The sequence below is a fragment of the Luteimonas sp. RC10 genome, assembly GCF_014192745.1.
Lineage (GTDB): Bacteria > Pseudomonadota > Gammaproteobacteria > Xanthomonadales > Xanthomonadaceae > Luteimonas.
In genome coordinates this window covers 57,672-285,515 of sequence record NZ_JACHYJ010000006.1, presented here as the reverse complement: position 1 = coordinate 285,515, position 227,844 = coordinate 57,672, and the positions used below count along the sequence as shown (strand labels likewise).

Genomic DNA, 227,844 nt, shown 5'->3' with positions numbered 1-227,844 from the left:
CGAACTTCTGCACCACGCGCGTGATGTCGAAGTGTCCCTCGTGGACACATTCGAGCGCGGCAACGAGCGCGAACTGCACCAGGGGCAGCCCGCTCGGCGCGCGGGTATAGGGGTTGTGCTTCTCGGCCAGCGTGTGCGGTGCATGGTCGGTGGCGAGCACGTCGATGACGTCGTCGGCCAGCGCCGCCAGCAGTGCGCTGCGGTCGGAGGCGTCCTTGATCGCCGGATTGCATTTGATCAGGTGCCCGAGCCGCGCATAGTCGGCGCGGTCGAAGCGCAGGAAGTGGATGCAGGTCTCGGCGGTGATGCGCTTGCGCAGCCGTCCGTCCGCATCCACCAGGGGGCCGGCTTCGAACAGCGCCAGCTCCTCGGCAGTGGAGATGTGCAGCACGTGCAGCCGGGTGTCGTGGCGACGCGCCAGTGCCAGCGCCAGTCGCGTCGACTTGATGCAGGCCTCGCGCGAGCGGATGTCGGGGTGGCACTGCGCCGGGATGTCGTCGCCGTACTTCGCCACGTACTCGCGCTGGATCGCGTCGATCGTCGGCGTGTCCTCGCAGTGGGTGATGATCGGCACCGGCGTCTCGCGAAAGATGCCATCAAGCGTGTCGGGGTCGTCGACCAGCATGTTGCCGGTCGAGGCGCCCATGAACACCTTGACGCCCGGCGTGGTCAGCGGATCGATCCGCCGCACGTGATCGAGGTTGTCGTTGCTCGCGCCCATGTAGAAGCCGTAGTTCGCGCGCGCACGGCCGGCGGCACGGTCGTACTTGTCCTGCAGCGCGGCCGCATTCAAGGTCGGCGGGCTGGTATTGGGCATGTCCATGAAGCTGGTCAGGCCGCCGGCGACCGCGGCGGCCGATTCGCTGGCGATGTCGGCCTTGTGCTCCAGGCCCGGCTCGCGGAAATGCACCTGGTCGTCGATCATGCCCGGCAACAGCCAGCGCCCGGCGGCATCGACGACGCGCTCGCCCTCGCGTGCGGACAGGTCGCCACCGATCTCGGCGATGCGGCCGTCGGCGCCGATGCGCAGATCGCCCTCGACGATGCGGCCCTCGTTGACCAGGCGGGCGTTGCGGATCAGGGTCTGGGTCATGGCTTGGGGTCCATTTCGGGCATCGGCACCGGATCGTGCCCGCCGGGGTGGAGGGGGTGACAGCGCGAGAGCCGACGCAGGGCCAGCCAGCCGCCGCGCCATGCGCCGAACCGGGCGATGGCGATCATGGCGTACTGCGAGCAGCTGGGATGGAAGCGGCAACGCTGGCCGAGCAACGGACTGACGAACCGCTTGTAGCCCTGCAGCAGGGCGATGAGGAGACGCTCGATCACGGCAGGTCGGCAGAGGCGATGAATGCGGCGGCCGGTTCGGTTGCCGCTGCAGGGTTTGCAGGGTATAACAGCCCGCTTCCCCGTCCAAGGGAATGACAAGGATCGCAGCTCGTGGCAGCCAAGAAACCCGTAAAAAAGGCCGTCAAGAAGGCCGTCAAGCCCGCAGCCAAGGCGCCCGCCAAGGTTGCGACCAAGAAGTCTGCCCCCGCGAAGAAGGCCCCGGCCGTCAAGAAGGTGGCCAAGTCTGCGCCCGTGACCAAGAAGGCCGCCGCCAAGAAGGCCGTGGCCAAGCCGGCGACCAAGAAGACGCCGGCCGCCAAGACGCCTGCCAAGAAGGCGGCGCCGTCGAAGGCGCCGGCCAAGAAGATCGCCAAGGCCGCTGCGGTCAACAAGACCGTGGCGCCGAAGCCGGCGACGAACACCAAGGCCGCCGCTCCGTCGGCAGCCAACAAGTCCGTCGCCAAAAAGGCGGCACCGGCAAAGTCGGTCATCGACAAGCCTGTCGCCAAACCGGAGGCCGCGTCTGCGAAGGCGACGTCGGCGCCGGCGAAAACCGCCGCACCCAAGCCGGTGCCGGCTTCCACTCCCACAACACGTCCGCGTCCGGCCGGCAAGGTCGCCGTCGCGGTCGTGGCGCGCCAGCCGGAGCCGGCGCCCAGAACGAAGGTGAAGGTCGTGCAGTACAAGACCGATGAAGAGACAGGTCGTCCCATCCTCCCGGCGGGCTACAAGCCCTCCGCCGACGAGGAGTACATGAGTCCGTTGCAGCTCGAGTATTTCCGTCAGCGCCTGCTGCAGTGGCGCGCGGACCTGGTCGAGGAATCCAAGCAGACGATCGAGAACCTCAAGGACGAAGTCCGCGATGTCGGCGACGAGGCGGAACGTGCGACGCGGGAGACCGAGAACTCGCTCGAGCTTCGCACGCGCGACCGCTACCGCAAGCTGATCGGCAAGATCGACAGCACGCTCAAGCGTGTCGACTCGGGCGAGTACGGCTACAGCGTGGACTCGGGCGAGGAGATCGGTCTCGACCGTCTCGAGGCGCGCCTGACGGCCGAGCGCACGATCGACGAGCAGGAACGTTGGGAACATCTGCAAAAGCAGATGGGGGATTGACGGTTTTCCGCCGATCGCTCCAGAAAAAGCCGGTCGATTCGACCGGCTTTTTCTTTGTGCGCCCGTCAGGGGATCAGGCAACAACCGACGCGACCGCCGCCATAGCGGCAGCCGGGCTTGCAGGGACAGCCGGTGTCCGGGTCCGTACATCGGCTGCCAGCGGCGTTGGACTGGACCGCCTGGGCGGCTCCGAATCCGAGGCATCCGACGATTGCGAACGCGACCAGCGCACTCTTCACCTTGCTCGTGACCTTCTTCATCTGCCTTCTCCTTGGATGGAACCGACCGAGACGGCATCCAGGCCGCGTATGTCGGTCATGAGGGATGCCACTACATCCTTGTCCAGTTGCCCGACATGCGAGAAGACGACACGGCCATCGTCGTCGACCGCGACCAGAAGAGGGACCTGCTCGACGCCCAGCAATGAAGCCAGCTTGGCAGACTGCGGAAAGACCGGAAAACCGAAGCCGGCGTCTTTCCGATAGGCGGTGATGTCGTCGCCACTGCCGATGCTCACCATCGAGATCGGATTGGGCAATTGCGCAAGAGCCGTCTCGATCTCCCGCACCACCGGCACCGACGCCTTGCACGCGGGGCAGCCAGTGTCGAAGACATAGATGACCTGTGCCCGGCCTGCGCCGCCCAGTGTCTCGGTGCGCCCATCGAGGGTCTGCAGTTCGAGGGCCGGCCACCATGCGCCTACCCGCGGCGCCAGTTGTTCGGTCTGAAGGGCGGTCAGCGTCGTCTGCAGCCGGCGGTTCTGGATGCCGAGCACGACAACGAGCGCACAGGCGACGAGCAGGGCGATCGATACCAGAACGGATGCGCGCATGGCCGGTTCCTTGGCGAAATCCGCGCGATCCCGAGCGCGGGCGACTTGCGGTGGCAGGTCACGTGTTCGGGCGAGTATTCCGGGGATCGGGCAGGGCGACTCGGTCGCCCGTCACAGTTCTGCGTTCACTGCAGCTCGCGCAGATCCAGGCGGCGCAAGCGCGGCGCCTTCCAGGCCGTCGTCGCGACCACGCCCATCGTCATGAAGCCGCCGAGCACAACGGCCGGCACCAGGCCGAGCAGGCGCGCCATCGAGCCCATGTAGAACGCGCCGATCTCGTTGGACGAGCCCACGAACAGGCCGTTGATCGACGAAACCCGGCCGCGCATGTGGTCGGGCGTCGCCAACTGCATGATCGTCGAGCGCATCACCACCGACACCCCGTCGCACATGCCCGACAGCAGCAGGAAGAACGCTGACAGCCAGAATGCGGTGGACAGGCCGAAGCCGATCATGCACAGTCCGAAGCCGCCGACCGCGAGCAGCAGGAAGCGACCTGCGTTGCGCTGGACGGGATGGCGGGCCAGCCAGATGCCCATCGCCACCGAGCCCAATGCCGGCGCACCGCGCAGGATGCCAAGGCCTTCGGGTCCCCAATGCAGGATGTCGTGGATGAAGGCCGGCGCCAGCGAGATCGCGCCGCCAAACAGCACCGCGAACATGTCCAGGGCCAGGGCGCCGAGCAGGATCTGGTGGCCGAACACGAAGCGGGCGCCTTCGGCGATGCTGGCGAAAATCGGAGCGCGTTGCAGCATGCGTGGCGGCTCGGTGACCTGCATCCGCGCCAGGAACACGATCACGCCCAGCGCCAGCACCGAGGCCAGCGCATAGGCGCTGGCCTCGCCGGCCCAACCGACGACGAACCCACCGATCGCCGGGCCCACGACGACCGCGCTCTGGAACGCGATGCTGCCCAGGCTGGCGCCCCGCGCGAACTGCTCGCGCGGCAGCACGCGCGCGAACAGCGCGTTATAGACCGGTCCCAGGAAGGCCCGCACCATGCCGGTCAGCATGATCGGCAGGTAGATCAGCCAGACGTTGCTGCCCAACCCGTCGAGCGACAGCAGCGCGAGCAGCACCGGCGTGATCGCCAGGCCCGCCGCGGCTGCCATGCCCAGCTTGCGCCGGGGCAGGTGATCGACCAGGTAGCCGGCGAACGGCGCCACGCAGAAGTAGGGCAGCACTTCGGCCAGCCCCACCAGTCCGAGCATCCACGGGTTCTGGGTGGCGGCGTAGATCTGCCAGCCGACGGTGACCGCGACGATCTGATAGGACAGGATCGTCAGGATGCGATAGCCCAGCAACGCACGAAACCCCGGATTGCGCAGCGGCGCGGCCCGGCTGTCGGAAGACTTGTCGCCGGGTGCGCTCACGCCAGCGCGGACTGGGCGCGATCGCGGATGAAGGCGAGCAGGGCGGCCAGGCCGTTGCTGCGGGTGGGCGAGAGGTGCTTGGCCAGCCCGATGTCGCCGATGTAGCTGGCGTCGGTGTCCACGATCTCGCGTGCACTGCGGCCCGAATACACGCGCAAGGCCAGGTAGATCAGGCCCGAGACGATCGCCGAATCGCTGGCCGCCGCGAAGTCCAGCCGATCCGCATCACCCGAGGCCACGATCCAGACCATCGACTGGCAGCCATGCAGGCGGTTGGCTTCGGTCTTGTCGCTGTCGGGGAACGGCGGCAGCTTGCGGCCGAGGTCGATCAGGTACTGATAGCGTTCCGACCAGTCGCCGAAGAAGGCGAATTCGTCGGCGATGGCGCGTTGCGCCTGTTCGGGCGAGGCTTCAAGCGGGAAGGGCGAATCGGTCACAGGCGCGGTCGGGAAACGGGCGGCGCCGCAGGGCGGGCCAGAACGCAATAGTGTGAAGCAAAAGCGCGCGAAGGGGATGTGGCGGCCTTCTCACCGCCATCATCGCGGTCGGCTAGGCTTGCCGGCGACGCGCGAGGAGGAGCGCATGGCGAACGCGATCGTCTGGTTCCGCAACGATCTCAGGCTCGACGACAATCCCGCGCTGCACGCTGCACTCCAGGCCGGCCTGGCGCCGGTGTGCGTCTATATCCATGCCCCCGACGAGGAAGGCGACTGGGCACCCGGCGCAGCGTCCAACGCCTGGCGCCATCGCGCACTGGCGGCGCTCGACCAGGCCTTGCGCCGTCACGGCGCACGCCTGCGCCTGTTCCACGGCCCGACCCTGCCGACCTTGCGCACCCTGGTGGAGACCTGCGACGCGGAGGCGGTGTTCTGGAACCGCCGTTACGAGCCGGCGATCGAACAGCGCGACGCCCGCATCAAGCGGACCTTGCGCGACGACGGGGTGCGTGCCGAAAGCCACGACGGCGCCCTGTTGTTTGAGCCATGGGCCCTGCAGACCGGACAGGGCGGCCCGTACAAGGTCTTCACGCCGTTCTGGCGCAAGGCCCTGTCGACCTGGCGCACGCAGGCGACCTGGTCGCCGCCGCCGTTGCTGCCGACGGCCGAGGCCGGGCCGAACGGCGTCGCGCTCGCCGACCTGAAGCTCGCGCCCACGCCCGACTGGTCGTCCGGCTTCTGGTCGTCGTGGACGCCGGGCGAGGACGGCGCGCGGGAAGCGCTCGAAGTCTTCGTCGATGGGGCACTGCGCGACTACGCCAGTGGCCGCGACCGCCCCGATCAGGTCGGCACTTCGCGCCTGTCGCCGCACCTGCATTTCGGCGAGATCGCCCCGTGGCGGATCGTCGCCGCGCTGGAGGCCGAACGTCGCGCCGCCACCGCGCCGCAGATCGATGCCTATATCCGGCAGCTTGGCTGGCGCGAGTTCGCCCACCACCTGCTGCACCACTTCCCCGACAGCATCGACCGCGACCTCAACCCTCGCTTCGCGCGTTTCCGCTGGGCGCGGCCCGATGCCGGTCGGCTCGAAGCCTGGCAGCAAGGCCGGACCGGCGTGCCGATCGTCGATGCCGGCATGCGCGAGCTCTGGCACACCGGCTGGATGCATAACCGCGTGCGGCTGATCGTGGGCAGTTGGCTGTGCAAGCACATGCGCGTCCACTGGCGCGAAGGTGCGCGCTGGTTCTGGAACACGCTGGTGGATGCGGACCTGGCCAACAACACGCTCGGTTGGCAATGGATCGGTGGGACCGGCGCCGACGCCTCGCCGTACTTCCGGATCTTCAATCCGGTCTCGCAGGCGCAGCGCTTTGACCCGGACGGCCGCTACATCCGGCGCTGGGTCCCCGAACTGGCTGATGTGCCGACGCCCTTGTTGTTCGCGCCCTGGACCGATCCCGACCGCCTGGCGCTGCTGGCGCCGGATTATCCGCGCAAGCCGATGGTGGATCTGGATGCAGGCCGGGAGGCGGCGCTGGCCGCCTATCGCGCATCGCGCTGAGCGTTTGGACCGAGCCGCGCGCTCGTGACGCGAGGTGGAGCGCGCGAAACTGAACAGGCCTTGGATGCCGCCACATCCGTCACCCTATTTGCATCAGGCACCGGGTAATTTCGGCCCCGCCATCACCATTCGCGGACATTTCTGTCCTGACCCAAGGGAGATCCAAGACATGCGCAAACTGAGCACCGCAGGCCTGACCACGGCCATCGCAGGCGTCCTGTTGCTGACCAGCTGCGCCAGCTACACCGGCCAGACCAATGCGCCCGACGATCCGAATCGCACGCGCAACAATGCCCTGATCGGTGCCGGTATCGGCGCTGTGGCCGGCCTGCTCAGCGGGTCGGACGCGACAGAACGCCGCCAGCGGGCACTGGTCGGCGCCGGTGTCGGCGGCCTGGCCGGTGGTGCGATCGGTGCCTACCAGGATCGCCAGGAAGCCGAACTGCGTCGCCAGACCCAGGGCACCGGTATCCAGGTCGATCGCGAAGGCGACGTCATCAAGCTCAATCTGCCCGACGGCGTGACCTTCGACTTCGGCAAGGCCGATCTGAAGCCCCAGTTCTATCCCGCGCTTAACAATGTCGCGCGCACGCTGGCCGAGTACGACAAGACCATCGTCGAGATCTCGGGCCACACCGACAGCGTCGGCAGCGATGCGGTCAACCAGCGGCTGTCGGAGCAGCGCGCCAATGCAGTGGGCAACTACCTGATCGGCCAGGGCCTGCTGCGCCAGCGCTTCGAGATCGTCGGTTTCGGCAAGACCCGACCGATTGCCGACAACAGCACCGAGCAGGGCCGGGCGGCCAACCGCCGCGTCGAAGTCCGCGTGGTGCCGCTGCAGGGCTGATCGCCACGCGATCACGCTTGAAGAAAAGCCCCGGCAATGCCGGGGCTTTTTTTGCTGAAAAATCCGTGGGCGAAGCGATGGACAGGCGGCACCCGCCAGCAGTCGCGGGCTCGCGAATCGGAGGCCGCGCACATGCCGTGGTGCGTTACAGCGCCTCGATCACACCTGCCGCGCCCATGCCGGTACCGATGCACATCGTCACCAGGCCGTAGCGCTTCTTGCGGCGACGCATGCCGTGGACGATCGTCGCGGTGCGGATCGCGCCCGTCGCACCCAGCGGGTGGCCCAGCGCGATCGCGCCGCCCAGCGGATTGACCTTGTCCGGGTCCAGCTTGCTGTCGCGGATCACCGCCAGCGCCTGCGCGGCGAACGCCTCGTTGAGCTCGATCCAGTCGATGTCGTCGAGGGTGAGCCCTGCCTGCGCCAGTGCCTTGGGAATCGCCGCGATCGGCCCGATGCCCATGACTTCGGGCCGCACGCCGGCGACGGCGAAGCTGACGAAGCGCGCCAGCGGCTTGAGACCGTGGTCGTTCACCGCGCGCTCGGACGCGAGCAGGATGCCGGCCGCGCCATCGCTCATCTGGGAACTGTTGCCGGCCGTCACCGAACCGCCGAACTGGCCGTTGCGGAACACCGGCTTGAGCTTGGCGAGGCCCTCGATCGAGGAATCCGGGCGCGGGCCCTCGTCGGTATCCACCAGCCGCTTCTTCAGCTGCACGGTATTGCCGGCGAGGTCAGGCTGGTGGGAGAGGATCTCGTAGGGGCTGATCTCGTCCTTGAACTCGCCGGCCTGGATCGCGGCGATCGCCTTCTGGTGCGAGGCCAGCGCGAACGCATCCTGGTCCTCGCGCGAGACCTTCCATTCCTCGGCGACCTTCTCGGCGGTGATGCCCATCCCGTAGGCGATCGCCACGTGGTCGTCCTTGAACACCGACGGCGACAGCGCGACCTTGTTGCCCATCATCGGCACCATGCTCATGCTCTCGGTGCCGCCGGCGAGCATCAGGTCGGCGTTGCCCAGCCGGATCTCGTTGGCGGCCAGCGCCACGGCCTGCAGGCCCGACGAGCAGAAGCGGTTGACCGTCTGCGCGGCGACGGTATCGGGCAGGCCGGCCAGCAGCACGCCGATGCGCGCCACGTTCATGCCTTGCTCGCCTTCGGGCATGGCGCAGCCGATGATCGCATCGTCGATGCGGCCCGGGTCGATGCCCGGCGCCTGCGCGACGACGGCCTTGAGCACGTGCGCGAGCATGTCGTCGGGACGGGTATTGCGGAACACGCCCTTGGGCGCCTTGCCCACCGGGGTACGGGTGGCAGCGACGATGTAGGCGTCCTGGATCTGCTTGGTCATTGGAAACTCCGGAATGCGATGTCGAGGTTCGGGACGGGGACACGCCGTGGCCCGACGCGCGGGCCACGCACGAACCTCAGTTCCTGAGCGGCTTGCCGGTCTTGAGCATGTGCGCGATGCGGGCCTGGGTCTTCTCCTGCTGCGCCAGCTCGACGAAGTGCTGGCGCTCCAGACGGATCAGCCAATCCTCGTCGACGAGCGCATTGCGGTCGACATTGCCGCCGCACAGCACGGTCGCGATCCGCTCGGCGATCTCGTAGTCGTACGGGCTCACGAAGCGGCCTTCGAGCATGTTGACCAGCAGCATCTTGAAGGTCGCGATGCCGACATCGCCGGCGACCCGGATCGCACGCGCGGGCAGGGGCGGGCGATAGCCCGACTCGGCCAGCGCGGCGGCCTGCTGGCGGGCGACGTGCAGCAACTCGTAGGCGTTGAACGTCACCACGTCGTCTGCGCGCAGCAGCCCCAGCTCTTTCGCGTGCACGGCCGAGGTGGAGACCTTGGCCATCGCGACGGTCTCGAAGGTCTTCTTGAGCTCGGCGAACACGTCGCCGCCCGCACCGGCCGCGTTCGACGCGCGCACCGCCAGTTCCTTCAGGCCGCCGCCGGCCGGCAGCAGACCGACACCGGCCTCGACCAGACCGATGTAGCTCTCCAGGTGCGCGACCGTGCGCGCGCTGTGCATCTGGAACTCGCAGCCACCGCCCAGCGCCAGACCACGCACCGCCGAGACCACCGGCACCAGCGAATACTTGATGCGCTGGCTGGTCGCCTGGAAGTTGGCGACCATCGCCTCGAACGCGTCGACCTTGCCGGCCTGCAGCAGGCCCAGTGCGCCGGCGAGGTCGGCACCGGCAGAGAACGGCTCCTTGGGCTGCCAGATCACCAGGCCCTTGAAGTCCTGCTCGGCAATGCCGATCGCCTCCTGGATGCCGTCGAGCACCTGGTCGGAGACGGTGTGCATCTTGGTCTTGAAGCTGATCACGCCGATGTCGTCGCCATCGCTCCACAGCCGGATGCCGTCGTTCTCGAAGCGGGTCTCGCCCTGGTCGAAGCGCTCGCCGAGCAGCGGATCGGGGAAACGCTGGCGGCGGTAGACCGGCAGCGCGGAGCGCGGCAGCTTGGCATTCTGAGCCGGGCTGTAGCTGCCCTCGGCCGCGTGCACGCCCTCGCGGCCGTCGAACACCCAGTCGGGCAGCGGCGCGCTGCTCATGGTCTTGCCGGCGACGATGTCCTCGGCGATCCAGTCGGCGACCTGCTTCCAGCCCGCCGCCTGCCACAGTTCGAACGGCCCCTGCTGCCAGCCGTAGCCCCACCGGATCGCCAGGTCCACATCGCGCGCGGTCTGGGCGATGTCCTCCAGGTGCACAGCGCTGTAATGGAACAGATCGCGCAGGATCGCCCAGACGAACTGTGCCTGCGGGTGCGCGCTGGCGCGCAGCTTGGCCATGCGCTCGGCCGGATCGCGGGTCTTGAGGATCTCCACGACCTCGTCGGCCGCCTTGCGGTCGGCGGGGCGGTAGTCCTGCGCCTCGAGGTCGAGAACGGTGATGTCCTTGCCGGCCTTACGGAAGATGCCGGCCCCGGCCTTCTGGCCGAGCGCGCCCTTGTCGATCAGTGCCGACAGCCACTTGGGGGTGGCGAAATACTCGTGCCAGGGGTCATCGGGCAGCGTGTCGGCCATCGTCTTGATGACGTGGGCCATGGTGTCGAGCCCGACCACGTCGGAGGTGCGGTAGGTCGCCGACTTCGGCCGGCCGAGCAGGGGGCCGGTCAGCGCATCGACCTCGTCGAAGCCCAGTCCCGATTCCTGGGTATGGTGGATCGTCGACAGGATCGAGAACACGCCGATCCGGTTGCCGATGAAGTTCGGGGTGTCCTTGGCGTAGACCACGCCCTTGCCGAGCTGGGTGGTCAGGAAGGTCTCCAGCCCCTCGAGCACCGCCTTGTCGGTGGTCCTGGCCGGGATCAGCTCGGCCAGGTGCATATAGCGCGGCGGGTTGAAGAAGTGGACACCGCAGAAACGATGACGAAGTTCCTCTGGAAGAACTTCCGCCAACTTGTTGATTCCCAAGCCTGAGGTGTTGCTGGCAAGCACGGTGTGCGCCGGCACATGCGGGGCGATCTTGCGGTACAGGTCCTGCTTCCAGTCCATCCGCTCGGCGATCGCCTCGATGATCAGATCGCAGCTTTCGAGCAGCGCCAGGCCGGTCTCGTAGTTCGCCGGCACGATCGCCTCGGCCAACGCGCGCGAGGCCAGCGGGGCCGGGCTGAGCTTGCCCAGATTGGCCAGCGCCTTGCGGACGATGCCGTCGGGGTCGCCGTCCTTGCCCGGCAGGTCGAACAGCACCGTGTCGATGCCGGCGTTGGTCAGGTGCGCGGCAATCTGCGCCCCCATGACCCCGGCGCCCAGGACCGCGGCGCGACGTACAAGCAATTTCTCGGACATTTGCTCCATCCCTTTGTTCGATAAGGGCCGGGTCGAGCCCGGCGGGGGGTCAGGCGCGGAAACCGGCGGCGGAAAAACGGATCAGTTCGCCGGCGATCCGGGTGCGGTGTTCGGCCTCGGTGGTGCCGTGCGGCCGCTTGATCAAGCCGAAGTCGGCCATCGCATAGGTCAATGCGCCGGCCAGAAAATCCAGCCGGCCATAGAGCTCGGCCTTGCCCAGCCCCGGCAGGCAGGCGGACAGGGCCGAGGCGAACTCGCGCGGCACGTGGCCGTATTGCTCGGACAGGAACTTACGCAGCGCGTCGTTCTTCTCGACATAGGCGCGTGCGATCACCCGCACGAACCCGCCGCTGCCGTTGCGCCCGATCGCCATGTCCAGCGCCGGATCGACGAAGGCGGCGATGATCGGCTCGATCTGCCCGGGTTGTTCGGCGAGCGCCCGGCGCAGCTGGGCCAGGCGCTGCGCACTCATCTGGTCCATGCGCCGGCGGAACACCTCGTTGACGAGGTTCTCCTTGCTGCCGAAGTGGTAGTTGACCGCGGCGATATTGACGTCGGCGCGGCTGGTGACCTGCCGCAGCGACGTGCCGGCAAAGCCATTGGCCGCGAACAGCTCCTCGGCTGCGCCAAGGATCTTGTCCTTGGTGGAAAACTGCCGCGTACCGCTCATCCGCTCTCCGCTGAATCAAACGCTTGTTTGATGCTAGAGCGCGTTGCCCCGACGCGTCAATGACCGCGTCTTGGATTGCGCATCCAACGGGCGCGCTGCGGCTTGCTCCGCAATGCGGTAGAATCACTGCAGCCGTATCGGCTAAACCCGCGCCCAGACGCGGGTTTTTCCATGCTAACTTCGACCAGCCCGCCGGGATGGTCGTCCCCATTGTCCGGAGAATTCGCAGATGGCGCTCGAGCGCACCCTGTCCATCGTCAAGCCCGATGCCGTTGCCAAGAACGTCATCGGTGAGATCTACAGCCGTTTCGAGAAGGCGGGCCTGAAGATCGTGGCCGCCAAGTACAAGCAGCTGACCCGCGAGGAGGCCGAGGGCTTCTACGCGATCCACCGCGAGCGTCCGTTCTTCAACGCGCTGGTCGAGTTCATGACCTCCGGCCCGGTGATGATCCAGGCCTTGGAAGGCGAGAATGCCGTGGCCCTGCACCGCGAGCTGCTGGGTGCCACCAACCCGAAGGACGCCGCGCCGGGCACGATCCGCGCCGACTTCGCCGATTCGATCGACGCCAACGCCGCCCACGGCTCGGATTCGGTCGAGAACGCGCAGACCGAGATCGCGTACTTCTTCAAGAACGACGAAGTCGTCTCGCGCTGAGTGATGCCATCGTGACCGGGGTCGCCATCGACGTTGCCGTCGCCAAGCAGAACCTGCTCGACCTCGATCGCGAGGGACTGGAGCGCTTTTTCGCCGAGATCCTCGGCGAAAAGCGCTTCCGTGCCCACCAGGTGATGAAGTGGATCCACCACCGCTACGTCACCGATTTCAACGAGATGACCGACCTGGGCAAGGGGCTGCGCGCCAAGCTCGAAGCGCACGCCGAAGTCCGCGTGCCGCAGATCCAGTTCGAAAAGCCTTCCACCGACGGCACCCACAAGTGGCTGCTGGCGATGGACGGCAAGAACGCCATCGAGACCGTCTACATCCCCGACAAGGGGCGCGGCACGCTGTGCGTGTCCTCGCAGGTGGGCTGCGCGCTCAACTGCCAGTTCTGTTCCACTGCGACCCAGGGCTTCAACCGCAACCTGTCGACCGCCGAGATCATCGGCCAGGTCTGGGTGGCGGCGCGCCACCTGGGCAACGTGCCGCACAAGCAGCGCCGCCTGACCAACGTGGTCATGATGGGCATGGGCGAGCCGCTGATGAATTTCGACAATGTCGTGCGCGCGATGAGCATCATGCGCGACGACCTGGGTTATGGCCTGGCCAACAAGCGCGTCACCCTGTCGACCGCCGGCGTGGTGCCGATGATCGACAGGCTCGGCGAAGTCAGCGACGTGTCGCTGGCGGTCTCGCTGCACGCGCCCAACGACGCGCTGCGCAGCGAGCTGGTGCCGCTCAACAAGAAGTACCCGATCGCCGAGCTGATGGAATCGTGCGTGCGCTACGCCCAGCGCAAGCGCGGCGAGTCGGTGACGTTCGAGTACACGCTGATGCGCGATGTCAACGATCAGCCCCAGCATGCCCGCGAGCTGGTGCGGCTGATGCGCGATTTCGACAACCGCCTGCAGATGAAGGACGCGGCGAAGGTCAACCTGATCCCGTTCAACCCGTTCCCGGGCACCCGCTACGAGCGTCCGGACGACGCCGCGATCCGGCGGTTCCAGAAGCTGCTCAACGAATCGGGCCGCATCGCGCCGGTCCGCCGCACCCGTGGCGACGACATCGACGCGGCCTGCGGCCAGCTCAAGGGCCAGGTCGCCGACCGTACGCGGCGCCAGGCCGAACACCTCAAGCGGCTGCGCGCCGAGGGTGGCGACGGTGTCGATGCGGTGGCCTGAGGCCGTCGTCCTGGTGATGCTCGGCATGGCGCTGGCCGCCTGCTCGCGCTCGGGGTTCGTCAAGCCGAACGCTGATCGCCCGACCTACGATATCAGCGGCACCCCTGAGTTCCGCCGCGCCGAAGCCGCACGCGAACAGCTGGCACTGGGCGTGCGCGCCTACCAGCAGGGCGATGACCGCGGCGCCGAGCGCCAGGCCAAGGCGGCCTTGCGCAACGAGCAGACCGCGGCCGACGCCAATACGCTGCTGGCCCTGGTCAGCGAGCGTCAGGGCCGTTCGGCGCAGGCGGGCGCCTACTACCGCGCCGCGGTCGAGCGCGCGCCTCACCGCGGCGCGACCCTCAACAACTATGGCGCCTGGCTGTGCCGCAGCGGCCGGGCCGGCGAATCGCTGGCGCAGTTCGACGCCGCGCTGCAGGATCCAGGCTACGGCGACCGCGCCGGCGCCCTGGCCAATGCCGGCGCTTGCGCACTCGATGCCGGCGATGCCGCGCGCGCCGAACGCGATCTGCGCGCCGCGCTCGAGCTCGAACCCGCGAGCACGGTCGCGCTCGATGCCATGGCCCGGCTGCTCGCCAGTCAGGGGCGATGGTTCGAGGCGCGCGCTTTTTCGCAACGATGGCTTGCCGTGGCCCCCGCAACTGCGGCAGCATTGCAACTGGCGGCCCGCATCGAACAGGGGCTCGGCGACGGAGCCGCCGCCGATCGACTCATGCGGCGTCTGGAGACCGAATTTCCGGACGCATCGCACCTCCAGCCAAGGGAAACCAGTCCACCATGAGTTCTTCGCACCAGGCCATGCCAGAGACCACGTCTGGGGTCGGAGAGCGCCTGCGCGTCGCACGCGAGCAGGCCGGGTTGCGCCTTGCCGATGTCGCCTCGCGACTGCGGATGCAGATTCGCGTGGTCGAGGCCCTCGAGGCCGAGGATTGGGGGCGCCTGGGCGCGCAGGTGTTCGTCCGCGGACAGCTGCGCAGCTATCTGCGTCTGCTCGGGCTGCCCGAGTCGCTGGCCGACACCGTGCCGGCGGCCACTGAGGTGCGCCCGCCCGAACTGACCCCGCGCACCTACACCCCGCCGATGCAGCGGGTACTGGACAAGGCCATGGGCCGCGCGGTCTATGTCGTGATCACCGCACTGATCGTCGTGCCGGTGTGGGTGGCGACGCGCCAGCATGTCGACGACACCGGTGAGATCACCGCGTCGTTGGGCGTGCTCGGAGACGACGCTGGGCCCGCGCAGCCTGCCGGCCCGCGGCCGGTCACCGCCTCGCTGGGCGCGCTGCCCAAGCGTGCGACCGCGCCCGTGCCGACGGCCGAGCCCGCTGCACGCAATCAGGCCGGGCGGCTGACGCTGCGTTTCAGCGGTCCGAGCTGGGTGGAAATCGTCGGCCAAGACGGCCGCCGGATTGAGTCGGCCGAAATCCCGGCCGGCCAGCAGCGCGAGTTCGCGACTGCGGATGTCCACCGCATCGTGCTCGGCAATGCCGGCGCGGTCGAGGTGCTGCGCGATGGGGTCGTTCAGGATCTGTCCGAGTTTCGCCGGTCGAACGTCGCGCGCTTTGAGGTATCCTCCGATCGCGGTTTTGCGCCCGTCGCCGAGTAATCGCGACCCGCGCTGCACACAGGACCGGCACGGCGCGTGAGCGCTGCCGCCGGTCTGTCGTTTTCCAATGGCAAAGACCCGTCGCCGGCGACGGGCGCAGAGAACATATGGCACTTGATGAGCTGCTCGACGAGCGCGAACAGGGGGAGCGGGTCAAGGCCTGGCTTCGCGACAACGGCCTGGGCCTGATTGGTGGCGTCCTCGTCGGCGCACTCCTGATCTTCGGCTGGCAGTACTGGAAGCAGCGGACCCACGCCCAGGCGGCTGCCCAGCACGCCGACTACCAGGCGGCAGTGCTCGACATCCGCGCCGGTACGCTCGACAAGGCCAGCGAACGCGTCGCCGCGCTGCCCGATTCCACCTATGGCGAACTGGCCGCGCTGCAACTGGCCAAGGCCCAGCTCGACGCCGGCGACCGCGATGCCGCGATCGCCACGCTGCAGGGCGTCGAGGGCGCTGAACCCGGCGTGGCGGCGGTCGTGCGCCAGCGTCTGGCACGGTTGCTGATCGACGCCGGCCGCGGCCAGGAAGCGGTCGCGCTGCTCGATGGCGTCGACGATGCGGTCTCGCTGGAAGTGCGCGGCGATGCGCATTTTGCGCTCCAACAGGTCGAGCAGGCCCGCGCCGACTACGCCAGTGCGCTGCGCGGTCTCGACAGCGCCGCGCCGCAGCGCGGGCTGGTCGAGCTCAAGCTTTCCCAAGTCGGCGGTGCGCCGGACGAACCCGAGGTTGAATCCTGATGACCGAGCACACGGCCCCCGCCGCGGCTTCCCCCGTTCCGTCCCGCGCGTTGCGGTTCGCGGCGATCGCGCTGTGCGCGGTCGCGGTGAGCGGCTGCAGCACCGTGCGCGGCTGGTTCGGCAACAGCGAGAAGGCCGATGCCAAGGCGCTGTCGGAACCCGCCAAGCTGACCGACATCACCCCGTCGGTGACGGTGACCCGCCTGTGGCGGACCAGCGCCGGCAAGGGCGAAGGCCGGCTGGGCGTGCGCCAGGGCCCGGTGGTCGCCGATGGCCGCGTCTACGTCGCCGCGATCAAGGGCGGCGTGCGCGCACTGGATCTGCAGAGCGGCGCTTCGATCTGGCGCCATGAATCGGACCTGCGCCTGAGCGGCGGTCCAGGCGTCGGCGATGGCCTGGTCGTGGTCGGCAGCCTGGACGGCGACGTGCTGGCGCTCGATGCGGCGACCGGCGAGCAGCGCTGGACCGCCAAGGTCACCAACGAGGTCATCGCCGCACCGACGATCGGGCAGGGCCTGGTGCTGGTGCGCTCCAACGACGGTCGCGTCACCGCATTCGATATCGCCAGCGGCGAGCGCCGCTGGTTCTGGGTGCGCGAGCTGCCGTCGCTGACCGTGCGCGGCAACGACGCGCCGGTGCTCGGCCCGGGCTTCGTCTTCGTCGGCAACGACGACGGCACGCTGGCCGCGCTCGCGCTGGCCGACGGCCGCACGCTGTGGGAGCAGGCGGTCGCCCAGCCCGACGGCCGCACCGAGCTCGAGCGCATGGCCGACGTCGATGGCACCCCGGTGCTCGACGAAGCCGTGCTGTTCGCCAGTAGCTACCGCCACCGCACGATGGCGCTGGAAGGCCCGAGCGGGCGCCCGCTGTGGGTCAGCGATCATGGCGGCTCCAACCGTCCGGCACTGTCGCCGCATCGCGTGGTCGTGACCGACGCCAACGGCACCGTCTGGGCGCTGGACAAGTTCAGCGGCACGGCGGCCTGGCAGCAGCCGGCGCTGGCACGGCGCAATCTCAGCGCCGCGGCGGTGCAGGGCGACTATGCCGTGGTCGGCGACCTGGATGGCTATCTGCACTGGCTGCGGCTGGACGACGGCGAGTTCGCCGCACGCGAGCGCGCCGGCCGCGACCCGATCAAGGGCGCCCCGGTCGTCGCCGACGGAGTGCTGGTGGTGCAGACCGTCGACGGCGACGTCAGCGCCTGGCGCCTGAACCAGTAGGGTTTCGACGCTGCCAATGCGACACTAGGGCCCCGGGCGGTGTCACCGCCCGGGGCCCGTCCGTTTTGTGGCCGCCGCTTCGGTGCCGGCCCGCCTTCCCGTTCTCTCGTTCCGGATCCTGCCGCATGCTCCCGCTCGTTGCCCTCGTGGGCCGCCCCAATGTCGGTAAGTCGACGCTGTTCAACGCGATGACCCGTACCCGCGACGCGCTCGTCCACGACGAGCCGGGCGTCACCCGCGACCGTCATTACGGCGTCTGTCGGCTTGGCGCGCGTCCGTTCGCGCTGGTCGACACCGGCGGCATCGCCGGCGAGAGCGTGCATCTGGAAGAGGCCGGGCTGGCCGGTCCGACCGCCAAGCAGTCGCGCGCCGCGGCCGCCGAGGCCGACCTGGTGCTGTTCGTCGTGGATGGCCGCGAGGGTGCCTCGGCGCTCGATGACGAACTGCTGCGCTGGCTGCGCAAGCTCGGCAAGCCGACCTTCCTGATCATCAACAAGACCGACGGCCTCGACGCGCGCGCGGCGATCGCCGACTTCTCGCGCTACGGCTTCACCGATGCGCACGCGGTGTCCTCCGCGCACCGCCACGGCATCGACGAGCTCGTCGACGACGTGCTCGAAAAGCTCCCGGAAACCGGGCAGGCCGAGCAGCTCGACACCGACCCCACGCGGATCCGGGTGACCTTCGTGGGCCGCCCGAACGTCGGCAAGTCGACCCTGGTCAACCGCATCCTCGGCGAGGAGCGGATGATCGCCTCGGAGGTCGCCGGCACCACCCGCGACTCGATCGAGGTCGATCTCGAGCGCGACGGCCGCCGCTACCGCCTGGTCGACACCGCCGGCATCCGCCGCAAGTCGAAGGTCGACGAGGCGGTCGAGACGTTCTCCATCATCAAGACCCTGCAGGCGATCGAAGCCACCCAGGTCTCGGTGGTGATGATCGACGCCAGCGAGGGCGTCACCGACCAGGATGCGAGCGTGCTCGGCGCGGTGCTCGACTCGGGGCGTGCGCTGGTGGTCGCGGTCAACAAATGGGACGGGCTCAGCGAGTACCAGCGCGAGCAGACCGAAGCGCTGCTGTCGCGCAAGCTCGCGTTCGTGCCCTGGGCCGAGGCGGTGCGCATCAGCGCCAAGCACGGCTCGGGCCTGCGCGAACTGTTCGCCGCGATCCATCGCGCGCACGCCTCGGCCAACTACAAGTTCGGCACGTCGGATGTGACCCGCGCGCTCGAGATCGCCGCCGAGACCAACCCGCCGCCGGTCGTGCGCGGGCACGCGCCCAAGCTGCGTTTCGCGCACCCGGGCGGCGAGAACCCGCCGACGATCGTCGTCCACGGCAACCGCCTGCGCACGCTGCCCGACAGCTACCGCCGGTACCTGGAAAACTTCTTCCGCAAGCGCTTCAAGCTGGTCGGCACGCCGGTGCGCTTCGTGTTCCGCGAGGGCGACAACCCCTACAAGGACAAGAAGAACGTGCTCAGCGAACGTCAGGTCGCCAAGAAGAAGCGGCTGATCCGGCACGTCAAGCGCAAGTGAGCGCGCCGCCCACCGCGGCGGCGCTGACCGTCGGCGTGATCGCCGGCGGCCGCGGCGCGCGTCTGGGCGGCCTCGACAAGGCCTGGCTCGAGCAGGGCGGCACGCCGCAGGTGCTGCGCTGGCACACGCGCTTCGCGCCGCAGGCCGCACGGTTCCTGGTCAGCGCCAATCGCGATCTCGCACGCTACGCGGCTCACGGCATCGAGACCGTGGTCGACCGCACACCCGATGCCGGGCCGATGTCCGGGCTCGACGCGCTGGCCGCCGCTATCGACACGCCCTGGCTGCTGACCCTGCCGGTGGACCTGTGCGATGCCGATGCCCGCTTGCTGCCGATGCTCGCGATGCTGGCCGGCGACTGCGGCGCCTGCGCCGAAGACGACGACGGCGTGCAGCCGTTGGTCGCGTTGTGGCCGACCCAGGCGCTGCGCCGCGGCGCCGCCGAGGCGCTGGCATGCGGCGACTACGCCGTGCGCGTCCTGCAACGCCGGCTCGGCATGGGGGTGGTCCGGTTGCAGGGTGTACGCTTCGGCAACCTCAATACGCCTGACGATCTGATCGATGCCGGAATCGCCGCACCCTGACACCCCGTCCTTTCCGTACCGCGTGCCGTTCGACGAGGCCTGCGCGATTGTCGATGCGGTCGCCGCCGAACGCGCGCTCGAGGTGCAGACGCTGTCACTGAGCCGCGCGCATGGCCACGTGCTCGCGCGTGATGTGGTCGCCACGCTGCCGCAACCGCCGTTCGACAACTCGGCGATGGACGGCTTCGCGCTGGACCACCACGACCTGGCGGGCGAGGGGACAGTGGTGCTGCAACTGGTCGGCGAGCAGTTCGCCGGTCCGCGCGCGGACGTGCGCATCGCGCGCGGGCAGTGCCTGCGCATCACCACCGGCGCGCCAATCCCCGAAGGCGCCAACACCGTGGTGATGAAGGAGAACACCCGCCTGGACGGCGATCGGGTCGAGATCCTGGTGCCGCCGCGGCCGGGCCAGCACGTGCGCCGCGCCGGCGAGGATTCGAAGACCGGCGACCGCCTGCTGCATGCCGGCGACGTGCTGACCCCGAGCCGGGTCGCACTCGCTGCCTCCCAAGGCCTGGCGCAGCTGGAGGTCGTGCGGCGGCCGACGGTGGCGGTGTTCGCGACCGGCGACGAACTCATTGAGCCCGGCATGCCGCTGCAGCCCGGGCAGATCTACAACTCCAACCGCGAGCAGCTGATGGGGCTGCTGCGCGCCGAAGGCCTGGAGCCGGTGGCGTTTCCGACGCTGCCCGACGACCCGGCGCAGATCGCCTCGGCACTGCGCCATGCCGGCGAGGCCTTCGACCTGGTGCTGACCTGCGGCGGCGTGTCGGCCGGCGAGAAGGACCACCTGCCCGAACTGCTGCAACGTCGCGGTCGGGTGCGGCTGTGGAAGACGATGATGAAGCCGGGGATGCCATTGCTGCTGGCCGAGGGCGACACCCTGGGCCCGGCGCTGTTCCTGTGCCTGCCGGGCAATCCGGTCTCGGTGCTGGCCACCTGGCTTGCGGTCGGCCGGCGCCTGGTCGATGGCCTGCAGCGGCGCGCCCCGCGTCCGGTCCGCCGCGCGCGGCTGCGCGGCGCCTGGACCAAGCAGCACGAGCGGCTGGAATTCCTGCGCGGGCGCTGGTCGATCGACGCCGACGGCGTGTCGCGCGTCGAACCCAACCCCGCCGATGGCTCGCACCGGATGCAGGCGGCAGCCGATTCGGATGTGCTGATCGTGCTCGAGGCCGGTGCGCGCGAATACCCGGCCGACAGCGTGGTCGAGGTCGTGCCGTACTGAGCGATCCGTCCATGCACGCAGTCCATCGCGGTGGACCGGCGATAATCGGCGCATGAGCATTCCCGAGATCTCTCCCGACGAGGCGCTGCGCCGGCGCCGGGCCGGTGCCCGCCTGATCGATGTGCGCGAGGCCCACGAGCGCGTGACCGGCATAGCCGAAGGCGCCGAGGGCGTCGACCGCGCGACGCTGGAAGCCGCGCCGCAGGTCCACGTGCCCGATCGCGCTGCGCCACTGCTGCTGATCTGCCAGAGCGGCCGACGCTCGCTGCAGGCCGCCCACGCGCTGGCCGCAGCCGGCTACACGGATGTCGCCTCGGTCGCCGGTGGCACCAGCCGCTGGCAAGCGGAGGGCCTGCCGACCGTGCTGCCCGATGGCGACATCGACCTGGATTTCCACGACCGCTATTCGCGCCACCTGCGCCTGCCCGAAGTCGGCCTGGACGGCCAGCGCCGGCTGGCCGAGGCCACGGTGCTGGTGACCGGCGCTGGCGGCCTTGGATCACCGGCCGCCTATTACCTCGCCGCGGCCGGCGTGGGCACGCTGCGCATCGCCGACGACGATGTCGTCGATCGCAGCAACCTGCAGCGGCAGATCCTGCATGCCGAGGACCGCATCGGCCAGCCCAAGGTCGCGTCGGCTGCGACCACGCTCGGCGCGCTGAACCCGCGCACGCGGATCGAGGCGGTGGCCGAGCGCGTGACCAGCGCCAACATCGACCGGCTGATCGACGGCGTCGATGTCGTGCTCGATGGCGCCGACAACTTCCCGGTCCGCTATCTGCTCAACGACGCCTGCGTACTGCACCGAACGCCCCTGGTCTATGGCGCCGTGCACCGCTTCGAGGGCCAGGTCAGCGTGTTCGACGCCGGCCGCGAGCGCGGCCGTTGCCCCTGCTACCGCTGCCTGTTTCCCGAGCCGCCGCCGGCCGAGGACGCGCCCAACTGTTCGGAAGTGGGCGTGCTCGGCGTGCTGCCGGGCGTGATCGGCCTGCTGCAGGCGACCGAGGTGCTCAAGCTGCTGATCGGCATCGGCGAGCCGCTGCGCGGACGCCTGCTGCAGTTCGATGCACTGCGGATGCGCTTTCGCGAAACCCGGCTCAGCCCCGACCCCGATTGTCCGCTGTGCGCGCCGGGCCGCGACTTCCCCGGCTACATCGACTACGCGGCGTTCTGCGCCGGCTAAAGGCGTTCAGAGCGTCGCGTCCGGCGCGATGAGTGGCGCGATGATGCCGTCGAGCCAGTCGATCAGGACCTGCAACAGCCGCGAGCCGCGCTGCGGGCCCGGGTAGAGCACTGTCACCGGCAGCGCTGGCGGCGGCATGTCCGGCAGCAGCTCGCACAGTTGGCCGGTCGCGAGCAGGTCGGCAACGTCGTAACGCGGGACCTGGATCGCGCCCAGGCCCGCCAGCGCGCAGGCGATGTAGGTCTCGGCGTTGCCGACGCCGACCCGTCCGTGCATCGGGCGGGTGACGAGGCCGTCCGCGGTCTGGAACTCCCAGGGCTCCGCCCGCCCGCCGGGCGACTGGCCGAAGTGGATGGCCGGCAGCGCCGCAAGCGCATCCAGGTCCGCGACCGGCCCGTGCCGGGCCAGCAGCGCGGGTGAGGCGCAGGTGGCCTGCTGCAACTGTCCGAGCGGGCGCGCGACCAGGTCCAGGTCGCCGATCGGTCCCACCCGCAGCACGCAGTCGATGCCGTCGCCAATCAGATTGCTGATGCGATCGCTGCCCCCCAGTTCGATCGTGATGTCGGGATAGACCTCGAGAAACGCGGGCAGGGCAGGGGCGAGCAGCAGGCGTGCCATCCGCGCCGGCGCCTCGACCCGCAGCAGACCGCTGGGCTGGGCATCCGGCCGGAACAACTGCGCAATGCCGTCGGCGTCGGCCAACAATTCGACGCCGCGCGCATACAGCCGCTCGCCATCGCTGCTGAGCCGGACCTGCCGGGTCGTGCGCTGGAACAGCCGCGCGCCCAGATGCCGCTCCAACTGGCCGATCGCGCTGGAGACCGAGGAGGGCGCCAGGCCCTCGAGCTCGGCCGCTCGGCTGAAGCTGCCGCAATCGGCGACGCGGCGGAACAGCGCGAGATGGCGCAACAGATCCATGATTATTCGGCCAGGTCGAATTCAAACCTTCGATTCATCGTGTTTATTCGAGCCAAGGGCTGCGGTCAACTGCGGGTTCCCCATCGCAGGAGCACGGCATGTCCAAGATCGATCATTCGCTGCACGGCAAGACGGTGCTGATCGCCGGCGGCGCGAAGAACCTCGGCGGGCTGATCGCCCGCGACCTGGCCTGGAATGGCGCCGGCGCGGTGCTGATCCACCATCACGATGCCGCCTCGCTGCCGGCCGCGCAGGAGACCGCGCGCGCGGTCGAGGCGGCCGGCGCCAAGGCCGAGTTGTTTGCCGGCGACCTGACCCACCCGGAGACTGTCGCCGCGCTGTTCGATGCCGGCGTGGAGGCGTTCGGCCACATCGACATCGCCATCAACACCGTCGGCATGGTGCTCAAGAAGCCGCTCACCGAGATCGGTGAGGCCGAGTACGACAGGATGTTCGACATCAACGCCAAGGCGGCCTTCTTTTTCCTGCAGCAGGCCGGCCTCAAGGTCGCCGACCACGGCAAGGTACTGACCCTGGTGACCTCGCTGCTCGGCGCGTTCACCCCGTACTACGCGGCCTACGCCGGCGCCAAGGCCCCGGTGGAGCACTTCACCCGCGCGGCGGCCAAGGAGTTCGGGGCGCGCGGCATCTCGGTGACCGCGATCGGGCCGGGGCCGATGGACACGCCGTTCTTCTACGGCCAGGAGGACGAGGACGCCGTGGCCTACCACCGTTCGGCGGCGGCGCTGTCGGGCTGCAGTCGCACCGGTCTGACCGACATCGAGGACGTGGTGCCGTTCGTGCGGCACCTGGTCAGCGAGGGCTGGTGGATCACCGGGCAGACCCTGCTGATCAACGGCGGCTACACGACCAAGTAAGCCCGGTGCGCCAGCCTGCCGGCCTTCACACGGGGCGGGGCACGATGGGGCTCATCCTGCCCCCGCCCCGAGGTTGCGCATGTCGTCACGCTGGCTCTGTCTGTTCGTCCTGGCCTGGCTGCTGGCATGGCCGCTGGGCGCCTCCGCCGCCGATCCGTGCCCCTTGCTGCGCATGCAGGTGGCGGCGCCGGACCCCGCAACGCGGCTGGCCGCAGTGGCCTGCGAAGAGCACCAGATCTGGCACCGGCCCTTCATCGACGTGGAAGGCCGCTACGCCGGCTCAACCGTGCGCGAGGCCGAGACCGCGCTGCTGACCAATGGCGAGCAGGCCTGGCGCCGGGTCGCGGGTTACTGGGTCGGTGCGGGTCTGCTGCCGCGTCTGCAGCACCGGCCGGGTGCCGGCGAGTGCGCCTATGCGGCTTACGGCGGCGCGCCGTCGCCCGGCTGCCGGGCCTTCCTGGTCGATGTGCCGTGGTCGGCGGCGTTCGTGTCGTGGACCGCGCGCCGCGCCGCGCTGCCCGGCTTCGAGGGCTCGCCCAGCCACGTGGACTACGTGCGGGCGGCCTATCGCAACCCCGAGACCAGCGCCTACCGCGTCGCCAACCCGGTGAGCGTACGACCGGCGCGCGGCGACCTGCTGTGCTACGTGCGCGCCGCCAACCGCGTGTTCGGCTTCGCCGGCCTGGCGACATTGCTCAGCAGCGAGGACAGCGGCCTGGGCATGCATTGCGATGTCGTGGTCGGCGCCGCGGCCGAGGGCGGCAACATCGCGTACCTGGTCGGCGGCAACGTACTCGACGGCGTGACGATGCGGATGCTGCCGCTGTCGGCCGGCGGACAGTTCGCCGGGCTGCCGATGCGCACGCTCGACGACACGCCGTGTTCGCCCGACATGCCGGCCGCCTGCAGCGCCAACCGCCAGGACTGGGCCGTGCTGCTGCAATTGCGGCCGGCGCAGGAACTGGCCGCGTTGCAGCCTGCGATGCCGTTGGTGCTGCCGACGGCGCCGACGCCGGTGATTCCGATGCCTGGGCAGACGAGCGCCCCGATGTGCTGCGTGGAGTGCAGCGTCGGCGACGGCCTGCCGCGTTGCCCGTGACGCGCGAGCTTCAACCCGCGTGCGCGCGTTGGCTCGCGGCGAACGCGGCCTGCTGCTCCGGCGTCGCCTCGCGCTGGTGCTGCGCCTTCCAGGCGTCGAATGGCATGCCGTAGAACGCCTCGCGCGCGGCGGCCTTGTCCAGGTCCACGCCCTCGGCGCGCAGCGCATCGCCGTACCAGTCGGCCAGGCAATTGCGGCAGAAGCCGGCCAAGATCATCAGGTCGATGTTCTGCACGTCCGGCCGGGCCTCGAGCAGATGCGCGCGCAGGCGCCGGAACGCCGCGGCCTCGGCGCGGATGCGGGCGTCGCCGGACAGCGGGGCGGGCGTGGGCGCGGGCGTATCGGTCATGGTCGATCCAGGGGCAGGGGAGGCCGACAGCATCGGCAGTGCTGCCGACGTCTGCAAGCCGGCCCCCGAATCGGAGACAATGGGCCGCTCTTTCGCCGCACGACGCCCGCATGACCGCCGCAGACCCCGTTCCGGCCCGAATCCTCGACGGCAAGCGCATTGCCGACACCCTGCTCGACGAATTGCGCGTGCGCGTGGACGCGCGGATCGCCGGCGGTGGGACGCGCCCGGGCCTGGCGGTGGTGCTGGTCGGTAGCGACCCGGCCTCGCAGTCCTACGTGCGCAACAAGCGCCGCGCCGCGCAGAAGGTCGGCATCCAGGCCTTCGACTTCGACCTGCCGGTAGGCACGACCGAAGCCGAACTGGTCTCGCTGATCGACCGCCTCAACGCCGACCCCGCGGTGCACGGCATCCTGGTGCAGCTGCCGCTGCCGGGCATCGAGGATGCCAGCCGGCTGATCGAGCGCATCGACCCGCGCAAGGACGTCGACGGCTTCCACCCGGCCAACGTCGGCCACCTGGCGCTGCGGCAGTTCGGCCTGCGCCCATGCACGCCGCGCGGCATCACCACGCTGCTGGCCTACACCGACCGCCCGGTGCGCGGCGCCAGCGCGACGATCGTCGGCGTCAGCAACCACGTCGGCCGGCCGATGGCGCTGGAACTGATGATCGCCGGCTGCACGGTGACCACCTGTCACCGCTTCACGCCGCCGGACGTGCTGCGCCGCCACGTCGGCGAGGCCGACATCCTGGTGGTCGCGGTCGGCCGTCCGGGACTGATCCCCGGCGACTGGGTCAAGCCCGGCGCGGTGGTGATCGATGTCGGCATCAACCGCCTCGACGACGGCCGACTGGTCGGCGATGTCGGCTTCACCGAGGCCGCGCAGCGCGCCAGCTGGATCACGCCGGTGCCCGGCGGCGTCGGCCCGATGACCGTGGCCACGCTGATGCAGAACACCATCGAAGCGGCCGACGCCGCGGATGCGGCGGGCCCCCAGACGTAAGGCTTCGCACGCGCCGGCGCGACCGGTGGGGCAATCTGTCGCGGAAGCGTTCCATCCCGGACCTCCAATCCGCAATGCCGGGGGTTTACAATGGCGCGCTTCCTCCTCCCCGGCACCCCGCATGCTGCGCATCCAGGCCGAAGCACTCACCTACGACGACGTCTCGCTCGTCCCCGCCCACTCGATCGTCCTGCCCAAGGACGTCCGCCTCGCCACGCGGCTGACCCGCGACCTGCGCCTGAACCTGCCGATCGTCTCGGCGGCGATGGACACGGTCACCGAAGCGCGCCTGGCGATCGCGATGGCGCAGATGGGCGGCATCGGCATCGTGCACAAGAACCTGAGCGTCGAGCGCCAGGCGGCCGAGGTGGCCCGGGTCAAGAACTTCGAGGCCGGCGTCATCCGTGAGCCCTTCACCGTGGGCCCGGACACCAGCATCGGGGAAGTGCTGCGCCTGACCCGCGCACGGAACATCTCCGGCGTGCCGGTGGTCGACGGCGGCAAGCTGGTCGGCATCGTCACCGGGCGCGACATGCGCTTTGAGACCAAGCTCGACGACCCGGTGCGCAACGTCATGACCAAGCACGACCGCCTGGTCACCGTGCGCGAGGGCGCGGGCGAGGACGAGGTGCTGGCGCTGCTGCACAAGCACCGCATCGAGAAGGTGCTGGTGGTCAACGATGACTTCGCGCTGCGCGGCCTGATCACCGTCAAGGACATCCAGAAGGCCCACGACAACCCCAACGCCGCCAAGGACGCCGACGAGCAACTGCTGGTGGGCGCGGCCGTCGGCGTGGGCGGCGACACCGAAGCGCGTGTCGAAGCGCTGGTCGCCGCCGGCGTGGACGTGATCATCGTCGACACTGCGCACGGCCACTCGCAGGGCGTGCTCGACCGCGTGAACTGGGTCAAGAAGACCTATCCCAAGGTCCAGGTCATCGGCGGCAACATCGTCACCGGCGACGCCGCCAAGGCGCTGGAAGACGCGGGCGCGGACGCGGTGAAGGTGGGCGTGGGCCCGGGCTCGATCTGCACCACGCGCGTCGTCGCCGGTGTTGGCGTGCCGCAGATCACCGCGATCGACTTCGTCGCCGAAGCCCTGCAGGACCGCATTCCGCTGATCGCCGATGGCGGCATCCGCTACTCGGGCGACATCGGCAAGGCCCTGGCGGCCGGCGCCTCGACGGTGATGATCGGCGGCCTGTTCGGCGGCACCGAGGAATCGCCTGGCGAGGTCGAGCTGTTCCAGGGCCGCAGCTACAAGAGCTACCGCGGCATGGGCAGCCTGGGCGCGATGGAGCAGGGCAGCAAGGACCGGTATTTCCAGGACTCGTCGGACGCCGACAAGCTGGTGCCCGAAGGCATCGAAGGGCGCGTGCCGTACCGCGGCCCGCTGGCCGGCATCATCCACCAGCTCGCCGGCGGCCTGCGCGCCACGATGGGCTACGTGGGCTGCGCGACGATCGAAGAGATGCGCACCAAGCCGCAGTTCGTCAAGATCACCGGCGCCGGCCAGCGCGAGAGCCACGTCCACGACGTGACGATCACCAAGCAGCCGCCGAACTACCAGGCCGGCTGAGGCCGCGCCGCCACGCACCGATCCGGGATTCGCGCAAGCGGATCCCGTTTCGTATCCGGCCCCACGCAATCCGCTTCCCAGCGCGCCCGCGCCATCACCCGACACGACAAGCTCACGCCGATGACCGACCTGCACAGCGACAAGATCCTGATCCTCGACTTCGGCGCGCAGTACACGCAGCTGATCGCCCGCCGCATCCGCGAGCTGGGCGTCTACTGCGAGATCTGGGCCTGGGACCACGATCCGGAGCAGATCGCCGCGTTCGCGCCCAAGGGCATCATCCTCTCCGGTGGCCCCGAATCGACGACCGAGCACGGCTCGCCGCGCGCCCCGCAGCAGGTGTTCGACAGCGGCCTGCCGCTGCTGGGCATCTGCTACGGCATGCAGACGATGGCCAAGCAGCTGGGCGGCCAGACCGAAGCCGCCGACGCGCGCGAGTACGGCCATGCCGAAGTCGCCATCGTCGCCCAGGACCGCCTGTTCCAAGGCCTGAGCGACCACGCCGGCCCCCAGCGCCTGGACGTGTGGATGAGCCACGGCGACCACGTGTCCGAGGCGCCGCCGGAGTTCACCGTCACCGCCAGTACCGACCGCGTGCCCGTGGCCGCGTTCGCCCATGAGGCCAAGCGCTGGTACGGCGTGCAGTTCCACCCCGAAGTCACCCACACCAAACAGGGCCAGGCGCTGCTGCGCCGCTTCGTGGTCGACATCTGCGGCTGCGCCACGCTGTGGACCGCGGCCAACATAATCGACGACCAGATTGCGCGCGTGCGCGAGACCGTCGGCCAGGACGAGGTGATCCTGGGCCTGTCCGGCGGTGTGGACTCGTCCGTCGTCGCCGCCTTGCTGCACAAGGCCATCGGCGACCAGCTGACCTGCGTGTTCGTCGACACTGGCCTGCTGCGCTTCCAGGAAGGCGACCAGGTGATGGCGACCTTCGCCGATGCCTCCAGCGCGCACGGCCTCGGCATTCGTGTCATCCGCATCGACGCGCGCGAGCGCTACTTCAAGGCGCTGGCCGGCGTGAGCGACCCGGAAGCCAAACGCAAGATCATCGGCAACCTGTTCGTCGAGATCTTCGACGAAGAGTCCGGCAAGCTCAGCAACGCCAAGTGGCTGGCGCAGGGCACTATTTACCCCGACGTGATCGAATCGGCCGGCAGCAAGACCGGCAAGGCGCACGTCATCAAGAGCCACCACAACGTGGGCGGCCTGCCCGAGCACATGAAGCTGGGCTTGGTCGAACCGCTGCGCGAGCTGTTCAAGGACGAAGTGCGGCGCCTGGGCGTAGAGCTCGGCCTGCCGCGCGAGATGGTCTACCGCCACCCGTTCCCGGGCCCCGGCCTGGGCGTGCGCATCCTGGGCGAAGTGAAGGCCGAGTACGCCGAGATCCTGGCCCGCGCCGACCACATCTTCATCGAGGAACTGCGCAAGGCCGACCTCTACGACAAGACCAGCCAGGCCTTCGCCGTGTTCCTGCCGGTCAAGTCCGTCGGCGTCGTCGGCGATGCCCGCGCCTACGAGTGGGTGATCTCGCTGCGGGCCGTGGAGACCATCGACTTCATGACCGCCCACTGGGCGCACCTGCCGTACGACTTCCTGGGCCGGGTCTCGAACCGGATCATCAACGAGGTGCGTGGCGTCTCGCGCGTGGTCTACGACATCAGTGGGAAGCCGCCGGCGACGATTGAGTGGGAGTGAGGGTTCGTTCCCTGTATCGACCTCAAGAGACGGAAGAGGCCCGCTATGAGCGGGCTTCTTCGTGTTTGGACCGCGCCGCAGCTGCCCCAAGTACGTCCGCGTCTTGAAGCGGTGAGCGTCGAACCATTCTGCATATAAGCCTTTAGCAGATTTTGATCAGGACAGGCTTGGCCCCTCCGCTCTAAATCGTTCCTCTAGACTAATATTTAGCAGGGTCCATTCCAGTCAAGCTGCCAATTCAGAAGAAAACCTCGCCAAGACTCGTCATATAGCAGAACATCTGGGCGTCCGCCGGATATCTGGGCGTCTTCATAAATGTAGAAATCCCACGTTAGATCGCTCAGCTGAACTCTCAGCGCCATAAGGTCAAGGTGCATCCCGTTTGGCTTTAGGTAGGTGTCGGATATCCATTGTGCGTAGGCATTTTTTTCATCGCGAGATGAAGAGCAGTGGGGAACCCCTGCGGGATAATCACGATAAATATTGTAGGTCCAGTTATGAATATATGGCTCAAGAGTATCAATTGGACCTTCGTCCCAGTTGTCTGGACAATTTGTCCAGCGGCCGTCACTCGCGTCACAAGCGTAAGCTTGGCCTATTCCTGCGCCAATAATAATGGTGATAGAGATTAGGTGCCTGAAAACTATATTTCTCCAGGTGTGGCTCATTTTTTGCTCCAGTTTTATCATGAAGTGTGCGGCATCGCCCAGTTATGGATTGGAAAAGAAAAGTAACTTTAGCGCGATATTGCTATCGCAGTATTTGGCGGTTCTAATTTTTAACACTATTGCTTGCCGACGTGGCAAGTGTGTCGGTATTGGGTGCGCGATGCACTCAGGAGATATCTAGTTTGTATGTAGGGGAAATCCTACAAGCAACTTCCTGCCTGCCACTCAGAACAGCAGGTAGCATGGGTTCTGCGACAATAAGGCTTCGGCGTTGTCGACAATTAGAGCTATTGTTCGCAAAATAGCTCACTGCATTGATGCATGGAGCATGCGAAGAATGGCGCCACTGTGCAGGATGTTTGCCACGAAAAGAGGCGACAGCCAAATTACGTTCTAAGCGATAGGTTGGCCTCAGCAACTGCCTCCTCAAACCGCCTAACGAACTCAACCAGATCCACGCCACAGTGCATGCAGATGTCCCGCAACTGCAGAAGGTCGAGTCGGCGCTGTCCTCGTTCGACGTCACTGAAGTAGGACTGGGGACGGATCAGCAGAACCGCTAGGTCCGCCTGATCAAGCTTGGCCTCTTCTCGCATCTTGCGAACGAGCTTGGTCAGGATCTTGTACTCGGGTCGATAGACAGACTTCTTGGTCATGGGCTTTCCCTCCGTTGATGTCTACGCAGACCATGAATCTGCTTTTCACATATCCGAAAATCGGATATGCTCGGACCGGGGCGTCCTTGGGTGTGACCACCAGCCAGCAGCGCAGTCGCGACGGCGCCCCCGAAATGCCGGCGTACGTGGACGCACCGACCAGCAACGGAAGATGTCAGATGCCTTGGGACACGGTAGGTAGCGGGCGGAGCTTTGCCTTTGAGAATGGTTTGAGTGCGCAGATAGACGTTGTGGAGTGCCTTAGCGGGGCATTGGGCGCATCGCGTTGGCTTTCTTCTATGACGGAAAGAACGAGCTGGAAAGGCTGTCGATGGAGGGGGAGGCAGCGCCCAAGCGGGCTCGCGTTCGCAATTGCGGCAGTCATGGCAGTCCTTTCCGCGCCATCGGCCGCGCAACAAAGCCACGACAGTGATCCGCACAAGGACAGCAGGCGGACTGAAGCCGACGCGAAGCAACTCGACACCATCCTGGTCACCGGCACCCGCATCCGCGGCGGCGCGACGCCTTCGCCGGTGCTGACGATCGGTAGCGAGCGCATCCAAGAAGAGGGCTTTGCGGATCTGGGCGAGGTGATCCGCAGCATTCCGCAGAACTTCGGGGGTGGGCAGAACCCCGGCGTCATCCCGTTCACGGTCTCTGGCGCCGGTGCCCAGAACACGAATCTCAGTGGGGGCTCGGCATTGAATCTGCGCGGTCTGGGGGCGGATGCCACGTTGACGCTGCTCAATGGCCGACGCATGGCCTACGACGGCATCTCGCAAGCGGTGGACATCAGCGCGATTCCGGTGGAGGCGGTGGAGCGCATCGAGGTCGTCGCCGATGGCGCGTCGGCCATCTACGGATCCGATGCGGTCGGGGGCGTTGGCAACGTCATTCTTCGCCGGGACTTCGAGGGCATCACTCTCGGTGCCGGCTACGGGGCGGCGGACGAGGGCGGGCTCACCACGCGCGAGTACAGCGCGACCGCCGGCCACGCTTGGTCCACCGGCGGGGTGATCGTCACCTACAAGGATGTGACGGCCGATCCCATCTACGCCCGGCAGCGGGTATATACGCAGTTGCTGCGCGAGCCCTACACGCTGTACCCGGGCAGCGATCTGCGCAGCGGGCTGGTCAGCCTGTCCCAGGCGGTGGGCGGCCATGCGGAGTTGCGCGTCGACGCGTTCCGTACAGAGCGGGGCCAGGCGTATGGGGCGCAGGACAACCTCAGCAACGTCTCCATCCAGGCCACGCCGGAGTCCACGGCCACGTTGCTGTCGCCCAGACTCGATGTCTTCCTGCCGAAGGACTGGACGCTGTCGGTCGGGGCAACCCGCTCAAGAAGTCGGCTGGATCACGCGCAGTCCATCACCTTGCCGGACACCGGCGCAGTGTTGCAACGCACGCAGCTTTGCTACTGCAATGAGGGCAGCAGTTACGAGGTGAGCGTTGAGGGCCCGCTGTTTGCGTTGGCGGCCGGAGACGTGCGCGTCGCGATCGGTGCGGGGCGGCGCGAGAACAGCTTCCTTGAGTACAACCAGGTCACCCACAAGGTTGCGATCGAGGGCGATGAGGCCGCGAAGTTCGCGTACACCGAACTACAGGTGCCGGTGCTGGGCGGGGACGGCCCAGGCCAGCGCTTGGCGCTGACGAGCGCGGCACGCTACGAAGACTACGACAGCTTCGGTAGCGTGCTGACCCCCAAGCTTGGCGCGGTCTACAGCCCGGTCGCGGATGTGACGCTCAAGGCCTCGTGGGGACGCTCGTTCAAGGCCCCAACGCTGTTCCAGCTCAACCGGCAGCGCATGGCGGGCTACAGCTACGCGGCAGCCTATGGCGGCAGCGGATATGCCCCGAACGCCACCGTGCTGCTGCTGGATGGCGGCAATCCGGATCTCGGTCCAGAGCGCGCCCGCACCTGGACCGCATCCTTAGCGTTCCACCCAGCCGCGGTGCTTGGGCTGGAAGCCGAGCTGACCTGGTTCGACATCGACTACACCGACCGCGTGGTGGCCCCCATCACGCCCACCTCGCAGGCGTTGCGCAATCCGGCGTTCGCGGAGTTCGTCACCTATGCGCCGAGCGCAGAGCAGCAGGCGGCAGCCATTGCCGGCAGCACGTTCCTGAACTACATCGGCCAGCCGTACGACCCCAGCAACGTCGTGGCGCTGGTGCATGCGTACTACACCAATGTCTCCCGACAGCGCATCCGCGGCCTGGACCTGTCCGGGTCTTACGGATTCGACCTGGGCGGTGGGCGGCTGACGGTACGCGGTGCGGCGAGCTGGCTTTCCAGCACCCAGCAGACGACCGGTGCCGACTTCGACCTGGCGGGCACGCTCCACAACCCCTCGAAGCTGACGGGCAGGGTCGGTACGGTCTGGGCGCGCGGCGGCCTGTCCGCCTCGGTCTTTGCCAACTACCGGCAGGGCGTGGAGAACGTGGCGGCCTTTGAAAAGACGGCCTCGTTCACGACGGCGGACACGACGCTGCGCTACGCGTCGAGTGGGGAGGGCCCTCTCCTTCGTGATTGGGTGCTTGGCATATCCGTGCAGAACCTGTTCAACCGGTCGCCGCCGCTGCATGACACGACGGTGCTTACGCCCTATCTGGTGCCGCCTTACGACGCGACCAACTTCTCGGCGATCGGGCGGTACTTCAACGTTTCTGTATCGAGGCATTGGTAATGGTCGGCACGACGATGAACCTGCACAACGTGTGTCGGACGGCTTGCACAGGGCCGGCAACACGCCGATGGGCGTGGACAGTCGTGGCCGTACTGATTGCCTGGGCCGGCGCTGCGCCGGCCGATGCAATCTCGCCGCGTCGGCTGGTGGAGGTCGCGGACTTCAGCGGTGTCGCGGTCTCGCCCGATGGCCGTTCTGTGGCCTACCGGATCGAGCAACCCACGGTAGAGCGCAATACCTACGATTCGGTCTGGTACGTCCAAGGCCTGAATGGCGCTTCGCCACCGCTGCGGGTTGCGGACGGCGGCACGCCGCTACGGGAGCAAGCCGGGCTGTCGATCCCGGCGCCGCCGGTGTGGTCGCCCGATGGGCGCTGGATCTACTACCGGGCGTTGCTGGACGGCCGGGTCGACGTGTGGCGTGCCGCTGCGGATGGTTCGGGTGCCGAGGTGCTGACGCAAGGCCCAGCCGATGTCCGTGCTTTCACGCTGAGCGCGGATGGCGGGGAACTGCACTACAGCGTGGGCGCGCCGCGGGAGGTCGTGCTGGCAGCGGAGCAGGCGGAATACGAGCGGGGCGTCCGTATCGATCGGACTGTGCCGTTGGGCCAGCCGGTGTTCCGGTCCGGCTATGTGGATGGGCGCCTGGCCACGCAGCGCCTCAAAGATAACGAAGTCCTCCGCTACCCGCTGCTCGACGATGTGCCGGATCGTTGGACGGCGTTGGACCTGATCACGCGCGAGCGGCGCGACCTCGAACCTGATCGGATGCCGTCGGCGCCGCTTGCTAACGTGGAACTTGCGCCCGGGTATGGCGATGTCCACCTGGTGCGGCCAGAGCCTGCGGGCCGCCGCATCGCGTTGATCACACGCATAGGCGAGCGCAACGGCCTGCGAGACAGGCCAGGGACGGCGCTGGCCGTGCTGCCGCACGCGCGGGCGCGCATTCCGGTCCTGTGCGAAGCGCAGGCCTGCGCCAGCGGGGTGATCAATGCGGTGCAATGGCGCCCAGGAACGGACGAAGTGCTGTTCACCGTGGAGGCGTCCAGTGAGGGGCATGCGCAATCGATCCATCGTTGGAACGTGGAGACAGGGGCGGTGCACCCGGTCGTGCGCAGCCGGGGGTTGGTGAATGGCGGGGTGCGCCTGATGCCCAGTGACTGCGGCGTCTCCACAAGGACCCTGGCCTGCGTGGTGGCCGAGGCGGACCGGCCACCCAGGTTGGAACGGATCGATATCGATAGTGGTGCACGCGTGGAACTGTTCGACCCGAATCCTGCATTGACTGCCGACATGGCCGCCACGCGGGTGCGGCTGCTGCGGTGGACGGATGCCAATGGCCAGGAATTCACGGGGCAGTTCTATCCGGCGCGTCATGCGGGGCCGGGGCTGCCGCCGCTGTTCGTCAGCTATTACTGGTGTAAAGGGTTCGTGCGCGGCGGTCTGGGTGAGGAACTGCCCTTCGCCTCACTGGCGCAGGACGGCATTGCCGCGCTGTGCATCACCCTGGCGCCGTCGAGGGAGGATGGCGTCGAGCAGTACGAGCAGGGGCGGTCTGCCGTCGAAAGCGTGGTCGCGCTGCTGGCGGCCCAGGGCGAAATCGATCCCGAACGCGTGGGCATGGGCGGGCTGAGCCTGGGGTCGGAAATCACCATGTGGACGGTCACGCACTCGCAGGTGTTGACGGCTGCCTCAGTGAGCTCTCTGGGGCTGTCACCGCTGTATCACCTGCTGCTCAGCAACTTCGGCGATGCCTTCCCAACGCGCCTACAGGCAGGGTGGCAGCTGGGAGCACCGGAAGAAACGCCAGAGCGGTGGCGCCAGTTCTCGCCGTTGTTCAACCTGGACCGCATCCGTGCGCCGATCCTGATGCAGCTGCCGGAGCAGGAGTACATCCATTCGTTGGACTATGCCGTACCGCTGATGCGCGAGGGTCGGGCGGACCTGTACGTCTTTCCGCACGAGCCGCACCAGAAGTTCCAGCCTAAGCACAAGCTGGCGGTGTACGAGCGCAACTTGGACTGGTTCCGCTTCTGGCTAAGGGGTGTGGAGGACCCGAACCCGGCGAAGCGCGCCCAGTACGCGCACTGGCGGGCGATGAAGGCGGGGTTGCCGGTTGCGGCCAAACGCGATGATGATGGCGGTTAGGGTTGATGCCGGACCCAGTTCTCGACCATGCACAGGTCGAAGATGCGGGTGAAGGCCTCTCCACGTTCTGGGCTGTCGTGGCGCATGAACTCGGCGATTGCTGTCGTATCCAGCAGGCCTTCCTGCTGCAGGCGGCCCTGCAGCAGGAAGTCGCGCATCGGCGCTCGATTACGTGTGTACACCGCACCCAGATAGCTCATGAAGGTGCCTTTGCTGCGACGGTGGAGGATGTCGGGCGGCAGGCGATCCGCGAATGCCGCTCGCGCAACGGCGCGGTTCTTGCCGCCCGCGATCCACATCCAGGTCGGTGTGCGTAGGCAGGCCTCCACGACCGGCTGCGCGAGTAGAGGCATCCGCATCGTGAACGCCTCGCCGCGCGCCAGGCTGTCGCGATAGGCCTGGCAGATGGCAAGGCTGCGAATCCGTTCCATGTCCCCGGGCAGGGCGTCCGACGGTGCGACTGCCCAGGGATGGGGACCGGTGTTTGGTGTATCGATGCCTGGCGGCAGGAAGCTGCTGTCGGGTGGGCGATCTGCGCCAGCTGCGCGCCGGAGCTTCCGCAGTGCCAGGCGGCCGGCCTTCCATAGCGTGCACTGATGCAGCGTCGCCAGATCCCGTACGGCGGCCACGCCTGCAGCTGGGCCCCGCACGCGCATGGCATCGGCAGCCGGGGCCGCTGTGTCCAATGCGCAAAAGATGGTGTCGCCCCCGCCGCCGGAAAAGAAGGCGTCGATGCCGTGGCGTGCGGCCGCCGCAAGCATGACCCGGTCCACGGCATGTTGGAGCACGCCGACCCTGGGCACGGTGCATTGCGGATGCACGTCGAATTCGAACGTGGCGTCGTCGATGTGGAGTGTCTCGGTATGAAGCTCGACGCCAAGTTGATTGGCAATCTGGATCGCGTACGCGCGCTCATCCGCCCCGGGCACTGTCGTGACGAGGGAGGTGCAGACGATCGGGGTGTGGGTCCCCCGCAAGGATGTACCGACGATGGACGAGTCGAGACCGCCGGACAGTTCGAGCAGGATGGCGTGGTCGATGCTTACCAGCGTTGTTGTCGCGGTCGACACCGCCTGCCGCACGTCCGCCGCTGCGCCGTTTGCATTGCGGTGTCTTGCATCCGGCGTCACGAAGGTCCACGGCGTCCACATCTGCGATGTGGTGGCTTCGGATCCTTGCAGGCGTAGGGCCTGACCCGGCAGAAGCTCGTGAACGCCGGCAAGCGCGGTGTGGGCGCTCTTGTGTTGCGGGAACGCCAGACGACGAAGAATGGCATCCCAGTCGATTTGGCGGCGATAGAGGCCAATGCGTTCCGCCAGGGCGATATCCGAGGTGACGAAGCCCACGCCGTCCTGCAAACCGTAGAAGCAACTCACGTCGCTATGCGGCGAGGGCTCGCGCAGCACCGTGACGCCGCCACGTTCGTCATCGGCTTGTACGAGCAGATAGGGGCCCCAGTACTGTTCGATGAGATGCCTCCGTGCTTCCGTCGCGTCCTTGAACGCAGGAAACTGGCGCGCATCCTGGATGCGCAATCCCTCCTTCGAGAACACATGTCCGAGAAGGAGGCTGCCATCGGCAAGCAGCATGGAAGGTGTTCGCTCGGAGGCAAGTACGACCAAGGTTGCCGACACGAGTTGGCGATACATATGGGCATCACCAAGCGCTGCTTCCCATTGCATCACGGCCTCTGCGCTCATGTTTCCGGCGGGGTCAACCACTGCTAGGAAGCGGAAGCTCATCACACCACCCGGATTGGCGTGTGGGCCTGCGTGTTGCCCAGGGTCTCGTTGAGCACCAGGTCGCCGACCTGGACCCAGCAGTGCGCCGAGAATGGCGTGCCGGTCACGGCAAACACCAGGTCCGCAGGAAGGCGGCGCCTGGCCAAAAATCGGATGAGAGCAATCGAGTCGACGAGACAGCGGGTTTCGATCGGTGCGTACGGCCGGGCCGCCAGAAAAGCAGCCGTCGCTTTGATGTACGCCTCGTCATCTCGATTCTGTTGAGGGGCTGGGATAAGGACCATCCGTCGCTCACGTTCGACTTCGAGCGCCGATAGCACGTAGGCCAGAGGTTGCGTCTTTAGGGCCAGCTGGGAGAGGGTCACGGTCCGCACTGTGTCCAGTCGTTCCAGCACGGTCGCGTGCAGAACGAACTGCGCTTGTTCCATCGCACTTCGTCTGACGGGGGAACGAGCATATTTTGGTTCAGACGATGCAGGCGCCTCGCCGACAATGAGTAGACCCGCATCCACCAATCTTGCCGTATCAGCGGCGCTGCAATCGTCACGGAGATAGGCGAGAAAGCGTCGCTCCAGTGCTTCCGACAAACGAAAGTAGTGGTCCTTCGCTACATCGAGAAACACCAGCTTGCCATCCACTTGGCAGTGGGACAGATCACTGCGCAGATGAAGCGCCATCGTAGACCCCCTTGAGCAAAGAGGCGCACCGTTAGGTGCGCCTCTATCGCTCACTCTTCAGAGATCCCCGCCATCGGGGTCCGGCCGACCGGTTCGAAACCCAGGTCGATGCCCTGGGTCTCGATGCTGGCGATACCCAGCACGATCACCTCTTCCGTCGTGGCGTCACGGATGTTGTCGTTCGAGTTCATGATGGCTTCCTCTCTTCTGCGTCATGGACGTCCCATGACACAGCCAGTGTTGAAGCGCCTGCCTTGTGTTCTCAAATGATTTTCGTTGTGTACTTCCAGAATTCCCTGGAAGTGTGATGCGCACCCGCAAATTGCGGTGCATCGCGCACTCCGCTCAGTGCGGCGCGTGGCGCGTTTCGTTCAAAAGCTCCACGATGTCCGGTACGCGGTCGATGCGGCGAGCGTGGTATGCGCGCAGTTTTCGTTCCAAGCGTGGGATGTCGGCGTGTTCCCAAGCGGTGATCAGCTCGTCCAGTTCGGCGTGTGCGTCGGGAAACAGGCTGCGCTTGGCAACACGGATCGGCGCGAGTCGGTCGTTGGCCTGCTGGGTGATGTACCGCGTCTCGACAACGCGCGTTTTGAGCGCAATGGTGTCGAACAGCCGCCACGTCGCCTCGGCGGCGCCATCGTGTGGGGTGGGGCGCTTGTACGGTCTGTCACCGGGCAAGGCGCCACGGGCCAGGCAGGTCAGCAGCCGCTCTTCCATGCAGTCGTAGAGCTCGCGCAGGGCGGCCTCGGTAGGCAGGGGCACGTAGAAGCCGTCTCGCGAATGCGCATCGACCAGGCGTTCGCCGCTCAGCCGATACAGCGCATTCCGGATCGGGGTGAGGCTGGTGGTGAGCTCATCGGCCAATGTGGCCGGTTCCAGACGCTGCCCTGGGACGAATCGCCCACGCACGATAGCGTGCCTGATCTTGTCGCACGCGTCCCAGACCTTCGGAAGGGTCCCCATCATCATTGCTGTCCTCCGTGGCTGCTTGCTCCCCCTCTCCTTGGGCCGATCTTACTGTTCGGGGACCGCGCTGCAACTGCGCGGCCGCGGCGCGTGTTCGAGCAAATGGGGCCACTGGACGCACCTGCTGCGCGACGTCCTGGGTGGGGCTCGACCCGGATCATCAACGAAGTCCTTGGTGTGTCGCGCGTGCTTTACGACATCAAAGGAAAGCCGCCGGCGGCGCTCTGGTGGGCGTGAACGGAGCGATACTCGGTCGCTCGCACCCTTTGCCGCCGGTCTGTGTACGGTAGATTTCCGTCCACAGGAGGATTCCCATGCGCAACGCAGCCGCCCGTCTGGATCTTAGGATCGACGCCCGGGACAAGGACCGGATCGCCCGCGCCGCTGCCTTGCGCGGTATGTCGGTGTCTGCATTCGTGCGCAGTGCGGTGCTTCGGGAGGCGGACACGGCCATTGCGGCCGACACGACCGTCGCGCTGTCCCCGGCGGAATCTCGCCGCTTTCTCGCGGCATTGGATGCACCGTTCCAACCTAACGATCGCCTTCGGAAGGCGATGAAGCGCGCTGTCAGACTGACTGGACGGCGCTGACGACGCACGGCGCTGGTTTCGCGCTGCACGACGGGAGCAGATTCTCATGTGGTGTCCGGGCGCTCGATGACTACCTGCGCCGGCAAGCGAGCCAGCACCACCGGGATGGCATTGCGACGACGCATGTCCTCGTCGACGACAGCGCCCCAGGGCGCGTGCTTGGCTACTGCGCGTTGTCTGCCGCCCAAATGCAGTTGGAAGACCTCAAGCCCGAAGATCGTGCGTGGCTTCCTGCCTATCGACCGCAGCCCGACTATCCGGCGCGAGGGACGCGGGTCGGGCTGCGGCAAAGAGCGGCAAGACCCAAACCGGGTGTTCTAACAGGCTCGAGCCATATTGCTTGGTGTCGGTCAACGATCAGCCGCGGCTCCCTCCGGGCGCTGGCAGGCCGGGTACTGGCTGGGAATTTTGCCTTCGCACGTGCCTGTGTAGCGATAGCCCTTGCCCATCATGCAGCGCTGGATTTGGTCGAAGTTGTCCCTAGACAGCGTTACGCGCTCCGCATCCGTGCTTGCGGACACCGCCGCATAGCCGCCATCAGCGCTGCCACCGCAAGCGATCCAATCCTGGGGTCGCTCGATCTGCGGGCGTGCGGGGTGCTGCCATCTTTCCATGAGCGAAGGCTGGTTGTGCAGGCTGTCGAATGCCTCTTTGTCGCAGTAGATCCTCGGCGTCTGCGGCCCGCAGATTCTTCCATTGCCGATCACACAGCCCGACACGCCGAGAGGCAGCAACAGGATCGCGATTTTGATAAGAGCCTTCATTCTGGCGCGGCCTTCATGCGTTGAGTGATGGCTTGCCCCACGGGGCAGGCAGTGGCCGCATTGTGACCCGAGGGCAGGCTGGGCTCCCAGCCGGTGTGCGTGCGGCTCATGCTCGACACGAACCGTGAACAGCCAATCTCTCGCTGTGCTCGCCTCCAACAGTGTGCAGGCAAGGCGATGCGGTGTCGGAGCCGGGCAATTCTGTCGCCGTCGCGGGCGCGCCTCACGCACGCGGCAGCGCCTTAACCTCCCAGACTCAGCCCTGCCAGGCGCGAAAGTCTGCGGCCAGGTCCGCGACGGACACGCTGCCCAGATGGTCCTCGAACTGCTGCTGCGCATGGGCCAGCGCATGGGCGGTGGCCGCGTTCGCGGCGCGGGCCAGCAGGCAGGTGGTCTGCTCGTCATCGCTGCCGATGGCGAACAGCGTGGGTGCGCCGAGCGCGCGGTAGATCTCGAGCAGCGAGACGTCGGTCAGTGGCTTGGCGAGCGACCAGCCGCCGCCATGCCCTTTGACGGAGACCACGATGCCGGCCTCGCGCAGGCCCCCCATCGTGCGGCGGACCACGGACGGATTGGTGCCCAGCATCTGGGCAATCAGCTCCGAGGTGGCCAGGCCCTCCATGCGCTCGAGATGCAGCAGCGCGTGCAGGACCCGGGGGAGGCGGCTGTCTCGACGCACGGCTTGACTCCTTCTGTAACAAATGAACGCACGAGGGTTGACGCCCGCACACTTACGGTACATCGTATGTTACATGACTTCTTCGAACCGACATGCAGCGCCCTCTGCAGGGGAACACACTGACGACACCGCGCACGCTTTCTGGGAGCGCGTCTACGCCGGCAGAACCACGCCGACCAGCGGGCGGCCGTCTGAAGTGTTGACGCGCTTTGCCGAAGGGCGCCCGCCGGGGCGTGCCTTGGAGCTGGGCTGCGCCCGTGGCGACGATGCGATCTGGCTGGCGCAGCGCGGCTGGATGGTCACCGGGGTCGATATCTCCGAGACGGCCCTCGAAGCGGCGCGAGTGGCGGCCAGCGCCGCGGGGGTGGCCGGCCATGTCCAGTTCGAACGTCACGAGCTGGGCGAGAGCTTCCCGGAAGGCACGTTCGATCTGGTGACGGCGCTGTTCCTGCAGTCGCCGATGCCCTTTGGCCGCACCCAGGTGCTGCGGCGCGCCGCGCAGGCGGTCGGGGCAGGGGGCTTGCTGCTGCTCGTCACCCATGGCTCGCGCGCGCCGTGGTCGTGGAGTGCGCCGGACACGGTGTACCCGAGCGCCGCCGATGAACTGGCCGCACTGGCATTGGCGCCTGCGCAGTGGCGGGAGGTGTTCGTCGGTTCGCTTTCGCGCACGGCGTTCGGCCCGTCCGGCGAGCAGGCGAGCGTGCTCGACACGATCGTGGCGATCGAGCGCTGCGACCCGCTCTACTCGGGAGTCGAATCAAGATGACGACATCGATCCGTACACTGCGTGTTGTCCTGTTCGTTCTGGCCACGTTGTTCTGGCTCGCACCGGCGGTGGCGCAATCGGACATCCGCGACCAGACGGTGCAGGTAGGCGACCAGACCGTGCGCTACTTGTCGGCCGGCGCTGGCGACCACGCCATCGTCCTGTTGCATGGCTGGCCGCAGAGTGCGGATGCGTTCAAGCCGATCCTGCCGACGCTCGCCAAGACGTATCGGGTGTATGCGCCCGATCTCAGTGGCGTTGGCGGCAGCACGGCGCCGAGGCAACGCTGGGACAAGGCCTCGCTTGCCACCGACATCAAAGCCTTCGTCGATCATCTGGGCCTGGACGATCCCCTGATCGTCGGGCACGACATCGGCGGTATGGTTGCCTATGCCTACGCCCGGCAGTATCCGGACGCGGTGCGTGGCGTGGCGATCCTCGATGTTCCGATTCCGGGTCTGGACCCGGCCGATGCCATCGCGGCGAGTCCGCACGCCTGGCACTACGATTTCCACAATCAGGTGGGTCTGGCGGAAGCGCTGGTGCAGGGCCGTCAGGCGGCATATGTCCGCTATTTCATCCGCCAGGTCGCCGCGAACCCCGATGCGATCCCAGACGATGCCATCGCGGTGTATGCCAAGTCCTACGAGACCCCGGAGCGCCTGCGCGCCGGCTTCGCGTTCTACCGCGCCTTTGCTGAGGACGCGGCCTTCTTCCAGGCGCAGGATGCCCGGTTCGCCGTGCCGATGCTCGTCGTGGGCGGCGCATTGTCGACCGGCGAAGCGCTGCCGGTCATGACGCAGTCCTTCGCCGCGCACGGTGCGACCAACATCACCACGCTGCGCGTGGACGGGGCCGGGCACTGGCTGATGGAGGAACAGCCCGAGGCCACGGTACGGGCGATCGAGGACTTCGCGGCGATTGTCTTCAACGACTGATCCACACCGTCCATCGCATTGACGCCATCCCCCATGGAGACCGCAATGACCGAGTCCATCCGCGACGTGCAAGCCAGCTGCCACTGCGGTGCCGTGGTGATGCACTTCAGCCGCCCGCCTACCGAGGTCATCGACTGCAATTGCAGCCTGTGCCGACGTTACGGCGTGCTGTGGGTGTACTACGAGGCGTCCGAGATCACCGGGCTGTCGGTGGGCGAGGGTACCGACACCTATGCCTGGAATGGGCGGCACGTCGACTTCCATCGGTGCAGCACGTGTGGCTGCGTCACCCATTGGGCGCCGCGCGCGTCCGGCCGCACGCGACATGGCATCAACGCCCGGTTGCTGGCGCCCGAGCTCCTGGCGCAGTTGCGGGTGCGGCACAAGGACGGCGCGGGCTCGGGAAAGTATCTGGACTAGCGTCGAGCAGTGGCGAGGGGCGCGGCTCCGGCCTGGCAGGGCGGCTCTGACCGCCGCAGTGGGCGGGGGATGACGAATGGCACCTGCCAGTTGCCCTGGCGGGCCGAAGAATCCGAGCTCCCAGGTGGAGTTTCCCATGGCCGTTCGCTACGCAGTGGTCGCCGGCATCCTTGCCGGGTTGCTCGGTATGTACTCGACAATGGCGACGGCGCAGACGCCCGCCGTCCCCGCCACCACGCCTGCTGACAGCGCGCCGGTCGATGCCGAGATCCGGCGCCAGATGGCCGAGGGCCACCTGGTCGGAGTCGCCGCCGCGGTCATTCTGGATGGCGAGGTGGTGTGGCGGGGCGGTTATGGCCTGGCCGATCGGGACTCTGGGCGGCCGTTCACCACGGACACGGTGATGAACATTGCGTCCATCAGCAAGTCCGTCGTGGGCGCGGCGATGATGCGGGCGCAGGAGGAGGGCCTGTTGTCGCTCGATGCGGACGTGAGCGGCTATCTGCCATTCGCGGTCCGCAACCCGCATTATCCGGACCAGCCGATCACGCTGCGACAACTGGCGACCCACACGTCCAGCATCAGCGATCGTTGGTCGCTGTATGCCACCAGCTATCACTTCGGCCGCGACGCGCCGCAACCGCTGGGCGAGTTCCTGAAAGGCTACCTGGCCGTGGGCGGCGCCGACTACGCGCCCGATAACTTCCTGTCCGCGGCTCCGGGCGCGGAGCGCGACTATTCCAACATCGGCGCGGGCCTGGCCGGTTACATCGTCGAGCGGGTCACGGGCGAGCCGCTGGCGCGCTATGCGCAACGCCGCCTGTTCGAGCCGCTGGGCATGCACAGCACGCGCTGGCACTTGACTCCCGCCGGCGCGACGCCGGACGCCACGCTGTATATCGCGCAGGACGAGATGGCGATTGCGATCCAGCCCTATACCGTGACCACGTGGCCGGATGGCGGCGTGCGGACTTCGGTCGAGGATCTGTCGAAGTTCTTCATCGCGCTGCTCAATCGCGGACAGGGGAACGAGAACCGCGTGCTGCAGCAGAACTCGGTGGACGAGATGCTGCGCCTGCAGTTCACCCCCACCCACAAGCCCGGCAATGTCGACATCGCCGAGAAGAACTCCGGCTTGTTCTGGCAGACGAAGTACAACACGCGGTATGTCGGTCACGGCGGCAGCGATCCGGGCATGAAGACCGAGATGCTGGCCACGCCCGACTTGCGCACCGGGGTTGTCTTCTTCACCAACACCTCGGGCGAGGGAACGGAGAAGGCCTACGACGGCATTCTCAAGGCCCTGTTCGCCCATGCGGAGGTGTTGCGCCGCGCGCAAGCGCAGTGACGCGCTATCCACGGCGTGGATGACGCCTATCGATTGCAGCTGTCTGGTTGGATGGCGGGGGCAGTGCCTACGATGGGGCATCCCTTCTCCGGAGCGCATTGCACATGTCTCTGTCCAGGACGCCGCTTGCGGCCGCGCTGCTGGCCGCCGTGTTGTTCCAGGTTCCCGCGGTCCCCGCCCAGGCCGATCCCCCATCGCAGGTGATGCAGCAGCAGGCCGGCGGCTATCGCGTGCGCATCGGCGAGGTCACGGTGACCGCGTTGACCGATGGCACGGTGGCGCAGGACCTGCACCCGTTGCTGCAAGGCACGACGCCGCAGGCCGTTGACGATCTGCTGGCGCGCAACTTCGAGCGCAATCCGATCGAGGTGTCCATCAATGTCTTCCTGGTCGAACTGCCCGGCCATCGCGTGCTGGTCGATACCGGCGCAGGGCAGGTGTTCGGGCCCGGCAATGGCGGCCGTCTGCTCGAGAGCCTGGCCGCCCAGGGCCTGCGCCCGGAGGATGTGACCGACGTGCTGCTCACGCACCCCCATTCCGACCATGCCGCCGGGCTGGTGCGCGATGGCGAGCGCGTGTTTCCCAATGCCGTGGTGCACGTCGGCAAGCCGGACGTGGACTTCTTCTTCGACGACGAGGCCCGTCGCGAGAGCGGCTACGATGCGCAGTACTTCGAGATCGCCCGGATGACCTTGGCGCCGTATCTCGAGGCCGACCAAGTCGCCACGTTCTCGGGCACGCAGCAGGTACTGCCGGGCATCACTGGCACGGTGCATCCCGGGCACACGCCGGGATCCGCGTTCTACCGACTCGACAGCGCCGGCGAAAGCATCACCTTCGTGGGCGACCTGATCCATGCGGCGGCCGTGCAGTTTCCCAAGCCGGGGGTCACGATCACCTACGACCAGGATCCTGCGGGTGCGAAGTCGGTGCGCCAGGCGCAGTTCGCCACGTTCGCGCGCGAGCGCACGCTGATCGCCGCGCCGCATCTCCCGTTCCCGGGCATCGGTCACGTCCGGGCCGGTGTGGACGGTGGCTATGATTGGGTACCGGTCACCTACACCAATCGCCAGGAACACTAGCCTTGTCGCTGCGCGCCGCCTTGCCGCCCGGTCTGGACATGGACCTGCTGCTGACGCTGGACGCGTTGCTGGCCGAGCAGAACATCACGCATGCGGCGCAGCGGCTGGGCATCAGCCAGCCGGCGATGTCGGCCCGTCTGACGCGGCTGCGGCAGGTCTTCGGCGATCGGCTGTTCGTGGCGGCGCCCAGTGGCCGCGGCGTGGTGCCAACACCGCGGGCACTGGCCTTGCGGCCGATGCTGGGCGATGTCTTGCGCGGCATTGCGGACCTGCTCACGCCAGCGACGTTCGAGCCCAGCACCAGTCAGCGGACCTTTGTCGTCGCGCTGCACGACAATCCCGCCCTGATGCTGGGCTCCGACCTGGTCAACCGTTTGCGGGTGCAGGCACCGCAGGTGCGCGTCCGTTTCGCGCTCCCGGACATGCAGGCCTTGCCCGCGCAACTGGAGCAAGGGGAGGTGGATGTGTTCGTCGGGCTCAGCGATGTTGCCGAGCACGGCTGGGTGGGGCGGACCTTGTTCACCGACACATTCCTCACCGCCCAGCGCAAGGGGCATCCGCGCGGCGGCCGCAAGCTGAGCCTGCCGGCGTTCTGCGCGGCAGCGCATCTGGTGGTCTCGTCCACCGGCGATCCGTTCTCGGGCTTCGTGGATACGGCGCTCGCCAAGCTGGGCCGTTGCCGTCACGTCGTCATGTCGACCGAGAGCTATGCGACGGCGCCAGCGCTGGTCGCCAATACCGATCTGCTGTGCACGCTGCCCGGGCGCTTGTTGCGGCGCTTCGACGCCTCGTTGGACTTGTTCGCGCCGCCGCTGGCTTTGCCCAAGGTCACGATCAGCGCTTACTGGCATCCGCGCAGCCGGGACGACGCCGCCAGTGTCTGGTTCCGCGATCAGCTGTTCCAGGCGGCCGGCGTCACGACGCGCTGATTCACGCCTGGGCAGAGGTTGGCCGGCAGCGTCCACTGGCCGCGCTGACCTTGATTGCAGCTATTCTGCTTTTATTCGCATTGCAGGTATTGATGCTGACGACATCCGATCTGGGACATCAGTTCCGCCAGCGGTCTTCGACCTGGTCGGGGTGGGCCCATGCCATGCGCTCAGCCCTCGCTTACTCGAAGCGGATCGGCCCATTGGATCTGGCGTCTGCCTCCATGTCCACGACAGGCGGTGCATTCCGAGCGCTTGCATCCAGCAATCTGTAGAGCCAGAACGCCTCGTCCTGCCAGGTCTTGTCGCGCAACTGCCGCGCCGACAGTCCGGTCACCCGCTTCACTTCGCGCCCCAGATGGGACTGGTCGCTGTAGCCTGCGTTCGCCGCGACAGTGGCCAGATCCGGCGCGTGGTGCGCGGCATAGGCGAACGCGCCTTCGATGCGTGCGTACAGTTCAAGATCGCGCTGGCTCTGTCCGGTCAGCTGCTTGATCCGGCGCTGGACCTGTCGCATGCCCACGCCGAGCGAGGTGCGGGCGCCCCGTGCGGTCAGCGAGGTCAGCCAACTGCGGATCCCCACGATGCCTGCAGCCTGCTGGGCGTCCTGCCATAACGGCGTCAAGCGCGTGTCCAGCGCGTCGAGCGGCGCATCGCATTCGCCGATGCCCGACAGGGCCGCGAGCGCTTCGGGGGGCAATACCTGGTCGGCGGGGACGACGGTGTCCACGTACGCCTGCAACCGGATGCCCCACAGCCGTACCAGCGCATCGGGGTAGAAGCTGACCATCAACGCGTGGACCGGGCCAGGCGACCAACTGGCGGCGGGCTTGCGGAATGGGCCGGCAAAGACGAGGGCCGGCAATGGCGCGTCGCGCGGCCGGGCGGGTGCGCCGCCGTCGACGTCGACCATGTGCAACTGCCCGTCGAGGATCCAGGACAAGGAGGGCAGGGGCGAGGCGGGATACATGTTGATCCGCTCTGCGGCCGTGAGACTCAACCCGCGCGTGTCGCGCTCGATCGCGCTATGGACGCAGCCGGCCAAGGCGGGCGGCGGCATATGCAACCGCGCCGCCTCCGACGACCGCCCGACATGTCGCTTGCGTTCTATACCGGCGCGTCTCATGCCTTCGACAATCCCACCTTCATCCACCGGACCTGTCGAGCAAGACGCCATGACCAGAACCGTGTTCCAGGGCAAGCTATCACATCGAGTGCGGAGCGCCTGGGTGCTGCTGACCACGTCGTTGACGGTGCTTGCGCGCCGGGTTGTCGGCAAACCGTTGGTGGCCGAGTGGTCGATACCGTTTGAAATCGGGACGCTGTTCTATCGTCGCCAATTCAACCACGCCTTCTCGCTGGACACGATCGCAGAAGGGCGCGCCTACTTCGACAGTTGCTTCACGATTGCCGGCCCGCCGCCGCCCGTGGAGATCCGGGAGAGCGGGGCCGGAGAACCGCCAGGTGCGTGGTTCACCCCGAAGGAATACACGGGTGCGCTGACGATTCTGTACTTCCACGGCGGCGGCTATACCTTCCATGCGGCGGTGACGCGCAACTTCATCGCGATGCTGGCGCACATGCTGCAGGTGCGGATCTTCTCGCTGGAATACCGGATGACGCCCGAGCACGCGCATCCTGCGCAGCTCGACGATGCCTTGTCCGCTTACCGGCACCTGGTGACGACGGGGATCGCGCCAACGGACCTGATCCTCTGTGGTGACTCGGCGGGCGGGCATCTGGTGCTGATGACCTTGGCCGCGCTGCGGGCATCGGAACTGCCGCAGCCGCTGCTGGCGATCGCGATCAGTCCATGGACCTACATCGGCCGATTGGGCGACAGCCAGTTCGGAAACGACCGGTACGACATGGTGCAGGGCTACCAGACCTTGCAGTACGGGGCGTGGTTGAAGGGACAGGGGACCTACACCGACGAGGCACTTTCGCCCATGGGACAGGATTTTGGCGGCACGGCGCCGCTGTACATCCAGGCGGGCGACAAGGAGATCCTGGTGGACATGATCCGCGCGTTCGCCAAGCAGGCCGCCGGCCAGGGGGCAGGCGTGCGCCTGGATGTCTGGGACCACATGACGCACGAGTTCCATGCCTACGGTGATACCGAGCCGGCCAGCCGGCACGCCATCGCGCGCATGCGGCAAGCCATGGAGTGGGCGGTGGCGACACATGACCAGGCCGTTGGCCAGAGAGGCAAGGTGACGGCGGGGCTGTTCCCGGCCATCGACGAGACCGAGGTCGACGCCTGGCCCGACGCGCGGTCGACGGCATCGGCTGGCTGAAGCCGCCGCGCCGCCCCGCATCGGCCTTCGCGGGCATGTACCGCGAAGGATCCGCTCGACTCAGCGGCGCCGGACCGACGCTCATCAGCACCGCTGTCGCGGACTGCCTCGCTCGTGCCTCGGACATGACGCTTTGCACTGGCATGTGGAGGTCGAGTGTCACTAGCCTGCGCAGTCACCTCCGGCATGTCGGAGCCGTCATGGCATATCTACCAAGACTTCCTTGAGGGGATCGTATGCTGTTCGCACTGTTGCGTGGTGCCATTGTGGTGGCAGGACTATCGACCTGTTTTCCGTCTTCCGCACAGGCGACCACGTCGCTGGAAGAAGCCAACCGCCGGGCGACGGCATTCGTCCAGCAGACCATGCGCGAGCAGAGGATCCCAGGACTTCAGCTGGCCGTGGTCAGCCAGGGAAAGGTGGTCCTGCTTGAGAATTTCGGATTTGCGAACGTCGAGAATCGGGTGCCGGTCACGGGCAAGACCCTCTTTCCGATCAACTCGGCGACCAAATCGATCACGGGCGTGGCCGTCATGCAGCTTGTCCAGGACGGGCGTGTCGATCTCGATGCGCCATTGTCGCGTTACCTGGACAACCTGCCGGCGGCGTGGCACGAGGTGCGTATCCGACAGCTATTGGGGCACACCTCCGGCCTGCCTGATCTGGTCGACGCACAGGGCGCTCTTGGCGGCCTGACCGAGCGGGAAGCCTGGGCCGCCGTGGAGGCGCGACCGATCGATGCGCGACCGGGCGAGGCGTTCGCATACAACCAGACAAACTATGGCCTGCTATCACGGGTCATCGTCGAACTCACTGGACAGCCATACGAACGATTCGTCGCCGAGCGCCAGTTCGCTGTCGCCGGGATGGCGGCCAGCACCTTTGGCGATAGCTATGATTTGGTTGCCGGGGCTGCCACGATCTACAGCCGTTCCCCTCGGGGCACGCAGGCTCCGGACGACGCTGATCGACTATCGCACTGGATCTATGAGATTCCGTATAGCGTCTGGGCAGGCGGCGGTATGCAAACCACGGCCGAGGAGCTTGCGCATTGGATCATCGCGCTGTCCGAGAAGCGCCTGATCGACGCGGCGCACATGCAGGGGATGTGGCAACCAGAGGCGCTCAATAGCGGTGCGCAGGGCGAATGGGCCTTGGGCTGGTCGGTCCTCAAGGCGGATTTTCCCCGCCAGGTCGCGGGCATCGGCGGCGCGCGGGCTGCCTTTGTTGTCTATCCCGACGAAGATCTGGCCGTCATCGTACTGACCAACCTCGCGGGATCGAATCCGCAGAGATTCATCCGTCGCATCGGCGAGTTCTATCAATCCCGTCCCGGTACGACTGAAGACTCGGCGGCGAACCTTTGACCACACGGCGCTGCGTGGCCTGTTGATAATCGAGCGGGCTTCATCATCGAAGAACAAGCGGTCACGCACGACAGGGGCGACATGGTGCAGTGCAGGCGTGACGGGTGCTGGCCAACAAGGCGTTTTTCGAGGACGCATCAGGCCGCAACTCAGCGGCCCAGCCCGCGCAGCACCTTCGCCAGCGTCTTGATCCCCGCTTCGATCTCCTGCGGGGCGTGGGCGGCGAATCCCATCAGAAACCCCGGCGTGGGCGCATCCGCGATGGACAGCGTGCTCAGGCCGAGCAGGTCGATGCCTGCGCGGTGCGCGGCGTCCACGGCCTCGGCTTCGGACAGGTCGTCGACGAACAGGCAGGGCATCTGCATGCCGCCAGCCGGCACGCGGGGTTCGAGAAACTCGGATAGGTGCTGTCGGGTCAGCGCGGCCAGCACGTCCCGGCGTTCGGCATAGACGGCGCGCATGTTGCGCACATGGGCGCCGAAATGGCCGCCTTCGATGAAGCGGGCCAGCGTGAGTTGTGGGATCGGGGCGCTGTGGCCGTCGAGCAAGGTGCGGGCGGCGTTCATCGGCGCGACCAGGGACGGGGGCAGCACCATGTAGCCGACGCGCAGTCCGGGGAACAGCGACTTGGTGAAGGTGCCGATGTAGAGCGTGCGCTCGTGCGGATCGAGCCCCTGCACGCAGGCGGTCGGTTTGCCTGCGTAGTGGAACTCGCTGTCGTAGTCGTCCTCGATGATCCAGGCCTGCTGGTCCCGGGCCCAGTCGATGATCGCCAGGCGCCGGTCCAGGGCCAGCGTTGCGCCGGACGGGAACTGGTGCGAAGGCGTCAGAAACACTGCACGCGCGGTGTCGCCGGGCCGCCGACTGGCCTCGAGCAGGCGGTCGACCTGCAGGCCGTGCGCATCGACCGGGACCGGCATGCATTGCAACCCGGCGGCCTCGAAGGCCTTGCGTGCGCCGTGATAGCCGGGATTTTCGATGAAGATCCGCTCGCCGGCATCGAGCAGCAGCGTGGCGCACAACGTCAGCGCCTGCTGCGAGCTGGTCAGGACCAGCACGCGGTCGGGTGTGGCCCGCGCGCCGCGTTCGAGGTTGACGTAGTCGGCGATCGCCTGCCGCAGCGGGGCCATGCCCTGGGCCGGGCTGTGCAGCAGGGCGCGGGTGCCGTACTCCTTCAGGACCTGGCGCTCGAGCCGTTCCCAGGTCGGCAGCGGAAAGCTGCGGGTTTCCGGGACACCGGGCACGAAGGCGCGTGGCGCCGGGAAGTCGCGCACGCCGCCGCGCTGGAACAGGGCGCTGCCGCGCTCGCTCAGGCGCGCGGGCGTGCGATCAGGGCTCGGACGTCGTGCCTTGCCGCGGCCGGGCAGGCGCTGCGCGCGTTCGGACACGAAGCTGCCGCTGCCCACGCGCCGGTCGATGAAGCCTTCGGCGTGCAGTTGGCTGTAGGCGGCTTCGACGGTGTCTCGCGAGACGCCCAGCGACTTCGCCAGCGCCCGCGATGCCGGCAGCGGCCGGCCGACCTCGAGCATGCCGTCGAGGATCAGCTGACGCACCGCGCGTTGCACCCGCAGGTGCAGCGGCAAAGCGCGCTGCGCGGGGTCGCCGATGGCGGCTTTCACCGACTCGAGCTGGGCGTGCTTGAACAAGTGGTCTGCTCCATTGCCAGAAAGTGGCTGGGCGAATCGGGCCATTGTCCGCCTATAAATAGGCGCCGCAAGCTCAATGCCGCTGTAGGAGTCGTCCGTTCCCCATGGCCCATGCCCCCACGTCTGCGTCCGTTCGCTGGAAGGACCTCCCGCACCCGGTCATTGCCGGGCTGATTTCCGTCATCGTCAATTACGGCGGCACCTTCATCCTGGTGTTCCAGGCGGCCAAGAGTGCTGGCCTGAGCCCGGAACTGACCGCCTCGTGGGTGTGGGCGGTCTCGATCGGGGTGGGGATCACCGGCATCGTCCTGAGCTGGACGACCCGCGAGCCGATCATCACCGCCTGGTCGACGCCGGCCGCAGCATTCCTGGTCACCGCGCTGGCGACGACGCCGTATGCGGAAGCCGTGGGCGCCTATCTGATCTCGGCGGCCGCGTTCGTGCTGCTGGGGGTATCGGGCTGGTTCGAGCGCGTGATCCGGCTGATCCCGCCGGGCGTGACCGCCGGATTGCTGGCCGGCATCCTGCTGCAGTTCGGTATCGGCGCTTTTGCCGGCGTGAGCCTGGACCCGCTGCTGGCGGGCGTGCTGATCGTCGGCTACCTGGTGCTCAAGCGGGTGGCGCCGCGTTATGCGGTGGTGGGCATCCTGGTGCTTGGGCTGGTGTTCCTGCTGCTCCAGCATCGGGTCGATGTCGCCGGGCTGCGCCTGGCCCTGGCCGCGCCGGTGTTCACCATGCCGGTGTTCTCATTCAACGCCTTGTTGAGCGTGGCGTTGCCGCTGTTCCTGATCACGCTGACCGGTCAGTACATGCCGGGCATGCTGGTGCTGCGCAACGACGGCTTCAAGACCAGTGCCAATCCGATCGTGACGCTGACCGGTCTGGGCTCGCTGCTGATGGCGCCGTTCGGCTCGCATGCCTTCAACATCGCCGCCATCACCGCGGCGATCTGCACCGGCCGCGAGGCCCACGAACAGCCGTCCAAGCGCTGGATCGCCGGCGTGGCCGCGGGTGTGTTCTACATCCTGGTCGGGGTGTTCGGGGTGACGCTGGCGACGTTGTTCATGGCGTTTCCGGCGACCTTCATCGCGACACTCGCCGGCCTGGCGTTGCTCGGCACCATCGGCGGCAGCCTGGCCAGCGCGATGGCCGAGGCCAAGACCCGCGAAGCGGCGCTGATCACGTTCCTGGCCGCGGCCGCCAACATCAAGCTGCTGGGCATCGGCGGAGCGTTCTGGGGTCTGGTGATCGGGCTGGTGGCCTACGCGGTGCTCAACGGTCGATGGCCGCAGCGCAAGCCGGCAGCGGTGGGGGCTGTGCTGCCGCTGGACGGCACGGTGCGCTGATGGCGATGGCGTTCGACACCCCGACCGGCCACGACCGGCACGGCCGCTATCCCGAAGCGACCAGCGTCGAGGATGTTCGCCGCAATCTGGCTGCGGTGCAGGCGCGCATCGCGGCCGCCTGCCGCCGCGTCGGACGCGACCCGGCGACGGTGCGCCTGCTGCCGGTCAGCAAGACCAAGCCCGAGGCCAGCCTGCGCCTGGCGTATGCGGCGGGGTGCCGGTTGCTGGGCGAGAACAAGGTGCAGGAAGCGCACCGCAAGTGGGAGGCGATGCAGGATCTGGGCGACCTGCAGTGGTCGGTCATCGGCCATTTGCAGACCAACAAGGCCAAGCTGGTGGCGCGGTTCGCCAGCGAGTTCCAGGCGCTCGACAGCCTGCGCGTGGCCGAGGCGCTGGAACGGCGCCTGCAGATCGAGGGCCGCTCGCTGGATGTCTATGTGCAGGTCAACACCTCGGGCGAGGCGAGCAAGTACGGGCTCGCGCCCGAGGACGTGCCGGCCTTCCTGCAGGCACTGCCTGCCTTCCCGGCGCTGCGCGTGCGCGGGCTGATGACCCTGGCGCTGTTCTCCAGCGAGGCCGAACGCGTGCGCCAATGCTTCGTGTTGCTGCGCGAGTTGCGCGATCGGCTGCAACAAGAGGCGCCCGCCGGCATCGCACTCGATGCGCTGTCGATGGGCATGTCGGGCGATTTCGAGATCGCGATCGAGGAAGGCGCGACCGTCGTGCGGGTCGGCCAGGCGATCTTCGGCGCCCGCGCGACGCCTGACAGCCATTACTGGCCCGATGCCGCGGGGCCGGAGTCGACACCAGCATGAAAACAGCCGTTGCGATCCGTCATCTGCACTTCGAGGATCTGGGCACGCTGGCGCCGCTGCTTGGCGCACGCGGCTACACCGTGCGCTATCTGGATGCCGGCAGCGAACCCATCGACGCCGACGCGCTGGCCGCAGCCGACCTCTTGGTCGTGCTGGGCGGCCCGATCGGTGCGTACGACGAGGCGACGTATCCGTGTCTCGCCGACGAACTCAACGTCATCGCCCAGCGGCTGCAAAACGCCAGGCCGCTGCTCGGCATCTGCCTGGGCGCGCAGTTGATCGCCCGTGCACTCGACGCCGATGTCGCCAGCATGGGTCACAAGGAGATCGGCTTTGCGCCGTTGAGGCTGACAGCCGAGGGCGAGGCGTCACCGCTGGCGGCGCTGGACGGCGTGCCGGTGTTGCATTGGCATGGCGATCGTTTCGAGATTCCGGCCGGTGTGGTCCGACTGGCGGGGACCGACGCGTGTGCCCATCAGGCCTTCGCCATCGGCCGGCATGTGCTGGCGCTGCAATGTCATCTGGAGGCCGAGCCGCAGCGCATCGAACAGTGGTTGATCGGCCATGCCTGCGAACTGGCGCAGGCCGGCCTCGATCCGCGCGCCTTGCGCGCCGATGCGCACGCCAGGCGAGACGATCTGCCGCGGGTGGCGCAGGCGGTGTTCGGTGCCTGGCTCGACGAGCTCGAGACCGACGATGCGGCGGGCGCGGCACGATGAGCGCAGCACACTCGCCTGACCTTCGGCCGCTCGCGCTGGACGTGGTCTCGGTGCAGTCGCAAGTGGTCTATGGGCGGGTCGGCAACGCCGTCGCAGTGCCGACTCTGGACGCATTGGGGCTTGCGGTGGCGGCGGTGCCGACCGTGGTCTTCAGCAATACGCCGCATTACCCGACGCTGCACGGCGGCGCGCTGCCGGCGGGCTGGGTCGCGGGCTACTTGCAGGATCTGTCGGCGCGCGGCGCACTCGCAGACCTGCGCGCCGTGCTGGTCGGGTATCTGGGCGACCCACGGCAGGCCGCGGTCGTGGCGCGCTGGATCCGCACGCGCCTGGACGCATGCGCGGCGCTGTGTGTCGTGATCGACCCGGTGATCGGCGATCACGACCACGGCGTCTATGTCGATCCCGGGCTGGTCGAGGCCTACCGCCGAGAGCTGCTGCCCTTGGCCGACGGCTTGACGCCGAACGGGTTCGAACTGGCGCAGCTGACCGGTCGCTCCGTGCACGATGTCGACAGCGTGGTCGCCGCCGCTCGGACACTGTTGACCGGCCGCACGCAGTGGGTCGCGGTGACCAGCGCCGCCCCCGACACCTGGGCCGCGGGCGAGACCCAGGTGGTGCTGGTCACGCGCACATCGGTCGACGTGATCGTGCATCCGCGCGTCGCCATCACGCCCAAGGGCACCGGCGACCTGTTCTGCGCGGCGCTGACCGGGCACTGCTTGCGCGGGCTGGGCCTGGTGGATGCGGCGACGCAGGCCTGCCGCCATGTCGTCGAGGCGCTGCGGCGGACCGAGCAGGCGCAATGCGCCGAACTGCTGCTGCCGATGTCGGGCCACCCGCGTGGCGATGCCGCGCCCTCGTCACGCGCGCGTGTGACCGCGGCGCGCTGGCGGCACCGACAGGCACGCCGTCCGACGCAAACGCCCACGCCCGCGCCCGATGGCGCCCGTCCCACCCCATACCCCACGCCATAGGCCATTGCCATGTACGACGCCACCCTGACCCTGGCCGAGTTCGACCCCGAACTGGCCCAGTCCATCCAGCACGAAGCGCGCCGGCAGGAAGACCATGTCGAGCTGATCGCCTCCGAAAACTACGCCAGCCCCTTGGTGATGGCGGTCCAGAATTCGGTGCTCACCAACAAGTACGCAGAAGGCTACCCCGGCAAGCGCTACTACAGCGGCTGCGGCTACGTGGACGTCGCTGAGCGTCTGGCGATCGAACGCGTCAAGGCGCTGTTCGATTGCGACTACGCCAATGTCCAGCCGCATGCCGGCGCGCAGGCGAACGCGGCGGTGTTCCTGGCGCTGGCCCAGCCGGGCGACACGGTCATGGGCATGAACCTCGCGCAGGGCGGTCACCTGACGCACGGCAATCCGGCCAACTTCTCCGGTCGGCACTACAGGATCGTGCCGTACGGGCTGGACCCCGAAACGGGGTTGATCGATTACGACGAAATGGCGCGGATCGCGCGCGAGACGCGGCCGAAGATGCTGATCGGCGGCTTCTCGGCGTACTCGCGCCACAAGGACTGGGCGCGGATGCGGGCGATCGCCGACGAGGTGGGGGCGATCTTCTGGGTAGACATGGCGCATGTCGCCGGCCTGGTGGCCGCGGGCGAGTATCCCGACCCGCTGCCACACGCCCATGTGGTGACCAGCACGACCCACAAGACGCTGCGCGGACCGCGTGGTGGTCTCATCCTGGCCAAGGGGCAGGGCAGCGAGTTCTACAAGAAGCTCGATTCGGCGGTGTTCCCCGGCACCCAGGGCGGGCCGTTGATGCATGGCATCGCGGCCAAGGCGGTGGCGTTCAAGGAGGCGCTGCGCCCCGAGTTCAAGACCTATCAACGCCAGGTGGTGACCAATGCGCGCGCGATGGCCGCGGTGTTGCAGCGCCGTGGCTACACGATCGTCTCGGGCGGCACCGACAACCATCTGATGCTGATCGACCTGTCCGCCAAGCCCTACACCGGCAAGGACGCCGACGCGGCGTTGGCCGATGCCTACATCACCACCAACAAGAATTCCGTGCCCAACGATCCGCGGTCTCCGTTTGTCACTTCGGGGCTGCGCATCGGCACGCCCGCGGTGACCACGCGTGGCTTCGGCGTGCCCGAATGCGAGCAGTTGGCCGGCTGGCTGTGCGATGTGCTCGATGCGCTCGAGATCGGCGACGAGGCGCTGACGCGCATCCGGGAGCACGTGCGTACACAAGTGGTGGCACTGTGCCGGCGCCATCCGGTGTACGGCTGAGCAAGGCCAGTGCACCACGGGGACGCTGCGCGCCAGCGCACGCCGCGCAGCGCCCGTCCGCTTTATTTCAGGAGCGCACCGATGTCGTCGCTTCGTTTGCCCTACCAAACCCTCTCGCCCGAGGCCTATCGCGGCTTCGGGCTGGCGAAGCAGGCGCTGGACAACAGTCCACTCGGCAAGCCGCTCGTCGAGCTGGTCTATCTGCGCGTCTCGCAGATCAACGGCTGCGCGTTCTGCCTGGAGATGCATGCCGCGGCGCTCCGCGCCGACGGCATGCCTCAGGCCAAGCTGGACGCACTGGCGGGCTGGCGGGTCAGTGCGCATTTTGGCGAACGCGAGCGCCTGGCGCTGGCCTGGACCGAGGCGCTGGTGGATGTGGCGCGCAGTCATGCGCCGGATGACGTCTTCCTGCCGCTCAAGGCCGTCTTCAGCGACGCCGAGATCTCGGACCTCAGCTTCGCGGTCGCGTTGATGAGCGCGTTCAATCGTCTGGCGATCGGCATGCGTCAGTAGGTCGTGGACCTCGCGTACCGGCCGCGGTCGGGGGTGGTGGTGGGATAGGGCGAATTTCCAGGGCGCCCAGAAATGACGCCTCACGGCTGCCTTCACCGGCATCGTCTCTGGCCTATGATTGCGCCTGACTCACGCATCGAACGTCCATGGCGCGCCCCGATCTCAATCTGCTGCTGGCCCTGGATGCCCTGCTGGAAGAGGGCAGCGTGGTCGGTGCGGCGCGGCGCATGCATCTGAGCCCACCGGCAATGAGCCGGACGCTGAGCCGGATCCGCGATGCGCTCGGCGATCCGGTGTTCGTCCAGGTCGGGCGCAAGCTCGTGCCCACGCCCAAGGCGATGGCGATGCGCGAGCAGGTGCGCATCGCGCTCGATCATGCCGCGCAGGTCTTCGCGTCGGGTGCGACGGTCGACCTGGCGTCGCTGGACCGACGGTTCAATGTCCGCGCGACCGACGAGTTCGTCAGTATCCATCTGGGCCGGCTGCTCGACGCGATGGCCAAGGAGATGCCGCGGGCGATGCTGCGGTTCTCGCCGGAAGGCGACGATATCGATGAAGAGGCACTGCGCAGCGGCCGCATCGATCTGTTCATCAGTGCCTCGCGCACGCTGAGCGCGGAGATCCGCGTGCAATCGCTGTTCACCACGACCTTCGTCGGCGTGGCGCGCGCGGGGCATCCGATTTTCGATGCGGAGATCACCGCCGCCCGGTTCGCCCGCTGGGAACACATCCATGTCTCGCGACGCGGCAAGGACAGTGGCCCGGTCGATGACGCGCTGCAGGCGCAGGGCCTGCGCCGTCATGTCGCGCTGGTGGTGCCCAACCCGTACACGGCGCTGTTCGCGCTGCAGGACTCGGACCTGCTGCTGTCGTTGCCGCGGCACCTCGCTCGCACCGCGCAGGCGGCGGGCCTGCGCCTGCGTGTGTTCGAACTGCCGGCGCCGATGGAGACCGTACTGCTGACCCAGGCTTGGCACCCGCGCCTGGACGGCGACCCGGCCCATCGCTGGCTGCGGCAGACGATCCATGCGCTGTGCAACGACGACACGGCGCAGGCGGACCAGGTGACGACGCCCTAGCGCAGTCGCTTGATGCGTGCGTTTGGCGCAATCCTTCGATTGCAATCATTTCACTTTTGGAAATGGTGGCGCGTTTCTACAGTGTCTGCCGGTCGGTCACTGTGAAGCGCCCAACGTGCATGCCACCCCCACTGCCGAAACATCGCCAGGCGTGCCGCCAACCCGGCTGGTCCGGCTCCGGGATGCGCTGGCCAGCGGGCTGTCGGCGCTCGACCTCACCACGCCGCGTGCGACCTATGTGATGCGCTCGCTGCTGGCCGCGGGGCTGGCGCTGGTGGTCGCCTACTGGCTCGACCTGCACGCGCCGTACGCGGCTGCGTCCAGCGTGCTGTTGGTGATCCACCCGGTGCAGGGTGCAGTGATCGGAAAAGGCGCCTGGCGGGTACTGGGCACGTTGGCCGGCATGCTGGCCGCGTTCGTGCTGATGGGGGCGTTCGGACAAATGCCGTGGCTGTTCCTGCTCGGCTTCGGCCTGTGGCTGGGGCTGTGCGTGGTGGGCATGACCCTGTTGCGGCATTTCCGCGCCTACGGCGCGACGCTGGCGGGGTACACCGTGGGCTTGGCGGCCTACGGCGCGATGCAGCATCCGGAACTGACGTTCGACCAGGTCATCGGGCGTGGCGCGTCGGTGCTGGTCGGTGTGGTGTGCCTGGCCGCGGTGTCGGCGGTGTTCAGCGCCCGCAGCGTGCACAGCCGTCTGGCCGCGCAGTTGCATCGGCTGGCGGCCGCCACCGCGGACGTGCTCGCCACGCAGCATCAGGCGATCCACGGGCGCAATGTGCCCGGCGGCCGGCCGCTGGATCCGGGCAGGCGCGCGCTCATCCTCGAGGTGTACGGCGTGGACGACCTGCTGGCGCAGGGCAAGGCGGAGTCGGCGGACCTGGCGCGTCGCGCGGGTGCGGTGCGACAAGCGATGGTGTCGTTGTTCTCGGCCTTGGTCGGCGGTGCGCCGCCGATGGGGGGGCATGGCGCCGCGCTCGATGCGCTGCGGGTGGTGCAGCCTGACTGGGAGCGGACCTGGCGGCAGGCGACCGACGCCCTGTCGCAGGCGCCGGGCGCGCCAGGCCTGGCGCAGGCCACGCGGCTGCTGTCCGGGTTGCGGGCCCGGGTGCGGGAGGCATTGGCCGCGGTGTCGCTCGAGCCGGTGGCCGAACAGGCAACGCTGACGATTGCGGGCGATCGCTTGATCGAGCAACTCGACGATTATCTCGACGCGCTCGCCAGCATCGCGCATGTGCACAGCGCACGGCCGATCGCAGGCGCGGTGTCGGTGCCGTTCCACCGCGATATCGGGGCGGCGATCGAGAACGGGCTGCGCGCGATGCTGACCGTCGTGCTGGGCGGTGCGTTCTGGATCGTCACCGGTTGGACCTACGGTCACATGATGCTGGCCGGCCTGGCGGCGGCCTGTGCGCTGCTGTCCACTGCGCCCGACCCGGCGCGCGGCGCAATCGCGTTCCTGCAGGGCACGGTGGCGGCCGCGGCGATGGCCTTCGTCTGCGCCTTCGTCGTGTTGCCGCACATCTCCGGGCTGCCGCTGCTGCTGGTGGTCCTGGGCCTGTTCTGGTGGCCCGGCATCTACGCGACCACGATGCCGCGACATGCCTTGGCCGGGGTCGCCTATCTGGTGGCCTTTACCAGCCTGGCGGCGGTGGACAATCCGATGCGCGACGACATCGCGCTTTTTCTCAATGGCGCGGTGGCCTGGATTCTGGCGGTGTGCTTCACCTTGTTGGGGTTCCGCACGGTGCTGCCGCGCAATGCGTCGCGCGATGTCGGCCGCCTGTGCGAGCACATCCGAGGCGACGCGCTCACGACCCTGTCCGTTGCACGGGCCGATGCCAAGGCCTGGCAATGGCGCCAGCAACATCGCATCGCCCAGCTCGGCGCCTTGCTGCGGGCGCAGCCCGAGGCGATGGACCGGGCTGTCGCCGATGCGCTGGCCAGCCTGCACCTGGGCCGCGAAGTGCTGCGCCTGCGCCAGTGGCTGCGCCGCACGTCCGACACCGTCGCCGCGCATCGTGTGGTCAGCGTGACGCTCGCGCGCATGCGGCGACGCGCAGACGCGCCGATGTTGGCGGCCCGGCATGCGCGCCGCGCGGCGGCGGCGCTGTCGCGCACGGTCGCCACTTCGGCGGTGGCGGTGGTCGAAACGCGGCGCTTGATCGGCGCACTGCTGGACATCGCGGCGCTGCTCGAGCGCCATGCCGGTGCTGTGCCGCAACGCAAGCGGGAGCTTGGCGATGTTGCATGAGGTGGCTGTCGGCGGTCTCTACCTGCCGCCGTTCTTCATCTACGCCTGTGCCGCCTTGCCGATCTACTTGGGGCTTCGCCTGCTGCTCGTGCGCAGTGGACTGCTGCGTTGGGTCTGGCATCCGGGGTTGTTCGAATTCGCGTTGTCCGTCTGTCTTGTCTCGGTGTTGATCCTCCATGTCTGATCGTTCGCATCCCGCCGCGCGCGTCCTGCGCGTCGCCCTCACGCTCAGTGTCGTCATCGCGGCCTGCCTGCTGGTCGGCGCGCTGTGGCGTGCCTATGTCCTGGCACCGTGGACACGAGACGGCCGGGTCGCGGCCCAGGTCGTGCGCATCGCGCCGGACGTGTCCGGCCCGGTCGCCGAGGTCGCGGTCGTGGACGACCAGGTCGTGACCCGGGGCGATGTGCTGTACCGCATCGATCCGGCGCGGTTCGCGCTGGCGCTGGCGCAGGCCGAAGCGCAGGCAACCGCGGCGACCGTCTCGCTGCGCCAGCGGACCGAGGAGGCGAGGCGGCGCCAGGGCATGGAGCGTCTGCTGCCGGCCGAGGACATCCAGCGCGCGCATCAGGCGTTGGCGCTCGCCCGCGCCGATCTGCGGATGGCGCAGGTCGCGGTCGACCGGGCGAAGCTGGATCTCGAGCGGACGGTCCTGCGCGCATCGATGGATGGCGTGGTCACCCGCCTGCGGCTGAGCGTCGGCGACTACGCTGCGGCGGGCCAACCGACGATCGCGCTGGTCGATGCCGGCGGCTTCTGGATCACCGGCTACTTCGAGGAGACCAAGCTGCGCGGCATCCGGCCGGGCGCCGCGGCGCGGATTCGGTTGATGGGCTACGACGACGAGTTCCAGGGCCGGGTGGCGAGCATCGGGCGCGGCATTGCCGACCCCAACCAGGAGGCCGATACGCAGGGCCTGCCGAACGTGGCGCCCAGCTTCAGCTGGGTGCGCCTGGCGCAGCGCATTCCGGTGCGCGTCGAGTTCGAGCAGGTGCCCCCCGGGGTCGTGCTGGCGGCCGGCATGACCGGCAGCATCGAGGTGCTGCCAGCGGACGGGGCGCCGGCCTCGCGCGGCCGGCTGGTCGCGTGGCTGCAGCGCTGGCTGTGAGGCGCGCGACGGCGATGTCATCCACGCAGAGACGAGCACGCGGCGGTGGCTGGGTCATGGCTGCGCTGCTGGCCGGCCTGTCGGGCTGCGCGACGGTCGGCCCTGACTATCGCGCGCCGACGGTGGCGGTGCCGGCGGACTGGACCGCGCCTGGCGCGACCGTGCGCGACGACGATCGCGATGCGCCGGGCCCGTGGTGGCGCACGTTCCAGGATCCGCTGCTCGAACGCCTCGTCACCCAGGCCCTGGCGCACAACCAGGATCTCGACATTGCGCTGGCGCGGCTGCGACAGGCACGGGCCGAGCGTGCGCAGATCGCGTCGGCATCGCGGCCCGAGGTCTCGATCGGCGGGGCAGCTGAGGCCGCGCACCACGGCGGGCGCAGCGACGAGGCCTGGCAGTTGGGCATCGACGCGAGTTGGACGCTGGACCTGTTCGGCGGCACGCGCCGGGCGGTCGAGGCCGCCGATGCCGGCATCCAGGCGCTGGCGGAGGATCGCGACGCGCTGCAGGCGGGCCTGGTGGCCGAGCTGGTGGCCGATTACGCGGGATTGCGTGCCACCCAACACCGGCTGTCGATCGCGCGCGATGAGGTCGCCACGCTGATCGACATCGAGCGGCTGGCCGAGCAGGCGCACCGCAGCGGCCTGGGCACCTTGGCCGACGTGGCGCTGGCCCGCGCCGAACGTGCCACGGCGCAGGCGCGGCTGCCGGTGCTGGAGGCCGACATCGCGCGCCTCAGCCATGCGCTGGGCGTCCTGACCGGTGGCTTTCCGGGCGACTGGCAGGCCGCGCTGCACGGACCTGCGCCGATGTTGCCCAGCCCCGCGCACTGGCCGCGCTCACTGCCCTCGGAGGTGATCGGCCAGCGTCCGGACCTGCGCGCGGACGAACGGCGCCTGGCGGCCGCCACCGCGCAGATCGGCGTGGCGCAGGCGCAGGGCTTGCCCGCGTTTCGCATTCCGCTGGGCATCGGCACCACGGCCGACACGATCCGCGCCCTGTTCTCGGCGGCGACGCGGATGTGGTCGGTCGGCCTGCAAGGGCGCCAGGTCCTCTACGACGCCAGACGCACGCGTGCGGCGACAGCGGCGGCGCAGGCCAATGCCGAGGCGGTGCGCCGGATCTACGAGCGCGACATCCGGGTGGCGCTGCGCGAGGTGGAAGACGCGTTGACCGCCTGGACCAGCGAGCGCCGGCGGCAGGCGTCATTGCAGGCGGCCGTGGTCGACAGCGAACAGGCATTGGACGATGCGATGCGGTTGTATGCGCAGGGCCTGCGCGCCTATCAGCCCGTGCTTGTCGCGCAGCGCACGGTGCACCAGACGCGCGACGACCAGGTGCTGGGGCAACTGGCGGAACTGCGCGCGCTCGTCGCGCTGCAGACGGCGTTGGGGGCGCAGGTTGCGGTTGCCGAGACGCCGGCAACCGGGACGGGCACGGCGGAAGGGAGCGCGTCCACGCGATGAGCGGCGTCGCCGTGCGTCACGCGCGCTCCGCGGCAGCCGATCAGCGGACCTTGCGGACTTCGGTGGCCGCGGGCCGCAGCGGGCTGCCGTCCTCGGCCTGCGGCTGCATCGGCGCGACCGGCCGGCCGCTGCGCTTGTCGAGCAACACCGAGTGCGGCTCGCCGGGGGCGAACAAGGCCTGCTCGGCCCATTGGCGCAGCGCGACCACCACCGGGAACAGGCGCTCGCCCTGCGGCGTGAGCACGTACTCGCGGTAGGCGCTGCCGTCGGAGGCATCCTGGGTGGCGAGGATGCCGGCCTCGACCAGGCGGCGCAGGCGGTCGGACAGGATGTTGCGGGCCATGCCCAAGCCGCGCTGGAAGTCGCCGAAGCGGCGACTGCCGTCAAAGGCGTCGCGCACGATCAGCAACGACCAGCGGTCGCCGACGACATCGACCGCGCGGGCGACCGGGCAGGGCACGGCGGCGTCTGCGGGGCGAAGGGACATTGACGCTCCTGGTGGGCAGTGGTTGCACTTTAAAACTTCATGCCGCAGCATGCGATCGGTTTCAAATCGAAACTACATTCGCAGCGAGCGGCCCATGTCCACGCCTTCTGTTTCGCCAGCGCCGGCCACGTGCGACCCGGCGCCTGCCCACGCCGCCGCCATGCCGCGCGGGCTGGTGCTGTTGTTCGCCTTGGCCAGCGGCCTGAGCGTGGCCAATGTCTATTACGCGCAGCCGCTGCTCAATGCGCTGGCGCAGGACTTCGCGATCGATCCCGCGGCGGTGGGCGGCGTGGTCACCGCGACCCAGGTCGGCTGCGCGCTGGCACTGTTGCTGCTGGTACCGCTGGGCGATGCGCTGGACCGGCGCCGGTTGATGGCCGTGCAGGTGCTGGCGCTGGTCGGGGCGCTGCTGACGGTGGCGATGGCGCGCAGCGCGCCGGTACTGCTGGCCGGCATGGCGGCGGTCGGGCTGCTCGGCACCGCGATGACCCAGGGCCTGATCGCGTACGCGGCCAGCGCCGCGGCGCCGCGCGAGCGCGGGCACGTCGTGGGTACGGCGCAGGGCGGCGTCTTCATCGGCCTGTTGCTGGCGCGGGTGTTCGCCGGCGGGATCAGCGATCTCGCAGGGTGGCGCGGCGTCTACGTCTGCGCAGCGCTGGCGATGTTGGCGATCGCGCTGCCGCTGTGGCGCCGCTTGCCCGTGTTGCCGCCGGTTGTCGCGGCGCCGTCCTATCCGCGGCTGCTGGCATCGATGCTGACGCTGCTGCGGCAGGACCGCACACTGCACGTGCGCGGCACACTGGCATTGCTGATGTTCGCGGCCTTGAACATCTTCTGGAGCGCGCTGGTACTGCCGCTGCGCGCGCCGCCCTACGGGTTCTCGCACACCGCGATCGGCGCCTTCGGCCTGGTCGGCGCGATCGGTGCGCTCGCGGCCGCGCGCGCCGGGCGCTGGGCGGACCGCGGCCATGCCCAGCGCACCAGTGCGGCGGCGCTGGCGCTGCTGGTGCTGGCCTGGTGGCCGCTGTCGGCGATGGACGGGGCGCTGTGGGCGCTGGTGCTCGGCATCGTGCTGCTGGATCTGGGCGGCCAGGCCTTGCACGTGACCAATCAGAGCCTGATCTTCCGCAGCCGCCCCGAGGCGCACAGCAGGCTGGTCGGGCTGTACATGCTGTTCTACGCGGTCGGCAGCGGGCTGGGCGCGATCGCCACGACGCTGACCTATGCGCGTGCCGGCTGGAGCGGCGTCTGCGGGCTGGGCGCGGCGGTCAGCGCGCTGGCATTGCTGGTCTGGGCGCTGACGCTGCGCTTGGCGGACACGTCACGCTGAGGCCCGGAGGCTGGCCGGGGAGGGGCCGATTGCTCGGCTTGGCGCGCCGTTGGCCTGGCGCCCTGCGCTCAGGCGCGCGGCGACGGCGCCGGGTCGCAGACCCCGGCCGCGCGCAGGCACACCTGGCGGATCGAGGCGACCAGTTGCGCGGGGCCGGCGGTCTTTTCGCGCAGGATCGGCGCGACCGGTCCGACCAGCGCCTCGGTGAACGCGCCGACGATGCAGGCGGCGGTGACGTCGGCGTCTTGCGTCGGAAACTCGCGGCGCTCGATGCCGGCCCGCAGGATGTCGCGGAACACGTCGCCGAAGCGCCGGCGGCCGCGGATGCGCTCGGCGTCGACTTCCGGGTCGACCGGCTCGGCGATGAAGGCATAGGCCAGGGCCGGGCCGGCGAGGGCGCGGCGCACGAAGGCCTCGATCGCGGCGCCCAACTGGTCGCGGGCATCGGCGTGCGCGTCGGCGGCCGCGCGCAGGATCACGATCTCGGCATCGATCGCGGCGGTCAGCACCTCCACGAACAGCTCGGCCTTGGACGGGAAGTAGCGGTAGATCAGCCCGGTCGAGACCCCAGCCTCGGCCGCGACCGCGGCGATCTGCGCCTCGCGGAAGCCGCCGACCGATACCAGGGTGCGCGCAGCCTGGACGATCCGCGCGCGGTTGCGGGCCATCCGTTCTTCCATCAGGTCGGAGCGCCGGTAGCTCAAATTGTGATCCTCGGTTCAATTTGTGAATCTTAGTTCAATTCTTCTTCGGAACCCGCTAGGCTGTGCGTCCGAACCCGACCTGCGGCGCCTTGCCGCACGGTCCACGCCCCGGGGAACCTTGGAGTCCAGCATGCGTATTCCGTCCATCGATTTCCAACTCGGCGAAGAGATCGAGATGATCCGCGAGTCCGTCCAGGACTTCGCCGCGCAGGAGATCGCGCCGCTCGCCGCGCACGCCGACGAGACCAACCAGTTCCCCCACGCGCTGTGGCGCAAGCTCGGTGCGCAGGGGCTGCTGGGCATCACCGTCGAGGAGACCTACGGCGGCACCGGCCTGGGGTATCTGGCGCATGTGGTCGCGATGGAGGAGATCTCGCGGGCCTCGGGCGGCATCGGCCTGTCGTACGGCGCGCATTCCAACCTGTGCCTCAACCAGCTGCGCAAGAACGCCAGCGAGGCGCAGAAGCACCAGTACCTGCCGAAGCTGTGCAGCGGCGAGCATGTCGGCGCGCTGGCGATGAGCGAGCCGGGCGCGGGCTCGGACGTGGTCGCGATGAAGCTGCGCGCCGAGCTGCGCGGCGACCGCTACGTGCTCAATGGCAACAAGATGTGGATCACCAACGGGCCCACCGCCGACGTGCTGGTGGTCTATGCCAAGACCGATCCGGAGGCCGGCCCCAAGGGCATCACCGCCTTCATCGTCGAGAAGGGCTTCAAGGGCTTTTCGACCGCGCAGAAGCTCGACAAGCTCGGCATGCGCGCCTCCGACACCTGCGAGCTGGTGTTCGAGGACTGCGAGGTGCCGGTCGAGAATGTGCTCGGCGAGGTCGGCGGCGGCGCCAAGGTGCTGATGTCGGGCCTGGACTACGAACGCTTGGTGCTATCGGGCGGTCCACTTGGGCTGATGGCCGCCAGCCTGGATGTCGTGCTGCCCTATGTGCACGAGCGCCACCAGTTCGGCGAGCCGATCGGCAACTTCCAGCTGATGCAGGGCAAGATCGCCGACATGTACGTGGCCTTCAATGCCTGCCGCGCCTACGTCTATGCGGTGGCCAAGGCCGCCGACGCCGGGCGCATCACCCGCCAGGACGCGGCGGGCGTGATCCTGTACGCGGCCGAGAAGGCGACCTGGCTCGCCGGTCAGGCGATCCAAGTGCTGGGCGGCAATGGCTACATCAACGAGTACCCGGTCGGCCGGCTGTGGCGCGACGCCAAGCTCTACGAGATCGGCGCCGGCACCTCGGAGATCCGGCGCATGCTGATCGGCCGCGAACTGTTCCGCCAGACCTGTTAAGAGGAGCGCGTCGATGGCTGTCCTGCAGAGCCGGATCGATCCGGCCGGCGAGAATTTCCAGACCAATGCCGCCGCGATGCAGGCGGCGCTCGACGATCTGCGCGCGACCCAGGCGCGCATCGCCCAGGGCGGCAGCGAGGCGGCGCGCGAGAAGCATCGCAAGCGCGGCAAGCTGCTGGTGCGCGAGCGCATCGATGCGCTGATCGATCCGGGCGCCGCATTCCTGGAAGTCGCGCCGCTGGCGGCGCTGGGCATGTACGGCGACGACGTACCGTGCGCCGGCGTGGTCGCCGGCATCGGCTTGGTCAGCGGCGTGGAATGCATGATCGTCGCCAACGATGCGACGGTGAAGGGCGGCACGTATTACCCGATCACGGTGAAGAAGCACCTGCGGGCGCAGGAGATCGCGCAGCAGAACCGACTGCCGTGCATCTATCTGGTCGATTCGGGTGGCGCGTTCCTGCCGATGCAGGACGAGGTGTTTCCCGACCGCGATCACTTCGGCCGGATCTTCTACAACCAGGCCAATCTGTCGGCCGAGGGCATCCCGCAGATCGCCTGCGTCATGGGCTCGTGCACCGCCGGCGGTGCCTACGTGCCGGCGATGAGCGACGAGACGGTGATCGTCAAGGAACAGGGCACGATCTTCCTCGGCGGTCCGCCGCTGGTGAAGGCGGCGACCGGCGAGGAAGTGGACGCCGAGTCGCTGGGCGGCGCCGACGTGCACACGCGCGTGTCCGGCGTGGCCGACCATTTCGCCGAAGACGATCTCGATGCGCTGGCGCGCGTGCGCGACATCGTCGCTTCGCTCAACTGGTGCAAGCGCGGCGAGCTGGCGATGCAGCCGCCGGAAGACCCGCTGTATCCGGCCGAGGAACTCTACGGCGTCATCCCGGCCGATACGCGTAAGCCCTACGACGTGCGCGAGGTGATCGCGCGGTTGGTCGACGGCTCGCGCTTCGACGAGTTCAAGGCGCGCTACGGCACCACGCTTGTGACCGGCTTTGCGCACCTGCACGGGTATCCCATCGGCATCGTCGCCAACAACGGCATCCTGTTCTCCGAGAGCGCGCTCAAGGGCGCGCACTTCGTCGAGCTGTGCGCCAAGCGCGGCATCCCGCTGCTGTTCTTGCAGAACATCACCGGCTTCATGGTCGGCAAGAAGTACGAGAACGGCGGCATCGCCCGCGACGGCGCCAAGCTGGTGACCGCGGTCGCGTGCGCAAAGGTGCCCAAGTTCACCGTGGTGATCGGCGGCAGCTTCGGCGCCGGCAACTACGGCATGAGCGGGCGCGCGTATTCGCCGCGCTTTCTGTGGATGTGGCCCAACGCGCGGATCGGCGTGATGGGCGGCGAACAGGCCGCCGGCGTGCTGGCGACCGTGCGCCGTGACGGCATCGAGGCCAAGGGCGGCAACTGGTCGGCCGAGGACGAAGAGGCGTTCAAGGCGCCGATCCGCGCTCAGTTCGAGCAACAGGGCCATCCGTACTACGCCAGCGCCCGGCTGTGGGACGACGGCATCATCGATCCGGCCAAGACCCGCCGCGCGCTCGCGCTGGCGCTGTCGGCGGCCATGAACGCAGCGAACGAAGCCACCACGTTCGGCATCTTCCGGATGTGACCGGGCGCGACGAGGACACGCAATGACCGACACACCGAACATCGCGATCGTGCGTCAGGGCGCTGTGGCGACCCTGTGGATGGATCGCCCCGAGCGTCACAACGCCTTCGACGAGCACCTGATCGAGGCGATCGACCGCGGCCTACAGGCGCTGGGCGCCGACGACGAGGTGCGTGTCGTCGTGCTGGCCGGCCGCGGCCGCAGTTTCTCGGCCGGTGCCGACCTCGACTGGATGCGCCGCGCCGCCGACTACGATGTCGCGCGCAATCGCGACGAGGCCGAGGCATTGGCGCGCATGCTGCGGCGCCTGGCCGAACTGCCGAAGCCGACCATCGCCCGGGTGCACGGGGCGGCGATCGGCGGCGGGCTCGGGCTGGTCGCGGCCTGCGACATCGCGGTCGCCAGCGACAAGGCGGTGTTCGCGACCTCCGAGGTCAAGTTCGGCCTGATCCCGGCCACGATCGGGCCGTACGTGCTGCGCGCGATCGGCCCGCGGCAGGCGGCGCGCTACTTCCTGACCGCCGAACTGATCCAGCCGGCCAAGGCCCGCGACATCGGGCTGGTGCACGAAGTCGTCGCCGACGACGCGCTCGATGTCGCCGTCGAGACGCTGGTGCAGGCGCTGGCCCAGGGCGGCCCGAATGCGCAAGCCGAATCCAAGCGGCTGATCCGTGATCTCGATGGCCAGACCATCGGCGATGCGCTGATCGCCGACACTGCACTGCGGATCGCCGACATCCGCGCCACCGACGAAGCGCGCAGCCGTCTGGACGCCTTCCTGTCCGCACGCCGCGCAAAGGACGCTCGATGAGCACTGGAACTTCCGAAGCGGCGCTGTTCGACAAGGTGCTGATCGCCAACCGCGGCGAGATCGCCTGCCGGATCATCGCCACCTGTCGCCGCCTGGGCATTCGCACCGTCGCGGTGTACTCGGATGCCGACCGCACTGCGCGTCATGTGCGCCTGGCCGACCAGGCGGTGCACATCGGGCCGGCCGCCGCGCGCGAGAGCTACCTGCGCAGCGACCGCTTGCTGGATGCCGCGCGCCGTACTGGCGCCCAGGCGATCCATCCCGGCTACGGCTTCCTGTCCGAGAACGCCGCGTTCGCCCAGGCCTGCGCCGATGCCGGCGTGGTGTTCATCGGCCCCAGTCCGGCCTCGATCCAGGCGATGGGCGACAAGCGCGAGGCCAAGGCGCTGATGCAGGCGGCCGGCGTGCCGGTGACGCCGGGCTATCACGGCGCCGATCAGGACCCGGCGCTGCTGCAGCGCGAGGCAGACGGCATCGGCTATCCGGTGCTGATCAAGGCCAGCGCCGGCGGTGGCGGCAAGGGCATGCGCCTGGTCGACAAGCCCGAGGACTTCGCCGCGGCGTTGCAGTCGTGCCAGCGCGAGGCCGAGAGTGCATTCGGCGATGCGCGGGTGCTGATCGAGCGCTACATCGTGCGGCCGCGGCACGTGGAGATCCAGGTGTTCGGCGACCGCCACGGCAACGTCGTGCATCTGTTCGAACGCGACTGCTCGGTGCAACGCCGTCACCAGAAGGTGTTGGAGGAAGCGCCCGCACCGGCGCTGGGCGATGCACAGCGCGAGGCGATGGCGCAGGCTGCGATCGCCGCCGCGCGTGCGGTCGACTACGTCGGTGCCGGCACGATCGAGTTCATCGTCGGCGAGAGCCGCGGGTCGGGCGACGGCGCTGGCGAGTTCCATTTCATGGAAATGAACACCCGCCTGCAGGTCGAGCACCCGGTCACCGAATTGGTCACCGGCATCGATCTGGTCGAATGGCAGCTGCGGGTGGCCGCCGGCCAGCCGCTGCCGCTGCGCCAGGACCAGATCCGCCATCGCGGCCATGCGATCGAGGCACGGCTGTATGCCGAAGACGCGCTCAAGGGCTTCCTGCCTTCGACCGGCACCTTGCAGGTCATGCAGTTCCCAGAAACCAGCGCCCACGTACGCATCGATACCGGGGTGGAGCAGGGCGACGCGATCAGTCCCTGGTACGACCCGATGATCGCCAAGCTGATCGTCTGGGACGAGGACCGGCCGCGGGCGCTGCAGCGCCTGCGTCAGGCGATCGACGCGGTACGCGTGGTCGGCGTGACCACCAATGCGGTGTTTCTCGGGCGGCTGGCGCGGCAAGCGGATTTCTCCGCCGCGCGCCTGGAAACCGGCCTGGTCGCGCGCGAGATCGACCACCTGCTGGCGCCATTGCCCGAGGCCGACGACACGGCGTGGCTGCTGGCCGCGCTCGGCGTCTGGACGCAGCGCCGCGCGGCGTCGTCGGCGACGGAGGCGTCGCCTTGGGCGCAGGATGGCTGGCGGCTCGGCGCGGCTGCGCCGCAGTGGATCGAGCTGTCGGCGGGCGGCGAGACCCGCCGGCTCGCGCTGCAGCCGCAGGGCGACCAGGTCGCGATCGGTTTCGACGGCGCCTCGACGCAGACGGCGAGCGTCGACTGGACGGCGCCGACACTGACGGTCTCACTCGACGGCGTGCGCAGCAGCGTGGACGTCCACATGGTCGGTGCGCAGGTCGTGCTGTACCGCGGCGCGGACCGGTTCGTGTTCGAGCACGTCGATCCGCTGCATCGCCACGCCGGCGCCGAAGCGCACGCCGGCGCGGTGGTTGCGCCGATGCCCGGGCGCATCGTCGAACTGCTGGCACCGCTCGGCACGCCGATCGCCAAGGGCACGCCGCTGCTGGTGATGGAAGCGATGAAGATGGAGCACACGCTGCAGGCGCCCCACGACGGCGTGGTCGAGGCGTTCCTGGCCAAGCCCGGCGATCTGGTCGCCGATGGCGCGGTGCTGGTAGATTTCGTGACCGCTGACGAAGAGAAGCCGTGATGCGCGATGTGGTCCGTGTCGTCGAGGTAGGCCCGCGCGATGGGCTGCAGAACGAAAAAGCGCAGGTGCCGACGGCGACCAAGATCGCGTTGATCGACCGGCTGTCGGCCTGCGGCTTTCCGGTCGTCGAGGCGACCAGCTTCGTCAGCCCGAAATGGGTGCCGCAATTGGCCGATGCCGAGGACGTGCTGGCCGGCATCACCCGCCGCGAGGGCGTCGCCTATCCGGTGCTGGTGCCCAACGACAAGGGCCTGGCGCGTGCGATGGCGATGGGCGAGCGCCATATCGCGGTGTTCACCGCGGCGTCGGACGCGTTCAATCTGAAGAACACCAACATCGATGTCGACGGCTCGCTGGCGCGCCTTGAGCCGGTGGTCGAACAGGCACGTGCGGCCGGGGTGTCAGTGCGCGGCTACGTGTCGACGGTCCTCGGCTGTCCCTATCAGGGGGCGGTGCCGGTGCGCGACGTGGTGCGTGTGGCCGGTGCCTTGCACGCGATGGGCTGCGACGAGATCTCGCTTGGCGACACCATCGGTGTCGGCACGCCGGCCAAGGCCCGCGAGATGCTGCTGGCCTGCGCGCAAGTCGTGCCGATGCCGCAGCTGGCGGTGCACTTCCACGACACCTACGGACAGGCGCTGGCGAATGTGCTGACGTGTCTGGAAGCGGGCGTGCGCGTGGTCGACAGCGCGGTCGGTGGCCTGGGGGGCTGTCCGTACGCGAAGGGCGCCAGCGGCAATCTGGCGACCGAGGACCTGCTGTACATGCTCGAGGGGCTGGGGCTGGAGACCGGGGTCGATCGCGACGCGGTGACCCGCACCGCGCTGTGGATCGGCGAGGCGCTGGGACGGCGGCCCGCGAGCAAGCTGGCAGCGGTGGCACTGGCCAACGGCGCCGCCGACTGAGCGATCCGCGTGGCGCATTGTGAGCGGGGCTGCGGCGATGCGCAGCGCCGGCGGCGCGCGCGTTCGCCGATCGGGCACATTGGATTCGCCTGATCGGAAAATCATTTGACACATCGGAGAACGGCTTGCAATCCTGCAAGCCCGTCCTCGAGGAGCGTCGTCATGCCTGTGATCGTTGCCTGCCGCATGTCGGCGCCCGTCCTGTCGGAAAAGGCCTCAGTGCATCGTCGGCGGTGCGCGGCATGAAGACGCCCGCACCGACGTCCGGCATCGCCCGTTGGTCGCTGCCGCTGCTGCTGGTGTGTATCGCCGTGGCGGGGATTGCGGCCTGGCGCGCGACGCAGACGCCGGCGCCGCAGCCGGCCGACATTCCGGTCTCGGACTTTTCTGCGGCACGTGCGTTGGTGGATCTGCGCTGGATCGCCGCCGAACCTCATCCCACCGGCTCTGCGGCCGCGGCGCGGGTCCGCGACCGGCTGGTCACGCAGCTCACCCAGGCTGGCCTCGAGGTCGAGGTGCAACGCACGCACGCGTTCGCCGAGTACCGCAATCCGCGCCTGCGCAATCTGCGCGGCGGCAATGTCGAGAACGTCGTCGCCGTACTGCCGGGACGCGACCGCAGCCTGCCTGCGGTGATGATGATGGCGCACTACGACAGCGTCGCCAATTCGCCGGGCGCGGCCGACGACGGCCTGGGCGTGGCGGTGATGCTGGAGGTCTCGCGCGCGATCGCGCCTGACGCGCGCCAGCGCGACGTGGTGTTCCTGTTCACTGATGCCGAGGAAGCCGGGTTGCTCGGCGCGCGCGCGTTCTTCGCCGAACACCCGCTGGCGCAGCGGATCGGCACCGTGGTCAATCTCGAGGCGCGCGGCAGCCGCGGCCGTGCCTTGTTGTTCGAGACCGGGCCAGGCAACGCCGGCCTGATCCGCACCTTCGCCGCTGGCGCGCCGCTGCCGGCCGGCAACTCGCTGACCGGTTTCGTCTATCGCTACATGCCCAACGGGACCGATTTCACGGTGCCGGCCGAGCGCGGCATTCCCGGGCTCAATTTCGCGATCCTCGGTGGCCTGTTCGACTACCACGCCGCGAGTTCCACGGTCGACGATCTCGACCCGGGCAGCGTCCAGCACATGGGCGCGCAGGTGCTGCCGCTGGTGCGCACCCTGGCCATGTCGCCGACCTTGCCGGCCGCCGATGCCGACCTGGTCTACAGCGATCTTCCGGGGGGTTGGATGATCGCGCTGCCGGCCTGGTCGGGCTGGTTGCTGTGGCTGATGGCGCTATTGCCGATCGTCGCGATCGCGCGTCGCGCCGCCTGGGCCGACGGTGCCTGGCGGGGCCTCGCCAGCGGCCTGGCGCTTGCGCCTCTGACGGTGCTGGCGGTGGCGTTGGCAGTCCGTCTGGCGTATCGCCTGCTCGGCGGCGGCGACGCATCGCTGCTGCTCAACCGCGATCTATTGGCGGTCTTTCCGACCCTGGCCGCCGGCTTAGGATTGCTGTCGATCGCCACCGTGCTGGCGCTGGGCGGCCTCGTCGCCGGCGGCGTGGGCCGGCGGGCGTTCGCACTCCTCGCGCTGGTCGCGGGTGCGGCCGCATCGTTGCGCGGCGGCTTCGATCCGGTCGCGCTGGGCCTCGGGGTCGTCGTCGCGGGCCTGGCCTGGACCGTGGCCGGCACCCTGCGCCGCGGCGAGGCGGTGCGCCTGGGCGCGCTGGCGTTCTTTGCCCTGCTGGGCGCGGTGGTGCAGGCGTTCGCGCCGGAACTGGCGCCGTTGCTGCTGTGGCCGCTGCTGGGCCTGGCCGTGGTCGCCTGGTGCCTGCCGGCCGATGGGCCGCTGCAGGCCGCGCGCGTGGCGGTGGCTGGGGTGGTCACGGCCTACGGGCTGGCGCATGTCTTCGGCCTGGCGCTGCAGGTGTTCGATGCCGTGGGCTTCGGTACGCCCGAAGTGCTGGCGGTCCCTGCGATCTGGCTGACGGCGCTGGCGCTGCCGTGGCTGCGAGTCGCCGATGGTCGGCGTGGGCCCGCGGTCGTGCCGCTCGCCGTCGTGCTGCTGGCCAGCGGCGTGCTGGCCGCGGCGGCGTTTCCCGGACTGGATCGGCAGCGCTACCCGGCGCTGTCGCAGGTGATGTTCGTCGCCGATCCGGCGCAGGGCCAGTACCACCGCGTCAGCGCATTGCCGCCGTCGCCGTGGGTGCGCGCGGCGCTGCATGCCGATCGCGAGGCGCCGGCGCCGCGTCCGTTGCTGGCCGTCGACCTGGCCAATGTCTGGGCGACGCCGGCGGCACCGATCGCGGTGCCGGAACCCATCCGGTTTGTGCAGTCGCGCGATGCGGCGACCGGCCAGACCGTGCTGCGCGTGCAGGCGCCGGCCGCGACCCGCGACCTGCGGGTGCTGCTCAAGAGTGCGGCCGTCGTGCCCGGCGTGACCTTGCAGGGCGAAGCGGCGCCATTGCTGGACACGCCGGATACCTGGTCGCGCCTGCGCTGGCATGCGCCGGATGCGCAGGGGATCGAACTACGTTGGCCGGCCACTGCGGGCCCAGTCGAGGTCGAGGCCGCAGCGGGCATCGACGGCTGGCCGCAGGATGCCGAGCCGCTGCCGCCGCGCGCGCCGGACGTGATGCCCTGGTCCCTGTCCGACATGACCTGGGTGCTCGGACAGACGCGCGTCGAGCCCTGAGGGCTTCGTGGCCGCGGGCGCTTGGACGCCCGTGGCAGCCGCCCGCCGCTCACAGCAATTGCAGGCGGGCATGCGAATGCCGGCCATGAGGCCGGCGGTTCGTGTCGACGTCGCTTGTTGCGTTGAAAAAGGATCGCCGCGACGAGCGGGCCTGCATCGCAGGCCCGGGTGTCGTGTCGCGATCGCGGGCTCAGACCAAGCGCGTCAGCCAGCCGTGCCGATCGGGCGCGCGGCCGTACTGGATGTCCAGCAACGCCTGCCGGATCTTGGTCGTGACCGCACCCGGATCGGCCTCGGCGTCGCCAACCTCGAAGTCGCGGCCCTTGAGCACGCCGATCGGCGAGATGCTCGCGGCGGTGCCGCAGGCGAACACCTCGGCGATCTCGCCCGAGCGCACGCCGTCGATCCATTCGGCGATCTCGACCCGGCGCTCGGTCACGGTGTGGCCGTGGTCGCGCAGCAACTGGATCACGCTGTCGCGGGTGATGCCTTCCAGGATGCTGCCGGTCAGCGACGGCGTGACCACGCTGCCATCGCGCTGCACCAGGAACACATTCATGCCGCCCAGTTCCTCGACGAAGGTGTTGCTCTCCGCGTCCAGGAACAGCACCTGGGCGCAGCCATTGTCGTAGGCCTCGCGCTGGGGCAGCAGCGAGGCGGCGTAGTTGCCGCCGCACTTGGCCGAGCCGGTGCCGCCGCGACCGGCGCGGGCGTAGTCGCGCGACAGCCAGATCGAGACCGGCTTGATGCCGCCCTTGAAGTAGGCGCCGGCGGGGCTGGCGATCACGTAGTAGGCCACGCGACGCGCCGGGCGCACGCCGAGGAAATCCTCGTTGGCGATCATGAAGGGCCGGATGTACAGGCTCGACTCGCCGCCGCCCGGCACCCAGGCCTGGTCGGTGCGCACCAGCTGGCGGATCGACTCGACGAACAGATCCACCGGCAGTTCGGGCAGGGCCATGCGGCGCGCCGAGTGCTGCAGGCGGCGGCCGTTGGCGTCGGGCCGGAACGTCCAGATCGAGCCGTCGGCATGGCGGAACGCCTTCATGCCTTCGAAGATCTCCTGGCCGTAGTGCAGCACGGCGGCCGCCGGCGAGAACGTCAGCGGGCCGTAGGGCCGCACGTGCGCGTCGTGCCAGCCGTCCTCGACGGTCCAGTCGATCGCGACCATGTGGTCGGTGAAATGGGTCCCGAAACCCGGGTCGGCGAGAATCGCTTCGCGGTCGGCCTGCTGGCGGACCTGTTGCGAGGGAACGATGCGGAAGGTGTGGATCGGCTCGGTGGTCATGCGCGAACTCAGATGTGCAAAGCGTGGCCGAGTGCGCGCAGCGCCGCTTCCTGCACGGCTTCGCCCAGCGTCGGGTGGGGATGGATGGTGCCGGCGATGTCCTCGAGCGTGGCGCCCATCTCGATGGACTGCACGAACGCGATCGACAGTTCCGAGACCTGCACGCCGACGGCCTGCCAGCCGACGATGCGGTGATCGGCTGCGCGCGCGACCACGCGCACGAAGCCGTCGGTGGATTCGAGCGACATGGCGCGGCCGTTGGCCGCGAACGGGAACAGCGCGGTCTTGGCGTCGATGCCCTGGGCCTTGGCCTCGTCCGGCGACAGGCCGACCACGACGACTTCCGGATCGGTGAAGCACACCGCCGGAATCGCGGCCGGCACGAACCGGCGCTTCTTGCCGCTGACGATCTCGGCCACCAGTTCGCCCTGGGCCATCGCGCGGTGCGCCAGCATGGGCTCGCCGGCGACATCGCCGATCGCCCAGACATGACGCATCGAGGTCCGGCACTGGTCGTCGATCTTGATCGCCTTGCCGGCGAGGTCGAGGCCCAGCGATTCGAGGTTGAAACCGTCGGTCTTCGGGCGACGGCCGACCGCGACCAGAATCTGATCGCCATCGATGCTCAGCTCGGTGCCGTCCGGATCGCGCACGCGCAGCGCGCCGCTGTCCGACAGGCCCAGCACGCTGTGGCCGGTCAGGACCTTGACACCGGACTTCTGCAGATGGGTGGCGACCGGCTTGGTCAACTCATTGTCGTAGGCCGGCAGGATGCGATCCTGCGCCTCGACCACCGTCACTTCGCAGCCGAGCTTGCGGTAGACGGTGCCGAGCTCCAAGCCGATGTAGCCACCGCCCACGACGATCAGATGCTTGGGCAGTGCAGTCGGCGACAGCGCTTCGGTCGAGGAGATCACCTTGCCGCCGAACGGCAGGAACGGCAGTTCCACCGGCACCGAGCCGGTCGCCAGCAACAGGTGCTCGCACTTGATGCGCAGGTTGCCACCGTCCTCACCGGCGCCGGCGACATCGACGGTCTTGCCGTCGACGATCGTCGCCCAGCCCTTGATGAGTTGCGCGCCGTTCTTCTTCAGCAGCGCGCCGACACCGCCGGTGAGCTTCTTGACGATGCCCGCCTTCCATTCGACGGTCTTGGCCAGGTCGATCGTCGGCGCCTGCACGGTGATGCCCAGCGGCGAGGTGCCGGCAGCGAACGCGGCGACCTTGGCGAATTCCTCGGCGGCATGGATCAGCGCCTTGGACGGGATGCAGCCGATGTTGAGGCAGGTGCCGCCCGGGTTCACGCCTTCGACGACGACGGTCTTGATGCCGAGCTGGCCGGCGCGGATGCCGGCGACGTAGCCGCCGGGGCCGCCGCCGATGACCAGCAGCTGGGTTTCAATGGTCTTCGACATCAGACACTCACTCCACGAACAGCAGGGCAGGGGTTTCCAGGCGACGCCGGATCGCCTGCACGAACTCGGCCGCGTCCATGCCGTCGACGATGCGATGGTCGAACGACGAGGACAGGTTCATCAGCTTGCGCGCGACCACCTGGCCGTTCTGGAACATCGGCCGTTCGATGATGCGGTTGACACCGACGATCGCCACTTCCGGGTGGTTGATGATCGGCGTGGAGACCACGCCGCCCACCGGGCCGAGGCTGCTGATGGTGATGGTCGAGCCCGACAGTTCCTCGCGCGTGGCCTTGCCTTCGCGCACAGCCGTGGCCAGACGCGCGATCTCGCCGGCGGTCTGCCACAGGTCCAGCGATTCGGCATGCGCGACCACCGGCACCGACAGGCCCACCGCGCTCTGCGTGGCGATGCCCAGCTGCACGCCTTCATAGCGGGTAACGATGTTGGCTTCGTCGTCGAAGCGGGCATTCATCTGCGGGTAGTCGCGTGCGGCCAGGATCACCGCACGCGCCAGCAGCGGCAGCAGGGTCAGCTTGCCGCGCTCCTTGCCCCAACGCGCGTTGAGTTGGGCGCGCAAGGCCTCGACCTCGGTGACGTCGATCTCTTCCACATAGGTGATATGCGGAATGGTCGACCACGACTGCTGCATCTTCTGCGCGATCTTGCGGCGCAGGCCCATGATCGGGATCTGCTGCTCGCCGGTGCGGCGCGCATAGCCGCCACCCGAGGCCGCGCCACCGACCGGCTGGGCCTTGCCGCCAGCCGCGGCATAGGCGTCGAGATCGGCCTGCAGGATGCGGCCGCCCGGGCCGGTGGCCGGCACATAGCGTAGCTCGATGCCCAGGTCCCAGGCGCGGCGGCGCACGGCCGGCGAGGCCAGCGGCTGTTCGCCGGCGGCGAGCACGCCATTGGTCACCGCGCCGCGCGTTTCGGACTTGGCGACCGGTGCCGGCGCGGCCGGCTTCGCAGGCGCCGCGGGCTTGGGTTCGGCAGCCGGGGCGGGCTTGGCGGCCTCGTCCTTTCGGGTGTCGGCCTTCGGCGTGTCGACCTTCGGTTCGGCAGGCTTGGCGGCCGGTGCCTCGGGCGCCGCCGCGCCGGCCTTCACATTGCCGGCGCCTTCGACTTCGAGCCGGATCAGTTCGCTGCCGACGGCCATCATCTCGCCGGGCTGGCCGCCCAGCGAGACCACGGTGCCGGCGACGGGCGAGGGGATCTCGACCATCGCCTTGTCGGTCATGACCTCGGCCACGACTTCGTCCTCGGCGACGGTACCGCCGACCTCGACCTTCCAGGCGATCAGCTCGACTTCGGCGATGCCCTCGCCGATGTCCGGCATCTTGATGACGTGGTGTCCCATCGCTCAGTCCTCCAGCACGCGATGCATCGCGTCGATGACCCGGGCCGGACCCGGGAAGTAGTCCCATTCCTGCGCGTGCGGGTAGGGGGTGTCCCAACCGGTGACGCGTTCGACCGGCGCTTCGAGGTGATAGAAGCAGTGCTCCTGCACCAGGGCGACGAGCTCGGCGCCGAAGCCGCAGGTGCGGGTCGCCTCGTGCAGCACGATGCAGCGACCGGTCTTCTTGACGGAGGCGACGATCGTCTCGAGATCCAGCGGCCACAGGCTGCGCAGGTCGATGACCTCGGCGTCGATGCCGGCATCCTCGGCCGCGGCCTGCGCCACCCACACCGTGGTGCCGTAGGTCAGGATGGTGACGGCCTGGCCTTCGCGCACGATGGCGGCCTTGTCCAGCGGCACCGAGTAGTAGCCCTCCGGCACCAGGTTGTCGGCATGCTTGGACCAGGCGACGACCGGTCGGTCGTGATGACCGTCGAACGGGCCGTTGTACAGGCGCTTGGGCTCGAGGAAGATCACCGGATCGTCGTTCTCGATCGAGGCGATCAGCAGGCCCTTGGCGTCATAGGGGTTGGACGGCATCACCGTGCGCAGGCCGGCGACGTGGGCGAAGATCGCCTCCGGGCTCTGGCTGTGGGTCTGGCCGCCGTAGATGCCGCCGCCGCAGGGTGTGCGGAACACCAGCGGCGAGGTGAACATGCCGTTGGAGCGATAGCGCAGGCGCGCGGCTTCGGAGACGATCTGATCGTAGGCCGGATAGATGTAGTCGGCGAACTGGATCTCGGCGACCGGGCGCAGGCCGTAGGCCGCCATGCCGATCGCCGCCCCGGCGATGCCGCTTTCGGAGATCGGCGCATCGAACACGCGTTGCTTGCCGTACTTGGCCTGCAGGCCGTCGGTGCAGCGGAACACGCCGCCGAAGTAGCCGACGTCCTCGCCGAAGATCACCACGTTGTCGTCGCGCTCGAGCATGACGTCCATCGCCGAACGCAGCGCCTGGATCATCGTCATCGGCGCGCTGCCGGTGCTCTGGAGTTCGGTTTCGCTCATCTCACACTCCCAACTGCTGGCGCTGGCGGCGAAGGTGGTCGGGCATGTCCTTGTAGACGTCGTTGAACATGTCGGCCGCGCCGGGACGGTTGTCGCTGCCGAGCAACCCGTGGGACTCGGCCTCCTTGAGTGCGCGCGAGATCTCGGCATCGAGTTCGCTGCGCACCTGTTCGTGCTGTTCCTCGCTCCACAGCCCGCGCTTGATCAGATGCCGCTTCAGGCGCTCGATCGGATCGCCGAGCGGGAAGTGCTGGGCGTCGTCGGCGGGACGGTACTTGGACGGATCGTCGGAGGTCGAATGCGGGCCGGCGCGATAGGTGACCCATTCGATCAGCGTCGAGCCCAGGTTGCTGCGCGCGCGCTCGGCGGCCCAGCGCGAGGCGGCGTAGACGGCCAGCAGGTCGTTGCCGTCCACGCGCAGCGACGGAATGCCGTAGGCGGCGCCGCGCGCGGCGAAGGTGGTGTTCTCGCCGCCGGCGATCGCCTGGAACGTCGAGATCGCCCACTGGTTGTTGACGACGTTGAGGATCACCGGCGCGTGGTAGACGTGGGCGAACACCAGTGCGGCGTGGAAATCGCCCTCGGCGGTCGCGCCATCGCCGACCCAGGCGGTCGCGATCTTGGTGTCGCCCTTGATCGCCGACGCCATCGCCCAGCCCACGGCCTGGATGTACTGCGTGGTCAGATTGCCGGAGATCGAGAAGAAGCCCGCGTCCTTGTACGAGTACATGATCGGCAGCTGGCGGCCCTTCAGCGGGTCGGCGGCGTTCGACAGGACCTGGCACATCATCTCGACCAGCGAGACTTCCTTGGTGATCAGGATGCCCTGCTGGCGGTAGGTCGGGAACTGCATGTCGCCGTCGCGCAGCGCCAGCGTCTGGCCGACCGCGATGGCTTCCTCGCCCAGGCACTGGATGTAGAACGAGGTCTTCTTCTGGCGCTGGGCGATCAGCATGCGCGCATCGAATGCGCGGGTCTTGAGCATCGCGTGCATCGCGCGCAGCAGCACGGCGTCGTCGATGTCGGCCGCCCACGGGCCGACCGCGTCGCCGTTGTCGTCGAGCACGCGGACCAGCTGCGTGGTCAGCGGTGCGGTCTGGCCAGCGGTCACGTCGAGCGCGGGTTTGTCGACCGCGCCTGCCGGGCTGAGCTGCAGATAGGAGAAATCGGTGGCCTGGCCCGGGCGGGCACTGGGTTCGGGCACGTGCAACCGCAATGGAGCGGGCGTGGCCGGGGTCTGGGACGTGGACATGTCAGGAGCCTCGCTGGACATGGGACATGGAAGGACAGGCGTGCCGGCGGCGGGGGGCGTCGGCGAGGGCGCGGCCGATGCCCGGACGGGCGATCGACGCGAGGGGGCACGCGCGGAGCGCGTGCCGGGACGGGGCACAGGGCAAGAAACGCTTCTCCCGGTCGGGGCGGGCTCGGCCCGCGGCACTCAGGCGGGCGCGGCACGCCGCATTCCGCCAAGCGTGAAGTCTACGGTGCCGCTCGGCTATCGTAAATTTGTTTAATTCTTTATGAGGTATCGTCCAATCCGATACCGCACTGCCTTCGGAGCCTCCAATGCAGATTCCCGCCAACCTGTCGTTGCGGCAGCTGCGCTATTTCGCCGAAGCCGCCGAGCTGGGCCAGTTCTCCCAGGCCGCGCGCAAGCTGCATGTCTCGCAGTCGGTGATCACCACCGCGGTCGCGCAGCTCGAGACGATGCTGGGGCTGCGGCTGTTCGATCGGATGCCGCACGGCGTCGCGTTGACTGCCGAAGGCCATCGATTCCACCAGCACGTGCGTCACGTGCTGGACACGCTGCAGGATGCGCTCAGCGAGCCGACGCTGCTGGCCAACACGCTGGCCGGCACCGTGCGGGTCGGCGCGTCCTATACGGTGCTGGGTTACTTCCTGCCCAGTCTGCTGGCACGGTTCAAGCGCTCCTATCCGCTGGTGGAGATCGACCTGATCGACATGGATCGGACCGAGATCGAGCGCGGCGTCGGCGACGGCGACCTCGACCTGGGGCTGTGCATCATCTCCAACATGGTGGCGCCGCATGTGCTCAGGCGACAGACGTTGATCCGCTCGCGCCGCCAGTTGTGGCTGGCCGAATCGCATCCGTTGGCGCAACTGCCGACGGTCGGCCCGGCCGACGTGGCGCCGTATCCCTACATCATGTTGAAGGTGGACGAGGGCGAGGCCTCGTCGATGCGTTACTGGCGCTCGGTGGGCCATGTGCCGAACGTCGCGTTCCGCACCTCGTCGCTCGAAGCCTTGCGCGGCCTGGTTGCCTACGGGTTCGGCGTCAGCATCCTGTCGGACATGGTGTATCGGCCCTGGTCACTGGACGGCCGCCGCATCGACGTCCGCACGCTCGAGGTGGCCGTGCCGCCGATGGAAGTGGGCCTGGTCTGGCGCCCCGACGATCCGCTATCGGCACCTGCGAACGCGCTGCACCAGTTCCTGGTGTTCGCCTGCGAGACCTGAGCGCACAGCGGCTTGCGCGTTGACGCCCGCCCCCGCAAGGCGGGGAGGGTTGGGTTGGGGGCAATCGGCCCCGCTGCCGCGACGCCACGCCGATCCGACCATAGCGACGGGTTATGCCTGACCCAAGCATTCGCAATGGAGCGGGCACACGTCGCCCGGTTAAGTTCCTAGTCGAGAATTTCATGGCGGATTCTCCGATCAGGCCTCTTCGGTTCGCGATCGGAGCACGTCTTCCGCCATGAGACCGGCAGCCGCGGGAGGGAATCCGCCATCGTCTGTGCCGGCCTGCGCCCCTCCCCCCAGAGCCGGGTTCTGTCCGTCCTTTCAGGGGTCACCCCCCACTTGCCGAGACCGAACACCATGCGCAATCGCGTCGCCCGTCCCTCCCTGTTGTCGCTGGCCTGTAGCGTCGGCTTGTTCGCCGCTGGCGCGCCGGTCCTGTCCATCGCGCAGGACGCGCCCGAACCCGCGGCCGTCGCCCGCAGCACGCAGACGCTCGAGGTCGTGCAGGTCACCGCGCAAAAGCGCGTGGAGTCGCCCACTGAAATCCCGATGTCGATCAGCGTGCTGGGCGAGGAAGCCCTCGACCGCCTGCAGATCAACAACGTCAACAACCTGGCCGGCGTGATCCCCGGCCTGCAGGTCAATAACCTGGGCTGGCCCGGCCGCACGCAGGTGTCGCTGCGCGGCATCGTGCCGATGGGCAACACGGCCTCGACCGCGATCTACGTCGACGACATCCCGCTGACCCCCAACGGGTCGCTGTCCGGCGGCACGTCCGGCATGTTCGATCTGCTGCCCTACGATCTGCAGCATGTCGAAGTGCTGCGGGGCCCGCAGGGCACGCTGTATGGCGCCAGTGCGCTGGGCGGCCTGGTCAAATATGTCACCCGTCGCCCCGAACTGGACTACTTCGAAGGGCGGGCCGGTGGCACGGTCAGCGTCATCGACGATGGCGGCCACGTGGGCTACGCCGGACGCGCGTCGATCAACGCGCCACTGGCCGAAGGCACGCTGGCGATGCGTGCCAGTTATGCCGAGCAGGCGACGCCGGGCTGGATCGACAACACCGTGCTCCAGCGACGCGACACCAATGATGTGCGCCAGAAGGCGGGGCGTCTGTCGCTGCTGTGGCAGCCGACCGATACGCTCGAAGTGGTGCTCAGCGCGATCACCCAGCAGAACCGCGCCGACAACCTCGGCGTGGTCTCGCTCGATCCGGTGACGCTCGAGCGCTCGCTGCCGGGCTATGCCAGCGATTATCTGCTGGCGCAGCCGAGCACCATCGAGGCCGACGTCTACGGGTTGACCATCGACTGGGATCTGGGCTGGGCCGATTTCAGTGCATCGAGCAGTTGGCTCGACTCGGACACCTGGCGCGTGCAGGACCTGTCGGCCGAGTACGTGCCGCTGCTCGGTGGCACGCCGGGTCGAGGGCCGATGGCTTATGCCGCGCTCGACACCAGGATCGGCCTGCGCAAGTTCACCCAGGAAGTCCGCCTGACCTCCAAGAACACCGGCAGGCTGGCGTGGCAGATCGGCGCGTTCTATACCGACGAGGATGCCGACTACATCGAGTTTGGCGACATCATGAGCGCGGGCATGACGCCGGTGGCCTCGCTGTTCACGGCCGATGTGCTCACCACGTATCGCGAGAAGGCGCTGTTCGGCAACACGACCTGGAAGTTCAGCGATCGCTTCGACCTGGCCCTGGGCCTGCGCCACGCGCAGAACGATCAGGTGTTCGACCAGAACCTGGGCGGCCTGCTGGGCGGTGGACAGGCCTATACCGGCACCTCGTCGGAAAGCGTGACCACCTGGAGCGTCAGTCCGCGTCTGTTCTTCGGGCAGGACAGCATGGCGTATCTGCGGGCGGCCAGCGGCTATCGCGCCGGCAGTCCCAATCCGCTGATCGCCAACGCACCCAACGTGCCGCGCCAGGTCGGCGCCGACACGCTGGTCAACTACGAACTGGGGATCAAGCGCCATCTGTGGGACCGGCGTGCGCTGGTTGAAGCCGCGGTGTTCCGCATCGACTGGGAGGACATCCGTCTGAACCTGGTAACGCCGAGCGGCATTTCCTATGGCCTCAACGGCGGCACCGCACGCAGCCAGGGTGTCGAACTCAGCGGTTCGGTCGCCGCGACCGACGGCCTGCGCCTGAGCGGCGCGCTGACCTATACCGATGCCGAACTGACCGGTTCGATTCCGGGGCAGGCACCGGCGGGCACGCCGCTGCCACAGGTCCCGGAGTGGAGCGGCAGCGTGCAGGCGTATTACCAGTTCCCCACGCGCGGCGAGTGGGCCTGGAGCCTGGCCGGCGCTTTGCGCTACTACGGCAGCCGCCCGCTGTCGGTCGCGGCGTCGCAGTCGATCGAGCTGTCGAGCTACAGCCTGCTCGACCTCAGCGCCGAGCTGGGCAGCACCGATGCCTCGTTCCGCTTCTTCGTCAACAACGTCACCAACGAAGACACCTTCACCTCGGCCAGTCGGACCCTGTTCGGATCGGCGCGTCTGACGCGCTGGAACGGCGTGATGCTGCAACCGCGTACAGTCGGCGTCTCGTTCGATTACAGGTTCTGACCATGGCACGCGGACGGGCAAGACGAGGGTGGGCGAGGGCGTTGCTGGCGGGCGGACTGCTGGTCGCCGCGCAGGTGCAGGCGGTCGATCCGGATGCGGTGCGTGCGCTGGTGGCCGACCCTGCGCACGCGGCTGCACCCGGCTGTGCGGTCGCGGCATTCCGCGGTGGCGCGCCGGTCCTGTCGGTCTCGGCAGGCCTGGCCGACCTCAAGCGCGAGCGTCCGATCGACGGCCGCACGGTGTTCTACGCAGCCTCGGTGTCCAAGCAGTTCACCGCGCTGGTGGTCGCGCAACTCGCGGTCGAGGGCACGATCGATCTCGACGCCGACGTGCGGCGCTACCTGCCCGAGTTGCCGGCGTATGCCCACACCGTGACCCCACGGATGCTGCTGCACCACACCGCCGGCGTGCCGGACTGGCTGATGCTCGCTGCGCTGTCGGGTGCGTCGGACTGGAGCACGCTCGATGCACGCCAGATCATGGCGCTGATCATCGCGCAGCCGCAGACTGCGTTCGTGCCGGGAAGCCGCCACGCCTACTCCAACAGCGGCTATCGGCTGCTCGCCGTGCTCGTCGAGCGGGTCACCGGTACGCCGTTCGCCGAGCGTGTCCGCACCCACGTGTTCGAGCCGCTGGGCATGCGCGACGCCTTCGTTCTGGACGGCGCACGGCCGACGGGTGCGAACGTTGCGCACGGCTATGTCCCGGTCGGCGACGGCTTCGAGGTGCGCGACACGTATCCGCTGGTCTCAGGATCGGGCGGGGTGATGCTCAGCGTCGAGGATCTTGCGCGGTACGAGCACGACATCGAGGTCGGTCACCGGGTCTGGACTGCACCGGTGCGTGCGCTGATGTGGACGCCCGCGCGGTTGTCCGACGGCGGCCTGTCCGGTGCGCCCGACGGCCTGGGCTATGCCGGGGGCCTGCGCATCGGGCAGCGCCTGGGCCAGCGCGTCATCCAGCACGCCGGCGGCGCCGAGGCCTTCCGCCTGCAGTACCTGCGCCTGCCCGATCGTGGGCTCGCGGTCGCGGTGCTGTGCAACCGCGGCGACCGCGACCCGGTTCCGCTTGCCGATACAGTCGCGGCCATGCTCGAGGGGGACACGCTCTGGTCGTCAACCGCGCAGGCGGCTGCCCGTGTCGGCGACTACACGAATGCGGCGCTGTCGCTGCGCTACCGGATCGACGCGATCGAGGCGGACGACCGCCTGCACGCGACGGTCTTCTCGCCGCTGACGCCGGCAGCCGGCGAACCGCAGGTGTTCCGGCCCGATGATGCCGGCGGCTACGTGGCCGAGGATCCGGTCCGGTCGATCCGGCTGCGCTTCCAGCCCGAGGGTGCCGCACTGCAGGTGTCGATGGGCGACGAAGTCGTCCGGCTGCTGCGGGTGGCCGAATGACCGACCTCGTACAGCCCAGGCGTCGCAGGCGTTGGCTGCGCATCGTGCTGGCGGTCGTTGCCTTGCTGCTGGTGGGCGCGGTGCTGACCTTGCACCTGCTGATCCGCAAAGGCAGCTGCAGCGCTGCGGTGCCGTTTGCCGCGACATTGCGCGATGCCGATGTCGACGGGGTACGCATGCGCTGGTCCATCAGCGGCGATCCTGACAACCGACGTCCGACGCTGGTCATGATCACGGGGCTGGGCAGCGGCCAGAGCACATGGGCGCCCGTGCTCGAAGGCCTGCTGCGGCATGGCCGCGTCTTCACCTACGACCGACCCGGCTACTGCGAGAGCGATGCCGCACCGCCGGGACCGCGCGATGTGGTGACGATGGCCGACGAACTGCACGGGCTGCTCGAAGAAACGCAGGTCGCGCCGCCATACGTGCTGGTCGGCCACTCGCTCGGTGGGCTGGTGGCCGAGGCCTACGCCGCGCGCTATCCCGATCAGATCGCCGGCCTGGTGTTCGACGATGCCCGCGCCTCCGATTTCATGCTGCGCTGCCTGGATACACTGGGCGAGGCGCGGTGTGCCGATCCCTGGTGGGTTCGCCCGGTGCTGACGCTCGCGCCGATCCAGTCGCGCGAGTTCGCCGCGCTGCAGGCCAGCGAAGCCCAGGTGCGCAGCCTGACGCCTGTCTCCGGCGTCCCCGCGCTGGTGCTGTCGGCCGGCGTGCTCCGGCTGGGGGACGACGTCCGCGATGTCTGGCTCGACAGCCAGCGCGGTCTGGCGGCACGCTACGGTGCGCGCCAGATCACGTTCGAGGACAGCGAGCATTTCCTGCATACGCAGGCGCCCGACCGCTTCGTGTCGCTGGTCGGCGGCTTCGTCGATGCGCTGCCGCCGCGCACGTCGCCTGAATCGACGCCGTAGTGGCGCCCGAGGCCGTCAGCCGATCGCCGGCGCCCCGCGCTCGCCCAGCGCGGTCACCAGTTGCGTCAGAAAGCCCTCGGTCAGACGCGAGGGCGGGCGATCCTCCAGGAACATGCACTGCACCTTGAAACCGAGCGCCGGGGTGAGCGGCCGCGAGGCGAGGCCGTTGCCGCCGATCGCCCGCGCGGTGAATTCGTCGACGATCGACAGGCCCGCCCCGCATCGGGTCAGGCCCGCGGCGATGTAGAAGGTCTGGTTGGAGACGACCTCGCGCACACGCACCTCCAGCCGCTGCAGCTCGCGGTTGAACAGGTCGCCCAGCGGACCGCCGGTCGTCATCCCGATCAGGTCGCGGTCCTGCAGCGCCTGGAGCGCGACGCGTTCGCCGACATCGGGCATGTCCTGTTCGCGGAACATCACCTCCAGTTCTCCGTCGGCGAGCGTCCGCCGTTGCAGACGCGGATGCGGCGGGGCGTCGTAACCGATCGCGATGTCGCAACTGCGTTCGTAGAGCGCACGGAACAGGTCGTCGTGGTGCAGGGTCTGCACCTCGAAGGTGACCTGCGGATGTTGCGTGCGGAAGCGTGCGATCGCCAGCGGCGCCACGGCCAACCCCAGCGAGGGCACCACGGCCAGCCGGATGTGGCCGTCGGTCAAAAACCGCAGTTTGCCGGCCGCCTTCTGCAGCGACGTCAGGCGCCGAAAGACCTCCGCCGCCTCGATGGCCAGCGCGTGCGCTTCGTCGGTCGGCACCAGACGCCCGCGGACCCGTCGGAACAACGCGATCCCCAGCCGCTGCTCGGTGTGCTGGAGCACCTTGCTCAGTGCGGGCTGCGAGACGTGCAGTGCGCGCGCGGCGCCGCTGATCGAGCCGATGGTGTAGATCGCATGGAAGACTTCGATCTGGCGAAAGCGCATGGGCGGGTCTGGACTTGCGTGACGGCGCGTCGTGCGCGCGGGGAACCGATGGCTCAGCGGACGTGCGCCACCGGAACGTCAGCCGGCTGCGGGCACGGCGCCGGCGAGGATGGCGCGCGGGTGTCGGCGCTGCGCAGGCCGCCACCCCACAGTTGGGGCGATGTCGGCTGCAGCAGGCCGCCGACGAAGCTTACGCCGCCAGGATGATCGTCGCGCAACCAGAGCGGTCCGTCGAGGTCGATGAAGCGCGCGTGCCGGGCCACATGCAGCGCCGGCGCGATCGCCAGCGACGAGCAGCCCATGCAGCCGACCATGATGTCGAACCCTTGGGCCTGCGCTGCGTCCAGCAGCGACAGCGCGCCGGTCAGGCCGCCGGTCTTGTCGAGCTTGATATTGACTACCTGGTAGAGCCCGCGCAGGCGGGGCAGGTCGGTGGCGACGTGACAGGATTCATCCGCGCACAGCAGAGCGGTCGAGTCGAAGCCCGCAAGCTGCGCGTCTTCGCCGGCGGGCAGCGGCTGCTCCACCAACTCCACCCGGGCCTCGGCGAGCACCGGCTGCATCGCCTGCAGCAGCGCCAGCGTCCAGCTCTCGTTGGGATCGACCATCAGCCGCGCCTGCGGCGCCGCCTCGCGCACCGCACGGATCAGGTGCGCGGGATCGTCGGCGCCGACCTTGATCTTGAGCAGGTCGAGGTGCGCATGTCCGCGTGCGGCGCTGGCCATGCGCTCGGCCGTATCCAGGCCGATGGTCTGTGCACTCGGCAGGCAGGGCGGGGCAGTCTGCCCGAGCAGCGTGGCGACCGACACACCGCGGCGCTGCGATTCCAGGTCCCACAGCGCGGCATCGACCGCATTGCGTGCCGCGCCCGGCGGCAGCATCTGCTGCAACTGCGCCCGATCGATTCCACGAGGCGCGGCGCGGGTCAGCGTCTCGATCTGTCCCAGGACCGATGCGATCGTTTCCCCGTAACGGGCATACGGCGTGGACTCGCCGCGACCGACGTGGCCGCCATCGCGGACATGGACCTCGACGACCTCGGCCGTGGTGCGCAAGCCGCGCGAGATGCGAAAGGGAACGGCCAGCGGCCAACTGCGCGGGTGTGCGCTCAACCAGGACAGCATGCGAGCACCTTGTCGATGATGGTGGTGGCGCCGTGGCGCAGGGGATCGCAGGTCGGCAACGCGAAGGCCTGCTCGGTGTCGCGGCACAGGCGCAGCGCCCCGGCATCGGACAGGGCACTGGTATTGAGAGCGATCCCTACCGCCTGCACGCGGGGATTGGTCAGGCGTGCCGCCGCGAGGTTCGCTTCGAGCGTGATGGCGAGGTCCGGTGGCGCCATGTGCGGCAGGCCGCGCATGTGCTGGCGTCCCGGCGTATGGCACAGCACCAGCGCGTCGGGCTGGGCGCCATGCAGCAGCCCGAGTGCGACCCCGGCGAACGACGCGTGGAACAGCGACCCCTGGCCCTCGATGACGTCCCAGCCGCCGTCGTCGCGCGCGGGCGACAACGCTTCGACGCCCCCTGAAATGAAGTCGGCGACCAGCGCGTCGATCGCAATGCCTCGACCGGCGATGAGAATCCCGGTCTGGCCGGTTGCGCGAAAGTCGGCCGGGACGCCGCGTGCGCGCAACGCCGCTTCGAGAATGAGCGCGGTGACCATCTTGCCGGTGGAGCAGTCGGTACCGACCGTCAGCAGGCGCCGGCCTTCGCGCTTGCGCCCGGTTCCGACCGGCAGCTCGGGCGGTGGCATCCGGACTTCGAACAGGCGTCTGCCGTGGCGCTGCGCAGCGGCGGCGATCGTCGGGTGCGCGGCCAGGCGTTCGTGCAGGCCGGATGCAACATCGAGCCCGGCCGCGAGCGCGGCGACGATATCGTCCACCATGGTCGGCGACAGCCGGCCGCCCGCACTGGCGAGGCCGATGACCAGTGTCCTGACGCCCGCAGCGTGCGCGTGCACGAAGTCCATATCCGGCAGACCGACTGTCGTGCGGCATTGCGGCCCACGGAACTGGCCGGCGCACCACTGCGGGCGGAACTGCGCGAGGCCTCGCGCGGTCTTGGCGGCCAGGTCGTCGGCTGCATCGCCCAGATAGAGCAGGAACGGCGGGGCCCAGGCGCCGGGCGCGTCGGACTCGAGGGACATCAAGCGCAGGCTCCTGGCCAGTTCCGGATCACCCGACCATCTTCAGCGGCGCGCGCACGGCCGGCTATTGAATTGGCGCTGCCAATCCATAGCCACAGCTTATGGGCAGGCGCGGCGCGCGTTCAGCGGGCTCCAGTCGGTGAGGGCGGCGGCGGCACACTGCCATCGAACGCCAGGCCGCGTCGGGTCCACAGCTCGCGACTCGCGTAGAGCAGCAGTGGCACGACATAGGTGGACAGAATCGCGTACGCCAAGAGGCGATAGCCCTGCGCGATCAGCGACACCAGCCCAATCGCGTCGGCCATGACCACCGCGCCGAGCAGGAGCGCGGCGATGATCCCGGCGCGCAGCAGCGGGCCCGGCTCGCGGCCGCTCCGCTCCTGCCAGTGGATCAGGATGCGTCGGTCGACCGATGCCATCAGCGCCACGCCGGTCTCGACCAGGGCCACCAGGATCATCAGCCGGAACAGCCAGTGGAACCAGGGAATGCCCAGTTGGCCCAGCATCAGATCCGAGGGCAGCGGCGCGTCGGCGACGCCGGGCAGGAAGGCCAGCATGCACAGGTAGAAGATCATCGCCGGCAGGATCGCCAGCGGGCCGGCGAGCGCGCCGGCGACCACGGCATCGCGGCGCCCCAGCATGTGGCGCACGACCAGCAATGCCGACACCGCTGCGAAGACGTTGTAGCCGGCGTAGGTCAGCCCGTCGAGCGCCCAGCGCGCCTCGGGCGGGCCGGCGCTCGACAGCGCCGACATCGATGCACCACCGAAGCGCATCAGAATCAGGCATGCCGCCAGCGCGTAGACCAGGTACATGAAGATCGACATCAGCTTGAACAGGCGCTCGACGGCGTTCGCGCCGGCCTGCACCACCAGCGTGATCACGACCACCAGCAGCAGTGTGCCGACGATGCGCGGCCAGGCGAACATGCTCGACGCCAGTTCGCCGGCGGCCGCACCGAACACCGCCAGCACCACGATGATCAGGGCCAGATAGGCGATCTCGAACGTCCACCAGCCGCGACCGAGCAGATGCCGGAAGAAGCTGCGGTAGTCGTAAGCGCGGATCTGCTGGGCAAGCAGGAACGTCAGCGCGCATACGACGCTCCACACCACCATCGACAGCGTGATCGCCGCCAGGCCGCCCCAAGGCCCCGACGGCAGGAAGAACTCGGCCAGCTCGCGACCGGTGGCGTAGCCGCCACCGATCACTGCGGACTTGAAGGCCAGGCCCGGCAGCAGAAACCGCTGGAACCGGCTGGCCTGGGGCGTCATGGCGTCGCGGCCTTGGGCAGGAACAGGTAGTAATCGCGCACGGTCCGGGCAATCTCGGCGATGACGCGCTCACGATCGCTCCGCGGCGCCGAGCTTCCCTTGACGAACGCCGAGATCACCACCTGGCTGCCGTCAGGCAGCGTGACCACGCCCACGTCGTTGACCGTGCCGCCCAGCGTGCCGCTCTTGTCGGCAACCACCGTGCCGGCCGGCATGCGGCCACGCAGACGATCACTGCAGGTGCGGCAGCGTTGCATCACCTGGATCAGCGTCTGCGTGCTGTCGGCACTCAGCGCCTCCCCCTTGAACAGGCGCGTCAACAGCGTCGACATGGCGCGCGGGGTCGAGGTATCGCGAGGATCGGCATCGAAGGCGCGATTGGCTTGCTGGCTGCGCGCCAGCAGCGCCGGATCCTTCGCCAGTTCGGCCACGCCGGCCTTGGTCAGCGGTCCGGCCTCGCGGATGCCGTAGAAGCCGAGCAGCAGATCACGCGTGTTGCGGTCCACACGCTGGCCTTCGACCCCTTGCGCGCGTAGCCACGCGGTCACCGCAGCGGGACCACCCGCCTGCGCGACCAGCACATCGGTGGCGGTGTTGTCGCTCTGGGTCAGCATCACCTCGAGCAGGTTGTGGATCGACAGGCTCAGCCCTTCGTGGATGAAGCGGTCGGCAATCACCTCCGAGTCCACGTGCATCGCCATCGGCACCGGCACCATCGTCGTCAGCGCCAACTCGCCGGCATCCACCTTCGCCAGCACGGCTGCGGCGACCGCGACCTTGAACGTACTGGCCATCGGGAACGCGTCGTCGGGGTTGAGGTGCACTTGTGGGCCATCGCCGTCCAGGCGCCAGGCCGAGACACCGACGGTGCCGTCGACCTGTGTGGCCAGGCGGGCGACTTCGGTTTCGACCGGGGTGGCCGTTGCGGCCTCGGCCGACACCGCGCCCAGGCCGAAGACGCCGACCAGACATGCGGTCAGGCTCAGAGTCAGGGATCGGTTCTTCATGACAGGCAGGCCTCCACAAGGTGATTGAATTTGCCATCGTTGCGCATCGGATCGCCGGCCGGCAGTCCGAGACGCGCGGTGATATCTGCGCAGAGCGCGTCGACGTCCGCAGCGTCCATGCCCTGCGTGTTGAGACTGACGCCGATGCAGCGGATCGCCGGGTTGGTGCGGCGCCCCAGGCGCACGGTCAGATCGATGACCTCTTCGATCGACGGCAGCGGATAGTCGGGATATCCGAGCGTATGCGCGCGGTCGGGCTGGTGGCAGACCACGAAGACGTCCGGCTGGCTTCCGTGCAGCAGGCCCAGGCTGACGCCAGCATAGGCGGGATGGAACAGCGACCCCTGACCCTCGATGACGTCCCAGTGCCCGTCGGCGGCATCGGGGCTCAGGAGCTCGGCGGCGCCTGCGGAGAAGTCCGCGACCACCGCGTCCATCGCAATCCCCTGGCCGGCAATCAGGATCCCGGTCTGGCCACTGGCCCGGAACGTGGCGTCGACGCCGCGCTCGCGCAGGCCGCGCGCCAATGCGAGCGCGGTGTACTTCTTTCCGAGTGCGCAGTCGGTGCCGACCGTCAGGACGCGCTTGCCGCTGCGCTTGCGGCCGGTGCCCACCGGCAGGCCGCGGGGCGGCACCCGCACATCGATCAACTGGCGTCCCAGTCGCGACGCGGTCTCGGCCAGTTCCGGGATATCCCCGAGGCGCTGATGAAGCCCGCTGATCAGATCCAGCCCTTGTTCGAGCGCGTCGACCAGGGCCGGCACCCAGTCGGCGACGAGCACGCCGCCGCGGTTGGCCACGCCGATCACCACCGCCCGGGCGCCGGCGGCATATGCCTGCGCCGGGGTCATGGCGGGCAGGCCGGTACTGACCGTGCCTCCGGGCAGGCGCCACTCGGCAACGCACAACTCGGGCGCCCAGTCGCGCAAGCCGATCGCGGTCTTGGCGAAGCCGACCTCGGTGGTGTCGCCGAGAAACAGCAGGTAGGGCTGGGGCAGCGCGGCGAGGGCGTGGGCCGCGCCGGGGGAAGAAGACGTCATGGAGACTCCATCGATGAAGCAGGCAGGTGGGGAAGGCGGCACGCCGGCGCTGACCGGTGTGCTGCAGGCAGAGGGGCGACGCGGCAAAGGCCGCCGTTGCGATCACGCAGCGGCGTCCTGCCTCGCCGGTCGGGCAAGGTCTTGCGGGGCGCGCGTGCGTCCGCCCGGTCAGGCGGCGCGGGCGCAGGGGATCAGAAGCGGTAGTCGATCGACACGCCGATCGTGCGCGGCTGCAGCGGCACGCCGACCACCGCGACGTCCTGGTTGAACACGTCGCGCACGAGCCCGGTCGACACGTAGGCGCGCTCGTCGGTCAGGTTGCGGGCGTACAGCCGCGCGGTCCAGCGCAGGTTGGTCAGCTCGGCATGCAGGTCGATCGCCCGATAGCGCTCGATCTCGTAGCCGCCGTCGCCGACGCGGCTGCCGGTGAAGCGGAAGCCGCCGCCGACGCGCCCGTGCCATTGCGGGCCGACCTCGAAGTCGTAGTCCACGGTGCTCGACCAGCTCAGGCGCGGCGTCAGCGGCATGCGGCTGCCCGACTCCAGGCCGCTCTCCGGCGGCACCTCGCCCACTTCGGAATCGGTGTAGGCGGCATTGAACCCGACGGTCAGCCGATCGGTCGCGCGGACCATCGTCGCCAGTTCCAGGCCCTGGCTCTTCGCGCTGCCGGCGTTGCCCAGCCGCGAGATGCCGTTGACGGTCTCGCGCAGTTGGATGTCGTCCCAGTCGATCCGGAACGCGGCGACGTCGATCATCGCGCGCCGGTCCCAGAAGTGCGACTTGTAGCCCAGCTCGAAGTTGCCCAGCGTGTCGGAGCGTGTCATCGGCACCGAACCGGTCACCGAGACGTTCGGGCCGCCGGGCCGATAGCCGGTGGCGTAGCGCGCATAGAGCATCGAGCGGTCGTCGAGATGCCAGCGCGTGGCGAGCTTCCAGGTGAACACGTTCTCGTCGATGGAATCGACCAGGTCGAGGGTGCCGCCATACAGCGCGCCGGTGGTGTGCTGCTCGAAATCCTGTTCGTTGCGCGCATAGCGCAGGCCGGCCGACACGTCGAAGCGCGGGCTGAACTTGTAGGTCGCATCGGCGAACAGCGCCTGCTCGTCGTAGCGACCGGGCAGGGTGCCGGACGCGGCATTGAACGGCAGCGGATTGCCGCTGCTGTCGTAGGGGAGGACTGTCTGGCTGTTGCCGTGCTTCTCGCCGGTGAAGAAGGTGCCCACCAACCATTCGAAGCGATCGTCCGCCTTGGAGCTGAGCCGGAACTCCTGCGTCCACTTGCGGTTGCCCAGGTAGATGTCGAACTGCGCCTGGCCGGCCGGAATGGCGCCGCCGGTCAGCAGCGGCCAGGCGACGCCATAGACCAGTGTGGAATCCTGGGTCTCGTCCATGTGCGTCTCGGAGAAGCTGGTCGCCGACACGAAGTCCATGCTGCCCAGGTCCCAGTCGAGAATCGCCGAGTGGTAATTGGTCTCCATGCGGTAGGGCGTGGGCCGGAACAGGATGCCGTCGAGCTCGCCGCGCAACGGCTCGAGCGTCGTCGGGCTCAGGCCAACCTGGCCGGTGTTGTCCGCGTCGACCAACTGATGCAGCGTCTGCAGGCGCAGATTCACGTTGTCGGTGAGACGCCAGGTCAGCGCCACGCGCGAGGCGAGCTGGGTGTAGCCATTGCTGTCCTCGGCGTCGTCGCCGCTGAGGTCGGGCTGGTCGACGTAGCCGGGCGTCACCTGTCGCGAGAAGCTCGCACGCAGGCCGACGCGCCCTTCGACGATCGGCGCGTTCATCGCCGCGCGCAGGCCGATGCCCAGGTCGCCCGCCTCGTGGGTGCTGTTGACGTCCATGCCGGCGCGGAACTCGATCACATCCGGGTCGGCCGCCTTGGTGATGTACTTGAACAGCCCGCCCATCGCGCCGGCGCCGTACAGCGTGCCCTGCGGGCCGCGCAGCACTTCCACGCTCTGGATGTCGTAGGGCAGCAGGTCCAGCGCATAGGTCGTCGCCCGCTGCTTGTTGGTGCTGGGGCCGATCGGCGTGTCGTCGATGTAGGTGCCGATGATCGAGCCGCCGCCGAGCGGGGCCACGCCACGCAGGGCCATCGTGGTCTGCCCCGGAGCGCCGCCGCTGTCGACCTGGAAGCCGGGCACATAAGCCGCGAAGTCGGTGAGCCGGGTCGCACCGAAGGCCTCGAGGCGCTCCTCGCTGATCACGCTGACGCCCGAGGCCACCTCCATGACGTTCTCGCTACGCTTCTGTGCGGTGGCGACCACGCGATCGAGCTCCACCGCGTCGGGTGCCTGGCGGACGGCGTCGTTCTCCGCGGCCTGCGCGAACACCTGGGGGACCTGGCCGGCACAACACATGGCCAGCGTGGAGGCGAGAATCGAACGTTTCATCGTGCGCATGCCGGGCTCCGCAATGGGCGTGATCAGGTGGGAAGAACGATCGGCTTCCAGGTCTGGCCGAGCAGACGCCGGAAATTGCCGCCGAGGATCTGGCGGATGTGTCCGTCGCTGTAGCCGCGACGGATCAGGACCTCGACGAGGTCATAGGTCTTGCGAGGATGATCGAACCCGTCGGTATCGATCCGCTCGCGGAATGCGTAGCTGGCCTTGTAGCCGGCGCGCAGCGCGGCGCCCTGGTCGCCGGGCATGTCGTCGTAGCCGTGCAGGTCGGCATCCGAGCCGATACCGACATGGTCGATGCCCACCAGCTTCACGACATGGTCGATGTGGTCGACCATGTGTTCGATCGTCGTGGGTTCGCGGTCGCGCACGAACATGCGCACGCCGGTGATGCCCATGACCCCTCCCTTGGCGGCCAGCTTGCGGATCGCCTCGTCGGTCTTGACCCGCGGGTGGTCGTTGAGTGCGCGGCAGTTGGAATGGGTGATCGCGACCGGGCGCGGCGACAGCTCGATCGTGTCGAGTGTGGTGCGGTCGCCGCAGTGGGAGACGTCGATCAGCATGCCCGACGCGTTCATCGCTTCGATGATCTGCACGCCGAAATCGCTGACCCCACCGTCGACCCGGTCGGTCGCGCCCGAGCCGAGCAGGTTCTGGGCGTTGTAGGTGAGCTGGGCGCAGCGCATGCCCAGGCGATAGAACAGGGCGACATCGTCCGGGGTGCGGAAGTGTTCGGCGTTCTGCACACCGATCATCACCGCGACCTTGCCGTCGGCCTTGGCCCGGTCGAGGTCGTCCGCCTCGCCGACCAGAGTGAACACGTGGCTGTTGCGGCCGACGAAGCCGTTCCATGCAGCCATGTACTGGAGCGTGTCCTGGAACGCGTTGGGCCCGCCGAGACCGACCGCGTGATGGAGTGCGGTGATGCCGCTGGCGCGCATGTCGGCCGCATCCTGCTCGCTGATCCGGATGGCCGGGTACTCGGGGCGGAAGTCCAGCTTGATCACGCCGAGCATGTCGATGACCAGCGACTCGCGGACCAAGTCGATCGCGCGCGTGGAGTAGGCGGTCGTCGCACCGGGCACCACGGCATGGCGGCCGCGCGCGATGGCGGGGAACGCGATCGCGCCTGCGGCCAGGGCGGCCACGCCGCCGAGCAGGCGCCGGCGGGTCAGGGCAGGGGTCCGCGGTGCGGTGGACATGATGTTCCTTTCCGATAATCCCGTTACGGGAATATTTATCCTGATCGGAGAATTGTCAAGGAATATCAGGACGCATTGTCCTGAATTTGCGCTGCACTGCAGCATAAGCTGCTGGCGAGCGGCATCCGCGCTGCCGCCTTGAGGCGGAGTCCCCCGACTACCGTCACTGGGGGATTGTCGCGACGGAATCGACGTCGCGCAGACGCCCAGACTCAGTGCATCTGGGGATCGACCGCCGATCTGGCGAGCAGCGGACGTGCGCGCGGCTCCAGTCGCCACAGCAGCAGGGCGACGACGACACAGACGCCTGCCATCGCGGCGAAGAATCCATGCACGGATGTTCGCGACCACAGCGTGCCGGCCGCACCCGCCAGCAGGTTGCCGCCGAACGAGGCCAGGAACCATGCGGCGATGATGGTCGCGCCGAAGCCGACAGGGGCCAGGCGCGCGAACAGCCCCAACCCGACCGGCAGGATGAACAGTTCGCCGAAGGTGAACACCAGGAAGAACAGCGCGGCCCACAGCCAACCGACCTGGGCGGCCGGTGTGCCGCCGAGCACCGCGACGAGCGCGAAGGCGCCGCCGACCACGGCCGCGCCGATCGCCATCTTGCGCAACGCCGGCGGCTCGCGGCCCATCCGCGCCTGTCGGGTCCAGGCCCGGACCAGCCATGGCGTGATCAGGAACACCAGCAATGGGTTGAGCGAGAAGAACCAGGTCATCGGAATGGTGAAGTCCGCTGTGACCACCCGGTCGACGCCGGTGTCGAGCCAGATCGCGATGGTGTTGCCGATCTGCTCGTAGGCCAGCCGGAACACCACCACCAGCCCGGCGACCATCGCCATCAACTGCAGCACCGGGCGATAGGCCGGCTGCCACAGTGCCGACAGCGGCAGCGTCGTACCGACGGTGCGCGGCGGATCGGGCGGCAGGTGCCGGCGCCCGCCGATGTAGATCGCAAGGCCAAGCAGCATGCCGATGCCGGCAGCGGCGAAGCCCACGTGCCAGCCGTAGAGCTCGCCGAGCGTGCCGCAGACCAGCGGGGCGAGAAACGCCCCGAGGTTGATGCCGACGTAGTAGACATTGAACGCCGAGCCGCGACGCGGATCCTCGCGCCGATACAGGTCGCCGACCTGGCCGGGCAGGGTCGGCAGGAACAGACCATTGCCGAGCACGATCGCCAACAGCGCCGGATACAGCAGGGCATCGAACGCCATCAGGAAGTGGCCGAACGCCATGACCGCACCGCCCACGATCACCGCGCGGCGCTTGCCCAGCCAGCGGTCGGCCACCAGGCCACCGAACACCGGCGTCAGATACGCCAGCGCGGTGTACAGCCCGTAGACCAGCGAGGCCTGCTCCTGGGAGAACAGCAACTGCTTGATCATGTAGTAGACCAGCAGCGCCCGCATCCCGAAGTAGGAGAACTTCTCCCACATCTCGGTCAGGAACAGGATGGTCAGGCCTGGTGGTTGCCCGAACCAGGCCTGCGTGCGGTTGGCGCTCATGCCGGCGGTCGACTACAGCTGCACGCCAGTGGTCAGCAGCCCGTGGGTCCAGGCCACGAACGCCACGACCAGGCCGGCGCCGGCGACGATCCAGGCCCCGGCGCGCCGCAGGCGCGGCCAGCTCGCCGGCTTGCGGACTGCCACCCAGACCAGAACCAGCGCGCCGAGCACGGCCAGCCAGGACAACGCCTGCATCGCCAGCAGCGGGGCGTTGTTGAAGTCAGCGATTGCACCGGGGGCTCCCAGCGCCTGCGCGTACAGCACCCAGGCCACCACGCCGACGAGCAGTATCGTCACCGAGAGCGTCTGCAGCCAGCGCAGGCCGCGGCCTTCCACCGGCGCCGCGACGCCGTGGTAGCGGCGGACGAACACGCCCGAGATCCGTACGATCGCCGACAGCGTCAGTACCAACAGCGACACCAGCAGGGCGGGGAACAGCCAGGCGGGCGAGCGCCAGCCGGGGATGGGCTCGAACCCGAACACCGAGGCGAACGGTCCGGCGGAGAAGTAGACCGGACGTCCATCCTCGATCTTGACCTCCAGCAGGCCGCGGCCGTGCTCCTCCTGCCACAGCCAGGGCGAGACCTCGCGCCAGCGCAGCAGCTGGCCGTTGAGACCCTTCTGGCCATCGACCGTGATCGTGCCGTCATCCTGCGGATGCACACGGACCGGCGAGAACAGCGACAGCATGCGCAGATAGGTGCTGTCGGAGCGGCGGGTGCTCTGCCAGCGCACACCCGCCAGCGTTGCGGCGTGGTCGCGTGCGGTGTCGGCATCGACGCCCGGGCCGGCGGCCTGGATCGGGCGTTGCGGCAGGAACTCTTCGACCATGCGCTCCCAGACCTGTGCGCGCAGGGCCGAGCCGGCACCATCGCGACCGGCGCTGTTGGTGGAGACGAACAGGCCGATGTTGCGCTCGGGGATCAGGTACAGCCACGAGTAGAAGAACAGCGTGGTGCCGCCGTGCGAACGCGTGTCGTAACCGCCGGTGTCGGAGGTCATCCAACCCAGGGCCATGCGCGGCAGATGAGGCAGGATCGCCGGCTGCGGTGCGAACATCTGCGCCACCGTTTCCGGGCGCAGGATGCGCTGACCGTCGAGCTCGCCCTGGTTGAGCATCGCGAGCATGAAGCGCGCCATCGATCCGCCCGACGCATACAGGCCGCCGACGCCGGGCGTGGTGACCTTTTCGGCAGGATTGGACCCGCCCGACCCCAGGCGGTAACCGGCGGCGACATGCGGCAGCAGCGTCTCGGGGAGTGTCTGATGGAAGCTGGCGTACTGCATGCCCAGCGGACCGAGGATGTGCGCCTGGGCGTAGTCGTCGAAGGACTGGCCACTGACACGTTCGACGATGTAGGCGGCAACCCCGGTCGCGTAGTTCGAGTACGCCGGCTTGGTCCCCGGTGCGAAGATCTGGTCGGGCACCCATTCCTTGAGGTACTGCTCGCCGGTGGCCGGATGGTCGGGGCCCAGCACGATCAGGTAGCGCAGGCGCTCTTCCAGGCCGGAGGTGTGGGTCATCACCTGGCGCAAGGTGATCGGCTGACCCTTGGCCGGCACCGCGAAGTCCAGGTACGTGTTGATGTCGGTGTCGAGGTCGAGCTTGCCCTGCTCGACCAGTTGCATGACGGCCGTCCACACGAACAGCTTGGAGATCGACCCTGGGCGGAACAGGGTGGTCTCGGGGTCGACCGGCGCACGCTTGGCGACATCGGAGAAGCCGAAGCCGCGCTCGGTCACGATGCGGCCGTTCTCGACGACGGTCACCACCGCACCGGCGAGATCGCCTTGCGCCATCAGATAGGGCACCAGCCCGTCGAGGAACGTGTCCACGCGCGCGGCATCGAGGGTGCCGGCAGGTGCAGCGCCCGCATCGGCTGTGACCGGCACCGAGCCCGGGACGGGCACCTCCTGCGGCGCAGACGAGGGGACCTGCGCGTGCAGCGGCGCGAGCAGGCCCGCCGATGCGAGCAGCAGGCCGGACGCGAACGCCCGCCAGCGGCGCCCAGTGATTGGATACGTCTTCATGCCGGCACTCCCGTTCCCCAGATGCTGTCGTCGCAGTGAATCAGCCCATCGTCGTAATGCACGCCCGGCACGCGGTCGTCGCGCAGCACCAGCGGCCCATCGAGATCGACCACATCGCAGTGCTGGCCCACGATGAAGGCCGGCGCCATGGCCCAGCTGCTGCCCATCATGTTGCCGACCATGACCTGCATGCCCAGCGTGCGCGCCTTGTCGACCATGGCCAGGCCCTCGGTCAGCCCGCCGGACTTGTCGAGCTTGATGTTGATCACGTCGAACACATCGGCCAGCGCCTCGATCTCGGACGTGTCCTGCACGCTCTCGTCGGCGGCGAATGGCAACGGCCGGGCGAAGCCGTCGAGATCGCGTTCGCGACCGCGCCGCAGCGGCTGCTCGAGCAGGCTGACGCCGTTGTCCATCAGCACCGGGATCAGCGCATCGAGCACATCGACGGTATAGCCCTGGTTGGCGTCCACGCCGATCCACACGTCCGGGCGCACCTTGCGCACTGCGCGGACGCGTTCGATGTCCACATCGAGCTCGCCGCTGAGCTTGAGCTTGAGCGCCTTGGCCGGCGCGTAGCGCGCCACGGCGATCGACTGCATCGTCCCCGGATCGTCGGCGCCGAGGGTCCAGGTGGTCAGCAGCGGCCGGACCTGGGACAGCCCCGCCAGCGCCCACGCGGGCTTGCCGGCCCGCGCAGCCTCCAGATCCCAGAGCGCGCAATCGAGCGCATTGCGCGCGCCGCCGCGCGGCAGCAGGTGCTGAAGCGAGGCGCGGTCGATGCCGGCCTCGATCGCGCCACGCATGCCCTCGAGGGTTTCGAGCATCCGCTCCGGCGTATCGTCGAAGTAGTACACGCCGCTGGCCTCGCCGCGGCCGCGGTGGCCCGCCTCCTCCAGCTCGACGCGCAGCACCGGGGCATGCTCGAAGACATAGCCGCTGATCCGGAACGGGGCGAGCATTCGAAGCTTGTCGATCTGCAGTGTCAGTTTCACACGGGTCTCCAGCCGTCGCGGCGCGACGGATCAGTAATCAAGAGCGAAATCGGCCAGGCCCATCAGGACCAGGACATAGGCGAGCACGCAGGCCGACACCAGCAGCAGCGCGGCGCCGAACACCGCAAGCATCCCGCGCCGGCTGCGCACGGTCTGCTGCAGATGCCAGGCGGTCGACCCGATGCCGGCCACGATGGCGACCACCGTGGCGATGCCCAGTCCGATCACCACCGGGTCGAGGCGGGCGTCGAAGCGCGCGAAATCGGCCGCGCCCCAGCTCATCACCGCCAGCGCGGTCGCCGGGACCAGCAACAGCCACGCGCTGGCGAGGCGGCTCAGGCGGTAGGCGCGCAGCGCCGATGGCGTCCATGCCAGCGTTCGGCCGTAGCGGCGCCGGACGATTGCCGCGATCGGCCAGGACACCGCCGCAAGTCCGAGCACGATGACCGCAATGCTCAGCAGCGGCTTGAGCCAGACCGCCGAGCGGTAAGCCTCGACCCGCAGGAAGACGTTGAATGGCGCGGACGAATCGACCGCGAATCCGATCGGGCGTCCTTCCTCGATGAGGGCCGCCAGGCGCACTTCGCTCGTGCTGGCCTGCCACAGCCACGGCCCGATCGGATGGAATGTCGTCGGCTGCCCATTGATCTGCTTCATGCGCGCCAGCCGGAGGCCGCCGTCCTCGAGCGCTTCAAGCCGTGTCTGCGACAGGACGCCGACGCGCCCCAGACCGGTCTCGGTGCGCCGCGAGTCGCGATAGGCCGCTGCAGCCAGTTGGCGTGCCTGCGCCAGCGCCAGCTCGGCATCGAACGCGGGGGACGGGGTAGGGCGGGCATCCGGGAAATAGCGGTCGGCGAAGCGCTCGAGGATCTCGCGCCGGAGCGGGCCGGTAATGCCGTCCACACCTGCGCTATTGAACGAAACGAACAGCCCGACGTTGCGGTCCCGGAACAGCAGCAGTTGGGAATGGAAGGAGAACGTATCTCCGGCATGCGCCACGATGCGCTCGCCGTTGACATCGAGTTCGTAGAAGCCCAGCGCCATGGTCTGCAACGGCGGCGCGAACCGGGTCTGCGGCGTCAGCATCCGCGCACTGGTCGCGGCCTTGAGGATTGCAGTGTCTTGGCCGGCGGCCGCGGCCAGGTGGGCGATCATGAAGCGCCCCATGTCCGAGCCGCTCGCCGACATGCCGCCGGCCGGCGCAGATGGCGTGACCTCGAATGCGCGCGGCGGCCCCGATCCCCTGCCATAGCCCTGGGAGACCAGCGCCCGCAAGGCGGGAGGCAGCGGCTGCTCGAAGCTGGCGTGGCGCATCTGCAACGGCGCGAAAATGCGGCGTTCCACATACGTCGCGAAGGGCAGGCCCGACACGCGTTCGACGATGTAGCCTGCCAGGCTGGTGCCGTAGTTCGAGTACGCCGGCATGGTGCCGGGAGCAAAGATCCGATGAGGGACCCAGCGTGCCAGATAGGGGCCGAGGGCGAGTCCATCGGCCTGCGCGGCCGATTCGGAGGTCCACATCTGCTTGATGTTGGCTTCGAAGCCCGCGGTATGCGTCATCAGGTGGCGCAACGTGATCGGCGCGCCGCGCCCGGGTACGCTGAAATCGAGGTAGCCGTTGATGTCCGCGTCGAGATCGAGCTGACCGGCTTCCACCAGTTGCATCACCGCCGTCCAGGTCAACAGCTTGGACACCGACGCCACCCGGAACAGCGTCGTCTCCGGATCGACCGGTCGGCGCTGCGCGACGTCGGCCAAGCCATAGCCGCGGCTGACGAGGATCTCTCCGTCCTTGACCACCGTGATCACCGCACCGGCGATGTCGCCGCGCGCCAGTGCGCCGGGCATGAGCCCATCCAGCCACAGCCCGGCATCATCGGGCGTCAGGCTTGCGGCCGCGGCAGCGGGCTCGGCAGTGCTCGGCGATGCCTCGGCCGGCTGCGCAGCTGCCGGCAAGACCATGCACAACGCACACCCCAATGCGGCGAGCCACGGCCCTGGACGCATGCGACCTCCGATCGGCAGACCAGGCGGCACCCACGGCCGCCAGCGATATCTCAATCAGGCAACAATATGCCTGATCGGAAAATTGTCAACACTGTCTTCACGTCCACGTCCTGCTTGTCGTACGCCCGTCCGTCTGTCGCGGCAGGTCCTTCCTGCAGACGGAGTCGGTATCAGGGGGGCGCCGAATGCGCTCGCCATGATCCTGATCAGGATCATGTTCATCTGCGCGTAGTATCGTGCGCGTCACTTCATTGCAAAGGACAAGGCCTGTCGATGAGTCCGAAGAGCCCAACGCTCGGAACCCTGCTGCGCGGCTTGCGCACGCGCAGGGGCTGGACGCTCAGGGAGATGAGCGAACACACCGCCATCCCGCTGTCCACCCTGTCGAAGATCGAGCACGACCGACTGACCCTGACCTACGACAAGCTCCAGCACCTGGCGCAGCGCCTGAATATGCGTGTGTCGGAGCTGTTCGCCGAACCCGAGCCGGGCGCCGCGCCGCAGGCGGTGACCGCCCGCCGCAGTATCGGCACGCTGGACAAGGCGCTGCGGGTCAAGACCGACAACTACGACTATTTCTATCTGTGCACCGAGCTGCGGCGCAAACGCATGATCCCGATCGTGACCCGGGTCCGCGCCAAGACGACGGCGGAGTTCGGCGATCTGGTGCGCCATCCGGGCGAGGAATACATCCATGTGCTCGAAGGCCGGGTCCAGGTGCACAGCGAGTTCTACGATCCGGTGGTGCTGAGCGAGGGTGAGGGCATCTACATCGACAGCCAGATGGGACATGCCTACATCGTCGATACCGGCTGCGAGGAAGCGCTGCTGCTGGGCGTGTGCTCGAGCGCGGAGGAAGACCTGATGGAATCGCTGATCACCATGCACGAGCAGGAAGGCAGCGTCTGACCTCGACCCGCCCGGGTCTTCCCGTGCGACTGCGCGTGGACGGCCCGGCCCGTGGCCGTCGGACACGGGCCATAATGCCGGCATGCCGGAACTGCACGCCCCCGCTCTGATCGACGCCGCCACCGACGCCAGTGTGGACGCGGCTTGGATGCAGCATGCGCTGGCGCTTGCCGAGCGCGCGATGGTCGAGGACGACGAGATTCCGGTCGGGGCGCTGGTCGTCTCGCCGGCGGGCGAGGTGCTAGGCGAGGGCTGGAACCGCAATATCGCCGAGCACGATCCCAGCGCGCATGCGGAAGTCGTGGCGATGCGCCGCGCGGGCCAGGCCCTGGGCAACCACCGGCTGGTCGGCTGCACGCTGGTGGTCACGCTCGAACCCTGCGCGATGTGCGCGATGGCGATGATCCATGCGCGTATCGCCCGCGTGGTGTTCGGAGCGTTCGATCCCAAGACCGGCGCGGCGGGCAGTGTGTTCGACGTGCTGGGCGATCCACGGCACAACCACCGGGTCGCAGTGACCGGCGGGGTGCTGGCCGAGATCGCCGGGCCGATGCTGACGAACTACTTCCGACGCAAGCGCGGTCGTCCGCTGCGCTGACATCGGGCGAGTCGCCAGGACCGCTGCGATATCATGCGCGCCACGACAGCGATGGCGACCCGCCCATGAATGCCGACAGGCACAGCGATACCCGGTTGATCTGGATCGATCTGGAGATGACCGGCCTGGATACCGACCACGACCAGATCCTCGAAATCGCCACTGTGGTTACCGACGGCGATCTCAATGTGCTGGCCGAGGGGCCGGAGTTGGCGATCGTGCAGCCGCTCGAAGTGCTCGAGGCAATGGACGACTGGAACCGCAATCAGCACACGCGTTCGGGGCTGTGGGCGCGCTCGCTCGAGCAGGGTGTGGGCCTGGCCGAGGCGCAGGCACGCACGCTGGCGTTCCTGCAGCAGTGGGTCGAGCCGGGCCGCTCGCCGATGTGCGGCAATTCGATCTGCCAGGACCGGCGCTTCCTGCATCGCCAGATGCCGGCGCTGGAGAAGTTCTTCCATTACCGCAATCTGGACGTGAGCACGCTCAAGGAGCTGGCGCGACGCTGGGCGCCGCAGATCCTGTCGGGCTTCACCAAGCACTCGGCGCATACCGCGCTGAGCGATGTGCACGACTCGATCGACGAGCTCCGGCACTACCGGCGCCACATGGCGGCGCTGGCGCAGCCTTGAGCTCTGCTCGGCGATGAATGGCACGGCTCTAGCATTCGCCGCGCAAGCCGTTGCGGGAGGATTCGCTTGTTAAGGGGGGCAAGCCCACTCCGGATAAGCATCGGCCTGCCGCCCGGAAGCCGCTCTTCCCTCGGCAGGACATCCTGTCCTGACTCGGGCGCGCGCCATCCCTGGCGCGCTTGGCGCGGCCACCGACCGCCAGTCCGCTGCCGCGAACGTATGCAGCCCGACTTCGGTTAGGTGCGCAACCGCTCGCTGGAGAACCCTTTGTCTTCGGTCTCGTAGTGTCTTGCTGGACAGATTGCAATAGCAGGCCTCGATGCAAGGTCCACTTGTGTGTAGCACGCCAGTCGGCGTGCTTCGCCAGCAGATGAGGATACAAATCGAACCGGCACACCCGCGTCGGGAGAGGTGTGCCAAGAGCAAGCGCGCTCTGCCTGTGCAGCGTGGCCTGCAAGCGACATCGCTCACCTATGGTCAGTATCGTGACTCTCTACAGACGCAATGAGTTGAGTCTGACGGAGCCGAGTGCCTGCCATCTTTCCAGTGGCGATGCACAGCATCTATCCGAAGGCAGGATGCAAGAGTTCTCGGCAGCGGACTGGCGGGCGGTGACCGCGTCGAGCGCACCACGGATGGTGCGCGCCCGAGTCAGGGCAGGGTGAGCATGGATGGCGTGCGCGGCATGCCGCGCATCCATGCGAACGCCACGCGTGCTTCGCGTGGCCGGACCGCGAAGCGGGCCTGCCGAGGGAAAAGCGGCGACCGCCCGGCAGGCCGATGCCCATCCGAAGTGAGCGCCTTTCTCGCGCGGAAGCCACAAAAAAGCCCGGGAACATCCCGGGCTTTTCGTAGAGCAGGGCAATCAGCCCGCGCGTGCCTTGGACTTGGCCAGCTTCAGCCAGGTATCGACGACAGTGTCGGGGTTGAGCGACACCGACTCGATGCCTTCTTCCATCAGCCACTGCGCCAGATCCGGATGGTCCGACGGCCCCTGGCCGCAGATGCCGACGTACTTGCCCTTTGCCCGCGCCGTCTTGATCGCCATCGACAGCAGCTTCTTGACCGCCGGATCGCGCTCGTCGAAAAGATGCGCGACGATCGACGAATCGCGGTCCAGACCCAGCGTGAGCTGGGTCAGGTCGTTGGAGCCGATCGAGAAACCGTCGAAGATCTCGAGGAATTCCTCCGCCAGCAACGCGTTGGACGGCACCTCGCACATCATGATGATCTTCAGGCCGTTCTCGCCCTGCTTCAGCCCGTTCTTCTCCAGCACCTCGACGACCTTGCGGCCTTCGTCGAGCGTGCGCACGAACGGGATCATCACCCACAGGTTCTCCAGGCCCATGGTGTTGCGGACCTTGAGCACCGCGCGGCACTCGAGCGCGAACGCCTCGGCGAACGAATCATCGACATAGCGGCTGGCGCCGCGGAAGCCGATCATCGGGTTCTCTTCGTGCGGCTCGAAATTGCTGCCGCCGATCAGGTTCGCGTACTCGTTGGACTTGAAGTCCGACAGACGCACGATCACCGGATTGGGCGCGACCGAGGCGGTCAGCGTCGCGATGCCTTCGGCCAGGCGATCGACGTAGAAGTCGACCGGGCTGCGGTAGCCGACGGTCTTGGCGTCGATCTTCTTCTTCGTCTCCGCATCCTGCCGGTCGTACTGCAGCAGGGCGTTGGGATGCACGCCGATGTGCGCGGCAATGATCATTTCCAGCCGCGCCAGGCCGATGCCGGCGTTGGGCAACTGGCCGAAATCGAACGCGCGCTCGGGGTTGGCGACGTTCATCATGATCTTCAGCGGCGCCTCGGGCATCGAGGTCAGATCGGTCGTGATGCGGTCGAACGGCAGCTTGCCGGCGTAGATGTAGCCGGTGTCGCCCTCCGCACAGCTGACCGTGACCTCCTGGCCGTCCTCGATCGTCTCCAGCGCGTTGCCGGTGCCCACCACTGCCGGCACCCCGAGCTCACGGGCGATGATCGCCGCATGGCAGGTGCGGCCGCCGCGGTTGGTGACGATCGCCGACGCACGCTTCATCACCGGCTCCCAGTCGGGATCGGTCATGTCGGCGACGAGCACGTCGCCAGGGCGGACCCGATCCATGTCTTCGAGCCGGCGCACCACGCGTGCGACACCCGCGCCGATCTTCTGGCCGATCGCGCGGCCTTCGCAGACCACCTCGCCGCGCTGCTCCAGCGAGAAGCGCTCGATCTGGGTGTTCTTGGCGCGCGACTTCACCGTCTCCGGGCGCGCCTGGACGATGAACAGCTTGCCGCTGACGCCGTCCTTCGCCCATTCGATGTCCATCGGGCGCTCGTAGTGCTCCTCGATGATCAGCGCCTGGCGCGCGAGCTCCTGCACGTCCTCGTCGGTGAGCGAGAACGTGTTGCGCAGCTCGGCGGGGGTGTCCTCGGTGCGCACGCGCTCGCCGGGCACGTCGGAATAGACCATCCGCAGCTGCTTGGCACCGATCGAGCGGCGCAGGATCGCCGGTTTGCCGGCCCTGAGTGTGGGCTTGTAGACGTAGAACTCGTCGGGATTGACCGCGCCCTGGACGACCATCTCGCCCAGACCGAAGCTCGAGGTCACGAACACCACATCGCGGAAGCCCGACTCGGTGTCGAGCGTGAACAGCACGCCCGAGGCGCCGATGTCCGAGCGCACCATCAGCTGCACGCCGGCCGACAGGAACACGTCCTCGTGCTTGAAGCCGTGGTGGACGCGGTAGGCGATCGCACGGTCGTTGTAGAGGCTGGCGAAGACCTCCTTGACCTTGTGCAGCACGTCCTCGACGCCGGTGACGTTGAGGAAGGTCTCCTGCTGCCCTGCGAACGAGGCGTCGGGCAGGTCTTCGGCGGTCGCCGAGGAACGCACCGCGACCGCGATGTCGCCGCCGCCATTCTCGGCGCACAGCGCCGCGTAGGCCTTGCGGATGTCGGCGTCGAGCTCAGGCTGCAGCGGGGCCTCGGTCACCCAACTGCGGATCTCGCGGCCGGCGGCGGTCAGGGCGCCGACGTCCTCGACATCGAGCGGCGCGAGCCGGTCGAAGATGCGCTGATGCAGATCGTTGTGGGCGATGAAGGCCTTGAACGCGTCGGCCGTGGTGGCGAAGCCTCCGGGCACCGAGACGCCCAGCTTGGCCAGATTGCCGATCATCTCGCCGAGGGAGGAGTTCTTGCCGCCGACCTGGGCCAGGTCGGTAAGGCGAAGGTCGTGCAGCCACAGGATGTTGGCGCTCAAGAGGAAGGCTCCGTGTCGCGTGATCGTGGACGGCCGGACCGGCGGGTCCGGCGCAGAACAGTTATTTTAGCCCTCCCGGGCGCCGCGGCGCTCGCCGATGCGACGGTCCCGTCATGCCGACCCCTCGTCCTGTGTTCTATGTCTCAGATGGCACCGGTATCACCGCCGAGACCATCGGCCACAGCCTGCTGACCCAGTTCAGCGGCACGCAGTTCAGCACCAACCGGATCCCGTTCGTCGACAACCCCGAGCGCGCGCATGAGGTCGCGACGCTCATCCGCGCCCGCGGTGAGGCCATGGGCGCACGCCCGATCGTCGTCAGTTCCTGTGTCGACCCCGCTCTGGCGACGATCCTGGAGGAGAGCGGGGCGCTGGTGCTCGATGTCTTCGCGCCGTTCATCGAACCGTTGGAACGCGAGCTGGTCGAGGCGCGCGAATCGCGCGTCGGACGCGCGCACGGCATGGTCGATTTCGACACCTACCACCGCCGCATCAACGCGATGAACTTCGCACTCGCGCACGATGACGGCATGTCGGTCAACTACGACGAGGCCGACGTGATCCTGGTGGCGGTGTCGCGCGCCGGCAAGACGCCGACCTGCATCTACCTGGCGCTGCACCACGGCGTGCGCGCGGCGAACTATCCGCTCACCGACGAGGACCTCGAGCACGACCGGCTGCCGCCGCGGCTGCGCGCGCACCGGGCCAAGCTGTTCGGCCTGACGATCGATCCGGTGCGCTTGGCCCAGATCCGCCAGGAGCGGCGCCCGAACTCGCGCTACGCCAAGCTCGAGACCTGCCGGCACGAGGTCAGTGCGGCCGAGTCGCTGTTCCGCGCCGAGCGCATCCCGGTGCTGAGCACGACCAACACCTCGATCGAGGAGATCTCCAGCAAGGTCATGTCGACGCTGGGCATCGAGCGGGTGATGTACTGACGCGACGTGGGCGTGCGCCGGGGGCTGCCGGGCGGTTCACTCCGCGGCGTGTAGGATCGCGTCATGCCCAATGTCGATTCCAAGCGCGTCCGGATGCCCGCACTGGGCCGCTTCGGCTGGCTGATGGCGCTGTATGCCGAGAACCACGTCCGGCTCACCCGGCTGTTCCATCCTGGCGACCTGCCGCCCGGCACCTACCTGTCGCAGGCGCCGGGCACGCCGACGGTCCAGCTCGAGGTGATCGCGCAGCATCGCTACACCACCGAACTGCGGCTGAGCTACACCATGCTCGATCCGCTGACCGGCGAACCGGACCCGTCCGCGCACCTGCGGCTGTATCGCGATGCCGGCCAGGTCGAGGCAACGCACTGCTACGTCGGCCGGCGCTGGCAGGACGTCATCGGCATGTTTCCACCACCGGCCGAAGTGGTCGACCACCGCTTGCGCATGAACACGTTTCTGGGCAAGTGGCTCCAATATCTGGTCGAGCAGGGACATGGGGTTGCAACTTTGCGTCCGAATCTGGATGATGCGCGCCTCGCTCGCAACGAAGCCGAATTGCTCGGCTGAAGGCCCCCTCCCGGAAGGCCACAAGTTGCGAACGAAGTGGAAGCGAAAACTTGTTGACGTTGCCGCACGGCATCCCTACAATTTCGCGCTTCCCACTGTGGGGCCATAGCTCAGCTGGGAGAGCGCCTGCATGGCATGCAGGAGGTCGGCGGTTCGATCCCGCCTGGCTCCACCACAATCTCGTCGACAACCACAAGGCCGGTTCTCGACACGATGCAGGCTTCTGCGTCCCCATCGTCTAGAGGCCTAGGACACCACCCTTTCACGGTGGACACCGGGGTTCGAATCCCCGTGGGGACGCCACTCAACTCAACGCGCTGCGAACGGGCGACTTCGACAAGAAGTCGCCCGTTTTTTTTTGCCGTCGCGCGCGGCACACTGCCGTCATGACTTGTCGACGCCACAGGAGTAGCGTTTCGCAAGGCGCCTAGGGGGAGGACGGACGTGAGAAAGCTGCACGAGGCCGACCGGATCGCGCTGATCCGAAGCCTGGATCTGCTGTCGCTGGCAGGGCATCCTGAATTGGACAGAATCGTGGCCCTGGCCGCGTTCGCATTCCGGGTCAAGACGGTCCTCATCTCCCTGGTCGACGAGGTGGACCAGCATTTCTTGTCCTGCGTGGGCACCGAGCTGCGCGGGACCAGCCGCGAGATCTCGGTCTGCACGCATGCGATCGAGCAGGACGACATCTACGAGGTGCCCGACCTCACCGCAGATCCGCTGTTCTCGCGCAACCCACTGGTCATGCAGGCGCCGCGCATGCGCTTCTACGCCGGTGCGCCGCTGGTGCTCGGCGACGGCTACAAGGTCGGCACGATCTGCCTGATCGACTACGCCCCACGGCGGCTGGACGAGGCGGAGCGCGAGCAACTGCGCTCGTTCGCGAACCTGGTCGTCGGGCAGATCTCGCTACTGCGATCGATGGGGCGGCGCGACCCGGTCACCGGCCTGGCGAACCGCCAGCAGTTGGCGTGGGATCTGCGCGAGGCCCTGCGGCAGTCGCCCCCCGCAGTCCCCGTGCCGTCGCATCTGTGCATCATCGACGTGCTCGATGTGACGAGCGCCCATCGGCTGACCCAGGCACTGGGCGTGGCGCCGGTCGAATCGATCGTGCGACAGCTGGGCTTTCGCCTGACCGATGCCCTGGGTGAGACCGCGCGGGTCTACCACGTTGGCGTGACCCGATTCGCCTTCGTGCTGGCGGGCCGGTCGCGCGACGAGGTCGCGGCGATCCTCGCCGACTTGCGCGAGCGACTCAGCGCGCCGGTGGTCAGCAGCGGGCTGACCCTGCAGACGGTGTTCCATGCCGGGGTGGCGGGATTCTCGACCCACGATTCGGCCGACGTGCTGCGCCGGGCGGTGACCGCGATGCACGCGGCGCTGGAAAGCGGCGCGCCCTGGTGCGAGTACGACCGCGACCGCGACGCACGGCTGCAGCGGCATTACCGCCTGGCAACCCAGGTCGAGCGTGCCTTGGACACCCGCGAGTTTTCGCTGGTGTATCAGCCGCGCCTGAGCCTGTCGACCGGGCGCCTGGGCTCGGTCGAGGCGCTGCTGCGCTGGCGGCATCCCGAGTACGGCGACATCGCCCCGGACGAGTTCATCCCGGTCATCGAAGGCACGACACTGATGCCGTTGGTCACGCGCTGGGTGCTGCGCCAGGCCCTGCACCAGTTGCTGGCCTGGGAAGAGCAGGGCGTGGTGCTCGATATCTCGGTCAACCTGTCCAGCGCGGATTTCCGCGACGGTCGGTTGCCGGCATACATCGCCGATCTGGCGCGCGAGCTTGGCATCGAACCCGCGCGCCTGGAGCTGGAGGTGACTGAGGGCGAATGGCTGCGCGACAAAGGGAGCGTGGCCGCCCAGCTCGGTGCGCTGCAGGCGCAGGGGTTCAACGTCGCGATCGACGATTTCGGCGCCGGCTACAGCAACTTCTCCTATCTCAACGAATTGCCGGCCACGACGATCAAGATCGATCGCGGCCTGCTGGTCGGGATCGAAACCAGCGAACGTCGTGCACGGCTGATCAGGACCGTGCTCAAGCTGTCAGTCGAGCTGGGCTATCGCACGGTCGCCGAAGGCGTGGAAACGGCCGGCCAGCTGGCGATGCTGTGCGAGTGGCAGTGCGACGAAGCGCAGGGGTATCACGTCTCCCGGCCGCTGGCGCCGGAGGCGTTGATCGCGCTCATCCGGCAACACGACAGCGCCGCCTCCGGGTCTCCGCTGACCGGCGCGGAGACCGGGCACCTCGCCACCGTCGGTCAAGCCGGCTCGCTATAATCGGCCGCGATGCCCCGGGTCTCCGCCACTGCCGTTCGCATCCTGCTGCTCGCACTGCTCCTGATCGAATCGATGGGCGCGGTCTTCGCCGCGCCTGCAATGAACGGTGCGGCCTCGATGCATGACGCTGCTCATGCGAGTGACGCCGATGCGCAGCCTTGCCATGGCACAACCGACCAAGCCCCCTCGGAACAGGGCGGGGTGCCCGCGCCGCACGCCTGCGACGACGAGGGCGGCTGCCTCTGCCTGCACAGCTGCAGTGCGGTCCTGATACCGCGCCAGCGGCCGCTGACCTTGGTGCCAACGCCGGCACGTCACCCTGCGGACGTGGCCCAGGCACGCGGCGATCCTGCCACCGTCCAGCCGATCCGCCCACCCATCACCATCGCCTGATCCACACCGTTCGCCCGTCCCGATGTGGGGCAGGGCGCAGGGCCCGTGCAACCGGGCCATCCTACGGATGGAGTGACGATGACTTCCGATGTTTCCTTTGGCCGCCGCGGCTTCGACCCCGCGCGCCGCCGTTTCGTTCAGGGCCTGGCGCTCGGCGGCCTGGCCGCCGGCCTCGGCAGTTGGCCGCGCCCGTCCTGGGCACTGCAATCCCCGCACAGCCGGATCCTGGCCGGCACCGACTTCGACCTGGTGGTCGGCGAGACCCTGGTCAACTTCACCGGCCGCACCCGGCCAGCCGCCACCATCAACGGCAGCCTGCCGGCGCCGATCCTGCGCTGGCGCGAGGGCTCGACGGTCACGCTGCGCGTGCGCAATGCGCTACCTGCGGACTCGATCTTCGGCGACATGACCTCCGTGCATTGGCACGGCATCCTGTTGCCGGCGAACATGGACGGCGTGCCCGGCATGAGCTTCGATGGCATCCATCGCGGCGAGACGTTCCAGTACCGCTTCGACGTGCGCCAGGGCGGCACCTACTGGTACCACAGCCATTCCGGGTTCCAGGAACAGGCCGGCATGTACGGCGCGCTGATCATCGACCCGATCGAGCCTGAGCCGTTCGCCTTTGACCGCGACTACGTCGTGCTGCTGACTGACTGGACCGACCTCGACCCGCACGCGCTGTTCGCGCGGCTCAAGCAGATGGCCGAACACGACAACTGGTACAAGCGCACCGCTGGCGACTTCGCCCGCGATGTGCGCCGCGACGGCTGGCGCGCCACGCTCGCCGACCGCCGCGCCTGGGGGCAGATGCGGATGACGCCGACCGACATCTCCGACGTCAACGCGCATACCTATACCTATCTGATGAACGGCACGACGTCGCCAGGCAACTGGACGGCGCTGTTCCGCAGCGGCGAGAAGATCCGCCTGCGCTTCATCAACGGCTCGGCGATGACCTACTTCGACGTCCGCATCCCGGGCCTGAAGATGACCGTCGTCGCGGCCGATGGCCAGTACGTGCACCCGGTGACGGTCGACGAGTTCCGCATTGCCGTGGCCGAGACCTTCGACGTGATCGTCGAACCCTCCGGCCAGGATGCCTACACGATCTTCGCCCAGGACATGGGCCGGACCGGCTTCGTCAGCGGCACGCTCGCCGTGCGCGAAGGCCTGCGCGCCCCGATTCCCATGGTCGACCCGCGCCCGATCCTGACCATGGCCGACATGGGCCACGGCGGCATGCACGGCATGGACAATGGGGCCGGGCCGGGCATGGGGCAGGGCGGACATACGGCGGCGATGCGCGGCGGCGGCCACGACCACGCCGCGATGGACCATGCCGACATGGGACATGGCACCACGCCGATGCAGGCGCATCCTGACAGCGAGCACGGCAACCCGCTCGTCGACATGCAGACCATGACCCCGGCGCCGAAGCTCGACGACCCCGGCATCGGCCTGCGCGACAACGGCCGCACGGTCCTGACCTACGAGGCGATGCGCAGCCTGTTCGACGATCCCGATGGCCGCGCGCCATCGCGCGACGTCGAGCTGCACCTGACCGGCCACATGGAGAAGTTCGCCTGGTCGTTCGACGGCATCAAGTTCAGCGACGCCGCCCCCTTGCGGCTCAACTACGGCGAACGTCTGCGCATCGTGCTGGTCAACGACACGATGATGACCCATCCCATCCATCTGCACGGCATGTGGAGCGACCTCGAGGACGACGACGGCCGCTTCCAATTGCGCAAGCACACCGTCGACATGCCGCCCGGGACGCGTCGCAGCTTCCGCGTCCGCGCCGACGCACTCGGGCGCTGGGCGTTCCACTGCCACCTGCTGTACCACATGGAAGCGGGCATGTTCCGCGAAGTGCAGGTGGTCGAATGAGCGCCGCCACATCGCATCGCAAGTGCAGCCCCGCGTTGCTCGCTGCTGCGCTGCTCGTCGCCGCGGGCGGCGCGCAGGCGCAGACCCATGCGCATGGTCATGGGCATGTCGAGGTATCGCCTCAAGCGCCCCCGGCAGCCGCGTCGCATGGATCGCCCGGGCATCACCACCAACCGACTACCGAGCCCAGGCACGCGGCTGAGGGCAACGCGCATCGAGCGCCCGTGCGAGAGATAAGCCCGCAGACGACGGCGGACCAGGCAGAACATTCCGAGCCAACGGCGCAGCAGACACCTGCCCAGGTTCTGCCGCGGTCGCATGGGGCGGTGCCTGCGAACACGCACCATCCAGCGCAGACCCACTCGGAGATGAATCACTCGGAGATGAATCACTCGGAGATGGATCACTCGGAGATGGATCACTCGGAGATGGATCACTCGGAGATGGATCACTCGGGGATGGATCACTCGGGGATGAATCACTCGGGGATCGGAGCGGCGGAAGCACATTCAACAGACAGAACGGACATACACACCGGGCATGCACCTGCGGCAGGCGACCTGCCTGCGGATGCCTTGCCGCGCACCCCGATCCCTGCGCTCACCGACGCCGACCGTCAGGCCGCATTTCCGTCATTGCATCCCCACGCGATGGGCGATTCGGCAATCCACCACTTCGTCCGCGTGGACCGCCTCGAAGGCTTCGACACCGATCACGGCCACGGCCTGGGCTGGGAGGTGGACAGCTGGATCGGCGGCGATCTGCAGCGCGTGTGGCTCAAGTCCAGCGGCGAACGCGTGTCCGGCCGGACACACGCGGGCGCGCTGGACGCGCTCTATGGTCGCAGTGTGTCGCCCTGGTGGGATGTCGTCGCCGGCGCTCATCATGTCTTCGCACCGGGGCGCGCCAAGAACTACGCGAGTGTCGGCGTGCAGGGCCTGGCGCCGTACTTCTTCGAGGTCTCGGCGATGGCGCATGTTGACGATCGCGGTCGCGTGCTCGCCGATGTGGAGATCGAGTACGAGTGGCTGTTGAGCAATCGGCTGATCCTGCAGCCGGCGGTCGAGCTCTCGGCTGCCAGCGAGGCCGATCCCGCGCGCCGTATCGGCAGCGGCCTGGGCGAGATCGAAGCCGGACTGCGCCTGCGCTACGAGGTCACCCGACGCTTCGCCCCGTACATCGGCCTCGTGCACGCGCGCAGCTTCGGCCAGACCCGGGCGCTCGAGCAGGCCGATGGCGGTACCGGCCGCGAGACACGCTGGGTGATCGGCGTCAGGAGCTGGTTCTAGCTGACGCGTTCAATCCCGACGACAGCGCGGGGCCGATGGGCCGGGGCCCTCGGCCCCGGTCGCCATCGGACGCACACGCGTCACCAGCGAGAGCAGCATCTTGCCCGGCTCCTCGTTCATGACTTCGTGTGCCGACTGCTCGAACCAGACCAGTTCCTTGCATGGCGCATCGACCGTCGCGAACCAGTCGGCCGCCAGCTCGGACGACACGTTGTGATCGTGGCGACCCAGGAACAGGAACAACGGGGTCTTGAGCTCGCGGATCGTGGTCATGTCCAGCGTGAGGACCCCAGACAGGAGATGGGTCATCGAGTAGTCGTTGCCGGCCCAGACCGCGGCCAGATCGGCATCGCTGTACTCGGGCGCCAGCCACAGCGCCGCGGCTTCCGCCTGTCCGCCGCGGCGGTTGTGGACCATGCCGCCGTAGTGGTTCAGCCACTTGCGCTGCTTGAACAGCGCCTCGAGCGGGACGGGCGCCGTGCCCGGCGCATACGGCTGCAGTGCCATCAGTTCGTCGACGGCGTCTGTATTGCCGTCCTGGCGCGCCTGCGCCAGCGTCCAGGCCCAACCACGCCGTTCGCTTTCCGGTGCATTCGAAATCTGGCCTACGCCGATGTAGGCATGCAGCCACTCCGGCCGCTGTCGCGCCACTTCGAGTCCCAGATAACTGCCCCAGGACTGGCCCAGCACGAAGATCCGATCCTGCGAAAACGTGGTGCGCAGCCAGGCCACCATCTCCAGCGCATCGGCCACCATGCGTTCGCGGGTCATGGTCGGGGCGATCTCGTCGGGATCATGGCTCGCGTAGGTTTTACCTGCGCCGCGCTGGTCCCACTGCACGACGGTGAAGAACTCCTCCCAGCCACGCTGGAAGTACCAGCTCGTCGGCATCGACACCCAGCCCGGCCCGCCGTGGAGCATCAGCAGGACAGGATTGCGGCGATCGCTGCCGCGAATGGAGACCCATTGGTCAATGCCGCCGATCCGGACTGTCTCGAGGCGTTCGACGCCGTGATCGGTGACGACACGTCGCATGTCGGCCACGATCGCCACGCTGTCTTGCCGTGTTTTGGACGCCTGCGCCTCGGAGGCGCGCAGAGGCGATGGCAGCAGGAGGATCACGAGCGCCGCCGCAGCGGATGCGGTGGACAGCATGGCGGTGGCCGCGGGGCCGAGAATGCGTTGAAGCGACATCGGATGCCAGTCGTGGTGGGACGAGGGCGCCGATGTTGCCACGCCGCCGGGGGCAGGATCACGTTTACGTTCGCACGGGACGGCGCCGTGGGCGCTGTCACAACGGCGTGGTCCTGGATCGTCAGCGCATCTCGGCTTGCGGTGCCGCACCGGCGCCATCGGCCGGTGATCCATGAAGTCGCGCATGCAGCGCAGCACGCAGAACGCGGGCGGCGGGGCCGAGCGGACGGTCGTTGCGATGCGCGAGATACGCCTCGAGGTCCACGCGCCCGTGTCGACCGAGGGCGGCGACATCGAGCCGCTGCAGCCGTCCCGACGCCAGTTCGGACTCGACCGCCCACAGCGGCAGCCGTCCCCAGCCCAGGCCTTCGCTGATCATCGCGTGCTTGATGTCCTGTCCGGCGACACGCCACGTGCTCGGCGACAGGACACCGAAGTCCTTGTCCGCGCTCCGTGCGCTGGCGTCCTCGAGCACGATCTGCAGATGCTCGGCCAACGCCGACGGCAGCAGCGGACCGGGCTGACCGGCCAGCGGATGTCCGGCGGCGACTACCGCGACGAAGGCCACCGGCGACAGCGCTTCGAGCTGGATCTCCGGCTCCCGGAACTCCTCACCCACCGTGATCGCGAGCGTGCAGCGCTCCTCGCGCAGCGCGACCAGCGGTTCGCCCAAGGGCGCCGCGCGCAGGCGGACGGCGACGGACGGATAGGTCCGATGCATTGCGTCGAGCGCGTGGGCGACCACCTGGATCGGAAACAGTGTATCGACGACCAGCGACAGGCCCAATTCCACGCCGTCCCCGAGCCCGCGTGCGCGGGCACGCATCGTATCCATGCGCAGCAGGACGGCCCGGGCATCGGCGAGCAAGGCACGCCCTTCCGGCGTCATCGTCGGGCGCCGGCCGGCGCGGTCGAACAGTTGTACGCCGAGCTGGGCCTCGAGACTTGCGATCGCGTGGCTCACCGCCGACTGCACGCGCCGGATGCGCCGGGCGGCCGCACGGAAGCTTCCCGTTTCGGCCACGGCCACCAGGACGCGCAGCTGGTCGAGGGTCAGGCCATCGAGCATGATCTATTCCATCGATCGGAATGGCCGAAACATTAGCACTTCCGCAGATCGGATTGCGCTGCGAAGGTGGTCCCCGATCCCTTCGGAGACCGCCGCCATGCCCCGGATTCTGGTGCTGTACTACTCGGCCTATGGCCACATCGAGACGATGGCGCATGCCGTCGCTGCGGGTGCCCGGGACGCCGGCGCAGATGTCGCGGTCAAGCGGGTGCCGGATCTGGTGCCGACGGACGTGGCCGCCCAGGCAGGCTACAAGACCGACCAAGCCGCCCCGGTTGCGACCGTGTCGGAGTTGCCGGGGTACGACGCGATCATCGTCGGCACACCGACGCGCTACGGCAACATGGCCGCGCAGATGAAGAACTTCCTCGACCAGACCGGCGGGCTCTGGTTTCGGGACGCGCTGGTGGGGAAGGTCGGCAGCGCGTTCACGTCGACCGGCAGCCAGCACGGCGGGCAGGAAACCACGCTGCAATCCACTCACACCGTGTTGCTGCATCTGGGCATGGTGATCGTCGGTCTGCCGTACACGTTCAAGGGCCAGTTGCGCATGGACGAGGTGACCGGCGGCACGCCGTACGGCGCATCGACGCTGGCCAGCGGGGAAAACGACCGCGATCGCCAGCCGAGCGCCAACGAACTCGCCGGTGCGCGGTTCCAGGGGCGGCATGTGGCCAAGATCGCGGCGGCACTGGCCGGGCTGCACGTGGAGGTGTCGCCGTGACAGCGCACGCCGCGCAAGTGGCGGCCGCGCCGCCGGTCGCTGAGACCGATCGGATTGCCTTGTCGCTGGTGGTCGGTGCCGGCATCGTGTCCGCCTTCCAGGTGGGCAAGGCGACGCTGGCGTTGCAGGCGCTCCGGATGGATCTGGACGTGGCGCTGTCGGCCGCGTCCTGGGTGCTGTCGGCCTTCGCGCTGCTCGGGGCGCTGCTCAGCGTGGCGGTCGGCGCGATGTCGGACCGCCTCCAGGCCCGGCCGACCGTCATTGCCGGGCTGTTGCTGCAGGCGGTCGGCTCGGCGCTGGGGGCAATGGCGCCGTCGCTTGCTTCGCTGCTCGCAGCGAGGGCACTGGAAGGCCTGGGGTTTCTCGCGGTCACGGTCGCCGCGCCGGCGCTCGTGGTAGCGGCGACCACGGTCGCAACGCGCAGGCCGGCGTTCGCCGCATGGGCCATGTTCATGCCATTGGGCATGGCGATGATGATGTTCGCGGCCCCCACGCTGGGCGCATTGGGATGGCGTGGCCTATGGTGGGCGAATGCGGCCTTGCTGGCGGTCTATGCCCTGGTGCTGGGGTTGGGGACGCGCGACCTTCGCCCGATCGCAGGGCAGGGCAATGACCGCCATTGGCGACACGGCCTGCGCGTGGTGTTGGCAGACCGCGGGGCATGGTGGCTGGCCGGCCAATTCTGTGCCTACACCGCCATGTTCTTCGCGCTGTTCGGGTTCCTGCCAACGATCCTCGAGGCGCGCCTGGTAGTGGCCGGATCGGCGGCCGGGATGCTCAGCGCGATCGCCGTGCTGGCCGGTGCCGCCGGGTGTCTGGCCGGTGGTGCCTTGCTGCAACGCGGCCTGGGCACGACGCAACTGCTGCGCGGGAGCTTCGCGACGCTGGCACTGTGCACCATCGGCATCCTGGTCCTGCCACTGCCCGGCGAGCTGGCCTACCTGCTGTGCCTGCTGTTCTCGTTCGTCGGAGCCTTCATTCCTGTCGCGATCTTCGATGCGGCGCCGCGACTGGCCCGACAGCCAGGAACGCTCGGCTCGGTGGTGGGGCTGGCGACACAGGGCAACAACGCCGGAATCGTCCTCGGTCCGCTGCTTGCCGGCAGCGTCGCCGGTACCGCCGGCTGGCACTGGGTGGCGCTGCCTTTGGCGCTGATCGCGCTGCTGGCAATGGGCACTGCGGCTGTTTGCAGGCCTCGGCTGGAGGCCCGGCGGTGAGGCCGGTCGCCGGCATCGCAGTGCTCGCCTTGGCCGGCGGGTCGATGTGCCAGGCGCAGGCGGACGTGACGCTGCCGCCGGTGAACCTCGGTGACAGCACATTTCAGGACGGCATCGCCGCGCCGGGCTGGATGGTCCAGCAGACCTTGTCGGTGTATCGCGCGCAGCACTCGCGGGACGACCGCGGGCAACGTTCGATCGACGCACCGCAGATCGAATCCGTGGCGCTGCTCGGCCAGCTCAGCGTGATCTCCAACCGCCGCGTCCTGGGCGCTTACTGGGGTGGCGAGCTCATCGTGCCGTGGATCCATGCGCAGGTGACGCCCGCGCATGGCAGTGCCCTGGCGGCCACCGGCCCGGGCGATGTCATCGTCAGTCCGCTGATACTGCAATGGCCCCAGGCCCGCCTGGCCGGACGGCCGTTCTGGCAGCGCCTCAACCTCAACGTCAGCCTGCCCACCGGCCGTTACGGCACACCGGGCCGGCTGGACGCGGGGCGCAACGTCCTGCAGTTCAATCCGCACTACGCGTTCACCTGGGAGCGATCCGAGGCCTGGGAGCTCAGTGGCCGCCTGCATTACCTGTGGACCGGCCCCAATCGCGATCCGGCACCCGGCCTCGACGCCTCCGAGGTCCAGGGCGGGCAAGCGGTGCATCTCAACGCGGCGGTCTCGCGTTCGGCCGGCCAGGACCTGCGCATCGGCGCTGCGCTGTACGCGCTGGTCCAGATCACCGACGACCGCATCGACGGCGTCGCGCAACCGGGACGCGAGCGCATTGTGGGCGTCGGGCCTGCACTGGGATGGTCACGCGGCGCCACCTCGCTGCATGCCGCGGCGTACATTGAAACCCTGGCGAAGGACCGGTCCGAAGGGACCCGTCTCAGTTTGCGTTACGCCACGCGATTCTAGACATCCCTCGCAGCCGCAGAGGCCCGCCTTCGGGTGTGGCCCGATCACGGGTTGCGTGCGGGCTCGTTCGAGGCTTCGCCGCGCAGCCACTGGCAGAACGCGTCCACGGCCGGCGTCGGCATCAGCGTGTCGCGGCGCACCAGCCAGAACGCATACGCATTCTTCGACGTCTGCGCGTAGGGGCGGACCAGCCGGCCTTGCTGGAGATCGTCCGCAACCAGCGGGCCGATCCCCAGCGCAACCCCGTGCCCGGCGATGGCGGCTTCCTGCGCGAGATAGGCGCTGGCGAACACCGGTCCCGTGCCGGTATCGGCCTCGGTCGCACCTGCGGCCTCGAGCCAGTCCGCCCAGCCGGGCACGCCGGGCCGACCGACCGCCGTCCGATCGTGCAGCAGCGTGTGGTGGCGCAGGTCGGCGGGTGCGTGCAGCGGATGCGGGCCGAGCAGCAGGGCAGGGGCGCAGACGGGGAATACCGCGGCGTCCATCAAACGTTCCGCATGCACGCCCGCATAGCCGCCGGCGCCGTAGCGCAGCCCGACATCGAGGCCGTCGTGCACGAAGTCCGCAGGGGCGTCGCCGGTCTCGATCCGGACCTGGATACCGGGCCATGCCCGATGGAAACGATGCAGCCGTGGCACCAGCCATTTCGCAGCGAACGACTCCAGTGTCGTGACCCGCAACACCGCGGCCGCCTGGGACATCGCCTGGTCCAGTGCCCGATCCAGATGCCCGAACACCTCGCCCAGCGTCGCCGCCAGCGCCCGTCCCGCATCGGTGAGCACGACCGCACGGTGCTGGCGCTGGAACAGCGGCAGTCCGAGATACGCTTCCAGTTGCTTGACCTGATGACTGACCGCAGCCGGCGTGACAAACAGCTGGCGGGCCGCCGCGTTGAAACTCAGATGACGCGCCGCCGCCTCGAACGTGCGGAGCGCATTGAGCGGGGCAGGGCGGCGAGATCTCACGAGAGGCGCGACCGGTCGAAGCGGCGAGCATCGTATCGCGTTAGTTTTTCTGATGCGAACGCCAACCGAACTCGTTTGTCGCGCACGCGCAGCATTGCGACCATGCACGGGTGCCCATCAGGACCTTCGACATGCGTGTTCAAGCACTGTGCCCCGATGTATGGATGTTCGTCGGCGACGAGGTGGAATCCGTGGCCACGGCGTTCGTCAACGGTGACGAGGTGTTGCTGGTCGATGCGCTGGGCAGCGAGGCCGACGCCGCCTGGCTGCGCGACACCCTGTGCGGGCAGATGGGCAAGACGGTGCGCCTGATCGCGACCACGCACTTCATGAGCGACCATATTGCCGGCCTGGTGCAGTTCCCCTGTGCGCGGGTGCTGGCGCACCGACATCACCGGCAGACCTTCCTGTCGCAGAACCGGCGCGTCGACGCGTTCTACCGCGAGCCCGATTTCATCTTCAACGATATGGCGCTGCGTTGGGGCCGACACCAACTGCGCCTGCTCTACAACCCCGGCAAGACCATGGATCACGTCAGCGTGGACGTGCCAAGCGCCGATCTGGCCTGCGTCGGCGACAATATCGTCGGCCACATCGTGTACCTGTCGAAAGCCGATCCGCAGCTGCAGCGGGCCGCGATCGGGCGCATCCGCCAGTTCGGACGCGCGCGGATCGTCGGCGGACACATCGGCGTCTTCGATGCGGCGGTGCTTGCGCAGGCCCAGCATTATCTCGACAGCATCCAACGCCACGTCGTGCACATTCGCAAGGAGACGTCGCCGGACACGGTCGCGGCCCGCGTGGCTGCGATCCGCATCGAGGACTGCATCGCGCCTGGCGTGGTGCCCGTCGCCTTCGAGCGTACATGGCATGCCCGCAATCTCGAGGCGATCGTCACGCAATCCATTTTCGCATTGGACGCGGCGCTGGCGTCGGGGGCGCAGGCCGCATGAAGACCGTCGCGCCGCACTTGCCGACCGATCCCCGTCGCAGGCGTTTCCTGAGGTACTGCACCGGCCTGGCCACCCTGATGGCACTACCGGGCGGGGCGTCCGGCGCCTCGACCCCGTCGTCGTCGCTGCGTATCCAGCGTCTGGCCTGGGCAGGCATCCGGCTGCAGTTGCCAGGCGCGACGCTCTTCATCGACCCACTCATCGACGCGCAGATCTGGGGTGAGGCGCTTGCGGACACGCTCGTGGCGATGAACGATGTCGCTGCCGACGCCACGGTGCTGATCACGCACGGCCATTCGGACCACTTCGACGCGCAGGCGACCGCGGCCGCGCTGCGGCACGGCGGCGTTCTGGCCTATCCAGCGGGCATCAGGCCCGAGCCGTTGCCCGACGGTGTACGCGCCAGGCCCAGCCCGCTCTGGGAGCCGCAATTGTTCGGCGACTTCACCGCCGTCCCAGTGCCCGCTGCGGATGGTTACGGCGATCCGCAGGTGTCCTGGGTCGTGTCCGCAGGCGGGCGGCGCATCTTCCATGGTGGCGACACCCTGTGGCACGGCCACTGGTGGCGGATCGCCCGGCAGTTCGGTCCATTCGATGCCGCCTTCCTGCCGATCAACGGCGCCCGGTTCGGCTGGCGCCATCCCGTCAGCGGGCTGCCTGGCGTGCTCACACCCGAGCAGGCCGTGGCAGCGGCCGCGATCCTGGGCGCACGCACATTGGTGCCGATCCATTACGGGGTGCGCGACATGGACGCCTATGTCGAAGTTGACGACTCCATCGGCGCACTCCGTGCCGCCGCCCGAGAGCGGGATGTACCGGTGCAGGTGGTGACGCCCGGAGACTGGATCGAGTGGCCGACCTGAAGCGGGCTGCCACCGCACCTGGCAGCACGAGGCCGCGCCGACACGTCACAGCCGGGCGCACCGAATCGTCAAACCTGCATCCGGGCACACGCGCCCGCACTGGAGACTGACGATGCACGCTCCCCAATCCCCCACACAGCCGGTGCCGGTCGACCGGGCATTGCCTGATGTCTACCGCGCGCTCCTGGCTGTGCACACGGCCAACGACCGGCACGGACTGCCGCGCGCCTTGTGCCACCTGGTGCACCTGCGCGCGTCGCAGATCAACGGCTGCGCGTACTGCATCCGCATGCATACCCGCGAGGCGAGGGCAGACGGCGAGACCAACGCGCGTCTCGACCATCTCGCCGGCTGGCGGCACATGACGGACTACACACCGGCCGAGCGCGCTGCATTGGCGTGGACGGAAGCACTCACGCACCTCGGGAGCGATCGCGAGCCGGACATCGGCGCGTTGCGCACGCAGTTGCGCGCACACTTCGAAGACACGATGATCGCGGCGCTGACGGTGGAAGTGGCGATGATCAACCAGTGGAACCGCATCGCGATCGCCAATCACTGACATGACCGACCGGCCCGACGACAGCATCACCGCCTTCGACGACGCCCGGCCCGGACTGCTGGGCCTGGCATATCGCCTGCTGGGCTCGCGGGCCGATGCGGAGGATGCGGTGCAGAACACCTTCCTGAAATGGCAACGCATCGATCGTGCAGCGATCGCATCCGCTGGCGCCTGGCTGACCACCACCTGCACCCGGCATTGCCTGGACCTGCTGCGCAACGCGCATCGCAGCCGTGTCGACTACGTCGGCACCTGGTTGCCCGAGCCGCTGCGCATCGCCGACGAGATCGAGCCACAGGCGGCCGCCGAACTGGCGTCGACACTGACGTCGGCCTTCCTGCTGCTGCTCGAACGACTGACGCCGAAGGAACGCGCGGCCTATCTGCTGCACGACATCTTCGACATGGACTATGCGGACATCGCCTCGACACTGGGCATGCAGGAACCGGCGTGCCGGAAACTGGTCTCGCGCGCCCATGCACACGTCGGACAGGCGCGCGTGCGACACATCACACCGCCGGCGCGACAGACAGAACTGCTGATCGCCTTTGAGCGTGCCGTCCGAGATGGACAGACCGACCAGCTTGCGCTGCTGTTGTCGCGAGACGTGCGCCTCGCCGCCGACGGCGGCGGCAAAGTGCCCGCGGCGCGCCGGATCATGGTCGGCGAGGGCGAAGTGCTGCGGTTCATCACAGCGGGCCTGCATGTCTGGTGGGCCGACTACACCTTCGAGCGCGCGAACTTCAACGGCCACCTGGGCCTGATTCTGCGAGACCCCACAGGGACAGTGACTGCGGCGGCGTCCTTTTCTTATGACGCCGCCGGGCGCCTGGCCGACATCTTCATCATGCGCAATCCCGACAAGCTTTCGCGGGTGGAGCAGGTCGCGACCTTGGTGCAATGACGTGCGCGCTTCGCAGAGCGACTGAGCTAGTGACCGCAGGCTGCGGGAAGTGGATAGAACGGGATTGCCTGGACTCCTACCGCCTACACCTCGTTTTACATAATGTACATTTGCTGCGTGATCGGCGTCGCAACGTACTGATTGTTATCGATTTTCTCGCGTCCGATGAGGCCGTAGGAGGCGAGCAAAACGACCCCGAGCGTCGCGACCTTCGCCACGCTCGGGCGGGCTCGGTCCAACACCGATTCCAGCGCACGGCGCACCGCCGTAATTCGCACCGCGTCCGCCTGGACGCCTACGAGCCACGGGCCGGCGTCTGCGATAGACGCCATCTCGCATAGTTGCATCACTCGCTCGGGCGGCATGGGTGAGCCCTTGTTGTGCTTCCACTGGTTGAGCGTTGGCGGCTTCACGCCCAGCGCGTCGGCTAGCTCGCGATCAGACGAAAGCCCGCTTGCCTCTTTGACGGCATCGATGAGTTGCGCTGCGTACGTCATGACAGGTCTCCGGTGACCGTTCGTCGGGAAATTAGGCAAATTACAATATTCCCCCTTGACACATTAGGCAATTCCCCTCATCTTCGCCCGCATTAGGTCTTAGACCTAATTCCCGGCCCCTCGGCACCCCCCGAGGGTGTCCGGGATACCGGGTAGGGGGTGCAGGGGATTCGCCATGTATCAGGTCTACGTCTACGTCAACGACGCTTGGCAGCCGGAAGGGCAGCCGCATCGTTCGTACGGCAACGCTTGCCGCTACGCCGCTGCCTTCGAGACCCGCACGCTTCCGTGCTGCGTGCGTCGGGTGCGCGCATGACCATGCAGCACGTCATTGACGCCGCCGCCGATGCGGCCTTCGAGCGTTACGCCGACCTCCTGGCCGAGAAGGCCCGTCCAGGTTCCAACCGCGATTTGTTCGGTGACCCGTGTGTCGCCGAATGGCGCGGCGTCTGGCTGACCTGTGAGCGCGAGCGCGCGGCGGTGCAGTCATGAAGCCGTTCGAAGGGTGGGGCTACGAAGATTTTTGCTGCTTGTTCGCCGGTTGTTTTGTCTGCATCTGCTTGGTGCTGACCTTCTTCTTCGGTGCTGCGAAGGTCGTCTCCAAAATCGATTGCGAGTTCCGGCCGATGACCGAGCGTTGCATCGTCCTCTCCAAGCGGGGGGTCTTCTAGTGATCACTCCCATCCCCCCCGATCAACTGCCGGAGTTTCTACGTGCCGTCACCCATCTGGCATTCGTTGCTGGTTTCGTCGGCGCGTGTGCTTGCTACGCGCTTCGTACGCTGGTGCTTGCGGTCTATTCGTTTCTGACGCGTCGTCGGCGGGAGCGCGAATGGCTGGATGACCTCGCGCACATTGCCGCCGAAATCCGCGCCTTTGAGGCCAAGGAGGCGACGCCGTGATGGTCGCTCTCTATACCGCCGACCCGCGCTATGTCGCGGCCTTCTTCTTCTTCCTCGGTGTCGTGTTCGGCCATGCCTGCACGCCGCGCAAGCTTGTGGTACGCACCGATGGCTGACGGCTGCCTCACTCCTGAAGTCATCGAAGCCGCCTGGGCGCGTCGCACTGCCGACGCGTCTGCGCTCGTCGCGACGAACCTTCCGTTCGCGTCGAAGGCTGGCCGCGAAGCGGCCGGCCTTGGGCTTGTCCCTTCTTCAACAAGTGGCCCAGGGCCACGTATCGGCCGCGTTTCGGTCGAACTCGATCAGAACCGCATCCGGGCTACTCGCCTCCGGAAGAGCGTAATCACAGGAGCGAGATTGCATGACCAGGAAGCGCGCAAAGGCTCGCAGCGTGGTGCGTGGTACATGCTCACGGCGACCTACAGAGCGGGAGGTGACAGCAGCCCTCGCGACGTTAGCAATTTGGTTCGAGGCGTCCGGCGCTTCTTCCATAAAGTTGCAGGACGAAAGGGGCATGGGCGTCCGCTGTTCCGTTATCTCTGGGTCGGAGAACTCACCAAGGCCCTTCGACCCCACTACCACCTCTTGATCTGGATTCCGCGCGGCTACTACTTCCCGAAGGCTGACAGGGCAGGGTGGTGGCCTCATGGCATGACCAAGATTGAGCGCGCCCGCAACGCGGTCGGCTATCTCGCCAAGTACGCGTCGAAGTTCTGCGGCGCAATGGCCGAGGCATTTCCCAAGGGTTTCCGTACGCACGGCGTCGGTGGCCTCAACGACGAATCCAAGCGCGAATTGCGCTGGTGGAAATCTCCCCAGGATGCACGCGACGCGCTCGGCGTCGATGCGGACATCCGCAAGGTTCCCGGCGGATACGCCGACAAACGCACTGGCGAATTCTGGCCCTCGCCTTGGCGCGTCTACTTCGACAAGGGCCGGGTCATCGCTTGGAAACTAGAGGCAATCGCATGAGCCATATCATCGTCAAATCCGACGCTGTGCACACCCGCACGATCCCCGCACGCGCAGACCGTAAGGAAATCCATTTTCGCGAGCAGAAGGCCGCGATTGAGACCGGTGAGGACTTCCCCCAGCCGTTCAATGTCCAGTTGGACGACGACCAGCGCCCGTATCCGCCGGGCCTGTATCAACTCGACCTTTCCAGTGTCGAGGTCAACGAGTACGGCGGCTTGAAGTTCGGCCGTCGCGTGCGGCTGGTCGGTCCGCTCGACCCGCCGAAGAAGGCGTAACCCATGCCCGAGCAGGCCCACGTTCTCTACTGCGTGCAGTTCGACACGCAGACCAACACCTGCGCTGTGGAGGCGTGGATGCCTGCCCCTCAGTTGCTCCCCCCGCTTTCACCGGCTCAAGCGGGCGCGTTGCTAACAGCGGAACTTGTGCTGTTCGCCACCGCGTGGGGCATCAGACAGTTGAGCCGGACCATCCGTCAATGACCACAACCAGAGAGAGGAAATCTCCATGCGCACCAAGCTCCATTCGCTCGGCAACAAGCTTGCCGTCGCTGTTGTCGCCACTGCCCCCTTCGCCGCGTTCGCGCAGCAGATCGATACGAGTGCGGCGGTCGAGACCATTGGCATCATCACTGGCGGCATTACCGCCGTTGGCGTTGCCAAGTTCGCCCCGGCTGCGATCGCCGTGGCCTACAAGTGGGTGAAGGCGGCCATCTTCGGCTAAGCCGGTTTGCAGGGCAGGGGGACCATCCGGTCCCCCTTTTTCTTGGAGAGACTCACATGCTCGGATGGTGGATTCTATGCGTCGGAACGCTCGCCTTCTTCATCGTGTTCAACGACTAAGCGCTTTCGCGCTTGGCCTGTTCGTCGTAGCGTTCGCCGGCATCGTGACGGCGCAATCCGAAGGCGAGTACATCCCGCGCGGCAACCCGATACCGCATGACGTTCGCGTCGTCGGCACCAACGCAACGGGTGCCGATACACGCGCCGCGTTCCGCACGACGTTCCCCAATGGCTCCACGATGTCGCACAACCTCCCTGTGCGCGTCAGTGCTACCACTATCGGCAGGTTGGCTGCTGGTGCAGTTAAGCGCGGGCTAGGCATCTACGGCACGGCCCTGCTGCTGAAGGATTTGTTCAATGGGGCAGGGTGGGCCATTGATGAATTGAAGGGCCAAGTTACGCAGGGCGGTGAACCACAGGAAGATTTGGGGGCGCAAGGGTGGTGCAGGTATCAGAAGTGCGCCAGCAGCCCGAGCGGCTTGATCCCTGCTGCTCAGGCCGAATATTTCGCTAACAATGGTCCTAACCCGGACATTGTCAGCTGGCGTGTTGACCTGCCTATCGGTTCTGATTACGGCGCAATTTGCGCTGTGCATCGCCTCGGTGGCTGCGCTTTTGTCTGGCCCTTTGAACTGGTTACACAGCCTCACAATGGCTGGGATGACTATGAGAACGTCAATCCGGGTAGCGCACCTGTAGTCGTTAGCGATGTTCAACTCGCCAACGCGATTCTGACCTCACCTCACGCGCAGCAGATCACCAATTCGCTGCTCACCGATCCGCAGACCGGTGCACCTGTTCGGACGCCCGAGCTTGTCGAGGCGACCAACAACCTTCGTCGTACGCTCGAGCAAGCTGGACATCTTGCTCCAGGCGGCTCCGATGTCGTTGTCGGCGGCGACTATGGCCAGACGCCGACGCCCTACGAATCCGATTTGCCCCAGTACTGCACGTGGGCGAAGGTCGTGTGCGACTTCATCGCGTGGTTCAAGGCCGATCCCAGCTTGCCTGACAACCCCGAGGTGCCGCATGAGGAACGCGAAATTACGTGGCAGACCTACGACAGCGGCCACGGCAATGGCAGTTGTCCAGCGCCGATCACGGTCAACCTTGGCTGGATGGGCAGCTTCGAAATCACCTATCAGCCGATCTGCGATTTCGTGATCTACATGCGCCCGTTGTTGAAGGGGCTCGCGTGGATGGCTGCTGCTTTCATCGTCGTTAACGCGACTCGTCGGAGCTAGTCATGGCCGGAATTCTTCTCAAGATCATGCAATGGGCGCTTGGCGGATTGATCGCGCGCGCACTCTTCGGTGCCGGCATGACGTTCGTCAGCTACGTCGCGTTCTTCCCGCTGGTGAACATGGCGCTTGATCAGATCAATAACGCTTTGGCCGGCATGGCCTCCGATATGTACCGCGTGCTCATGCTTGGCGGGCTCGGTGACGTGCTGTCCATCCTTGGCAGCGCAATGCTCACTCGCGTCTCCATGATGGCCGGCTTGGCCGGTCTTGCGCGCATCGCTGATGCACAGCAGGGGAATACCTGATGCTTTACTTGATCACTGGCCAGCCGGGTAACGGCAAGACCCTGCGTGCAATGGCGCTCATGCGCGATGAGTACGAGCGCAACCAAGCCGCTGTGAAGGCCGGCAAGGAACAGCCCAGGCGCTTCTTCTCGAACGTCAAGGGCGCCACGCTTGATGAGAACCCCAAGGCGTTTCCGTGGGTCGAGCGCTTGCCCGATCACAACGATTGGACGCAGCTTCCCGATAGCGCGTATGTGCAGTACGACGAAGCGCACAGCGACGGCAAGACGCCCGGCCTAGAGCGTTACGGCAAGCTGTTCCCGTCTACCGGTAAGCCCGGTGAGAGTGAGGACCAGCGCATTCGCGCGATGTCCACGCATCGGCATCGCGGTGTCGATATCGTCCTGATTACGCAGTGGCCCTCCAAGATTCACCATCAGGTCCGCACGCTGGTTGGCAAGCACATCCACATGAATCGTGCGATGGGCATTGCCGCTGCCGGCACCTTCACCTGGACCCGCGTCCAGACCGACCCATACGATGAAAAGGGGCGTGAGGCTGCGGACGAAGAAATCTGGTCTTACGATAAGACCCTGTATGACAGGTACATCAGCGCCACGCATCACACGGCGGCGTACAAGTTCAAGATGCCGAAGAAGATCAAGAATGGCTTGATCACCGGCACCATCATCATGGCCATGATTGCAGCCGTGTTTACCTACAACGGTTGGTGGGGGGCAATGCTCCCAGGGTTGGGGGGGCAGGGAGCCGGGCAGGCGCAGGCGCAGCCAGGCGAAGCCGGCGCGGCGCCGCCCGGCCTGCCCCCAATGTTCCAACCCAACGCCCCTAACAACGCCGATGCCATCGAGGTGCTCATGCCCGGCTATGGCGCGTATTCGGAACTGCGCACTACGCCAACACCGACGCTCGCCGGTTGTGTTCGTGGCCGGACCTGTCGTTGTTTCAACACCGATGGTTTGCAGATCGACATGACTCGCCAACAGTGCGAACGCCTGCTTGCCGATCCGCTTCCGTTCAACGTCTACCACCCCTACAGAGAAACCGCCCGCGAACGCCCCGAATCGCTCGCTAGGGCGCCGTCTGCCGCCATTCCCGACCAGCCCCCGGCTACGACTCTCCGGGGCGGCTCTGCGGCTCGCTATGGCGACGTGCACACCGACTATGGCGACTACGGCATCAGCACCGGTCGTTATGTGGGGCAGGGTATCGCTCGTTGACGGGGTGCAGGGGCGACGCCCCTGCGGTGACAGCTTCGGCCGTCAGCGCGTGCGAGCCCGTAGCACGTTCGCGCGCAGCCCGGGTCCCGGCCCCGAGTCGTCCACCATGCACACCCGTCGTGTGTACCGGCGCCGGACTGCATCCCGGAAGTAGACGACGGTTCCGTCGCGTCGGTAGCCTCGGTCCTCGCGGTGTTCCTCCATCATGCGGCGCCACTCCTGGGCAATGCCCACGGTCAGCGCCAGATAGGCAAGATCTTCGGGCCCGAACTCGCGGCCCTCGGGGCTCACAAGCTTTCCGCTCCGGAAAGCAAAACCGGCCCAAGGGCCGGTCAGTGCTCGATCACGCATGCGCCGATCTCCATGCCGGCAGACCATCTTGCCGCCTGCGCCGCAGCCAGCCCATGAGCGCGAAGAACATAATGTACATTATGCGAAATTAAGCGGAGCCACAGCCAAGCGCAGCCGCCGCCATCAGGACCGACCCGATCCCCCGGCTCGAAGTTCCGTGATGCCAGGTGGCGGGCATCGCCGACGACCCACGAGTGCGCGGCGCTCTGCAGCGCATCCTCGGTGACGGCAAGTTCCTCGGACCAGAGCGGCGCGGTTGGATGGTCAGCCGCGAGACCCTTTATACGCCCGAAGGCCAAACTATTGAAGTCTCACGAGATGGCGTGGTGGTCGCTGCAGGTCCGTCACACACGAAAGTTCCAAGCCATCGTGCGTCGTTCACCCTGGCCGAACTGGAGGCCATATTGGCCACCTGCGATGACAGCCTGGAAGGAATTCGAGATCGCGCCCTACTCTGCTTCGGGTTCGCTAGTGGCGGCCGCCGGCGCAGCGAGATCGCCGCTGCCGACCTTCGCGACCTGCGCCGAATTGGCGAGTCGGGCTATATCTACCGGCTGGAGCACAGCAAACCCAGCAGGCAGGGGTTACGGCCACCTCGACGCCGGACAAACCTGTGCTCGATCGGGCTGCCCTCGCACTCCAAGACTGGTTGGAGGCTTCAGGCCTCACCGAGGGGGCAATTTTCCGGCGGCTCTGGAAGAGCCGGCTCGGCCCTGCCCTCTCCCCTGCCGCGGTCGGGGAAATCGTGCAGCGACGGGCACGCCTGGCCGGGCTGGCGGGAGATTTTGGGGGCCACAGCCTGCGGTCCGGGTTCGTGACCGAAGCCAGCCGCCAAGGGGTGGCGCTGCCGGCGATCATGCAGCTGACCGAGCATCGGTCGGTGTCGAGCGTGGTGGGGTATTTCCAGGCTGGGGGTGCCTCCGCCAATCCCGCCGCTCGCTTGCTGGAAGATTGACTGCCGGCAGCAAATCGTGGGCTCGCGCGCTCAGACTCGGGAAAGCTCGTTCCTCAAGACGCTTATTCCTCGAATGGAATTGCATCCCCGTACTCCATCTAGACGGGGCCGCCCCCTGCGGGTCTGCCGCCTCATGTCAGGCAAACGGGGGGCGGTACCGGTCTTAGTAAGGTGTAAGCTAATCCACAGGATTAAAGTGCCCTAGGGGGGGCGAAACGGATGTCATTGAAAGAGGTTGTGGTCAGCCGACAGCTGTTGAACTGCTCCGAGCTATGGCTGTGCATAGCGCAACTCGGACGCAGCATGACGGAGCTTGACCCTGACTCTAGGAACCCGAGCTCTGCCCAAGCGGTCGCCGCCTTGCTTCGGTGTGATGGAGCGGGCATCGCACCTATCGATCGTGATTGCGACAATCCCGAGCTCACCAGACTCCTGATCCTGCCCGAGCTGTCCTTGGCTTGGGAGGACTGGGCGATTGTCGATGCCGCGGTTAAGTCTTACAACAAGCCGCTTGTCCTCATTGCCGGCATCGGTTTCACAAGAGCCGGCACGATTAGGGAGCACGTCCCTTTTCTCGGCGCTGAGGTATCGAACGAACGCAATGTAAATTTTGGGTGCGCTTGGCTGCAACTACCAGCGAAGGCTGAGCTTCCTGCCTTGTCTGCAGTCCACTACTACTGCAAAAATTTCGCAGAGCAGAGCGCCGAAGCCCCCAATTTTGACCCTTACTTGGGTTCGGATCACATCATTCTCGCGTTTGAAGACTGCTCAATTGCCCCAGTAATTTGCGCGGACCTGCTAGCAGACTCGCAAATAGGAAAGCCAAACGCAGTTGATAAGCTCAAAGCGTACCGCCTTGAAAGTGGGCGCCCAATAATTCTTGCTGCGAGCGTCCTTCAAGGAAAGCCCTGGCATCATATCTGGAGCAGCCGAATAGATCGCGCGGTGGACGGCGACCTAATACTTGCGCTGGCCAACTACTCCCATGCGAATCGTCCGTCGGACTACGCGGACGATGGGAATCGAAATCTAAGTGGCGCCTATGCGCGAGCTGGGCTTATCTCACGTGCGTCCCCTCAATCAGTGGTCTGCAATGGTCGGGACAACCCCACGTCAAAGGGAATCGTACTTCGCGACTCATGCCAGATCTTCGCCGCAGGCGTCCTCAGGGTGGAAGGCTTTTCTCCCACCACAGGCAGACACCTTTGGATTTCCCGTTGGGGGCAGCAGTTTGCGAACGGTACATTCGAGCCAGTATCGACTCGGCTCACGTTCGAGATCCCAAGACTTTGCAATCGAACACGTCATCTTGCTCCGTCGGGTAGTCAGATAATCGCTGAGGTCGCCGCGCACCTGAGTGCTGCGAGCGACCTTCGAAGAAAGGGCTTCTTTCTGTCTCTGATTGACGGTCCAGCATCTACAAACAGGGATCCGGATCCCGCTAGCACCAGCAGTCTGAACGACGCCTCTGAGATTGCATTAGCCGTAACCGACGCTTTGATACGAACCGACTTTCTACGATGGCCCGCAGACGACCAGGTAACTCTGGAAGTGAATATTCCCTCGACAGACGGAGGCGCGATATTCACGTCTCATGGTTACGTATGGCGGAGCCCCTCTGAAGCCTGGTCAGCAATGGCCGCTAAGCTGCAGGCTTACGCGCAAAATCCTTCCCCACAACCTGCCATTGTCGTCTTCGGCGAGGACTTGAACGGAGTGGAAGTAACGATGGATGACGTCAGCCTTGGCCGCGACTCAGCCGCGCCTCTTCACGCATTCGACCCGGCGGCCCCCCGGCCTGATTCAAACGCAGTCATCGTCGTACCATTCAGCAAGGCCAAGCGCCTAAGCACCCTTGTGACCTCTGCGACGACATTTGAGACACACGCAAAGACGATTCGCACTTTGATCATCGAGTCAACAGGTCTTGCCGACGCATGAACATAACCGATACTGCAGTCAAGAAACTGCTTGCTCAGGTCGGCATTGTCGAGCATGCCGGCTCGTCCGAACTCGCACCCGGAATAACCGCTGACACATTTGAGTCCGAGTATGCCCGCCTGTACATCACAAACTGTGTTCTCAGCGACTCAATCGATTGGTCGGATATCGTGCGCCGAGTGGACCGGAAAATCCTTCAAGATGTTCGATCGACGGAGCTTGCTGGGGGCGGGGTGATCGACGCACATGTTTGCTTTGTGGTTATTGACGACAAGTACCCTCTGTCGTGGGCGCAGCAGAATGAACAACTCGTACGCCACGTATCTAGAAAATACTGGATCAACAGCTCAAATCTGCAAGATGAGCTGGAGAACCGGCTGACTCTCCTCCCAGTCACGAGCGCACCTCCTTTGAGTTCCGCTCAGATCGATCTGTCCCTTGAAGACATCAGCTGGCTTGATCATCTCGCTCTCGATGGAGCTACTGGCACGTTTACGCGGTTCATCTCTATGCTGGAGACTTCTAAGTAATGTCTATCTTGGTCGACAGCGTTCGCATCGCAGCATTTGGCGGTATTCGCAACCCGCTTGAGCTTGACTTTAGTGCTCCGCTGACACTCGTTTATGCGCCCAATGGAACAGGAAAAACCTCCATTATCGAGTCCATCGATTGGTTGCTAGGCGGCGAGGTGCGCGAAGAACGTTGCAAACTTGCATTGGATCACGAGATTACAGAAGTCACCCTTGGTGGCACGGTCGCAAGCAAACCACTGAGCGCAAAGAAGTCGCTTCGAAGCAACAGGAAGACTCTAAGGATCGCCAACGGAGTTTCAGTTGGTGAGGCAGACTTTCTCCAAGCGTTGGCCCCAGATTGCGACGTGTCCGAACTAAGCGCCTTGGCCCGAATTCCGCGACTGAAGGCCTTCTTGTCCTCGAACCGTGTGCTAGGCATCGATTCGCTATCTAGATTGATCGATGGCGATAACGCCGACGCCCGCGCAGATGCTATGGCCGATCTCACTGGCACTCGCGCACAGCGTAACGCCCAGAAAATGATCGATCTGTATCGAAAGAAACTTCGCGAGAAGCATACCAAGCTAATAGACGACCTAGCCGATCTACACTCGCGTCAGCGAGATTATCTCGACCTATCCGTCACGCGGTCGGACGTCGACGCGCTCATTGGAGAGGCCATGCGGATATTGTCGGGGGCGGAGTCAATGACCGGCCTCCCGCATGCAGAACTTACCGTTCGAGCGAACAGCGAACTTGACGAAATCAACTCCAGGATCGCAGCGCTTGAGAGGCTCCGCGAACTCCTAAGCGCACAGCCAACCGACCTTGACCTCGATGCACTGCAAGCTCAAATTGTCTCCATCGAGACCGAAGTTCGACAAGCAAACAAAGCACTAGAGGATGAAGCCGAGCAGTTCCAAGCGCTTGACAGAGACGCAAGTCAGCTTACTCGTGACGCAGATGGCGTGCAGATTATCGTCGACGCCCTACTGGGTCTCCAAGCGAACACGAGCGCGGACACGACGTTTCGCACACTTTTCGCAGACAAGGATAGCGTCTCCGTCCTGTTCTCGGACGTTGAGGCCGCAGCGAAGGAGCTAAGTGCGCTCGCGCGCACTGTTAGTCAATCTGGCGCCGACCAGGAAGCGAAAAATCAGATCGAAGCTAGAGTTTCAGTCATCCAGCAAGAGCGGAGTGGTCTTGCGTCTCGTGAGCAGCTTGAGATGGACTTGGCCGGAAAGCAGCGAGAGGCCGTACAGAGCCGCGCAAGTAGAGAGTCGCTGAGAACCTTAAAAAACGAAGCCGTTCGCGCTTCGCTGCTCGCCCACCAGCATTTCGAAGATCACTCTAAATGCCCGGCCTGCGGACACGACTGGGGCAGCCACGAGAAATTGGGGGAAGCACTCAAGGGGGCCCTTGCATCACTCCCTCAGGCCGAGGCCATTCTTCTATCGCATGAAACCACGCTATCGGCGGACATCGACCTGCTGAAGGAGCAGCTCGCTCACACCAATGAACTAAGCGAGCAACTCATTCAGGCCACAGACGATCTGGAGTGCATCAGTAAGAAGATCGTGGAGGCCGACCTATTGGCAGCGCGCTTTGGCTTTGCAACTGCAGCAGTCGTCGGCGACTCTGATATCAGTGAGTTGCAACGACGCCTCAGGTCAGCCAGGGCATTTGGTGCGTTTGAAAGGGCGTGCTCTGTTAGTCACATCACCTATCTCCCACCATCGAATCATACCCCCCGTCAGCAGATCGGAGAACTTAGTTCCTCTGCAGCAACCCTCAGAACTGCTGCAGCGGAAAAGCGGCTTCATGCTGAGGAGGTTTCGTTGGCAATGGCGATTGGCGAAAGTCGGCTTTCTAAGCTATCCACGCAGCTTGCAAAACTACGGGGTCAGCACTCTGAGACTGAGACGTGGAAGCGGCGAGCGGATCGAATCCAGGGGTCACTTGGGCTGATTTCGCTATCGAAACAACATCTTGATGAAGTTGAAAGAGCCCTATCTCTTCGACACGACCAGGTCCAAACAGCACTCAGACACCTCGGTGTGGTTGGTGAAATTCAGACAAAGACGGTACTGGCACAGAAGGCCGAGCTAGTCTCGCAAGAGGCTGCGGCTGTCGCTCGGGATATCAATGTCGTAGAGCAAGAGCTTTCTCGAATCGACCAGATTAATGACCGCATCGAGTCTCAGAGCGAGTACCACCGGACGAGACTTATTGAAACCGTCGGCCCCTCGGTAAGCCAGCTGTTCCAGCGAATGCAAGTGAACAGAGTCTTCCGCTCTGTCAGCGTTAACCCTTCGTTTGAGCTCAAAGGCCTGCTCGAGGAACACTCCGTTGAGCCGGAGGTCTTCAGCACGGGACAGCGCCAGGATCTTGCGCTCGCCTTCTTTCTTGTGCGCGCTTACACATTGGGTGGAAGCTTTTTCCTCGACGAACCATTGGCACATTTGGACGACCTCAATCGAGTCGCCGTGCTCGACACTCTGAGAGCATTTGTACTTTCTGGCCAGCAGCAATCCCATCAGCAGACACGGCTCGTCCTCACGACCGCAAGTTGGACCACTACGAGACACGTCATACAGAAGTTCATGCGAATCAATCGAAAGGCGCCACTGCTCAGGGCTTATCAGCTCACCGGAAACGTCAGCTCAAGCGTTGGCTGCGTTGAGCTATTTCCAACCCCGCCTTAGGGGCACTCTCACTGACCGCATCTGAACACGGTCGGGAGTGGAACCGGCGATTCTGCTCAGGTGTTTCCTTGGCAGAGCGGGCGGCGGCTGAGGTGAAAGACGGGGGCGCTTACCGCGGCTGGCTCCTCGCATCGACCAGTCTTAGAACACCTAAGAGGCATCTACCAAAGTGGGGACGTATCACTTCACCCACGATAAATCTTCCTAATCACCACACCGCCTGCTGCGAGTTCCCGTACGTCAGAGCATCACCAGCGTAAAGCGTGGCGCCGTGGGCGCAGGCGCGCCCGTCAGTCGCTAGCGACCAGGGCCGCGTGAGTGATTGCAAAGCTGGGATACAACGCTCGCATTCGCGCGGATGCTTTCAATGGTGCGATGGCCACGCGCCCCATTGACCGCAGCGCGAACAGGTTCGCAAAGCGCGTCGGACTTGACGCGGCCGTTGGTATCCATGACCCGGCCGTACGTGGGTGAAAGCGCGTCAGGCGAACCGCCTGTGGTCGGTACAAAGTTGCGTACCACCCGACCCCCGACTTCGATCTCGCGGTTCGTGTCGTAGGTGCGATCGATGCGGTGGCCTTCCGGGCAGCGTTCAGATTGGTACGTGACCGCGCCTTGCCAGTTCACGCACTTGTAGACGTGCTGGGCCGAGGCCGGCGCCCACACGACGAACAACACCGCGAACGCGGCGACTCTCCTGACATCCATGATGCAACGCTCCATCCCCTGTGGGACGGAGTGTAAGCCTGCTTGCATGCCGCGTCACGCGACCGGATAACACCTGGACAACAAGGCGACGCGTTGGGCTATTAGCGCCCTACCCCGACGTCTAGAGATGAAAGTTCCCGAACGATTCCGGTTGGTAGATCACCTTGTCGATCTGGATACGACGCGTGCGATCTCCCACTCGCCAGTCGAAGGCGTCCCCTTCCTGGTAGCCCAGGATCGCGGCGCCGACGTCAGAGAGGATCGACAGCTTCCCGGAGCGGTCGTCGGCATCTTGCGGATAGACGAGCTCGACTTGTGCCTGATCCTGGTCCACCTGCAGCACGACTCTGGAGTTCATGGTGACGACATTGTGCGCGACGTGCTGCGGCTCCACGACGATCGCGCGCTCGATCTCGTGTTCAAGCTCGACCACTGCCGCCCCTTGCTCGAACGCAATCAGGCTCTCGAGCCGAGCTTTGTCGATCTCAGTGACATAGATGTCGGTCGCTTTTGCCAGGGTGCCTTCGCGCAGCAACTGGAGATAGCGAGCAGAGGTCATGGACAGGGCGTTCAGCATGGGGACTTCGGCTTTGCGCACAAAGCCGCAGCGCTCAAAGCCTTTGAGGGAGCGCGTGTTGCCCGGCTGAATCTTGGCGATCACGGTCTCGGCCCGCATGTCGAGAAAGGCGAGCTTCAGGCCTTCCCGGATGGTGCTGCCGCCAAGTCCCCGCCCCCAGTTGGCCTGATCGCCGATGACCAGGACGATCTCGCATTCGTCACCTGTCTTCACCAGGCGGACGAAGCCGACCGGGATATCGTTCCGGTCGTAGGTCATGAAAAAGCGGCCGCCCTGATTGAACAGGTGTGTCAGGATCGGCATCTGTGTCCGGTCGACCGCCTGCGCGATGGATCGAGACACGGTGCGGGAGTCACTCAGATAGCGCGTCACGCGCGCATCTTCCAGCCAGTCCATCAGAAGCAGTGCGTGTGTCCGCGTGATCTCGGGACGCAACGAAACAAACGGCCTTTTCATCTTCGCCACCTTGGTCGCAAGAATGAAAGCCTGTCACGGTCGCGCCGTGCTGGTTCTTTCCATCAACGCAGCAAATTATAGGCCCGATCCCATGCGTGCCCAAGAAAGGGGGCGGCAGGTAGTGACAGCTTTCCCGTGATCGAATCAGCTGTGGCGATGCATGCGCGGCGCTTGGCCAGATCGACGATGAACCTGACAACTGGTGCCCTGCCCGAACGCGCCCTGCGTCGGCCCTGACGGCTTACCGGATCCCGCGATGGTTGCATGCCGATGAGACCGCGTCGTTGAGCCGGCGCAGGTCGTCGTAGCGGCGCTGCAGGCCGAGGCGGGCCAGCGTCTTGTCCCGTTGGGCGCGGGCGGCGAGGCAGCGCGCATGCCGGTTGTCGCGCGGGGCAGCGGACCGGCGTGGCGCGCGGAGGCTGCGGCCACGTGCTGCGTAAGAACGGGCCGGGCGCGCCTTGCGTGTGGTCTCGACCGGCCGCTCTGCGGCCGGGGGCGGACGCAACTCGGCAATCTCCCAGCTTCGCAGCGTCGCGCCCGCGCAGACCTGCGACTGGTAGACAACACCGCCGGCGGCATCCCGGCACTTGTACAGCGACTGGGCACTCGCCGGCAGCATGCACAGCGCGAGCAGCAGCGCGAACATCGACCTTCGCATGGGCATCGTCCTGGGCACGATCCTGGATCGATACGATGCCGCGCCGGCAGGTCTTGCGCCTCGGACCTTCGGCCGATCCGCGTCGGGCTGGCCCGCGGGTCCAGATCGGGGATCGCCGCGACGTCAGTCGTCGCGCGCGGCTCGGGCCGCTTCGCGCGCGGCGCGCAGCTGATCGAGTTTGTCCTTGAGCTTGATCTCCAGGCCCCGCGCAACGGGCTGGTAGTAGACCCGCTCGCCCATCGCATCCGGAAAGCCGGTCTGGTCGAGCGCGATGCCACCTTCGGCATCGTGGTCGTACTGATAGCCGGTGCCGTAGCCGAGTTCCTTCATCAGCTTGGTCGGCGCGTTGCGGATATGCATCGGCACCTCCTGGGTGCCGTACTCGCGCACGTCGCGCTTGGCCTGGTTGAAGGCCATGTACGCGGCGTTCGACTTGGCGGTGCTGGCGAGATAGATCGCCACCTGCGCCAGGGCCAGGTCGCCTTCGGGGCTGCCGAGCCGGTCGAAGGTGTTCCAGGCATCGATCGCCATCTGCAGCGCCCGCGGGTCGGCCAAGCCGATATCCTCGACCGCCATCCGGGTCAGCCGCCGGGCGAGATAGCCGGGGTCGCAGCCACCGTCGAGCATGCGTGCCAGCCAGTACAGCGCGGCATCGGGATTGGAGCTGCGCACCGATTTGTGCAGCGCCGAGATCTGGTCATAGAACTGCTCGCCGCCCTTGTCGAAGCGGCGGGTGCGGTCGGCGAGGACCTGCTCGATCGTGCTGGAGGTGACCTCTCCGCCCTCGCCCGCCAGTTCCGCGGCGATTTCCAGCAGCGTCAGTGCCCGGCGCACGTCGCCGTCGGCGGCCACTGCGATCAGCCGCAGCAGGTCGTCGGCGATATGCAGCGTGCGGTCGCCCAGACCGCGCTCGGGATCGGCAAGCGCGCGGCGCAGGGCATCCTGGATGTCATCGGGCGAGACCGCCTCCATGACATGCACGCGGCAGCGCGAGAGCAGCGCGGAGTTGAGCTCGAACGAGGGGTTCTCGGTGGTCGCGCCGACGAACACGATGGTGCCGCGCTCGATATGCGGCAGGAACGCGTCCTGCTGGGTCTTGTTGAAGCGGTGCACCTCGTCGACGAACAGCACCGTGCGCCGGCCGCCGTCGAAGCGGTGTGCGGCTTCGGCCAGCACCTGGCGGACTTCGGGCAAGCCCGACAGCACGGCCGAGATCGCCTTGAATTCGGCGTCGGCATAGCGCGCCAGCAGCAATGCGAGCGTGGTCTTGCCGCAGCCCGGCGGCCCCCACAGCACCATCGAGTGCACCTTGCCGGCCTCGACCGCGGTGCGCAGCGCGGTGCCCTCGGCGAGCAGACGACGCTGGCCGACTATTTCGTCGAGGGTTGCCGGGCGCATGCGCTCGGCGAGCGGACGCATGGCGCTGCGGTCGACCTGCAGCAGGTCGCCGGTCAGCGAGGCGGCGGACTTGGCGGAACGGGACACGAGGCAGAGGCGTGGGACAGAAAACGGGCCGTCACGATAGCAAGCCGCCGTCGCAACCCGTGCGACGGCGGCATCGATCAGCCGATGGGGCCGCGCGGACTATTCGTCGCCGCCCACCACATCGACGCCGGCCGGCGGCGTGTAGCGGAAGGTCGAGGCGGCGAACGTGGGATTGCGCTTCCAGCCGCTGAAGCCGATGGTCGTGCGCTGACCGAGGCTGTCGAGGATCTCCATCCGTGCCAGGCCGCCATCGTTGCCGAAGCCCAGCCGCGCATTCTCGAACGCGGCGCCCTCGGCCTGCTTGGGCCGCAGTTCCAGCCACGACAGACCGCCACGCTCGCCCGCCGGTTCGACGACGAAGTCGCGGTCGAGCCGCGACGGGTCGATCAGCGCCGCCAGCGGGCTGTCCTGTTCCTCGCTGCCCTGGGAACGGCGCGTGACCTGCTGCAGGTCGGGGTCGTAGACCCAGACGGTCCTGCCGTCTGCGACGATCAGCTGCGGGTACGGCTTGACGTACTCCCAGCGGAACAGGCGCGGCGCCGACAGCGCCACGGTGCCGCTCGCGCTTTCCTTGACGCGGCCATTGCCGTCGCTGACCTGCTGCGTGAACTGCCCCTCCAGCCCCTTGAGGCCGCGGGTGAACGTGTCGAGCTGGGCGCGTGCGTCGGCGGCCTGGGCCAGCCCTGCTGCGACCAGCACGGACGCGGCGACGAGCCAGCGGGAATGACGGAAGATCGGACGCATCCTTGGACCTCGGGTGATCGAATCGTGGCGATGAGTGTGCGAATCGTTGCCTGAATGCGATGCCGACACGCGCGCATCAGGCGCATACGGCGGATCGGCGGTTCAGCCGTCAGCGCGGCGGCGGGGGTGCGAGCACGCTGCGGTCGCCATTGTGTTCGGGCGGGCTGACCACGCCGGCCATCTCCATCGCCTCGACCAGACGCGCGGCGCGGTTGTAGCCGATCTTGAGCCGACGCTGCACGCCGGAGATCGACGCGCGTCGGGTCTCGGTGACGATCTTGACCGCCTCGTCGTACAGCGGGTCGCTCTCGTCGCCGCCACCACCGCTGGCTTCCGGCAGACCGGTCGCGCCGACCACGGTGCCGTCGCCCATCGTCTGCACCTCGTCGAGCACGCCTTCGATGTACTCGGCCTTGCCACTCTGCTTGAGGTGCTCGACGACGCGGTGCACCTCATCGTCGGAGACGAAGGCGCCGTGCACGCGCTCGGGCATCGCCGTGCCCGGCGGCAGGTAGAGCATGTCGCCGTTGCCGAGCAGGGTCTCGGCGCCGGACTGATCGAGGATCGTGCGCGAGTCGATCTTGGAGCTGACCTGGAAGGCGATGCGGGTCGGGATGTTGGCCTTGATCAGGCCGGTGATGACGTCCACCGACGGCCGCTGCGTGGCCAGGATCAGGTGGATGCCGGCGGCGCGGGCCTTCTGCGCCAGACGCGCGATGAGTTCTTCGACCTTCTTGCCGACAATCATCATCATGTCGGCGAATTCGTCGATGAAGATGACGATGTAGGGCAGCGGCTCGAGCAAATCGGCGACCTCCCCGCTCTCGGGGTTGGGCCGGAACAGCGGGTCGGACAGCGGCTGGCCGGCGTCCTGTGCGTCCTTGACCTTCTTGTTGAAGCCCGCGAGGTTGCGCACGCCCACGGCGCTCATCAGCTTGTAGCGGCGCTCCATCTCGGCCACGCACCAGCGCAGGCCGTTGGCGGCCTCCTTCATGTCGGTGACGACCGGTGCGAGCAGGTGCGGGATGCCCTCGTAGACGCTCAGCTCGAGCATCTTCGGGTCGATCATCAGCATCCGGAGGTCTTTGGGCGAGGCCTTGAACAGCAGGCTGAGCACCATCGAATTGACCGCGACCGACTTGCCCGAGCCGGTGGTACCGGCGACCAGCAGGTGTGGCATGCGCGCCAGGTCGGCAACGACCGGATTGCCACTGATGCCCTTGCCCAGCGCCAGCGTCAACGGGCTGGCCGATTTGTCGTATTCCTTGGAGTCGAGCAGTTCGGTGAGATAGATCATCTCCCGGCGCACGTTGGGGATCTCCAGGCCGATCACCGACTTGCCGGGAATCACGTCGACCACGCGCACGGCCTTGACCGACAGGCCGCGGGCGATGTCCTTGTCGAGCGAACTGATCTGGCTGACCTTGACGCCCGGCGCGGGCTCCATCTCGAAGCGCGTGATCACCGGGCCCGGCTGGGCCTCCTTGACCTCGACGTCGATACGGAAGTCCTTGAGCTTGAACTCGATCTGCCGCGACAGCGTATCGAGCGTCGCCTCGTCGTAACCGCTGGGCTGGGGCTTGGGCGGATCGAGCAGCGACAGCGGCGGCACGTCCGAGCCGTCGGCATTGACGCCGTGGAACATCGGGATCTGCTGCTCGCGCTTGGCGCGCTCGCTTTTCTCGACCACCGGCGGAACCACCGGCGCTTCGATCTTGACCGGCGCGCGCTTGGCCCGCAGTTCGGTCTCGATCTTGCGCGCCTCGGTGCGCTCCTCGCGATGCTCGCGCGCGGCCTTCCACTCGGTGGCCTGCTTGCTGCTCCGGCGCAGCAGCGGCGGCAACTTCAGGATCCAGCCGCCGATGCGGTCCATCAGCGCGAACCACGACAGACCGGTCGCCAGCGTCACCGACACCAGGAACAGCGCGATCAGGAACAGGTTGCCGCCGACCTGGCCGAAGGCGCCCGACAGCGAGCGCCCGACCAGCCGCCCGAGGATGCCACCGCCGCCAGCGGGGTAACCGGCGAGCACATCGAACCGCAGCGCCAGCAGGCCCGCAGCTGAGATCAGGAAGCCGACAATGCCGACCAGCCGCAGCGCGGGGCCGAAGTCGGCACGGCCTTCGCTGCCTGCGTCCATGCCGAACAGCGCGATCCAGGCGACGGCACCGAGGATCGGCGGCAGCAGGTAGGCCATCAGCCCGCACAACTGCAGCAGGATGTCGGCCGTCCAGGCGCCGACCGGTCCGCCGACGTTGTGGATCTCGGTCGCCACCACCCCGCCCTGGGTCGACCAGCTCGGATCGGTGTGCGAGTAGGTGACCAGGCACGCCAGCAGGTACAGCAACAGCGGCGCAGTGACGATCAGGGCGATGTCGCGCAGCAGGCGCTGGCGCCGCGGATTGGGCGCAGCGGCGGCCGTCGCCTTCGCGGTGGCCGTTTCGGCGCCGCGGGCGCGCTTGACGCGATCTGAGAGCGGACGTGCCACCGTGGGTAATTACCTGAGGAATTCGATACAGGTTGTTGATATTACGCCAAGACCGGGCCGGCTGCAGCGCGCCCTGGGACCGCGGCAGCACGCGCCTTGCGCGTCTCCGGGGCCAGCGCCGGCCAGCAAGGACGTGCGGCGCGACGACGGACGCAGCGTTGCGCGTGGCGGCCTCCAGCGCGCCTTGTCTTGCAGGGGGCGGGACGCCAAGCTATGCGCCACACGCGCCGCAGTGCGATCAACCGCGAGTTTACATGAGCTCTTCGAACGGCCCCCGCCACATCCGTCTGCTGATCCTGGGCTCCGGGCCCGCCGGCTGGACCGCCGCCGTCTACGCGGCGCGCGCCAACCTCAAACCGGTCGTCGTCACCGGCATGCAGATGGGCGGCCAACTGATGACCACCACCGAAGTCGACAACTGGCCGGGCGATGCCCACGGCCTGCTCGGCCCGGACCTGATGGCGCGCATGCAGGCGCACGCCGAGCGCTTCGACACCGAGGTCGTGTTCGACCACATCCATACCGCCGACCTGTCGCAGCGCCCGTTCCGGCTCAAGGGCGACAGCGGCGAGTACACCTGCGACGCGCTGATCATCGCGACCGGCGCGACCGCCAAGTACCTGGGGCTGCCGTCGGAAGAGGCCTTCAAGGGCCGCGGCGTGTCGGCCTGTGCGACCTGCGACGGCTTCTTCTACAAGGACCAAGACGTGGCGGTGGTCGGCGGCGGCAACACCGCGGTGGAGGAAGCGCTGTACCTGTCCAACATCGCCCGCAAGGTCTACCTGGTGCACCGCCGCGACACGCTGCGCGCCGAAAAGATCATGCAGGACAAGCTGTTTGCGAAGATCCAGGCCGGCAAGATCGAGCCGGTCTGGCACCACACCGTCGACGAAGTGCTGGGCAACGACGCCGGCGTGACCGGGCTGCGAGTGAAATCGGTGCATGACGGCGCGACCCGCGATCTCGATGTGCACGGCTTCTTCGTCGCGATCGGTCATACGCCGAACACAACCCTGTTCGAGGGCCAGCTGGCGATGCACAACGGCTATCTCGAGATCCGGTCGGGCATCGACGGCAACGCGACCGCGACCAATGTGCCGGGCGTGTTCGCCGCCGGCGACGTCACCGACCAGCACTATCGCCAGGCGATCACCTCGGCAGGCTTCGGCTGCATGGCCGCACTCGATGCCGAACGCTTCCTCGACCAGCAGGGCTGATCGCGGCTGGGTCGCGCAGGTGGCCGCGCCCGAGGCGGCCGGCCGCCTGCCATGACCTTCGAAAAACTGCGCCTGTTCGCGCGCCGGCACGGCCGGCGCATGTGGGTGCGCGCAACCGTGTACTGCGCGCTCGGCGTGGTCACCGCGCTGGTCGGCGCGCTGGTCAAGACCTGGATCCCGGAGTCGCTGGCCGGCCGGATAGGTGCCGACTCGGTCGGCAACCTGCTCAGCATCCTGGCCGCTTCGATGCTCGCGGTCACCACGTTTTCGCTGTCGACGATGGTCTCGGCCTACAGTTCGGCCTCGACCGGCGCGACCCCGCGGGCGACCCGCCTGCTGATCGCCGACAGTGCGGCGCAGAGCGCGCTGGCGACGTTCATCGGTGCGTTCCTGTTCTCGGTGGTCGGCCTGATCGCGCTGAGCACCGGCCTGTACGGCGACAGCGGACGCGTGGTGCTGTTCGCCGCGACCGTGCTGGTGATCGTGCTGATCACGCTGACGCTGCTGCGCTGGATCGAGCAGCTGTCGAGCTTCGGACGGCTGGGCGCGACGATCAACCTGGTCGAGGCCGCGACACGCCGCGCGATCCAGGCACACCTACGCGCGCCTCACCTGGGTGGTGCACCCGGCATGGGCGCGCCCGACGGCGGCCATCCAGTGGAGGCCGACCGCGTCGGCTACGTCGAGCACGTCGATGTGGCACGACTGGTGCAGATCGCCGCCGACCGGACATGCGTGGTGCACGTGCTGTCGCGCTCGGGTGCATTCGCAGCCCCCGGCCGGCCGCTGCTGGTCGTGGAGGGCGCGCGGCCGGACGACGAGACGCTCGAGGCCCTGCGCGAGGCCTTCACGATCGGCGATGAGCGCAACTTCGACCAAGATCCGCGCTATGGCCTGGTGGTGCTGACCGAGATCGGCAGCCGCGCGCTGTCGCCGGCGACCAACGACAGCGGCACCGCGATCGACGTCGTCGGCACGGCCACCCGGCTGCTTTGCGAATGGGCGACCGCGGACACGGCCGGCGACGGCCTGCACCATGCGCGCGTGTTCGTGCCATCGATCGCGATCGACGATGTCTTCGAGGATGTGTTTCCGCTGCTGGCTCGTGATGGCGCGGGCCTATTGGAAGTCGGCATCCGCCTGCAGAAAGGCCTGGCGGCGATCGCGGCGACCGGCAACCAGGCGTTCGCCACCGCGGCGCGCCGGCAGGCGGCGCAGGCACTGGCCCGCGCCCTCGATGCGATGGCTTTCGAGGGCGACCGCGCGGCGCTACGGGACGCGGCGGCGAAGGTCTGGGGCGCGTGAGCACGCTGCGCATCGTTCACCGCCTCGATGCGATCACCGCAGAGGATTGGGATGCGCTGTCGGACGACGGCAATCCCTTCGTCTCGCATGCCTTCCTCGCGGGCCTGGAATCGGAAGGCTGCCTGCGCGAGGACTGGGGCTGGACCCCGCATCACCTGACTCTGTGGGACGACGGCCGGCTCGTCGCGGCGGCGCCGGCCTATCTGAAGGCCAACTCCCACGGCGAGTTCGTCTTCGACCACGCCTGGGCGCACGCCTATGCCCGCCACGGCCTGGACTACTTCCCCAAGCTGCTGTGCGCGGTGCCCTACTCGCCGGTGACCGGGCCCCGGTTGCTGGCGCGCACCCCTGCGGCGAAGGCCGCGCTGCTCGCCGCGATGCGCGACCAGATCGACGCTGCGCAACTGTCGTCGGCGCACGTGAACTTCCATACCGACGCCGAGGCCAGCACCTTCGACGATAACTGGCTGCCGCGGATCGACGTGCAGTATCACTGGCGCAACCCTGGCGATTGGGCAACGTTCGACGATTATCTTGGCGCGATGGACCACAAGCACCGCAAGAACGTTCGCCAGGAACGCGCCAAGGTCGCGCGCGCCGGCGTCACCTTCCGGGTGCTGCACGGCGATGAGGCCCGTGACGACGACCTGGCGACGATGCACGGTTTCTACCTGCAGACCTTCGCCGAGTACGGCAACTCGCCGGCGCTGACGCTGGACTTCCTGCGCCACCTGGCGCGCACGATGCCGCGGCAACTGGTGCTGGTGTTCGCGGAGCTGGCCGGCGTGCCGGTCGCCGGCGCGCTGTGCCTGCGCGGCGGCGATACACTGTACGGCCGCTACTGGGGGGCGAGCATCGCCCTGCCCGGCCTGCACTTCGAGACCTGTTACTACCAGGGCATCGCCTACTGCCTGCGCGAGGGCCTGGCCCGCTTCGAGCCCGGCGCGCAGGGCGAACACAAGCTCGCGCGCGGCTTCCTGCCGACGGTCGTGCACAGCCGCCACTGGATCGCCGACCCGCGCTTCCGCGAGGCGCTGCGCGACTGGTGCGCGCAGGAAGCCGAGGCGATCCGCGGCTACGCTGCCTCGCTGGGTGCGACTGGCCCCTTCCGCGCGGACGCGCTGCGCTGAGCCTGCACCTGCCGCAGCTGGACGACGACCCGCTGGCGCCGTTTCCGCCGGTGGCCTCGGCCCTGCGTCGCCCGGACGGTCTGCTGGCGTTCGGCGGCGACCTGTCGGTGACCCGGCTGGCCAATGCGTACCGACAAGGCATCTTTCCGTGGTACTCCCAGGGCCAGCCGATCCTGTGGTGGTCGCCCGACCCGCGCACGGTGTTCGAGACCGCGACGTTCACCCTGCCGCGGCGCTTCGTGCGCCAGCTGCGGCGCAGCGACTGGCAGGTCCGCGCCGATACCGCATTCGAGGCCGTCGTCGCGGCCTGCGCCTCAGCCCCACGCCCTGGCCAGGACGGCACCTGGATCACCGACGCCATGCAGGCGGCCTACGCCGCGCTGCACCGCGCAGGCCTGGCCCACAGCATCGAGGTCTTCGACGGCGACCGGCTGGTCGGCGGCATCTACGGGGTCGCGATCGGCCGGATGTTCTTCGGCGAGAGCATGTTCAGCCGCGCCTCGGGCGGCTCCAAGCTGGCCCTCGGCGCCCTCGCCCGACAGCTCCATGACTGGCAGATGCCACTGATCGATGCCCAGGTCGGCAATCCACACCTCGAGTCACTGGGCGCGACCCAATGGCCCAGACCTCGGTTCGCCGAGGCGATCGCCGCCCTGGTCGAACAGCCGCCACCGGTCGCCGGGGCCTGGACGCAGGCGTTCGGCGTCCAGCCTGCCGCGACGTTCGCCTGACTTGACGAGGGCACGGCCGCCAACGGGCCCGGCGGCCTTCAGAAGCTTTCCCGGAAAAGCGAAGCGCTGGCACAAAGAAGTCACGATCCTGCAGCCTTCCGTGCGTCGTGCTGGTCGGGGACTGCGATAGCGGGCCAAGGATGGCCCGCGACGGCGAGTCAGCCAGGATGGCTGACCGAGCCGGTAAGCAGTCCCCGGCCGGCGCGATGCAGTGTCCGAAGCCGAGCGCTTCGATCAAGCAGCAAGAAGATTCCGAACGGAAACGCAGCCTTTTGCATCAGCGCGCCGGCCGTGCCACAATACCCGACTTTGCCGGCGCGGCTTCAGCGCGGCTCCCTAACGACGAGTACCCAACACGAATGGCGAAAGACGACGTCATCGAATTCGAAGGCTCGGTCTCCGAGACGCTCCCGAACACCATGTTCCGCGTCAAGCTTGAGAACGGCCACGAAATCATTGCGCATATCTCCGGACGCATGCGCAAGAACTACATCCGCATCCTGACCGGCGACCGGGTCAAGGTCGAGATGACGCCCTACGACCTCACCAAGGGTCGCATCACCTACCGCATGAAGTAAGCGACACGCTCTGTCGCTGGACGACGAAAAGGCAGCCAACGGCTGCCTTTTCGCGTTGCGCGCGCCACCCGGCGAACCGGGTCGACACGCGCCTTACTCCACGGTCGCGGTCAGCAGGCGCTCGGGCTCGGCGAAGGTCTGCACCGTCAGCTCGCCGTCCTCGACATCCACCACCACGCGGCCACCGCCCATCAGCTTGCCGAACAGCAATTCGTCGGCCAGGCGCCGCTTGATCTTGTCCTGGATCACCCGCGACATCGGGCGCGCGCCCATCTGCGGATCGAACCCGTGCTGGGCCAGCCAGTCGCGCGCAGCCGGCGTGGCACTGAGCGTGACGTCCTTCTCGTGCAGTTGGCTCTCCAGCTCGATCATGAACTTGTCGACCACGCGCAGGATGTGGTCCAGGCCCAACGACTGGAACTGCACGATCGCATCGAGCCGATTGCGGAACTCCGGCGAGAAGCTCTTGCGGATCACTTCCATCGCATCGCTGCTGTGGTCCTGGCGCATGAAACCGATCGACCGGCGCGAAGCCTGGGTGGCCCCGGCGTTGGTGGTCATCACCACGATCACGTTGCGGAAATTCGCCTCGCGGCCGTTGGTGTCGGTCAGCACGCCGCGGTCCATGACCTGCAGCAGGATGTTGAAGATGTCCGGATGCGCCTTCTCGACCTCGTCGAGCAGCAGCACGCAGTGCGGCGTCTTGACGATCTTCTCGGTCAGCAACCCGCCCTGGTCGAAGCCGACGTAGCCCGGGGGGGCGCCGATCAGGCGGCTGATCGAATGCGCCTCCATGTACTCGGACATATCGAAGCGCACCAGCTCGATGCCCAGCTGCAGCGCCAGCTGCCGCGTGACCTCGGTCTTGCCGACGCCGGTGGGGCCGGCGAACAGGAAATTGCCGATCGGCTTGTCGGGATCGCCCAGGCCCGAACGGGCCAGCTTGATCGCGGACGTCAGCGTCTCGATCGCCGGATCCTGGCCGAAGATCACCATCTTCAGGTTGCGCTCGAGGTGCTCGAGCACGTCCTTGTCGGTCGCGCTGACCTGCTTGGCCGGGATGCGCGCCATCTTGGCGACGATCGTCTCGACCTCTTCGACATCGATCAGCGCCTTGCGCACGCCTTCGGGCAGCAGCCGCTGGCGGGCGCCGGCCTCGTCGATCACGTCGATCGCCTTGTCGGGCAGCAGCCGGTCGGCGATGTGCTTGACCGACAGGTCCACCGCCGCCTGCAAAGCGTCGTCGGCGTAGGTCACGTCGTGATGGGCCTCGTACTTGGGCTTGAGGCCCAGCAGGATCTGGTAGGCCTCGCCGACCGTCGGCTCGACGATGTCGATCTTCTGGAAGCGCCGGGCGAGCGCGCGGTCTTTTTCGAAGATGCCGCGGTATTCCTGGAACGTCGTCGAGCCGATGCAGCGCAGATCGCCCGACGACAGCGCCGGCTTGATCAGGTTCGACGCGTCCATCGTGCCGCCCGACGCCGAACCGGCGCCGATGATGGTGTGGATCTCGTCGATGAACAGAATCGCGCCGGGATGCTTCTTGATCGCCGAGAGCACCGCCTTCAGGCGCTTCTCGAAATCGCCGCGGTACTTGGTGCCGGCGACCAGCGCGCCGAGGTCGAGCGAATAGATCGTCGCCTCGCTCAGCACCTCGGGCACCTCGCCGTCGACGATGCGCTTGGCCAGGCCTTCGGCGATCGCGGTCTTGCCCACGCCGGCCTCGCCGACGTAAAGCGGGTTGTTCTTGCGGCGGCGGCACAGCACCTGGATCGTGCGCTCGACCTCCTCGGCCCGACCCACCAGCGGATCGATGCGCCCCTCGCGCGCGGCGGCATTGAGGTCGCTGGCGAACTCGGCGAGCGCGTCGCCCTTGCCCTCGCCCTCGCCGCCTGCGCCCGCCGCGCCGTCCTCGTGCGCGCTCTCGGGTTCCTCGCCGCCGGTCTTGGCGATGCCGTGCGACAGATAGTTGACGACATCCAGCCGGGTCACGTCCTGCTGGTTGAGGTAGTAGACCGCGTGCGAGTCCTTCTCGCCGAAGATCGCCACCAGCACGTTGGCGCCAGTGACCTCCTTCTTGCCGGAGGACTGGACGTGGTAGACGGCGCGCTGGAGAACCCGCTGGAAGCCCAGCGTGGGCTGGGTGTCGCGGGTGTCCTCATCGGCGAGCTTGGTCACCGACGTCAGGATGGCCTGTTCCAGATCGCCGCGCAGCCGGGCGAAGTCGGCACCGGTGGCCTTGAGCACCGACTCTGCCGATGGGTTCTCGAGCAGGGCCAGCAGCAGATGTTCGACCGTCATGTACTCGTCGCGGGCCTCGCGGGCGCGCTTGTAGCACTGGCCGATCGTGAACTCGAGATCTTTGCTGAACATGGGGCGGCGCCTCCGGAATCACTGCAACCCTGAGTGGGGGCCCGGACCCGGCTTTTCCATCCCTGCCCCGGTCCTGTCAGCCGGCTCTTATTAGGCCTTCTCCATCGTGCACAGCAAGGGATGAAGGTTCAGTCGTGCGTATTCGTTCACCTGCGCGACCTTCGACTCGGCGACTTCGCGGCTGTAGACCCCGCACACCCCGCGGCCGCGGGTATGGACGTGCAGCATGACCTGGGTGGCGCGCTCGATGTCGAGGGCGAAGAACCGGGTCAGGATCTCGACGACGAAATCCATCGGCGTGTAGTCATCGTTGAGCAGCAGCACCGAATACAGCGGCGGTGGCGCCACTTCCGGCCTGCTGGTCTCCACGATGGTGCCGTGGTCGTGCTCGTGCTGGTGTCTGCGGCTCATGGCGCAATTATAAGCGCCGGCGATGGACGCGTCGGGAGCGCCGGGGGGACAATGCCGCCAGTCCCCCGCCCCGATCCCCATGCGCCTTCGCTTCCCGCCCCGCCCGTTCCCCGCCCCTGTCCGTGTTGCGCCCGGCGGGCTCGTGGCCCGTTGCCGACCGCGTGCGGCCGCGACGCGACCCGTCGTCGGGGCGGTGTGGTGAGCGGGCGCTTCTGGCAGCCCGACGTGACCGTGGCCAGCGTCGTGTTCGATGCCGGCCGGGTGCTGTGCGTGGAGGAGCGGGTCGACGGTCGGCTGGTGCTCAACCAGCCCGCGGGCCATCTCGAGCCCGACGAGGCGCTGGTCGATGCGGCGGTGCGCGAGACGCTCGAGGAGTCGGGCTGGACCGTCGAGCCGACCGCGCTGATCGGCCTGTACCAGTGGAAATCCCCGCCGCGCCCGGGCGAGGCCGACGGCCGCCACTTCATCCGCGTGGCCGTGGTCGCCAGGCCGCTGGCCCACGACCCGGACCGCACGCTCGACGACGGCATCGTCCAGGCACTGTGGCTCACGCCCGAGGCGCTGCGCGCCGAAGCCGCGCGCCACCGCAGCCCGCTGGTCTGGCAGGTCGTCGCCGACTGTCTGGCCGGACAGCGCCACCCGCTGTCGCTGCTGCGCCAGCTGCGATGAGCGCGCCGGAAGTCGTCGTCGGGCTGTCGGGCGGGGTCGATTCGTCGGTCGCCGCGCTGCTGCTGCGCGATGCCGGCACGCCGGTCGCCGGTCTGTTCATGCAGAACTGGGCCGACGACGACACCCAGGACGGCAGCGGCGGTTGCCGCGCCGAGGACGATCGCCGCGATGCGGTCGCCGTGGCCGGCCGCCTCGGTCTGCCGATCCATTTCCGCGACTTTTCGCGCGAGTATTGGGACGGTGTGTTCGCCCACTTCATCGCCGAGTACGCGGCCGGGCGCACGCCCAATCCCGACGTGCTGTGCAACCGCGAGATCAAGTTCCGGCATTTCCTCGATGCCGCGCACGCGCTGGGCGCAAGCCGGATCGCGACCGGGCACTACGCCCGCGTGGGACGTGACGGCAGCGGCTGGCAGTTGCTGCGCGCCCATGACCGCAGCAAGGACCAGACCTACTTCCTGCACCAGCTCGGTCAGGCACAGTTGGCCGCGACACTGTTCCCGCTCGGCGACCTGCCCAAGTCGCAGGTCCGCGAGATCGCCCGTGCCCATGGCCTGGCGACGGCCGAGAAGAAGGACTCGACCGGCATCTGCTTCATCGGCGAACGCGACTTCCGCAGCTTTCTCGCGCGCTATGTGCCCGCCCGCGAGGGCGAGATCCAGACGCCCGATGGCCGGGTGGTCGGCCGGCATCCGGGGGTGTTCTTCTTCACCCTCGGCCAGCGCGAGGGCCTGCAACTGGGCGGCGTGCGCGGCTTCGCCGCCGCGCCCTGGTACGTCGTTGACAAGCGCGTCCACGACAACGTACTGGTGGTCGACCAGCAGCGCGACAGCCCCTGGCTGATGTCGCGCACGACCTGGACTGCGCAGGCGCACTGGATCGCGGGTGCGCCGCCGGCTGCCCGCTTCGTGGCCAGCGCGCAGACCCGTTACCGTCAGCCCGACGAACCCTGCGAGGTCGAGGTGCGCGACAACGGCACGCTGACGGTGCACTTCGCGCAGCCGCAACGCGCGGTCACGCCCGGGCAGTCGCTGGTGCTCTACGACGGCGAGCGCTGTCTGGGCGGCGCGGTCATCGAGGCGACCGACGCGCCGACGAGCATGGCCGCAGATGCCGCAAGCAGGCCGGATCGCGCCGCAGACGCTAGACTTGTCCGATGAGCGATTCTTTCGACGATCGGGTGCTCGCGCTCGCCGCGCTCGCCCAGGCCCTCCAGCAAGTCCGTACCACCGCCGAGTCCGGCCAGTCGCGCGGCGACGCGGCGCAGACCGTCATCGACAGCGTCTTCCGCATCGATGCCGACTCGGTGGCCGACGTCTACGGTGGTGTACCGCGGCTGCAGCCCGGGCTGCGCTTGCTGCGCGACATCCTCACCCGCCAGCCCCACGACGAGGGCGTGCCCAAGCTCGCGATGTCGGTGATGCGGCTCGAACGGCGATTCTCGGCCGAGCCCGACGTCATCGACGCGGTGAGCGCCGGCCTGCGCCGGATCGCGCCGCAGGCCGAGTCGCTGGGCGCCGCCCATCCCGACGTGCTGCTCGCGCTGGGCGCGCTGTACGCCGACACGATCAGCCAGTTGCGGCCGCGGGTCATGGTCCAGGGCGCACCGCACTACCTGGGCCAGGCCAGCGTGGTCGCCGAGATCCGCGCGCTCTTGCTGGCGGCGGTGCGCGCAACGGTGCTCTGGCGCCAGCTCGGCGGCACCCAGTGGGATCTGCTGCTCGCGCGCGGTCGCATGCTCGAATCGATCGCACGGCGCGTGCCCTGATCTCGACATCCGCATGCGCCGATGCGCATGCGGTGTCGGCAGTTGGCTAAAGGCCAGCCACCGGGTGCCGATACCGGGAGCGTGAGAACCTCCCTGAGAGCGCCATGTACGCACGCATCCTGATCCGCCTCGCCGCGCCGTTGTCGCTGACCCTGCTCCTGCCGCTGGCGTTCGCGCTCGGCTGGGCGGCGCCTGCGCGATGGGCGATCCTGCTGACCCTCACCGCCAGCTGGCTGGCCGTGGGCCTGTGGCTGCTGCGCCGCGAAACCCGGCGTTCGCCCGAACAGGTGCGCGTGCTCAAAGAGCAGGACCACCTGCTGACCGAGCTGCGCCAGTTCGTCGGCGCGGAGATCGAAGGCTCGCGGGTCGAGATCGAGCGGGCGCGCGAGTTGATCCGCCAGGCGGTCAGCGCGCTGGGCAGCAGTTTCGATGCGATGAACCGCAAGTCCCGCCAGCAGGCGCAGGCCATGGGGCGGCTGCTCGACCACACCGGCGACCAGGACGGCATGGGCGGGGCCGATGTCGCCCGCTTCGCCCAGCACGCCAGCCAGCGCATGGAACAGTTGGTCGAAGCCCTGGAGCAGGTCAGCGGCCAGAGCGTGACCACCGTGTCGCATATCGACGAGATGGCCGGGCACCTGGACGGCATTTTCGCGCTGCTCGAGGACGTCAAGTCGATCGCCGACCAGACCAACCTGCTCGCGCTCAACGCTGCGATCGAAGCCGCCCGCGCCGGCGAAGCCGGCCGCGGTTTCGCGGTGGTTGCCGACGAGGTCCGCAACCTGTCCGAACGCTCGACCGCGTTCAACGAACAGATCCGCAAGCTGGCGCATTCGTCCAAGGAATCCATCGCCAAGGTCCGCGACACGGTCTCCAACATGGCCTCGCGCGACCTGGACCGCTCGCGCGACGCGCGCGCCGAGGCGGCGGGCATGCTGACCCAGGTGGCCGCGATCAACCGTTCGCTCGGCGACGGCATGCGCGAGATCTCCGAGTGCGGGCGTGCGATCGATTCGAGCGTCGGCGACGCCGTGCGGGCCTTGCAGTTCGAGGACATCGCGACCCAGGCCCTGGGCGGCGTCCATGCCCACCTCGAACGGTTGAGCGCGATCAACCGCGAAGCGATCGACCTGCAGGAGATCCTGCATCGCAATGGCGGCGCACTCGACGACGAAATGATGCGGGCGCTGCAGCGGATCGGACAGCGCCTGCGCGAGTCGCGCTCGACCTGGGAAAAGCCACCGCACAAGCCGGTCGCGCAGGAAAGCATGGGCGCAGGAACCGTCGAGCTGTTCTGAGTTGGACCCGCGCTCTGCCAGCAGCACATCCCCGCAGGCCCCGGCTCCGACCGGGGCCTACGTGCTGCCGCGCACGAGCGCGCCAGCCGATGCCACCGTCAGCCGGATCCCGGCCGACCTGTTGCAGCGGCTCGAAGCGGCCGCCCACGAAGAACTGCGCGATCTGCTCGATCACGCTCCCCAGGCGGCCGCGCAGGCCCCTGCGCCCGACCCGATCGAAGCCAGCATTGCCTGGGACCTGGCCGCCGGCTACTGAGCGTCGCGCTGCGCGACGCGGATGGGCGCGCCGCCGAATCCAGCGCGCTCGCCAACGAAATCCCGAGCGTCGGCATCCAAATTCAAAGGCCGATGCGCCGCGCAAGTGATGCGCCCTCGTCCGCGCGCCGGATCGCTTCTCACCGATGTTGCGCCCGTCTCGTCCTCAACACGACGCCTCGCAAAACCGGGGTCAGAGTGCAATTCTGGCTCGCAAAATTGCACTCTGACCCCGGTTTTCGCTCGCCCCGCGGTTCGATCAGCGCGCTGTGGCGCCGTCGACGGCCTGGTGATGCGCGAGCAACCAGCGCGCCATCTCGCGCGGCGGCAACGGGCGGGAGTACAGGTAGCCCTGCACTTCGTCGCAGCCGTATTCGAGCAGCAACCGCTCGTCCTCCATCGATTCCACGCCCTCGGCCAGTACCTGCATGCGCAGCGCCTTGCCCAGATGGATGATCGCGCGCGCGACCTCGACCGCACGCCGCGAGCCGCCGAGCTCGGAAATGAAGCTGCGGTCGATCTTGAGTCGGCCCACCGGAAAACGACTCAGATAGCTCAGGCTCGAGAACCCGGTCCCGAAGTCGTCGATGGCCAGCGCCACACCGGCGCCGACCAGCATGTCGAAGCAGGCCCGCAAGGCCTCGGTGTCGTGCAACAGCGCCGATTCGGTCAACTCGAGCTCGAGCCGCGCCGGCGGCCAGCCGGCTTCAGCGCAGGCGGCCAGCACCCGGCTGGCGAACGCGGTATCGCGCAACTGCACGGCCGAGACGTTGATCGACATCCGGCCGAATGCGATGCCGGCCGCTTCCCACGCCGCCGCCTGGCGGCAGGCCTCGCGCAGCACCCAATCGCCGATCGCGGCGATGTCGCCGGTCGCCTCTGCGATGCCAATGAACTCGTCCGGCGGACAGACCCCGAGCTCGGGGTGCTGCCAGCGCAACAACGCTTCAACGCCCGAGACGCTGCGCCGGGCGATGTCGACCAGCGGCTGGTAGGCCAGCGTGAATTCCTCGTGCTCGAGCGCGCCGCGCAGCGCGTGTTCGACATCCAGCCGCCGCCGGGCGAGCCGCCAGGCATCGGGGCTGTAGAACTCGACCCGGTTGCGTCCGCCCTGCCGTGCGCCGTGCAATGCGACGCCGGCGGCACGCAGCAGCTCGTCGAACCCCACCCCGGCTGGCCGCACGGCGATGCCGGCACTGATCCCGAAGCGCAGGATCTCGCCGCCGACCGGCACCGGATCCGAGAGCCCGGCGACGATCCGCTGCGCACTGCTGGCGACATCGTGCCGGCTCTCGCCCTGCTGCAGCAGCACCACGAACTCGTCGGCGCCCACGCGCCCGAACAGGTCGCCGGCGTCGACCAGCATGTGCAGCCGGGTGGCGATGGCCTTGAGCACGACATCGCCCGCGGCATGGCCGTGGGCCTCGTTGATGCCACCGAAGCCGGCGACATCGAGCAGCAGCAGCGCCTGGTAGGCGGCCGCGTTGGCGACCAGCGCCGCTTCGATGTCCTGGCGTAGCCGGGTGCGGTTGGGCAGCCCGGTCAGCGCGTCGAAATGCGCCAGCCGCTCGATGCGCTCGCTGGCTGCGCGCTCGCGGGAGATGTCACGGAACAGCACCAGCCAGCGCGCCGGCCGGCCGTCGCCGGATTCGTAATCGACCACCGCCTGGGTCCAGACCTGCGCGCCGTCGGGCCGGTAGAAGCACAGCTCGATGGTCTGGGTGGGCGCGCCGCCCGCGGTGCGGCTCATCGCCACCTGCAGGATCTCGCGCGATTCGGTGGTGTAGTGGCGCAGCAGTTCGTCGAGCGCCAGCGACTCGCCCTCGCGACCATGCAGGCCGGCGCACTCGCCGGTCCAGTGCAGGCGGCGGGTCGCGGCGTCGACCTCGCAGCCGCCGATGCGGCCGAGCTCGGCGACGCGTCGCAGCAGGTCGCCGCGCCGGTGCGCCTCGGCGTCGGCATGCCGTTGTCGAGTGACATCCTGGACCTGGGCCAGCACCCGCGCCGGCAAGCCGCGCTCGTCCTCCTCGCCGCTGGGGGAGGCCCAGATCTGCAGGTGCGCCGGGCCGGCGACGCCATCGACCAGAAGGTCGAAATGGGCCGGCTTGGCGCACTCGCGCAGACAGCGCCAACTGGTCCGCAGCATCGGGAACTGCGCGCGCGGGATGCGGCGCAGCCACACGCGCAACGAACAGCCGTCGCCGACGCCCAGCAGTTGCCGAAGTTCGGGTGCGCTATGCACCAGGCCCGAGGCGGGGGCCCAGCTCCAGCTCGACATGCCGGCCAGGCGCTGGGTGTCCTCGACCAGGCGTCGCTGCTCGCGCAGGCGCTGCTCCAGCTGTTTCTGATCGTCGATGATCGTCAGCGTGCCAGCCATCTTCAGCGGTGCGCGCTGGGCATCGCGGGCGATGATCCGGCCGCTGTCGCGCACCCAGCGCCAGCCCGCGGCCGGCTGCAGGCAGCGGTACTCGCACAGATAGGACGATTCGCGCCCGGCCAGATAGGCACCGATCGCCTCGCGCATCCGCCCGCGGTCCTCCGGGTGCACGCGCCGGCTCATCTCCTCGAACGACAGCGGCGCGCCATCGCGATGGCCGACCAGCGCATGCCAGGTGCCCGAGCCACGCAACTGGTCGTGGCGCACGTCCCACAGCCACAGGGCGTGGCCGCCCGCCTCGGCTGCTTCCAGCCAGTCCTCGACATCCTCGGACAGACTCACGCTCAACGAGAACGCGATCGGCCCGGCGCCATCGATCGAGATCGCGGACAACCGACCGTACAACGGGGCATCGGGCCCCGGCAGTTCGCAGGCAATCGCCTGCTCGCCGTCGAGCAGTCGCGCATAGAGCAGCGACAACGACGGCGCGTGCAGCTCCACCAGGCGGTCCAGGCCCCGCCGCCGGGCGGCCGGGTTGGCGACCAGGCAGCGCCCGCCGCGGTCGAGCAGCAACAACCCGTCGGAGAGCGGGTGATCGAGAAGACTCGAGATGACGCCGGCATCCATCTGGACCGCTTCGCTCCGTGTCGGCTTGGCATGTCGCGGATCGCGACTTGGCTCACCGTCCGTTAGCGGCGACCTTCGGACGAAGTTGAGCGCTGTCGAAAACGGCCCGGTAGACTCGTGAGCGAACGATGCACGGGGCAGCCGGTCAAATGGGGTCGGGAAACACGAACGTCCGCGCCGCGCGGCGCCAGGACGAGGCGTTGCGCCGCCGATTCGCCGCATTCGGCCGCCGCGTCTGGTTGGGCTGCTTGCTCGGCGGGCTGGCGTGGCTTGCGATCTGCGCCGTGCTGCCTGCGTCGCTGCCCGATGCCGGCCCGTTCGACGGCCGGCTGCTGGTCGCCGCGCTGCTGCTGATTCCGGCAGCCGGGCTGCCCGGCTGGTGGCTGCGGCGCCAGGCCGACCGCCTGGTCCGCAATCACGAGCGTGCGCTCGCCGGCGCCCGGCGCATCGAGCGCGACCGAGAACTGCGCGAGCTGCTGGAGCGCTTGCCCGACGGCACGCTGCTGGTCGCAGGGGGCCAGGTCCGCCACGCCAACGCCGCCTGCGCGGCCGCGTTCGGCTATGCCGGCTCGATGGCCGGGGTCGACGTCGCGACGCTGGTCGAGGACGCGGACCGGGCGGCGCTCGAGGCATTGCTCGCCGATCCCGGGCACGCGGGCGACGCGCCAACACCGCGCATGCGGCGCCGGGACGCGACCGGCTTTCGCGCCTCGCTGACCGCCAGCCGCACGCGCTACGAAGACAACGACTGCGTGCTGGTGGTCTTGCGCGACCTGAGCGAGGTGGAGCGCATGCGCGATGCCCTGGCGGTCAGCAACGCCGAACTGCGTGCGCTCGCGGCGCGCATGTTCACGCTGCAGGAGGACGAGCGCCGCGCGATCTCGCGCGAGTTGCACGACGACATCGGGCAATCGGTCACCGCGATGAAGCTGGCTGCCGGCAGTGCGCTGGTCGAGACCGACGCGCTGCGTCGCCGCGACGACCTGGAGGACATCGCGATGCTGGCCGACACGACCATCGAGCGCCTGCGCGACATCTCGGTGCTGCTGCGCCCGCCGCAGCTCGATGCATTGGGGTTGGAAGCCGCGCTGCGCGCGCACGCAGCGCGGTTGCTGCGCAATTCCGGCCTGCAGGCCGAAGTCGAGATCGCGACGCTGACGCGCCGGCCGGCCCGCGAAGTCGAGCAGGCGTGCTTTCGCATCGCGCAGGAAGCGCTGACCAACGTCGTCCGCCATGCGCGCGCGAGCCGGGTGGCGTTGCGGCTGCATGAGGACGCGGGCGCGCTGTGCCTGGACGTCGGCGACGACGGCGTCGGCTTTCCGGCGGGCACGCCCAAAGGGCTGGGCCTGGTGATCATGCGCGAACGCGCGCAAAGCGTCGGCGGCCACTTGGATGCGACGTCCTCGCAGACCGGCGGGACCCGGATCCAGGCACGACTGCCTTACGACGTCGCTGTCGCCTCGTGACCACGCCGGCCGCGGACACCCGGTAGACTCGCACGATGCAACCCATCTCCGCGCCGCTCGAACGCCTGGGTGCCGGTCACCCTGCCCTGGCGCAGATGATCCGCGATGCCAGGACCCGCAGCGGCGCGCTGGCGTTGCTGCATGTCGACATCGACCACTTCGCCTCGGTCAACCAGAACATGGGCGCGGACGTCGGTGACGCCGCGCTCGAGGCGGTCGGCGCCCGGCTGCAGAGCAGCCTGGGCGAACAGGGCACGGTATGGCGCCACGGCAGTGACGAGTTCGTCGTCGCCGCCTGGCTGCCCGATGACGCGCCCGCCTCGGCGCAGGCGTTGGCCGAGGTCCTGGTCGAGGAGATCGAGCGCCCGCTCGAGGTTCTGCCCTATACGCTCTTCCTCGATGCCAAGATCGGCGTCAGCCTGTGCCCGCAGCACGGCACCGAGCCCTCGGCCTTGCTGCAACTGGCCGAGAACGCCGTGCGCCGCGCCTCGCATGCGGTCTACGAACACGTTCAGTTGCACAGCAATGCGGCCGCCGATCGCAGCCAGGGTGAGAACGGCATCGGCCGGCAGATTCTCGAGGCGCTGCCCAATGGCGAGTTCCGGCTGCGCTACCAGCCCAAGATCAGCGCCCGCGACGGGCGCGTGATCGGCATGGAGGCGCTGCTGCGCTGGCAGTCGCCGACGCTCGGCCTGCTGCTGCCCGAGCGTTTCCTGCCGACCGCCGAACGAATCGGCGCGATCCTGCAGATCGGCAACTGGATGCTCGATCGCGTGGTCGCGCAGATCCGCGCTTGGCGCGAACAGGGCTTCGACGATTTCTTCGTCGGCATGAACGTCACCACCCAGCAGTTGCTCGATCCTGCGTTCGTCGACCGACTGCTGGGCCGCATGCAGCAGGCCGGACTGTCGACGTCCTCGCTGGTGCTCGAGCTCAACGAGCGGGCGCTGGGGGCCAACATCGATGTCGTCCATCGGGCGGTCTCGACGCTGCGCCACGAAGGCATCGGGGTCACGCTCGACAACTTCGGCACCGGCGAGGCCAGCCTGGGCGCGCTGGTGCGCTATCCGGCCGACATCCTCAAGATCGACCGCAGCTTCATCAACGCCGCGCCCGCGGGCAGCCGCGAGACGGCGATCGTGCGCGCGCTGATCGCAATGGGTCATCAGTTGGGCATGAAGGTGATCGCCAACGGCGTGGAGACCGAAGCCCAGCTCGGCTTCCTGCGCCGGGCCGACTGCGATTACTTCCAAGGCTACCTGTTCGGCGAGCCGATGAGCGCCGAGACCGCGGGCCAGGCGCTGCGTCGCCGCTATCTGCGTCCGGAACTGTTCACCGCGACCAAATCACATCGCACGTTGTTGCTGGTCGACGACGAGGAAAACGTACTGCGGGCACTGGTACGGCTGTTCCGCCGCGACGGCTACCGGATTCTGGCCGCCGGCAACGTGCGCGATGCGTTCGGCCTGCTGGCGACCAACGAGGTACAGGTGATCCTGTCCGACCAGCGCATGTCGGAGATGGACGGCACCGAGTTCTTGGGCCGGGTGAAGATGCTCTATCCCGACACCATCCGCCTGGTGCTCTCGGGCTATACCGACCTGGCCACGGTGACCGAGGCGATCAACCGCGGCGCGATCTACCGGTTCCTGACCAAGCCCTGGGACGACAACGTGCTGCGCGACCACATCCGCCAGGCGTTTCGGACCTACGACATGCAGCGCGGGCGCGACGGCGCGGAGTAAGCGCGGCGCCAGATCGACTCAGGCGTGGGCGCCCGGCTGGCGCAGCGGCAACACGATGCGGAAGCGGCTGCCGGCGCCTAGCGTGCTGTCCACTTCGATCCGGCCATGGTGCTTGGCGACGATGCCGTAGGAGATCGACAATCCCAAGCCCGTGCCCTTGCCCACCGGCTTGGTGGTGAAGAACGGATCGAAGATCCGCTGCAGCATCTCGGCCGGGATGCCGTTGCCGGTATCGGCGATCTCCACCCAGACCTCCTCGCCTTCGTGCCCGGTGCGCACCGCGATGGTGCCCTGGGTCTCGATGGCCTGGCCGGCGTTGAGCAGCAGGTTCATGAACACCTGGTTGAGCTCGGACTGCAGGCACTCGACCATCGGCAGCGTGCCGTAGTCCTTCTCCAGCGTGGCCTTGTAGCGCAGCTCGTTCCAGACGATGTTGATCGTCGATTCGAGCCCGGCATGCAGGTCGGCCAGGCGCCAGGCATGCTCGCGATCCGAACGCGAGAAGTCGCGCAGGTCGCGGACGATGCGCGTGACCCGTTCGATGCCCTGACGCGACTCGGTCAACAGCTGCGGCAGGTCGCGGCTGATGAAGTCGATATCCAGGCGTTCGCGGGTGGCGTCGATCTCCGCGCGCATCGCCTGCGGATCGTCGGCACGCAACGCGCGCTCGTAGACGTCGATCAGCGCGAACAGGTTGCCGACATACTCCTGCAGGCTGCCGAGGTTGGAGTGCACGTAGCCGATCGGGTTGTTGATCTCGTGCGCGACGCCGGCGGCCAGTTGACCGATCGAGGCCAGCTTCTCGGCCTGCAGCAGTTGTTCCTGCGCGGCATTGAAGCGGACGTTGAGCTCGCGGTGGCGCTGCAGCAGTTCGTCGTCGCCGCGTCGCGGCCGGGCCGGGTCCTGCAGCACCAGCAGGTAGCGACCGTCGTCGGCCGCCAACCGGTACAGCCGCGCGGCGACCTGGGTCCCTTCACCGAACGCGACCTGGTCGCGCCAGCGGCCGGTGGTCTCGGCCTGCTCCAGCGCCTGTGCCGGCAGCAACGCATCGAGCCGACATGCGTCGGCGGCCCAGGTCGGATGCAGGCGTTGCAGGGCGTCGCCGGTGGGGTTGGCGTAGAGCAGGCGACCGTCGCCTCCGTAGAGGTAGACGCCCTCCTCGATACAGGACAGGACCGAAGTGGGCATGGTCGGAGGCGGTGCGGCAACGGGATCGGAAATCGGGGGCACTGCAGAGAGCCGGCTACGGACGCCCGGCGATTCTAACCGCAGGTGGTCTAACCGCAGGCGGCGGCCGCTCAGGCGACCGCGAGTTCGCGGCTGCGGCAATCGCGCTCGGCGCGGCCATGTGCATCGTAGCCGGGCAGGCTCTCGGTGCGGCCGAGATGCCGCAGCGCCCAGTTCACCTCGCGGCGGCGCCGGGCCAGCAGTGCGCCGTTGGCGCGATTGAGCTCGCTCAGCTCGGCCAGCGGACCGGCCAGTTCGCCGGCCGGGCAGCGTTCGAGCTCGCGCAGCGCGATGATCTTGTCCTGGGTCGAGCGCATCAGCGCGCCGACATCGTGGCCAATCAGCGCCTCGCGCTCGTCGGCGAGCGCGCTCGCAAGACGGGCCAGGCTGTCCTGTGCCGCCGTCATCGGATCAGCCGCCCAGGCGGGCGTCGAGATCGAGCATCCGCGAGGCGATCGCCTCGGCGTCGACGCGGTAGCTGCCCGAGGCGATCGCCTCGCGCACAGCCTGGACGCGCGATTCGTCGAAGGCCGGTCGCGTCGAGAGGTCGCGCTGCAAGGCCTGCAGGCCGGTCGCCTCGCCGGTCAGGCGCAGGCTGTCGCCGGCCGTGGCGCTGGCGGCTTCGACCGCCTTGTTGCGGCTGTCGCCGGCACGGGCCACCTGGGCGCCGGCCACGGGCGCGGCACTGCGGACGGTCGGCGCCTGGAGTCCATCGATCTTGTGGGTCATGGCAGGGATCCTGACACGAAGTGCGTGAATGGGTTCGTGGACGGTATCGGCCGCCGTCCGCGGAGCTTTAGCGCCGATCGGCGCTGGGTGCCAGATCGCAACATCGGTCAGCGTCCGACGACCACATCGCCGGACGGATCGACGATGCCCTGCACCACCCGGCGCGAGGACAGGTTCTCGACGCTGACCCGCTCGCGCTCGCCGGCGTCGCCGAGTGCGCGACCGGCCATGCGCACCTCGACACCGGCCTGGCGCGAGACCAGGGCGATGGTGTCGCCGCGGCGCACCAGCCGCGGCGACACCAGGTCGCCTGCGGTCAGCACGCTGCCGGCCAACAAGGTGCGGCGGGCGCTGCGACCGATGGCCTCGGCAGGATCGGCCACCGCGGCGCCGGCCACACGCGCGCCGTCGCGGCGTTCGGCGATGAGGTCATCGGCCGCGATCGTCTGGCCTGAAGCCACGCCGCGCGCCAGCACGAGCACCGTCTGGCTGCGCCGCACCCGGACCGGGACGTACAGCCGCCAACCGGCCGGGCAACTTACCTCCACGGTGGCGCCGCCGCTGCGCGTGGCCTGCAGCGGCTCGGCGCACCGCGGCATGCGCAGGGCTGGGTCGAGCGACGCCTCGGCCTCGCCGCCTTCGACCGCCGACAGGGCGGCCAGGCGGATCGCGTCGACCGACTGGAAGGCCTCCGACGCCACGGCCGAGGCGGCTGCGGCGCAGGCCAACAGCGTAGCGGCCAGGCGCCAGGCGGTTCCGGCGGGACGCGGCAGGCAGGCGGTCATGGCGGGGCCCTCTGGGACGAACGGATGCTGCCGGCGATGCAAGCGGCGTGCCGCGGCGTGCATCGCACCTTCGGCTCAAGTCGCCGGTCCCCGGGCCGATATCGCAGGCATGTCGCAGGATCTGCTCGACCGCATCGACCAGCGTACCCGCCTCGCCGGCCACAACCGGCTGGCGCTGCTGCTGTTCCGTCTCGGCGGACGTCAGGTTTTTGGCGTCAACGTCTTCAAGGTGCAGGAAGTGCTGCGCCGACCGCATCTGTTCCGGGTGCCGGGGCTGCCGGCACAGTTCGCCGGTGTGGCCGACGTGCGCGGCCGCAGCGTGCCGGTGCTCGATCTGGGGGTCGCGATCGGCCATCCCGAGCGCAGCGACGATGCCCCGCCCGGCTATCTGGTGGTCACCGAGTTCAACCGCTCGGTGCAGGGCTTTCTGGTCAGCGGGGTCGAGCGCATCGTCAACATCGCGGTCGAGGACGTGCTGCCGCCGCCGGACCTGGGCGCCGAGGGCGGCTATTTGACCGCGGTCACGCGCTACCAGGGCGAGCTGATCCAGGTGATCGACGTCGAAAGCGTGCTGGCCGACATCTCGCAGGCGCGGATGGACGCCGATCTGTCCCCGGACTATGCGCTGCCGGCCGACGCACCGCCGATGCAGGTGCTGGTGGTCGACGACTCGCGGGTCGCGCGCCAGCAGATCCGCAGCGTGCTCGACCAGCTCGGCGTCGGAGTGACGCTGCTGTCCGACGGCCGCCAGGCACTCGACCACCTGCTGCAGCTGCATGCGGCCGGCGAGCCGCCCTCGCAGCGCTACGCGATGATCGTCTCCGATATCGAGATGCCGGCGATGGACGGCTACACGCTGACGACGGAAATCCGTCGCCACCCCGGCCTCGCCGATCTGTACGTGCTGCTGCATACCTCGCTGTCGGGTGTGTTCAACACCTCGATGGTGCAAAGCGTCGGCGCGAACGCGTTCGTCGCCAAGTACAGCCCGCACGACCTGGCTGACGAGGTACTCAAGCGCCTGCACGAGGTCGCCGAGGCGGCCGGCGGACGACTCGTCGCCGCCTGAGCCTGACCGCGGCCGCCGCGCCGCACGCCTTGGCACGCCGCTTGCACGGTCACCGGCGAACTCCGCCGGAGGCCGGTCATGTCCAATCCGATCTCGTCCTATCTCGGGCTGCAGGCCGATGCGCTGCCGCTGCGCGAGCAGCGGATGAAGCTCATCGCCAGCAACCTGGCCAACGCCGACACGCCGGGCTTCCAGGCCCGCGACCTCGACTTCAATGTCGCGCTGGCCGCCGCTGCGCGCACGCGCGAAGCCGGCGGCCAGTCGCCGCTGCGCGAGCGCGCCGATCACATCCCGCTGCCGGGGGCCGATGCCCTGGCGCCGTTCGAGGTCGCGCGTGTCGCCGCCCAGGCCAGCCTGGACGGCAACAGTGTCGATCCCGATGCCGAGCGCGCCGCCTACGGCCGCGCGGCGCTGGAGTACCGGGCCTCGCTGAGCTTCCTCGAATCCAAGGTCCGCACCCTGCTGACCGCCATCACCGGACAGTAACCGATGAGCAACCTGCCGATCTTCGATGTCGCCGGTTCGGCCATGCAGGCCCAGTCGGTCCGCTTGAGCACGCTGGCCAGCAACCTGGCCAACGCCGACTCGGTCGCCGGCTCGCCCGAGCAGGTCTACCGGCCGCTCGAGCCGGTGTTCCGCGCCAGCGCGCATGCCAGCGACCCGGCGCTGACCGGCGTGCAGGTCGCCGGCATTGTCGAGCGCGACACCCCGCCGATCCAACGCTACGAACCCGGTCATCCGCTCGCCGATGCCCAGGGTTACGTGTACGCCCCTGACGTCGACCCGGTGTCGCAGATGGTCAACCTGATTTCCGCCTCGCGCAGCTACCAGGCTGGCGTGGAGATGATGAACACCGCCAAGGAACTGGCCGTCGCCACCTTGAGCATGGGCCGCTGATGAGCACGATCTCCAGCGACATCGCCAACAGCCTCGGCTTAGGCGGCGGCAAGGCCGCCGACAAGAAGGACGCCTCACTGGGCCAGGCGGACTTCCTGCGGCTGATGACCGAACAGCTCAAGCACCAGGACCCGCTCAAGCCGATGGAGAACAGCGCGTTCCTCGGCCAGTTGGCGCAGTTCTCGACCGTGCAGGGCATCCAGGATCTCAACAGCTCGGTCAACGGCTTCGCCAATGCGATGGCCAGCGACCAGTTGCTGCGCGGCGCGAACCTGGTGGGCCGGGATGTGGTGCTGCCATCGGCCAAGCTGGCGCTGCCGAGCGAAGGCAGCGCGACCGGCCTGGTCGCTGCCCCGTCGGCCGGTATCGTGAACTTCGACGTCACCGATGCCAACGGCGAGCTCGTGCACCAGTTCGGCGTGCCGGCCACTGCTGCCGGCGAGGTCGCGTTCGCCTGGGACGGCACCGATGCCGCCGGCAACCGGTTGCCGGCCGGGACCTATGGCATCGCCGCACGCCACCTGGCGGGCAGCGGCGAGTCCTCGGTGCTGAGCACCTATGTGCGCGCCCGCGTCGATAGCGTGTCGGTCGGCAGCGACGGCCTTTACCTCGATCTCGACGGTCTGGGCACCGCGCCGATCGGCTACGTGCTGCGCGTCAACTGACCGCCCTTTTTATCCGCGCCCGACCACAACGGAGTCCGCCATGAGCTTCAATACCGCGCTGTCCGGCATCAACGCAGCCAACGCCGACCTCAACGTCACCGCCAACAACGTCGCCAACGTCAACACCACCGGCTTCAAGGAATCGCGCGCGGAATTCGGCGATCTGTTCTCGCGGACGTCCTACGGGCTGGCCCGCAACGCGATCGGCTCAGGCGTGAAGCTGAGCAACGTCGCCCAGCAGTTCTCCCAGGGCAACATCACGCCGACCGGGCGCAACCTGGACATGGCGATCGACGGCGAGGGCTTCTTCACCCTCAACAAGAACGGCACCCGGCTCTACAGCCGCGCCGGCAACTTCCAGGCCGACAACCAAGGCTACATCGGCACCCCCGACGGGGCCCGGCTGCAGGTCTATCCCCCCAGCGCCAACGGCACCGGCTTCGACATCGGCCGCGTGACCGACCTGCAGCTGCTGACCACCGACAGCCCGCCGCGCGCGACCAGCGCGGTCAACCTGAAGTTCACCCTGCCCGGCAATGCGAAGCCGCCGACGATCGCGACCTTCGACCCGGGCGAGCCCAACAGCTACAACGCCTCGAGCGGCGGCGTCACGGTGTTCGACTCGCTGGGCGTGAGCCACGTGCAGACCTCGTACTTCGTCAAGACCGATGTGGCCAACGAATGGCAGGTGCACACCTACATTGACGGCGAACGCGTGGGCGATGCCGCCACCCTCACCTTCACCGACAACGGCGCGCTGACCGAGCCTGCCGATGGCCGCATCGTGCTGACACCGTTCGTGCCGGGCAACGGGGCTGGCGAGGTCGCGGTCACGCTCGATGTCAGCGGCTCGACCCAGTACGGCAACGGCTTCCAGCTGCGCGACAACCGTCAGGACGGCTACGCGGCCGGCAAGCTCGACGAGATCAGCATCGCGGCCGACGGCGTGGTGTTTGCGCGCTATTCCAACGGCGCCGACGCCGCGCTGGGCCAGGTCGCGCTGACGACCTTCGTCAACCCGCAGGGGCTGCAATCGCAGGGCAACAACTTCTGGGCCGAAAGCTACGACTCGGGCGCCTCGCGCACTGGCGTACCTGACAGCGCCGACTTCGGCCACCTGCAGGCCGGCGCGCTCGAATCGTCGACGGTCGATCTGACCGAGCAGCTGGTCAACATGATCGTCGCCCAGCGCAACTTCCAGGCCAACGCACAGATGATCTCGACCCAGGACCAGGTCACGCAGACGGTCATCAACATCCGTTGATGCGCCGGGCCGGTCGACGCGTGGCGGGTGTTAGGACGACGTTGCACGCACGTCCGCACCCGCTCCGGATCGCCGACTCCCCGTTCGTCTTGCGCCCTCACCCCCGAAACTCCAGGCCCGGCCCCCCATGGACAAAGCCCTCTACGTCGCGATGAGCGGTGCCCGCGCCACGCTGCAGGCCCAAGGCACGGTGGCGCACAACCTCGCCAATGCCGAGACCGCCGGCTTCAAGGCCGCACTGGCCAACACCCGGGCCTATCGCGTGCCCGGCGGCGAACACGCCTCGCGCATCGACGCGATGCACATCGACCAAGGCTTCGACAGCCGGGTCGGTGCGCAACGGGTGACCGGCAACGCGCTCGATGTCTCGCTGCGGCCCGACCGCTGGCTGGCGGTGCAGTCGGCCGACGGCGGGGTGGCCTACACCCGCGCCGGAAATCTGTCGCCGACCCCCAACGGCCAGTTGGTGACCGGCGGCGGACATCCACTGATCGACGAGAACGGCCAGCCGCTGGCGCTGCCACCGCACCAGGCGCTGGACATCGGCGAGGACGGCACGGTGTCGATCGTGCCGCTCGGCGAAGGCCCGCAGACGCTGGCGATCGTCGGCCGCCTGCGCGTGGTCGAGGCGACCCCCGACCGACTCACGCGCGGGCTCGACGGGCTGATGCGCAGCACCGACCCCCAGCAACCCCCGGCTCAGGCCGTCGGCAACGTCATGACGACCGGCGCCCTGGAATCGAGCAACGTCGACGCCGCCGGCGCCCTGGTGCAGATGATCCAGCTGCAACGCCAGTTCGAAATGCAGGTCAAGCTGATCCAGCGCGGCGACGACAACGCCCAAGCCGCCAACAGCCTGCTCCGCCTGGGCGGCTGACGCTGAAAACCGGGGTCAGCGTGCAATTTCGGGGTGACGGGATCGGGTCGTCTTGCCACCACGACGAAATTGCACGCTGACCACAGTTTTGGGGCGGTGGCACGGGGATTGCATCGCTTCTTGCGGATGGCGCGGTGCGCCGCATCGAGGACACGACGATGAACCAGGCACTGTGGGTGGCGAAGACCGGGCTGGATGCGCAGCAGACGCGCATGTCGGTGGTCTCCAACAATCTCGCCAATACCAACACCACCGGCTTCAAGCGCGATCGCGCCAATTTCGAGGACCTGCTTTACCAGCAGGTGCGTCAGCCTGGCGGTGCGAGCTCGGCGCAGACGCAACTGCCGACCGGTCTGCAGCTCGGCACTGGCGTGCGCGTGGTGTCGACGGCCAAGGACTTCCAGCAGGGCAATCCGCAGCAGACCGGCCGCGCGCTCGATGTGATGGTCAACGGCCGTGGGTTCTTCGAAGTGCTGCTGCCCGATGGCACGTCGGCCTATACCCGCGACGGCAGCTTCAAGATCAGTCCGCAGGGCGAACTGGTAACCAACAGCGGCTTCGCGGTGCAGCCGGGCATCCAGATCCCCGAGGGCGCGCAGGCGATGACCATCGGCCAGGACGGCACGATCACCGTGCAGATGGCCGGTGAGGGCCAGGCGCTGGAGATCGGCTCACTTACGATCACCGACTTCATCAACCCCGCGGGCCTGCAGGCGCGCGGCGAGAACCTGTATCTGGAGACGACCGCTTCGGGGCCGGCGCAGAACGGCACGCCGGGCCTCAACGGCCTGGGCCTGATCGAACAGGGCGCGCTGGAAGGCAGCAACGTCAATGTGGTCGAAGAGCTGGTCAGCATGATCGAGACCCAGCGCGCCTACGAGATGAACGCCAAGGCGATCTCGACCACCGACTCGATGCTCGGCTATCTCAACAACAACGTCTGAGGCCGTCATGTCCGTCGTTCCGCCTTCTACGCCACGCGCGCTCGTGCTGCTCGCCCTGCCTGCCCTGCTCGGCGGCTGCGTCGCCGCCGGCGATGTCCGGCCGTATCCCGCGCTGGCACCGATCCAGCCGGTCGCCGCGCCGCCGACGTATGCGACCCAGGGCGCGATCTACCAGGCCGGGGGCGGCGGACTGTCGCTGTTCGCCGACAAGCGCGCGCGCGAGGTCGGCGACCTGATCACGATCCAGCTGATCGAGAGCACGATCGCGCAGACCAACGCTGCGACCAAGGTCGGCAAGGAAAGCGCAGTGGACATCGCGCCGCCGAACCTGTTCGGCGCCCCGGTCACGATCGGCGGGCGCGAAGTGCTTGGCGCCAGCGCCAGCGGCAAGCGCGATTTCGACGGCAATGGCCGCAGCACGCAGAGCAACCGCCTGCAGGGCAGCATCACCGTCACCGTGGTGCAGCGTCTGCCCAACGGCAATCTCGTCGTCGAAGGCAGCAAGGAATTGCGCCTCAATCAGGGCAATGAACTGGTGCAGGTCCAGGGCATCGTGCGCCCGGCCGACATCGCCCCCGACAACAGTGTGCCCTCGGGCCGCGTCGCCGACGCGCGGATCGTCTACGGCGGCCGTGGCGCGATCGCCCAGTCCAACGCGATGGGCTGGCTCGGCCGGTTCTTCAATTCGCGGCTGTCTCCCTACTGAGTCCCGTCATGCGCCCTGCCCGCTACCGTCCGTTGCTCGTCATCGCGCTTGCGCTGTGCGCGTGCCTGCCCGCGTTCGCGCAGGAACGCATCAAGGATCTGGCCACCATCGGCGGCGTGCGCGGCAATGCGCTGGTCGGCTATGGCCTGGTGGTCGGCCTGGACGGCAGCGGCGACCGCACCAGTCAGGCGCCCTTCACCGTGCAAAGCCTGCGCAACATGCTCAACGAGCTCGGCGTCACCGTGCCGTCGAACGTCAATCCGCAGCTCAAGAACGTCGCCGCCGTCGCGATCCACGCCGAGCTGCCGCCGTTCGCCAAGCCCGGCCAGACGATCGACATCACCGTCTCGTCGATCGCCAACGCGGTCTCGCTGCGTGGCGGCACTCTGCTGATGGCGCCGCTCAAGGGCGCCGATGGCCAGGTCTACGCGATCGCCCAGGGCAGCCTGGTCGTCGGCGGCTTCGGCGCGCAGGGCCGCGACGGCTCGCGCGTGTCGGTCAACATCCCCAGCGTGGGCCGCATCCCCAACGGCGCGATGGTCGAGCGCGGGGTGGCGACCGGGGAGCTGGGCGACAGCGGCGAGTTGACGCTCAACCTCAACCGCGCCGATTTCAGCACCATCGCCAACATGGTTGCCGCGCTCGACGCGCGTTTCGGTCCGGGCACCGCGCGCGCCGTCGACGGCGTGACCGTCGCGGTGCGTGCGCCGTACGACCCGGCTGCGCGGATCGGTTTTCTCGCGCAGGTCGAGAACGTGCAGCTGGCCGCCGGTTCGGCGCCGGCCAAGGTCATCGTCAACGCGCGTACCGGCACCGTGGTCATCGGCGCGCAGGTCAAGGTGCTGCCGGCGGCGATCGCCCATGGCTCGCTGAGCGTGACGATCACCGAGAGCGTGGATGTCAGCCAGCCCGAGGCCTTCGGACGCGGCAGCACGGTCGTGGCGCCGCGTTCGGACATCGAGATCGGCCAGGACGGCAGCCGCATGTTCAAGTTCGCCGGCGGCACCTCGCTCGATGAGATCGTCCGCGCGGTCAATGCAGTGGGCGCAGCCCCCGGCGACCTGATCGCGATCCTCGAGGCGCTCAAGCAGGCCGGCGCGCTGCGCGCGGAGCTGGAGGTGATCTGACATGCGCATCGCCCCGACGCCCATCGAGCTTGCGCCTGGCCAGCGGCCCGACGCCGGCCGCATCGACGATGCCGCACGCCAGTTCGAAGGCGTGTTCGCGCAGATGCTGATCAAGAGCATGCGCGATGCAAGCTTCGGCGATGCGCTGTTTCCGGGCGAGAATCAGCTTTACCGCGACCTCTACGACCAGAAGCTCGCCAAGTCGCTGACCGACGGGCCGGGGCTGGGCCTGGCCAAGACCATCGCGCGGCAACTGGGCGGCACGCAGGCCGCGCCGGCGCTCGACACGCGGCTGGACCCGAGCGCGCCGTTGCCTTCTGCGGACGCCGACACCGGCGACCGGTCCTTGTTGCCCGAGACACTCGGCGCACGCACGCTCGACCTGATCGCCGGGCGCACCGCCGCGTCCGCCGAGACCGCGAACCCGGCGTCGCCGATGGATGGCTTCATCGATCGACTGCTGGCCCGTGTGCAGCCCGCCGCCTCGGCCGCCGGCGCGGCCGCGACCGCACTGGTGCCGGGGGCGGCCGCGTTGGAAAGCGCCTCGCGCGCCGCCGCCGACCGGCTGGGCACGCGCACGCCCGAGGGCTTCGTCGCCTCGATCTGGTCGCACGCACAGAGCGCGGCACGCGAACTCGGCGTCGATGCCCGGGCACTGGTGGCACAGGCTGCGCTCGAGACCGGCTGGGGCCGGCGCATGATCCGCCAGGGCGATGGCGGGACCGCGCACAACCTGTTCGGCATCAAGGCCACCGGCTGGCAGGGCGAGCGCGTCACCGCGACGACCCACGAGTACCGCAACGGCGTGCGCCGCGACGAGCGCGCGCAGTTCCGCGCCTATGCTTCGCCGGCCGAGAGCTTCGCCGACTACGTGCGGCTGCTCAAACAGAACCCGCGCTATCGCCAGGCACTCGAGTCGGGCGGCGACGTGCGCCGCTTCGCCAGCGCGCTGCAGCAGGCCGGCTACGCCACCGATCCGCGCTACGCCGACAAGATCAGCGCGATCGCCAATGGCCCCACGCTGGGGCGTGCCCTGTCGACGATCGCCGAGGTCGCGCGCGAGGCCGGCGACGCCGTGCAACCGTTCCGCTTCGCCGGCGCCGACGCGCCCGGCCAGGCGTTCTCCCGCCGCTAGTCGCCAGGACCCGTCATGGCCAACGTCCTCACCACCGGTACCAGCGCGCTGATCGCGTTCCAGCGGGCGCTCTCGACCGTCGGCCACAACGTCGCCAACATCAAGACGCCCGGCTACAGCCGCCAGCAGGTCGAGTTCACCACCGGGACGCCGCAGGACATCGGCGTGGGCTACATCGGCAGCGGCACGCGCATCAGCGACATCCGCCGCGTCGCCGATGACCTGGCCAATGCCCGGCTGATCGACAGCGGCGGCGAACTGGCCCGCCTGCAGCAGCTCTCCACGCTCACCGGCCGCGTCGACAGCCTGATGTCCGAATCGGCCACCGGCATCGCCGGGCAGTGGTCGAACTTCTTCGACGCGGTCAGTGCGCTGTCGTCCAAGGCCTCGGCATCGGCCGAGCGGCAGAGCCTGCTCGGCGACGCCAAGGCGCTGACCTCGCGCTTCCAGCAACTGCACGGCGAGTTCGGGCGCCTGGCGACCGAGGTCGACAACGGGCTGGTTGCCGGCGCGACCGAGGTCAACCGGCTGGCCGGGCAGATCGCCCAGCTCAACGCACGGATCAGCAGTGCATCGACGGCCTCGCCCGACCTGCTCGACCAGCGCGATCAGCTGATCACCGAGCTCGTCGGCTGGACCGGCGGCACCGCCGTGCCGCAGGACGGCGGTGCGATCAATGTGTTCTCCAGCGGCGGCCAGGCTCTGGTCGTCGGCGCGCAGGCCTCGCAGCTGACCACCGTCTCCGATCCCTACCGGCCCGAGCGGCAGCAGTTGGCGCTACAGGGTGCCGGCCAGACCGTGCGCATTGACGAGCGTGCGATGGGCGGGCGCCTGGGCGGGCTGCTCGAGTTCCGCAGCCAGGTGCTGGACCCGAGCCAGGCGGAACTGGGCCGGATCGCGCTGGGTCTGGGCATGCGGTTCAACGCCGGGCACGCCGCCGGCGTCGATCAGACCGGCGCGCGCGGCGGCGATTTTTTCAGCGTGCCCGCGCCGGTGGTCTCCGGCCACAGCGCCAACAGCGGATCGGCGCGATTGTCGGCGAGCGTCGCCGACCTCGCCGCGGTCGATGGTCGCAACCTGATTGTGCAGTGGCGCGACGGCGCCTGGTCGGCCAGCGATGCGGCCACCGGCGCCACGGTGCCGGTCGCGGGCACCGGCACTGCCGACGATCCGCTGCGCGTGGGCGGTATCGCGCTGATCGTCGACGGCACACCCGCGCAGCAGGACCGCTTCCTGCTGCAGCCCACCGCCCAGGTCGCCGGCGGGCTGGCGGTGGCGATCACCGATCCAGGGCGGATCGCCGCAGCAACGGCAGTGCGTGTCGATGCCGCGCTCGACAACCAGGGCACCGGCAAGCCGTCGGGCATGCGCGTCGACGATGCCCAGGCAGCGCTCGCGGGCGCGGCCAGCATCGAGTTCCTCGACGGCGATCAGTACATGATCGATGGCGACGGGCCGTTCCCCTACACGCCGGGCGCACGGATCGAGGCCAACGGTTGGTCATTCGTCCTCGACGGCATTCCGGCCGCGGGTGACACCTTCACCGTCGGCCCAACTGGCGCCGGCTCCAGCGACAACGGCAATGCGGCCCTGCTCGCCGGCCTCGACGATCTGCGGCTGCTCGACGGCGGCAACGTCAGCCTCAACAGCGCGATCTCGGGCCTGACCTCGGCCGTCGGTTCGACCGCGCGACATGCCGCCTATGCCGCCGAGGCGCAGGCGGTGGTGCACGCGCAGGCGCAATCGGCCCGTGACAGTGTGTCCGGCGTCAATCTCGACGAAGAAGCGGCCAACATGCTGCAGCTGCAACAGGCCTACCAGGCCGCCGCGCACATCATCTCCACCGCCGACACCCTGTTCCAGTCGATCCTGGGAGCTGTCCGCCGATGAGCAATCGCATCTCCACCAGCATGCTCTACCAGCAGTCGATCGCCTCGCTGCAATCCAAGCAGGCCTCGCTGGCACGCCTGCAACAGCAGATGACCACCGGGCAGAAGCTGCTGACCGCCAAGGACGACCCGGTCGGCGCCGGCGCCGCGGTCGGCCTGGATCGCGCGCTCGCCGAGCTCGAACGCTTCGGCAAGAACGGCGACGCCGTGCGCCATCGCTTAGGGATGCAGGAAAGCGCACTGACCCAGGCCGGCGGCATCATGGGCCGGATCACCGAGCTGACCGTGCGCGCCAACAGCGCCTCGCTGTCGGACGGCGACCGCAAGGCCATCGCCATCGAGATCACCAGCCTGCGCGACAGCCTGCTGGAAGTGGCCAACAGCCCTGACGGCACCGGCCGTTATCTGTTCGGCGGCACCCAGGATGGCAGTCCACCGTTCAGTCGTGTCGCTGGCAGCGTCGTCTATGGCGGCGACCAGACCCAGCGCCAGGTCGAGGTCGCGCCGCAGTTGTTCGTCGCCGACACCGCGCCCGGCAGCGAGGTCTTCCTGCGCGTGCGTACCGGCGATGGCCGGGTCGATGTCGCGGCGCAGGCCGGCAATACCGGCACCGGCCGGGTCGGCAGCATCTCGGTCGCCGATTCGTCGCGCTGGGACGGCGGCAGCTATCAGATTGCGTTCGGCGAGGACGGTGCCTACGAGGTGCGCGATGCCGCAGGCGAGGTCGTCGGCAGTGGCACGCATGTCGACGGCGAGGCCATCGACGTCAATGGCGTCCACGTCGTCGTCAGTGGCGCGCCGGCCGACGGCGATGCTTTCGAGGTCGGCCCGGCGTCGACCCGCGACGTGTTCGCGACCATCGATCGTCTGCTCGGTGCGCTGGCGCTCGACCCGACCACGGATGCGCAGCGCGCCGCGCAGCAGAACGCGCTGCAGGGCGCGATGCGCGACATCGCCACCGCGCAGGACCACCTCATCGATGCCCGCGCCGCGGGCGGTGCCCAGTTGTCCGCGCTTGATGGTGCCGACAGCCTGCGCGACGCCCAGGGCCTGACCATCGAGACCACGCTCTCGGGCCTGCGCGACCTCGACTATGCCGAGGCGATCGCGCAGTTCAATCTGGAAAAGGTCGCGCTCGACGCCGCCCAGCTGAGCTTCGTGCAGATGCAGCGCCTGTCGCTGTTCGACCTGCTGCGCTGACGCCGGCGAAGGGCGCCTGGACGTCCACGACGCCTGGCCGCCGTCGGCGCGTCCGCGAAACGTCTTCGTACGAGCCCAAATTTTTCGCGATACGCTCAGGCCTGCTCCATGCGCTGCAGTCTCAACCGCAGCGCGCGGCCGCACCTGGGACTTCGATCTCGACCTCAAGCCCAAGCGCATGCACCGCCGCGAGAACATAGCCCCACGCGACGGAGGTCTCGCCGCGCTCCAGTCGATGCCAAGTGACGCGCGACATGCCTGCAGCTTCAGCGGCGGCCGTCATGCTGATGCCCAGCGACTTGCGCCTGTCGCGCAGCCTTTGCCCGCAATGCCTGGCCTGGGTTGCCACATCGGGAACACGTTCGATAGCCACGGATGACTCCTCGATTTCGTTCCTCATCGTATACATTTCGCGCGGAATGTAAACAAATGGATACAAAATGAAGGCCCAACGGGATCGTATTCGGTCGCCTTCACGCGGATGCGACCCAGGGCCAGCAAACGGGCCCATGGCGCCTGGTCCCCATGATGTGCGACGACAGGCCTAAAGCCCTGCCCCGGGACGCCGTTAATGGTGTCAGCAGAGGACAGGGCCGGTGAGACGGCAAGCCCCTGCGGAGCCACCCGGCAAGGCCCTGTACCCGCCGGATTCCCTCATCCAGGAGACCAGCAATGTCCGTCATCAACACCAACACCATTTCGCTGAACGCCCAGCGCAACCTGTCGACCAACAGCGCCAGCCTGTCGACGACGATCCAGCGCCTGTCGTCTGGCCTGCGCATCAACAGCGCCAAGGACGACGCCGCCGGCCTGGCGATCTCCGAGCGTTTCAGCACCCAGATCCGCGGCGCCAACCAGGCCGCCCGCAACGCCAACGACGGCATCTCGCTGGCACAGACCGCCGAAGGCGCGCTGGGCGAGATCGGCAACAACCTGCAGCGCATCCGTGAGCTGTCGGTGCAGTCGCGCAACGCCACCAACTCCGACACCGACCGCGCCGCGCTGAACTCCGAAGTCCAGCTGCTGAAGGCCGAGATCCAGCGCGTCGCCGAGCAGACCAACTTCAACGGCAAGAAGCTGCTTGACGGCAGCTTCCAGAACCAGGCCTTCCAGGTCGGCGCCAACCAGGGCCAGACGATCAGCGTCGCACAGATCGCCGACGCCAACATCAGCAAGCTCGGCAACTGGAACGAGGCCGCGACCTCGGCAACGGTCACCGGCGCCGCGGCGATCGGCACCGGTGGCGCCGCCGCCGTTCCGCCGTCGGAAGACTACACCCCGGGCACGCCGGCGGTCGCCACGACGTCCGGCGCTTCGGGGGCCTGGACGCCGGCGGCAGCAACTGCCGATGGCCAGACGTTCACCCTGACCGTCGGTGGCGAGACCGCCGTCAACATCACGCTCGACAATACCGGTGATACGGTGACCGGTGCCGCGATCGATGCGGCGCTGGCCACGAGCCAGGACGATCTCGCTGACGCTGGCATCACGTTCACCGGCACGGCTGCTGAGGGCACGCTGGCCTTCAGCCGCGCCGATGGCGCCGATTTCACGATCGCACTGGGCGGCACTGTCGGGACCCAGGGCACCTTCGCGACGGCCGGATTCGCCGGTGCGCACACCAACGGCACCGAAGCGGTGGACGGTACCGGCACCCCCGGCACGCCTGCAACGGCCGGCACCTTCGCCGCTGGCAGCTTCACGCTGCAGGGCGTGCTGCCGTCGGGCGACAACTCCGAGGCGATCACGATCAGCTACGACAAGGCCGGCAGCGCTTCCGAGCGCGCCAACAACCTGGTCACCGCGATCAACAACCAGAGCTACAACACTGGCGTGACTGCGTCGCTCAAGGACGGCAAGGTCGAGCTGGCCTCGGCAAATGGCAACTTCACGGTCGGCCTCAGCGCGGGCGACGATGCCGCCGGCCTGCTCGCTCAGACCGGCCTGACCGCCGGCGCGACGGCGAACTTTGCCGAAGGCGCCGCCGCCACCGGTTTCGCCCAGCTCGACATCTCGACCGAGCGTGGCGCCGAGAACGCGATCCTGGCGATGGACGCCGCCCTGAACTCGGTCAACTCGGCCCGCGCCGACCTGGGCGCCGTGCAGAACCGCTTCAGCTCGGTCGTGGCGAACCTGCAGACCGGTTCGGAGAACCTGTCGGCCTCGCGCAGCCGCATCGTCGACACCGACTTCGCCAAGGAGACCGCTGAGCTGTCGCGCACGCAGATCCTGCAGCAGGCCGGTACCGCGATGCTGGCGCAGGCCAACCAGATCCCGCAGAACGTGCTGAGCCTGCTGCGCTGATCGCGCCGCAGTTCCCGCACTGACGTGGACCGCGACCCGCCTTCCGGCAACGGAAGGCGGGTTTCGCGTTGTGGGCAGCGGCGCCTGGCGACGGCGCGGCGCTGGCACGCAACCTGCATGGCCTGGATCGACTCAAGCGCGGCGCAAACGCGCCGATATCCAATCCAGAGGGCGCACGCCTGCCAGGGCGGCGCCAGCGGGTAAAGGGAGACCGGACATGGCGGACTATTCTTTTGGCTACGGCGGCGTCGGCTCCGGCCTGGACATCAGCGCAATCGTCACCAAGCTGGTCAGCAGTGACCGTGCGCCACACGATGCGCGGCTCAACAAGCTCGAGACCAACGCCAAGTTCAAACTCTCGGGCCTGGGCACGGTGACGTCCGCGTTCGACGGTCTCAAGACCGCACTTGATGCCTTGCAAAAGCCCGAGGCACTGGGCGCCCGCATGGTCACCTCGCGCTCGACCACCGGCACCGCGCCGACCGGGACGGTCACCGATACCGTGCTCGGTGCCACCGTCGGCGGCAACACCCCGCTGGGGCGCTATGAGGTCGTGGTCGAACAGCTGGCCACCGCGCACAAGCTGGTCGGCGACGGCATCGACAAGGCCACCAAGTTCGGGGCCGGCACTTTGCGGGTCGGGATCGGCGCCGATTTCGTCGATGTCACTGTCGCCAAGGATGCGACCCTGACCGACATCCGCAATGCGATCACCGCCGCCGCCGGCAAGCATGGTGTGCAGGCCGCGCTGCTGACCTCCGACGAGGGCCAGCATCTGTCGCTGGGCAGCGCCAAGACCGGCGCGGCGCATGCGATCACGCTGTCCGTGCTTGAGGGCGAGAGCGATCTGCATGGCCTGGTCGACGGCATGACCGAGCAGGTCCCGGCCGGCGATGCCAAGCTCTCCATCGACGGACTGGTCACCACCAGCGCCAGCAACACGGTCACCGACGCGGTTCAGGGGCTGACCCTCAAGCTCAAGGATGCCGGGACCAGCATCGTCGAAGTCGCGGCCAATCCCACCGGCAGCCGCGCCGCGGTCGAAGGCTTCGTCAAAGCCTACAACGCCGCCCTCAATGCCATCACCACCGCCACCAGCTACAACGCCGAAACCAAGACGCCCTCGTCGCTGACCGGCGATGCACAGATGCGCGGTGCCGGCTCCCAGTTACGCGGGATGATGAGCGAACTGCTCGGCGAACTCGCCGCCCAGGGACTGGATGCCAAGACCCTGGGCCTGCAGACCCAGGGCCATCCCAACCCCAACGGCAACCTGGTGCTCGATGCCACCAAGTTCGACGCCGCAATGGCCGAAAACCCGGCCAAGATCGCCGCCGCCTTCACCGGCGAGACCGGCATCGCCAGCCGGCTCAACGCTGTGGTCAAGACCTATGTCGGCAAGGAAGGCTCGTTCACCTCGCGCAAGGAAAGCCTCGATGGCCAAGTCAAGGACGTCGCCAAGCAACGCGAGGCGCTGGAGACGCGGATGGAAGGCGTCGCCGAGCGCTACAAGGCGCAGTTCGTGGCGCTCGACAAGCTGATGGCGCAGATGAGCACCACCAACACCTATCTCGCCCAGCAGCTCACCGCGCTGTCGGCGCAGAGCTCACAGTGATCCCTCGGAGACACCTCATGATGCCCCGCAACTACGCCCAGCAGTACCGTCAGACGCAGCTGGAGGGCGCCGTCATGGAGGCCGATCCGCACCGGCTGGTCGCGCTGTTGCTGGCGGGCGCGTGCGAGCGCATCCGCCTGGCCGAAGCCTGCCTGGAGCGTGGCGACCAGGCGCGCAAGGGCAAGGCGATCGGTGAGGCCTGCGCGATCGTCGGCCATCTCGACGGCTCGCTCGACCACGAGGCCGGCGGCGAGATCGCGGCCAATCTGTCTTCGCTCTACGACTACATCGTGCGCCGGCTGACCGAAGCCAACCTGCAGAACGACCCCGCCGGCTTGCGCGAATCGCTGACGCTGCTGGCCGAGGTCGATGCCGCCTGGGCCGCGATCCAGCCCGGCAAGGCGGCCAGCGAAGCGACCGGCGCGCCGGCATGAGCGGGCTCGAGGTCCTGCACCACGACCTCGCCGCGCTCGATGCGGCGATCGCCGACGATGACCTGGCGACCGCGGCGGGTCTGCTGGATGCCTACCAGCAGCGCCTGGAAGACACGGTGGCGTCCGCCGCCGCGCCCCTGCCGGCGCCGGCGCTGCGCGCGCTACTCGACGCCCAGCTCGCGCTGACCGCACGCCTGGGCGTACGTCGCGACGCGGCCGCCGCGCAGTTGCGGCAGGCGCACCGTGCCAATGCGGCCTCGCGGGTCTATGCCGGCCTGGAGCAGGCGCCGTGAGTCCGCTCGCATCGACCACGCCGGCCGAAGCCGAGGCGCGGCTGTTCGGCGACGCCTTGAGCTGCGAACTCGACCTGCCGGTGGCCATCGAGCCGGCCGACGGCGCCGGCCGTCAGGCCGAGGCCATCACCCTGCTGTCGGCACTGGCCCACATCGAAGACCTGCGCAAGGACGACGGCAGCGAGGACCATGGCGACCTGCCGCTGCTGGCCCAGCGCATGGACGCCAAGCTCGACCTGATCCTCGCCCTGCTCGGCCGGCTGGCCCGGCGCGATGACGGCCTGGTCGACCGCCGGCTGCACTGGTCCTGTCATGGCCTGCGGGTCGACCTGGAGCCCGGCCAGCCTCTGCCCCCGGGCGCGGCCGCGATCGTACGGCTGCAACCGGCCGACTGGCTGCCCGACCACCTGGCACTGCCGGCGACGGTGGTGGCCTGCGAACAGGGCCACGCCGGCACCCGGGTGTGGCTGGCCTTCGCCGGCCTGCGTGCCGATCTCGTCGAGGCGCTGGACCGCCATCTGTTCCGTCTGCACCGACGCCAGGTCGCCGAACAGCGGCGGCGCTGAAGCTTGCCGCCCGGCTGACGTATCCTGTCCACCGGGCGGCCCCGTTCGGCGGCCAGGAGGGGACTGGACTGGTGCGCGTACTGATCGTCGATGACCACACGCTGGTACGGGCCGGCCTGGACCGGCTGCTGCAGGGCTTCGACGAGGTCGATGTGTGCGCACAGGCCAGCAGCGCCGACGAGGCGCTGACGCTGAGCCTGGCCCATCGCCCCGACCTGGTGCTGATGGACCTCTCGCTGCCCGGCCGCAGCGGCATCGAGGCGATGGTCGCGATCCACGCCCAGTTGCCCGCCACCCGCGTGCTGATCATGTCGATGCACGACGATGCCCAGCACGTGCGCTCGGCGATCGAACGCGGCGCGGCCGGCTTCATCGTCAAGGACGCGGCGCCGATGGAGCTGGAGGTGGCGCTGCGCACCGCGTTCACCGGCGAGCTGTATCTCAGCCCGCGGCTGTCGTCGCGGCTGATGGCGCCGATGTTCGGCCGCCCGGTCCAGGGCGGTGTCGATGCGCTGTCCAGGCGCCAGCAGCAGATTCTCGACCTGATCGGCCGTGGGCGCAGCAGCAAGGAGATCGCCGCCGAACTGGCGATCAGCATCAAGACGGTCGAAACCCACCGCGCGCGCATGATGGAGACGCTCGGCTGCCGGCGCGCCAACGACCTGGTGCTGCTCGCTGCGCGCCAGCGGCCGGCCGGCGACTGAGGCGCGCCGCCGGAATCCCGGCACCGACGCCGGCCAGCCTGTCAGGAAAACCCCGACAGCGGTCAGGTAATGCCTTGCCGACGTGGGGAACCGCCCGATAGCGTTGCCGTCACCCGGGCTTCACGATGCCTGCACGCGCCGCCCTCCTGCGCGACGGGATTCCGACATGAAGGCCTCCGCCTCGCTGCAGCTCGGCCAGCAGCTCCACCTGACCCCGCAGTTGCTGCAGTCCATTCGTCTGCTGCAGCTCGATGGCCAGCAACTGGAACTGGAAGTGCGCCGCGTGCTCGCGCACAACCCGATGCTCGAGCTCGATGAGGCGGCCCCCGCTGCGCCCGTCCCGACCGACGCCGACGCCATCCCCGACGGCCGAGTGGAAGTGGCCGCGTTCGACGAACTGCCCGACAGCACGATGTGGGAGGTCCGCGGCGCCAGTTGGAGCGGCGAGGACGACGGCCTGCAGCGGATGGCCGCCACCGAGTCCAGTGACCCGCATTGGCGGATCCTGCAGCGCCTGGCGCTGGAATTGCCGGATGCGCAGCTGGCGATCGCCGCGTTCTGGCTGACCCACTGCGACGAGGCCGGCTATCTGCTCGAGCCGCCCGACGCGCTCGCCACGCGCGCATCGGCCCAGTTGGACTGCTCGGCGGCACAGGCCGAAGCGGTGCGCCAGCGGCTGCTGACCGGCGACCCGGCCGGCATCGCCGCGCGCGACGTGCGCGAATGCCTGCTCGCACAGCTCGACGCCCTGCCCGGCCGCGTGCCCGGCCGCCCGCTGGCCCGACGCCTGGTCGAGGTCGCACTCGATCTGTTGGCCGCGCACGATATCGAGGCGATCGCCCGCCGTCTCGACCGCGCGGTCGAGGATGTCCACGAGGCGGTCGCGCTGGTGCGCGCACTCGACCCGCGCCCGGCGCAGGCCGACGCCCCCGTGTCCGACGACGCGGTGGTCCCCGACGTCGTGGTCTGGCATGCCGACGCCGGCTGGCGCGTCGCATTGAACCCCGTCACCACCCCGCGCGTGGCCATCAACGCCGGCTTTGAACGCATGCTCGCCGATGGCGGCGAGGCCGCCGCGCCGATGCGCGAGCTGCTGCAGGAGGCCCGCTGGTTCGCGCGTGGCCTGTCGATGCGCTACGACACGTTGCTGCGCACCGCGCGCGTGCTGGTCGAACGCCAGGCCGCGTTCCTGACCCGGGGTGAGGAAGCCATCGCGCCGCTGACTCTCAAGGAGGTCGCCGAGGCGATCGGCATGCACGAATCGACGGTGTCGCGGATCACGACCGGCAAGTACCTGCAGACGCCGCGCGGCACGATCGAGATGAAGCGGTTCTTCGCGGTGCGCCTGGAAGGCGCGGAGGTCTCCGGCGCCGCAGTCCGGGCGATGGTCCGGCGGCTGATCGAGGCCGAGCCGCGGCACCGCCCGCTGGCCGACGACGCGATCGCTGCCCTGCTCGCACGACAAGGCGTGCACATCGCGCGGCGGACGGTCGCCAAGTACCGCGAACAGCTCGACATTCCGCCCGCGCGTCTGCGCCGCGCACCGGCGTCCGCGCCATTGGCCCGAACGGCCTGAGACTGCCCATGGACAAGATCAAAGTACTGCTGGTCGATGACCACGACGGCTTCATCAACGCCGCACTGCGCCACCTGCGTCGGCTGGACTGGCTGGACGTGGTCGGCACCGCCGGCAACGGCCTGGAGGCGATCGCCCAATCCGAGGCGCTGCGCCCGGACGTGGTGTTGATGGACCTGGCGATGCCCGAGATGGGCGGCCTGCAGGCCGCTCGCTTGATCAAGGCGCAGGACGACCCGCCCTACATCGTGATCGCCAGCCACTTCGACGACGCCGAGCACCGCGAGCACGCCACGCGCGCCGGTGCCGACAACTTCGTCAGCAAGCTGTCCTACATCCAGGAAGTCATGCAGATCCTCGAAAGCCTGCGTCATCCGCAGGGCCAGCCCGGAGCGCAGCCGTGAGCGAGCCGCGCATCCTGGTCATCGACGCCGACGGCGACCGCGCCGAGCGGCTGTGCACGCTGCTCGAGTTCATGGACCTGCGCCCGCGCTGGGTCGCCGAACCCGGCGAGATCTCCGCCGCGCGTCACCGACCCAACGACTGGGTCGCGGTGCTGGTCGGCGACATCGCCGCCGACGATGCCGCCGCGTCTGCGTTCTTCGGCTGGCTGGGCCAGGCCGGGATCGCGCCGCCGGTGCTGCTGATCGACGGCGAGGCGCCGGCGTTCGCCGCCGCGCATGGCCTGCACGAGGCCGGCGTGTGGACGCTCGAATCGCCGCTGCGCCACGCCCAGCTCGAGAACCTGCTGCGCATCGCCAGCCTGCGGCGCATCGATGCCGACCGCCAGGCCGCAACCGACCAGGGCTTCGGGCCGACCGGCAGCAGCGAGCCGGTCCGGCGCCTGCGGCGGATGATCGACCAGGTGGCGCCGTTCGACACCACGGTGCTGGTGCTGGGCGAATCGGGCACCGGCAAGGAAGTCGCCGCACGCGCCATCCACCAGCGCTCGGCCCGCCGCGATGGTCCGTTCGTGGCGATCAACTGCGGCGCGATCCCGGCCGAACTGCTCGAAAGCGAGCTGTTCGGTCATGAGAAAGGCGCGTTCACCGGAGCGCTGTCGGCGCGCAAGGGCCGCTTCGAGATGGCCGAGGGCGGCACGCTGCTGCTCGACGAGATCGGCGACATGAGCCTGCCGATGCAGGTCAAGCTGCTGCGCGTGCTGCAGGAGCGTTGCTTCGAGCGCGTCGGCGGCAACCAGTCGATCCGCTGCGACGTGCGCGTGATCGCGGCGACCCACCGCGATCTCGAGGCGCGCATCGGCGAAGGCCAGTTCCGCGAGGACCTGTTCTACCGGCTCAACGTGTTCCCGATCGAGATGCCGTCGCTGCGCGAACGGCGCGACGACCTGCCCGAGCTGGTGGGCACGATCGCCAGCCAGCTGGCACGCAACGGCCGCGGCGAGATCCGCTTTTCGGCCGACACCCTCGACGCACTGGCCGGCTATGCGTGGCCGGGCAACGTGCGCGAGCTGAGCAACCTGGTCGAGCGTCTGGCGGTGCTCAATCCGGGGGGCATGGTGCGCGTGCAGGATCTGCCGCAGCGTTACCGCGAGCACCTGGTCGAGCCGTCACCGGCAATGCCCGTGGTGGCGCCGGCGGACACTCAAGCGCCCGCTGTCGCCGCAGAAACATGCGAACCGGCGCAGTTGCCCGAGGACGGACTGGACCTGCGCGATCACATGGCGCGGATCGAACTGGGCCTGATCCGCGAGGCGCTCGAGCGCAGCGACGGCGTCGTCGCGCACGCCGCGCAGTTGCTCGGCCTGCGGCGCACCACCCTGGCCGAGAAACTGCGCAAGTACGGCATCGAGCGCGAACTGGCCGCCTGAGCGGCCCGCAAGGCGCGGTCCGGGCACCCGATGACGAGCACTGCCGTCGCCGACGTCGTCGGCGCGCTTCGACCATCCGTGCGAGCGTCGTCGAACGCAAAGGGCGCCTGCGTCGCGTGCCCTGCGCGGCATCCTCGAGGACATCGCCTGCCGCCTGCGCCCCGGCCGCGCAGGCAGAACACGCAGCAGACGCGGCGCCGACGTTCCGGCGCCACCGCCGCCAAGCCTGCGGCACGCGACTTGCATCGTCCCGGCAGGATTCCGACACCCCGCCCCTCATGAGCCATTCGGTCAACTCGATCCTCTCGCAGATCCGCAGCTACCAGGGCCAGATGCCGGCCATGGCGCAGGCACGCGAGACGATCGCCGCCGACGCCGCGCGCTCGAATGCGATCCCGGTCCAGGGCCTGGGCGGCGTGCAGGCGCCGGGCGGCGTCGCCGGCGCGGCGACTCCGAGCTTCGGCGCGACGCTGCGCAACGCGATCGAGGGCGTGAACGCGGCGCAGCAGCGCAGCGGTGCATTGGTCCGGGCGTTCGAACTCGGCGAGCCCGGCGCGGACCTGGCCAAGGTGATGGTGGCCTCGCAGCAATCGCAGGTGGCGTTCCGCGCCACCGTGGAAGTGCGCAACCGACTGGTACAGGCGTACCAGGACGTCATGAACATGCCGCTGTGACGGCACCGGAGACCGACTGAGCCATGGCGATCCCGCTTCCCAAGGATGTCTTCAACGCCGACAAGGCTGGCGGCAAGGCGGTCGAGGTGCTCGACCGGCTGGAGAAGATGCAGCTCGCCCGTCGCCTGGGCAAGATGCTGCTGCTGGCCGCGGCCATCGCCGGTGGCCTGATCGTGTTCTTCTGGTCGCAGACCCCCGGCTACGTGCCGCTCTATGCCGGCCTCGACGCCAAGGCCACGGCCGAGGCCACCGATCTGCTGCGCACCGCGCAGATCCCGTTCCGCATCGACCAGGCGACCGGTGCGATCTCGGTGCCCGAGCAGAACGTGCACGACGCTCGCCTGAAGCTCGCCGGCTCCGGACTGACCGAGTCGGGCCGCCTGGGCTTCGAACTGATGGAGCGCGACCCGGGCTTTGGCGTCAGCCAGTTCGTCGAGACCGCGCGCTACCAGCACGCGCTGGAGACCGAACTGGTGCGCACAATTTCCGCGCTGCGCCCGGTGCGCGATGCCCGCGTGCACCTCGCCATTCCCAAGCCCAGCGCCTTCACCCGCCAGCGCGAGGCTGCCAGCGCCTCGGTGGTGCTCGAACTGCGCGGCGGCGCCAGTCTCGAGCGCGGCCAGGTCGACGCGATCGTGCACCTGGTCGCCTCCAGCATCCCCGATCTTGCGCCCGAGCGGGTCACCATCGTCGACCAGAACGGCCGCCTGCTCAGCGACAGCCGCCAGGATCCGGACGCGGCGATGAGCGCGCAGCAGTTCGAGCAGGCGCGGCGCCAGGAAACCTCGTTCAACCAGCGCATCCGCGAACTGCTCGAGCCGATGACCGGCGCCGGCCGGGTCAATGCCGAGGTCACCGTGGACATGGACTTCTCGGTCAGCGAGGAGGCGCGCGAGCTCTACAACGCCGAGCCGCCGAAGCTGCGCAGCGAACAGACCAGCGAGAACAGCGCGCCCGCAGGGACGCAAGGCATTCCCGGCGCGACCAGCAACCTGCCCGACACCGCCGCCAATCCGGCGCCGGTCGATGCGGCGGTGGCTGCGGCCGCGGGCAACGCGGGCGAATCGTCGCGCAGCGCGACGCGCAACTACGAGCTCGACCGCACCCTCAGCCACACCCGCCAGCCGGGCGGCCGGATCCGCCGGGTCACTGCCGCGGTACTGGTCGACCACGTGCCGCGCGCCGGCGCCGACGGCGCGACCACGTTGCAGCCCTTGACCGCAGCCGAACTGCAGCGCATCGAGGCGCTGGTACGCCAGGCGGTCGGCTTCGACGAGGCCCGCGGCGACGTGGTGTCGGTGATGAACGCGCCGTTCGTGCGCGAGACGCTCGACGATGTCGGCGCGCTGCCGTGGTGGCAGCAGCCGATGCTGCGCGACATCGCGCGGATCGCACTCGGTGCGCTGGTCGTGCTGGCGCTGCTGTTCGGCGTGGTGCGCCCGGCGGTGCGTCAGATCACCGGGCCGTCGGCGAAGCCCCGGCGCGCTGCCGACCCGGAGACGGCCGAGGTGGTGATGCTCGACGACGAGGCGCTGCCGGCGCTCGCCGACGACACCGCGCAGATCGGCGCGCTGTCGGGGCCGGCACATGCGCAGGCGACGATCGCGCTGCCGTCCGATGCCTATGAGGACCGCCTGCGGCAGGCCCGCGAAGCGGTGAAGACCGATTCCAAGCGCGTGGCGCAGGTGGTGAAGGGATGGCTGGGCGATGAAGCGACCACCTGATCTGGGCGACATGACCGGTGTCCAGCGCGCCGCGGTGCTGCTGCTCTCGCTTGGCGAGGCGGACGCGGCCGAGGTGCTCAAGCACATGGGCGCCAAGGAAGTGCAGAAACTCGGCCTGGCGATGGCGACCATGGGGCCGGTCAGCCGCGAGCAGGTCACCGGTGTGATGGACGACTTCCACGGCGCGTTGGAGCGGCAGACCTCGCTCGGCGTGGGCGCCGACGACTACATCCGCGCGGTGCTGGTGCAGGCGCTGGGCGCCGACAAGGCCGGCAGTCTGATCGACCGCATTCTGCTCGGGCGCAACACCACCGGCCTAGACACGCTCAAGTGGATGGATCCGCGCGCGATCGCCGACCTCGTGCGCCACGAGCATCCGCAGATCATCGCGATCGTGATGTCGCACCTCGACCCCGATCAGGCTGCCGATGCGCTCAAGCTGATGCCCGAGCGCACCCGCGCCGACGTGCTGCTGCGCATCGCCACGCTCGACGGCATCCCGCCCAATGCGCTCAACGAACTCAACGAGATCATGGAGCGGCAGTTCGCCGGCAACCAGAACCTGAAATCGTCAGCGGTCGGCGGGGTCAAGGTCGCGGCGAACATCCTCAACTTCATGGAATCGGGCCAGGACCAGGGCCTGCTGGGTGCGATCCGCAAGATCGACCCGCAGCTGTGCCAGCGCATCCAGGACCTGATGTTCGTGTTCGACGATCTGATCGAGCTCGACGACCGCGAGCTGCAGATCGTGCTGCGCGAAGTCTCCGGCGACCGTCTGGGCATCGCGCTGCGCGGCGCCGATCCGCGCGTGCGCGAGAAGATCACCCGCAACATGTCGCAACGCGCGGCCGAGATCCTGATCGAGGACATGGAGGCCCGCGGGCCGGTCCGGCTGTCGGACGTGGAGTCGGCGCAGAAGGAGATTCTGACGATCGTGCGCAGGCTTGCCGATGAGGGCGCACTGACGCTGGGCGGCGGCGGCAACGCCGAGGCGCTGGTATGAGCGGCGCGGTGCGCTGGCTGGCCCCGGCGCTCGACGCGAGCGCCGCCCCTGCGCCCGCGGCGGCCGAGGTCCCGGCCGAACTGCCCCGCCCGCCCTCGCTCGAGGAGATCCAGCGCATCCGCGACGACGCCCAGCGCGAAGGCCATGCCGAGGGCCTGGCCCAGGGGCGCGCCGAAGGCCTGGCGCAGGCGCAGGCGGAAATGCGCCGGCTGGCCGCGCAGATCGAGGGCATCCTCGACAACTTCTCGCGGCCGCTGGCGCGGCTGGAAAACGAAGTCGTCGCCGCGCTCGGCGAACTGGCCGTGCGCGTGGCCGGCGGCCTGGTCGGCCGCGCCTACGAGGCCGAGCCTGCGCTGTTGGCCGAACTGGTCGCCGAAGCCGTCGATGCGGTCGGCGGCGCGGCGCGCGAGGTCGAGGTGCGCCTGCATCCCGATGACATCGCCTCGCTGACGCCGTTGCTGGCGTTGCCGGACGAGACCCGCCTGGTCGCCGATCCGGCGCTGGCGCGCGGCGATCTGCGCGTGCATGCGCCCAGCGTGCGCATCGACGGCAGCCTCGAGGCGCGACTGCGCGGCGCGCTGGACACCGTGCTGCGTCGTGCCGGGACGCGCGGATGAGTGCTTCCCTTCCCCGCGCCGATCCCGCCGACTGGTTGGCCGCCCGCAACCTGCGGCTGGCCGCGCGCCTGGACACCACCGGGCCCGACCCGGCGGCCGGACGCGGGCTGATCCGCGAAGGCATTCTGCGCCGCGCGGTCGGGCTGACGCTCGAGGCGGTCGGCTGCGAGGCACCGATGGGCGCGACCTGCCGGGTCGAGGTCGCCGACGGGGGGTGGGTCGAAGCCGAGGTCGTCGGCTTCGCGGGCGAACGCACCTCGCTGATGCCCAGCGCCGAACTGCACGGCCTGCTGCCCAATGCCCGTGTCGTGCCGCTGCAGCGCCGCGGTGGCGTGGAGATCGGCGAAGGCCTGCTCGGCCGGGTGATCGACAGCGACGGCGTGCCGCTCGACGGCAAGGGCCCGATCCGCGCCGAGGGCACCGTCGGCATGGCCGGTGTATCGATCAACCCGCTGGCGCGCGAACCGATCACCCAGCCGCTGGACGTGGGCGTGCGCGCGATCAACGCGCTGCTGCCGATCGGCCGCGGCCAGCGCGTGGGCCTGTTCGCCGGCTCGGGCGTCGGCAAATCGACGCTGCTGGGCATGATGACCCGCTTCACCTCGGCCGATGTGATCGTGGTCGGCCTGATCGGCGAGCGCGGCCGCGAGGTGCGCGACTTCGTCGAGACCACGCTCGGCGAGGACGGGCTCAGACGTGCGGTCGTGGTCGCCGCCCCGGCCGACCGACCGCCGCTGGCGCGCCTGCACGGTGCCTATCGCGCGACCGCGATCGCCGAGTGGTTCCGCGACCAGGGCCTCAACGTGCTGCTGCTGATGGACTCGTTGACCCGCTTCGCCCAGGCCCAGCGCGAGATCGGGCTGTCGGTCGGCGAGCCGCCGACCACGCGCGGCTATCCGCCCTCGGTGTTCGCCAAGCTGCCGGCCCTGGTCGAGCGCGCCGGCAACGGCGCCAAGGGCCGCGGCTCGATCACGGCGTTCTACACCGTGCTGACCGAGGGCGACGATCCACAGGACCCGATCGCCGATGCCGCCCGCGCGATTCTCGACGGCCACATTCTGCTCTCGCGCCGGATCGCCGACGCCGGCCTGTATCCGGCGATCGACGTCGAGTCGTCGGTCAGCCGCGTGGTCACCGAGATCGCCGATGTCGACTGGCGCGACCGCATCCGCGCACTCAAGCGCCTGGTCAGCGCCTACAACGCCAACCGCGACCTGATTGCCATCGGCGCCTACCAGCGCGGCGGCGACCCGGCCGTCGACGAGGCACTGGCGCGCTGGCCCGAGATCGTCGGCTTCCTGGGCCAGGACATCGCCCGCGCCGCCGACCTGCACCACAGCCGAGAGGCACTCGAACGCCTGCTGCAACCCGAGGAATCCGCCGCATGAAACAGTCCCGACGCATCGATCCGCTGCTCAGCCGCGCCCAGGACCACGAGGATGCCGCGGCGCGCGTGCTCGCCCAGCGCCAGTCCTCGCTCGACGAGCACGAGGCCCGCCTGGCCGAACTGCGCCGCTATGCCGACGAGTACGCGCACAGCCAGCTCGCGGCGACCAGCCCGGCCCAACTCGCCAACCGCCGCGCTTTTCTTGAGCGGTTGGAGAGCGCCGTCGAGCAGCAGAGCCGCACGGTCGATCAGAGCCGGCAGACGGTCGAGCTCGAGCGTGGCCGGCTGCTGCTGGCCAGTCGCGACAAGCAGGTGCTCGAGCAACTGGCCGCCAGTTATCGCGCGCAGGAGCGCCAGGTCGACGAGCGTCGCTCGCAGCGCGAACTCGACGACCTGGGCGCGCGTCGCGTGCGCCTTGCCGCGGCCGAGGGCCAGGACGCATGACCCCACTGGTGGCCACCGCGACCACCGGCATCGGCGCGACATCCGCGGCCGCACGCGGTCCCGGCGCGTCGCCCAGCCCCGCCGGCAGCGAGGACGGATTCGCCCGCGCGCTCGAGCGGCGACAGGCACAGCGCAGTGCCGACGCCTCGGCGCAGCGGCGCGGCCCGCAGGCGCGGAGCGACGACCGCGCTTCTGACGAGATCGATGCCGCGGCGTCACCCGACACCGCACCAGCGCCCGAAGACCGCGAATCGGCTGCCGCGACCGGCCCCCAGCCACTGCCTGTCGAGCCGATGCCGTGGCCGCCCGCAGGCCTGGCCGGGCTGCCGGGACTGGCTGCGGTGCCGCTTGCCGAACCGCCTGTCGAGACCGCCGCCGTGCCGGAGACCTTGAGCCCGCCCCAGGCATCGGCGAGCCCCGCAGTTGCGACGGCGGCCGTGCCCCGCATGCCCGCGCTCGCGCTGTCGCCCGATGCTGCGTCCGGCGACGAGGCTGCGCTCGCGACCGTCGCCGCCGCCGACATCGCCGCAGCATTACCGGCCGGCGAGCCCGCGCCCGATCCCGGCGAGGCCCCGGCGCCGATCGCATTCGCCCTGCCGGGCGCCCCCGCGGCGGCTGTACGCGCCCCGCCACCGCTGCTCGATGCGCCACTGCCGACGCCCGATCTCCATGGCGGAGAGTTCGAGGACCAGCTGGGCGCGCAGCTCGAATGGATGGCCGGCCAGAAGATCGGCCATGCCCGCATCCGCGTCACGCCCCAGGACCTGGGTCCGATCGAGGTGCGTCTGCAGCTCGACGGCGACCGGATCGCCGCCGACTTCGTCAGTCCGCACGCACAGACCCGCGATGCGCTCGAACAGGGCCTGCCGCGGCTGCGCGACCTGCTCGGCGAACACGGCTTCCAGCTCGCGCACGCCGGCGTCGGCCACGATGGCGGCTCGGACGCACGCGACGGAATGTCGTCGCCGGCCGGGCACCCGACAGCCGCTTCCCGGCAGGATCACGGTCCCGAGACACTGCCGACGCCCGCCCCGACGACCCGGCGGATCGGCCTGCTCGACGCTTACGCCTAGGCGAGGCGTCGATCCCGCGATGGCCTTTGGTGGCGGCGCAGCGCGCCACGGCGGGCGCGCGTTGCCATCGTCCGACCCTCCGGCACGGCCACGCGCACGCCGCGCGACGATCCACCGTCGCCAGAACGGCACGGCGATTGCATCGCAACGCAGGCATTCCTTTTCGGACCCGCCCCGTGGCCGCCGCTGCCGATCCCCAACCCAAGTCTCCTCCCAAGAAGCGGCGCAAGCTGCTGTGGCCGATCCTCGGCGGCCTCGTGCTGCTTGCCTTGGCGGCCGCCGGCGGCGCCGCGGCGCTGCATCTGCGCAACAACCCGGGCCCGCCGAAACCCGTGCTGCCGGCGCAGGCCCAGTACCTGCCGATGGCGCCGCCGTTCGTCGTCAACCTCGGCGACGACAGCGAGGGGCCGCGCTACCTGCAGGTCGAAGTGCAGTTGGTCACCCGCGATCCGCTCGATGTCGCCCAGCTCCAGCACCACGAGCCGGCGCTGCGCGCACGGCTGCTGATGCTGTTCTCGCAGCAGACCGCCGGCACCGTGGCCACGCGGCAGGGCAAGGAGGCGCTGCGCGCGCAGGCGTTGAGCGAGGTGCAGACGCTGATGACCGAGGAAACCGGCAAACCGCGCGCCGAAGCGCTGCTGTTCACCAGTTTCGTGACTCAGTGAGGCGAGCGGCATGAATCCCAACGACCTGCTGTCGCAGGACGAGATCGACGCGCTGCTGCACGGCGTCGACTCGGGCGCGGTGGACACCGAGCCGCAGGCCGATCCGGGCGAGGCGCGGACCTACGACTTCGCCAGCCAGGACCGCATCATCCGCGGGCGCATGCCCACGCTGGAGATGGTCAACGAGCGCTTCGTGCGGCTGTGGCGGATCGGCCTGTTCAACCTGATCCGCCGCTCGGCCGACCTGTCGGTGCGCGGCATCGACCTGATCAAGTTCGGCGACTACCTGCACCAGCTCTATGTGCCGACCAACCTCAACCTGATCAAGTTCAAGCCGCTGCGCGGCACCGGCCTGATCGTGTTCGAGCCCAAGCTGGTGTTCGCCGTCGTCGACAACTTCTTCGGCGGCGACGGCCGCTACCCGACCCGCATCGAAGGCCGGGAATTCACCCCGACCGAGATGCGGGTGATCCAGCTGATGCTGCGCCAGACCTTCGCCGACATGGCCGAGGCCTGGGCACCGGTGCTGGATGTGGAGTGCGAGTACATCAACTCCGAGATCAACCCGCACTTCGCCAACATCGTCACGCCGCGCGAGTACGTGGTGGTGAGCCGCTTCCACGTCGAACTGGAAGGCGGCGGCGGCGAGATCCACATCACCCTGCCCTACTCGATGCTCGAGCCGATCCGCGAACTGCTCGATGCCGGCATCCAGAGCGACCGCGTCGACCGCGACGAAAGCTGGAACGTGTCGATGCGCGAGCAGCTGATGTCGGCCGAGGTCACGGTGTCGAGCATCCTGGCCAAGCGCACGATCGACCTGCGCCGCCTGACCCGATTGAAGGTCGGCGACATCCTGCCGATCGAGCTGCCTGAAGAAGTGCCGATCTGCGTGGAAGACATCCCGGTCTTCACCGGCCGCTTCGGCACCGCCGGCGGTTGCAATGTGGTGAAGATCACCGACACACGCCCGCCCGGCACCCCATCGCCCCGCCCCGCCCCCGTCCAGGACCTGCCCGCATGAATCCCCAGGATCCCGCCGCATCCGCAGCCGAGCCCGCACGCTTCGATGACCTGCGCGCCGAGCGCGCCGACGATGCCGCCGACCTCAATCTCGACGTCATCCTCGACGTGCCGGTTGCGCTGTCATTGGAAGTCGGCCGCACGCGCATGCCGATCCGCAACCTGCTGCAGCTCAACCGCGGTTCGGTGGTCGAGCTGGAGCGCGGCGCCGGCGAGCCGCTCGATGTCTACGTCAACGGCACGCTGATCGCGCATGGCGAGGTCGTCGTCATCAACGACCGCTTCGGCGTGCGCCTGACTGACGTCGTCAGCCCCAGCGAACGGATCCGGAGACTGCGGTGATCGTCGCAGGCGCCTTTCCCGCTGCCGCGGCGACCGGTCGGGCCGCGGCCCTGTCGGCAGCGCCCGAGGCGGCAACGGCGGCGCCGGTGCCCAGTGTCGTCAGCGCCGCCCCCACTGGGACGGACACCGTGCCAGTCGCGTCGGCGACGGCCGTCGAAGCTGCGGTCGTGGCGCCTGCTGTCGCGACGCCCGTCGCCAGCCTCGGCCAGCCGACACCGATGCCGATCGGCAGTCATGCACCGCAGGCGCCGGGCCTGGGCGGCGCGTTCGTCGCGCTGGTGCTGGTGCTCGGGCTGATCCTCGGCCTGGCCTGGCTGCTCAAGCGCCTGCCCGGCAGCGGCCTGCGCCAGGCCGACGGCCTGCGGGTGGTCGCCAGCATTCCACTCGGCGGCAAGGAGCGCGCCGCGGTGCTGCAGGTCGGCGGCGAGCAGTTGCTGGTCGGCATCGGCGCCGGCGGCGTGCGCACGCTGCACGTGCTGCCCGCACCGCTGGCCGAGGCACCGCCGCTGGCGATGCCGACGCTCAAGTCGCTTCCCGATTTCAGGCAGCTGCTCGCCCAGCGGCTGCGCAAGGACCCCTGATATGTCCCGTCATTCCCGCTTGCTCGTGCGCTTGGCCGGCGCGCTGTGCCTGCTGCTGCCGGTGCTGGCACTCGCTGCCCCGGCGATCGCGCCGCAACTGCCGGCATTGCCCGATGTGACCGTCGGCCAGATCGGCGATGCGCCGGTGAGCCTACCGCTGCAGACCCTGCTGTTGATGACGGCGATCACGCTGATCCCGTCGATGCTGCTGGTGCTGACCGCCTTCACCCGCATCATCGTGGTGCTCGCGCTGCTGCGCCAGGCGCTGGGCACCGGCCAGACGCCGTCCAACCAGGTGCTCGTCGGCCTGGCGCTGTTTCTCACCGCGCTGGTGATGACGCCGGTCTGGGAATCGGCCTGGAATGCGGGCTTTGGGCCCTATCTCGACGGCCGCATCGATTTCCGCACCGCGTGGGACCTGGGCACCGCACCGCTGCGCGGCTTCATGCTGGCGCAGGTGCGCGAGACCGATCTGATGACCTTCGCCGGCCTCGCCGGACACGGCACCTATGCCGGCCCCGACGAGGTGCCGTTCCAGGTGCTGGTCGCCTCGTTCGTGACCAGCGAGCTCAAGACCGCGTTCGAGATCGGGTTCCTGATCTTCATCCCCTTCATCATCATCGACCTGGTCGTGGCCAGCGTGCTGATGTCGATGGGCATGATGATGCTCTCGCCGATGCTGGTCTCCGCGCCGTTCAAGATCCTGCTGTTCGTGCTCGTGGACGGCTGGGTGCTGACGGTCGGCACGCTGGCGGCCAGTTTCAACACGCCATGACCCCCGAACTCGCCCTCACCGAGTTGCGCCGCGGCCTCGAAGTCGCGCTGTGGGTCGGCGGCCCGCTGCTGGCCACCGTGCTGGTGGTCGGCGTCGTGGTCGGCGTGCTGCAGGCCGCCACCCAGATCAACGAGCCGACGATCGCATTCGTCGCCAAGGCGGTCGCACTGACCGCCGCGCTGTTCGCGCTCGGCGCGTTCCTGATCGGCTATCTCGTCGACTACACGACGACGTTGTTCCACAGCATCCCGCATCTGATCGGCTGATCGCGGCGATGCGCGCAGGCCCCCGCTGATGGATGCCGCCACCCAGATGGCGATCGATGGCCAGGCGGCCTTCGGCATGATCGGTGCACTGCTGTGGACCGCACTGCGGGTGGGCGCGCTGCTGATGGCGATGCCGATGATCGGCACGCGTGCGCTGCCGGCGCGGATCCGGGTGATGGTCGCGCTGGCGATGAGCCTGGCGTTGGCGCCGATCCTGCCTGCACCGCCGGCCTGGACCGGCTTCGACGCTGCCACCGTGCTGTCGATCGCCCGTGAGCTCGCGGTCGGGGCTGCGATGGGGTTCATGCTGCGGCTGGTGTTCGAGGCCGGCGCGCTGGCCGGCGAGTTGATCTCGCAGGGCACCGGCCTGTCATTCGCACAGATGAGCGACCCGATGCGCGGGGTCAACTCCGGCATCATCAGCCAGTGGTTCTATCTGGCCTTCGGCCTGCTGTTCTTCGCCGCCAACGGCCACCTCGCGCTGGTCGCGCTGCTCGTGCGCAGCTACGAGGCGCTGCCGATCGGCACGGCGTTGCCCGAGCTCGAGGCCACGTTGCGCGTCGCCCCCGAGTTCTTCGCGCTGGTGCTGCGCGGCGCGGTCTCGCTGGCGCTGCCGGTCATGGTCGCGATGCTTGCGGTCAATCTCGCGTTCGGTGTGCTGTCGCGCGCCGCGCCGGCGCTCAATCCGATCCAGCTCGGCCTGCCGATCTCGGTGCTCGTGGGCCTGCTGCTGATCGCGGTGCTGGCCGGGGAACTGGGCCCACCGATCCAGCGGCTGTTCGACCTGGCCTTCGACGCCGCCGCACGGGTGCCGCTGGGGCGTTGAGGCCGCGCCGAGCGTCAGGGCATCGCCCGCGCGGCATGTGACTTGCAGCGTACAGCCTGTCACCCGCGATGCCGGCAACGATGGCCGAGAACGAAGACGGTCAGGAAAAGACCGAACAGCCCAGCGAAAAACGACTGCGCGAGGCGCGCGAGAAGGGCAACGTCCCGCGCTCGCGCGAATTGTCGACCGTGGCGGTGTTCGGCGCGGGCGTGTGCATGCTGCTGGCCACCGGTGGCGGCCTGTCGGCACGCGCGCTCGATTGGATGCGTGCAGCGCTGACCCCGGACCTGGCGATGCTCGAATCGCCGCAGATGCTGTTCGGCCATGCCGGTCAGCTGATGCTCGGCTTCCTGTGGCTGCTGGCGCCGCTGCTGCTGGTGCTGCTGCTCGCCTGTCTGGTCGCACCGGCGCTGATGGGCGGATTCAACGCCTCGACCAAGGGACTGGTGCCCGATCTGAAAAAGCTCAACCCGCTGGCCGGCCTCAAGCGCATCTACGGGCCCGAGGGTGCGGCCGAACTGCTCAAATCGCTGTTGCGCGTGGCCCTGGTCGGCACCGCGGCCGCGCTGTTCCTGTGGCCCGGCCTGCATCGCCTGCGCAGCATGCTCGACCAGCCGCTGGAGGCGGCCGCCGGTGCCGGCCTCGGCTTCGCGCTGTGGATGCTGATGGCGACCTCCGCGGCCTTGCTGCTGCTGGCGTTGCTCGATGCGCCGTACCAGAAATGGAACTGGCGCCGGAAGCTGAAGATGACGCGGCAGGAACTGCGCGAGGAGATGAAGGAAAGCGAGGGCCGGCCGGAGGTCAAGGGCCGCATCCGCCAGATGCAGCAACAGCTCTCGCAGCGGCGGATGATGGAAGACCTGCCCGGTGCCGACGTGATCGTGGTCAATCCCACGCATTACGCGGTCGCGCTCAAGTACGAGGGCGAGGCGATGCGCGCGCCGAAGGTGATCGCCAAGGGCGTGGACGAAATGGCACTGCGCATCCGCGCGGTCGGCGAGCAGCACCGCATCGCGCTGGTCGCCGCACCGCCCCTGGCACGGGTCTTGTATCGGGAGGCGCAGATCGGTCAGGAAATCCCCGTGAAGCTCTACGCCGCCGTCGCCCAGGTGCTGTCCTACGTGTACCAGCTGCGCAGTTGGGCGCCGGGCCAGCCCTACCCGGAACTGTCGGCGGTCGACGTCGATGAGGACGCGACCGGCCGGGGGGCGCAGCGGTGAGCGCGGTGATGCAGTCCGGCCCCAAGCGCCTGTTCGACATGCTGCGCCACGGACTGGGAGCGCCGTTGCTGGTGCTGGCGCTGCTGGCGATGGTCGTGGTGCCGTTGCCGCCGTTCGCGCTCGACGTGCTCTTCAGCTTCAACATCGCGATCTCGCTGGTGGTGCTGCTGGCGGTGGTCTACGTGCAGCGCCCGCTGGACTTCAGCATCTTCCCGATCGTGCTGCTGATGACCACGATGCTGCGCCTGGCGCTGAACGTGGCCTCCACGCGCGTGATCCTGCTGCATGGTCAGAACGGCCCGGGCGCAGCCGGCAATGTGATCGAGTCGTTCGGCGAGTTCGTCGTCGGCGGCAATTTCGCGGTCGGCATCGTCGCGTTCGCGATCCTGACGATCATCAACTTCATGGTCATCACCAAGGGTGCGGGCCGGGTCTCGGAAGTCACCGCGCGCTTCATCCTCGATGCGATGCCCGGCAAGCAGATGGCGATCGACGCCGACCTCAATGCCGGCCTGTTGACCCGCGAGGACGCCAAGGCGCGGCGCGAGGAAGTCCGCCAGGAAGCCGACTTCTACGGCGCGATGGACGGCGCCAGCAAGTTCATCCGCGGCGATGCGATCGCCGGCATCCTGATCCTGTTCGTGACGATCATCGGCGGCCTGGCGATCGGCATGCTCCAGCACGGCATGCCGTTCGGCGATGCGGCGGCGACCTACACCCTGCTGTCGATCGGCGACGGCCTGGTGTCGCAGTTGCCGTCGCTGCTGGTGTCCTCGGCGGTCGCGCTCTTGGTCACCCGCGCTTCGCGCGCCCAGGACATGGGCGGCGCGGTGACCGGGCAGGTGTTCGGCCAGTACCGGGCGTTGTCGATCGCGGCGGTCATCCTGCTGGTGGTCGGGCTGGTGCCCGGCATGCCGAACCTAGCCTTCCTGACCTTGGCCGCACTGGTCGGCTATGGCGCCTGGACGATGCGCAAGCGCAGCCTGGCGGCCGAACGCGCCGCAGCCGCGCCCGACGCCGCGCTGCCCGCGCCCGAACAGGCCGCCAATGCGGAACTGGGCTGGGACGACCTGCGCCCGGTCGATCCGCTCGGCCTGGAGGTCGGTTATCGGCTGATTCCGTTGGTGGACAAGGCCCAGGGCGGCGAACTGATGGCGCGGATCAAGGCCGTGCGTCGCAAGCTCACCCAGGACATCGGCTTTCTGATTCCGCCGGTGCACATCCGCGACAACCTCGAACTGTCGCCCACCGCCTACCGACTGCTGGTCCACGGTGTGCCGGTGGCGACTGCCGAGGTGCATCCCGACCGTCTGTTGGCGCTCGACCCCGGTGGCGCGCTGCAGCCGATCGAGGGCATTCCGGGCAAGGACCCGGCGTTCGGGCTCGACGCCCTGTGGATCCTGCCGATCCAGCGCGCCCAGGCCGAAGCCGCGGGCTACACCGTGGTCGATCCGGCGACCGTGGTCGCGACCCATCTCTCGCACCTGGTCCGCGAACAGGCGCCCGAACTGCTCGGGCACGAGGAAGTCCAGCAACTGCTGGCGACCCTGGCGCGCAGCGCGCCCAAGCTCGCCGAGGACCTCACACCCAAGGCGCTGCCGCTGGCGGTGGTGGTCCGGGTGCTGCAGAACCTGCTGGTCGAGCGCATCCCGGTCCGGCAGTTGCGCCGCATCGCCGAGGCGCTGGTCGAGCACGCCGCGCACACCCAGGACCCCGGTCAACTCACGGCCGCGGTCCGCACCGCGCTGGGCCGCTTCATCGTCCAGGAGATTGCCGGCCCGGCGCCCGAGTTGCCGGTCTACACGCTGGCGCCCGCGCTGGAACGCGTCTTGCAGGATTCCGCGCAAGGGACCGGCGCTGCGCTGGAGCCGGGCCTGGCCGAACGTCTGCAGCAGAGCCTGGCCGATTGCGCCGGCCAACAGGAGGCCAGGAACGAACCGGCGGTGGTGCTGGTCCCCGGCCAGGTCCGCGCCGCGCTCGCGCGCCTGGTCCGGCACAGCGTCCCGACCCTGTCGGTGCTGGCCTACACCGAAGTCCCCGAAGACAAGCGGCTCAAGTTGCTGGGGACGATCAGTTGAAGCGCGGGACTTGGTTGTAGGGACTGGGGACTGGTGAACGCAGGGCCCCGCCACGGAGAACGCACGATGCACGCACGACACCCCAGCGCCCCCCAAGGCCGCCCCGACCGGCGCAGTGCCCTCGCCTGCGCCAGACCGCACGCCCCATTCCTCATCTCCGGCCGCCGCCCATGAACATCCGCCGTTTCGTCGCCGCCGACATGCGCAGCGCCCTGCAGATGGTGCGGGCCGCACACGGGCCCGATGCCGTGATCCTGTCCAATCGCCGCACCGACGAGGGCGTGGAGATTGTCGCGGCCAGCAACTACGACGAAAGCGTGGTCCAGCGCGCCCTCGACGAGGCGCAGCGGCGCGAGGCGCCGGCCGCCTCGCCTGCCGAGCCGCCGCAGGTGCAAGCCGCCGAAGCCCGCGACGACTCGCCCGCCGAACGCTGGCTGCGTGCCTTGGCACCGGCCGAGGCGGCTGCGCCGCCACAGGCGGTGGCCCATGCGGCAGTCGCAAACCCGCCGCCCGCAGCGATCACCGAGGCCCTGCATGCCGAGCTCGCGGACGCCGGCGCCGGATTTCCGTCGTTTGCCGAGCTGCTCGGGCGCCGTCGATCCACCGCGGCGACATGGGCCGCCGAAGACGACGGAATTCCGTCGCAGGCGCCGCCCGAACCGCCCGCGCCGGATGTGGCCGCGCCCATCGCGCATGCCCCGATGCCGCCGGCCCCGGTCGCTACGCCGCCCGCCCTCGTCGTCGTGCCCGCACCGACGGCGCCGAGCAGCGACGGCGAGCTGGCGCAGATGCGCGAGGAACTGGCGCAGATGCGGCAGATGATCGAGCGCGAGATGGCGCGCCTGACCGACGAGCGCCTGCGCGGGTCCCCGGCCCGCGGCCAGGTCATGGAACTGATGGAAGACTACGGCTTCGATGCCGGCATCACCCGCGACATCGCCTTGCAGGTGCCGGCCGACACCCCGGCCCACCGCGTCCGCGGCCTGATGCTGGCCTTGCTGTCCAAGCGCCTGCCGATCTGCCCGATCGACCCGCTGGAGGAGGCCGGGGTCATCGCGCTGGTCGGCCCGACCGGCGCCGGCAAGACCACGACCATCGCCAAGCTCGCCGCACGGTACGTCGCCCGCCACCAGGCCCGCGACGTGGCACTGGTGACCACCGATACCGTGCGCGTGGGCGGCCGCGAACAACTGCACAGCTACGGCCGGCAGCTCGGCATCGCGGTGCACGAGGCCGACAGCGAGACCGGGCTGGTCCAGTTGCTGCAGCGCCTGCGCGACTACCGGCTGGTGCTGGTCGACACCGCCGGACTCAGTCAGCGCGACCGCGCCCTGGCCGGTCAACTGCACTGGCTGCGCGCCGCGCGTCAGATCCGCACCCTGCTCGTGCTGCCCGCCAACACCCATTTCGCCGACCTCGACGAAGTCGTCCGCCGCTTCGAGGGTGCCCGCCCGCAGGGCGCGGTGCTGACCAAGCTCGATGAGACCGGGCGGCTGGGCAGCGTGCTGTCGGTCGCCGTCGATCACGCCCTGCCGCTGACCTGGATCGCCGACGGCCAGCGCATTCCCGACGACCTGCATCGCGCCAATGCCGCCCATCTGGCATTGCGGCTTGAAGATCTCCGCCGCGATGCCGATAAGCCGATCGTCCCCACGCACGATCTCCACGACCCCGACGCCCAGAAGTCCCACCATGCCGTCGCCTGACCTGCCCGCCCCCGCCCCGTTCGCGCCCGTCCGCACCCTCGCCGTCACCGGCGGCAAGGGCGGCGTCGGCAAGACCAACGTGTCGGCCAACCTCGCCATCGCACTGGCCGGCATGGGCCAGCGCACGATGCTGCTCGACGCCGACCTGGGCCTGGCCAATCTGGATGTGCTGCTGGGCCTGTCGCCGCGCTTCACGCTGGCCGACCTCGTGGCCGGGCGCTGCACACTCGACGAGGCGATCATCGAGGGGCCGGCGGGCGTGCTGATCGTGCCCGCCGCCTCGGGCCGCCGGCACATGGCCGAGCTGCGCCCGATCGAGCATGCCGGCCTGGTCAACGTCTTCAACGAGCTCGAGCGCGAGCTCGATGTGCTGGTGGTCGACACCGCCGCCGGCATCACCGACTCGGTGCTGACCTTCTGCCAGGCCGCACAGGACGCGGTGGTCGTGGTCTGCGACGAGCCGGCCTCGCTCACCGATGCGTATGCGCTGATCAAGGTGCTCGCCCGCGAGCGCGGCCTGGACCGGATCCAGGTCGTCGCCAACATGGTGCGCAGCCCGCAGGAGGGCCGCGCGTTGTACGACAAGCTGGTGCGCGTGTGCGAGCGCTTCATCGGCGACGTTTCGCTGAACTACCTGGGTGCGGTGCCGCAATGCGAGTGGCTGCGTGCCGCGGTCCAGCGCCAGCAGGCGGTGGTGCGCGCCTACCCGGGCAGCCCGTCGTCGCAGGCGCTGGTGGAGATCGCACGTCGGGTCGCGCGCTGGCAGGCACCGACTGCGCCGCGCGGCCACGTCGAGTTCTTCGTCGACCGCCTGCTGCGCCAGGGAGCGGCCGCATGAACGCCGCCGCCCGCCAGTACCAGGCGGTCCAGCGCAGCAGCGCGCCGGATCCGGTCGTGGTGCATGCCGAACTGGTCCGCCGCATCGCCCATCACATCGCCGCCCGGCTGCCGGCCAGCGTGGAGATCGACGACCTGATCCAGGCCGGCATGATCGGCCTGCTCGAGGCCTCGCGCAGCTACGACGCCGAACAGGGCGCGTCGTTCGAGACCTATGCCTCGATCCGCATCCGCGGCGCGATGATCGATGAGATCCGGCGCGGCGACTGGGTGCCGCGCTCGGTCCACCGCCGCGCACGCGAAGCCGCCGCCGCGATCCGCGAGATCGAGCAGACCAGCGGCCGCGCCGCCAGCGCCCAGGAGGTCGCGGCCAAGCTGCAGATGCCGCTGGCCGACTATCAGCGCCTGCTCGAAGACGCCGCCCGCGGCCAGGTGCTGAGCCTGGACTCGCACGTCGAGGACCACGGCGAGGTCGAGCCGGCCAACCGCGACGGCGGACCGACGCCGCAGGAACACCTGGTGCGCAGCGAGTTCGGCCGGGAACTGGCCGCGGCGATCACACTGCTGCCCGAGCGCGAACAGCTGGTGCTGTCGCTGTACTACGAACAGGAACTCAACCTCAAGGAGATCGGCGCGGTGCTGGGCGTGAGCGAATCGCGCGTGTGCCAGATCCACGGCCAGGCCGTGGTGCGCCTGCGCGGCCGCCTGTCCGCCTTCGAACTTGCAGATACCGGCATCGGCAACGCCGACTGATGCCCCACCCGTGGAGCCCGCTTTGAACAAGAACATCCGTATCCTCGTGGTCGACGACTTCTCGACGATGCGCCGCATCGTCAAGAATCTGTTGTCGGACCTGGGCTTCAACAATACCGTCGAAGCCGAGGACGGCAACAGCGCGATGGCCGTGCTGCGCCAGGATGCGGTCGACCTGGTCATCACCGACTGGAACATGCCCGGCATGACCGGCATCGAGTTGCTGCGCGCGATCCGCGCCGACCCCAAGTTCCGCGCGCTGCCGGTGATGATGGTCACCGCCGAGGCCAAGCGCGAGCAGATCATCGAGGCCGCGCAGAGCGGCGTGAACGGCTACATCATCAAGCCGTTCACCGCGCAGACGCTGTCGGAGAAGCTCGGCAAGATCTTCGAGCGCCTGGGAGGCGCGGCGTGACCGCCACCGTCGCGGTGACCACCGACCGCAGCCAGCTCGCCGGGCTGCTGCACGACGCGCTCGAAGCGCTCGAACGCGGCGACGAGGCCGGCTGGCGTCGGCAGGTCGACGCACTCGCCGCCGCCCGCGCACGCACTCTGGTCGACGGCCTGGGCCGACTGGCGCGCGACCTGGCGCAGGCGCTCGACACGCTGCCGGCCGCACCCGCGCAAGGTGGACTCGACGATGCCTGCGCCCGCCTCGACCACGTGGTGACGATGACCGAGCAGGCCACCCACCGCACGCTCGATCTGATCGAGGACAGCCGCGCGCACGTCGCCCAGTTGCGCGCCGGCACGCTGGACGCCGCGCAGACCGCGACCATCGACGCGCTGCGCGAGAACCTGCGCGAGATGGCGCTGGCGCAGAGCCACCAGGACCTGGGCGGGCAGATCATCCGCCGCGTCGCCGGCATCGTGCGCGGCGTGCACGAAGGCTTCGGCGCCCTCGGACTGCCGCCCGCCGACGGCGAACAGGACCGTCTGCGGGCCGTCGGCCCGGCCGTTGCCGGGCTCGACACCGGCACCGTCGGCCAAGACGACGCCGACGACCTGCTCTCGCGCCTGGGACTCTGAGCGATGCAGTTCTCGCCCGACATCGCCGCCGATTTCGTGCTCGAGGCACGCGAGTTGCTCGTCGACCTGGGCGGGCAACTGGTTGAATTGGAGCAGTCGCCGGACGACCGCGAACAGCTCAACGCGGTCTTCCGCGCCTTCCACACCCTCAAGGGCGGCGCCGGCTTCCTCGGCGCGACCGCGCTGGTCGAGCTGTGCCATGCCGCGGAGGAAACGCTGGGCGCCGCACGCTCGGGCGCCGCGACCTTGTTGCCACGGCATTTCGACGCCGCGCAGCAGTCGCTCGACTGGTTGCAGGCGATGGTCGACGCGGTCGAAACCGGCAGCGACGTGCCGCATGCGCCGCCCGAGCTGATCGCCGGCTTCGCGCTCGACACCGCCGCCCCCGTTGCACCGGCCCCGGCCGCCCGTGCAGCCCCGACCGTCGCCGCACCGTCTACGGCGGGCGGCGAGATGATCGACGACGACGAGTTCGAGGCGCTGCTCGACCAGTTGCACGGCAACGCGGCGCCGGGCGCATCGGCCCCGGCGCCCGCACCAGGCCCGAACGATCCGATCGACGACGACGAGTTCGAAGCCCTGCTCGATCAGTTGCACGGCAAGGCCGCCCCAGGTGCCACGCCGGTCGCCGCCGCACCGGCCGCGAGTGGCGACACCATCGACGACGACGAATTCGAAGCGCTGCTCGACCAGTTGCACGGCGCGCATGCGCCCGGCGCAGCACCAGCGCCCGCCGCCGCGGTCGCGGCGCCCGCACCTGCCGCCCCGCCGCGCGCCGCGCCGCCGGCACCGGCCCGACCGGCCGCCGCGCAGGCACCGGCCGAGCGCGAGCAGACCGTCCGCGTCGACACTCGGCGGCTCGATGCGATCGTCGACCTGGTCGGCGAACTGGTGCTGGCCCGCAACCGCCTCAAGACACTGCGCGCACGATTGCGCGACGAAGACCTCGACCGCGCCGTCGCCACCCTGGACAACGCCACTGCGCGCCTGCAGGGCGCGGTGATGCGCACGCGCATGCAGCCGGTCGGCAAGGTGTTCTCGCGCTTTCCCAAGGTGGCCCGCGATGTCGCCCGCGCGCTCGACAAGGAAGTGGACCTGGAACTGGTCGGCGCCGACACCGAGCTCGACCGCAACCTGGTCGAAGCGCTGGCCGACCCGCTGATCCACCTGGTCCGCAACGCGATCGACCATGGCGTGGAGACGCCGGACCTGCGCGAGGCGACCGGCAAGCCGCGCGCCGGCAAGGTCCGGCTGATCGCCCAGCAGCAGGGCGATTACGTCGGCATCGAGGTCCAGGACGACGGCGCCGGCATCGACCCCGAGCGGCTGCGCGCCAAGGCCCGCGAGAAGGGCCTGATCGACGCCGAATCGGCCGCACGTCTGAACGCCGAGGAATGTCTGCATCTGATCTTCCTGGCCGGCCTGTCGACGCGCACCGAGGTCAGCGACATCTCCGGCCGCGGCGTCGGCATGGACGTGGTGCAGTCGCGGATCCGCGAGCTCGGCGGGCAGATCCAGGTGCAATCCGAACTCGGTCGCGGCAGCCGCTTCACGCTGCGCGTGCCGCTGACGCTGGCGATCCTGCCGACGCTGCTGGTCCACGCCGCGGGCGATGCCTACGCCTTGCCGCTGGCGCGGGTGCAGGAAGTGCTGCATGCGCCGGCGCGCACGGTCAACTGGTTCGATGGCCGCGCCGCGCTCGACCGCCGCTCGCATACGCTCTCGCTGCTCGACCTGCGGCACTGGCTCGACCGGCCCGCACTCGATACCGCGTTGCTGACCATCGTGGTGCTGCAGCGGGGCGACAGTCGCTTCGGCCTGGTGGTCGACGAAGTGCGCGGGCGCGAAGAGGTGGTCATCAAGCCGCTGCCGCGCGCATTGCGCGGCCTGCCCGGCTATGCCGGCGCGACCTTGATCGGCGATGGCCGGCTCGCGCTGATCCTCGACGTGGACGCGCTGCGCGGCCCCTGAGCCCCCGGGCGCGGCTCAAGTCGCCGCGCCCGGCGCCGATATCGCGATCATGGACCTTTTCAGCGTCGTCGGACTCGTGCTCGCCCTCGCCGCCCTGGTGGGCGGCAGCATCCTCAAGGGTGCCGGGCTCGGCGCGCTGTGGTCGCCGGCCGCCTTCGTGATCGTGATCGTCGGCACGCTCGCCTCGATCCTGCTGCACACGCCGCCGAGCGTGTTCAAGCGCGCGATGCGGATCCTGCGCTGGACGATCCGACCGCCCACCGCCGACCGTGGCGCACTGATCGCGCAACTGCTGGAGTGGAGCAACGTCTCGCGCAAGCAGGGCCTGCTGGGTCTGGAAGCCTATGTCGAGTCGCAGAGCGACCCGTTCCTGCGCAAAGGCCTGCAGATGCTGGTCGATGGCGTCGAACCGGAGGCCATCCGGCACATGCTCGAGATCGAACTGCACGGCGAGGAACAGCAGGACCTGGCGGCAGCGAAAGTGTTCGAGAGCATGGGCATCTACGCGCCCACGCTGGGCATCGTCGGCGCGGTGCTCGGACTGATCGCGGTGATGAAGAATCTAGCCGATCCGTCCAAGCTCGGCCACGGCATCGCCGCAGCGTTCACCGCCACGATCTACGGCATCGCCTCGGCCAATCTGTTCTTCCTGCCGGTCGCCTCCAAGCTCAAGAGCGTGATCGGCCGCCGCAGCGGCGAGCGCGAACTGGCGATCGAGGGCCTGATCGCGATCGCCCAGGGCGAGAATCCGCGCAACATCGAGGCCCGTCTGGCCGGCTTCCTGCACTGAGCCGGCGACGATGGCACGACGCGTCCACCACGAAGAACACGCCAACCACGAGGCCTGGGCGATCCCCTACGCCGACCTGATGACGTTGCTGCTGGCGTTCTTCGTGGTCATGTACGCGGTGTCCTCGCTCAACGAGGGCAAGTACCGAGTGATGGCCAGTTCGCTGGCGAATGCCTTCAGCGGCACACCGCGGACGATCGACCCGATCCAGGTCGGCGACAACGTCTACCGCGATGCCAGCCTCAAGGCCCCGGTGCCGATTCCCGGCGGCGCGCGGCGCGGCCCAGGGAGTTCGTCTCCGGTGCTCGACTCGCCGCTGCAGCCGATGCTCGAATCGAAGATGCGCAGCGACCGCATCGACGACGGCGCCGACGGCGCGGCGCGTGCCGCCTCGCGCCAGCAATTGGCGCGCATCGCGCTGCAGCTCGAGGATGCGCTGTCGGAAATGGTGCATGCGCGGCTGATCACCGTGCGCCGCGCCGACCTCTGGCTGGAGGTCGAGATCAACAGCGACATCCTGTTTCCCAGCGGCTCGGCGACGCTCGACTTCGGCGCGCAATCGCTGCTCGGCCGACTGGCCGCGGTGCTGCGCGGGCTGCCCAATCCGATCCGGATCGAGGGCTACACCGACGACCGCCCGATCCGCACCGCGCAGTTCCCGTCGAACTGGGAACTGTCGGCCGCGCGCGCGGCCAGCGTGGTGCACCTGTTCGTGCGCGAGGGCCTGGCGCCCGAGCGGCTGGTGATGGTCGGCTACGGCGAACAGCGGCCCAAGGCCGACAACGCCAGCGAGGCCGGCCGCAACGCCAACCGGCGCGTGGTGCTGATGGTGCTGGCCGAGCCCGAGTCGCCCCAGGGCCAGCCGATCGGAGGGCCGGCGCCTTCGCAGCCAGTCGCGATCGATGCCATTCCCGCGGTCGCCACTGACCACGCCCCCGATTCCCTGCCCCCCCATCCCCGAGGAGAGACCTGATGCGCGTCTGGGCGATCGCCAACCAGAAAGGCGGCGTCGGCAAGACCACGACCACGCTGGCCCTCGGCCGTGCGATGGTCGCGCGCGGACTGCGCGTGCTGCTGGTCGATCTCGACCCGCATGCCTCGCTCACCCGTGCGTTCGGCATCCCGACCGACCCACCGCCTGCCGGCGTGGCCGACCTGTTCGCCACCCCGCCCTCGAGCCTGGCCGCGCTGATGCGCGCCTCGCCGACCGAAGGCCTGGACTACGTCTGCGCGCAGACTGCGTTGGCGACACTCGAGCGCCGCAGCGCGACCCAGCCGGGCCTCGGCCTGGCGCTGTCGCAGGCGATCACCCGACACACCGGCGGCCACGATGCAATCCTGCTCGACTGCCCGCCCACGCTCGGCCTGTTGATGGTCAACGCCCTGGCGGCCGCCGACCGGGTGATCGTGCCCACCCAATGCGAACCGCTGGCGCTCTACGGCCTGGCCGGCATGGTGCGCACCGCCGAAATGGTCGAACGCTCCCGGCAGCGCCCGTTGCCGGTCTCGGTGGTGCCGACCATGTACGACCGCCGCACCCGCATCGGGCGCGAGACCCTGGCGCAGTTGCAGGACGAGTACGCCGGCAAGATCTGGGACGAGGCGGTCCCGGTCGACACCCAGCTCAGCAACGCCGACGCGCTCGCCCAGCAGGTGGTCAACGGCCATCCGCCGGGCCGCGCCTTCTCGGCCTACGGCCGCGCGCTCGATTGGCTGCTGGCCGAAGATCAGGCGCTGGAGCACGCCGCATGAACGCCGCCGAGGTCGTCGACGACTACCTCGGCGTGCTGCTGTCGGCGGCGCCGACGTCGGCGCCGGCAGCCGCCGCACCCGCGCCGCCTCCCGCGGTCGCCGCCACGCCCGTGACCGCCCCACCGGGCCCGACGCCGGCACCGGCACAGACCGCGCCGCCCCCGCCAGCCCCCCCCGCGACGCGGCCACGCCCGCCTGCCCCCGCGCCTGCGGTGCGCGCGCAGCCGGCGCCCCCCGCGACGCCAGCCCCTGCGCCAGCCGCACCGCGGGTCGCCAGCGCCGCGGCCCGCGCCGACATTCCACCACCGCGCCGCAGCGGCGAGCGTCAGGCCCGCTGGCTGCGGCTACGCTGCGGCAGTCAGATTTACGGCCTGGAACTGCTGAAGATCCGCGAGGTCGTGCTGCCCGCCCCGCTGCTGCCGGTACGCGGCGCCTCGCCGTGCCTGGCCGGCCTGATGAATCTGCGCGGCCAAGTCGTGCCGGTGATCGATCTGGGGCTGCAGTTGGGCGACACCGCGGTCGAGGACACGCCGGCGACGCGGATCGTCGTGCTTGAAGAACATGGCGACACCCTCGGCCTGCGCGTGTCCACGGTCGAGGACGTGGCCGTGGTCTCCGACGCCCAGATCGAAGGCGCCCACACCTCCCGCCTCGCCCCGGTCGGCGATCACCGCATCCGCGGCATCGCACGCCTCGGCGGCGCGGTCATGCTGCTGCTCGACGCCTCGCGGCTGCTGTCGATGCCGCTCTACACCGCCCGCTGAGCGCCGCGCTCGGCAACCAGGACGCGCCTGAAGCGCTTCACTTCGGATGGATAGCGGCCTGCCGCCCGGAAGCCGCTCTTCCCTCGGCAAGGCATCCTGCCTTGACTCGGGCGCGCGCCATCCCTGGCGCGCTCGACGCGGCCACCGGCCGTCAGTCCGCTGCTGCGAACATTGGCAGCCCGACTTCGGTTGGATGCGGAGTCGCCTGCTTGAAGAAGTCACGCGCTGTCGGCCGCAGTGCGTCGTGCTGGTCGGGGATTGCGATAGCGGGCCATGGATGGCCCGCGGCGGCGAGTCAGCCATGGGTGAGTGCGGGCTGCTCGCGCGGCATGCCGCGCAGCCCACACGAACGCCCGGCGTGCTTCGCCGGGCCGGACCGCGGAGCGGGCTGACCGAGCCGGGGAGCAGTCCCCGGCCGGCGCGACGCGCGCGCCGAAGACAAACGCACGATTGAGTGGGCAGAAGCAACGAGTTCCGAACGCGCCAACCTAAAGCTCGCCGCATCGCTGCCGCTAACCCGTCGTACCCCCGACTTTGCGGAGACGCGATGACCACCGTGGACCTGGGCGAGGATCTCGGCATCGAGACCAGCGCCGCACTCAAGGCACGGCTCGAGCCCCACCTGGCCCACGACCAGGACGTGCTGCTGGACGGCGCCCAAGTGCGACGCGTGCACACCGCCGGCCTCCAGGTGCTGTGCGCATTCTTCGCCAGCCGCAGCGCCTCGGGCCGGACCACCGCACTGCACGACAGCAGCGCCGCCCTGCTCGACGCCATCCGCCTTTTGGGGATCGGCCACACGCTGGGACTGCCCAGCCCCCCTCGCACCCATTCGAACGCAAGCACAGTGGAGAACGCCGCATGAGCGCACGCATTCTGGTAGTGGACGACTCGGCCTCGATGCGCCAGATGGTCTCCTTCGCCCTGACCTCGGCCGGCTTCTCGGTCGAAGAAGCCGAAGATGGCCAGGTCGCGCTGGGTCGCGCCCAGGGCCAGCGATTCAACGCCGTGGTGACCGACGTCAACATGCCCAACATGGACGGCATCGCCCTGATCCGCGCCCTGCGCGGCCTGCCCGACTACAAGTTCGTCCCGATGCTGATGCTCACCACCGAGTCGGCGTCCGACAAGAAGGCCGAAGGCAAGGCCGCGGGCGCGACCGGCTGGCTGGTCAAGCCGTTCAACCCCGACCAGCTCGTCGCCACCGTCCAGAAAGTCCTGGGCTGACGCCCGCCTTCCGCCTCCGAATCCAGGTCACCCCATGAACATGGACATGCAGCGCTTCCACGCCACTTTCTTCGAGGAAAGCCGGGAAGGCCTGGAAGCGATGGAAGCCGGCCTGCTGCAGCTCGAGCAGGGCGACCAGGACCCGGAGCTGGTGAACTCGATCTTCCGCGCCGCGCACTCGATCAAGGGCGGCGCCGCGACATTCGGATTCGACGCGGTCGCCGCACTGACCCACGTGCTCGAGACGCTGCTCGACGAACTGCGCGCCGGCAAGCGCAGCGTCGATGCCGCCGCGACGGACGCGATGCTGGCCTCGGTCGACGTCCTGCGCGCACTGCTGGCCGAAGCCGAAACCGGCCAGCCCGCCGACCCGGCCGCCGCGATCGCCGTGCAGGCCAGGCTCGAGGCCGTGCTCGCGGGTACTGCCGCACCCGCACCGGTCGCGGCCGCCGCACCGGTCGCGCCTGCGGCCGACCCCACCGCCGAGCCGACCGGCTGGCAGATCGGATTCACGCCGGCGCCGTCGATGTTCATGAGCGGCAACGATCCGCTGCGCATCATCCGCGAGCTCGACCAGTTGGCGCCGCTCGCTGTCGCCTGCCGGATGGACCGCCTGCCCGGCTTTGGCCAGCTCGATCCGCTCGAAGCGTATCTGGCCTGGGACCTGGGCCTGATCGGCGCGGTGCCGCGCAGCGCGATCGACGATGTGTTCGCGTGGGTCGAGGACGATTGCACGCTCGACATCCGCCCCACGGCAGCCGCCGCGGCAGCGCCTGCGCCGGCATCCGCGCCCAGCGCGGATCCGACACCCGCCCCCGCCACGGGCGCAGCTGCGACCGGCACTGCCGCCCCGGCGGCGAATGGCCACGAGGCCGAAAGCTCGATCCGGGTCAGCACCGACAAGATCGATGGCCTGATCAACCTGGTCGGCGAACTGGTGATCACCCAGGCGATGCTCAAGCAGGTGTCCGCCGCCCTCGACCCTGCGCTGAGCGAACGCCTGTTCGCCGGACTGGACCTGCTCGAACGCAACACCCGTGATCTGCAGGAAGCGGTCATCGGCGTGCGCATGCTGCCGGTCGACGCCGTGTTCCGGCGCTTCCCGCGTCTGGTGCGCGACCTGTCCACACGGCTGGGCAAGCAGGTGCGCCTGCGCACGCTCGGCGAAGGTACCGAGCTGGACAAGGGGCTGATCGAGAAGATCGCCGATCCGCTGGTGCACCTGGTCCGCAATGCGATCGACCATGGCCTGGAGCTGCCCGACGCCCGCCGCGCCGCGGGCAAGGACGAAGCCGGCACGATCACGCTCGCCGCCTCGCACCAGGGGGGCCATATCGTCATCGAGGTCGCCGACGATGGCCGCGGTCTGGATCGCGAGCGGATTCTGGCCAAGGCTGCCGAGCGCGGCCTGGCCGTGCCGGAGTCGCCGACCGATGCGCAGATCTGGGACCTGATCTTCCAGGCCGGATTCTCGACCGCCGACGCGGTCACCGACCTGTCGGGGCGCGGCGTCGGCATGGACGTGGTCCGACGCAACATCCAGGCGCTCGGGGGCGAGGTGCAGCTCGAAAGCCGCACCGGTCACGGCACCCGCGTGGTGATCCGCCTGCCGCTGACCCTCGCCATCCTCGATGGCATGAGCGTGGCGGTCGGCGAGGAGACCCTGATCCTGCCGCTGACCTATGTGATCGAGGCGCTGCAGCCGCAGGCCGAGGACATCCGCAGCCTTGCCGGCGAGGGCCGCGTGTTGCGTGTGCGCGGCGAGTATCTGCCGCTGGTCTCGCTCAACGACCACTACCGCTACGGCCAGCCGCAAGGCGTCGATCCGCTGGTCGTGGTGGTCGAGGGCGACGGCCAGAAGCTGGCGCTCGAGGTCGACGAACTGATCGGCCAACAGCAGGTCGTGGTCAAGAACCTGGAGAACAACTATCGCCGCGTCGACGGGATCTCCGGCGCAACGATCCTCGGCGACGGCCGGGTGGCGCTGATCGTCGACGTCGGCGGACTGGCCCGGTCACTGCGTCTGCCGCAGGCGGCGTGACGCCGACGATGTCTGGTCGCGTCCGCGTTCGCAGCCGCCACACCACGTCATCTGCGGTCACCGGATTTCACTTCATGTGCACATTCATTTCCGCGACGTGAATCACAGCGGCAGCACTTGAAAAAAATTCGGTTTCAACGTTCAAGTGGTTCCTTTTCCGGCCGCTAGTCGTCAGGCGAAGGACGCGCTCCAGGTGTTGACCAACACCTGCCCGCGTCCTTTGTCGTATCCGGAGACCTCCCATGAGCTGGTTGAACAACCTGTCGATCGCCCGAAAGCTGGCGGTCGCCTTCACTCTGATCGTGCTGTTGGCCGCAGGGCTGGGCGCGTTCGCCCTGAACCGGCTGGGCGGCATCAATGCCGAACTGCAGAAGGTCAGCCTCGATGACATGCCGGCGGTGCAATACCTGGGCGAGATCCGTTCGCAGCTGGGCGAGTACCGAATGTACGAGCTGGCGCAGCTCAGCCGCCTGGACGAGCCCGATGCGGTGCGCGATTACGATCAGCGCCTGGCCGAGATCGAGAAGATCATCGCCGAGCAGCGCGCCCTGTACGAGGGCCTGCCGCTGGTCGACGACGAGCGCGGCCTGTACGACGCGATGACGGCGCGCCTGGCGGCGTACTTCGCTGCGCGGCGTGAGATCGAGCAGGCGCTGGCCGTCGGCGACGGCGAGACCGCGCAGACGGTATCGGACGCGAAGTCGCGTCCGCTGCGCCGCGACCTGTTCGAGTCGATGGCCGCCCTGGCGCAGTTCAACGACCAGCGCTTGAGCAGTGACATCGCCCAGGCCAACGCGGTCTACCGCAGCAGCCTGCTGGCGATGATCGCTGGCATCGTGATCATCGTGCTGCTGGCCGCGGCAATGGCGATCGCGATCTCGCGGACCCTGTCGCGATCGGTCGGCAGTGCGGTCAAGGTCGCCAACGATGTGTCGGACGGCCGCCTGGATACCCAGATCGTCGTCGACCGCAACGATGAGGTCGGGCAATTGCTCGGCGCCATGCAGCGCATGCAGGGTCAGCTGCGCGCCGTCATCGACGCCCAGCGCGGCATGGCACGTGCGCATGAGGACGGCGCGATCAGCTATCGCATGGACGAGGGTGCATTCCCCGGCGACTACGGCCTGATGGTGCGCGAGACCAATGCGCTGGTCGGCTCGCACGTCGACGTGAAGATGCACCTGATCGAGGTCATGCGCCAGTACGCGATCGGCGACCTGACCCCGGACCTGGAGCAGTATCCGGGCGAGAAGGCGGTGCTGACCGAGACCATGGCCACCGTGAAGGCCAACCTCGGTGCGATCAATGCCGAGGTCAAGGCGCTGGCCGGCGCGGCCGCACGTGGCGACTTCAGCGTCCGCGGCGATGCGGCGCGGTTCCAGCACGACTTCCGCGGCATGATCGAGGACCTCAACCGGCTGATGGATGCCGCCGATGGCAACCTCGACCAGCTCTCGCGGCTGCTGCAATCGATCGCCGCCGGCGACCTGACCGCGCGTATGGACGGCGACTTCCACGGCGTGTTCGCCCGCATGCGCGACGACGCCAATGCCACCGTCGCCCAGCTCACCGCCATCGTCGCCCGCATCCAGGGCGCGTCGGCTGCGATCGGCACCGCCTCCACCGAGATCGCCTCGGGCAACGACGACCTCTCGCGCCGCACCGAGCAGCAGGCCGCCAATCTGGAAGAAACCGCGGCCTCGATGGAGGAACTGACCTCCACCGTGCGCCAGAACGCCGACCACGCCCGTCAGGCCAACCAGCTCGCCCAGGGCGCGGCCACCGTCGCCTCCCAGGGCGGCGAGGTCGTCGGTCAGGTCGTCTCCACGATGGCCGACATCGAGGCCTCCTCGCGCAAGATCGCCGACATCATCTCGGTCATCGACGGCATCGCGTTCCAGACCAACATCCTGGCGCTCAATGCCGCGGTCGAAGCCGCACGGGCCGGCGAACAGGGCCGTGGCTTCGCGGTCGTCGCCTCCGAGGTCCGCACGCTTGCCCAGCGCAGCGCCAACGCCGCCAAGGAGATCAAGGGCCTGATCGAGGACTCCACCAGCAAGGTTGCCAGCGGTGCCGCGCTCGCAGGACAGGCCGGCAAGACCATGGCCGAGATGGTCGCCTCGGTGCAGCGCGTGACCGACATCATGGCCGAGATCTCCGCCGCCTCGCAGGAACAGGCCGCCGGCATCGAGCAGGTCAACCAGACCATCGTGCAGATGGACGAGACCACCCAGCAGAACGCGGCCCTGGTCGAAGAAGCCTCGGCCGCTGCGCGCGCAATGGAGGAACAGGCTGCCGGGCTCGCCGATGCGATCGCGGTGTTCCATATCGAGGCCGCGCACGTCGGCGCAGCCACCCGCCGACCCGCTGCCGCGGCGGCGCCGAGCGCGCCAGCCGGTCCTCGCCCAGCGCCGCCTGCCGCGCCCACCAAGCACCTCGCCCCCGCACGCAAGGCGCCAGTGGCGGTGCTGGAGACCGACTGGGCAGAGTTCTGATCGCAAGGCCCGTCCGTCCCCACCCCATTGCACCGGGGTCGGGGCGGCCGGCCACGCACCTGTCGGCACACACGCCTCAATCTCGACGCAGCCCGGCCGATACCGGTGGCAGGCCCACTCCTGCCACCCTCATGAATCCCGTCGCCGCCGTGCTCCGTGCGCTGTCCGATCTTTCGATGCAGCGCAAGTTCCTGCTCCAGACCGCGCTCGTCGCGACCGGCATCATCCTGCTGGCCGTCGTCGCGGCCCGGGTCCAGTTCGTGGACCTCAACCAGTCCCGCAAGGACGGCGTCGCATCGCAGGTCAAACTGGCGCTGGGTGTCGTCGAGGAATACGCCAGCCGCGCCGAGCAAGGCGAGCTGACGCTTGAGCAGGCCAAGGACCGCGCCCTGCGCACGCTGGCGGCGATGCGCTCGGACAACGACGTCGACTACTTCTTCGTCACCAACGAACGCCCCACCGTGCTGATGCACCCGATGCGCGCGGACCTGATCGGCAAGGACGTGTCCGGGATCACCGATACCGACGGCACGGCGATCTACAAACGCTTCGTCGAAGTCGCGCGCGCCGGCGGCGGCAACGTCGATTACGTCTGGGCCAAGCCGGGCGAGGACGAACCGGTGCACAAGACCTCCTACTCTGCGCTGTATGCGCCGTGGGGCTGGGTCGTGACCACCGGCGTCTACCTCGACGACACCCAGTCCCAGGCCCTGACATTCACCGCGATTATGACCGTCGTCGGCGGCCTGCTGGTGCTGCTCAACGCCGCCATCGGCTGGCTGATCGGCCGCTCGGTGCTCGAGCCGCTGGGACGGGCGGTGAACGCGATCCGCGGCGTGGCCCGCGGCGACCTGAGCATCCGCACCGGCTACCAGGGCCGCGACGAGATCGGCCAGATGCTGCGCTCGACCGACGAGATGGTGCACATGCTCGAGCGGTTCTCCGAACAGACACGCGAGATGATCCGCCAGCATGCGGGCGACGATATGCGTCACCGGATGCCGGTCGACTTCCCGGGCGTCTACGGCGAACTGGCGTCGGGCATCAACACCATGATGTTCGAGCACCTGGACGCGTTCGTCGAAGCGATCGAGATCCTCAACGAGTACGCCAACGGCGACCTGTCGCGCGACGCGCGCCGCCTGCCCGCCAGCCGCGCAGTCCTGCACGAAGCCATGGACGCCGCCAAGGCCAGCCTCATGGCGATCAACGGCGAGATCAACCGGCTGGCCGCAGCGGCCGCCGCCGGCGACTTCTCGGTCCGCGGCGACGAGCGCCGGTTCCGCGACGACTTCGGCCGCATGATCCAGAGCCTCAACGCGATGATGGCGGCCAGCGATCGCAGCCTCAGCGAGCTCTCGCGGCTGCTGCAATCGATCGCGGCCGGCGACCTCACCGCGCGTATGGATGGCGACTTCCACGGCGTGTTCGCCCGCATGCGCGACGACGCCAATGCCACCGTCGCCCAGCTCACCAGCATCGTCGCCCGCATCCAGGACGCGTCGGCCGCGATCGGCACCGCGTCCACCGAGATCGCCTCGGGCAACGACGACCTCTCGCGCCGCACCGAGCAGCAGGCCGCCAATCTGGAAGAAACCGCGGCCTCGATGGAAGAACTGACCTCCACCGTGCGCCAGAACGCCGACCACGCCCGCCAGGCCAACCAGCTCGCCCAGGGCGCGGCCACCGTCGCCTCTCAGGGCGGCGAGGTCGTCGGCCAGGTCGTGTCCACGATGGCCGACATCGAAGCCTCGTCACGCAAGATCGCCGACATCATCTCGGTCATCGACGGCATCGCGTTCCAGACCAATATCCTGGCGCTCAACGCCGCGGTCGAGGCTGCACGGGCCGGCGAACAGGGCCGCGGCTTCGCGGTCGTCGCCTCCGAGGTCCGCACGCTTGCCCAGCGCAGCGCCAACGCCGCCAAGGAGATCAAGGGGCTGATCGACGACTCCACCGGCAAGGTCGCCAGCGGCGCGGCGCTCGCCGGCCAGGCCGGCACCACGATGGCCGAGATGGTCGCCTCGGTGCAGCGCGTGACCGACATCATGGGCGAGATCTCCGCCGCCTCGCAGGAACAGGCCGCTGGCATCGAGCAGGTCAACCAGACCATCGTGCAGATGGACGAGACCACCCAGCAGAACGCAGCCCTCGTCGAAGAAGCCTCGGCCGCTGCGCGGGCGATGGAGGAGCAGGCCGCCGGCCTGGCCGATGCGATCGCGGTGTTCCGTGTCGACACCGCCACCGCGTTGCTGCAGGCAGTGGTGGACGCGGCCCGCCCGCCGGCCACCGGTCACGCGCTGTCCTGATCGTCCAGGACCACCCCCACGCATGACGGCAAGGACGATGGCGCCTGCAGACCCGCTCCATCCGCTGGACGACGAAGCGCTGTCGCGCTACATGCTGCGCGACAGCGCCGACATGGGCCGGGTGCTGCGCAGCCTGGTCGAGACCCAGGCATTGATCAGCGGCAGCCTGATGCCCGGCGACCTGTCCTGCCCGACCGCACTGCTCGCGGTCGGCGACGACGGCACGCTGGTGCTCGACGCCAGCCGGCAGGACGCCCTCAATCGCAGGATCGCGACCTGCACCCAGATCGTCTGCGATACCCGGCTCGACGCGGTGCAGATCCGTTTCCGGCTCTCGACGCCACTGCCGGTGCTGCACGAGGGGCGCCAGGCGTTCATCGCATCCTGGCCCGAGGCGCTGCTGCGCCTGCAGCGACGCGATCTTTATCGTGTGGTGCCACCGCTCGATGCCGGCGTGACGCTGCACCCGGGGCATGGCGACACCCCGGCGGCGTCATCGGACGACGGCCTGCGGGTGCTGGACCTGAGCGGCGGCGGGCTCGCGGTGGCGATGGATGACGGCGAGGATCCGCGCTTTACGCCCGGGCGCACGCTCGATCGCTGCCTGTTGCGGTTGCCGGACACCGCCCCGATTCCGGTGGCCGTCACTGTCGCGCACCGCTTCTGCGAGCAGACCGGCCCGCGGGTGCGCTGGCGTGCGGGCTGCCGCTTCGTCGCGCTGGCGCCGGCCGCGCAGCGGCGGATCCTGCAGTCCATCTTCCAGATCGAGCGCCAGCGCAACGCCCGGCTCCGCCGCGCCGTGTAGCGCCGGCGCCTAAAGTTGCCCGCCGTGCGGCCGATGTCGCACGGGACACCCGACACGCGCGCGAGCGCGGCATGCCTGCAGGAGCGCACCGATGAGCAGTCCAGATCCCCAGAACGCCGGCGAGTACCTCACCTTCACCCTGGGCGACGAGCACTACGGCGTCGACATCCTCAAGGTGCAGGAGATCCGAGGCTATGATGCGGTCACCCGCCTGCCCGACGCGCCGGACTACATCAAGGGTGTGATCAACCTGCGCGGCACGATCGTGCCGGTGATCGACCTGCGCCTGAAGCTGCGCCTGGCACAGGCGCGCTATGACAGTTTCACGGTGATGATCGTGCTCAATGTCGAGGACCGTGTCGTGGGCATCGTCGTCGACGGCGTGTCGGACGTGGTGCCGCTGTCGGCCGAGCAGATCCGCCCGACGCCCGAGTTCGGTGCGGCGATCGACACCCGCTGCATCTCCGGCATCGGCACCTTCGACGATCGCATGCTGATCCTGCTCGACATCGAGACCCTGCTCGACAGCGCCGAACTGGCGGTCCCCCAGGCAGCGTGATCCCCGATCTGGGACCGCCGTCACACAGCTTTCACTCAAGGTCCGGCCGCACGCGGCCGATAGAGGCGGACACAGGCGCTTTCGCGCCTGCCGTCCATCGATCAAGGAGCAGACCATGACCATCCACTGCAAGACGTCTTCCCTGCTGGCCGCGCTGCTGCTGGCCGGCGGCGCCTCGACCGCCTTCGCCCAGGAGGCCATCCGCCCCGAACAGGCCGTGCGCTTCGTCGGCAAGAGCGGCATGGTCTGCGGCAAGGTCGAAAAGACCCGCTACGCGGAGAACACCGAAGGCCAGCCGACCTTCCTGTACATGGGCGGCGCGTTCCCGCGCCACACCTTCTCGGCGCGCATCCCCAACGAGCAGCGTGACCGGTTCCGTCCCTCGCCCGAGGAGCTGGAAGGCCGCGATGTGTGCGTCGTGGGCACCATCCAGCGCGACGCCAGCCGCGCCGAGATCGCGGTCAGCTCGCCCAGCGACATCAAGCTCGCCACCATCAAGTAAGCCCCGCGCCCGGATTGCAGATCGCATCCGGGCCGTTTTTCCATCCGGCCGCCTACGGGGGATTGCCGCATGCACTGGTTCTCGAATCTCAAGCTCGCACCGAAACTGATGCTGGCATTCGGCGTCGTCCTGATCCTGATGATCGCCCAGGGCGTGGGTGGCTTCATCGGCCTGCGCTCGCTCGACAGCGTGACCGACCACCTGGCCGACAACACCCTGCCGACGCTGACCACGGTCGGCGAAACGCGCGCCCTGCTCGGCGAGTACCGCGCAGCATCGTATCTGGGCCTGGTGCGCGCCAGCGATCAGGTCAAGCGCGATGCGCGCGAGCGCACCGCTGCGATGGAACAGCAGATCGAAGCAAACATGGCGGCATACGCGCCGCTGATCGTCTCGCCGGAAGAGCGCAAGCTCTACGACGGCTTCGTCACCGCCTGGACCGATGCCAAGGCCTCGTACCACGAGGTCAACGAGCTGATCGAGCTCGACCTGCCCGACGACGCCACCGACACCTTCATCGGCCGCACCCGCGACCTGCACATGGCCGCCGGCAACGCGCTGCAGGCCCTGCAGGCCGAGGCCGACCGCCAGGCCACCGCGGCCCGTGAGGAGGCGCGCTCGGTGCAGACCGGGTCGAGCATCCTGATGGTGGTCATGCTGCTGGCCGGCATCACCGGCGGCATGGTCATCGCCTGGCTGATGGCACGCAACCTCACCGGTGCCACCCGTTCGGCGGTCGCGGTCGCCAATGACGTGGCCAGCGGCAAGCTCGACACCCGCATCGACGCCAGCCGCCGCGACGAGATCGGCGACCTGCTCAAGGCCATGCAGCGGATGCAGCACGACCTGCGCGAGCGGATCGAGCGCGACCAGAAGATCGCCAGCGAGAACCTGCGCATCCGCACCGCGCTCGACAGTGCCTCGACCGGCATGATCGTCACCGACGAGAAGTTCGACATCCTCTACGTCAATCCGGCGCTGGAGACCGTGATGCGCGACAACGCCGAGGCGATCGCCGCCGAGCTGCCGCACTACGATCCGGCCCAGCCGCTGCTGGGGGCCTCGCTGGCGACGTTCGAGCTGGACGGCAAGCCGGACCAGCGCGTGCTGACCAGTCTCAAGGAGCGCGGCATCGCGCACCGCGAGATGCATTACCAGGACGCCTGCATCGCGCAGATCATCTCGCCGATCCGCGACGCGCACGGCCGCGATATCGGCCTGATCGCCGAGTGGCGCGACCGCACCGGTGAAGTCCGGGTCGAAGCCGAAGTCGCCCGCATCGTGTCCGCAGCCGCGGCCGGCGATCTCGACCATCGCGTCTCGCTGGACGGCAAGCACGGCTTCATCCTGCAGCTGGCGCAGCAGCTCAACAGCCTGCTCGACGCCAACGCGGTCAGCCTGGCGCAGGTCTCGCAGGTGCTCAATGCGCTCGCCTCGGGCGATCTGACCGCGCGCATGGAAGGCGACTTCCACGGCGTGTTCGCCCGCATGCGTGACGACGCCAATGCCACCGTCGCCCAGCTCACCGCCATCGTCGCCCGTATCCAGGACGCGTCGGCTGCGATCGGCACCGCCTCCACCGAGATCGCCTCGGGCAACGACGACCTCTCGCGCCGCACCGAGCAGCAGGCGGCCAATCTGGAAGAAACCGCGGCCTCGATGGAGGAACTCACCTCCACCGTGCGCCAGAACGCCGACCACGCCCGCCAGGCCAATCAGCTCGCCCAGGGCGCGGCCACCGTTGCCTCCCAGGGCGGCGAGGTCGTTGGCCAGGTCGTGTCCACGATGGCCGACATCGAGGCCTCCTCGCGCAAGATCGCCGACATCATCTCGGTCATCGACGGCATCGCGTTCCAGACCAACATCCTCGCACTCAACGCCGCGGTCGAAGCCGCACGGGCCGGCGAACAGGGCCGCGGCTTCGCGGTCGTCGCCTCCGAGGTCCGCACGCTTGCCCAGCGCAGCGCCAATGCCGCCAAGGAGATCAAGGGCCTGATCGACGACTCCACCAGCAAGGTCGCCAGCGGCGCAGCGCTCGCAGGACAGGCGGGCAAGACCATGGCCGAGATGGTCGCCTCGGTGCAGCGCGTGACCGACATCATGGCCGAGATCTCCGCCGCCTCGCAGGAACAGGCCGCCGGTATCGAGCAGGTCAACCAGACCATCGTGCAGATGGACGAGACCACCCAGCAGAACGCGGCCCTGGTCGAGGAAGCCTCGGCCGCCGCGCGGGCGATGGAGGAGCAGGCCACCGGCCTGGCCGACGCGATCTCGATGCTGCGGATCGAAGGACAGGTCGTGGCCGCACCCGCCGCGCAGCCGACCCGGGCAGCGCCGCCACCGCCCCGCAAGCCGGCACCGGCCGCACCGCGTCCGACGACACGCGCTCCCGCCGCGCCCGCCCTGGCCGAGGCGGACTGGGCAGAGTTCTGATCCTCGCCGCCGAGACGGGGCACCGACAAGGCCCGGCCCAGTGCCGGGCCTTGTGCGTGACGGCGACGATCGCAGTCAACTTCGCCGGCGCCGCGCCGATAACCATCGAGTCTCCCTGACGCGCCGGTCGCCATGAGTGCCGCTTTCCTGCCCCACCCGCCCGGCGACGCCCGCCAGTTCGTGTTCGCCGACCGCGATTTCCGTCGCGTGTGCCAGCTGATCCACGACCGGGCGGGCATCGCACTGGTCGCCAGCAAGCGCGACATGGTCTACGGCCGGCTGTCGCGACGGCTGCGCGCGCTCGGCCTCGACGACTTCAGCGACTATCTGGCATTGCTGGAAAGCGATCCCGACGGCGAGGAATGGCAGGCGTTCACCAATGCGCTGACCACCAATCTGACCTCGTTCTTCCGCGAGCCGCACCACTTCGAGACGCTGCGCACCCAGTTGCAGCGCGCCGGGTCGGGCCGCAAGCCGCTGACGCTGTGGTCGTGCGCGGCCTCGACCGGCGAGGAACCGTACTCGATGGCCATCACCGCCTGCGAGGCCTTCGACACGCTGCAACCGCCGGTGCGCATCGTCGCGACCGACATCGACACCCAGGTCCTGGCGACCGCGCGCCAGGGCGTCTATCCGATCGAACGCGTCGCCGCGCTCGACGCGGACCTGCGACGCCGCTTCTTCCAGCGCGGCACCGGCCCCAATGCCGGCAAGTGCCGCGTGCACCCGGCGCTGCAGGCGCTGATCGAGTTCCGCCCCTTGAATCTGCTGGCCGGCCGTTACGATGTCGGCGGTCCGTTCGATGCGATCTTCTGCCGCAATGTGATGATCTACTTCGACAAGCCGACCCAGCGCGGGATCCTGTCGCGGCTGATCACGCACATGGACGCGGCCAGCCTGCTCTATACGGGGCACTCGGAAAACTACCTGCACGCCGCCGACCTGATCCAGCCCTGCGGCCGCACGCTGTACCGCCGCCACTTCGCAGCGACTGCCCCGTGAGCGCGCCGCCCAGCGACACGGTGATGCGCTACCGCGACCCGCAGTTCCAGGTGCCGGCCGCCAAGCTGCTGCCGACCCAGTACCTGGTGGTCAACGACGGCACCGCGCTGGTCACCGTGCTGGGTTCATGCGTGGCCGCGTGCATTCGCGACCCGCTGCTGCACCTGGGCGGCATGAACCACTTCCTGTTGCCCGACGGTGGCAACGGCGACGGCGCGCCGGCCCGCTACGGCAGCTATGCGATGGAAGTGCTGATCAACGAACTGCTCAAGCGCGGCGCCAGCCGCCGTCGCCTCGAGGCCAAGGTGTTCGGCGGCGCCAACGTGCTCAAGGGCTTCACCAGCAACCCGGTGGGCACGCGCAACGCCGAGTTCGTGCGCGGCTACCTGGACGCGGAAAACATCCCGGTGGTGGCCGAGGATCTGCAGGGTATCCATCCGCGCAAGGTGTGGTTCTTCCCGCAGACCGGCAAGGTGATGGTCTACCGGCTGCCGCACGCACACGGCGCCGAGGTGGCGGCCGCCGAATCGGCCGTCCGCGCCCGCCTGGCGCGCGCGCCGGTCGCCGGCGATGTGGAGCTGTTCGAATGACGCCGGTGCGCGTGCTCATCGTCGACGACTCGGCGGTCGTGCGTCAGTTGCTGACCGAAGTGCTGTCCGCCGATCCGCAGATCGAGGTCGTGGGCAGCGCCGCCGACCCCTTGCTCGCCCGCGAGAAGATCAAGCGCCTGCATCCTGATGTGCTGACCCTCGATGTCGAGATGCCGCGCATGGACGGCCTGGTGTTTCTCGACAATCTGATGCGTTTGCGACCGATGCCGGTGGTAATGGTGTCCTCGCTGACCGAGCGCGGCGCCGACATCACCCTGCAGGCCTTGGCGCTGGGCGCGGTCGACTTTGTGGCCAAGCCACGCATCAATGTCGCTCACGGCCTGGAAAGCTACGCGCAGGAGATCACTGCGAAGGTCAAGGCCGCGGCGCGCGCGCAGGTCCGCGCCGCACCGCGCCCGGCATCGCGTCCGGCGGCCGGGCCCGCAGCAGCGACCGAGACGACCGCCACGCCGGTCGCGTTGCGCTACCGCACGACCGACCGGCTGATCGCGATCGGCGCGTCCGCAGGCGGTACCGAAGCGATCCGCGTCGTGCTCGAGGCGATGCCGCCCGATGCCCCGGCGATCGTGCTGACCCAGCACATTCCCGCCAGTTTCAGCGCGCCGTTCGCCGAACGCCTGGACCGGCATTGCGCGATGCTGGTGCGCGAGGCGCGCGACGGCGAGACCATCCTGCCCGGGCATGTCTACCTGCCGCCGGGCGACCACCACCTGCGCGTGCTGCGCGACGGCGCCCGCTGGCGGTGTCGGCTCGACCCCGGCCCGCCGGTCAACCGGCACCGGCCCGCGGTCGACGTGCTGTTCCGTTCGGTCGCGCAGGCGGCCGGCGCCAACGCAGTTGCGGCGATTCTCACCGGCATGGGCGACGACGGCGCCCGCGGACTGCTCGAGCTACGCGAGGCCGGAGCTGCGACGCTGGTGCAGGACGAGGCCAGCAGCGTCGTCTGGGGCATGCCCGGCGCCGCCTGGAAGCTGGGCGCCGCGCAGGAATGCCTGCCGCTGGAGCGCATCGCTCAGCGCCTGCTCGCATTGGCCCGGCGCGAGTCGGTCGACTGACGCCGCCTGGGGCGCAGCGCGCGCCACCGGCGATCACGCGCCCAGTCCGACGTCGCAACGCTCGGACATCACTGTCCGCCCCGGCTCGGGATCAACGCAGGCTCAGTGCCGCGCACCGGCATAGGCCTTCTCGCCGGCCAGGACCGCCAGCCGGACGGTCCGACCGTCGGCATCGCGCTGTGCGAGGCGATTGCCCGGCGGCGGCAAGGGGCAGGTCGCGTAGGCGGTGTAGGCGCACGGCGGGTTGTAGGCGCGGTTGAAGTCGACGACGACCGTTGCATCGTCGGCGACAGGACCGGTCTGCAGATAGCGGCCGACCGCATAGGTCTCCCGCCCGCTGGTCCGATCCTGGAAGTTGAGGCTCAGGCCCTGCTGCGGATCGCCGAGCGCCTCCAGCCGCCAGCGGTGCCCGTCCTTGTCGAATTCCACATAGCCCGGGTTGGGCGTGTCGTTGATGTCGCCGATGATGTTGGCGATCGGTAGGGTCGTGCCCGGCGGGTGCGCAACGAACCGGGCCTGCACCCGCCAGGCCGGATCGGGCGCGAAGAAGTCCAGGCCGGCGAACTGCAGGCGCGCCGGCGCATCGGCGTGCCGGACCCTGAGGCCAAGCCGATCGCCGCGGCGGATCAACGAGATCCGGCCCTTGCCGTCGTCGTAACCGAGCTGGGTGCCGCCGTCCCGGCCTTCGGGCCGCAGCGCCACCTCGCCCTGCAGGGGCCGGCCGTCGACGGTAACCGCGGCCGCTGCGTCGGCGGTGAAGTAAACCCCGTCGGCCCGCCGCTCGAGTGTGCCCAGGTGCGGCGGCGCGATGGCCAGGCGGATGTCGTCCTGCGCGCCGCCGCCGACCCGCTGCCGGTCGGCTTCGACCCAATGCAGGCCGATGAGGCT

The 227,844-nt window shown here is 68.5% G+C and carries 213 protein-coding genes, 2 tRNA genes and 1 pseudogene (2 of these 216 running past the window's edge); 155 read left to right on the top strand and 61 right to left on the bottom strand.

Annotated features, from left to right (window positions below; genetic code table 11):
* Together FHW73_RS12560 and yidD are read right to left on the bottom strand one after the other, a co-directional pair.
* Positions 1-1,093, bottom strand: partial view of a dihydroorotase gene (locus FHW73_RS12560; RefSeq protein ID WP_183427080.1) — the 5' portion only. Its footprint begins 260 nt before the window's first position; 1,093 of the gene's 1,353 nt are visible here — the first part of the coding sequence; the start codon lies at positions 1,091-1,093; its stop codon lies off the left edge, out of view.
* Complete coding sequence (gene yidD / locus FHW73_RS12555) at positions 1,090-1,326, bottom strand: membrane protein insertion efficiency factor YidD (RefSeq protein ID WP_183427079.1); 237 nt, start codon at positions 1,324-1,326, stop codon at positions 1,090-1,092. Before yidD ends, FHW73_RS12560 begins: the two co-directional genes overlap by 4 nt.
* Positions 1,327-1,437: 111 nt before the next feature.
* On the opposite strand from yidD, the gene dksA reads away from it, so the two are divergent.
* A complete protein-coding gene (gene dksA, locus FHW73_RS12550) occupies positions 1,438-2,442 on the top strand; it encodes an RNA polymerase-binding protein DksA (RefSeq protein ID WP_183427078.1) in 1,005 nt (334 codons plus the stop codon).
* Positions 2,443-2,507: 65 nt separating this feature from the next.
* Here the strand turns inward: dksA and FHW73_RS12545 are convergent, their stop codons facing one another.
* The 4 genes from FHW73_RS12545 to FHW73_RS12530 form a co-directional block, all read right to left on the bottom strand.
* Positions 2,508-2,702, bottom strand: a complete 195-nt coding sequence (locus FHW73_RS12545) for a hypothetical protein (protein ID WP_183427077.1) — start codon at positions 2,700-2,702, stop codon at positions 2,508-2,510.
* Positions 2,699-3,274, bottom strand: a complete 576-nt coding sequence (locus FHW73_RS12540; RefSeq protein ID WP_183427076.1) for a TlpA disulfide reductase family protein — start codon at positions 3,272-3,274, stop codon at positions 2,699-2,701. The genes FHW73_RS12545 and FHW73_RS12540 overlap by 4 nt, the downstream gene beginning before the upstream one ends.
* 125 nt (positions 3,275-3,399) lie before the next feature.
* On the bottom strand, positions 3,400-4,647 hold the full coding sequence (locus tag FHW73_RS12535; RefSeq protein WP_183427075.1) for an MFS transporter: 1,248 nt from the start codon (positions 4,645-4,647) through the stop codon (positions 3,400-3,402).
* Positions 4,644-5,084, bottom strand: coding sequence for a SufE family protein (locus tag FHW73_RS12530; RefSeq protein ID WP_183427074.1), 441 nt, complete (start codon positions 5,082-5,084; stop codon positions 4,644-4,646). The genes FHW73_RS12535 and FHW73_RS12530 overlap by 4 nt, the downstream gene beginning before the upstream one ends.
* Positions 5,085-5,229: 145 nt before the next feature.
* On the opposite strand from FHW73_RS12530, the gene FHW73_RS12525 reads away from it, so the two are divergent.
* The gene (locus FHW73_RS12525; protein ID WP_183427073.1) at positions 5,230-6,645 is read left to right on the top strand and encodes a deoxyribodipyrimidine photo-lyase; all 1,416 of its coding nucleotides are present in this window, start codon (positions 5,230-5,232) and stop codon (positions 6,643-6,645) included.
* Positions 6,646-6,814: 169 nt separating this feature from the next.
* Complete coding sequence (locus FHW73_RS12520; RefSeq protein ID WP_183427072.1) at positions 6,815-7,492, top strand: OmpA family protein; 678 nt, start codon at positions 6,815-6,817, stop codon at positions 7,490-7,492.
* A 145-nt stretch (positions 7,493-7,637) separates the two neighbouring features.
* Here FHW73_RS12520 and FHW73_RS12515 read toward each other — a convergent pair whose 3' ends face one another.
* The 3 genes from FHW73_RS12515 to FHW73_RS12505 all read right to left on the bottom strand — a co-directional run bounded on the left by FHW73_RS12515 (position 7,638) and on the right by FHW73_RS12505 (position 11,962).
* Entirely contained in the window at positions 7,638-8,843 is a 1,206-nt protein-coding gene (locus FHW73_RS12515; RefSeq protein WP_183427071.1) for an acetyl-CoA C-acyltransferase, read from the bottom strand.
* A gap of 76 nt (positions 8,844-8,919) precedes the next feature.
* Positions 8,920-11,292, bottom strand: a complete 2,373-nt coding sequence (locus FHW73_RS12510; RefSeq protein ID WP_183427070.1) for a 3-hydroxyacyl-CoA dehydrogenase/enoyl-CoA hydratase family protein — start codon at positions 11,290-11,292, stop codon at positions 8,920-8,922.
* A 49-nt stretch (positions 11,293-11,341) separates the two neighbouring features.
* Positions 11,342-11,962, bottom strand: a complete 621-nt coding sequence (locus FHW73_RS12505) for a TetR/AcrR family transcriptional regulator (protein WP_183427069.1) — start codon at positions 11,960-11,962, stop codon at positions 11,342-11,344.
* 229 nt (positions 11,963-12,191) lie between these two features.
* Here FHW73_RS12505 and ndk point away from each other — a divergent pair, with 229 nt between their 5' ends.
* From ndk to moeB, 10 genes are all read left to right on the top strand, one after another.
* A complete protein-coding gene (ndk, locus tag FHW73_RS12500) occupies positions 12,192-12,617 on the top strand; it encodes a nucleoside-diphosphate kinase (protein WP_183427068.1) in 426 nt (141 codons plus the stop codon).
* The gene (gene rlmN, locus FHW73_RS12495) at positions 12,614-13,801 is read left to right on the top strand and encodes a 23S rRNA (adenine(2503)-C(2))-methyltransferase RlmN (protein ID WP_183427114.1); all 1,188 of its coding nucleotides are present in this window, start codon (positions 12,614-12,616) and stop codon (positions 13,799-13,801) included. The genes ndk and rlmN overlap by 4 nt, the downstream gene beginning before the upstream one ends.
* Positions 13,788-14,582: a type IV pilus biogenesis/stability protein PilW gene (gene pilW, locus FHW73_RS12490; protein WP_183427113.1), complete on the top strand. Its 795-nt coding sequence runs from the start codon at positions 13,788-13,790 to the stop codon at positions 14,580-14,582. Before rlmN ends, pilW begins: the two co-directional genes overlap by 14 nt.
* Entirely contained in the window at positions 14,579-15,406 is an 828-nt protein-coding gene (locus tag FHW73_RS12485; protein ID WP_183427067.1) for a RodZ domain-containing protein, read from the top strand. Before pilW ends, FHW73_RS12485 begins: the two co-directional genes overlap by 4 nt.
* A 107-nt stretch (positions 15,407-15,513) precedes the next feature.
* A complete protein-coding gene (locus FHW73_RS12480) occupies positions 15,514-16,146 on the top strand; it encodes a tetratricopeptide repeat protein (protein WP_183427066.1) in 633 nt (210 codons plus the stop codon).
* Positions 16,146-17,366: an outer membrane protein assembly factor BamB gene (gene bamB, locus FHW73_RS12475; protein WP_183427065.1), complete on the top strand. Its 1,221-nt coding sequence runs from the start codon at positions 16,146-16,148 to the stop codon at positions 17,364-17,366. The genes FHW73_RS12480 and bamB overlap by 1 nt, the downstream gene beginning before the upstream one ends.
* A 125-nt stretch (positions 17,367-17,491) precedes the next feature.
* Positions 17,492-18,901 carry a ribosome biogenesis GTPase Der gene (der, locus tag FHW73_RS12470; protein WP_183427064.1) on the top strand — a complete coding sequence of 470 codons (1,410 nt, stop codon included), beginning with the start codon at positions 17,492-17,494 and terminating at the stop codon, positions 18,899-18,901.
* Positions 18,898-19,485 (top strand): molybdenum cofactor guanylyltransferase, encoded by a 588-nt coding sequence (locus FHW73_RS12465; RefSeq protein ID WP_183427063.1) that lies wholly within the window; start codon positions 18,898-18,900, stop codon positions 19,483-19,485. Before der ends, FHW73_RS12465 begins: the two co-directional genes overlap by 4 nt.
* Complete coding sequence (gene glp, locus FHW73_RS12460; RefSeq protein WP_183427062.1) at positions 19,463-20,710, top strand: gephyrin-like molybdotransferase Glp; 1,248 nt, start codon at positions 19,463-19,465, stop codon at positions 20,708-20,710. The genes FHW73_RS12465 and glp overlap by 23 nt, the downstream gene beginning before the upstream one ends.
* Positions 20,711-20,762: 52 nt before the next feature.
* Positions 20,763-21,893: a molybdopterin-synthase adenylyltransferase MoeB gene (moeB, locus tag FHW73_RS12455; protein WP_183427061.1), complete on the top strand. Its 1,131-nt coding sequence runs from the start codon at positions 20,763-20,765 to the stop codon at positions 21,891-21,893.
* A gap of 6 nt (positions 21,894-21,899) precedes the next feature.
* On the opposite strand, the gene FHW73_RS12450 is transcribed toward moeB, so the two are convergent.
* Positions 21,900-22,811 carry a LysR family transcriptional regulator gene (locus tag FHW73_RS12450; protein ID WP_183427060.1) on the bottom strand — a complete coding sequence of 304 codons (912 nt, stop codon included), beginning with the start codon at positions 22,809-22,811 and terminating at the stop codon, positions 21,900-21,902.
* A gap of 98 nt (positions 22,812-22,909) precedes the next feature.
* Between FHW73_RS12450 and FHW73_RS12445 the strand changes: the two genes are divergently transcribed.
* A complete protein-coding gene (locus tag FHW73_RS12445) occupies positions 22,910-23,689 on the top strand; it encodes an SDR family oxidoreductase (protein WP_183427058.1) in 780 nt (259 codons plus the stop codon).
* A gap of 79 nt (positions 23,690-23,768) precedes the next feature.
* Positions 23,769-24,788, top strand: coding sequence for a DUF2272 domain-containing protein (locus tag FHW73_RS12440; RefSeq protein WP_183427056.1), 1,020 nt, complete (start codon positions 23,769-23,771; stop codon positions 24,786-24,788).
* Positions 24,789-24,798: 10 nt separating this feature from the next.
* On the opposite strand, the gene FHW73_RS12435 is transcribed toward FHW73_RS12440, so the two are convergent.
* Complete coding sequence (locus FHW73_RS12435) at positions 24,799-25,137, bottom strand: DUF1244 domain-containing protein (protein WP_183427055.1); 339 nt, start codon at positions 25,135-25,137, stop codon at positions 24,799-24,801.
* A gap of 110 nt (positions 25,138-25,247) precedes the next feature.
* Between FHW73_RS12435 and folD the strand changes: the two genes are divergently transcribed.
* The 3 genes from folD to guaA all read left to right on the top strand — a co-directional run bounded on the left by folD (position 25,248) and on the right by guaA (position 29,421).
* Complete coding sequence (gene folD, locus FHW73_RS12430) at positions 25,248-26,141, top strand: bifunctional methylenetetrahydrofolate dehydrogenase/methenyltetrahydrofolate cyclohydrolase FolD (protein ID WP_183427053.1); 894 nt, start codon at positions 25,248-25,250, stop codon at positions 26,139-26,141.
* Positions 26,142-26,262: 121 nt separating this feature from the next.
* Entirely contained in the window at positions 26,263-27,720 is a 1,458-nt protein-coding gene (gene guaB / locus FHW73_RS12425; RefSeq protein WP_183427051.1) for an IMP dehydrogenase, read from the top strand.
* A 120-nt stretch (positions 27,721-27,840) separates the two neighbouring features.
* Entirely contained in the window at positions 27,841-29,421 is a 1,581-nt protein-coding gene (gene guaA, locus FHW73_RS12420) for a glutamine-hydrolyzing GMP synthase (protein WP_183427049.1), read from the top strand.
* A 206-nt stretch (positions 29,422-29,627) separates the two neighbouring features.
* Here guaA and FHW73_RS12415 read toward each other — a convergent pair whose 3' ends face one another.
* Both FHW73_RS12415 and FHW73_RS12410 read right to left on the bottom strand, forming a co-directional pair.
* Positions 29,628-30,089 (bottom strand): hypothetical protein, encoded by a 462-nt coding sequence (locus FHW73_RS12415; protein ID WP_183427047.1) that lies wholly within the window; start codon positions 30,087-30,089, stop codon positions 29,628-29,630.
* A gap of 386 nt (positions 30,090-30,475) precedes the next feature.
* Complete coding sequence (locus FHW73_RS12410) at positions 30,476-30,745, bottom strand: helix-turn-helix transcriptional regulator (protein WP_183427045.1); 270 nt, start codon at positions 30,743-30,745, stop codon at positions 30,476-30,478.
* Positions 30,746-31,128: 383 nt separating this feature from the next.
* Between FHW73_RS12410 and FHW73_RS12405 the strand changes: the two genes are divergently transcribed.
* Entirely contained in the window at positions 31,129-33,432 is a 2,304-nt protein-coding gene (locus FHW73_RS12405; protein ID WP_183427043.1) for a TonB-dependent receptor, read from the top strand.
* An 83-nt stretch (positions 33,433-33,515) separates the two neighbouring features.
* Positions 33,516-35,579 carry an Atxe2 family lasso peptide isopeptidase gene (locus FHW73_RS12400; protein WP_183427041.1) on the top strand — a complete coding sequence of 688 codons (2,064 nt, stop codon included), beginning with the start codon at positions 33,516-33,518 and terminating at the stop codon, positions 35,577-35,579.
* Here the strand turns inward: FHW73_RS12400 and FHW73_RS12395 are convergent.
* The 4 genes from FHW73_RS12395 to FHW73_RS12380 form a co-directional block, all read right to left on the bottom strand.
* The gene (locus FHW73_RS12395; RefSeq protein ID WP_183427036.1) at positions 35,576-37,321 is read right to left on the bottom strand and encodes an asparagine synthase-related protein; all 1,746 of its coding nucleotides are present in this window, start codon (positions 37,319-37,321) and stop codon (positions 35,576-35,578) included. The two genes, FHW73_RS12400 and FHW73_RS12395, sit on opposite strands and share 4 nt — an antisense overlap.
* Positions 37,321-37,998 (bottom strand): lasso peptide biosynthesis B2 protein, encoded by a 678-nt coding sequence (locus tag FHW73_RS12390; protein WP_183427034.1) that lies wholly within the window; start codon positions 37,996-37,998, stop codon positions 37,321-37,323. The genes FHW73_RS12395 and FHW73_RS12390 overlap by 1 nt, the downstream gene beginning before the upstream one ends.
* A gap of 50 nt (positions 37,999-38,048) precedes the next feature.
* A complete protein-coding gene (locus FHW73_RS12385; protein ID WP_183427032.1) occupies positions 38,049-38,189 on the bottom strand; it encodes a benenodin family lasso peptide in 141 nt (46 codons plus the stop codon).
* A 154-nt stretch (positions 38,190-38,343) separates the two neighbouring features.
* Entirely contained in the window at positions 38,344-38,967 is a 624-nt protein-coding gene (locus FHW73_RS12380; protein ID WP_183427030.1) for a GntR family transcriptional regulator, read from the bottom strand.
* Positions 38,968-39,278: 311 nt separating this feature from the next.
* Between FHW73_RS12380 and FHW73_RS12370 the strand changes: the two genes are divergently transcribed.
* Positions 39,279-39,554 (top strand): DUF1778 domain-containing protein, encoded by a 276-nt coding sequence (locus FHW73_RS12370; protein WP_183427028.1) that lies wholly within the window; start codon positions 39,279-39,281, stop codon positions 39,552-39,554.
* Positions 39,555-39,904: 350 nt separating this feature from the next.
* On the opposite strand, the gene FHW73_RS12365 is transcribed toward FHW73_RS12370, so the two are convergent.
* Both FHW73_RS12365 and FHW73_RS12360 read right to left on the bottom strand, forming a co-directional pair.
* Positions 39,905-40,318, bottom strand: a complete 414-nt coding sequence (locus FHW73_RS12365; protein WP_183427027.1) for a hypothetical protein — start codon at positions 40,316-40,318, stop codon at positions 39,905-39,907.
* Positions 40,319-40,574: 256 nt separating this feature from the next.
* Positions 40,575-40,997, bottom strand: a complete 423-nt coding sequence (locus FHW73_RS12360; protein ID WP_183427025.1) for an Rrf2 family transcriptional regulator — start codon at positions 40,995-40,997, stop codon at positions 40,575-40,577.
* A gap of 22 nt (positions 40,998-41,019) precedes the next feature.
* Between FHW73_RS12360 and FHW73_RS12355 the strand changes: the two genes are divergently transcribed.
* The 6 genes from FHW73_RS12355 to FHW73_RS12330 all read left to right on the top strand — a co-directional run bounded on the left by FHW73_RS12355 (position 41,020) and on the right by FHW73_RS12330 (position 46,480).
* Positions 41,020-41,763, top strand: coding sequence for a class I SAM-dependent methyltransferase (locus FHW73_RS12355; protein WP_345776182.1), 744 nt, complete (start codon positions 41,020-41,022; stop codon positions 41,761-41,763).
* Positions 41,760-42,701, top strand: coding sequence for an alpha/beta hydrolase (locus FHW73_RS12350; protein ID WP_183427023.1), 942 nt, complete (start codon positions 41,760-41,762; stop codon positions 42,699-42,701). The genes FHW73_RS12355 and FHW73_RS12350 overlap by 4 nt, the downstream gene beginning before the upstream one ends.
* Positions 42,702-42,746: 45 nt before the next feature.
* Positions 42,747-43,121 carry a GFA family protein gene (locus FHW73_RS12345; protein WP_183427022.1) on the top strand — a complete coding sequence of 125 codons (375 nt, stop codon included), beginning with the start codon at positions 42,747-42,749 and terminating at the stop codon, positions 43,119-43,121.
* A gap of 136 nt (positions 43,122-43,257) precedes the next feature.
* Positions 43,258-44,469, top strand: a complete 1,212-nt coding sequence (locus FHW73_RS12340; protein WP_183427020.1) for a serine hydrolase domain-containing protein — start codon at positions 43,258-43,260, stop codon at positions 44,467-44,469.
* A 104-nt stretch (positions 44,470-44,573) separates the two neighbouring features.
* A complete protein-coding gene (locus FHW73_RS12335; protein ID WP_183427018.1) occupies positions 44,574-45,551 on the top strand; it encodes an MBL fold metallo-hydrolase in 978 nt (325 codons plus the stop codon).
* A 2-nt stretch (positions 45,552-45,553) separates the two neighbouring features.
* Positions 45,554-46,480 (top strand): LysR family transcriptional regulator, encoded by a 927-nt coding sequence (locus tag FHW73_RS12330; protein WP_221187534.1) that lies wholly within the window; start codon positions 45,554-45,556, stop codon positions 46,478-46,480.
* Positions 46,481-46,661: 181 nt separating this feature from the next.
* Here the strand turns inward: FHW73_RS12330 and FHW73_RS12325 are convergent, their stop codons facing one another.
* The gene (locus FHW73_RS12325) at positions 46,662-47,681 is read right to left on the bottom strand and encodes a helix-turn-helix domain-containing protein (RefSeq protein WP_183427017.1); all 1,020 of its coding nucleotides are present in this window, start codon (positions 47,679-47,681) and stop codon (positions 46,662-46,664) included.
* On the opposite strand from FHW73_RS12325, the gene FHW73_RS12320 reads away from it, so the two are divergent.
* Together FHW73_RS12320 and FHW73_RS12315 are read left to right on the top strand one after the other, a co-directional pair.
* A complete protein-coding gene (locus FHW73_RS12320) occupies positions 47,656-48,777 on the top strand; it encodes an alpha/beta hydrolase (RefSeq protein ID WP_183427015.1) in 1,122 nt (373 codons plus the stop codon). The genes FHW73_RS12325 and FHW73_RS12320 overlap by 26 nt on opposite strands.
* A 236-nt stretch (positions 48,778-49,013) precedes the next feature.
* Complete coding sequence (locus FHW73_RS12315) at positions 49,014-50,144, top strand: serine hydrolase domain-containing protein (RefSeq protein WP_183427013.1); 1,131 nt, start codon at positions 49,014-49,016, stop codon at positions 50,142-50,144.
* 149 nt (positions 50,145-50,293) lie between these two features.
* On the opposite strand, the gene FHW73_RS12310 is transcribed toward FHW73_RS12315, so the two are convergent.
* Entirely contained in the window at positions 50,294-51,790 is a 1,497-nt protein-coding gene (locus FHW73_RS12310) for a PLP-dependent aminotransferase family protein (protein ID WP_183427012.1), read from the bottom strand.
* A 104-nt stretch (positions 51,791-51,894) separates the two neighbouring features.
* Between FHW73_RS12310 and FHW73_RS12305 the strand changes: the two genes are divergently transcribed.
* The 11 genes from FHW73_RS12305 to FHW73_RS12255 all read left to right on the top strand — a co-directional run bounded on the left by FHW73_RS12305 (position 51,895) and on the right by FHW73_RS12255 (position 63,349).
* Positions 51,895-53,136 (top strand): benzoate/H(+) symporter BenE family transporter, encoded by a 1,242-nt coding sequence (locus tag FHW73_RS12305; protein WP_183427010.1) that lies wholly within the window; start codon positions 51,895-51,897, stop codon positions 53,134-53,136.
* A gap of 5 nt (positions 53,137-53,141) precedes the next feature.
* On the top strand, positions 53,142-53,951 hold the full coding sequence (locus FHW73_RS12300; RefSeq protein WP_221187551.1) for a YggS family pyridoxal phosphate-dependent enzyme: 810 nt from the start codon (positions 53,142-53,144) through the stop codon (positions 53,949-53,951).
* Entirely contained in the window at positions 53,948-54,670 is a 723-nt protein-coding gene (locus FHW73_RS12295) for a glutamine amidotransferase (RefSeq protein ID WP_183427007.1), read from the top strand. Before FHW73_RS12300 ends, FHW73_RS12295 begins: the two co-directional genes overlap by 4 nt.
* The gene (gene pdxK, locus FHW73_RS12290; protein WP_183427006.1) at positions 54,667-55,647 is read left to right on the top strand and encodes a pyridoxine/pyridoxal/pyridoxamine kinase; all 981 of its coding nucleotides are present in this window, start codon (positions 54,667-54,669) and stop codon (positions 55,645-55,647) included. Before FHW73_RS12295 ends, pdxK begins: the two co-directional genes overlap by 4 nt.
* A gap of 9 nt (positions 55,648-55,656) precedes the next feature.
* Positions 55,657-56,928 carry a serine hydroxymethyltransferase gene (gene glyA, locus FHW73_RS12285; protein WP_183427005.1) on the top strand — a complete coding sequence of 424 codons (1,272 nt, stop codon included), beginning with the start codon at positions 55,657-55,659 and terminating at the stop codon, positions 56,926-56,928.
* An 81-nt stretch (positions 56,929-57,009) separates the two neighbouring features.
* Positions 57,010-57,441 carry a carboxymuconolactone decarboxylase family protein gene (locus tag FHW73_RS12280; protein WP_183427004.1) on the top strand — a complete coding sequence of 144 codons (432 nt, stop codon included), beginning with the start codon at positions 57,010-57,012 and terminating at the stop codon, positions 57,439-57,441.
* Between the two features lie 146 nt (positions 57,442-57,587).
* A complete protein-coding gene (locus tag FHW73_RS12275) occupies positions 57,588-58,520 on the top strand; it encodes a LysR family transcriptional regulator (protein WP_183427003.1) in 933 nt (310 codons plus the stop codon).
* Between the two features lie 115 nt (positions 58,521-58,635).
* Positions 58,636-60,774 carry an FUSC family protein gene (locus FHW73_RS12270; RefSeq protein ID WP_221187533.1) on the top strand — a complete coding sequence of 713 codons (2,139 nt, stop codon included), beginning with the start codon at positions 58,636-58,638 and terminating at the stop codon, positions 60,772-60,774.
* Positions 60,764-60,958 carry a DUF1656 domain-containing protein gene (locus FHW73_RS12265; RefSeq protein WP_183427002.1) on the top strand — a complete coding sequence of 65 codons (195 nt, stop codon included), beginning with the start codon at positions 60,764-60,766 and terminating at the stop codon, positions 60,956-60,958. Before FHW73_RS12270 ends, FHW73_RS12265 begins: the two co-directional genes overlap by 11 nt.
* Positions 60,951-61,880: an HlyD family secretion protein gene (locus FHW73_RS12260; RefSeq protein WP_183427001.1), complete on the top strand. Its 930-nt coding sequence runs from the start codon at positions 60,951-60,953 to the stop codon at positions 61,878-61,880. The genes FHW73_RS12265 and FHW73_RS12260 overlap by 8 nt, the downstream gene beginning before the upstream one ends.
* Positions 61,881-61,936: 56 nt before the next feature.
* The gene (locus FHW73_RS12255) at positions 61,937-63,349 is read left to right on the top strand and encodes an efflux transporter outer membrane subunit (protein WP_221187532.1); all 1,413 of its coding nucleotides are present in this window, start codon (positions 61,937-61,939) and stop codon (positions 63,347-63,349) included.
* A 40-nt stretch (positions 63,350-63,389) separates the two neighbouring features.
* Here FHW73_RS12255 and FHW73_RS12250 read toward each other — a convergent pair whose 3' ends face one another.
* Positions 63,390-63,836, bottom strand: coding sequence for a helix-turn-helix domain-containing protein (locus FHW73_RS12250; protein WP_183426999.1), 447 nt, complete (start codon positions 63,834-63,836; stop codon positions 63,390-63,392).
* A 94-nt stretch (positions 63,837-63,930) separates the two neighbouring features.
* Between FHW73_RS12250 and FHW73_RS12245 the strand changes: the two genes are divergently transcribed.
* A complete protein-coding gene (locus FHW73_RS12245; protein WP_221187531.1) occupies positions 63,931-65,166 on the top strand; it encodes an MFS transporter in 1,236 nt (411 codons plus the stop codon).
* Positions 65,167-65,234: 68 nt separating this feature from the next.
* On the opposite strand, the gene FHW73_RS12240 is transcribed toward FHW73_RS12245, so the two are convergent.
* Positions 65,235-65,870 (bottom strand): TetR/AcrR family transcriptional regulator, encoded by a 636-nt coding sequence (locus tag FHW73_RS12240; RefSeq protein WP_183426997.1) that lies wholly within the window; start codon positions 65,868-65,870, stop codon positions 65,235-65,237.
* A 130-nt stretch (positions 65,871-66,000) separates the two neighbouring features.
* On the opposite strand from FHW73_RS12240, the gene FHW73_RS12235 reads away from it, so the two are divergent.
* The 6 genes from FHW73_RS12235 (at position 66,001) to FHW73_RS12210 (ending at position 75,215) form a co-directional block, all read left to right on the top strand.
* Positions 66,001-67,164 (top strand): isovaleryl-CoA dehydrogenase, encoded by a 1,164-nt coding sequence (locus FHW73_RS12235; protein WP_183426996.1) that lies wholly within the window; start codon positions 66,001-66,003, stop codon positions 67,162-67,164.
* 13 nt (positions 67,165-67,177) lie between these two features.
* The gene (locus FHW73_RS12230) at positions 67,178-68,785 is read left to right on the top strand and encodes a carboxyl transferase domain-containing protein (protein WP_183426995.1); all 1,608 of its coding nucleotides are present in this window, start codon (positions 67,178-67,180) and stop codon (positions 68,783-68,785) included.
* A 22-nt stretch (positions 68,786-68,807) separates the two neighbouring features.
* Positions 68,808-69,596, top strand: coding sequence for an enoyl-CoA hydratase-related protein (locus tag FHW73_RS12225; protein ID WP_183426994.1), 789 nt, complete (start codon positions 68,808-68,810; stop codon positions 69,594-69,596).
* Positions 69,593-71,632, top strand: coding sequence for an acetyl/propionyl/methylcrotonyl-CoA carboxylase subunit alpha (locus tag FHW73_RS12220; RefSeq protein WP_183426993.1), 2,040 nt, complete (start codon positions 69,593-69,595; stop codon positions 71,630-71,632). The genes FHW73_RS12225 and FHW73_RS12220 overlap by 4 nt, the downstream gene beginning before the upstream one ends.
* A complete protein-coding gene (locus tag FHW73_RS12215) occupies positions 71,632-72,537 on the top strand; it encodes a hydroxymethylglutaryl-CoA lyase (protein WP_183426992.1) in 906 nt (301 codons plus the stop codon). The genes FHW73_RS12220 and FHW73_RS12215 overlap by 1 nt, the downstream gene beginning before the upstream one ends.
* A 242-nt stretch (positions 72,538-72,779) precedes the next feature.
* Complete coding sequence (locus tag FHW73_RS12210; protein WP_183426991.1) at positions 72,780-75,215, top strand: M28 family peptidase; 2,436 nt, start codon at positions 72,780-72,782, stop codon at positions 75,213-75,215.
* 190 nt (positions 75,216-75,405) lie between these two features.
* Here FHW73_RS12210 and FHW73_RS12205 read toward each other — a convergent pair whose 3' ends face one another.
* From FHW73_RS12205 to FHW73_RS12185, 5 genes are read right to left on the bottom strand one after another with little or no spacing between them, the layout of a single operon-like run.
* A complete protein-coding gene (locus tag FHW73_RS12205) occupies positions 75,406-76,503 on the bottom strand; it encodes a branched-chain amino acid aminotransferase (RefSeq protein WP_183426990.1) in 1,098 nt (365 codons plus the stop codon).
* A gap of 8 nt (positions 76,504-76,511) precedes the next feature.
* A complete protein-coding gene (gene lpdA, locus FHW73_RS12200) occupies positions 76,512-77,918 on the bottom strand; it encodes a dihydrolipoyl dehydrogenase (RefSeq protein WP_183426989.1) in 1,407 nt (468 codons plus the stop codon).
* Between the two features lie 7 nt (positions 77,919-77,925).
* Entirely contained in the window at positions 77,926-79,278 is a 1,353-nt protein-coding gene (locus FHW73_RS12195) for a dihydrolipoamide acetyltransferase family protein (protein ID WP_183426988.1), read from the bottom strand.
* A 3-nt stretch (positions 79,279-79,281) separates the two neighbouring features.
* Positions 79,282-80,325: an alpha-ketoacid dehydrogenase subunit beta gene (locus FHW73_RS12190; RefSeq protein ID WP_183426987.1), complete on the bottom strand. Its 1,044-nt coding sequence runs from the start codon at positions 80,323-80,325 to the stop codon at positions 79,282-79,284.
* 1 nt (position 80,326) lies between these two features.
* Entirely contained in the window at positions 80,327-81,577 is a 1,251-nt protein-coding gene (locus FHW73_RS12185; RefSeq protein WP_183426986.1) for a 3-methyl-2-oxobutanoate dehydrogenase (2-methylpropanoyl-transferring) subunit alpha, read from the bottom strand.
* Positions 81,578-81,891: 314 nt separating this feature from the next.
* On the opposite strand from FHW73_RS12185, the gene FHW73_RS12180 reads away from it, so the two are divergent.
* The 4 genes from FHW73_RS12180 to FHW73_RS12165 all read left to right on the top strand — a co-directional run bounded on the left by FHW73_RS12180 (position 81,892) and on the right by FHW73_RS12165 (position 87,700).
* On the top strand, positions 81,892-82,803 hold the full coding sequence (locus FHW73_RS12180; RefSeq protein WP_183426985.1) for a LysR family transcriptional regulator: 912 nt from the start codon (positions 81,892-81,894) through the stop codon (positions 82,801-82,803).
* 360 nt (positions 82,804-83,163) lie between these two features.
* The gene (locus FHW73_RS12175; protein ID WP_183426984.1) at positions 83,164-85,386 is read left to right on the top strand and encodes a TonB-dependent receptor; all 2,223 of its coding nucleotides are present in this window, start codon (positions 83,164-83,166) and stop codon (positions 85,384-85,386) included.
* A 2-nt stretch (positions 85,387-85,388) separates the two neighbouring features.
* Positions 85,389-86,786 (top strand): serine hydrolase domain-containing protein, encoded by a 1,398-nt coding sequence (locus tag FHW73_RS12170; RefSeq protein ID WP_183426983.1) that lies wholly within the window; start codon positions 85,389-85,391, stop codon positions 86,784-86,786.
* Entirely contained in the window at positions 86,783-87,700 is a 918-nt protein-coding gene (locus tag FHW73_RS12165) for an alpha/beta fold hydrolase (RefSeq protein ID WP_183426982.1), read from the top strand. The genes FHW73_RS12170 and FHW73_RS12165 overlap by 4 nt, the downstream gene beginning before the upstream one ends.
* 15 nt (positions 87,701-87,715) lie before the next feature.
* On the opposite strand, the gene FHW73_RS12160 is transcribed toward FHW73_RS12165, so the two are convergent.
* From FHW73_RS12160 to FHW73_RS12105, 12 genes are all read right to left on the bottom strand, one after another.
* Complete coding sequence (locus tag FHW73_RS12160) at positions 87,716-88,618, bottom strand: LysR family transcriptional regulator (protein WP_183426981.1); 903 nt, start codon at positions 88,616-88,618, stop codon at positions 87,716-87,718.
* 53 nt (positions 88,619-88,671) lie between these two features.
* Positions 88,672-89,742: an N-acetyl-D-Glu racemase DgcA gene (gene dgcA, locus FHW73_RS12155; protein ID WP_183426980.1), complete on the bottom strand. Its 1,071-nt coding sequence runs from the start codon at positions 89,740-89,742 to the stop codon at positions 88,672-88,674.
* Positions 89,727-90,764: an N-acetyltransferase DgcN gene (dgcN, locus tag FHW73_RS12150; RefSeq protein WP_183426979.1), complete on the bottom strand. Its 1,038-nt coding sequence runs from the start codon at positions 90,762-90,764 to the stop codon at positions 89,727-89,729. Before dgcN ends, dgcA begins: the two co-directional genes overlap by 16 nt.
* Positions 90,765-90,886: 122 nt before the next feature.
* Positions 90,887-92,038 (bottom strand): hypothetical protein, encoded by a 1,152-nt coding sequence (locus tag FHW73_RS12145; RefSeq protein WP_183426978.1) that lies wholly within the window; start codon positions 92,036-92,038, stop codon positions 90,887-90,889.
* Entirely contained in the window at positions 92,035-93,045 is a 1,011-nt protein-coding gene (bla, locus tag FHW73_RS12140) for a class A beta-lactamase (RefSeq protein WP_183426977.1), read from the bottom strand. Before bla ends, FHW73_RS12145 begins: the two co-directional genes overlap by 4 nt.
* On the bottom strand, positions 93,042-94,085 hold the full coding sequence (locus FHW73_RS12135) for a DUF1611 domain-containing protein (protein WP_183426976.1): 1,044 nt from the start codon (positions 94,083-94,085) through the stop codon (positions 93,042-93,044). Before FHW73_RS12135 ends, bla begins: the two co-directional genes overlap by 4 nt.
* Before the next feature lie 191 nt (positions 94,086-94,276).
* Positions 94,277-96,478, bottom strand: coding sequence for a TonB-dependent receptor (locus tag FHW73_RS12130; RefSeq protein WP_183426975.1), 2,202 nt, complete (start codon positions 96,476-96,478; stop codon positions 94,277-94,279).
* A gap of 32 nt (positions 96,479-96,510) precedes the next feature.
* Positions 96,511-97,689 (bottom strand): membrane dipeptidase, encoded by a 1,179-nt coding sequence (locus FHW73_RS12125; protein ID WP_183426974.1) that lies wholly within the window; start codon positions 97,687-97,689, stop codon positions 96,511-96,513.
* Between the two features lie 212 nt (positions 97,690-97,901).
* Positions 97,902-99,197, bottom strand: coding sequence for a peptide MFS transporter (locus tag FHW73_RS12120; protein WP_183426973.1), 1,296 nt, complete (start codon positions 99,195-99,197; stop codon positions 97,902-97,904).
* Positions 99,198-99,209: 12 nt separating this feature from the next.
* Positions 99,210-101,228, bottom strand: a complete 2,019-nt coding sequence (locus FHW73_RS12115) for a serine hydrolase domain-containing protein (protein ID WP_183426972.1) — start codon at positions 101,226-101,228, stop codon at positions 99,210-99,212.
* Positions 101,225-102,223: a dipeptide epimerase gene (locus FHW73_RS12110; protein ID WP_345776181.1), complete on the bottom strand. Its 999-nt coding sequence runs from the start codon at positions 102,221-102,223 to the stop codon at positions 101,225-101,227. The genes FHW73_RS12115 and FHW73_RS12110 overlap by 4 nt, the downstream gene beginning before the upstream one ends.
* 30 nt (positions 102,224-102,253) lie before the next feature.
* The gene (locus FHW73_RS12105) at positions 102,254-104,230 is read right to left on the bottom strand and encodes a serine hydrolase domain-containing protein (RefSeq protein ID WP_183426971.1); all 1,977 of its coding nucleotides are present in this window, start codon (positions 104,228-104,230) and stop codon (positions 102,254-102,256) included.
* Between the two features lie 273 nt (positions 104,231-104,503).
* On the opposite strand from FHW73_RS12105, the gene FHW73_RS12100 reads away from it, so the two are divergent.
* From FHW73_RS12100 to orn, 3 genes are all read left to right on the top strand, one after another.
* Positions 104,504-105,139 (top strand): XRE family transcriptional regulator, encoded by a 636-nt coding sequence (locus tag FHW73_RS12100; RefSeq protein ID WP_183426970.1) that lies wholly within the window; start codon positions 104,504-104,506, stop codon positions 105,137-105,139.
* 82 nt (positions 105,140-105,221) lie between these two features.
* A complete protein-coding gene (gene tadA / locus FHW73_RS12095; protein ID WP_183426969.1) occupies positions 105,222-105,737 on the top strand; it encodes a tRNA adenosine(34) deaminase TadA in 516 nt (171 codons plus the stop codon).
* 65 nt (positions 105,738-105,802) lie between these two features.
* Positions 105,803-106,366, top strand: a complete 564-nt coding sequence (orn, locus tag FHW73_RS12090) for an oligoribonuclease (RefSeq protein ID WP_183426968.1) — start codon at positions 105,803-105,805, stop codon at positions 106,364-106,366.
* 865 nt (positions 106,367-107,231) lie between these two features.
* Here orn and ppsA read toward each other — a convergent pair.
* Positions 107,232-109,610 carry a phosphoenolpyruvate synthase gene (gene ppsA / locus FHW73_RS12085; RefSeq protein ID WP_183426967.1) on the bottom strand — a complete coding sequence of 793 codons (2,379 nt, stop codon included), beginning with the start codon at positions 109,608-109,610 and terminating at the stop codon, positions 107,232-107,234.
* A 113-nt stretch (positions 109,611-109,723) separates the two neighbouring features.
* Here ppsA and FHW73_RS12080 point away from each other — a divergent pair, with 113 nt between their 5' ends.
* From FHW73_RS12080 to FHW73_RS12045, 8 genes are all read left to right on the top strand, one after another.
* Positions 109,724-110,545 carry a pyruvate, water dikinase regulatory protein gene (locus FHW73_RS12080; RefSeq protein ID WP_183426966.1) on the top strand — a complete coding sequence of 274 codons (822 nt, stop codon included), beginning with the start codon at positions 109,724-109,726 and terminating at the stop codon, positions 110,543-110,545.
* A 63-nt stretch (positions 110,546-110,608) separates the two neighbouring features.
* Positions 110,609-111,115: a DUF1249 domain-containing protein gene (locus FHW73_RS12075; protein ID WP_183426965.1), complete on the top strand. Its 507-nt coding sequence runs from the start codon at positions 110,609-110,611 to the stop codon at positions 111,113-111,115.
* Between the two features lie 99 nt (positions 111,116-111,214).
* Positions 111,215-111,290: transfer RNA gene (locus tag FHW73_RS12070), tRNA-Ala, on the top strand.
* Positions 111,291-111,342: 52 nt separating this feature from the next.
* A tRNA-Glu gene (locus FHW73_RS12065) sits at positions 111,343-111,418 on the top strand.
* Positions 111,419-111,559: 141 nt separating this feature from the next.
* Positions 111,560-113,395 carry a GGDEF and EAL domain-containing protein gene (locus FHW73_RS12060; RefSeq protein WP_183426964.1) on the top strand — a complete coding sequence of 612 codons (1,836 nt, stop codon included), beginning with the start codon at positions 111,560-111,562 and terminating at the stop codon, positions 113,393-113,395.
* Positions 113,396-113,404: 9 nt separating this feature from the next.
* Positions 113,405-113,788 carry a CopL family metal-binding regulatory protein gene (locus FHW73_RS12055; protein WP_183426963.1) on the top strand — a complete coding sequence of 128 codons (384 nt, stop codon included), beginning with the start codon at positions 113,405-113,407 and terminating at the stop codon, positions 113,786-113,788.
* Between the two features lie 78 nt (positions 113,789-113,866).
* Positions 113,867-115,681, top strand: coding sequence for a copper resistance system multicopper oxidase (locus tag FHW73_RS12050; RefSeq protein ID WP_183426962.1), 1,815 nt, complete (start codon positions 113,867-113,869; stop codon positions 115,679-115,681).
* A gap of 650 nt (positions 115,682-116,331) precedes the next feature.
* Positions 116,332-116,970 (top strand): copper resistance protein B, encoded by a 639-nt coding sequence (locus FHW73_RS12045; RefSeq protein ID WP_183426961.1) that lies wholly within the window; start codon positions 116,332-116,334, stop codon positions 116,968-116,970.
* 9 nt (positions 116,971-116,979) lie between these two features.
* Here FHW73_RS12045 and FHW73_RS12040 read toward each other — a convergent pair whose 3' ends face one another.
* Positions 116,980-118,350, bottom strand: a complete 1,371-nt coding sequence (locus tag FHW73_RS12040; protein ID WP_255492946.1) for an alpha/beta fold hydrolase — start codon at positions 118,348-118,350, stop codon at positions 116,980-116,982.
* A complete protein-coding gene (locus FHW73_RS12035; protein WP_183426960.1) occupies positions 118,286-119,233 on the bottom strand; it encodes a LysR family transcriptional regulator in 948 nt (315 codons plus the stop codon). The genes FHW73_RS12040 and FHW73_RS12035 overlap by 65 nt, the downstream gene beginning before the upstream one ends.
* A gap of 97 nt (positions 119,234-119,330) precedes the next feature.
* Here FHW73_RS12035 and wrbA point away from each other — a divergent pair, with 97 nt between their 5' ends.
* The 3 genes from wrbA to FHW73_RS12020 are packed head-to-tail and all read left to right on the top strand — an operon-like array spanning position 119,331 to position 122,085.
* Complete coding sequence (wrbA, locus tag FHW73_RS12030) at positions 119,331-119,957, top strand: NAD(P)H:quinone oxidoreductase (protein ID WP_183426959.1); 627 nt, start codon at positions 119,331-119,333, stop codon at positions 119,955-119,957.
* Positions 119,954-121,174, top strand: coding sequence for an MFS transporter (locus tag FHW73_RS12025; RefSeq protein WP_221187530.1), 1,221 nt, complete (start codon positions 119,954-119,956; stop codon positions 121,172-121,174). The genes wrbA and FHW73_RS12025 overlap by 4 nt, the downstream gene beginning before the upstream one ends.
* A complete protein-coding gene (locus tag FHW73_RS12020; RefSeq protein ID WP_183426958.1) occupies positions 121,171-122,085 on the top strand; it encodes a transporter in 915 nt (304 codons plus the stop codon). Before FHW73_RS12025 ends, FHW73_RS12020 begins: the two co-directional genes overlap by 4 nt.
* Before the next feature lie 44 nt (positions 122,086-122,129).
* On the opposite strand, the gene gcvA is transcribed toward FHW73_RS12020, so the two are convergent.
* Positions 122,130-123,050, bottom strand: coding sequence for a transcriptional regulator GcvA (gcvA, locus tag FHW73_RS12015; RefSeq protein ID WP_183426957.1), 921 nt, complete (start codon positions 123,048-123,050; stop codon positions 122,130-122,132).
* Positions 123,051-123,181: 131 nt separating this feature from the next.
* On the opposite strand from gcvA, the gene FHW73_RS12010 reads away from it, so the two are divergent.
* The 4 genes from FHW73_RS12010 to sigJ all read left to right on the top strand — a co-directional run bounded on the left by FHW73_RS12010 (position 123,182) and on the right by sigJ (position 126,332).
* Positions 123,182-124,003, top strand: coding sequence for an MBL fold metallo-hydrolase (locus FHW73_RS12010; RefSeq protein WP_183426956.1), 822 nt, complete (start codon positions 123,182-123,184; stop codon positions 124,001-124,003).
* Positions 124,000-124,866, top strand: a complete 867-nt coding sequence (locus FHW73_RS12005) for an MBL fold metallo-hydrolase (protein WP_183426955.1) — start codon at positions 124,000-124,002, stop codon at positions 124,864-124,866. Before FHW73_RS12010 ends, FHW73_RS12005 begins: the two co-directional genes overlap by 4 nt.
* Positions 124,867-124,978: 112 nt before the next feature.
* Positions 124,979-125,428, top strand: coding sequence for a carboxymuconolactone decarboxylase family protein (locus tag FHW73_RS12000; RefSeq protein ID WP_183426954.1), 450 nt, complete (start codon positions 124,979-124,981; stop codon positions 125,426-125,428).
* A 1-nt stretch (position 125,429) separates the two neighbouring features.
* Positions 125,430-126,332, top strand: a complete 903-nt coding sequence (gene sigJ, locus FHW73_RS11995; RefSeq protein ID WP_183426953.1) for an RNA polymerase sigma factor SigJ — start codon at positions 125,430-125,432, stop codon at positions 126,330-126,332.
* Between the two features lie 95 nt (positions 126,333-126,427).
* On the opposite strand, the gene FHW73_RS11990 is transcribed toward sigJ, so the two are convergent.
* Positions 126,428-126,829, bottom strand: a complete 402-nt coding sequence (locus FHW73_RS11990; protein ID WP_183426952.1) for a helix-turn-helix domain-containing protein — start codon at positions 126,827-126,829, stop codon at positions 126,428-126,430.
* 175 nt (positions 126,830-127,004) lie between these two features.
* On the opposite strand from FHW73_RS11990, the gene FHW73_RS11985 reads away from it, so the two are divergent.
* The 11 genes from FHW73_RS11985 (at position 127,005) to FHW73_RS11935 (ending at position 132,250) form a co-directional block, all read left to right on the top strand.
* The gene (locus tag FHW73_RS11985; protein ID WP_183426951.1) at positions 127,005-127,145 is read left to right on the top strand and encodes a hypothetical protein; all 141 of its coding nucleotides are present in this window, start codon (positions 127,005-127,007) and stop codon (positions 127,143-127,145) included.
* On the top strand, positions 127,142-127,321 hold the full coding sequence (locus FHW73_RS11980) for a hypothetical protein (protein ID WP_183426950.1): 180 nt from the start codon (positions 127,142-127,144) through the stop codon (positions 127,319-127,321). Before FHW73_RS11985 ends, FHW73_RS11980 begins: the two co-directional genes overlap by 4 nt.
* On the top strand, positions 127,318-127,500 hold the full coding sequence (locus tag FHW73_RS11975; RefSeq protein ID WP_183426949.1) for a hypothetical protein: 183 nt from the start codon (positions 127,318-127,320) through the stop codon (positions 127,498-127,500). The genes FHW73_RS11980 and FHW73_RS11975 overlap by 4 nt, the downstream gene beginning before the upstream one ends.
* Entirely contained in the window at positions 127,500-127,730 is a 231-nt protein-coding gene (locus tag FHW73_RS11970; protein WP_183426948.1) for a hypothetical protein, read from the top strand. The genes FHW73_RS11975 and FHW73_RS11970 overlap by 1 nt, the downstream gene beginning before the upstream one ends.
* Positions 127,731-128,381: 651 nt before the next feature.
* On the top strand, positions 128,382-128,702 hold the full coding sequence (locus FHW73_RS17480) for a hypothetical protein (RefSeq protein ID WP_255492945.1): 321 nt from the start codon (positions 128,382-128,384) through the stop codon (positions 128,700-128,702).
* Entirely contained in the window at positions 128,699-128,980 is a 282-nt protein-coding gene (locus FHW73_RS11960) for a single-stranded DNA-binding protein (protein ID WP_183426946.1), read from the top strand. Before FHW73_RS17480 ends, FHW73_RS11960 begins: the two co-directional genes overlap by 4 nt.
* A gap of 3 nt (positions 128,981-128,983) precedes the next feature.
* Positions 128,984-129,184, top strand: coding sequence for a hypothetical protein (locus tag FHW73_RS11955; protein ID WP_183426945.1), 201 nt, complete (start codon positions 128,984-128,986; stop codon positions 129,182-129,184).
* Positions 129,185-129,209: 25 nt separating this feature from the next.
* A complete protein-coding gene (locus FHW73_RS11950; RefSeq protein ID WP_183426944.1) occupies positions 129,210-129,425 on the top strand; it encodes a hypothetical protein in 216 nt (71 codons plus the stop codon).
* A 76-nt stretch (positions 129,426-129,501) separates the two neighbouring features.
* On the top strand, positions 129,502-130,728 hold the full coding sequence (locus FHW73_RS11945) for a virulence factor TspB C-terminal domain-related protein (protein WP_183426943.1): 1,227 nt from the start codon (positions 129,502-129,504) through the stop codon (positions 130,726-130,728).
* 2 nt (positions 130,729-130,730) lie between these two features.
* Positions 130,731-131,033 (top strand): DUF2523 domain-containing protein, encoded by a 303-nt coding sequence (locus tag FHW73_RS11940; RefSeq protein WP_183426942.1) that lies wholly within the window; start codon positions 130,731-130,733, stop codon positions 131,031-131,033.
* A complete protein-coding gene (locus tag FHW73_RS11935; RefSeq protein ID WP_183426941.1) occupies positions 131,033-132,250 on the top strand; it encodes a zonular occludens toxin domain-containing protein in 1,218 nt (405 codons plus the stop codon). Before FHW73_RS11940 ends, FHW73_RS11935 begins: the two co-directional genes overlap by 1 nt.
* A 42-nt stretch (positions 132,251-132,292) precedes the next feature.
* Here FHW73_RS11935 and FHW73_RS11930 read toward each other — a convergent pair whose 3' ends face one another.
* Positions 132,293-132,601, bottom strand: a complete 309-nt coding sequence (locus FHW73_RS11930) for a DUF3653 domain-containing protein (protein ID WP_183426940.1) — start codon at positions 132,599-132,601, stop codon at positions 132,293-132,295.
* A gap of 380 nt (positions 132,602-132,981) precedes the next feature.
* Here FHW73_RS11930 and FHW73_RS11925 point away from each other — a divergent pair.
* The 4 genes and pseudogenes from FHW73_RS11925 to FHW73_RS11910 all read left to right on the top strand — a co-directional run.
* Positions 132,982-133,556, top strand: a pseudogene (locus FHW73_RS11925) (site-specific integrase); the annotation flags it as partial.
* 1,635 nt (positions 133,557-135,191) lie between these two features.
* Positions 135,192-135,497: a hypothetical protein gene (locus FHW73_RS11920; protein WP_183426939.1), complete on the top strand. Its 306-nt coding sequence runs from the start codon at positions 135,192-135,194 to the stop codon at positions 135,495-135,497.
* Positions 135,494-136,027 carry a hypothetical protein gene (locus FHW73_RS11915; RefSeq protein ID WP_183426938.1) on the top strand — a complete coding sequence of 178 codons (534 nt, stop codon included), beginning with the start codon at positions 135,494-135,496 and terminating at the stop codon, positions 136,025-136,027. The genes FHW73_RS11920 and FHW73_RS11915 overlap by 4 nt, the downstream gene beginning before the upstream one ends.
* Entirely contained in the window at positions 136,027-138,714 is a 2,688-nt protein-coding gene (locus FHW73_RS11910; protein WP_183426937.1) for an AAA family ATPase, read from the top strand. The genes FHW73_RS11915 and FHW73_RS11910 overlap by 1 nt, the downstream gene beginning before the upstream one ends.
* Before the next feature lie 297 nt (positions 138,715-139,011).
* On the opposite strand, the gene FHW73_RS11905 is transcribed toward FHW73_RS11910, so the two are convergent.
* The 6 genes from FHW73_RS11905 to FHW73_RS11880 form a co-directional block, all read right to left on the bottom strand.
* Positions 139,012-139,437, bottom strand: coding sequence for a hypothetical protein (locus FHW73_RS11905; protein ID WP_221187529.1), 426 nt, complete (start codon positions 139,435-139,437; stop codon positions 139,012-139,014).
* Positions 139,438-139,543: 106 nt separating this feature from the next.
* Positions 139,544-140,455 (bottom strand): GNAT family N-acetyltransferase, encoded by a 912-nt coding sequence (locus FHW73_RS11900; RefSeq protein WP_183426935.1) that lies wholly within the window; start codon positions 140,453-140,455, stop codon positions 139,544-139,546.
* A 241-nt stretch (positions 140,456-140,696) separates the two neighbouring features.
* Positions 140,697-141,101, bottom strand: coding sequence for a DUF4124 domain-containing protein (locus FHW73_RS11895; protein ID WP_183426934.1), 405 nt, complete (start codon positions 141,099-141,101; stop codon positions 140,697-140,699).
* 135 nt (positions 141,102-141,236) lie between these two features.
* Positions 141,237-142,532, bottom strand: a complete 1,296-nt coding sequence (locus tag FHW73_RS11890) for a replication-associated recombination protein A (protein WP_183427105.1) — start codon at positions 142,530-142,532, stop codon at positions 141,237-141,239.
* Positions 142,533-142,697: 165 nt separating this feature from the next.
* Positions 142,698-143,342 carry an outer membrane lipoprotein chaperone LolA gene (lolA, locus tag FHW73_RS11885; protein WP_183426933.1) on the bottom strand — a complete coding sequence of 215 codons (645 nt, stop codon included), beginning with the start codon at positions 143,340-143,342 and terminating at the stop codon, positions 142,698-142,700.
* 109 nt (positions 143,343-143,451) lie between these two features.
* Positions 143,452-145,830: a DNA translocase FtsK gene (locus FHW73_RS11880; protein ID WP_183426932.1), complete on the bottom strand. Its 2,379-nt coding sequence runs from the start codon at positions 145,828-145,830 to the stop codon at positions 143,452-143,454.
* Between the two features lie 254 nt (positions 145,831-146,084).
* On the opposite strand from FHW73_RS11880, the gene trxB reads away from it, so the two are divergent.
* From trxB to infA, 5 genes are all read left to right on the top strand, one after another.
* Complete coding sequence (trxB, locus tag FHW73_RS11875; protein ID WP_183426931.1) at positions 146,085-147,047, top strand: thioredoxin-disulfide reductase; 963 nt, start codon at positions 146,085-146,087, stop codon at positions 147,045-147,047.
* A gap of 51 nt (positions 147,048-147,098) precedes the next feature.
* Complete coding sequence (locus FHW73_RS11870; RefSeq protein ID WP_183426930.1) at positions 147,099-148,352, top strand: DUF2254 domain-containing protein; 1,254 nt, start codon at positions 147,099-147,101, stop codon at positions 148,350-148,352.
* Positions 148,349-149,482: a GNAT family N-acetyltransferase gene (locus tag FHW73_RS11865; RefSeq protein ID WP_183426929.1), complete on the top strand. Its 1,134-nt coding sequence runs from the start codon at positions 148,349-148,351 to the stop codon at positions 149,480-149,482. The genes FHW73_RS11870 and FHW73_RS11865 overlap by 4 nt, the downstream gene beginning before the upstream one ends.
* Positions 149,479-150,213 (top strand): leucyl/phenylalanyl-tRNA--protein transferase, encoded by a 735-nt coding sequence (aat, locus tag FHW73_RS11860; RefSeq protein ID WP_183427104.1) that lies wholly within the window; start codon positions 149,479-149,481, stop codon positions 150,211-150,213. The genes FHW73_RS11865 and aat overlap by 4 nt, the downstream gene beginning before the upstream one ends.
* Positions 150,214-150,572: 359 nt before the next feature.
* A complete protein-coding gene (gene infA / locus FHW73_RS11855) occupies positions 150,573-150,791 on the top strand; it encodes a translation initiation factor IF-1 (RefSeq protein WP_047138142.1) in 219 nt (72 codons plus the stop codon).
* Positions 150,792-150,884: 93 nt separating this feature from the next.
* Here infA and clpA read toward each other — a convergent pair whose 3' ends face one another.
* Positions 150,885-153,164 (bottom strand): ATP-dependent Clp protease ATP-binding subunit ClpA, encoded by a 2,280-nt coding sequence (gene clpA, locus FHW73_RS11850; protein ID WP_183426928.1) that lies wholly within the window; start codon positions 153,162-153,164, stop codon positions 150,885-150,887.
* 90 nt (positions 153,165-153,254) lie between these two features.
* A complete protein-coding gene (gene clpS, locus FHW73_RS11845; RefSeq protein ID WP_183426927.1) occupies positions 153,255-153,575 on the bottom strand; it encodes an ATP-dependent Clp protease adapter ClpS in 321 nt (106 codons plus the stop codon).
* Positions 153,576-153,773: 198 nt separating this feature from the next.
* On the opposite strand from clpS, the gene FHW73_RS11840 reads away from it, so the two are divergent.
* From FHW73_RS11840 to FHW73_RS11820, 5 genes are all read left to right on the top strand, one after another.
* The gene (locus FHW73_RS11840; protein WP_337245237.1) at positions 153,774-154,244 is read left to right on the top strand and encodes an NUDIX hydrolase; all 471 of its coding nucleotides are present in this window, start codon (positions 153,774-153,776) and stop codon (positions 154,242-154,244) included.
* A complete protein-coding gene (gene mnmA, locus FHW73_RS11835; protein ID WP_183426925.1) occupies positions 154,241-155,404 on the top strand; it encodes a tRNA 2-thiouridine(34) synthase MnmA in 1,164 nt (387 codons plus the stop codon). The genes FHW73_RS11840 and mnmA overlap by 4 nt, the downstream gene beginning before the upstream one ends.
* Positions 155,401-156,012, top strand: coding sequence for a high frequency lysogenization protein HflD (gene hflD / locus FHW73_RS11830; RefSeq protein ID WP_183426924.1), 612 nt, complete (start codon positions 155,401-155,403; stop codon positions 156,010-156,012). The genes mnmA and hflD overlap by 4 nt, the downstream gene beginning before the upstream one ends.
* Before the next feature lie 104 nt (positions 156,013-156,116).
* Complete coding sequence (locus FHW73_RS11825; RefSeq protein WP_183426923.1) at positions 156,117-157,310, top strand: methyl-accepting chemotaxis protein; 1,194 nt, start codon at positions 156,117-156,119, stop codon at positions 157,308-157,310.
* Position 157,311: 1 nt separating this feature from the next.
* Positions 157,312-157,566 carry a hypothetical protein gene (locus FHW73_RS11820; RefSeq protein ID WP_183426922.1) on the top strand — a complete coding sequence of 85 codons (255 nt, stop codon included), beginning with the start codon at positions 157,312-157,314 and terminating at the stop codon, positions 157,564-157,566.
* A 258-nt stretch (positions 157,567-157,824) separates the two neighbouring features.
* Here FHW73_RS11820 and FHW73_RS11815 read toward each other — a convergent pair whose 3' ends face one another.
* Positions 157,825-160,569, bottom strand: a complete 2,745-nt coding sequence (locus tag FHW73_RS11815; RefSeq protein WP_183426921.1) for a GGDEF domain-containing phosphodiesterase — start codon at positions 160,567-160,569, stop codon at positions 157,825-157,827.
* 200 nt (positions 160,570-160,769) lie between these two features.
* Between FHW73_RS11815 and FHW73_RS11810 the strand changes: the two genes are divergently transcribed.
* On the top strand, positions 160,770-162,035 hold the full coding sequence (locus tag FHW73_RS11810) for a sensor histidine kinase (protein WP_183426920.1): 1,266 nt from the start codon (positions 160,770-160,772) through the stop codon (positions 162,033-162,035).
* Between the two features lie 35 nt (positions 162,036-162,070).
* Positions 162,071-163,780, top strand: a complete 1,710-nt coding sequence (locus FHW73_RS11805; RefSeq protein ID WP_183426919.1) for an EAL domain-containing protein — start codon at positions 162,071-162,073, stop codon at positions 163,778-163,780.
* An 18-nt stretch (positions 163,781-163,798) separates the two neighbouring features.
* Here FHW73_RS11805 and FHW73_RS11800 read toward each other — a convergent pair whose 3' ends face one another.
* The 4 genes from FHW73_RS11800 to flgA form a co-directional block, all read right to left on the bottom strand.
* Positions 163,799-164,968 (bottom strand): ATP-binding protein, encoded by a 1,170-nt coding sequence (locus FHW73_RS11800; protein ID WP_183426918.1) that lies wholly within the window; start codon positions 164,966-164,968, stop codon positions 163,799-163,801.
* A gap of 110 nt (positions 164,969-165,078) precedes the next feature.
* The gene (locus FHW73_RS11795) at positions 165,079-165,414 is read right to left on the bottom strand and encodes a flagellar protein FlgN (RefSeq protein WP_183426917.1); all 336 of its coding nucleotides are present in this window, start codon (positions 165,412-165,414) and stop codon (positions 165,079-165,081) included.
* A gap of 4 nt (positions 165,415-165,418) precedes the next feature.
* Entirely contained in the window at positions 165,419-165,736 is a 318-nt protein-coding gene (flgM, locus tag FHW73_RS11790) for a flagellar biosynthesis anti-sigma factor FlgM (RefSeq protein WP_183426916.1), read from the bottom strand.
* Between the two features lie 107 nt (positions 165,737-165,843).
* The gene (flgA, locus tag FHW73_RS11785) at positions 165,844-166,521 is read right to left on the bottom strand and encodes a flagellar basal body P-ring formation chaperone FlgA (RefSeq protein ID WP_183426915.1); all 678 of its coding nucleotides are present in this window, start codon (positions 166,519-166,521) and stop codon (positions 165,844-165,846) included.
* Between the two features lie 109 nt (positions 166,522-166,630).
* Between flgA and FHW73_RS11780 the strand changes: the two genes are divergently transcribed.
* The 12 genes from FHW73_RS11780 (at position 166,631) to flgL (ending at position 178,294) form a co-directional block, all read left to right on the top strand.
* Positions 166,631-167,590, top strand: a complete 960-nt coding sequence (locus FHW73_RS11780; RefSeq protein WP_183426914.1) for a chemotaxis protein — start codon at positions 166,631-166,633, stop codon at positions 167,588-167,590.
* Positions 167,591-167,668: 78 nt separating this feature from the next.
* Entirely contained in the window at positions 167,669-168,076 is a 408-nt protein-coding gene (gene flgB / locus FHW73_RS11775; RefSeq protein WP_183426913.1) for a flagellar basal body rod protein FlgB, read from the top strand.
* 3 nt (positions 168,077-168,079) lie between these two features.
* The gene (gene flgC, locus FHW73_RS11770; protein ID WP_183426912.1) at positions 168,080-168,487 is read left to right on the top strand and encodes a flagellar basal body rod protein FlgC; all 408 of its coding nucleotides are present in this window, start codon (positions 168,080-168,082) and stop codon (positions 168,485-168,487) included.
* A complete protein-coding gene (locus tag FHW73_RS11765) occupies positions 168,487-169,152 on the top strand; it encodes a flagellar hook capping FlgD N-terminal domain-containing protein (RefSeq protein WP_183426911.1) in 666 nt (221 codons plus the stop codon). The genes flgC and FHW73_RS11765 overlap by 1 nt, the downstream gene beginning before the upstream one ends.
* 40 nt (positions 169,153-169,192) lie before the next feature.
* Positions 169,193-170,416: a flagellar hook protein FlgE gene (gene flgE, locus FHW73_RS11760; RefSeq protein WP_183426910.1), complete on the top strand. Its 1,224-nt coding sequence runs from the start codon at positions 169,193-169,195 to the stop codon at positions 170,414-170,416.
* A gap of 127 nt (positions 170,417-170,543) precedes the next feature.
* Positions 170,544-171,293 carry a flagellar basal body rod protein FlgF gene (locus FHW73_RS11755; RefSeq protein ID WP_183426909.1) on the top strand — a complete coding sequence of 250 codons (750 nt, stop codon included), beginning with the start codon at positions 170,544-170,546 and terminating at the stop codon, positions 171,291-171,293.
* A gap of 158 nt (positions 171,294-171,451) precedes the next feature.
* The gene (flgG, locus tag FHW73_RS11750; RefSeq protein WP_183426908.1) at positions 171,452-172,237 is read left to right on the top strand and encodes a flagellar basal-body rod protein FlgG; all 786 of its coding nucleotides are present in this window, start codon (positions 171,452-171,454) and stop codon (positions 172,235-172,237) included.
* A 7-nt stretch (positions 172,238-172,244) separates the two neighbouring features.
* A complete protein-coding gene (gene flgH / locus FHW73_RS11745) occupies positions 172,245-172,943 on the top strand; it encodes a flagellar basal body L-ring protein FlgH (RefSeq protein ID WP_183426907.1) in 699 nt (232 codons plus the stop codon).
* Positions 172,944-172,951: 8 nt separating this feature from the next.
* Positions 172,952-174,070, top strand: a complete 1,119-nt coding sequence (locus FHW73_RS11740) for a flagellar basal body P-ring protein FlgI (RefSeq protein ID WP_183426906.1) — start codon at positions 172,952-172,954, stop codon at positions 174,068-174,070.
* Position 174,071: 1 nt separating this feature from the next.
* Positions 174,072-175,205: a flagellar assembly peptidoglycan hydrolase FlgJ gene (gene flgJ, locus FHW73_RS11735; RefSeq protein ID WP_183426905.1), complete on the top strand. Its 1,134-nt coding sequence runs from the start codon at positions 174,072-174,074 to the stop codon at positions 175,203-175,205.
* A 15-nt stretch (positions 175,206-175,220) separates the two neighbouring features.
* Positions 175,221-177,095: a flagellar hook-associated protein FlgK gene (flgK, locus tag FHW73_RS11730; protein WP_183426904.1), complete on the top strand. Its 1,875-nt coding sequence runs from the start codon at positions 175,221-175,223 to the stop codon at positions 177,093-177,095.
* On the top strand, positions 177,092-178,294 hold the full coding sequence (gene flgL, locus FHW73_RS11725; RefSeq protein WP_183426903.1) for a flagellar hook-associated protein FlgL: 1,203 nt from the start codon (positions 177,092-177,094) through the stop codon (positions 178,292-178,294). Before flgK ends, flgL begins: the two co-directional genes overlap by 4 nt.
* A gap of 121 nt (positions 178,295-178,415) precedes the next feature.
* Here flgL and FHW73_RS11720 read toward each other — a convergent pair whose 3' ends face one another.
* The gene (locus FHW73_RS11720; RefSeq protein ID WP_183426902.1) at positions 178,416-178,667 is read right to left on the bottom strand and encodes a helix-turn-helix transcriptional regulator; all 252 of its coding nucleotides are present in this window, start codon (positions 178,665-178,667) and stop codon (positions 178,416-178,418) included.
* A 299-nt stretch (positions 178,668-178,966) separates the two neighbouring features.
* Here FHW73_RS11720 and FHW73_RS11715 point away from each other — a divergent pair, with 299 nt between their 5' ends.
* The 47 genes from FHW73_RS11715 (at position 178,967) to FHW73_RS11485 (ending at position 226,956) form a co-directional block, all read left to right on the top strand.
* Positions 178,967-180,598: a flagellin gene (locus tag FHW73_RS11715; protein ID WP_183426901.1), complete on the top strand. Its 1,632-nt coding sequence runs from the start codon at positions 178,967-178,969 to the stop codon at positions 180,596-180,598.
* Between the two features lie 217 nt (positions 180,599-180,815).
* Positions 180,816-182,213: a flagellar filament capping protein FliD gene (fliD, locus tag FHW73_RS11710; RefSeq protein ID WP_183426900.1), complete on the top strand. Its 1,398-nt coding sequence runs from the start codon at positions 180,816-180,818 to the stop codon at positions 182,211-182,213.
* Between the two features lie 17 nt (positions 182,214-182,230).
* Complete coding sequence (fliS, locus tag FHW73_RS11705; protein ID WP_183426899.1) at positions 182,231-182,647, top strand: flagellar export chaperone FliS; 417 nt, start codon at positions 182,231-182,233, stop codon at positions 182,645-182,647.
* Positions 182,644-182,940: a hypothetical protein gene (locus FHW73_RS11700; protein WP_183426898.1), complete on the top strand. Its 297-nt coding sequence runs from the start codon at positions 182,644-182,646 to the stop codon at positions 182,938-182,940. The genes fliS and FHW73_RS11700 overlap by 4 nt, the downstream gene beginning before the upstream one ends.
* On the top strand, positions 182,937-183,506 hold the full coding sequence (locus tag FHW73_RS11695) for a PilZ domain-containing protein (protein ID WP_183426897.1): 570 nt from the start codon (positions 182,937-182,939) through the stop codon (positions 183,504-183,506). The genes FHW73_RS11700 and FHW73_RS11695 overlap by 4 nt, the downstream gene beginning before the upstream one ends.
* Positions 183,507-183,577: 71 nt before the next feature.
* Positions 183,578-184,210 carry a response regulator transcription factor gene (locus tag FHW73_RS11690; RefSeq protein ID WP_183426896.1) on the top strand — a complete coding sequence of 211 codons (633 nt, stop codon included), beginning with the start codon at positions 183,578-183,580 and terminating at the stop codon, positions 184,208-184,210.
* A 166-nt stretch (positions 184,211-184,376) separates the two neighbouring features.
* Positions 184,377-185,786: an RNA polymerase factor sigma-54 gene (gene rpoN, locus FHW73_RS11685; protein WP_183426895.1), complete on the top strand. Its 1,410-nt coding sequence runs from the start codon at positions 184,377-184,379 to the stop codon at positions 185,784-185,786.
* 8 nt (positions 185,787-185,794) lie between these two features.
* Positions 185,795-186,190 (top strand): response regulator transcription factor, encoded by a 396-nt coding sequence (locus FHW73_RS11680; protein ID WP_183426894.1) that lies wholly within the window; start codon positions 185,795-185,797, stop codon positions 186,188-186,190.
* Positions 186,187-187,617 (top strand): sigma-54 dependent transcriptional regulator, encoded by a 1,431-nt coding sequence (locus FHW73_RS11675; RefSeq protein WP_183426893.1) that lies wholly within the window; start codon positions 186,187-186,189, stop codon positions 187,615-187,617. Before FHW73_RS11680 ends, FHW73_RS11675 begins: the two co-directional genes overlap by 4 nt.
* 278 nt (positions 187,618-187,895) lie before the next feature.
* Positions 187,896-188,291 carry a flagellar hook-basal body complex protein FliE gene (gene fliE / locus FHW73_RS11670; RefSeq protein ID WP_183426892.1) on the top strand — a complete coding sequence of 132 codons (396 nt, stop codon included), beginning with the start codon at positions 187,896-187,898 and terminating at the stop codon, positions 188,289-188,291.
* A gap of 23 nt (positions 188,292-188,314) precedes the next feature.
* Positions 188,315-190,015, top strand: a complete 1,701-nt coding sequence (fliF, locus tag FHW73_RS11665; RefSeq protein ID WP_183426891.1) for a flagellar basal-body MS-ring/collar protein FliF — start codon at positions 188,315-188,317, stop codon at positions 190,013-190,015.
* Between the two features lie 10 nt (positions 190,016-190,025).
* Entirely contained in the window at positions 190,026-191,018 is a 993-nt protein-coding gene (fliG, locus tag FHW73_RS11660) for a flagellar motor switch protein FliG (RefSeq protein ID WP_183427103.1), read from the top strand.
* Complete coding sequence (locus FHW73_RS11655; RefSeq protein WP_183426890.1) at positions 191,015-191,635, top strand: FliH/SctL family protein; 621 nt, start codon at positions 191,015-191,017, stop codon at positions 191,633-191,635. The genes fliG and FHW73_RS11655 overlap by 4 nt, the downstream gene beginning before the upstream one ends.
* Positions 191,632-193,023, top strand: a complete 1,392-nt coding sequence (locus FHW73_RS11650) for a FliI/YscN family ATPase (RefSeq protein WP_183426889.1) — start codon at positions 191,632-191,634, stop codon at positions 193,021-193,023. The genes FHW73_RS11655 and FHW73_RS11650 overlap by 4 nt, the downstream gene beginning before the upstream one ends.
* Positions 193,020-193,466 (top strand): flagellar export protein FliJ, encoded by a 447-nt coding sequence (gene fliJ / locus FHW73_RS11645; protein WP_183426888.1) that lies wholly within the window; start codon positions 193,020-193,022, stop codon positions 193,464-193,466. The genes FHW73_RS11650 and fliJ overlap by 4 nt, the downstream gene beginning before the upstream one ends.
* Positions 193,463-194,539 carry a flagellar hook-length control protein FliK gene (locus FHW73_RS11640; protein ID WP_183426887.1) on the top strand — a complete coding sequence of 359 codons (1,077 nt, stop codon included), beginning with the start codon at positions 193,463-193,465 and terminating at the stop codon, positions 194,537-194,539. The genes fliJ and FHW73_RS11640 overlap by 4 nt, the downstream gene beginning before the upstream one ends.
* Before the next feature lie 176 nt (positions 194,540-194,715).
* Entirely contained in the window at positions 194,716-195,204 is a 489-nt protein-coding gene (locus tag FHW73_RS11635; RefSeq protein ID WP_337245272.1) for a flagellar basal body-associated FliL family protein, read from the top strand.
* 10 nt (positions 195,205-195,214) lie between these two features.
* Entirely contained in the window at positions 195,215-196,228 is a 1,014-nt protein-coding gene (fliM, locus tag FHW73_RS11630; protein ID WP_183426886.1) for a flagellar motor switch protein FliM, read from the top strand.
* Positions 196,225-196,569: a flagellar motor switch protein FliN gene (fliN, locus tag FHW73_RS11625; RefSeq protein ID WP_183426885.1), complete on the top strand. Its 345-nt coding sequence runs from the start codon at positions 196,225-196,227 to the stop codon at positions 196,567-196,569. Before fliM ends, fliN begins: the two co-directional genes overlap by 4 nt.
* 218 nt (positions 196,570-196,787) lie before the next feature.
* Complete coding sequence (fliO, locus tag FHW73_RS11620; RefSeq protein ID WP_183427101.1) at positions 196,788-197,150, top strand: flagellar biosynthetic protein FliO; 363 nt, start codon at positions 196,788-196,790, stop codon at positions 197,148-197,150.
* 1 nt (position 197,151) lies between these two features.
* Complete coding sequence (gene fliP, locus FHW73_RS11615) at positions 197,152-197,925, top strand: flagellar type III secretion system pore protein FliP (RefSeq protein ID WP_183426884.1); 774 nt, start codon at positions 197,152-197,154, stop codon at positions 197,923-197,925.
* Entirely contained in the window at positions 197,922-198,191 is a 270-nt protein-coding gene (locus tag FHW73_RS11610; protein ID WP_183426883.1) for a flagellar biosynthetic protein FliQ, read from the top strand. The genes fliP and FHW73_RS11610 overlap by 4 nt, the downstream gene beginning before the upstream one ends.
* A gap of 28 nt (positions 198,192-198,219) precedes the next feature.
* Complete coding sequence (gene fliR, locus FHW73_RS11605; RefSeq protein ID WP_183426882.1) at positions 198,220-199,017, top strand: flagellar biosynthetic protein FliR; 798 nt, start codon at positions 198,220-198,222, stop codon at positions 199,015-199,017.
* 80 nt (positions 199,018-199,097) lie between these two features.
* Positions 199,098-200,237 carry a flagellar biosynthesis protein FlhB gene (flhB, locus tag FHW73_RS11600; protein WP_183426881.1) on the top strand — a complete coding sequence of 380 codons (1,140 nt, stop codon included), beginning with the start codon at positions 199,098-199,100 and terminating at the stop codon, positions 200,235-200,237.
* Positions 200,238-200,245: 8 nt separating this feature from the next.
* Positions 200,246-202,315, top strand: coding sequence for a flagellar biosynthesis protein FlhA (gene flhA / locus FHW73_RS11595; RefSeq protein ID WP_183426880.1), 2,070 nt, complete (start codon positions 200,246-200,248; stop codon positions 202,313-202,315).
* Positions 202,316-202,485: 170 nt separating this feature from the next.
* On the top strand, positions 202,486-204,021 hold the full coding sequence (flhF, locus tag FHW73_RS11590) for a flagellar biosynthesis protein FlhF (protein ID WP_183426879.1): 1,536 nt from the start codon (positions 202,486-202,488) through the stop codon (positions 204,019-204,021).
* Entirely contained in the window at positions 204,008-204,859 is an 852-nt protein-coding gene (locus FHW73_RS11585) for a MinD/ParA family protein (protein ID WP_183426878.1), read from the top strand. The genes flhF and FHW73_RS11585 overlap by 14 nt, the downstream gene beginning before the upstream one ends.
* Entirely contained in the window at positions 204,856-205,611 is a 756-nt protein-coding gene (locus FHW73_RS11580) for an RNA polymerase sigma factor FliA (protein WP_183426877.1), read from the top strand. Before FHW73_RS11585 ends, FHW73_RS11580 begins: the two co-directional genes overlap by 4 nt.
* Before the next feature lie 22 nt (positions 205,612-205,633).
* The gene (locus FHW73_RS11575) at positions 205,634-206,026 is read left to right on the top strand and encodes a chemotaxis response regulator CheY (RefSeq protein WP_183426876.1); all 393 of its coding nucleotides are present in this window, start codon (positions 205,634-205,636) and stop codon (positions 206,024-206,026) included.
* A complete protein-coding gene (locus FHW73_RS11570) occupies positions 206,023-206,640 on the top strand; it encodes a protein phosphatase CheZ (protein WP_183426875.1) in 618 nt (205 codons plus the stop codon). Before FHW73_RS11575 ends, FHW73_RS11570 begins: the two co-directional genes overlap by 4 nt.
* 3 nt (positions 206,641-206,643) lie before the next feature.
* On the top strand, positions 206,644-208,611 hold the full coding sequence (locus tag FHW73_RS11565; RefSeq protein WP_183426874.1) for a chemotaxis protein CheA: 1,968 nt from the start codon (positions 206,644-206,646) through the stop codon (positions 208,609-208,611).
* A 49-nt stretch (positions 208,612-208,660) separates the two neighbouring features.
* A complete protein-coding gene (locus FHW73_RS11560; RefSeq protein WP_183426873.1) occupies positions 208,661-209,401 on the top strand; it encodes a flagellar motor protein in 741 nt (246 codons plus the stop codon).
* 10 nt (positions 209,402-209,411) lie between these two features.
* Positions 209,412-210,374 carry a flagellar motor protein MotD gene (gene motD / locus FHW73_RS11555; protein ID WP_183426872.1) on the top strand — a complete coding sequence of 321 codons (963 nt, stop codon included), beginning with the start codon at positions 209,412-209,414 and terminating at the stop codon, positions 210,372-210,374.
* Positions 210,374-211,153, top strand: a complete 780-nt coding sequence (locus FHW73_RS11550) for a ParA family protein (protein ID WP_183426871.1) — start codon at positions 210,374-210,376, stop codon at positions 211,151-211,153. The genes motD and FHW73_RS11550 overlap by 1 nt, the downstream gene beginning before the upstream one ends.
* Positions 211,150-211,917 carry a chemotaxis protein CheW gene (locus tag FHW73_RS11545; protein WP_183426870.1) on the top strand — a complete coding sequence of 256 codons (768 nt, stop codon included), beginning with the start codon at positions 211,150-211,152 and terminating at the stop codon, positions 211,915-211,917. The genes FHW73_RS11550 and FHW73_RS11545 overlap by 4 nt, the downstream gene beginning before the upstream one ends.
* A gap of 547 nt (positions 211,918-212,464) precedes the next feature.
* Complete coding sequence (locus FHW73_RS11540; RefSeq protein WP_183426869.1) at positions 212,465-212,782, top strand: STAS domain-containing protein; 318 nt, start codon at positions 212,465-212,467, stop codon at positions 212,780-212,782.
* Positions 212,779-213,144 carry a response regulator gene (locus FHW73_RS11535; protein WP_183426868.1) on the top strand — a complete coding sequence of 122 codons (366 nt, stop codon included), beginning with the start codon at positions 212,779-212,781 and terminating at the stop codon, positions 213,142-213,144. Before FHW73_RS11540 ends, FHW73_RS11535 begins: the two co-directional genes overlap by 4 nt.
* 34 nt (positions 213,145-213,178) lie before the next feature.
* The gene (locus FHW73_RS11530; protein WP_183426867.1) at positions 213,179-215,185 is read left to right on the top strand and encodes a chemotaxis protein CheA; all 2,007 of its coding nucleotides are present in this window, start codon (positions 213,179-213,181) and stop codon (positions 215,183-215,185) included.
* Between the two features lie 242 nt (positions 215,186-215,427).
* Positions 215,428-217,680: a methyl-accepting chemotaxis protein gene (locus FHW73_RS11525; protein WP_183426866.1), complete on the top strand. Its 2,253-nt coding sequence runs from the start codon at positions 215,428-215,430 to the stop codon at positions 217,678-217,680.
* 131 nt (positions 217,681-217,811) lie between these two features.
* Positions 217,812-219,989 (top strand): methyl-accepting chemotaxis protein, encoded by a 2,178-nt coding sequence (locus FHW73_RS11520; protein WP_183426865.1) that lies wholly within the window; start codon positions 217,812-217,814, stop codon positions 219,987-219,989.
* Positions 219,990-220,011: 22 nt separating this feature from the next.
* A complete protein-coding gene (locus FHW73_RS11515) occupies positions 220,012-220,794 on the top strand; it encodes a flagellar brake protein (RefSeq protein ID WP_183426864.1) in 783 nt (260 codons plus the stop codon).
* A gap of 91 nt (positions 220,795-220,885) precedes the next feature.
* Positions 220,886-221,353, top strand: a complete 468-nt coding sequence (locus tag FHW73_RS11510) for a chemotaxis protein CheW (protein ID WP_183426863.1) — start codon at positions 220,886-220,888, stop codon at positions 221,351-221,353.
* A 115-nt stretch (positions 221,354-221,468) separates the two neighbouring features.
* Positions 221,469-221,855: a hypothetical protein gene (locus FHW73_RS11505; protein WP_183426862.1), complete on the top strand. Its 387-nt coding sequence runs from the start codon at positions 221,469-221,471 to the stop codon at positions 221,853-221,855.
* 69 nt (positions 221,856-221,924) lie between these two features.
* Entirely contained in the window at positions 221,925-224,288 is a 2,364-nt protein-coding gene (locus FHW73_RS11500; protein WP_183426861.1) for a methyl-accepting chemotaxis protein, read from the top strand.
* A 132-nt stretch (positions 224,289-224,420) separates the two neighbouring features.
* On the top strand, positions 224,421-225,290 hold the full coding sequence (locus FHW73_RS11495; RefSeq protein ID WP_183426860.1) for a CheR family methyltransferase: 870 nt from the start codon (positions 224,421-224,423) through the stop codon (positions 225,288-225,290).
* The gene (cheD, locus tag FHW73_RS11490; protein WP_337245834.1) at positions 225,287-225,880 is read left to right on the top strand and encodes a chemoreceptor glutamine deamidase CheD; all 594 of its coding nucleotides are present in this window, start codon (positions 225,287-225,289) and stop codon (positions 225,878-225,880) included. The genes FHW73_RS11495 and cheD overlap by 4 nt, the downstream gene beginning before the upstream one ends.
* Positions 225,877-226,956, top strand: a complete 1,080-nt coding sequence (locus tag FHW73_RS11485) for a chemotaxis response regulator protein-glutamate methylesterase (RefSeq protein ID WP_183426859.1) — start codon at positions 225,877-225,879, stop codon at positions 226,954-226,956. Before cheD ends, FHW73_RS11485 begins: the two co-directional genes overlap by 4 nt.
* A 102-nt stretch (positions 226,957-227,058) precedes the next feature.
* Here FHW73_RS11485 and FHW73_RS11480 read toward each other — a convergent pair whose 3' ends face one another.
* Positions 227,059-227,844, bottom strand: partial view of a DUF1684 domain-containing protein gene (locus FHW73_RS11480; RefSeq protein ID WP_183426858.1) — the 3' portion only. Its footprint extends 183 nt past the window's final position; 786 of the gene's 969 nt are visible here — the last part of the coding sequence; its start codon lies off the right edge, out of view; it ends in the stop codon at positions 227,059-227,061.

Excerpts from the sequence above, each read along its gene's own strand:
- FHW73_RS12545 (WP_183427077.1), bottom strand. The coding sequence starts at position 2,702 with ATGAAGAAGGTCACGAGCAAGGTGAAGAGTGCGCTGGTCGCGTTCGCA.
- FHW73_RS12540 (WP_183427076.1), bottom strand. The coding sequence starts at position 3,274 with ATGCGCGCATCCGTTCTGGTATCGATCGCCCTGCTCGTCGCCTGTGCG.
- FHW73_RS12525 (WP_183427073.1), top strand. The coding sequence starts at position 5,230 with ATGGCGAACGCGATCGTCTGGTTCCGCAACGATCTCAGGCTCGACGAC.
- FHW73_RS12520 (WP_183427072.1), top strand. The coding sequence starts at position 6,815 with ATGCGCAAACTGAGCACCGCAGGCCTGACCACGGCCATCGCAGGCGTC.
- FHW73_RS12515 (WP_183427071.1), bottom strand. The coding sequence starts at position 8,843 with ATGACCAAGCAGATCCAGGACGCCTACATCGTCGCTGCCACCCGTACC.
- FHW73_RS12510 (WP_183427070.1), bottom strand. The coding sequence starts at position 11,292 with ATGTCCGAGAAATTGCTTGTACGTCGCGCCGCGGTCCTGGGCGCCGGG.
- FHW73_RS12505 (WP_183427069.1), bottom strand. The coding sequence starts at position 11,962 with ATGAGCGGTACGCGGCAGTTTTCCACCAAGGACAAGATCCTTGGCGCA.
- ndk (WP_183427068.1), top strand. The coding sequence starts at position 12,192 with ATGGCGCTCGAGCGCACCCTGTCCATCGTCAAGCCCGATGCCGTTGCC.
- pilW (WP_183427113.1), top strand. The coding sequence starts at position 13,788 with ATGCGGTGGCCTGAGGCCGTCGTCCTGGTGATGCTCGGCATGGCGCTG.
- FHW73_RS12485 (WP_183427067.1), top strand. The coding sequence starts at position 14,579 with ATGAGTTCTTCGCACCAGGCCATGCCAGAGACCACGTCTGGGGTCGGA.
- FHW73_RS12480 (WP_183427066.1), top strand. The coding sequence starts at position 15,514 with ATGGCACTTGATGAGCTGCTCGACGAGCGCGAACAGGGGGAGCGGGTC.
- bamB (WP_183427065.1), top strand. The coding sequence starts at position 16,146 with ATGACCGAGCACACGGCCCCCGCCGCGGCTTCCCCCGTTCCGTCCCGC.
- der (WP_183427064.1), top strand. The coding sequence starts at position 17,492 with ATGCTCCCGCTCGTTGCCCTCGTGGGCCGCCCCAATGTCGGTAAGTCG.
- glp (WP_183427062.1), top strand. The coding sequence starts at position 19,463 with ATGCCGGAATCGCCGCACCCTGACACCCCGTCCTTTCCGTACCGCGTG.
- moeB (WP_183427061.1), top strand. The coding sequence starts at position 20,763 with ATGAGCATTCCCGAGATCTCTCCCGACGAGGCGCTGCGCCGGCGCCGG.
- FHW73_RS12450 (WP_183427060.1), bottom strand. The coding sequence starts at position 22,811 with ATGGATCTGTTGCGCCATCTCGCGCTGTTCCGCCGCGTCGCCGATTGC.
- FHW73_RS12445 (WP_183427058.1), top strand. The coding sequence starts at position 22,910 with ATGTCCAAGATCGATCATTCGCTGCACGGCAAGACGGTGCTGATCGCC.
- FHW73_RS12440 (WP_183427056.1), top strand. The coding sequence starts at position 23,769 with ATGTCGTCACGCTGGCTCTGTCTGTTCGTCCTGGCCTGGCTGCTGGCA.
- FHW73_RS12435 (WP_183427055.1), bottom strand. The coding sequence starts at position 25,137 with ATGACCGATACGCCCGCGCCCACGCCCGCCCCGCTGTCCGGCGACGCC.
- folD (WP_183427053.1), top strand. The coding sequence starts at position 25,248 with ATGACCGCCGCAGACCCCGTTCCGGCCCGAATCCTCGACGGCAAGCGC.
- guaB (WP_183427051.1), top strand. The coding sequence starts at position 26,263 with ATGCTGCGCATCCAGGCCGAAGCACTCACCTACGACGACGTCTCGCTC.
- guaA (WP_183427049.1), top strand. The coding sequence starts at position 27,841 with ATGACCGACCTGCACAGCGACAAGATCCTGATCCTCGACTTCGGCGCG.
- FHW73_RS12415 (WP_183427047.1), bottom strand. The coding sequence starts at position 30,089 with ATGAGCCACACCTGGAGAAATATAGTTTTCAGGCACCTAATCTCTATC.
- FHW73_RS12410 (WP_183427045.1), bottom strand. The coding sequence starts at position 30,745 with ATGACCAAGAAGTCTGTCTATCGACCCGAGTACAAGATCCTGACCAAG.
- FHW73_RS12405 (WP_183427043.1), top strand. The coding sequence starts at position 31,129 with ATGGCAGTCCTTTCCGCGCCATCGGCCGCGCAACAAAGCCACGACAGT.
- FHW73_RS12395 (WP_183427036.1), bottom strand. The coding sequence starts at position 37,321 with ATGAGCTTCCGCTTCCTAGCAGTGGTTGACCCCGCCGGAAACATGAGC.
- FHW73_RS12390 (WP_183427034.1), bottom strand. The coding sequence starts at position 37,998 with ATGGCGCTTCATCTGCGCAGTGATCTGTCCCACTGCCAAGTGGATGGC.
- FHW73_RS12385 (WP_183427032.1), bottom strand. The coding sequence starts at position 38,189 with ATGAACTCGAACGACAACATCCGTGACGCCACGACGGAAGAGGTGATC.
- FHW73_RS12380 (WP_183427030.1), bottom strand. The coding sequence starts at position 38,967 with ATGATGATGGGGACCCTTCCGAAGGTCTGGGACGCGTGCGACAAGATC.
- FHW73_RS12370 (WP_183427028.1), top strand. The coding sequence starts at position 39,279 with ATGCGCAACGCAGCCGCCCGTCTGGATCTTAGGATCGACGCCCGGGAC.
- FHW73_RS12365 (WP_183427027.1), bottom strand. The coding sequence starts at position 40,318 with ATGAAGGCTCTTATCAAAATCGCGATCCTGTTGCTGCCTCTCGGCGTG.
- FHW73_RS12355 (WP_345776182.1), top strand. The coding sequence starts at position 41,020 with ATGAACGCACGAGGGTTGACGCCCGCACACTTACGGTACATCGTATGT.
- FHW73_RS12350 (WP_183427023.1), top strand. The coding sequence starts at position 41,760 with ATGACGACATCGATCCGTACACTGCGTGTTGTCCTGTTCGTTCTGGCC.
- FHW73_RS12345 (WP_183427022.1), top strand. The coding sequence starts at position 42,747 with ATGACCGAGTCCATCCGCGACGTGCAAGCCAGCTGCCACTGCGGTGCC.
- FHW73_RS12340 (WP_183427020.1), top strand. The coding sequence starts at position 43,258 with ATGGCCGTTCGCTACGCAGTGGTCGCCGGCATCCTTGCCGGGTTGCTC.
- FHW73_RS12335 (WP_183427018.1), top strand. The coding sequence starts at position 44,574 with ATGTCTCTGTCCAGGACGCCGCTTGCGGCCGCGCTGCTGGCCGCCGTG.
- FHW73_RS12320 (WP_183427015.1), top strand. The coding sequence starts at position 47,656 with ATGACCAGAACCGTGTTCCAGGGCAAGCTATCACATCGAGTGCGGAGC.
- FHW73_RS12315 (WP_183427013.1), top strand. The coding sequence starts at position 49,014 with ATGCTGTTCGCACTGTTGCGTGGTGCCATTGTGGTGGCAGGACTATCG.
- FHW73_RS12305 (WP_183427010.1), top strand. The coding sequence starts at position 51,895 with ATGGCCCATGCCCCCACGTCTGCGTCCGTTCGCTGGAAGGACCTCCCG.
- FHW73_RS12300 (WP_221187551.1), top strand. The coding sequence starts at position 53,142 with ATGGCGTTCGACACCCCGACCGGCCACGACCGGCACGGCCGCTATCCC.
- FHW73_RS12295 (WP_183427007.1), top strand. The coding sequence starts at position 53,948 with ATGAAAACAGCCGTTGCGATCCGTCATCTGCACTTCGAGGATCTGGGC.
- pdxK (WP_183427006.1), top strand. The coding sequence starts at position 54,667 with ATGAGCGCAGCACACTCGCCTGACCTTCGGCCGCTCGCGCTGGACGTG.
- glyA (WP_183427005.1), top strand. The coding sequence starts at position 55,657 with ATGTACGACGCCACCCTGACCCTGGCCGAGTTCGACCCCGAACTGGCC.
- FHW73_RS12280 (WP_183427004.1), top strand. The coding sequence starts at position 57,010 with ATGTCGTCGCTTCGTTTGCCCTACCAAACCCTCTCGCCCGAGGCCTAT.
- FHW73_RS12275 (WP_183427003.1), top strand. The coding sequence starts at position 57,588 with ATGGCGCGCCCCGATCTCAATCTGCTGCTGGCCCTGGATGCCCTGCTG.
- FHW73_RS12265 (WP_183427002.1), top strand. The coding sequence starts at position 60,764 with ATGTTGCATGAGGTGGCTGTCGGCGGTCTCTACCTGCCGCCGTTCTTC.
- FHW73_RS12260 (WP_183427001.1), top strand. The coding sequence starts at position 60,951 with ATGTCTGATCGTTCGCATCCCGCCGCGCGCGTCCTGCGCGTCGCCCTC.
- FHW73_RS12255 (WP_221187532.1), top strand. The coding sequence starts at position 61,937 with ATGGCTGCGCTGCTGGCCGGCCTGTCGGGCTGCGCGACGGTCGGCCCT.
- FHW73_RS12250 (WP_183426999.1), bottom strand. The coding sequence starts at position 63,836 with ATGTCCCTTCGCCCCGCAGACGCCGCCGTGCCCTGCCCGGTCGCCCGC.
- FHW73_RS12245 (WP_221187531.1), top strand. The coding sequence starts at position 63,931 with ATGTCCACGCCTTCTGTTTCGCCAGCGCCGGCCACGTGCGACCCGGCG.
- FHW73_RS12235 (WP_183426996.1), top strand. The coding sequence starts at position 66,001 with ATGCGTATTCCGTCCATCGATTTCCAACTCGGCGAAGAGATCGAGATG.
- FHW73_RS12230 (WP_183426995.1), top strand. The coding sequence starts at position 67,178 with ATGGCTGTCCTGCAGAGCCGGATCGATCCGGCCGGCGAGAATTTCCAG.
- FHW73_RS12225 (WP_183426994.1), top strand. The coding sequence starts at position 68,808 with ATGACCGACACACCGAACATCGCGATCGTGCGTCAGGGCGCTGTGGCG.
- FHW73_RS12220 (WP_183426993.1), top strand. The coding sequence starts at position 69,593 with ATGAGCACTGGAACTTCCGAAGCGGCGCTGTTCGACAAGGTGCTGATC.
- FHW73_RS12215 (WP_183426992.1), top strand. The coding sequence starts at position 71,632 with ATGCGCGATGTGGTCCGTGTCGTCGAGGTAGGCCCGCGCGATGGGCTG.
- FHW73_RS12210 (WP_183426991.1), top strand. The coding sequence starts at position 72,780 with ATGAAGACGCCCGCACCGACGTCCGGCATCGCCCGTTGGTCGCTGCCG.
- FHW73_RS12205 (WP_183426990.1), bottom strand. The coding sequence starts at position 76,503 with ATGACCACCGAGCCGATCCACACCTTCCGCATCGTTCCCTCGCAACAG.
- lpdA (WP_183426989.1), bottom strand. The coding sequence starts at position 77,918 with ATGTCGAAGACCATTGAAACCCAGCTGCTGGTCATCGGCGGCGGCCCC.
- FHW73_RS12195 (WP_183426988.1), bottom strand. The coding sequence starts at position 79,278 with ATGGGACACCACGTCATCAAGATGCCGGACATCGGCGAGGGCATCGCC.
- FHW73_RS12190 (WP_183426987.1), bottom strand. The coding sequence starts at position 80,325 with ATGAGCGAAACCGAACTCCAGAGCACCGGCAGCGCGCCGATGACGATG.
- FHW73_RS12185 (WP_183426986.1), bottom strand. The coding sequence starts at position 81,577 with ATGTCCACGTCCCAGACCCCGGCCACGCCCGCTCCATTGCGGTTGCAC.
- FHW73_RS12180 (WP_183426985.1), top strand. The coding sequence starts at position 81,892 with ATGCAGATTCCCGCCAACCTGTCGTTGCGGCAGCTGCGCTATTTCGCC.
- FHW73_RS12175 (WP_183426984.1), top strand. The coding sequence starts at position 83,164 with ATGCGCAATCGCGTCGCCCGTCCCTCCCTGTTGTCGCTGGCCTGTAGC.
- FHW73_RS12170 (WP_183426983.1), top strand. The coding sequence starts at position 85,389 with ATGGCACGCGGACGGGCAAGACGAGGGTGGGCGAGGGCGTTGCTGGCG.
- FHW73_RS12165 (WP_183426982.1), top strand. The coding sequence starts at position 86,783 with ATGACCGACCTCGTACAGCCCAGGCGTCGCAGGCGTTGGCTGCGCATC.
- FHW73_RS12160 (WP_183426981.1), bottom strand. The coding sequence starts at position 88,618 with ATGCGCTTTCGCCAGATCGAAGTCTTCCATGCGATCTACACCATCGGC.
- dgcA (WP_183426980.1), bottom strand. The coding sequence starts at position 89,742 with ATGCTGTCCTGGTTGAGCGCACACCCGCGCAGTTGGCCGCTGGCCGTT.
- dgcN (WP_183426979.1), bottom strand. The coding sequence starts at position 90,764 with ATGTCCCTCGAGTCCGACGCGCCCGGCGCCTGGGCCCCGCCGTTCCTG.
- FHW73_RS12145 (WP_183426978.1), bottom strand. The coding sequence starts at position 92,038 with ATGACGCCCCAGGCCAGCCGGTTCCAGCGGTTTCTGCTGCCGGGCCTG.
- bla (WP_183426977.1), bottom strand. The coding sequence starts at position 93,045 with ATGAAGAACCGATCCCTGACTCTGAGCCTGACCGCATGTCTGGTCGGC.
- FHW73_RS12135 (WP_183426976.1), bottom strand. The coding sequence starts at position 94,085 with ATGACGTCTTCTTCCCCCGGCGCGGCCCACGCCCTCGCCGCGCTGCCC.
- FHW73_RS12130 (WP_183426975.1), bottom strand. The coding sequence starts at position 96,478 with ATGAAACGTTCGATTCTCGCCTCCACGCTGGCCATGTGTTGTGCCGGC.
- FHW73_RS12125 (WP_183426974.1), bottom strand. The coding sequence starts at position 97,689 with ATGTCCACCGCACCGCGGACCCCTGCCCTGACCCGCCGGCGCCTGCTC.
- FHW73_RS12120 (WP_183426973.1), bottom strand. The coding sequence starts at position 99,197 with ATGAGCGCCAACCGCACGCAGGCCTGGTTCGGGCAACCACCAGGCCTG.
- FHW73_RS12115 (WP_183426972.1), bottom strand. The coding sequence starts at position 101,228 with ATGAAGACGTATCCAATCACTGGGCGCCGCTGGCGGGCGTTCGCGTCC.
- FHW73_RS12105 (WP_183426971.1), bottom strand. The coding sequence starts at position 104,230 with ATGCGTCCAGGGCCGTGGCTCGCCGCATTGGGGTGTGCGTTGTGCATG.
- FHW73_RS12100 (WP_183426970.1), top strand. The coding sequence starts at position 104,504 with ATGAGTCCGAAGAGCCCAACGCTCGGAACCCTGCTGCGCGGCTTGCGC.
- tadA (WP_183426969.1), top strand. The coding sequence starts at position 105,222 with ATGCCGGAACTGCACGCCCCCGCTCTGATCGACGCCGCCACCGACGCC.
- orn (WP_183426968.1), top strand. The coding sequence starts at position 105,803 with ATGAATGCCGACAGGCACAGCGATACCCGGTTGATCTGGATCGATCTG.
- FHW73_RS12080 (WP_183426966.1), top strand. The coding sequence starts at position 109,724 with ATGCCGACCCCTCGTCCTGTGTTCTATGTCTCAGATGGCACCGGTATC.
- FHW73_RS12075 (WP_183426965.1), top strand. The coding sequence starts at position 110,609 with ATGCCCAATGTCGATTCCAAGCGCGTCCGGATGCCCGCACTGGGCCGC.
- FHW73_RS12055 (WP_183426963.1), top strand. The coding sequence starts at position 113,405 with ATGCCCCGGGTCTCCGCCACTGCCGTTCGCATCCTGCTGCTCGCACTG.
- FHW73_RS12050 (WP_183426962.1), top strand. The coding sequence starts at position 113,867 with ATGACTTCCGATGTTTCCTTTGGCCGCCGCGGCTTCGACCCCGCGCGC.
- FHW73_RS12045 (WP_183426961.1), top strand. The coding sequence starts at position 116,332 with ATGGGCGATTCGGCAATCCACCACTTCGTCCGCGTGGACCGCCTCGAA.
- FHW73_RS12040 (WP_255492946.1), bottom strand. The coding sequence starts at position 118,350 with ATGCGCGACTTCATGGATCACCGGCCGATGGCGCCGGTGCGGCACCGC.
- FHW73_RS12035 (WP_183426960.1), bottom strand. The coding sequence starts at position 119,233 with ATGCTCGATGGCCTGACCCTCGACCAGCTGCGCGTCCTGGTGGCCGTG.
- wrbA (WP_183426959.1), top strand. The coding sequence starts at position 119,331 with ATGCCCCGGATTCTGGTGCTGTACTACTCGGCCTATGGCCACATCGAG.
- FHW73_RS12010 (WP_183426956.1), top strand. The coding sequence starts at position 123,182 with ATGCGTGTTCAAGCACTGTGCCCCGATGTATGGATGTTCGTCGGCGAC.
- FHW73_RS12005 (WP_183426955.1), top strand. The coding sequence starts at position 124,000 with ATGAAGACCGTCGCGCCGCACTTGCCGACCGATCCCCGTCGCAGGCGT.
- FHW73_RS12000 (WP_183426954.1), top strand. The coding sequence starts at position 124,979 with ATGCACGCTCCCCAATCCCCCACACAGCCGGTGCCGGTCGACCGGGCA.
- sigJ (WP_183426953.1), top strand. The coding sequence starts at position 125,430 with ATGACCGACCGGCCCGACGACAGCATCACCGCCTTCGACGACGCCCGG.
- FHW73_RS11990 (WP_183426952.1), bottom strand. The coding sequence starts at position 126,829 with ATGACGTACGCAGCGCAACTCATCGATGCCGTCAAAGAGGCAAGCGGG.
- FHW73_RS11985 (WP_183426951.1), top strand. The coding sequence starts at position 127,005 with ATGTATCAGGTCTACGTCTACGTCAACGACGCTTGGCAGCCGGAAGGG.
- FHW73_RS11980 (WP_183426950.1), top strand. The coding sequence starts at position 127,142 with ATGACCATGCAGCACGTCATTGACGCCGCCGCCGATGCGGCCTTCGAG.
- FHW73_RS11975 (WP_183426949.1), top strand. The coding sequence starts at position 127,318 with ATGAAGCCGTTCGAAGGGTGGGGCTACGAAGATTTTTGCTGCTTGTTC.
- FHW73_RS17480 (WP_255492945.1), top strand. The coding sequence starts at position 128,382 with ATGACCAAGATTGAGCGCGCCCGCAACGCGGTCGGCTATCTCGCCAAG.
- FHW73_RS11960 (WP_183426946.1), top strand. The coding sequence starts at position 128,699 with ATGAGCCATATCATCGTCAAATCCGACGCTGTGCACACCCGCACGATC.
- FHW73_RS11955 (WP_183426945.1), top strand. The coding sequence starts at position 128,984 with ATGCCCGAGCAGGCCCACGTTCTCTACTGCGTGCAGTTCGACACGCAG.
- FHW73_RS11950 (WP_183426944.1), top strand. The coding sequence starts at position 129,210 with ATGCGCACCAAGCTCCATTCGCTCGGCAACAAGCTTGCCGTCGCTGTT.
- FHW73_RS11945 (WP_183426943.1), top strand. The coding sequence starts at position 129,502 with ATGCGTCGGAACGCTCGCCTTCTTCATCGTGTTCAACGACTAAGCGCT.
- FHW73_RS11940 (WP_183426942.1), top strand. The coding sequence starts at position 130,731 with ATGGCCGGAATTCTTCTCAAGATCATGCAATGGGCGCTTGGCGGATTG.
- FHW73_RS11935 (WP_183426941.1), top strand. The coding sequence starts at position 131,033 with ATGCTTTACTTGATCACTGGCCAGCCGGGTAACGGCAAGACCCTGCGT.
- FHW73_RS11930 (WP_183426940.1), bottom strand. The coding sequence starts at position 132,601 with ATGCGTGATCGAGCACTGACCGGCCCTTGGGCCGGTTTTGCTTTCCGG.
- FHW73_RS11920 (WP_183426939.1), top strand. The coding sequence starts at position 135,192 with ATGGCCGCTAAGCTGCAGGCTTACGCGCAAAATCCTTCCCCACAACCT.
- FHW73_RS11915 (WP_183426938.1), top strand. The coding sequence starts at position 135,494 with ATGAACATAACCGATACTGCAGTCAAGAAACTGCTTGCTCAGGTCGGC.
- FHW73_RS11910 (WP_183426937.1), top strand. The coding sequence starts at position 136,027 with ATGTCTATCTTGGTCGACAGCGTTCGCATCGCAGCATTTGGCGGTATT.
- FHW73_RS11905 (WP_221187529.1), bottom strand. The coding sequence starts at position 139,437 with ATGGAGCGTTGCATCATGGATGTCAGGAGAGTCGCCGCGTTCGCGGTG.
- FHW73_RS11900 (WP_183426935.1), bottom strand. The coding sequence starts at position 140,455 with ATGAAAAGGCCGTTTGTTTCGTTGCGTCCCGAGATCACGCGGACACAC.
- FHW73_RS11895 (WP_183426934.1), bottom strand. The coding sequence starts at position 141,101 with ATGTTCGCGCTGCTGCTCGCGCTGTGCATGCTGCCGGCGAGTGCCCAG.
- FHW73_RS11890 (WP_183427105.1), bottom strand. The coding sequence starts at position 142,532 with ATGCGTCCGCTCGCCGAGCGCATGCGCCCGGCAACCCTCGACGAAATA.
- lolA (WP_183426933.1), bottom strand. The coding sequence starts at position 143,342 with ATGCGTCCGATCTTCCGTCATTCCCGCTGGCTCGTCGCCGCGTCCGTG.
- trxB (WP_183426931.1), top strand. The coding sequence starts at position 146,085 with ATGAGCTCTTCGAACGGCCCCCGCCACATCCGTCTGCTGATCCTGGGC.
- FHW73_RS11870 (WP_183426930.1), top strand. The coding sequence starts at position 147,099 with ATGACCTTCGAAAAACTGCGCCTGTTCGCGCGCCGGCACGGCCGGCGC.
- infA (WP_047138142.1), top strand. The coding sequence starts at position 150,573 with ATGGCGAAAGACGACGTCATCGAATTCGAAGGCTCGGTCTCCGAGACG.
- clpA (WP_183426928.1), bottom strand. The coding sequence starts at position 153,164 with ATGTTCAGCAAAGATCTCGAGTTCACGATCGGCCAGTGCTACAAGCGC.
- clpS (WP_183426927.1), bottom strand. The coding sequence starts at position 153,575 with ATGAGCCGCAGACACCAGCACGAGCACGACCACGGCACCATCGTGGAG.
- mnmA (WP_183426925.1), top strand. The coding sequence starts at position 154,241 with ATGAGCGCGCCGGAAGTCGTCGTCGGGCTGTCGGGCGGGGTCGATTCG.
- hflD (WP_183426924.1), top strand. The coding sequence starts at position 155,401 with ATGAGCGATTCTTTCGACGATCGGGTGCTCGCGCTCGCCGCGCTCGCC.
- FHW73_RS11825 (WP_183426923.1), top strand. The coding sequence starts at position 156,117 with ATGTACGCACGCATCCTGATCCGCCTCGCCGCGCCGTTGTCGCTGACC.
- FHW73_RS11815 (WP_183426921.1), bottom strand. The coding sequence starts at position 160,569 with ATGGATGCCGGCGTCATCTCGAGTCTTCTCGATCACCCGCTCTCCGAC.
- FHW73_RS11805 (WP_183426919.1), top strand. The coding sequence starts at position 162,071 with ATGCAACCCATCTCCGCGCCGCTCGAACGCCTGGGTGCCGGTCACCCT.
- FHW73_RS11800 (WP_183426918.1), bottom strand. The coding sequence starts at position 164,968 with ATGCCCACTTCGGTCCTGTCCTGTATCGAGGAGGGCGTCTACCTCTAC.
- FHW73_RS11795 (WP_183426917.1), bottom strand. The coding sequence starts at position 165,414 with ATGACGGCGGCACAGGACAGCCTGGCCCGTCTTGCGAGCGCGCTCGCC.
- flgM (WP_183426916.1), bottom strand. The coding sequence starts at position 165,736 with ATGACCCACAAGATCGATGGACTCCAGGCGCCGACCGTCCGCAGTGCC.
- flgA (WP_183426915.1), bottom strand. The coding sequence starts at position 166,521 with ATGACCGCCTGCCTGCCGCGTCCCGCCGGAACCGCCTGGCGCCTGGCC.
- FHW73_RS11780 (WP_183426914.1), top strand. The coding sequence starts at position 166,631 with ATGTCGCAGGATCTGCTCGACCGCATCGACCAGCGTACCCGCCTCGCC.
- flgB (WP_183426913.1), top strand. The coding sequence starts at position 167,669 with ATGTCCAATCCGATCTCGTCCTATCTCGGGCTGCAGGCCGATGCGCTG.
- flgC (WP_183426912.1), top strand. The coding sequence starts at position 168,080 with ATGAGCAACCTGCCGATCTTCGATGTCGCCGGTTCGGCCATGCAGGCC.
- FHW73_RS11765 (WP_183426911.1), top strand. The coding sequence starts at position 168,487 with ATGAGCACGATCTCCAGCGACATCGCCAACAGCCTCGGCTTAGGCGGC.
- flgE (WP_183426910.1), top strand. The coding sequence starts at position 169,193 with ATGAGCTTCAATACCGCGCTGTCCGGCATCAACGCAGCCAACGCCGAC.
- FHW73_RS11755 (WP_183426909.1), top strand. The coding sequence starts at position 170,544 with ATGGACAAAGCCCTCTACGTCGCGATGAGCGGTGCCCGCGCCACGCTG.
- flgG (WP_183426908.1), top strand. The coding sequence starts at position 171,452 with ATGAACCAGGCACTGTGGGTGGCGAAGACCGGGCTGGATGCGCAGCAG.
- flgH (WP_183426907.1), top strand. The coding sequence starts at position 172,245 with ATGTCCGTCGTTCCGCCTTCTACGCCACGCGCGCTCGTGCTGCTCGCC.
- FHW73_RS11740 (WP_183426906.1), top strand. The coding sequence starts at position 172,952 with ATGCGCCCTGCCCGCTACCGTCCGTTGCTCGTCATCGCGCTTGCGCTG.
- flgJ (WP_183426905.1), top strand. The coding sequence starts at position 174,072 with ATGCGCATCGCCCCGACGCCCATCGAGCTTGCGCCTGGCCAGCGGCCC.
- flgK (WP_183426904.1), top strand. The coding sequence starts at position 175,221 with ATGGCCAACGTCCTCACCACCGGTACCAGCGCGCTGATCGCGTTCCAG.
- flgL (WP_183426903.1), top strand. The coding sequence starts at position 177,092 with ATGAGCAATCGCATCTCCACCAGCATGCTCTACCAGCAGTCGATCGCC.
- FHW73_RS11715 (WP_183426901.1), top strand. The coding sequence starts at position 178,967 with ATGTCCGTCATCAACACCAACACCATTTCGCTGAACGCCCAGCGCAAC.
- fliD (WP_183426900.1), top strand. The coding sequence starts at position 180,816 with ATGGCGGACTATTCTTTTGGCTACGGCGGCGTCGGCTCCGGCCTGGAC.
- fliS (WP_183426899.1), top strand. The coding sequence starts at position 182,231 with ATGATGCCCCGCAACTACGCCCAGCAGTACCGTCAGACGCAGCTGGAG.
- FHW73_RS11700 (WP_183426898.1), top strand. The coding sequence starts at position 182,644 with ATGAGCGGGCTCGAGGTCCTGCACCACGACCTCGCCGCGCTCGATGCG.
- rpoN (WP_183426895.1), top strand. The coding sequence starts at position 184,377 with ATGAAGGCCTCCGCCTCGCTGCAGCTCGGCCAGCAGCTCCACCTGACC.
- FHW73_RS11680 (WP_183426894.1), top strand. The coding sequence starts at position 185,795 with ATGGACAAGATCAAAGTACTGCTGGTCGATGACCACGACGGCTTCATC.
- fliE (WP_183426892.1), top strand. The coding sequence starts at position 187,896 with ATGAGCCATTCGGTCAACTCGATCCTCTCGCAGATCCGCAGCTACCAG.
- fliF (WP_183426891.1), top strand. The coding sequence starts at position 188,315 with ATGGCGATCCCGCTTCCCAAGGATGTCTTCAACGCCGACAAGGCTGGC.
- fliG (WP_183427103.1), top strand. The coding sequence starts at position 190,026 with ATGACCGGTGTCCAGCGCGCCGCGGTGCTGCTGCTCTCGCTTGGCGAG.
- FHW73_RS11655 (WP_183426890.1), top strand. The coding sequence starts at position 191,015 with ATGAGCGGCGCGGTGCGCTGGCTGGCCCCGGCGCTCGACGCGAGCGCC.
- FHW73_RS11650 (WP_183426889.1), top strand. The coding sequence starts at position 191,632 with ATGAGTGCTTCCCTTCCCCGCGCCGATCCCGCCGACTGGTTGGCCGCC.
- fliJ (WP_183426888.1), top strand. The coding sequence starts at position 193,020 with ATGAAACAGTCCCGACGCATCGATCCGCTGCTCAGCCGCGCCCAGGAC.
- FHW73_RS11640 (WP_183426887.1), top strand. The coding sequence starts at position 193,463 with ATGACCCCACTGGTGGCCACCGCGACCACCGGCATCGGCGCGACATCC.
- fliM (WP_183426886.1), top strand. The coding sequence starts at position 195,215 with ATGAATCCCAACGACCTGCTGTCGCAGGACGAGATCGACGCGCTGCTG.
- fliN (WP_183426885.1), top strand. The coding sequence starts at position 196,225 with ATGAATCCCCAGGATCCCGCCGCATCCGCAGCCGAGCCCGCACGCTTC.
- fliO (WP_183427101.1), top strand. The coding sequence starts at position 196,788 with ATGCCGATCGGCAGTCATGCACCGCAGGCGCCGGGCCTGGGCGGCGCG.
- fliP (WP_183426884.1), top strand. The coding sequence starts at position 197,152 with ATGTCCCGTCATTCCCGCTTGCTCGTGCGCTTGGCCGGCGCGCTGTGC.
- FHW73_RS11610 (WP_183426883.1), top strand. The coding sequence starts at position 197,922 with ATGACCCCCGAACTCGCCCTCACCGAGTTGCGCCGCGGCCTCGAAGTC.
- fliR (WP_183426882.1), top strand. The coding sequence starts at position 198,220 with ATGGATGCCGCCACCCAGATGGCGATCGATGGCCAGGCGGCCTTCGGC.
- flhB (WP_183426881.1), top strand. The coding sequence starts at position 199,098 with ATGGCCGAGAACGAAGACGGTCAGGAAAAGACCGAACAGCCCAGCGAA.
- flhA (WP_183426880.1), top strand. The coding sequence starts at position 200,246 with ATGCAGTCCGGCCCCAAGCGCCTGTTCGACATGCTGCGCCACGGACTG.
- flhF (WP_183426879.1), top strand. The coding sequence starts at position 202,486 with ATGAACATCCGCCGTTTCGTCGCCGCCGACATGCGCAGCGCCCTGCAG.
- FHW73_RS11585 (WP_183426878.1), top strand. The coding sequence starts at position 204,008 with ATGCCGTCGCCTGACCTGCCCGCCCCCGCCCCGTTCGCGCCCGTCCGC.
- FHW73_RS11580 (WP_183426877.1), top strand. The coding sequence starts at position 204,856 with ATGAACGCCGCCGCCCGCCAGTACCAGGCGGTCCAGCGCAGCAGCGCG.
- FHW73_RS11565 (WP_183426874.1), top strand. The coding sequence starts at position 206,644 with ATGCAGTTCTCGCCCGACATCGCCGCCGATTTCGTGCTCGAGGCACGC.
- FHW73_RS11560 (WP_183426873.1), top strand. The coding sequence starts at position 208,661 with ATGGACCTTTTCAGCGTCGTCGGACTCGTGCTCGCCCTCGCCGCCCTG.
- motD (WP_183426872.1), top strand. The coding sequence starts at position 209,412 with ATGGCACGACGCGTCCACCACGAAGAACACGCCAACCACGAGGCCTGG.
- FHW73_RS11550 (WP_183426871.1), top strand. The coding sequence starts at position 210,374 with ATGCGCGTCTGGGCGATCGCCAACCAGAAAGGCGGCGTCGGCAAGACC.
- FHW73_RS11545 (WP_183426870.1), top strand. The coding sequence starts at position 211,150 with ATGAACGCCGCCGAGGTCGTCGACGACTACCTCGGCGTGCTGCTGTCG.
- FHW73_RS11540 (WP_183426869.1), top strand. The coding sequence starts at position 212,465 with ATGACCACCGTGGACCTGGGCGAGGATCTCGGCATCGAGACCAGCGCC.
- FHW73_RS11535 (WP_183426868.1), top strand. The coding sequence starts at position 212,779 with ATGAGCGCACGCATTCTGGTAGTGGACGACTCGGCCTCGATGCGCCAG.
- FHW73_RS11530 (WP_183426867.1), top strand. The coding sequence starts at position 213,179 with ATGAACATGGACATGCAGCGCTTCCACGCCACTTTCTTCGAGGAAAGC.
- FHW73_RS11525 (WP_183426866.1), top strand. The coding sequence starts at position 215,428 with ATGAGCTGGTTGAACAACCTGTCGATCGCCCGAAAGCTGGCGGTCGCC.
- FHW73_RS11520 (WP_183426865.1), top strand. The coding sequence starts at position 217,812 with ATGAATCCCGTCGCCGCCGTGCTCCGTGCGCTGTCCGATCTTTCGATG.
- FHW73_RS11515 (WP_183426864.1), top strand. The coding sequence starts at position 220,012 with ATGACGGCAAGGACGATGGCGCCTGCAGACCCGCTCCATCCGCTGGAC.
- FHW73_RS11510 (WP_183426863.1), top strand. The coding sequence starts at position 220,886 with ATGAGCAGTCCAGATCCCCAGAACGCCGGCGAGTACCTCACCTTCACC.
- FHW73_RS11505 (WP_183426862.1), top strand. The coding sequence starts at position 221,469 with ATGACCATCCACTGCAAGACGTCTTCCCTGCTGGCCGCGCTGCTGCTG.
- FHW73_RS11500 (WP_183426861.1), top strand. The coding sequence starts at position 221,925 with ATGCACTGGTTCTCGAATCTCAAGCTCGCACCGAAACTGATGCTGGCA.
- FHW73_RS11495 (WP_183426860.1), top strand. The coding sequence starts at position 224,421 with ATGAGTGCCGCTTTCCTGCCCCACCCGCCCGGCGACGCCCGCCAGTTC.
- FHW73_RS11485 (WP_183426859.1), top strand. The coding sequence starts at position 225,877 with ATGACGCCGGTGCGCGTGCTCATCGTCGACGACTCGGCGGTCGTGCGT.